Below are 228,280 nucleotides of genomic sequence, written 5' to 3' on the forward strand. Positions count from 1 at the left end.
CCCCCCCCCGCCCCCCCCCCCCCCGCTCCCACAGTAGGGTTGTGACTGTTCTTTACGTGGCGGAGAAAAAATACCGCGTCAGGTGAAAGAAGATCGGCGCCGCGAAGCAGATCGAGTCCATCCGGTCGAGCATGCCGCCGTGGCCCTTGATCATGGTGCCCCAGTCCTTGGCGCTGAGGCTGCGTTTGATCGCCGACATGACCAGCCCCCCGAGGAACCCCATCACCACGATCACGAACGACATCATCAGCGACTGCCAGAAACTGAAAGGCGTCATCCAGAACATGCAGCCACCGATCAACGTCGCCGACAAACCGCCGCCCACCAGGCCTTCCACGGTTTTCGACGGACTCACCAGCGGCGCCACCTTGTGCTTGCCGAAGAGTTTGCCGAACACGTACTGCAACACATCACTCAACTGCACGACGAACACCAGATAAAACAGCAACAGCGCGTTCTGGCCCTGAAAACCTTCCAGATCCAGCAGCAACAATGCCGGTGCGTGGCTGATGCAATAGATGCAGATCATCACGCCCCACTGGATCTTCGCGGTCCGCTCCAGGAAGGCTTCGGTGTCCTGGCTCAATACCGCAATCGCCGGAAGCAACAGAAAGGCGTAGACCGGAATCAGCAGGGTGAACATCGAATACCAGTGGGTGCCGATCAATACGTATTGCAGCGGGATCAGGATGAAAAACGCCGAAAACAACGCGTTGTGATCGCCCAGGGTGGTCGGCGTCAGGGTGATGAATTCCCTGAGCGCGAACAGCGAAATGAAGCCAAACAGCACCACCGTCGCATTGCCGCCCAACTGGTACGACACGAAGAAGATGATCACCATCCCCCACCAGGCATTCACTCGCTGGTTGAGGTTTTCGATGGTCGAGATCGAGCTTTCGGTTTTGGCGCGCCGCGCGAGGACTCGGCCAATGATCGACGCCACTGCCAGCAGGCAGGCGATTGCACAAAAGAACCACAGGAACTTGGCTTCAAGACTCATTTCGACAGCCTCACAATGGCGTCACGGGCGCGTTCGAGAAACACGTGTTTTTCCTCGCCAGCCACGCGCTCCAGCGGGTTGCCGATGCGGATCGTGCAGATGATCGGCAGCGGCACGTGTTTGCCTTTGGGCATGGAGCGGTGAAGGTTTTCCAGGTAGATCGGCACCAGGTCGACCTCGGGGAAGGCCTCGCTCAACCGGTACAGACCTGACTTGAATTCCGCGGGCAGTGCCTGGCTCGAACGAGTGCCTTCGGGAAAAATGATGATCGAATGACCGGCGCGCACGACGTCGAAAATCGGCTCCAGCACGTTGACGCCGGGCGCCGGGTTGCGCTCGATCAGCACGGCGTTCAAGCCTTTCTGCGAGATGTACGACAGAAATCGGTTCTTGCCCCAGTAATCCGCGGCGGCCACCGGTTTCACATTGACACGTGCCTCAGGGGGCAGGGCGGCGATGATCGCCAGGGTGTCCATGTGGCTGGTGTGATTGGCGAAATAGATGCGCTGGCGCGACAGGTCCGGCGGGCCCTCCCACCGCGCCGTGACGCCAATGAGAAAGCGCAGCACGGAAATCAACGCATTACTGATCCACATGGACGGCCCCTTTCAACTGCCTGGAAATGCCCAGGGTTCGCGTGACGCAGGTGGCGACAGAGCCGAGGGCGATGATGACCAGTGCGATCAACAGCACGTAGTGAGTGCCATAGATGCTCGCTTCGACGGCGTTCAGCAGCAGCGCCGCGGTCATCACCGCCATGCGGTGCTGTTTGGCCATCGGGCCGATGAAGCTCTGCTTGAGCCCGATGGACCCGCCGAATACCCGGACATAGGCGGTCAGCGCCGCGGCCAGTGCGGCAAACCAGCCGAGGTCGGGATAGCCGATGGCGTAGCCGAGTCCGACGATCAGCAGACTGTCGGCGATTCGGTCAGGGAATTCGTTGTAGAGGCTGCCGATATCCGATTTCTTGCCGCCTTCGATGGCGACCATGCCGTCGAACAGGTTGCACAGCAGGCGCAATTGAATGCCGATTGCGCAGAGGATCGAGCCGGTGATGCCGGTATCAATGTTGAGTGCGACGATGCCGAGCAGCGCAAAAACGATGCTCGCCACGGAGATCTGATTGGGGGAGAGGTCGCGCTTCACCAGGAACCCGGTGATGCGCTTGGCCCATCCTGAGGAGCGCGTCTTGATGGGTCTTCTGTTTTCATCCATTTGCTAATGTCCATATCAATGATGAGGAGGCTCGGGTTGCTCCTGTCAGCAATATAGAGACTCGCTACCGTAGGAGCGAGCTTGCTCGCGAAAAACGTTCAGAAAACGCGGTCATCCAGGCGGCACGCGTTATCGTTAACGCCCATCGCTAGCAGCTCGCACCTACAAGGGTTTGGCAGGTAATTTCAATTCAGCGCAGAGGCCGCCGCCTTCGCGATTACTCAGCGTCAACGATCCCCCGATCGCCAGCGCCAGTTGCTGGGCAATCGCCAGGCCCAGGCCGGTGCCGCCGGTGCTGCGGTTACGCGAATTCTCCACGCGGTAGAACGGCTCCATCACATGGGCCAGTTCTTCTGCGGCAATCCCGGGACCGCGGTCCATCACCTTCACCGACAGCCCGCCGTCAGACGTCGAGTCCACCTGCAACTGCGCCGCGCCGGCGAACTTGAGCGCGTTGTCCGTCAGGTTCACCAATACCCGCCGCAATGCGTGGGGACGGGTGTCGATGACCGAGTCGCTTTTGCCGCTGAGCTGCACGTCCTTGCCCATGTCCTGATAGTCGAACACCAGGCTGTCGAGGAACGAATCCAGATTGGTGCGGCGGCTTTCTTCGGTGGCGCCATGCACGCTGCGGGCGTAGGCGACGCCTTCGCGCACCAAGTGCTCCATCTCGCCCAAGTCGTTCCACAATTTGTCTTTTTCGCTGGAGTCGTCCATGAACTCGGCGCGCAGTTTCATGCGCGTGATGGGGGTTTGCAGGTCGTGGGAAATCGCCGCCAGCAGTTGCATACGCTCTTTCAGATAGGCCGCAATGCGCGCCTGCATGGCGTTGAAGGCCTTGGCGGCATGGGCGACTTCGGTCGGACCATTTTCGTCCAGCAGCACCGGATGCGTATTGGGGTCCAGGGTTTCCACGGCCTCCGCAAGGCGGGTGAGGGGGCGAATGGCTATCCTCACGGCCAGCCAGGTGCAGAGAATCATCAGCACCAATTGGCCTAGCAGGACGATGGGCAGCCACGGCGACAGTGGCACCATCGACGGGCGTACGTCGATCGTCACCGGGCTGCCATCGGCGAGTTTCAGGTGGACCTGGAAGTGTTTGATCGGACCGGGAATGTCGGTCACGGTCATCGGGTAATCCATGCCGATGGCATCCTTGATCGAGGTCACCGCAATCGGTGAATCGCGCATGGCGGTACCCGGCGAACCTTCATCCAGCAAGTAGCGATAGTTGCGGCGTTCCAGTTGCTGCAGCCAGCCCGCGCGCTCTTCGGCCGGCAAACGGTCGAGGATCGCAATGGAGGTCGAGACGTCGGTCTCCAGGTTGCCCAGCATGGTGGTCTTCGCGGTTTCGTAGCGCTCGTAGTACTGCGCGCCGAAAGACAGCGCCTGCGCCAATATCAGGCCGACCAGGAAGATCAGCGACAGCCGCGAGGCGAGGGTACGGGGCCAATGCAACGAGCGTTTCATGAGGGAGCACCGAGGACTTCCACGGGCAGGGAAAACACATAGCCTTCGCTGCGCACGGTCTTGATGTAGGCCGGTTCCCGCGCGTCGTCAAGCAAACGCTGACGCAAGCGGCTGACCAGCAGGTCGATGGAGCGGTCGAACAGATCGGCATCGCGGCCCTGGGTGAGGTTCAGCAACTGGTCGCGGTTGAGCACCCGTTGCGGATGATCGAGGAACACCCGCAGTAGTCGGTATTCCGCGCCGCTGAGCGCCACCATGGTGCCGTCGTCATCGAGCAGGTGGCGGGCCGAGGTGTCCAGGCGCCAGCGACCGAAGCCCAGCAGACGCCCGCTTTCGGTGACCACCAGGTTGGGCGGCAACATTCGCGTGCGGCGCAGCACTGCGTTGATCCGCGCCAGCAATTCACGGGCGGCGAACGGCTTGACCAGGTAATCGTCGGCACCCATTTCCAGGCCGATGATGCGGTCGGTTTCGTCGTTGCGCGCGGTGAGCATCAGCACCGGCGTGGCCTTGTGTTTGCCGGCGCGTATCTCGCGGCACAGCAGCAGGCCATCGTCGCCCGGCATCATGATGTCGAGCACGATCAGGTCCACTGGCGTGGTCTCGAGAAAAGCGCGCATCTGCCGACCGTCCGCGACCACCGTCGTGCGCAGACCGTTCTTCTTCAGGTAATTGCCTACCAGCTCTCGAATCTCGCGGTCGTCGTCGACGATGAGAATGTGATCGACATGTTCCATGGGGCAAGCCTCTGTAAAAGGGGGGATGACGCACAGTCTATCGAGCCTTTGCGCGCTCGCCCTGCGCGCTTTGTATTGCAGTGTATCTGCTGTGTCGGTGGATACACATGGACGCAAAAACCCCGGAATTCAGGGTTTTTGTATCGCTGTGTATCGCAAGGCCGGTTTGATACGTACCGATTTACACGCGCCGGTTTTCGACACAGACGAGATACCTCGCAGGCTTCTAATAGGTCCATCGAGGCCAACCCAACCGCCTCGGCTCAATCGAACGACCTACCCATTGAAGCCTTGAGGAAATCAGCATGAACACCAAAGCCATCTACGCCGCTTGCCTGTTTGCCGCCCTGAACATCTGCACGTTGTCGGCCCGTGCCGAAGCGGATGTCAGCGCTAAAACCTACTCCTACGGCACGCACCTGGACATCAAGAAAGTGCTGTCGTTGACCCAGGACGCCACGACGACCTGCGGGATTGTCGATGCCCAGCTGACCTACCTGGACTCACAGAACAAAACCCAGGTCCTGGACTACCGCAAATTTGCTGACTGCAACTCCGACAACTGAGTCCGTCATTCACCGATCGCCACTCCCATTTGAAACAGGAAGAACACCATGAACAACGTAGCCCGCTTTTTGACAGCCAGTGCCTTCGCCTTTGCCGGTGCCGCCGCCCACGCCAACCCCGCCGTTGAACACAGCGCCTGCGGCAGCAGCGCCTGCTTCCAGCTGACTCCGGTGAACGATTTGCAGGCACAGGACGGCGCCAGCCGTACGCCGCAGGGGCAACTGCTGGCCGAGAACGGTGGCAGCCGCACGCCACAGGGCCAGTGGCTGGATAACCAGACCGCCTGAAACCCGCAGTTCCCTGTAGGAGCCGGCCTGGCGATGACGGCAGCACGTTCAATATCAAGGTGACTGTCAAATCGCTATCGCCAGCGAGCCGGTTCCCACAAGGGCGCATTGCCGCCTCGTAACGTATTAGGTGATCCCATGTTCCTCATCGCTTTCCTGGGCGGCATATTGACCGTCCTCAGCCCCTGTATCCTGCCGGTCGTGCCGTTCCTGTTCGCCGGCGTCGACCGCACGCGCTCATCGATCCTGCTCACCCTCGGCGGCATGGTCCTGACGTTCGCCCTGATCTCCAGCCTGGCCGTGGTCAGCAGCGAGTGGGTGGTGCAAGCCAATAATACCGGTCGCTACGTGGCCCTCATCGTGATGGCGCTGTTCGCCCTGTCGCTGATTTCCGCGCGGATCGGCGGCTGGTTGGCACGCCCGTTGGTACTGCTGGGCAACCGCCTTGATCCGCAGACCCGCAAGATGTCCGGCCCGCTGGGTTCGGTGATGATCGGCGTCGCCACCGGCCTGCTGTGGGCGCCCTGCGCAGGGCCGATCCTTGGGGTGATCCTCACCGGTGCGATGCTGCAAGGCGCCAACGCGCAAACCAGTCTGTTGCTGGTGGCGTATGGCCTGGGCAGCGCCTTGTCCCTGGGCACGCTGATCTTCGCCGGTCGCGGCCTGGTCAATCGCCTGAAAGCGTCGATTCCGGTCACCGGCTGTTTGCGTCGTGGCGCCGGGTTTGCCGTATTGGCTGCGGCGGCGGTGATTTCCACCGGCACCGACAAGACCCTGCTGGCCGGCACGTCGTCCGAAGGCGTCAGCGCCCTCGAGAGAGGCGTGCTGGAAAGCGTACCGAAAGTGGTGGATTACCTGGTCAGCACAGTCAAGGCCGGCACCATGATGGACAACGCCAAAGGCGCCATGCCATCGCTGTCCGGCGCGGTCGAATGGCTTAACTCGCCAGCGCTGAGCAGCGAATCGCTTAAAGGCAAAGTGGTTTTGGTGGATTTCTGGACCTTCGACTGCATCAACTGCCAGCACACCCTGCCGTACGTGAAGGATTGGGCGAAGAAGTACGAGAAGGATGGCCTGGTGGTGATCGGCGTCCATACCCCGGAATACGGTTTCGAACGGATTATCAGCAACGTCAAGGATCAAGTGAAGAAACTCGGTATCACCTACCCGGTGGCCATCGACAACAACTACGCGATCTGGCGCAACTTCGACAATCAGTACTGGCCCGCTCACTACCTGATCGACGCCAAGGGCCAGGTGCGTTACACCCATTTCGGTGAAGGTCGCTACGACACCCAGGAGCAGATGATTCAACAGTTGCTGGAAGAGGCCAAGGCCAGCGCTCCCGCGGCTTGAACCAGCACATCAATGGCTCACAGGTCTCGCACCGAGAGCCATTGTTTTTTCTCCTGGCCGCGCCGCCAGGCTGCGGGCGGTGCACCGAACTCACGACGAAACGCCCGGCTGAACGCGGTATCGGTCTGGTAGCCGACTTCTTCGGCGATGCGCAGAAGTGAGCTGTTACTGCTGCGTAACAGGTTGGCGGCCAGCAGCATTCGCCATTGGGTCAGGTACTGCATTGGCGAAATGCCCACCAGTTGTTGGAAACGTTCTGCCAGTACCGAGCGTGAGGTGCCGGCGGTGCGCGCCAGTTCATCCAGGGTCCAACTGTGGCAGGGGGTTTTGTGCAGTGCGTTGAGGGCGGCGCCGACGATCCGGTCACTCACCCCCGCGAGCCAACCGGTTCGGCCTTCGCCCTGTTCGTGCATGTACAGGCGCAGCACTTCAATGAACAACACCTCGGCGAGCTTGGCCAGGACGCCTTCGCCGCCGGGCCTGGGCGAGCGGGCTTCGGCCAGCGCATAACGCACCGACGATTCCAGCCAGATACCGGCATTCGAGCCGCGCACATTGACTCGCACCACGGCCGGCAATCCGGTCAGCAACATGCCGGCCAGGCGTGTGTCGCACGCCAGGTAGCCGCACACCAGGCGGGTCACCGCGCCGCCACCGCCGTAGCTCAGTTGACGCGGACGGCGTGCCAGCACCGCGTTCAGCCTCGCGCCGGTAGCGGGTTGCAGACCGGGCGCAGAGCCCATGCGGTGGGCGTCGCCCTGAGGAAACACCACCACATCGCCGGCGGTCAGGAGCAGCGGCGGATCATCACCTAGCTCGACGTGACACTCGCCTTCGGTGATCAAGTGAAAGATCACCACCCGTTCCGCGCCGGGCTCCAGGAACGGGGCTGCCGTGTCGGCGCTCGGCGACTGGTAACACCAGGGCGCGGTGAACCGGGCATTGATGAAAATCGCGCCGACCAGGCGGACGACGCGCAGGGTCTGGGACAGGGCGTCCATGAGGGTGTTCCCCTGTTGGCGAAGTGTTGTTGATTGTGAGCCTGTCGCGGCACAACGCAAAACCTCCGGACGATCGGGCAAGCCTGACCGACGATCGGGCAGGACGCCCCCGGCCCGCAGCGCGATAGTGGGCGCACAGGGTCTGCCGACCCTGTCACCCAATAGCAAGTACCCAATAACAAAAATGAGAGGTTGCCATGCCGAAGTTCGTCATAGAACGCGAGATTCCGGGCGCTGGGACACTGTCAGAAAGGGATTTGAAGGCCGCTGCGCAAAAGTCCTGCAGGGCCTTGCGCGATTTGCCGGAGGTGCAGTGGCAGCAGAGCTATGTCACCGGTGACAAGCTCTACTGCGTGTACATCTCGCCCACTGAAGAGTTGATCAGGGAACACGCCAGGCAGAGCGGTTTCCCGGCCAACCGCATTTCCCAGGTCATGACCGTCATCGACCCCACCACGGCAGAATAAGCCGGGGGCGTTACAACCCATCACGGAGCGGATTTAATGAGTAAACCCATTGATCTTACTGCCCTGAAAAACCGTCAGCTGGCCGCTTGGGCCAGTGGCGATTACGCCATGATCGGCACCACCCTGCAGCTTGTCGGTGAACAGCTGGCCGAGGCCTGCGACGTGCTGTGCGACGAGCGCGTGCTGGACGTCGCCGCCGGCAATGGCAATGCGACGCTGGCCGCCGCGCGGCGGGGCGGGCATGTCACGTCCACTGATTACGTGGCCGCATTGCTTGAGCGCGGCGAAGACCGCGCCCGCGCTGAACGCCTGGAGGTAACCTTTCAAGTGGCCGACGCCGAAGCCCTGCCTTTCGCGGACGCCAGTTTCGATTTGGTGCTGTCCACCTTCGGCGTGATGTTTGCCCCGGATCAGCCCAAGGCCGCCGCCGAACTGGCACGGGTTTGCCGTCCTGGCGGGCGCATCGGCCTGGCCAACTGGACGCCCGAAGGTTTTGTCGGCCAGATGTTCAAAACCCTGGGCCGCCATCTGCCACCGCCACCTCCGGGGGCACAACCGCCATCGAACTGGGGCAACGAAGCGTGGCTGCATACGCACTTCGATGAACGGGACTTTTTGCTCCAGGTGACGCGACGCTCCTTCAACTTTCGCTATCGCTCGGCGGCGCATTTCATCGACACCTTCCGCACCTGGTATGGCCCGGTCCACAAGGCCTTCGCAGCATTGCCAGCGGACGCAGCCAAAGCCCTTGAAGCCGACCTGACGGAACTGATCAACCGCTCGAACCGGGCGGGAGAGAAATCGCTGGTGGTGCCGAGTGAATACCTTGAGGTGGTGATTACGCGGCGTTAGATAAACAGCTAAAACCGATTGTGGGACGAGCCTGCTGGCGAACGCGGTGTGTCAGGTTGGCTGATGCATCGCTTTCGCGCGGGATCTATCCGCCAACCACCATTCGTCCACTGCATGGCACTTGCAGCGGCGTGCCGCCTCACACCCTTATGCACGGATATCCCGCGCCTTGAAGTGGAGAGTCAGCATGGAGATTGATGAGAATGCGCCAGGAAACATATCTCAAGGAGGCGTTACGCGCGGCACTGACAACGAAACGGGCCACGACCCCAAACGCACTGCGCCTGAGGTACCGCTGCCTGCGGACGATGAAGCGCCCCTCGACGAAGATATGGCCGATGTGGATGCAACCAATTCGGTGTCGAGCGAGCATCCCCATCCTTGATGAACTCGCCTGATCCACCGCTATCGCGAGCAGGCTCGCTCCTACAGTTTGATCGGGGACGGACACAAGCCTCGTGTACACCGCCAATCCCTGTAGGGGCTGTATCGTTTAAGCGATTTTGGCGCCGCGTACGGCCAGCAGTTCGCGCAACACCGCGCGGTGGCAGTGCGCTTCGTTCTCGCAATAGCAACCTATCGCCATGGAGGTTTGGTGGGAAAGGGCCGCCAGCAGATCAAGCAGCTGGCTGGGCGCGGGGTGATTCATCTCACTCTTGAACTTGCGCCGAAACGCCTCCCAGGCTTTTTCGTCTCTTGCAGCCTTTGCCTCTGCCACAAATTCTGCACTGGGCGCCAGCAACGGTTGCTACACATCATAAAAATCACGCCTGGCAAATTCAGCCTTGGGCACACCCCGGGGCGGACGACGGACCGTGCCCAGGCGCAACCCTTCATCGGGCAGGCGAGGTGAGCCCAGTCGCACGATATGGATCGGCATGACGCTTACCGCTGGCGCGACCCGTCAAACCATTCCATCGCCGTGCGCCAGATGCAGATTCCCAGGAAGTAGGCCGACATCAGCAGCCAAAGCCCCATGACAAGCGGGTTGATCACCGGATGGTTGATCACCAGCGACAAGCTGCACAGCAGCCAGATGGCGGTGACGGCAATATTGATCGGCATGAACTTGCGCACGCGGAACGGGTGCAGGAACTTCATCCGGGTGACGGTCAGCAGCGCCAGGCCGATGACGGTGAGCAGGGTGATCCACGGCGCTGGCGCGATGATATAGAGGCACAGCGCAACCACGTTCCACGCGGCGGGGAAGCCCTGGAAGTAGTTGTCCTTGCTCTTCATGTTGACGTTGCAGAAACAGAACAGCGACGAGACCAGAATCAGCGACACGGTCAGCAGCAGGGTGTAGTCCGGCAACGGGATGTAGCGATAGATGAACAGCGCCGGAATAAACACATACGTCAGGTAATCGATCACCAGATCGAGGATCGAGCCGTCGAAACTCGGCAGCACCGATTGCACGTTGACCTTGCGCGCGAGTGCGCCGTCCAGCCCGTCGACGATCAGGGCGACGCCCAGCCACAGCAGGCAATTGGTCGGTTGGTTCTCCAGCAGGGCGAGGGTCGCGAGGAAGGCAGTGACCACGCCAGTGGCGGTGAAACCATGCGCGCCCCATGCTTTGAGCCTGGCGATGTGTAGAGTTGAAATCACGGGGCGTTCTCCAGAAAGTGAAGCAAGCCAGTCATCACCCTCGTGAATCGAGGGCGGCGGCAAACCGGGTCGGGTTGCAGGTATCGACCGGAAATCCGCGAATAAGGTTCACCGTCTGTAAATCTTAGCTGGGCCGCGAAAAAATACCGGGGATTAATCTGCGTTATTAAAGGACGGTGGACAGGGCCGCCGGTGTCAGCCCAACGGTGGTGGCACATTGGCGTGCGCGGACTATCGTTGCCTGACGGATTGCTTCCTTTGATGAGGACATCGTCATGAACACCAGCGATTTGCTCGAACAACTCCTGCGGGCCGGCCAGGGCTCGATGACACAACAGGGTGGCGGTGCCCCCCAAGGCGGCATCGGCGGCGGTCTCGGTGGTTTGCTCGGTGGCCTTTTGGGCGGCGGTGCCGGGGCCAACAGCGGCTTGGGCGGATTGCTCGGCGGCTTGCTGGGAGGCGGCTCGGCCCTCGGCGGCTCAACCCAGCGTCGGGCCGGTGGCGGCACCAATTATGCGGCGCTGGCGTCCCTGGGCATGATGGCTTTTCAGGCCTATCAAGCCTGGCAACGCAGCCAGGCGTCGGCACCGCAACAGGCGCCGCGCACCGTGGATCTGTTGTCCGGCCCCGAGGTCGAGAATCATAGCCACGCCGTGTTGCGCGCGTTGATTGCGGCAGCAAAGGCCGATGGACGGATCGATGAGGCTGAACAGCAGATGATCAGCACGGAAATCGGGCGTCATACCGATGACCCGGAACTGCAGCAATGGCTGGATGATGAAGTGGCCCGGCCGCTCGATGCTGCCGATGTGGCGCGGTCGGCGACGGACCCGGCGATGGCTGCGGAAATGTACCTGGCCAGCGTGATGCTGGTGGATGACCAGCAGGATGCCGAGCGCAATTACTTGGATGAACTGGCGGCGGCATTGAAGATCGATCCGCAGTTGCAGGTGCACCTGGAGCAGCAGGCGAAAGGTGGCGTGGCTTAAACCTTGAATCCAGTCCTGGCGCAATCCCGGCAACAGGGGCGGCGGTGATTACGGTGGCGAAAACGGCACCGCCTGCACCTCGGCGAAGAACGCCCTGCGGATAAAACAGCGTATTCACTGCCAGCCGCGCTGGAAGCCCGTCTGTCAGGGCAATTTCAACCCCGATTGAATTTTTTTCATGGCAAATCGCTCTGCTGATGTAGAGACGCGTTGATTCAGCGTCCTGCCACTGGCCACAGACCGAGAGATGCGCCCATGACTGCCCTGACACGACTCGAATCCCGGCCTGCCCACGAGCACGCCATCCCGACTGCCGGCAGCCTGAAGCAGTGCTATGAACAACTGCTGCTGAACGACGATGCCGAGCAACGCCGGGTACTCGGAAAAACGTTCCTGAATGCCCAATTGGAGCAGGCGAGGGGCCTGCCCGAACAGATGCCGGAACAGCTTTGCTCCCTGCAAAGTTTCGTCGAAGAGCACAGTGCCGAAGTGGCTCGCCAATACGCGGAATACCTGAGCGCCCGCAAAGCTGGCGGGCCGCGCCAGTTCTTCAGCAATAAAGCCCATGCGTTGTTTTTCCTGCAAGCCGTTGGCCCGACCAAACTGGTGGACGGCGCCTGGTTGTACGGGCTGCTGCAGCACTGGCGCGACCCGCGCTTCGAAGGGCTGATCTGCACGTATCTGGAAGAGTTGGGTGAGGGCAACCCGGCGCAAAATCACGTGGTGATCTACCGCAAACTCCTCGCCGAACTCGGTTTGCAGGACCCTGGTGTGATCGCCGACGAGCATTACCTGCAAGGCGCGATTCAACTGGCCCTGGGCGAATGCGCCGACGAATTTCTGCCCGAGGTGATCGGCTACAACCTCGGCTACGAACAGTTGCCCTTGCACCTGCTGATCAGCGCCTACGAACTTAGCGAATTGGGCATCGACCCGTATTACTTCACTCTGCACGTCACCATCGACAACGCCAGCACCGGGCATGCGCAAAAGGCCGTGCAGTCGGTGTTGCAGCTGTTGCCGATCGAAGCCGATCGCGAGGCGTTTCTGCGCCGGGTGGCACTGGGTTACCGACTCAACGACCTGGGGCAGGGCAGCCGCGCGATCATCGAGTCATTCGACCTGTACGCCGAAGTGTTGAACATGCTCGAACGCAAACGTCCGTTCGGCCAGCACATGCATTCCGACTACTGCCGTTTCGAAGGCAAGACGGTCAATCAATGGCTCTCGTCGCCGGAACAACTGCCCGATTTCCTCACCGCCATGGAAAACAAGGGCTGGATCAAGCGCAACCAGGATCCGCAGGACAGCCGTTTCTGGCAACTGATCGACGGCGACGGCGCGGCGATGTTCGGGGTGTTCAGTCCTTACGAAAAACAACTGCTGCACGACTGGATCGCGGGGGACTGGACGCCGGAGCGTTCAACCCTAGCGCCCCGTCGTGGCAGCAGCGCGCCGGTCGAACCGGCATTGCCCGCCAGCGATCCGGACATCCAGGTGCTGCAAACGGCGCTGGAAGGCTTGCCGGCCGCCGATCAAATGCAGGTGTTGATTCCATGGCTCTCGGCGCATCGTCATGCCCATCCGGCCGGCCTGATGGCGACGCGGCGGTTCATCGAACTCAAATCCAGCCTTCGATAGGGAGCATGGCATGAATCAGGAAGAACAATTGGGGGCTGCCGATCTGGCCTTGCTGCAACTGGGGCGCCGGTTGCAGGCGGATGGCTACCGCTTTATCACGCCGACGCCACTGACCCATCAGCGGGTCAATGATCGCGCGTTCGGCCAGAGTGCCCGGACGTTGCGTGAAGTGTTCGGTTGGTCGCGGGCGTTCGAGCCCGGCCTGTTGTCGGCGGACGAACAACGGCAGTTGGGGCAGGCCGGCGTTCTTGAAGAGAGCAACGGTCGGCTGAAAAGCCGCGTGCGCTGGTCCAGCCTCGATGACCTGCTGTTCGTGCATTCGGGATTCCCTACCGATGCGGCCGATGCAGTGTTCTTCGGTCCGGACTCCTACCGTTTTGCGCAATTGATTCACAGCCATCTGCAGCAAAGTTTCGCGCCGATCCGCCGCGCCGTGGACATCGGGTGCGGCGCTGGCGTCGGCGCCATCGTCATTGCCCGCGCTCGCCGTGAAGCCGAGGTCCTGGCGGTCGATATCAATCCGGCGGCGCTGCGCCTGACGGCGGTCAACGCCGCGCTCGCCGAAGTGGCCAACGTCAGCGTCGAGGCCAGCGATGTCCTGCGGGATGTCGACGGCAGTTTCGACCTGATCGTCGCCAACCCGCCTTACATGGCCGACCCGACGGAGCGAGCCTATCGCCATGGCGGTGGGGCGCACGGCGCGCAGTTGTCGGTGCGGATCGTCGAACAGGCGCTGAACCGCCTGGCGCCGGGCGGTTCGCTGGTGTTGTACACCGGCGTGGCGATGATCGACGGCTGTGATCCGTTTCTGGACGCACTGGCGCCGTACCTGGATTCCACGCGATTCGCCTGGACCTATCACGAGATCGACCCCGACGTGTTTGGCGAAGAATTGTTGACGCCCGGCTATCAGCGGGTGGAGCGGATTGCGGTGGTCGCGCTGATCGTGACGCGAATCGGCCCGAGTATCGGTGGGAGCGTTGAATCAGCCGCAAGTGAGTAAGGTGAGCCATGAACAAGAACCTGGATGACTACAATCGCATGCGCGACTTTTCGGCGACCTCGGAACCGGCCGCCAAACAGTCGGGCAAGAAGATCGCGAAAGACCACGCCTTGCAGTTCTGCATCCAGAAGCATGACGCCTCGCGCCTGCACTATGACTTTCGCCTGGAACTCGATGGCGCACTGAAAAGCTGGGCGGTGCCGAAGGGCCCGTCGCTCGACCCCAAGGTCAAGCGCCTGGCGGTGCATGTCGAAGATCACCCGATCGATTACGCCACGTTCGAGGGCAGCATTCCCGAGGGACACTATGGCGCCGGTGATGTGATCGTCTGGGACCGTGGCGTGTGGATTCCCCAGGAAGATCCGGCCAAGGCCTACGCCAAGGGCAAGCTCAAATTCGAGCTGCAGGGCGAGAAACTCGGCGGGCTGTGGAACCTGGTGCGCACGCACATGCCCGGCAAGCAGGAGCAATGGTTCCTGATCAAGCATCAGGACAGCGCGGCCAAGCCGGAGAGCGATTACGACGTGGTCGCCGCGGAGCCGGACAGCGTGCTCAGCGACCGCACCATCCTGCCGAAAAAATCCAAGGCAGCGGACAAGCCCAAACCGGTCAAGAAGCCCGCGCGTAAAGTTGCGGCCAAACCGCAGTCGGCGCAGCTCACCGGTGCGCACAAAGCGAAACTGCCGGAGCTGCTCAAGCCTGAACTGGCGACCCTGGTTGAAAAGGCCCCGGATGGCGAGTGGAGCTATGAAATCAAGTTCGACGGCTACCGGATCATGGCCCGGATCGATCATGGTGAAGTGAAGCTGTTCACCCGCAATGGCCACGATTGGACCCATAAACTGCCGAAACAGGCAGAGGCACTGGCGGCGCTGCAGCTGGAGTCGGCCTGGCTCGACGGCGAAATGGTGGTCGCCAACGAACAGGGTGTGCCGGACTTCCAGGCCCTGCAAAATGCCTTCGATTCCGGGCGCAGCGGCAACATTCTTTACTACCTGTTCGACATGCCTTACCTCAATGGCGTCGACCTGCGCGAAGTGCCGGTCGAGGAGCGTCGGGTTGCGCTGGCGACCGTGCTCAAACCGAGTGAAGACCCGCTGTTGCGGTTCTCCGATGCGTTCGCCGAAGAGCCGGAGGCCTTGCTCAACAGCGCCTGCCAGATGCGCATGGAAGGGCTTATCGGCAAGCGCCTGGGTTCGCCCTACGTGTCGCGGCGCAGCAGTGACTGGATCAAGCTCAAGTGCAAGCATCGGCAGGAATTCGTGGTGGTCGGCTACACCGATCCGAAGGGTGCGCGTAATGCCTTTGGCGCTTTGCTGCTGGGGTTGCATGACCGGGACAGCGGCGAGTTGCGCTATGCCGGCAAGGTCGGCACCGGGTTCAACGAGATAACGCTCAAGAGCATTTACGAACAGCTGAAGCCGTTGCAGGTGAAGAAGCCGTCGGTGAGCAATCCACCGAGTGGTTTTGACGCCAAAGGTGTGCACTGGCTCAAACCCGTCCTGCTGGCTGAAATTGCCTTTGCGGAAATGACCAAGGAAGGCTCGGTGCGCCATGCCGTGTTCCATGGCCTGCGCGATGACAAACCAGCCAAAGACATCACCGAGGAGCGCCCCAAAGTGGTGAAGAAAAGCACTGCGGAAAAACCGGCCGCGCCTAAAAAAGCCGCCAGCAAAAAACCAGCCGCGGAAAAAGCCGCGACAGCACCGTCGCAACTGGGGCTGGGCGGGGGCAAGGTGCGGATCACCCACCCTGACCGGGTCATCGATGCCAGCAGCGGTACGACCAAAGTGCAACTGGCGGAATATTACGCCAGTGTCGCCGAGTGGATTCTGCCCGAACTGAAAGACCGGCCCGTGGCGCTGGTTCGCGCCCCGGACGGGATTGCCGGCGAACTGTTTTTTCAGAAAAACGCCGAGCGCCTGGCCATTCCCGGGATCACCACCCTGGACAAGGCACTCACCGGGCAGCCGATCATGATCATCAACAGCCCCGAAGCGTTGATCGGCGCGGTGCAGATGAGCACCGTGGAACTGCACACCTGGAACGCCACCGCGGATAACCTCGACAAGCCAGACCGCTTCGTCCTCGACCTCGACCCGGACCCGGCGTTGCCGTGGAAAAGCATGGTCGAAGCCACGCAACTGACGCTGTCGGTGCTGGATGAACTGGGGCTCAAGGCCTTCCTGAAAACCAGTGGCGGCAAAGGCATTCACGTGGTGGTGCCGCTGACCCGCAAGCTCGGTTGGGACGAGGTGAAGGACTTCAGCCACGCCATCGTCAGTCACATGGCCAAGTTGTTGCCGGAACGGTTTTCCGCGGTGTCGGGGCCGAAGAACCGGGTGGGGCGGATCTTCATTGACTACCTGCGCAACGGCCTCGGCGCCACCACGATTTGTGCCTATGCCGCCCGTACTCGGGACGGGTTGCCCGTGTCAGTGCCGATCTTTCGTGAGGAAGTGGCGGAGCTGAAGGGGGGTAACCAATGGAACATCCACAACGTGCAGGAACGCATGGCCGAAGTCGGCAATGAGCCTTGGGCTGATCTGAACAAAACCAGACAGGGCATCACCGCCGAGATGCGGCGCCGGGTGGGGATGAAGTAGGAGCCGGCTTGCTGGCGATAGCTGTCGCAGCCGTTACGCTACCCGCGCTTTTCTGCGCCGCGCTTCCTCACGCACCGCCGGAATGATCCAGCGCCCGTAATCAACGGTGTCGTACAGCGGGTCATAACCCCGATTGAGGAATGTCGTCACACCCAAATCGACGTAATCGAGCAACGCCTGGGCCACGGTTTCCGGGGTGCCGACCAGGGCGGTGGTGTCGCCGTAGGCACCGACGGCGGTGGCGGTGGGCATCCACAGGGCGCGGTCGTGGCGATCGCCCCGTGCGGCGGCGGCCAGCAGGCGTTCGGAACCGGTGCCTTTGATGCGTTTCTGCCATGGGCTGCCCGCGGCGAACTGCGGATTGGCCTTGATCTGCTCGAGGATCTGCTGCGCCCGCTGCCACGCCAGTTCCTCGGTCGCGCCCAGGATCAAACGCACCGACAGGCTCACCCGCGGCGCTTCCACGCCCGCCGCACTGGCCGCCGCCCGCAGTTTGCCGATCTGCTCGGCCACGCCGCTCAACGGTTCGCCCCACAGCGCATACAGATCCGCATGCTTCACCGCGATCTGATAGGCGATGTCCGAAGACCCGCCAAAAGAAATCGGAATGTGCGGTTGCTGCAACGGCTTGACCGGCGAGAACGCGCCCTTGATGTTGAAATACTGCCCTTCGAAATCGAACGGCTCTTCCGCAGTCCAGGTGCGCCGCACGATCTCCAGGAACTCATCAGTGCGCTTGTAGCGTTCGGTCTTGTCCAGCAGGAAGTCGCCTTCCTGAGGCTCGGCGGTGATGCCGGTGATCGCATGCAGGCGAATCCGCCCGCCGCCGGTGGTGTGATCCAGCGTCGCAAAGCTTCGGGCGGCGACCGTGGGGGCGGTGAGGCCCGGGCGGTGGGCGATCATGAAGCCCAGGCGCTCGGTGTGCGCCGCCGCATACGCGGCAATCTGCAGGCTGTCGGCGCTGCCCGGGCCACTGGCGATCAGCACCCGGTCAAAGCCCGCGTGTTCATGGGCTCGGGCGTGGTGGCGAATAAACTCCAGATCGAAATCCGGGCTGCGGATGCCGCGGGTCTCGGACCACTGGCGGGGGAAAATCATGCCGACGAATTCAATGGACATGGAACACTCCTGGTATCGATGAGCGGACGCGCCGCAGCGTTAAAACTGATAATCCACCTGGGCCAGCAACGTGCGGCCCGGCATGGGTTGCAAAAAGGTGTTGGTCGAGCCGGCCAGGCCGCTGACGAAGTTCAGCTCGTTGGTCAGGTTGAGCACGCGCAACGTGGTGCTCCACTGCGGCTGGCGGTAGTACACCGCGAGGTCGAGGTTGTATTCGTCGGGGATCTTCACGGTCTTGCTCAGGTTCAGATACCAGCTGCTGGTCCACCAGCCGGACAGCTCGGCACCGAAGCCGGAGTCGAAGCGATAGTCGACATAGCCGCTGGCGGTGTATTCCGGGATCTGCACCGCGTCGAAGCGCCCGGACGGCCGCTGGTTGAGGCTGTTGTTGTCGCCGAACACGGTGCCGTTGTCGGGCACGAACCCGGCCGAAGCGAAGCCTGCCTGTGAGGTGAACTCGTTGTAGGCGCTGAGTTTCGACAGGTTGAGCCCGCTGCGCAGGTGATTGTCCGGTTGGTAGCGAATGGTCGATTCCACGCCCTTGATCACCAGCCGGGCAATGTTGTTATTGCTGTCGGGCGACTGGTCCCTCGCTTGCTTGAACGCGGCCAGGGTCATGAACAGTTCGTTGGGCACCGCTTCGACTTTCAGCCCGACTTCGTGCAACACGCTGAGGCTTTCGAAGGCCAGCGGATTGAGCTGGTTGGCGCCGGCGCCGCTGCCCCAGCCGAGACCGTTGGAAAAGAACCCGGTGTTGACGGCCAGCGAGCGATCGAAGGTGTAGTAGAGCGTGCTGTTCTGCGTCGGCTTGACGTACGGGCTGACCTGGAAAGAGAACAGCCGGTAGTTGTTGCTGTCCTTGCGCGGATTACCTCCGGCGAGCACGAACGGGTTCTCGATTTCCGCGTCGATCCAGCTGCGACTCGCGCCGATGTTGAGGCCGACGCTGTCACCAAACCGCAGGTTGTGCTGGCTGAACAGGGTGCGGGTGGTCCAGGTGCTTTCGGCGGTGTAGGGCGCCACCGATTCGGCGTACAAACCGTGGCCGGCGGGGTACATCGCCGGCAGGTTCAGCCAACCGTAGTAGTTGGAGAACTGCGGCACGCCGGCCTGGCCGATCCAGGCGCCATTGCCGCCAGCGGGGTTGGAGCCGGTCAGGCCCAGCAAATCCCCGGGATTCTTCCCTGACGGATCCTGGGTCAGGTCATAGGCATTGATGGTCGAGCCGAAGTTGTTGTTGGCCGCGATCGACTGGTTGAACTCCCGGCGATAGATCAGCCCGGTGTTGCTGTCGTCGCGCAGGGTCAAGCCGCCCAATTCCACTTCATTGCGCGAGCGGAATTCGAAGCGGTTGTCGAACAGGTTGTCCTTGGACTGCACCTGGAAGGAACCGACCGCATCGGTCATGTCCCGGGAGCGCTGGTAGAACGTGCTGTTGGCCAGCGTGATGTTAGGCGTCAGATCGGCCTCGACCCGCAACTGCGTGGTGAAGCGCCGCGAGCTGTTTTCATCTTCCTTGCGCTGACCGGTTTGTGACGACAGCTTGGTCAGGCCATTGCCGGCCAGCGTCGGGTCGTACACCCAGCCGCGCAGGCTGCCGGGACTACTTTGGGTGTTGGGCGAGGCGGTCTGGAAGCTGCCATCGACCACGCTGTATTGGCCCTGGGCATTACGCTGGCGCTTGACCCAGCCGAGGGTCGGCGCATCGGCCGCGCCGGAGGCCAGCACCGGCGACCACAGGGTGTTGCCGTTCTGGATGATCGGCGTCGCGCGCCCGGCGTAGTATTTGCCGCTGTCCACCAGTTCCTGGCTGGCGCGGTTCCAGCCATGGGTGATGTTGTAGTCGTAGTAATCGTCGTAGCTGGCGTTCCAGTCGACCCGCACGTTGTCGTTGCGCCAGGCGAGGGCGCCGTAGAACGCGTCGAAGTTGTTGTCGACGTTGTCGTAGAAATCCTCCTGGCGCTGCTTGGTGATGCTCAACCGGTAGGCGAGGTTGTCGCTCAGCGGGCCGGTGTTGTCGATGCTGAATTTGCTGGAATCGCGGGATTCGCCGTCCGGCACCCAGGCGCCGATTTCGCCGCTCAGTCGGGTCTTGAATTGATTGAAGTCGGGTTTCTTGCTCAGGTAGTTGACGTAGCCGCCGCTGCCCGACACCGAACCGTAGGTCACCGACGACGGCCCGGCAACAATGTCGGCGCCCTCGTAGGCGTTGAAGTTGGCCGGGTGGCGTACGCCGTAGGCGCGCTGGCCGTCCTGGAACACTTCGGAACCCTGGGCGCGGAACTGCGGCGCGATGCCGGCGTTCTGGCCACCACCGCGGGTGATGCCGGGGGCGTATTTCACCAGGTCGTCGGCGCTGCGGATCGAGTCGTTGGCCAGTTGCTCGGCGTTGATCTGCGTGACCGAACGCGGGGTGTCGAGCACCTTGGTTTCGGTGCCGCCGTAGACCGAGGTCGGTGGCCGGGTGGGCAGCGCATCGTCGTCGGACTCGCTGGCACTGGCCTGGACGGTGACGGTTTGCAGCTGGGTGTCGGCGGCGAAGGTCGCGGTCGACAGGGTGGAAACGATGACCCATGCCAGGGCAGGGCCAGAAGCGGGACGAACGAAGCCGATAGAGGGCATGAACATGTGCCTCGATTTAGAAGTTCATTGAGTGCTGTAAACAACACGATGCACCTGACACACCACCGGTCTGTAGGAGCCAGCATGCTGGCGATGGCGGCCGATATGACGCCATCGCCAGCAAGCCGGCTCCTACAGGTCGGTGTCTTGTCAGGCAGACCGCGTCGCGTGATTCGCCGTGTTGTCAGCGCCCGTGCGGGTTATGCCGTGTCTTTCAACCAGAGTTTTTCAAAGCGCCAGGTGCTGAACAGCGACTCTTCCGCCGCCGCGCCGCCCACGCGGTTGGCGACGCTGTCGAGCAGGTCGGCGTAACCCCAGATCAGCATCCCGCCGCGTTCGTACTGGATCTGCTGGACCTGGTGCACCAGGGCCTTGCGTTTTTCCAGGTCGGGCTGGGCCATGGCGGCGAGGAACAGCTCGCCGAATTGCGCGTCCTTGAAGTGGGTCTTGTTGGCCACGGCAAACGGCGCGTCGGTGTGGATCGCGCTGGCCAGGAACGGTGCGCCGATGCTGCCGCCGGTGCTCAGCGTCCAGTCGTTGCGCAGCGGTCCCTGAAACGTGGCCAGGTCCACTTGCTTGACCTTGAGCGTGACGCCAATGCGCTTGGCCTGTTCGGCCAGCACCAGCGCCGACGTCAGCCCCGGTCCCGGTGTGGTCACCAGTTCCAGTTCAAGGTTTTCGTAGCCCGCGTCCTTGAGCAGTTGCGCCGCCCGCTGCGGATCGTGCGGGCGCGGGCCGAGCGTGTGGTTGAACGTCGGGTCGCTCGGCGCATACAGGTCATTGGCCACGCGGCCCTGACCATTGAGCGCCCGGCGCACCAGTTCTTCACGGTCGGCCAGCAGGCGAAAAGCCTCGCGCACCCGTGGATCGTCGAACGGCGGCTTGTCGAGGTTCATGTCGAACGACAACCAGTTGCCGGTCACCGATTTCAGCACCTTGAGCCGTGGATCGCGCTGCAGCACGTCCAGCTGTTCAGTGGGCATCACGTTGGCCATGTCGATCTGCCCGGAACGCAGGGCGGCCAGCCGCGAGACCTGATCCTTGAAATCGATGATTTCCAGCTCGTCGGCGTAGGGCTTGCCGTCCTTGTAGTAGTTGTCGAAGCGGGTGAACAGTGAGCGCTGGCCGGGGGTGAAGCTTTTCAGTTTGTACGGGCCGGCCCCCACCGGATTGGTCACCGGGTGGTAATCCACCGGGACGATGCCGCCGAAGTTGACCCAGGTTTCCGCCAGCGGCATATAGCTGCGGCCTTCGCGAAAGTTCAGGCGCACCGTGCGTGAATCGAGCTTGACCAGGTTGTCGCGGTCCACCCAGTGCAGCAACGCGGCGTAGGGCGAGGCCAGTTGCGGATCGGTGAGGCGACGGATCGAGAAGATCAGGTCATCGGCATCGATGGTTTTGCCATGGTGGAATTCCAGGTCCTGGCGCAGGCGCAGCGTCCAGCTGCTGGCATCGGCGTTCGGCTCGGCGAATTCGGCCAGGGCCAGGCGCGGTTGCATCTGTTCGTCCCACTCCCACAGCTTGCTGTACAGCGCGAAGCCGCGAACGATGCCGCTGCCGATCGGTTTGTGCGCATCGAGGTTGCCGCTCTGGTTGCCGTCGAGAATCCCCAGGCGCAGGCGGCCGCCATAGCGCGGTTGATCGCCGGCCGCGGCGACGGTCGTCGCCGGCTTGTCGGCGCTCGGGCCGCACCCGGCGAGCAGGCCGCCACCGAGCAACAGACCACCGCCGAGCAGCGCGCTGTGCCCGAGAAAATCCCGCCGACTGAACAATGAATGATCCTCGCTCATGGCATCAGGCCCCCGCTGGACCGTTGGCAGAGCGCAGTTCCAGCGGCGCCTGCGGCGGACGGCTCAGTTCGGCGCGCTCGCTGCGAAAGTGCGGCAGGATGTGCTCGCCGAGGCGATAGGCTTCTTCCAGGTGCGGATACCCCGCGAGGAAGAACAGGTCGATGCCGATGTCGTTGTACTCACGAATCCGCGCCACGACGTTTTCATAGCTGCCCACCAGCGCGCAGCCCGGCGGAATGCCGATGTAGCCGAAGCCGGTCCACACATTCGGGTGGATGAAAAAGTCGTCGAAGCCCTGGGTTTCAGTCTTCTGCGCGAACTCGTTTTCGTAGCTGAGCTTGCGCGCGGTGCGCAGCCCGGCATGGGCGGCCACGGCCTTGACCGCGCCCCGGGCGATGCCTTCGTCGAAGAAACGTTTGGCCTCGGTGCGGGCCAGTTCTTCGGTGTCGCGGGTAATCACGTCGATCGACAAACCGAAGCGGATACCCGTGCGTCCATGCTTCAGCGCGCGTTCACGAATGTCGGCGATCAGCGCGGCAATCTCGTCCGGGTGCTCGGCGCGCATCAGGTAGAAGTCGGCGTGCCTGGCGGCGAATTCCCGGGCCGGGATCGACGAGCCGGCGGTGCAGATCAGCGGCAGCTCGGCTTTTTTCATAGGCCCGCGCAGGCCGCCGCCTTCGGCCTTGTAGAACTTGCCGTCGTAGTGGAAGTTCTCGTTGTGCCAGTAGCCCTTGACCACGTCCATGAACTCGATGGCGCGCTCATAACGTTGATCGTGATCGCTGAAGTCGCCGACCTGACGCTGAATCGCGTCCGAACCGCCGTTGATGATGTTCCATACCAAACGGTTGCCGGTGGCGCGCTGGTAGGTCGCGGCCTGCTGCACCGCGACCCACGGGGTGTAGTGATAGGGCTGGAACGCGGTGACGAATTTCAGCGTGCGGGTTTCCCGGGCGAGCAGCGAGCAGACGGTCCACGGCTCTTCACCGGTGGGCGCATTGACCATCAGCGCGCCGCCGAAGCCGTTGATTTCCGCGGCCTTGGCGATCTGCCCGAGGTAATCGATGTAGGTGAAGTGATCGCCCACGCTGAACCCGGAAACCGCGCCGGTGCTTGGGCCGCCGCGATGCCAGTCGCCGCGATTGCGCGGGTCGCCGGGCAGGAACTGGGTTTCGCCATGCAGCGGCAGGCGGGTGAAGAATTCAATGCTCATAGCGAAGGCTCCGTCTTATTGCACGCTGGGGCTGCAGATCGGGGTGATGGGTTGATCGTTGATGACTTTGTGCGCGAACGGCACCGAATCCTTCAGCGAGGCGTTGACCGTTTCACTGTGGCCCAGGCCTTTGTAGAGATGGCCTTCAACCACCGACCCGGTCTTGCAGGCATCTTGCATCAGCGCGATCTGGGTCGAGGCGGCCGGGGTTTTGTCTTCGGCACCGGTGCCGATGAAAATCGGCTGCGCCAGCTTCAGGGTCGGGTAGGACACCTGTTTCTGCCACGCCGCGAGCTGGTCGCCCTTGTAGTCCTTTTTCGCATTGGCCGGGGTCAGGCCGACGCCTACGACGTCGCTGACCAGCGCCGCCAGGCAACTGGTACGCGCCTGTTCGAACAGCGGCAGGGCCTTGTCGGTGTAGAAGTCTTTCGGGTTGATGCTCGGGTCGTATTGCTGGGCCGCGAGCAGGGTGTAAAAGCCGTAGGCGAGGGAAGCATCAACCTTGTTGACGTCCTGCTCACCGACGTTTTTCGCCCCGACGGTGTAGATCACGCCAGTACCGATGCTGCCTTTGACGCCGAGGTCCGGCGCATAGGTCGGTGCGTAGGCCGCCGAGGCGAAGGCACCGGCGCCACCCTGGGACTGACCGACGATCAGCACTTTGTTCGCCAGCCCCGGAACCCCCGCGACCACGGCTTTGGCCGCATCGAGAATGCCATAGGCGGCCATGCGGTTGTTCAACAGCGGGTGTCCGCCGGGTACGCCGAGGCCCTGATAATCGGTGGCGACGATGGCATAGCCTTCATCCAGCCAGCGGCTGAGGTATTGCACGTCGCGGTAGGAGCGGCCCTGCCAGGAGGGCGCGCAGACATCCGCCACGCCGACGGTGCCGTGCCCCCAACTGGCGACCGGCCAGCCACCGGCGGGCGCCTTGCCCTTGGGCAGAAACAACGTGCCGGAGACCACGATCGGCGTCTTGTTGTCGATGCCGTCGGTGGAGGTATAGAGGATCCGCTGTGCGCTGGCGGCGTTCGGCAGACTCAGGGTTTTTTCCAGCGGCTCACTGCGCAGCAGTTTGCCGGGTGTGGCCGGGATCACGTCCTGCCAGGTGTAGAAGGCCGAAACGCGGCCGTCGCCTTGCTGTGGATCAGGTTTTGGCGCGTGGGTCCCGGCGGCCATGGCGCTCATGGACAGTGCGAGGACGCTGAGGCCGAAGGCGAAGGATTGCGGCAGTTTCATCTGGATTTCCCTATTCATGGATTGGTGCTGACCTGGCCGCGCAGGGCCGGCCAATAGTCGGTGAGTTGCAGATCGATCAGCGCCTGGTTGGTGAAACCGGTGGCCAGCGATGGGGTGATGTCGTAGGTGTCGCGGATCAGGTGGTTGGCCAGCGCATAGGCGGTCAGCGCCTGGTAATGGGCCTTGAGCTGCTGGTCGCTTTTCGGCGCCCAGCGCTCTTTCCAGGTCACCGGATCGTTCTGGTCGTCGCGGCGCAGCACGCTTTCCGCGGTGCCGGCGCGGGAGGACAGCTGGTAATAGGCGTCCTGATTCTGCTCCTGGGAAATCCACCACGCGGCCTTGACCCAGGCAGTCGCCAGCAGTTGAGTGATGTCCGGGTGCTGGGAGACGAAACTGTCGGTGCCCCAGAGGTCGGAGACCAGCCGCCAATCGTTGGCGCCTTGCTTGGTCGACCAGATGATCTTGCCGACGCCTTTGTCCTCCAGTGCGTAGGCCTCGCTGAGCAACACCGCGGCGTCGACTTTGCCGGCGGACACCGCTGCCGCGCCGACCTGCGGGTTGAGGTTGGCGATCTTGAAGTCGTCGAGCTTCAGGCCCTTGCTGGCCAGGAAGTTGCTGAAGGCGAACTCCCACGGACGGCCGCGATGCAGGGCCAGACGCTTGCCCTTGAGGTCTTCGATGCTCGTGGCCGTGGAGCCGGCGGGCACCACCAGGTAGATATTGTTGCCGCTGCCACCGGGCACGATCAGCTTGCCCGGCACGCCGCCCGCTCCGGCGATCACCGACGGCAGATCACCGCGGACGGCGAAGTCGATGCTGTTGTTGCTGAAGCCTTCGTTGATCTGCGGTCCGGCGCCGGCATGGGGCAGGGCGATCCAGTCGAGCTTCACCCCACGCAGTGCCAGCTGCTGTTCCAGCCAGCCGTCCTCGATCACCCGCCCGGCGATCCCGCCAAACGCCGGTTTACCGCCTTGGGTAAACGCGACGATGGCGATCTTCACCGACGCCGGTGCCTGTTCCGCCAGCGCCGTGGCACTGAGCAGTAACCCGGTCAAGGCGACCAGGCTGTTGCGCCAGAAACGTTTCATTGAACTCTCCCTAAATCGTATTTTTGCAACCCAATCCCTGCAGGAGCCGGCTTGCCGGTGATGAGGCCTTTAAGCCGCTGCAGCGATTTCAAGAACGCCATCGTCAGTGGGCGGCGGTGATGGAACCGAGAGAGCAGATTGCATGCCATTGCGCGAAAAACACGCTGCAGCCCGCGTAGGGCTTGAGGTTCAGAGTGGCGGGGGAGGTGTGGGGTGACCACCAGGTGTTGATCTGCCAACAGGCCAATGCGTGCCCATTGCTGCTCCAGCAGCAGGCTTGAAGCAGCGGCGTTGCATATGTAAATAAGGAATATACAAATACTAATTAAGAATTTTTTAGTCTAAACAACTTCATGCACTATTGAGCACGCGCTTTTACTGCCAGGAATGCACCATGTCGCTGATCACTCATCCAAACGCTCGCGAATTGACCAAGTCGGTGCGGGCCACCGTCCTGGTGTTCAAGGACCCGCGCTCCCAGGAATTACTCAGCCGCATCGAGCGCCTGGCGCCCAGTGAAGCCAACACGCTGATCATTGGCGAAACCGGCACCGGCAAGGAACTGGTCGCCCGGCACATCCACCATCTGAGCCGGCGTGGCCGTGAGCCGTTCGTGGCGGTGAACTGCGGCGCGTTTGCCGAAACCCTGGTGGAGAGCGAACTGTTCGGCCACGAGAAAGGCGCCTTCACCGGCGCCACCACCAACAAGGCCGGCTGGTTCGAGGCGGCCAATGGCGGCACGCTGTTTCTCGACGAGATCGGCGACCTGCCGCTGAACATGCAGGTCAAATTGCTGCGCGTCCTGCAGGAGCGCGAAGTGGTGCGCCTGGGCTCGCGCACGCCGATTCCGATCAACGTGCGACTGGTGGCCGCGACCAACGTCAACCTGGCCGACGCCGTGGTCGCCGGGCATTTTCGCGAGGACCTGTTCTACCGGCTGCACGTCGCCACCATCCGCCTGCCACCGTTGCGCGAACGACCGGGTGACATCCTGCCGCTGGCCGAATTCTTCCTCGAAGAGCACTGCCAGCGCCTGGGTTACAACCGCGCGATATTAAGCGTCGAGGCCGAACGCAAGCTGCTGGAACACAGCTGGCCAGGCAACATCCGCGAACTGGAAAACTCCATCCACCACGCGTTGCTGGTGTGCCGCAATCAGCGGGTCGCCCCAGCGGATTTGCACCTGGTGGACATGCGTTCTTCCGGCATCCGCCAGGAGCAGGCCGCGCAGACCAGCCCGATCGCCGCCGGCCCGGCGGATCTCGAATCCGCGCTCAACGCGCTGTTCGAACAGAACATTCCGGACCTCTACGAACACATCGAAGAAACCATTTTCCGCGCCGCCTACCGGTACTGCCACGGCAACCAGTTGCAGACCGGCCGCCTGCTCAACATCAGCCGCAATATCGTGCGGGCGCGGCTGGAGAAGATCGGGGAACTGAACAAGACACTGACGGTGGAGGAGTAAATCCCTAGACCGTCGTCGCTTTATTTCTGATACGTCCACCCACAGCGAGCACCCCATGGCAACTCCCTACAAGCGTTTAGCGTTGACACTCCTGGCGGCATCACTGGCGGCGGCCGGTGCATTGCTCAGCCCCGGCGCGCAGGCCGAGGGCAAGATCAGCATTGCCCAGCAATTCGGTATCGGTTACCTGATTCTGGATGTGGTTCGCGATCAGCAGCTCATCGAAAAACATGGCAAGGCCGAAGGCCTCGACATCAAGGTCGACTGGAACAGCATCTCCGGTGCCACGGCAATGAATGAAGCGCTGCTGGCCGGTGCACTGGATGTGGTGTCGGCGGGCGTGCCGCCGATGCTGACGATCTGGGACCGGACCAAGGGCAAACAGAACGTCAAGGCCATCGCCTCGCTGGGCTCGATGCCCAATTACCTGCTGACCAACAACCCGAATGTGAAGAGCCTGAAGGACTTCACCGAGAAGGATCGCATCGCCGTGCCGGCGGCCGGGGTCGGGTTCCAGTCACGCACGTTGCAGATCGAAACGGCCCGGCAGTTTGGTAACGAGCACTACAAGAAATTCGACGACATCTCGATCAGCCTGGCCCACCCGGATGCGACAGCGGCGCTGATTGCCGGTGGTTCGGAGATCAACGCGCACTTCTCCAGCCCGCCGTTCCAGTACCAGGAACTGCAGAACCCCAACGTGCATAAAGTGCTGAGTTCCTACGACGTGTTGGGTGGCCCGGCCACGTTCAACGTGCTGTACACCACCGAGAAATTCCACGACGAAAACCCGAAAACCTACAAGGCGTTTTACGACGCGCTGGCCGAAGCGGAGGACATCATCAAGGCCGACAAATCCGCCGCCGCCCAGACCTACATTCGCGTCGAGCAATCGAAACTGGCGCTGCCGTTGGTGGAGCAAATCGTCAACGACCCGGAAATCGACTTCACCGTGGTGCCACAACGCACAGCGGTTTACGCCGAGAAACTGCAAGAGCTGGGCGTGCTGAAAAACAAGGCGGACAGCTGGAAGGATTACTTCTTCGAAGAAGCCCACGGCGATGCGGGCAGCTGAGTGCAGCGCAACGCCTGATGGCCCCATCGCCAACAAGCTGGCTTCTACAGTTTGGTGTGCACCGCAGATCCACTGTAGGAGCCGGCTTGCCGGCGATGGCGTCCGTGAAGTCGACGCAAGGCTCAAGCGGCGTCGCGTTACGGCTTAGCCTGGGCCCTGGCTTTTTCCTCGATTTTCGCATCCACTGCCGCGCGAATCTGGTCGATGCTGAAGCTCGCCGGTTTCTGGCTGGGCGGGTATTCGATGAAGGTCTGGAGGAACCTCGCCGCCTTCGCCACGCCGGCGGCCAGCAGGTAGGAGTTCTTCACGGTCCAGTCGTAGTACTGGTCTGACACCACGTCGGCCCGCTCATAAGGGTCCATCCGCAGGTTGAACAGTTTCGGCACTCTCAGCGGCACGAAAGGGCTGCTCCACACGGTAAAACCACCGGGTTCGCGCTGTTCGGCAAAGACCACTTTCCAGTTGTCGAAGCGCATCGACACCAGCACGCCGTCGTCGTTGAAGTAGTAGAACTCGCGACGCTCACCTTTCGGCTGCTTGCCGGTCAGGTAAGGCAGCTGGTTATAGCCGTCCAGGTGCACCTTGAAGTTGCTGACGCCAGACGTCGGCGCCCAGCCTTTGAGCAGCTTGTCTTTCACGTCGGCATCGCCTGCAGCGGCGAGCAGCGTCGGGAACCAGTCCATGCCCGAGAACATTTCGTTGGACACTTCACCGGCCTTGATCTTGCCCGGCCAGCGGATGATCGCCGGTACGCGATAAGCGCCTTCCCAGTTGGAGTTCTTCTCGTTGCGGAACGGCGTGGTCGCCGCGTCCGGCCAGGAGAACTGGTTCGGGCCGTTGTCGGTGGTGTAGACGACGATGGTGTTGTCGGCGATTTTCAAGTCGTCGAGGGTTTTCAGCAGTTTGCCGACGTCACCGTCATGTTCGAGCATGCCATCCGCATACTCGTTGCCGGGCATGCCGCTCTGGCCCTTCATCGAATCGCGCACGTGGGTGAACAGGTGCATGCGGGTGGTGTTCATCCAGACGAAAAAGGGTTTGTCCGACTTGGCCTGCCGCTCGATGAACGCCTGGGCCGCCGCGGTGGTTTCATCGTCGATGGTTTCCATGCGCTTGGCCGTCAGCGCGCCGGTGTCTTCGATCTTGCCGTCGGCGTAGCTGTGAATCACGCCGCGCGGCGTTCGCGACTTGACGAAATCCGGGTCGTCCTTGGGCCAGTAGGCGCGCTCCGGCTCTTCCTCGGCATTGAGGTGATAGAGGTTGCCGAAGAACTCGTCGAAACCGTGGTTGGTCGGCAGGAATTCATCCTTGTCACCCAAGTGGTTCTTGCCGAACTGGCCTGTCGCATAGCCTTGGGACTTCAGTGCCTGGGCGATGGTGATGTCACGTTTTTGAATACCGATCGGCGCGCCCGGCACGCCGACTTTCGACAGGCCGGTACGCAGTGGCGTCTGACCGGTGATAAACGACGAGCGCCCGGCGGTGCAGCTGTTTTCCGCGTAGTAGTCGGTGAACAGCATGCCTTCATGGGCGATCCGGTCGATGTTGGGCGTCTTGTACCCGACCACGCCCATGGAATAGGCACTGATGTTGGTCTGGCCGATGTCATCACCGAAGATCACCAGAATGTTGGGTTTTTCAGCGGCCCCGGCGGTTGCCGGAATCGCCAGGACCGAAGCCGCCACCAGGGCGAGTGTCGGCAGCCACTTTGTTATGCGAGTCATCTGACTGGCTCCTTGTTGACGGGCGTCGCGAACAGCGACCAATGGCCATGTTCGAGAACCGTCAACCCGAGCGCGCCACCCGTATCAGGTGGCGTTGCAACGTCAGGCGGCGGGGCTGTCGATCTGCAGCACGGCACCGGTCACGCTGGCGCCCGCGCCGCTGGCCAACAGTAGCAACGGCCCGTTGAGTTCTTGCAGGCCCGCATCCTGGCTGCGTCCGGCGGCAATAACGTTCACCCGGATTCTATGGGGCGTCAGCGACTGGGCCATGGCACGGCTCATGCGGATCAGGCTGCTGTTGGGGCGCAGGCATGGATTGGACTCGGAGATAGGGCGGGGCGGTGGGTCGATGTTGACGATGCTGCCGCCGCGCTCGGCCTCGATCATGTGCAGGCTGGTGCAGTGGACGATGTGGTTGTTCAAGGCAATGTGGTCACGCTCGGCGCTGTTGTTGATCAGCACATCGACACTGCCGAAACGCTCCTGTACGGCCTTCAGCGCGGCCTCGATGCTGGGCCGACGCGCGCTGTCGAGCTCGACGATCAGGACTTCACCGCCGTCCCAGCGCAAGTCGGCCGCTAACTGTTCCAGTTGCGCCGGGTGCTGCGCGCCGATGGCCACGCGGGCGCCGGCCAGGCTGATCAGGCGGGCGAAATGCGCGCCGAGGCGTGTTGCGGCATCCGCCACCAGTACGGTCTTGCCGGCCATCGAGAACGGTTGCATGAGGTCCGTCATGGGCGCACCTCCAGCGGCAGGCTACGGCGGGTGATGGCCGGACGCGGCACCGACAGGCGAGGCGAGGGGACAGGCGTGGCACCGAGCATTTTCAGGACCAGTTCCGAGTAATGGCCGATCACATCGTCGATGCCCCAGCGACCCTCGGCCTGATACCAGACACAGGCGTGGGTGAGCATGTTGAACAGCGTGCGCGCCATCAGCTTCGGTTCGGCGCAACTGAGCGAACCTTCCCTGACACCTTGTTCAAGCAGCTCCTGCAAGGCTCGCAGATAAAGGCGTCGGGCCTGGCGCACCTGCTGCAGGTCTTCTTCGCCGAGGCTTCTGAACTCCAGGTTGCCGAGCATCGCTTCATCCTGATGTTCCAGGTGATAGCGCACGTGGCAGGCAATGAAGGCGCGCAGTTTGACGTCGGCGCTGGCGGTTTTGGGACGGCAACGGCCCCACTCCCGGGTCAGGCCCTGGAGGTATTCCAGAATCAGTTCCAGCAACAGCTCGTTTTTGCCTTTGTAGTAGATGTACAGCGTCGAGGCGTTGATGCCTGCTTCGGCCGCGAGCTGGCGCAGGCTCATCGACTCGTAGCCGTTACGCGAGATCAGTTTGATGGCGGCCAGGCGGATGTTGATTTCAGTCATGTTCATGGTGGGATCCTGTGGCCCTGGTCCTGTAGGAGCGAGTCTGCCCGCTCCTACAGGACCCGTTACGGTTATTGCAAGTTGCCGGCGACCGCGATGGTCTGCGCGGTGATGTAGTTCGACTCCGGCGAGCAGAACAGGTACACGGCATCGGCCGCTTCCTGCACCGTGCCCGGACGACCCAGCGGGTTGCGTTGAGCGAACGATTTGGCGGCTTCCGGGCTGATGCCGACGCGAATGTCACGGCCTTCGATGTTCACCGTGGCACCGGCGTGGGCGTCGGCCTTGGTCATGCGGGTCTCGATGAAACCGAAAGCCACGGCGTTGACATTGACTTTGAAACGTCCCCATTCACGGGCCAGGGCCCGGGTCATGCCGATCACGCCGGCTTTGGCCGAGGAATAGTTCGTCTGCCCGGCGTTACCGTTGAGCGCCGATACCGAAGAAATATTCACTACTTTGCGGAACACTTCGCGCTCTGCCGCCGCGTCCGCCAGGGCCTGGGCCTTGATGATCGGGTAGGCCGCGCGCAGGATGCGGAACGGTGCAGTCATGTGGCAGTCGAGAATCGCGTACCACTGCTCGTCGCTCATCTTCTGGATCACGTCGTCCCAGGTGTAACCGGCGTTGTTGACGATGATGTCGATGCCGTTGAAGTGGTCCATTGCGGTCTTGATGTAGCGGTCACCGAAGTCCGGTGCGCTGACGTTACCGTGGCACACAGCGGCTTCACCGCCCATCTTGCGAATCAGTTGCGCGGTCTCGTGGGCCGGATCGGCGTCCAGGTCGTTGATGACGATACGTGCACCTTCGCTCGCCAGCTTCAGGGCGATCTGCTGGCCGATGCCACGACCGGAGCCGGTGACCAGTGCGACTTTGCCTTCGAGTTTTGCCATGGGTGTTGCTCCTCAATTCTTGGGTTTGTTTACAGAGCGATCACGGCATCGCCAACGATCTTGGTTTCGCCGTATTGGTTGGTGGTGCGCACTTCGACCTTGATCCGCTGCTCGCCGTCTGCTTCGAAGCGATCGACCACGGTGCCGCTGCAGGTGATCTGATGGCCCAGGTGGGTGATGCCCAGAAAGCGCACCGCGAACTCGCGCAACTGACGCTGATCGACCCATTGGGTGAGCAGGCGACCGAGGTAGGCCATCGACAACATGCCGTGGGCGAACACGTCGGCCATGCCGGCCTTGCGTGCGTAATCGGTGTCGATGTGAATGGCGTTGTGATCGCCCGACGCGCCGGCGAACAGGCCCAGCGTGGTGCGGTTGATCGGCGGCAGGACCAGCGGCGGCAACGTGTCGCCGATGTTGATTTTTTCCAGGCTTATCGCGTTCATCAGTGTTCTCCGTTTCAGCTGTTGCGCTGCACGAGCACGCTACGCAGGTCCGCGACGTGCTCACCGTGCTGATTGGTGACCCGGGTTTCGCGCACCACGAACTCCAGCGCGCCACCCTTCTTGTCGTAGATGTCGGCGATGCGCACGTCAAAGCGCAGCGTGTCGCCGGCATAGGCCATGCGGTGGTAACGGAACGACTCTTCGCCGTGGAGGATGCGCGCGGTGACGATCCCCAGTTCGTCCCGCCAGGCGTTGGACGGGATCTGGAATTCCAGGGAGAACAGGAAGGTCGGCGGCAGCGGCAGTCCGGGATAGCCGGCGTCACGGGCGGCTTGCTCGTCGAAGTAGATCGGGTTGGTCTCGCCGATGGCCTTGGCGAAGAAGCGCAGTTGCCCGGCTTCCGCGGTCGCGAGGAAGGTCGGCAGCTGCCGGCCGATGTGTTTCTTGTCGATCATCTGAAGGGCTCCTCTTGAATACCGGACGCGTCAGTTCTTCTGGTAAACGGTGACCACGCAGGCACCGCCCAGGCCGAGGTTGTGCTGCACGGCGATGCGCGCGCTCTGCACCTGGCGTTGCTCGGCGGTGCCGCGCAATTGATGGGTCAGCTCGTAGCACTGGGCCAGGCCGGTGGCGCCCAGCGGATGGCCTTTGGAAAGCAGGCCACCGGACGGGTTGGTCACCCATTTGCCGCCGTAGGTGTTGTCGCCGTCGTTGACCAGTTGCTCGGCAGCGCCTTCGGCACACAGGCCCAGGCCTTCGTAGGTCAGCAGCTCGTTTTGCGCGAAGCAGTCGTGCAACTCGATGACGTCGATGTCGCTCGGGCCGATGCCGGCCTGGTTGTAGGCGATGTCGGCGGCCATACGGGTCATGTCGAAACCGACTACGCGAATCATGTCCCGGGTGTCGTAGGTGCTCGGCAGGTCGGTGGTCAGCGCTTGACCCGCGATCAACACGTCGGTGCGCAGGCCGTGCTTTTTCGCGAAGGCTTCGGAGACCACGATCGTCGCGGCGGCGCCACAGGTCGGCGGGCACGCCATCAGGCGGGTCATCACACCTTCCCACAGCATGGGGGCGGCCATGACCTCTTCCGTGCTGACCACGTTGCGGAACACCGCCAGCGGGTTGTTGGCGGCGTGACGGCTGGCCTTGGCGCGGATTTTGGCGAAGGTGTCCAGGCGCGTGCCGTACTTTTGCATGTGCGCGTAGCCGGCGCCGCCGAACTGGCGGATGGCATTGGGCAGGTCAGGCATGCCGATCAGTTCGTTGGCCAGTTCGAGCGCGCGCTCGGTGGCCGGTGCGCGATCGCTCCAGGCGGACTTCAGGGCACCCGGGTTCATCTGTTCGAAGCCGAAGGCCAGTGCGCACTCCACCGCGCCGCTTTGCACGGCCTGGCGTGCAAGGAAGAGGGCGCTGGAACCGGTGGCGCAGTTGTTGTTGACGTTGATCAGCGGAATGCCGGTCATGCCCACGCGGTACAAGGCTTTTTGACCGCAGGTGGAGTCGCCGTAGACGTAGCCGGCGTAGGCCTGCTGAATGTGGTTGAAGTCCAGGCCCGAGTCAGCCAGGGCCTGGCGAATCGCCTGTTCACCCATGACGTCGTAGGGTTCGTTGGTCCCCGGTTTCTTGAACTGGATCATGCCGACGCCGGCAACGAATACCTTTTGGCTCATCGTACTTTTCCTTTTTGTTTTGAGGGTCAGAGCTTGCGCGCGATCAGTTCGCGCATGACTTCACTGGTGCCGCCGTAGATGCGATTGACGCGGGAATCGACGAACGCGCGGGCAATCGGGTACTCCATCATGTAGCCGTAGCCGCCGTGCAGCTGGACCATGTCGTCGATGCATTTCCACAGGGTTTCGGTGGTGTAGAGCTTGGCGATGGCGGCTTCCTCGAGGGTCAGGCGCCGACGCATATGCTCGCCAAGGTAGTAATCGACCATCACGCGCATGGCGATGGCCTGGGCCTTGATGTCGGCGAGCTTGAACTTGCTGTTCTGGAAGTCCCAGACGGTCTGGTTGAAGGCTCTGCGGTCTTTCACGTAGTCGACGGTCTGTTCCAGCAAGCGTTCGAGTTTGGCGGCGGCGGACACGGCAATGGAAAAGCGCTCCTGCGGCAGTTCGCCCATCAGGTAGGTAAAGCCCAGGCCTTCTTCGCCGAGGCGATTGCCGACCGGCACACGCACGTTGTCGAAGAACAGTTCGGCGGTGTCCTGGGCGTGCTGGCCGACCTTCTCCAGTTTGCGGCCACGCTTGAAGCCAGCACGACTGGCTTCCACTGCGATCAGGCTGATGCCCTTGGCACCCGCGGCCGGATCGGTCTTGCACACGACGATGATCAGGTCGGCGGTCAGGCCGTTGCTGATGAAAGTCTTGCTGCCGTTGATCACGTACTCGTCGCCGTCGAGGACGGCTGTGGTGCGCACGGCTTTGAGGTCGCTGCCGGTGCCGGGTTCGGTCATCGCGATGGCGAGGATGATTTCGCCGGCGCAGATTCCGGGCAGCCACTTTTTCTTCTGTTCTTCGCTGCCGCAACGATTGATGTATGGGGCGATAACGTCGGAGTGCATGCCGAAATAAGCGCCACTCACACCGGCCCGGGCGAACTCTTCGTTGAACACTGCGCAATGACCGAAGTCGCCACCACCGCCGCCGTATTCGAGCGGCAGGGTGATGCCGAGCAACCCTTCGCGACCGGCCTTGAGCCAGGTTTCGCGGTCGACCTGACCCGCTGCATCCCAAGCGGCCTGACGCGGCAGGCATTCGCGTTCGAAAAAGCGCCGCACGGTGGTGCGGAACATCTCATGGTCGTCGCGGAAAACGGTTCGGGCGATAGGCACGCAAGACTCCTCAATGATCACGACCCGGCTTGCGCCTGGCGCTGATGCAAGGCGCGAGGTGCGCCTGTTGACTGAGGTTTACGATAGGTCGGAGGCCTGGCCGGAACGCCACCCGAGGTGGGTGGCAGGAGGCCGTTCAACGAATAACGGGGTTATGGGGTGCGCAAAAAGCCTGTGGTCACCTGCGGTCAATGTGGGAGCGAGCCTGCTCGCGAAGGCGGCGTGTCAGGCCGCAGTGATGTTGGCTGTGCCGGCCTCTTCGCGAGCAAGCCCGCTCCCACCGAGTTATGGGGTGTGCAAAAAAGCTGCGGTTACCTGGGACCATTGTGGGAGCGGGCTTGCTCGCGAAGGCGTCAGTGCATTCAACATTGAGAGGACTGAGCCCGGTCCTACTGGCCCGTGTCGTCCCGGGATTCCAGGTCCCGCACGCGCGCCACGGCTTCATCGCGGCTGCTGACGCCGAGCTTGCTGTAGATGTGGCTCAGGTGCCATTTCACGGTTTCCGGGGATAGCCCCAACGCGCGGGCGATTTTTTTGTTGGGCAGGGCCTGGGCGAGCAGGCGCACGACTTCGATTTCCCGCTCGCTCAACGGCTCGATACCCGCGTTGAGCGGCTTGCCCGCTGTCGCCGGTGACGGCTTGTTTTTGGCAACGGAGGGCGCCGTGACCTGGGCCGCTTGCAGACGCTCCACATAGTACGCCAGCACCGGGTCCAGGGTTTCCTGGCTGGCGATGTCCGAAATCAGCGCCAGTGCATCCGGATGGGCGTCAAGCAAACTGCGCAACAGCCCGAAGCGTTGCCCGCGGCGCAGCGCTTCCATGACTTTGTCGCGGGCCGCGTCCGGATTGCCGCGCTGGGATTCGATCACCGCACTCAGCACCAGCAGGCGCACCGTGCCGAGCTGGCGGCGGTGCAACTCGCACGTCTCGATCAGTTGCTCGATGCGCTTCAATGCGCCGTCCAGGTCGCCCTGATGAATCTGCCAGCGCGCTCGCGCGTTCTCGGCGAGTATGTGAATTTCCTTGAGCGCCGTTTGCCCGGCATCCGGATGCCGCGCATCGATGGCCTCCAGGCGCGCCAGTTTGGCCTGGGCCTGTGTCGACTCACCGAGCAGCATCAGCCACCGAACCTGCCAGGTCAGGCAATACGCCTGCAGTCGCTCGAGGCCAAGTTTGATCGCGTATTCATCGAGTCGCTCGACGAACGCCAGGGCTTCCTGATGGTTGCCCGCCAGCCACTGCACATTCCACAACACCTGGAGCACGCGCAGCACCGAGTCGGGAATCGAGATCCGCTCCAGAATGTCGATCCAGCCCGACAGCAGCTTGAACGCTGCATCGACATCATTGGTTTCGTAAAGCACCTCGCCCAGCAACGCAGCCGAGAGGTAAGTCGCGTCGGCCCCGGCCTTGCCGCAGTGCGCGGCTTCATGCATTACATCCCGGTAAACCCGTTCCGCCTGCTTCATCTGGCCTTCGAGGGCATGGCTCAGGCCAATCATGCAGCGCCCCTGAAGACTGCCGGCCGTGGTTCCGAGCAGCGGTTCACCGTTGATCAGCAATGCCGGGCGATCGAGTTGCACCTGACGGGCCTTTTCGTATTCGCCCCGGTGCATGTAGAGCCAGGACAGAATGTTCGCGCAGGAACCGATGGCAACGCTGTTGCTGCCGGGCGGCGGGCTGAGCAATTGCGGCAGGACCGTCATCGCCGCTTCGGTGTCATCCCGTTGCAAGGCGAGGGAGGCCCGCAGCAACGCGATCATGAAACGGTCGTGGACGTCCTGTTCCGGCACATCATTGAACAGTTGATCGAGGCTCAGGGTGCAGGCATTGAAATCCCGCCCATAGAGCTGCATCCGGGCCTTGAGAATGCGCAGTTTCACCCGCGCCTGCACCTGCTCGAGCGGCAGCAGCCGGACCAGCTCGATCAGCATTCGCAGGTCGCCGTGGGCATACAGGGCCTCGGCATGCTGCTCGACCAGATCGGCCGCGGCGTTCGGGTTGCCGGCCATTACCGCATGGTGCACCGCCTCATCCAGGTGCTGATGGTCGCGGAACCATGCCCATGCGCGTGAGTGCACAATCTGTTGTTCGGTCTTGCTGCGCGAATCGAAATATTTGAGCAGGGTTTCCCGCAGCAACGGGTGCAGGCGATACCAGGTTTCACGGCCGGCACTGTCCACCGGGATCAGGAACAGGTTGTCCCGTTCCAGGCGCGCGAGCAGGGCATTGGCTTCGCGGATCGCGTCCGGATTGCCACTGAGGGCTGCGCACAAAGAGGCGCAAAAACGGTTACAGACGGCCATGAGCAGCATCAGGTCGAGGTCCGTCGGTGACAGATGGGACAGCACCTCGACTTCAAAAAACCTGGCGAATGCTTGATCGTCGCGCACCTGAGTCTGGTCGGACGCCGTGGCGCTCGGGCGGTTTTTCTTGCGGCTGACCGCCAGCAGTTGCAGCCCGGCGACCCAGCCGTCAGTCAGCTCGTGCATCAGTTTGGCGTCGCGAGCGCTGATCTCGCCCAGCTGTGCCTTGAGAAACTGTTCGGACTCGGCCGGGGTGAAACGCAAGTCCCGCAGATTCAGTTCCAGCACCAGCTCCTGGCTGCGCAACCGCGCCAGCGACAGCGGTACGGCGCTGCGCGACACCAATGCCAGGTGCAGATTGACCGGCGCGTAGTCGATCAACCATTGCAGGGCCTGATGAATGCCGACGTCGGTCAGGTGATGCAGGTCGTCGAGCACCAGCACCAGCTCCCGGCCACGGTTGGCGATGCTGCGCACCAGCGTGATCACGGTGCGTTCCACCGCTTCACTGTCGATGCCGCGACCTTCCAGCTGGGTCGCCTCATGCACCAGGGCCGGATCGATTTGCCCCAGGCTGGCCAGCAAATAGTCCATGAACCGCGTCAGTTCGTTGTCGTCCGCCGACAGCGTCAGCCAGGCGACATCGAAGCCCAGCGGCAACAGCGCCTGACGCCAGGCGATCAGCGTCGAGGTCTTGCCGCAACCCGCCGGGCCCTTGAGCACGATACAGCGCTGGCGACGTGCCTTGAGCATTTGCTCCTGCAGCCGTTCGCGGGAGATCAGCCGCCCGGCACTGCGCGGCGGTATCAGTTTGCTGCTGACCACCGGTGACTGTGCCGGCTGCAAGACCTGACTGGCGGGCGTGTCCGAGGCACTGGGCTTGCGGGGTTTGTCCATGGGGCTGTCCGAATCTTTTTGTTATGTAAATGCATTCAATCCATCGGAGTGTAACGCACAGCCTGCATGACATGGCCCTGTGTTTGGCATCCGCCACCCGATGCGGGTGGTGGTTGGCTGAATGGGGATTGGTCTACTGGATGGCACAAAAATAGGGGTGCTGCTGGTGCCCCGTCATAACAGTGGAGCGGTATCGATGGGCGTACTGAGCGGCATTCGAGTGGTGGAGTTTGAGGCAATCGGCCCGGCGCCTTTTGGCACGATGCTGCTGGCCGACATGGGCGCCGACGTGGTGCGGATCGACCGACCGGTGGCGGCGAGCGACCTCGGACCGAAGTTCGAAGGCAAGCGCGCCGACGTGACCGGGCGCAATCGGCGCTCGGTCACCCTGGACCTGAAACGCCCGGAAAGCGTCGCCGCCGCGCTGGAATTGATCGAACGTGCCGATGTGCTGATCGAAGGCTTTCGCCCCGGCACCATGGAGCGCCTTGGCCTCGGGCCGGATGTCACGTTGGCGCGCAACCCGCGACTGGTGTATGCGCGCATGACCGGCTGGGGGCAGACCGGGCCGATGGCGGATCGCGCCGGCCATGACTTGAATTACATCGCTTTGTCCGGTGTGTTGTCCGCTATCGGTCCGGCCGGCGGGCGCCCGGTGCCGCCGCTCAACCTGGTGGGCGATTACGGCGGTGGCGGCATGTTGCTGGCGATGGGCGTCCTGGCGGCGTTGCTCAACGTGCAGCGTGGCGGCGCGGGGCAGGTGGTCGATGCCGCCATGACCGAGGGGGCCGCGCAGTTGGGTTCGGTGATCTGGGGCCTGCTGGCGGGCGGGCACTGGACTGAGCAACGCGGGAGCAACCTGCTGGACGGCGGCGCACCGTGGTATGACACCTACGAAACCCTCGATGGCCAGCACATGTCGATCGGGCCGATCGAGTCGCGTTTTTACGCCGAGATGCTGGAAATCCTCGGGCTGACCGGTGCCGATCTTCCGCGTCAACACGACCGGGCCGGTTGGCCGCGCTTGCGTGAAGCATTGACCACAGCCTTCCGCAGTCGCACCCGTACGCAATGGGCCGAGGCCTTCGCTGGCAGCGACGCCTGTGTCGTGCCGGTGCTGGGTTTGGCCGAAGCCGCCAAACATCCCCATAGCGTGGCGCGTGGCAGCTTCATCGAAGTCGATGGCGTGGTTCAGCCAGTGCCGGCGCCACGGTTTCTCAACACCCCCTCGGCCCAGCCGCGACCGGCACCGCAGCGTGGGGAACAGGGCGACGCAGCGCTGCGCGATTGGGGCTTCGACACGTTGGCCATCGAGCGTCTGCGTGAACTGGGCCTGGGCTTCATGGCCTGAGCGTCATCCATAACAACCTCTTAGAAATTCCGGCGCGCAGGAGTCAGTCCATGGCCATTCAGTTCAAGATCGTCGAGCACGTGGCATTCATCACGCTCGATGCACAAGCAGCGAACAATGCGCTGAGCGTCAGCGACCTGATGCACCTGCGCAAAACGCTGGTGGCCTGCCAGGACGACGAACAAGTGCGGGTCATCGTGCTCACCGGTGCTGGTGATCGCGCCTTCTGCAGTGGTGCGAGCCTGCGGGAGCCGGCGCGCGCGCCGGTCGGTTTCGTCGCCGGGGCGCTGAAAAGCCGCGAGACCGAAGCCGAGGAGGGTGGCTATGCACGGCTGTTCGACCTTAGCGATCTGGACATCTGGAAACCGGTGATCGCCGCGATCAACGGTGCATGCCTGGGCGCCGGTCTTGAACTGGCGTTGCAATGCGACCTGCGTATCGCCACGGCCAACGCCACCTTCGCTCTGCCGGAGGTACGCGACGCGACGCTTCCGGCAGCAGGCGGCGTGCAATACCTGCTGCGCGCGGTGCCTGCCGCCCACGCGATGAAAATGGCCCTGACCGGTGAGCCGATCAGCGCCCAGGAAGCCTTGCGCATCGGACTGATCATCGACTTGTTGCCCCAGGACCGGTTGCTGGCGGCGGCCCTGACCCTGGCGGAACGGATTGCCGCCAATGGCCCGCTGGCCGTGCAGTCGATCAAGCAACTGGCGGTGCAGACCGCTCACCTGACGCCCCGGGATTTCGTGATCCAGGCCCACCTGCACTGGGGGTTGCTGCGCGACAGCGCGGATCACGCCGAAGGGCGCCTGGCGCAGGCCGAGCAACGCACACCCAGATACACCGGTGCCTGACGCTGCACCCCACCTGACAACAATAATTCACAGGAGAGCTCCATGTATCTGACCCAGGGACTGCACCGCGTCCTGCAGCAACGACCCCATGCCCTGGCGACGGTGTTCCGCGACCGTCGTCGTACCTATGCCGAACTGGCCGACCGGGTCGCGCGGCTCGCCGGCGCCTTGCAGAACCTGGGCATGCAGACCGGCGATCGGGTCGGCCTGCTCGGGCTGAATTCCGACCGCTTCCTCGAGTATTTCCTGGCCACCTGGTGGGGCGGTGGCGTGGTCAATCCGGTGAACATCCGCTGGAGTGTTCCGGAAATCGTCTACTCGCTGGACGATTGCGACACGCGCATCCTGATGATCGATGACACCTTCCTGCCCATGGCCGAAGCGATCGCCAGCAGCGCCAGGGTGCGCCCGCTGCTGATCCACGTCGGCGACGGTCCGGCCCCGGACGGCATGCTGTCCTACGAGCAGTTGATCGGCGATGCCGCACCGGTCGATGACGCTTTCCGGGGGGGCGACGATCTGGCCAGCATCATGTACACCGGCGGCACCACCGGGCGGCCGAAAGGCGTGATGCAGTCGCACATGAACCTGTGGTCGGCGGCCGTGGCACGGGCGGCGGATGTGCCGGTGCCAGCGGATGCGCTGACGCTGCAGATCGCCCCGATGTTTCACCTGGCGGCGCTGTCGCGGGTGATCCTGATCTCATTGCTCGGCCTGCCGAGCATCTTCGTCCCGGCCTTCGACGCGCTGGACGTGATGCAAACCATAGAACGCGAGCGGATCACCGACATCCTGATCGTGCCGACCATGTTGCAGGCGCTGATCATGCATCCGATGTTTGCCCAGCATGACCTGAGCTGCCTGCGCAGCCTGACTTACGGCGCCTCGCCGATTGCCGTGCCGTTGCTGGAGCTGGCGTTGAAGGCCCTGCCGAACGTCGAGTTCACCCAGGGCTACGGCATGACCGAAGCCGCGCCGCCGATTTCCGCCAACGGTCCGCAAAACCACAGCGCCGAGGGCATCGCCAATGGCCGCTTGCGTTCGGCCGGGCGGCCGGGGCTCGGGGTGACGGTGCGCATCGTCGACGAACACGACAACGAAGTCCCACGCGGTATGGTCGGCGAGGTGCTGGTCCGGGGCCCGAACATCATGCTCGGCTACTGGAACAAACCCGAGGAAACCGCCCAGGCCCTGCGCGGCGGCTGGATGCACACCGGCGACGGTGCCTATATGGACGAGGACGGTTACCTGTACATCGTCGACCGTTTCAAGGACATGATCGTCAGCGGTGGCGAGAACGTTTACTCGGGCGAGGTCGAGAGCGCGATATCCAGTCATCCGGCCGTTGCGGCGTGTGCGGTGATCGGCATTCCCTGCGGGCAGTGGGGCGAAGCGGTGCACGCGGTGATCGTGCTCAAACCCGGCACTGAAGCCGAGGGCACGGAGATCATTGAACACTGCCGCCGACAGATTGCAGGCTACAAGACCCCGAAGACCGTCGAGTTCCGTCCGGCCCTGCCGCTGTCCGGCGCGGGCAAGGTGCTCAAGCGCGACCTGCGCGAGCCGTTCTGGGCCGGCAAGGACCGGGGAGTGAGCTGATGTCTTCGTTGAACGGCAGCGTGACGATTCCCGAGGGCTTCACGGCACTGGAAAAACGCTCGGGCTTCTTGCGCAACTGCGGTGAATTTTTTGTCCACGATGAGCAGCCGATCCTGGCGGTGCGCCTCCAGGCGCATCATCTCAATTACGTGCACATCGCCCATGGCGGCTTTCTCGCCACGGTTGCGGACAGCGCCTTCGGGGTCATTTTGCGGCGCCAGTCGAAGTCGCAGACAGTGGCGCTGACGGTCAATCTGAACATCGATTACATCGGCCCGGTGCGCGAAGGCGACTGGCTGGAGGCGCATGTCGAGGTGCTGAAGAACGGTGGCACATTCATCAACGCCAGTTGCCTGTTGAAGGTGGGCGCGCGCCTGGTGTTGCGGGCCAACGGTGTCTTCACCACCTGGAAAGGCAAGACGCCATGTACCTGACTCAATGCCTGCAACGGACCTTGCAACAGGACCCTGACCATCTCGCGACGATCTTCGGTGACCGCCGTCAGAGCTATCGCCAGTTTGGTGATCGCGTCGGGCGCCTGGCAGGTGCCCTGCAAAACCTGGGCATGGCCGCGGGGGATCGGGTCGGCATGCTGGCGCTGAACTCCGATCGCTACCTGGAATACATCATGGGCGTGTGGTGGGGCGGCGGGGTGCTCAACCCGGTCAACACCCGCTGGAGCGTGCCCGAGATTGTCTACTCCCTGGACGATTGTTCAACCGGCATCCTGATAGTCGATGAACACTTCGCGGGGCTGGCCGAAGGCATCCGCAAAACCGCCCGCCAGGTGCCGCGATTCATTTACGCCGGGGACGGCGAGGTGCCGGTGGGCATGCTTGGTTACGAGCAACTGATCGCCCATGCGACGCCGATCGAGGACGCCGGACGCGGCGGCGATGACCTCGCCTGCATCATGTATACCGGTGGTACCACCGGTTTTCCCAAGGGCGTCATGCAGTCGCATTTGAATCTGTGGTCGGCGTGCATGCCGCGCATGGTCGATATGCCGCCGGTACGCAATGGCCTGCTGCTGCATGTCGCGCCGCTGTTTCATATCGCTGGCATGGCGCGGGCGTTGATCCAGTTTCTGGCCGGCGAGAGCCATGTGCTGGTATCGGGCTTCGATGCGCAAGCCGTGTTGCGGGTGATCGAGCGCGAGCGGGTGACCGAGACGCTGCTGGTGCCAACCATGATCCTTGCATTGTTGGCCCATCCCGATTTCGAAACCTATGACCTCGGCAGCCTCAGACGCCTGACTTACGGTGCATCGCCCAGTGCCGGCGAAATGGTCGAGCAGGTGCTCGCGCGGCTTCCGGAGATCGAGCTGTCCCATTCCTATGGCTTGACCGAGGCGTGCCCGGTGGTGTCGAGCAACCTGCCGTGGAATCACACACCCGAAGCGCGCATCAGCGGGTTGTCGCGTTCGGTGGGGCGCGGCGGCCTGGGGGTCAACGTGAAGATCGTCGATCCGCAAGGCAATGAAGTGCCGCGTGGCACGGTGGGCGAGATCATCGTGCGCGGGGCGAACATCATGCTTGGCTACTGGAACAAACCCGAGGAGACGGCCAGGGCGCTGCGTAATGGCTGGCTGTACACCGGCGACGGCGCCTACATGGATGAAAAGGGTTACCTGTTCATCGTCGACCGTCTCAAGGACATGATTGTCAGCGGTGGCGAGAACGTTTACTCCGCCGAAGTCGAAAACGTCCTCGCCCGCCACCCGGCGGTGGCATTGGCGGCGGTGATCGGCATCCCCCATGAACAGTGGGGCGAAGCGGTGCATGCGGTGGTGGTGCTCAAGCCCGGCGCCGAGGTCGATGAAGCGCAATTGCGCGCGTACTGCCGCGACTTCATCGCCGGCTACAAATGCCCGAAGAGCATCGAATTTCGCGACACCTTACCGCTCTCGGCGGCTGGCAAGGTTCTCAAGCGCGAGCTGCGTAAACCCCACGCCTGACTACATATACAAACCCGGTGGGAGCGGGCTTGCTCGCGAAGGCGGTGTGTCAGTCACCAATGATGTTGACTGTGCGGGCCTCTTCGCGGGCAAGCCATGCTCCCACCGGTGCTGTGTCGTTCGTGAAAATGCGTGCACGCCGAAAACGGTGGGAGCGGGCTTGCTCGCGAAGGCGTCCTTACATTCACCGCCATGCCTGAGGCCCTCATCGCTGGCACGCCAGTTCCTACAGAGGGCTGTTTCGGACTTCGATTTTCGCTACCCGATCCGGGTGGCTTCATGACCCACCCCCCATCACTACATTGATCCCACGAACCGGGCGCACGCCTGCCTGGCATCCACTGGAGATCCCGATGCATATCAACCGTACCGTCTACCGTGAAGACCACGAAATGCTGCGTGAAACCGCGCGGCGTTTCTTTGAGCGTGAATGCCTGCCGAAGCAGGCGCAGTGGGACGAGGCCGGGCAGGTGGACCGGGAAACCTGGCTCAAGGCCGGTCGCCACAACCTGCTGTGCCTCACCGTGCCTACCGAATACGGCGGCGGTGGCGGGGACTTCGGGCATTCGGCGGTGTTGATCGAGGAGCTTTACCGTTCCGGTGTCTCGGGCTGGAGCCTGGGGGTGCATTCCGACATCGTCGCGCCGTACATCGTGCGTCTGGGCACCGAAGAGCAAAAGCAGAAATGGCTGCCGAAAATCTGCGCCGGTGAAACCGTGCTTGCCGTGGCCATGACCGAGCCTGGTACCGGCTCCGACCTCAAGGCCATCCGCACCACCGCTGTGCGTGACGGTGACGAATGGGTGATTAACGGCAGCAAGACCTTCATCAGCAACGGCCTGACCTGCGACATGGTCGTGGTGGTGTGCAAGACCGATCCGGGCGCCGGCGCCAAGGGATGCAGCCTGATCGTAGTCGAGTGCGACCGTGAAGGCTTCCGTCGCGGGCGCAAGCTGGAAAAGGTCGGCCAGCATGCCGCCGACACCGCTGAACTGTTCTTCGACAACGTGCGCGTGCCGGTGGGCAACCTGCTTGGGGAAGAGAACAAAGGCTTCATGCACTTGATGGAAGAGTTGCCGCAAGAGCGTCTGGTCATTGCCCTGTACAGCGCCGCCAAACTTGAACGCTTGCTCGAGCAGACCGTCGAGTACGTCAAGGACCGCAAGGCCTTCAACCAGACCGTCTGGGACTTCCAGAACACCAAATTCAAGCTCGCCGACATCAAGGCCCAGGCCACCGCCGTGCGCCTGACGGTGGATCACTACATCGGCGAACACATGCGCCGGCGCCTGACCGTGCAGGAGTCGGCCATCGCCAAACTCTTCGCCACCGAAACCCTGTGCAGGTGCATCGATGACATGGTCCAGCTGCACGGTGGCTACGGCTACATGCTCGAGTACCCGATTGCCCGGGCCTTCGTCGACATGCGCGTGACGCGGATTTTCGGTGGCACCAGTGAAGTGTTGCGCGAGCTGATCGCGCGCCAGTTGTGATCCTTTTCCACGCATTTTTTCAGGTGACACCATGAGCGAAAAAGTACTGGTTGCCGGCGTCGGCATGATCCCGTTCCGCAAGCCCAGCGACAGCCCGACCTACGTGCAGATGGGCGCCGAAGCGGTGCGCCGCGCCCTGGCCGATGCCGGGATCGACTACCACCTTGTGCAGGAAGCCTACGCCGGCTACGTCTACGGCGACTCCACCTGCGGCCAGACCGTGCTCTACGAAGTTGGCATGACCGGGATTCCGGTGGTCAACGTCAACAACAACTGCTCCACCGGTTCCACCGCGTTGTACCTGGCGCGCAAGGCCATCGAATCCGGCTCTGCCGATTGCGTATTGGCGGTGGGTTTCGAACAGATGCAGGCCGGTGCGCTGAAATCCCATTGGGATGATCGCCCGCCGACCCGCGAGCGTTTCCTGCCGATCCTGCGCGGCCTCACCGCCGACATGGATGGCATGCCGCAAGCCATCCGTACGTTCGGTGGCGCGGGACGCGAGTACTTGCAGAAGTACGGCGCCAGGATGGAAACCTTCGCCGCGGTGCGCGCCAAGGCCAGCCGTCATGCAGCCAACAACCCGCTGGCGCTTTTTCGCAAGGTGCTTAGCGTCGAAGACGTGATGAATGACCCGGTCATTCTGCCAGGGGTGTTGACCCGTTTGATGGCGTGCCCGCCAACCTGTGGCGGCGCTGCGGCGATCCTCGTTTCCGAGCGGTTTGCGAAAAAGCATGGTCTGCGCCGTGATGTGGAAATCATTGCCCAGGCGATGACCACCGACACCCCGGAATCCTTCAACTTCGAACAACCGTCGATGCTCGACTGGGTCGGCACGCACATGACTCACGCGGCGGTGCGTCAGGTCTACGAAAAGGCCGGCGTCGGTCCGCAAGACATCGACGTTTGCGAATTGCACGACTGCTTCGCGCAAAACGAAGTGATCTGCTACGAGTCGCTGGGCTTCTGCCCGGAGGGCGGCGCCGAGAAATTCGTGATGGACGGCGACAATACCTATGGCGGGCAAATCGTGATCAACCCATCGGGTGGCTTGCTGTCCAAGGGGCATCCACTGGGCGCCACCGGGCTGGCGCAGTGCTACGAGTTGACCCAGCAACTGCGCGGCAATGCCGATCAGCGCCAGGTCGACGGCGCGCGCCTGGCCATGGCGCACAACCTCGGTCTGGGCGGTGCCTGCGTGATCACGCTGTACGGAAAGGCCAACGGGGGTGCCCGGTGAGCAGCCTGCTCGATGCGTTTCGCCTGACCGCATTGCCCGACCACGCGGAAGCCTTTCGTGCAGAGGTCCGGGGCTTTCTCGCCGAGCATCTGCCGACGGTTGCAGCCGATGTGCGGGCGCGCAGCTGGACCGGATTCGACGCCGGTTTCAGTCGCAACCTGGCCCGGCGCGGCTGGGTCGGCCTGACGTTGCCGCACGCCTACGGTGGCGCCGGGCTGGATGCGTTCAGCCGCTTCGTACTGGTCGAGGAACTGCTCTCGGCCGGTGCCCCGGTGGCTGCGCATTGGATCGCCGATCGCCAGAGCGGTCCGCTGATCCTCAAGTTCGGCAGCGACGCGCAGAAGGATTTCTACCTGCCGCGCATCTGCGCCGGGCGCGCTTTTTTCTGCATCGGCATGAGTGAGCCGAACGCCGGTTCCGACCTGGCCAGCGTGCGCAGTCGTGCGACCCGCTGTGAAGGTGGATGGCGCTTGAGCGGCCGCAAGGTCTGGACCACCAACGCCCATCACGCCGATTACATGATCGCACTGGTGCGTACCAGTGGCGTTCCCGAGGACCGTCAGAACGGCCTGTCGCAATTCATCATCGATCTCAAGCAACCGGGTATCAGCGTGCGACCGATCGTTGATCTCGCCGGTGATGCGCATTTCTCCGAAGTGGCCTTCGACGACGTGTTGCTGGGCGACGACGCGCTGGTGGGCGAGGAGGGCAGTGGCTGGAAACAGGTGAACGCCGAGCTGGCGTTCGAGCGCAGCGGGCCGGAGCGTTTCTACTCCAGCGTGGTGCTGCTCGATCTGTGGGCCGACACCTTGCGCCGCAACGGTGCCACTGCCGCCGAAGCGGCGTTGCTGGGCAGTTTCCTCACCCAGCTCACCAGCCTGCGCACCCTTTCGCTGGCGTTGACCGCCTTGCTCGCCCGGGGTGAAAGCCCGGTGGTCGAGGCCGCGCTGGTCAAGGACATCGGCACTGAATTCGAGCAAGCGATCCCCGCAGCGATTGCCGCGTCGATCAGCGCCGATCCGCAGGCGCCGATGGACGCTGAGCTGTACCGCACCGTCGCGTACCTGAGCCAGGTCGCGCCGACCTTCTCGTTGCGTGGCGGCACCCGGGAAATTTTGCGCGGCATGATCGCCCGCGGCCTTGGCCTGCGTTGATATCGAATAGGAAGCATCGAGATGTTCACTGAAGCCATAGAAAAAATTCTGATTGACCTGTGCACACCGGACGTGGTCCGCGCAGTGGAAAACGGCGACGGCGCCGGGACGCTGTGGCGCGCGCTGGAAGAGGGCGGCTTCTTGGAGCTGTTGACCCCGGAAGTGGCCGACGGCGCGGGCCTGGGGATGGCCGCGCTGTTCCCGATTTTCCTCGCCTTCGGTCGCCATGCGCTGCCGGTTCCGGCCGCCCAGAGCATCGCCGCCCGGGCCCTGATGCGCGACTGCCCGTACGCGCCACCGGCCGGCATGCTGACCCTGTCCGGCTGCGCTTATCGTGAAACCGATGGCAGCCTGTGCGTACCGCGACTGGCCTACGGCATGCTCGCTGATTTTGCCCTGGTCAACCTCGACGGCGAGTTGCTGCTGCTCGATTGCAGTCAGGCACGACGTCAGCCCGACGGTGTTCATGCCAGTCAGTGCGCCACGTTGCATTGGTCGCCGGACAACCTTGGCCAATCGCTGGGCGGCAACGGTGAGGAGGTTCGGCTGTTCAGCGCGGCCATTCATGCCGCGGCCATCGCCGGTGCCATGGAGCAGGTACTCGACATGACGCTTGAGTACTGCAATGACCGTGTTCAGTTCGGCCGGCCCATCGGCAAATTCCAGGCGGTCCAGCATCAGCTCAGCGTGATGGCCGAGCAGGTGGCCGCGTCGCGAATCGCCGCGGAGTCAGCCTTCGCCGGCGAGCATCCGGTCCCGCAATTGATTCCCACCGCCGTCGCCAAGGCGCGCGCCAGCCTGGCGGTGCCGTCAGTGGCCGCTACCGCCCACGCGTTGTTCGGTGCCATCGGCGTGACCGAAGAGCTCGACTTGCAACTGTTCACCCGCCGCCTGCACGAGTGGCGCGTCAGCGAAGGCTCGGAAACCTGGTGGAACGGCATCGTCGGCCAGGCATTCCTGGCGCAGCCCGGCGTCACCGTCAGCGAGTTCGCTCGCCACGTCATCCAATCCGCTTAAGGACCTCTGCCATGAGCCCATTTTTGCAGTACGAGCAGCACGGTCATGTCGTCACCCTGACCATGAATGACCCCGAACGCCGCAACCCCCTGACCGGCAACAGCGCGGTGCCGGAGTTCCTCGACGCCATCGAACGGATCGAACGCGACAGCAGTGTGCGCGCGGTGATTATCACAGGCGCCGGCACTGCGTTTTGCTCCGGTGGCAACGTGCGCGACATGGACCGCTACGCGCGAATGTCGGGCATGGAGTTGCGGCAGGAATACCGCACGGGCATTCAGCGCTTGCCCCTGGCGTTGTTCAACCTCGAAGTGCCAGTGATTGCCGCGGTCAACGGTGCCGCCATCGGTGCCGGCCTCGACCTGGCGTGCATGTGCGACATACGCGTCGCGTCGGAGCAGGCCAAGTTCGCCGAGAGTTTCGTCAAGTTGGGGATCATTCCGGGGGACGGCGGTGCGTGGTTGTTGCCGCGGATCATCGGCATGTCTCGCGCCAGCGAGCTGACCCTGACCGGACAAATGATCGATGCGCGCCAGGCCGCGGAATGGAACCTGGTGTCCCGCGTCGTACCCGCCGACCGATTGCTGGACGCAGCCCGTGAAATCGCCACGGCGATTGCGGCCAACCCGCCGCACGCGGTGCGGCTGGCCAAGCGGTTGATGCGCGAAGGCATGCACACCCGGCTCGACACGCTGCTGGAAATGTCCGCGTCGTTTCAGGTGCTGTCGCACCAGACCGCCGATCACCACGAGGCCGTGGCGGCGTTCATCGAGAAGCGTCCGGCGGCGTTTACCGGCTGAATGTCACCGACAGTAACGCTCGCTGAACGCCGCTCAAAACGGGCGTTACGCGGTAGAAAAATCTCAGGAAAACACTTCATCCAAATCACCCATTCGGGTGTCAGGACCTCAGGGGCGCCTCGCTAGCATGAGGGCTCACCACGTCATCCTTAACCGGAGAAACCGCATGACAAAAACAACAATGCGCGGAGTCTTCCAGCCAAGTCTGCTGGCCGTAGCTGTAATGGTTGCCACTTGCGCGAGCCAGCAGGCTCACGCTGTTGATTTCAACATCGGGGAGATTCAGGGGAAGTTCGATTCGTCGTTGTCCATCGGTGCCAGTTGGTCGGCGGCCGACCCGGACAAGACCTTCATTTCCAACTTCAACTCGCAAGGCGTCAGCGGTGGCAAGTCCGCGTCCCGGACCACGGACGACAACCGCCTGAACTTCAAGAAGGGCGAAACGTTCTCGAAGATCTTCAAGGGTGTGCACGACCTGGAATTGAAGTACGGCGACAGCGGCGCCTTTGTGCGCGGCAAGTACTGGTACGACTTCGAACTGATGGACGAGAGCCGTCCCTTCTACGACATCGACGACAGCGGGCGTGATCGCGCGGCCAAGTCGTCGGGGGCGATGTTCCTCGACAGCTTCGTCTACCACAACTACACGATCGGCGATCAGGTCGGCAACGTGCGGCTCGGCAAGCAAGTGGTGAGCTGGGGCGAAAGTACGTTCATCGGCAACTCGATCAACAGCATCAACCCGATCGACGTCGCGGCGCTTCGCCGTCCAGGCGCGGAAGTGAAAGAAGGCCTGATTCCGGTCAACTTGCTCTACGTGTCCCAGGGCCTTGCCGACAACATCACCGCCGAGGCGTTTTATCAGCTGGAGTGGGATAAATCGGTGGTCGATAACTGCGGCACGTTTTTTGGCAGCGACGGTGTGCCCCAAGGCTGTAACGACCGCCTGGTCATTGCCGGCCTCGACCTGCCGCCAGGGGCGGCCAGCAACACCGGCAGCCTTGCCGCCATCGCGGCGGGAAGGGACGACGCTTTCATTCCGCGCCTGAAAGACAACGATGCGCGGGACAGCGGTCAGTATGGCCTGGCCCTGCGCTGGTACGTTCCGGAGATGAACGACACCGAATTCGGCGCCTACGCGATGAACTATCACAGCCGCAATCCGTACCTGAGCATCAATCAGATGACCAGCGCGGCGGGTGGCGTGGCCTCGGCACGCAGCACGAGTTACTTCATCGATTACCCGGAGGATATTCGCCTGTATGGCCTGAGCTTCCAGACCAACGTTTCGGGCGTGTCCCTGGGCGGGGAGGTCAGCTACCGGCCGAACATGCCGCTGCAACTGAACACCGCCGACCTGCTGTCCGCCGCGACCTTCGGTGCGACGTCGCCGCTGATCACCACCGGTTTTGCCGGGCGCACGCTCGGTGCCGAGGTGAACGGCTATAAGCGCATGCCGGTAACCCAGGCACAGGTGACGGCCACGCAGTTTTTCGATCAGGTGCTCGGCGCCAGTCGCCTGACCGTGGTCGGCGAGGTGGGTTACAACCACATCAATGGCCTGGGCAAGGCCGACGGTTCCGACCTGCGTTTCGGTCGCAGCCCGGCGTTCGGCTCGGGTGAACTGCCAGGCGTCGTCGGCGCGGCGACCTGCCGAGGCACCGCGCCAGGTACCGCGTCCGCCAGCAACCCTGCGCAGGAGTGCAACGACGATGGCTTCTACACCAGCAACAGCTGGGGCTATCGCGTGCGCGGCAAGCTGGATTACCAGAACGTGATCGCCGGCATCAACCTGTCGCCGAACATCGCCTGGTCCCATGACGTGTCCGGTTACGGCCCGAACTTCGATGAAGGGTCCAAGGCGGTCAGCCTGGGGCTCGACGCCGATTACCTGAACACCTACACCGCCAGCCTGAGTTACACCAATTACTTCGGTGGCGATTTCAACACCAACGTCGACCGCGACTACGTTGCGCTCAGCTTCGGCGTGAATTTCTGATGCAACCCTGCCAGAGGTACTTTCATATGAACGCATGTTTCATTCTGCGCGCTGGCGCACTGAGTCTGTCGCTGCTGGCCAGCGGCGTCATGGCCGCGGTTACGCCCCAGGAGGCTGCTCAGCTGGGCACGACGCTGACCCCGTTGGGCGCTCAGAAAGAGGGCAATGCCAGCGGTAGCATTCCCGCCTGGACCGGAGGTCTGAAACCCGGCGCGGCGCCGCTGGAAAACGGCTTTCTCGGTGATCCGTTCGCCGACGAGAAACCGCAGGTGGTCATCACAGCCGCCAACGCCGAGCAGTACAAGGACAAGCTGACGCCGGGGCAGCTGGCGATGTTCAAGCGCTATCCGGACAGCTACCGGATCCCGGTGTACAAGACTCAGCGCACCGCCGCGTCGCCGCAGAATATCTACGACATCGCGAAAAAAAGCGCGGTGACCACCGAGCTGACGCCCGACGGCAACGGCCTGGTGAACTTCACGCAAACCCGTTACTACCCGTTTCCGATTCCCAAGAACGGTGTCGAGGTGTACTGGAACCACACCAACCGTTATCGCGGCGGCAACATGGAGCGCCAGGCCGCGCAAGCGGCGCCGCAAACCAATGGCTCGTATTCCATCGTCGAGTACGACGACAAGCTGGCCTTCCCGCAGTTGATGGAAGGCATCGAGGGCGGGCAGGGCGACAACGTTCTGTATTACTACAAACAGGAAATCACCGCGCCCTCGCGCATGGCTGGCAGTGTGATCCTGATCCACGAGACCATCGACCAGGTCAAGGAACCGCGCCTGGCGTGGGTCTACAACGCCGGCCAGCGTCGCGTGCGGCGGGCACCGCAGGTAGCCTACGACGGTCCGGGCAACGGCTCCGACGGCATGCGTACCGCCGACAACACCGACATGATGAACGGTGCTCCGGATCGCTATGACTGGAAACTGGTGGGCAAAAAGGAGCTGTACATTCCGTACAACAACTACCGGTTGCAGTCGCCGAAAGTGAAATACGACGACATCATCAAGCCCGGTCATATCAACCAGGACCTGACCCGCTACGAGCTGCACCGGGTCTGGCATGTCGAAGCGACCCTCAAGCCGGGTCAGCGGCACGTGTACGCCAAGCGTGACATGTACTTCGACGAGGACACCTGGCAACTGGCCGAGGTCGATCACTATGACGGTCGCGGCCAGCTCTGGCGGGTGGCCGAAGGTTATGCAATCAACGATTACGAACGCGGCGCGCCCAACTTCGCCATGCTCGGGATTTATGACTTGATCGCCGGTCGCTACAACGTGCTGGCGATGACCAACCAGTCCAAGCATGCCACCACTTACGGCATGACCGCGAAGATGACGGACTTTACCCCGTCGGCGCTGCGCAACGCCGGTATTCGCTGACCGATCCTGAAGCTTCGGATAACGCCCTGTTCGCAGGGCGTTGTACTTTGCGCTCGCTACCACCTGATGCGGGTGGGGCGTCAACCTCCGGCTCGCTCAATGATGGCGTCATACACCATCAGCGAGGTCCGCCATGTTTGTGCCACGGCCGCATTTGTGCGACGTACTCCAGCGCGAGCAGCGCCGCCTGCAACTGCTGTGCGCGCCTGCCGGGTATGGGAAAACCGCGTTGCTTCGGGAGTATTTTCGGGACGTGGGGAACGTAGGGCGGCTGGTTTGGTTGAGTCTTGAAGGACAATCCCAGGTTTTGCCGCGGTTGAGTTCAAGGCTCGCCAGTGAACTTGGGCTGGCGCCTGACATCGCGCCTGAGGCATTGCTGACATATCTTGGCTCAGGGGACTGGGTGACGGGCCCAGCGTTGCCGAATTTGATCGCATTCCCCTGTGGGGGCGAGCCTGTTCGCGAGGAGGCCGGTCCAAACAATGACGATTCAAGGCTTTGCCTGGTCTTCGATGACCTGCCCACCGACATGCCGGCGGACCTCAACCACTGGTTCGACCAACTCCTCATGCTCCAGAACGCCCATCTGCACATCCTGGTCACCTGCCGCCAACGCCCCGACTGGAACCTGCCGCAGCTGATGCTCACCGGTCAACTGCTGGAGCTGGACGCCCGGCAACTGGCCCTGCGCCCTGATGAATTCGAATCGTTGGTCAGCCTGCTCGCTCCCGATACCGACAGCGCTTCCCGGGAGCGACTGTGGCACAACACCGGCGGTTGGTGCGCCGGCGTGCGTTTACTGCCTGCGTCATTGCTGGGTCAGTACCTGGAGCGGGAACTGCTGTCGCGCCTGAGCGAAGAACAGCGCGAAGTCCTTTTCGGTCTCGCGCATTTGTCCAAGGCCAGCGCCGATCTTTGCGAGCAACTCTGGGAAGGGCAGCAAGGCGCCCGCGTGTTCAGGAGCCTCCTGGATAGCCAGGCCTTCCTCATGCCGATCGACCATCAGCCCGGCTGGTTCTGCGTGTTGCCTGCCGTGGCGCAGGCCCTGCAGGACCGTCTGGGTGGCGCGCCGTTGAATCGCCTGCGCCTGCGCGCCTGCCAGCTGCTCAGTGTGCTGGGGCATGTCGATGATGCAGTCGAACAAGCGCTGAGTGCCGATCAGCCGGAAGTCGCCGCCAACTACATGGAGCGCTTGTGGTTGAGCTGGATCCTCAGCGAGCGGCACCTGAATAAAGTCATGGACTGGCGCGAGCGTATTGAACCGCACCTGCTGCAAAGCAGTTCGCGCCTGATTTACCTGTGCGCCAAGGCACTGTTGTTCAGCGGACGGCTGGAGGAAGCCGAAACCTGCCTGCAACGTCTCGGCCACTTCTTGCCGTTGCCCGATCCACAGCGAAACCGGCGTCTGCTGGCGAACTGGCAAGCCTTGCACGGCACGTTGTGCGCGTTGCGCGGCAACGCCGAGCAGGCACGGCTGCATTGCCAGGGGGCGCTGCACGACCTCACGCCGCAGGATTGGCTATCGGTGTTGTTGTGCCATTGCACGCTGGCGCGGGAGGCCATGAACCGCAACGAACTCAACGAGGCCCAAACGCTGCTGGACCAGTCGCTGGAGCTGGCCCGCCGCCAGGGCAGCCGTGAAGCCGAAGTGCTGGTCAACACCGATCGCGTACGCCTGATGATGCTGCAGGGCCGCCTGAGCCTGGCGCATTCATTGTTGCGCACCGAGCTCAATCAACTGACTGCCAGCCGGTCCCAGCCTTATCCGTTGTTGGGCCGCTTGATGTTTCTGCACGGTGAGTTGCTGTTGCAACTGGGCCACACCGGCGAAGCCGAGCAGGTCGTGCAGGCCGGACTGCTACAGGTCCGCGATGGCTGCGCGCCGTTCGTGTTGAGCGCCTATCTGCTGTTATCCGAGATTGCCTCGCGCAACCGCGACGCGGAAAAGGCCCATCTGCTATTGCACGAGGCCGAGCGCCGCATGCAGTGGGGCAAGATCGACAACGTGTGCTACCAGCGGTCGATCGCGTTGCAAAAAGCGCGGATCGTCAACCGCGAGCAAGGGGGGGACCGCGACAGGCCGGTGCCTGCGGGCGTTTCGATGGTGCCGGATTACCAGGACGGCCTGACACCCCGCGAGGTGTCGGTACTCAAGTTGCTCGCCGAGGGCATGTCGGTGCGTGAAGTCGGCAGTCGCCTGTTCATTTCGGTCAACACTGTGAAAACCCACGCCAAGAACATCAACGTCAAGCTCGGCGCCTGCCGTCGTACCCAGGCCATCAATAGCGCCAAGGCAATGGGGATTCTCGCCTGACAGCGCCACCCACCTGATCCGGGTGGCGGCGCCACCGAATCGATGATCAACCATGCGTGCAGACCCCACGCAGCGCTGCGCAATTGCGGTCGCGTCCTGACAACAACAAGAGAGGTAGTGATGAGCGCCATCGAGCATTCACCGAGCACCGACATCCGCACGATCCTGGACAAACAGCGGGCGGCCTTCCTGGCCAGCGACCCCTGGACCCTTGAGCAACGCTGTGAATTGCTCGGGCGCGCGATCAGCCTGCTGGTCAACCATGAGCAAGAGATCATCGCCGCCCTGACGGCTGACTTCGGCCACCGCAGCCCCGGTTTCTCGAAGGGCAGCGAAGTGCTGTCGCCCCTGGCGACACTCAAGCAGACCCAGGCCGAACTGGCTGAATGGATGCGGCCTGAACCGCGCCAGGCGCGAACCGGTGAAGCCTGGGTTCAATACCAGCCCCTCGGCGTGGTGGGCATCGTCACCGCGTGGAACGTGCCGGGCTACATGGTGTTCAGCGGCCTCGCCGGTGCTTTGGCTGCGGGCAACCGAGTGATGATCAAACCGTCGGAATTCACCCCGCAAACCTCGGCGCTGATCGCCCGGTTGCTCCGCTCGGTCTATGCCGAAGACGAAGTGGCGGTAGTGCTTGGCGACGCGGACGTCGGTCAGGCATTTTGCAGTCTGCCGTTCGACCACTTGCTGTTTACCGGCGCCACCAGCATCGGCAAGCACGTGCTGCGTGCGGCGGCGGAAAACCTGGTGCCGGTGACCCTGGAGCTGGGTGGCAAGTCACCAACGATCATTTCCCGTAGCGCCGATTTCAAGGACGCGGTGGCCAAGACGGTGATCGGCAAACTGCTCAACGGCGGTCAATTGTGCGTCGCACCCGACTACGTGTTCGTGCCCCGTGAGTCGGTGGACGCTTTCATCAATGTCGCCAGGGCCGTGGTCGCCGGGTTCTTCCCGACCTTGAAGGACAATCCCGAATACACCTCGATTATCAACACCCGTCATTTCGAACGCTTGCAGGGTTACCTGAGCGAAGCACGCGAAGCCGGTGTCGAGATGATCGAACTCAATGCCGCCGACGAGGACTTCAGCGCCGCGCCGCGCAACAAGATCGTGCCGACCCTGCTGCGGGACCCTGGCGATGACCTGCACGTGATGCAGGACGAAATCTTCGGCCCGCTGCTGCCGGTCAAACCGTACGACAGCATCACCGACGTGATTACGTGGATCAACGCCCGGCCACGTCCGTTGGCCCTGTACTACTTCGGCAATGATGCGACCGAAGAGGCTCGAGTGCTGACGCGCACCTGCTCCGGCGGCGTGACGCTCAACGGTGTGTTGAGCCATGCCAGCACCGAAGGCCTGCCGTTCGGCGGTGTCGGTCAGAGCGGCATGGGCGCTTATCACGGGATCGACGGCTTCCGTACCTTCAGCCATGCCAAAGCCATTTTGCGTACCGCGGCCAACCCGGCCTGACCCCCACTTCATTCGAGAGAACTGCCATGAAAGCTGCCGTATTCCACCAGGTTGGAGCCCCGCTGGTCATTGAAGAGGTGGGCATCAGCAAACCGGGCCCGCGTGAAGTGCTGATCCGTACCAAAGCCGTCGGTGTCTGCCATTCCGACTTGCACGTGATCGACGGTTCGTTCCCGTACCCCGGCCCGCTGGTGCTGGGCCACGAAGCGGCCGGCGTGGTCGAGCAGGTCGGCTCCGAGGTGCGTTCGGTCAAGCCGGGGGATCATGTGGTCACCTGCCTGACGGTGTTTTGCGGGCACTGCGAGCACTGTGTGACCGGCCACCTCGCCCGCTGCGTGTCGCCGGAAACCAAGCGCGACAAGGACGACGAACCGCGCCTGACCTACGTGCAAAAACCGATGCCGCAATTCGTCAACCTGTCGGGGTTTGCCGAGCAGATGCTGGTGCACGAAAACGCCTGCGTGGCGATCCGTCGTGACATGCCGCTGGACCGCGCCGCGCTGCTGGGCTGCGCCGTCACCACCGGTACCGGGGCGGTGTTCAACACCGCGAAAGTGCGGCCGGGTGAAACCGTGGCGGTCATCGGCTGCGGCGGCATCGGGCTGGCCGCGATCAACGGGGCGGCGCTGGCCGGGGCAGGGCGAATCATCGCTATCGACATGCTTGATTCGAAGCTGGAACTGGCCCGGCAGTTCGGCGCCACCGACGTGATCAACGGCAAGGACGGTGATGCCGCCAAGCAGGTGATGGAGCTCACTCGCGGTGGCGTGCACCACGCCTTCGAATGCATCGGACTCAAGCAGACCGCCGAACAAGCCTTCGCCATGCTCGCTCGGGGCGGCACCGCCACAGTGATCGGGATGCTCAAGCCCGGCCTGAAAATCGAGCTGGACCCGTTGCAGTTGCTGCACGAACGCCGCATCCAGGGTTCGCTGATGGGGTCCAACCGCTTCCCGGTCGACATGCCGCGCCTGGTGGATTTCTACATGACCGGCAAGCTCAAGCTCGACGAAATGATTTCCCAGCGGATCCGGCTGGAGCAGATCAACGACGCCTTCGACGAGTTGCGCCGGGGCGAGCTGGCGCGGTCGGTGATCATCTTCGACCAATAAAACCACATCCCGTACTTCTGCAGGCGCGAGACTGCCCGCGAAAAAGTGTCAGGCTGCGAGCGTTATCGTTGGCGATCATCGCCAGCGTGCTCGCTCCTGCAGGAGAGCTTTGCGGTATTTGAACGAGTGCACGCCCCAGCGTTTTTTGGAGTTGATTGATGGACATAAATTTCACGCCGGACGAATTGGCATTTCGCGAGGATGTGCGCGCGTTTCTTCGTGATCACCTGCCGAGCGAGTTCGCCCAGCGCATCGTGCAGGGCAAGCGCTTGAGCAAAGAGCACCAGGTGCAATGGATGCGCACGCTCAATCGTCAAGGCTGGTTGGCGCCGGCCTGGCCGGTCGAGTTCGGCGGCACCGGCTGGAGTGACGTGCAGAAGCATATTTTCGATGAGGAGTGCTTCGCCGCCGGTGCGCCCAAGGTGTCGTCGTTCGGCTTGAAAATGGTCGCCCCGGTGATCATCAAGTTCGGTACGCCCGAGCAGCAGGCACGCTTTCTGCCGCGAATTCTTACCTGTGAAGACTGGTGGTGCCAGGGCTACTCCGAGCCGGGCGCGGGCTCCGATCTGTCGTCATTGAAAACCCGCGCCGTGCGCGAGGGCGATCACTATGTGGTCAACGGCCAGAAGACCTGGACCACCCTGGCGCATTTCGCCGACTGGATGTTCTGCCTGGTGCGCACCGACCCCGAGGCGCGGCAGCAGCGGGGCATTTCCTTCCTGCTGATCGACATGAAGACCCCCGGCATTACCGTGCGCCCGATCATCACCCTCGACGGCGAACACGAAGTCAACGAAGTGTTCTTCGATAACGTACAGGTGCCGGTGGGCAACCTGGTCGGCGAGGAAAACCAGGGCTGGACCTGCGCCAAGTATTTGCTGACCCATGAGCGCACCAGCATTGGCGGCATCGCCCAGAACAAGGCGTTGCTCGAGCGCCTCAAACGGATCGCCCGCCAGGAACTGCGCAACGGCGAAGCGCTGATCGACGACCCGTTGTTCCGGGCACAGATCGCTGACGTCGAGATGCAACTGATGGCCGCCGAAATGAGCAGCCTGCGTACCCTGGCGGCGGTTCGCGACGGCGGCGTGCCCGGGGCGGAAAGCTCGTACCTGAAAATCAAGGGAACCGAGATTCGCCAGGCGATCACCTGGCTGATCAGCAAGGCCGTGGGCCCTTACGCCATGCCGTTCATTGAAGAGGAACTGGGTTACGGCGAGGAGGCGTTGCTCTACACCGACTACAGCAGTGCGGCCACCTATCAGTATCTGGATGCGCGCAAAGCCTCGATCTACGGCGGCGCCAATGAAATCCAGAAAAACATCATCGCGAAAATGATTCTCGAACTGTAAGGGCACGGACCATGGATTTCAGATTGTCAGAAGAGCAGCTGATGCTGCAGGACACCGCGGCCCGCTTGGTGCGTGATACCTACGGTTTCGAGCAGCGTGAGCAGTTTCGTCAAAGTGAACACGGTTTCAGCCATGCATTCATGCAGCAACTGGGCGACCTCGGGCTCTGCGCGGTGCCGTTCGCCGAGGCCTACGGCGGATTTGGTGGCGGCGGGGTAGAGAGCCTGCTGATCATGACCGAACTGGGGCGTGGCTTGTGCCTGGAGCCTTACCTGCATTCGGTTATTTTCGCCGGCGGCCTGGTAGCCCAGTTGGGCACCGAAGCGCAGAAAGACCGGCTGTTGACCCCGTTGGGCAACGGTAGTCTGCAATTGGCGGTAGCGCTGGATGAGCCACAGAGCCATTACCAGTTGCACGATGTGCAGACTGTCGCGGAGCCGGTGAATGGCGGCTGGAGACTCAAGGGTCGCAAGTCGGTGGTCGTGGGCGGCCAGAGTGCCGGGCTGATCCTGGTCTCGGCGCGCACCAGTCACGGCGTGCGTGACGAGCAGGGCATCAGCCTGTTTCTGGTCGATCCCCATGACAGTGGCGTGCGTCGTCGCTCGTTCGCGACCATCGACGGGCGCATGGCCTGCGAGCTCTATCTCGAAGACGTGTTCGTAGACCGCCACGCGATGTTGGGGCAGGCGGGTCAGGTCTTGCCGGCCCTGCGTTATCAGCAAGGTCGCAGCATCGCGGCACAATGCGCCGAAGCGGTCGGCAGCATGGAAGCCGCGTGCGCGTTGACGCTCGACTACCTGAAGACACGCCAGCAATTCGGTCAGCCGATCGGCAAGTTCCAGGTATTGCAGCACCGCATGGTCGACATGCGCATCGAACTGGACCAGGCCACTTCCATGGCCCTGCTGGCGGCGTGCGTCTCCGATCAGCCGGACACCGACGAACGCAGTCGGGTGCTGGCGGCGGCCAAGTACATCGTCAGTCGCGCCAGTCGCTTCGTTGCCGATCAGAGTATTCAGCTGCACGGCGGGATTGGCCTGACGTGGGAGTACATGCTTTCGCACCATGCCAAGCACCTGCTGATGGTGGCGCGTCAGTTCGGTGATGACGATCATCACTTGCAGGCCTATGCGAACTTGCTGCAGGTGGCGTGAAGGGCACGGCGTCACCCCGGCAGGAGTCCGCTTGCTGGCGATGGACTCAAGCGCAGCGCGTTTGTTCAGGGAGCACGCGCGATCGTTCACGACCATCGCCAGCAAGCTGGCTCCTACAGGTTGTCCAACTACTCAATTCACGGGGGTATGGCTGTTTGCCACGCGTCTGGTTATGCTCGCAGCGTTTTGCGTATGCCAATCATTCACAACCACAGTGATGTTATGAGCCAAATAGAGACGCGTGCGACTGCCCTGGCGCTGTATCCGGAAGATTCCCGCGAGGCGGCGGCGCTGCTCAAACAGGCCATCCCGCTGATGGTGCGTCACAACATCCCGCCCAATCCCGTGCATTACGCACTCTGGTACACCTACAGCAAGGGCCAGGATCCGGAGCTCAATCGTCACCTGGACCGGGTGGTCAAGGACTTCGATGGGTTCCCGCCGGAGTCCGCCACGCGGCTGTTTCGCGACTACATCATTCACGACGAGCTGGAAGAGGCCCGCGCCGGACAGCAACAGGCGATGAACCTGGTCGACGACATGCAGCGTGACGTTTCGCGCAGCGTCGAAGGCAATCTGAATTTCCAGAGCAGTCTGGGACGTTGCCTGGAAATGCTCGAGTCGCCGGTCAATGAGCGTTTACCGGATATTCTGACCGAGCTGCAACAGAGTACTCAGCTGATGCAGAGCCAGCAGGAGCGCTTCCTCTCCCAGTTGCAGTCGGCGCAGAACGAGATAAAGACCCTGCGCAGCAAGCTTGAACGCGCGCAACTGGCCGCCACCCTCGATGGCCTGACCGAGCTGCTCAACCGCACCGCCTTCACCCGTCTGCTCGAACGGGCGCTACGCAATGAGTCCCAAGGCGTGGCGCTGGTCATGCTGGATATCGACTATTTCAAGCAGTTCAACGACCAGTACGGTCATCCGCTGGGCGATCGGGTCCTGCAACATGTCGGGCAGGTGCTGCGCAGTTCGCTGCCACCTCACGCCACGGCGGCGCGCTATGGCGGGGAGGAGTTCTGCGTGATTCTCGAACAGTGCGCCGACCTCGACAGCGCCGCAGCGTTCGCTGAACAGCTGCGGGTGAAAGTCCAGTCGTTGCGGATCAAGGCACGGGTCGACGGCAAGGTCCTCGATACGGTCACCGCCTCGTTCGGCGTGGCCTTCGCGCAAGCCGGCGAGAACCTCGACAGCCTGCTGACCCGCGCGGATGACGCGCTGTACCAGGCCAAGCGCACCGGTCGCAACCGGGTGCATCACTAGTCGCCGCTATGCCGTGGCGCCGATCCATTTGGTTACAGTCGGCGCCTGCCACTGCTCAAGCGCATCGATCAGTGCCGCTGGGTCCGTGCCGAACATCAGCATCTGGCTGTGCTCGGCTTTCATGAAGCCTTCTTTCACCGCGTGGTCGAGCAGGCTGCGCACCGGGTTGAAAAAGTTGCCGATATTCAGGCAGGCCACGCCTTTGCTGTGCTCGCCCAGTTGGGTCAGGGTCGCTGCTTCAAACAACTCTTCGAACGTTCCCAGTCCGCCGGGCAGTGCGATGAACGCGTCCGCCGCTTCGCTCATGCGCGTCTTGCGGCTGCGCATGTCAGGGGTGATTTCATGGCGGCTCAGGCCGTGGTGAAGATGGCCGAGGTCGAACAGCAGGCGGGTGACAATGCCGACCACTTCACCGCCTTCGGCGAGCGCAGCATCGGCCATCACACCCATCAAGCCCCTGACGGTGCCGCCGTAGACCAAGCGGATACCGCGGCGCGCGATTTCGCGGCCTAGCGCCTTGGCGCCGGCTTCGTAATCAGGGTTGAAACCGAGGTTGGAGCCTGAAAAAACGGCAATGCTGCGGAGTGTGGGCATGGGGTCGTTCCAGGTGATGAAACGCCCATGATGCGATGCGCCGTCGGGCCCGGACAGGGCCAAGAACAGGGTGTTTGATTGGGCCATGATCGGGATTGCTGCGGCGTCTGCCAGGTCGCTACATCAACGCCAGTATCCGCTCGCCCAACCGCTGCGCCGTGTCCGCTGAATCAATATTGGCAAACCCGAGCAACAGCGCCGAATCCGTCTCGTCCCGAACCTGCCAATCCGTCAACGCTTCGGCATAGATACCCGCCGCCAGCAGCCGCTGGACCAGTGCCCGATCGGACTGCGGCTCCGTCAGGCGCAAAATCAGGTGCATGCCCCCAGGCTGGAGATCGATGCGGATACGGTCACCCAACGCCTTCTTCAACCCGCGCGCCGTCGCCTCCCGGCGTTCGCCGTAAAGCTTGCGCATGCGCTGGATATGCCGGGCGAAATGGCCCTCGGTCAGGAACGTGGCAACGATGGCTTGCGTCAATTCCGGGCAACCGCCGAGGAAGGTCTCGCTGACGTGTTCGAAGCGTTCGACCTGCGCCGCCGGCACCACCAGGTACGAAAGGCGAATGCCCGGAAACAGCACCTTGCTGAACGTGCCGGCGTAAAGCACCCGACCATCGCGGTCGAGGCTTTTCAGCGCCGGCAGCGGGCGGCTGACGTAGCGGTACTCACCGTCGTAATCGTCCTCGACGATCCAGGCCTGCTGCCGGGTCGCCCATTCCAGCAGTTCCAATCTTCGCGGCAGTGACAGCGACACGCACAGCGGGCTTTGATGCGCTGGCGTGACCACCGCCGCCCGCGCATCCGCCGCGCTGTTCACCCCGTACGCGACCTGCATGCCGTCCTGATCCACCGGCACCGGCGCCACCTCGATTTGCAGATGCGCGAGCAACTGGCGGGTCGGCAGGTAGCCGGGATCTTCGACCAGCACGCGGTCGCCGGGTCTGAGCAGGGTATGAGCGATCAGCGCCAGGGTGTTGCGGTAGCCCGCAGTGATGAACACCTGCGCCGGCGAACAGGTAATGCCCCGCGCCACCTGCAGGTAAGTGGCAATCGCGGTGCGCAATGATTCCAGACCCAGCACCGACGGATTGGCCATGTCCGGAATCCGCGTGGCGCGTACGCAACGTGCGCCGATCTGCGACCAGATTTTCCTCGGGAACGCGTCCAGAGCGGGCAGGGCCATTTGAAACGGCAGCACCGGTGCCTTATGCCGGATCGACGTGCTGGCGGCCGGATTGAACGCCTGTTCCGTGGTTGCGGAAGGCTTCCTGACGTTGATCCCCGGAGCGACCACGGTGCCGGCCTGACCCCGCGACAGCAGATAACCCTCCGCCGTCAGCAGTGAATACGCCGTGTCGATGGTGCCGCGCGCCAGGCCCAGCTCTTTCGCCAACGCCCGCGCTGCGGGAATTCGCTCGCCGGGGGCCAGCAGCCCATCGCTGATCGCACCACGGAAGCGCCAGTAGATCTGCCGATAGATCGGTTCCGTGGCGCTCGGATCAAGGGGTGAGAAGTTTTTGATTTGAAGGGTCATTAGCCTCAACCGATGGGTACGCAGAGAAATGCTCACGTAGCGCCTGAGCGGTTTTTTGCCTGGTGACGGCGACGGCGTCCGGGCCCATGGCGGTTCCCTCTACGGAGAAAAAGTGCACGTCATGCAGCCCGATCATACCCAGTACGGCCTTCAGATAGGGCGTCAGAAAATCCGGTTGCCGCGGCGTCACACCGGAAAACCGCCCGCCCGAAGACACTGCAACATACACCGGACGGTCCTGTAGCAGGCTGGTTTTGCCTTGCGCACCGACATTGAACGTACGCCGCACGCGCGCGATGTGATCGATCCACAGCTTGAGCGTCGCGGGCACGCTGAAGTTGTGCATCGGTGTGCCAATCACCAGCACATCGGCGCGTTGCAGTTCCTCGATCAGCAGGTCCGAGCGGGCGATCGAGCCAAGGACGCTGACGTCGGCGGACGCCTGTTGGGAAATTGCGTAGGGCTCATCGATAGGGGACAGCGAGCCTCCACCGATGACCCGGTTAATGACGGTGGCAGCGGGATTGCTCTTGAGCAAAAGGCTGATGATGTTTTGCGACAGCCGATAGCTTTCGGACGCTTCACCGCGAGGGCTGCAAGTGACGTGGAGGATTTTCATGATTCACCCGGTTCGATGTGTGAGGGAATCATTCTAGGGAGCCCATGACCCACGCCAAAGAGCCATGAACAGCCTAAGTGAGTGGGCCATGATCTGTGGATCATGGCCTATAACTCAAGGCCGATCATGGACCTTACCAGCAAGGCCAAGAAGCGACACGATGACCTCCCTCAACCAGCAAACACAAGGACTCAACATGAGTAATCGTCTCGACTACGCCAAGGCCGCACCGGCAGGTTACAACGCTTTCGGCGGGGTTTACGTCTACTTGCAGGACAGCGGTCTGTCCCACGAACTGATCGACCTGGTCTATCTGCGCGTTTCGCAAATCAATGGCTGTGCCTTCTGCATCGACATGCATTCGCGGGATCTGGTCAAGCTCGGCGTCAGCGTTGAAAAACTGGTGCTGGTGCCCGTATGGCGTGATGCCGGCGCAGTCTTCAGTGCCCGCGAACGTGTCGCGCTGAGTTGGGCCGAAACCGTGACCCGCGTGGCGGAAACCGGCGTTCCTGATGCGGACTATGCCGCTGCGGCAGCCGAATTCAGCGACAAGGAACTGGCGGACCTGACCTATGCGATCGGCCTGATGAACGCCTTCAACCGCTTCGGTGTGACATTCCGTGCGAAACCGGCCGCTGCCAGCAAGGCCTGACTTTCAATCAAAAACCCGCCGGGCTCTCAGGCCCGGTGGGTCAACCAATGGAGTCATCACCATGGCATGGTCACTGCTTGGCCTCGCGGGCATTCTTGAAATTGCCTTCGCCTTCTTCATGAAGGGTTCTGACGGATTTACCCGATTGACCCCTGGCCTGCTTGCGGCCGCGACCGGTTTGTCGAGCGTGTTTCTACTTTCTCTTTCATTGCGAACCTTGCCGGTGGGCACTGCCTACGCGGTATGGACCGGGATCGGCGCTGCCGGCACCGCGATTCTGGGGATGGCGGTGTTGGGAGATTCCACCACGTTACTGCGGATCATGTGCATCGTGGTCATTTTGGGCGGTGTTATCGGCCTCAAACTGGTCTCGGGAAACTGAGGCCGCTTGAAGTAAGGCATTTTGCTGGCCCCGAAGCCTTGAAAGTACCGCCAAAATCACTTCAATTTCAGGTGGTTAGGGCTGGCTTTAAATGCGCAATGTATGGATCGCACTGATTTCGCTGGGGTTGGCAGGTGTTGCTGTCCCGGCCCAGGCCAAAGATCTTCAAAACAATGACCGGTACATGTGCAGTTGGGGCGCGGGCACGGCGGCCAAGGCCCAGGAACTCAAGCTGGCGGGCGTTTCGCTGTACGCCGCGCGGCAGAAACTGCAGACCTACAAATTCAGCAAGCCGTGGATGCGCATGATGGCGATGGGCATCACCGAGCAAACATACGACAGTCCTTCGCGGATCAAACCCGCGGCACTGCGTCAGGTTTTCTACGACGATTGCCTGCGCTACAAGCTGGCGCGTAAATGATCGAGCGCTCTACAGACCTTTCTCCAGTAGCTTGAAGTACAGGGGGCTGTCGGAGATTGAATTATGTCCGGCGTCGGGGATGACCTTCAGGGTCGCCACGCCCTTGGCGAAGTGCTCGTAGAGTTGCTCCGTGCTTGAGCGCGGTATGACTTCGTCCTGCTCAGCCGCCAACAGCAGCGTCGGTATCGAGATATGGGCGGCGTATTTCCATGATTCGAACTTGTCTTTCAGCAGCCACTTCACGGGGAAGATCGGGTATTGGCGCACGGCGATGTCCTCCAGGCTGTTGTAGGGCGTGATCAGGATCAGCCGCGCGGCCGGGCGCTGGCTGGCGAGGCGAATGGCAACCCCCGAGCCTAGGCTGCGGCCGACCAAGGTGATATGCGGATGGGTGTCGTAGACCTTGTCGAACACGGTCAGGGCATCGCTGGCGATCGTCTCTTCGGAGGGCGAACCGCTGCTGCCGCCGAACCCTCGGTAGTGCAGCAGGTAGAGCGCGTGGTCGGGAAAGGCCTCGGAGAATTCCGGCAGGTTGCGCGAAACGTCTTCCGCGTTGCCTCCAAAATAAATCAATGCATTTGGCCCGTCGTGTGGCCTGACGGTGACCTGCACCAGTGCGTCAGCCACGGACAACGTGAGCAGCGTCTCTGGCGTGCTGATCGCGGCGGGTTGCGGGAAGTAGATCAGCGCGCGTTGGAATACGAACAGCGCGGTACACAGCGCCAGGTACAACGCGACGAGGATGACGACGAGATACATCAGGATGCGCGGCACACGGCTTGGGTGAGTGGGTGGCATTGACTGCTCTGGGCGGGAAGGCGCGCTGGTGTTGATCGCTGTCAGAGTGTAGTTGAACGGCGGTCGCGCGCTCGACATGGATCGCCCCTCAGGCACTGCGTGCCGAACAACGGGGTGTCAGGTTTCCCGCGTTATCGTTGACGTCCATCGCGAGCAAGCTCGCTCCTACAGAGTGCTGCGTCGTTGGCGGACTCAAGTCACGTCAGGATCCGCGACCCTTTTGTATTTCGAACAGGGACGAATTGTCGCTGGCAGCTATTCTGATGTGGCCAGCAGGACGCAATTCTTCGCCCTGGTCGATCTGACCGTGTCGGTATTGACCTTGACGTGCCAGCTGTTGCTGACCGCGCCGTTGATCCGCCTGATCGGCATTGGCGGGGCCCTGGTGATCGTGCCGTTTGCCGGGTTGTGGGGCAGCTTGAGTGTCTGGCTGGCTCGACAGCAGGCACACAAGGCGAACAGTGAAAGGACCAAACCATGAGCCGCACTGATGGGTTCACACGTCGCCAAATACTCACGCTGGCTGCCGGTGCGTCGGCGGTTCTCACTTTCGATCCGGCCTTCGCCGCCACCGCGCCGTCGAAGGAAACAGGAGGCAAACACATGCTGACCCGCGCCATCCCTTCCAGCGACGAGCCATTGCCGATGGTCGGCCTGGGCACCTATCGCGGCTTTGATGTTGCACCGGCGGATCCCGCCTACAAGAATCTGCCCGCCGTCCTCGGCGTCTTGTTCGAAAAGGGCGGGACAGTGATCGACAGTTCGCCCATGTACGGCCGCGCCGAGCAGACCACCGGCGAGCTGCTGTCGATCCACCAGCCGCGCTCACCCGCTTTTCTGGCGACCAAGGTGTGGACCCGTGGCCGCGAAGAAGGCATCGCGCAAATGGAGCAATCCTTCAAGTTACTGCAGACAGACCGTATCGACCTGATGCAGATCCACAACCTGCTGGACTGGAAAACCCATCTGCCCACCCTGCGCAAATGGAAGGAAGAAGGGCGCATTCGCTACATCGGCATCACCCATTACACCGCATCGGCTTATGACGAAGTCGAAGCCGTGCTCAAGGCCGAGCCGCTGGATTTCCTGCAGATCAACTACGCGCTGGACGATCGCGGCGTCGAAAAACGCATCCTGCCGCTGTGTCGCGAGCGCGGCGTGGCGGTGATCTGTAATCGGCCGTTTGGCGGCGGTGATTTGCTGACACGGTTGAAAGGCAAGCCGCTGCCGGGCTGGGCCTCGCAAGTGGGCGTCACCAGTTGGGCGCAACTGGCGCTGAAGTTTTTGCTCGCGCATACGGCGGTGACCTGTGTCATCCCCGGCACCGGCAATCCGCGCTACATGGCCGACAACGCCGGTGCCGGGTTCGGTCCGATGCTCACCGGCGCGCAGCGCGAGCAATTGATCGATGTGGTGGGCTAGACCAGGTAACGCCGGAACCACCCCAGCGTCCTGTCCCAGGCCAGTTTCGCCGCGGCCTCGTCGTAGCGGGGTGTGGAGTCGTTGTGGAACCCGTGGTTGGCGCCTGGATAGATATAGGCTTCATAGGTCTTGCCCGCCGCCTTCAAAGCCTGTTCATAAGCGGGCCACCCCTCATTGATCCGCGTGTCGAGTTCGCCGTAGTGCAGCATCAGCGGTGCCTTGATGCGGGGCACATCCTTGGCCTGCGGTTGCCGGCCATAAAACGACACGGCGGCTGCCAGTTCCGGATAGGCCACCGCCGCGGCATTGACCACGCCACCGCCGTAGCAGAAACCGGTGATCCCGACTTTTCCGTTGCCCCCATCGTGTTTCATCAGCCACTCGATGGCCGCGAAAAAATCATTCATGAGTTTTTCCGGATCCACCGTCGCCTGCAGCTCCCGACCTTTGTCGTCGTTGCCGGGATAACCACCGACCGACGTCAATCCATCCGGCGCGAGGGCGATGAAACCGGCCTTGGCCACCCGCCGCGCCACGTCCTCGATGTATGGGTTGAGCCCACGATTCTCATGCACGACCACCACCGCCGCGACCTTGCCCGAGGCGTTGGCCGGGCGCACCAGATAGCCGCGGACCGGCCCGTTGCCCTTGGGCGAAGGGTAGGTGATGTACTCGGCGACGATGTCCGGGTCGGTGAATTCCACCTGCTCCGCCAGCGCGTAGTTCGGACTGAGCGCGGCCAACAACGCACTGGCGGTCAAGCCGCCGAGGGTAAACAGTGCCGCACGGTCGAGGAACTCGCGACGGTTGATCTTGCCGTGAGCGTAGTAGTCATAGAGTTCGAGCAATTCCGGGGCGAAGTCTTTCGCGGTGAGACGGGTCATCGGTGCATTACCTGTTGATCAGTTGCTGTCAGTAAAGCGTATGAAAGAACTTTTGCAGGCGCCCTCCCGCGACATTCCAGCAGTCGATCAATGCAGACACTGCGCCCCAACCCTTGCCACTTGCGCATCATGCTCGGCTTTTACCCCGGACACGCCGACCGCGCCGATCACCTGGTCGTCGACGATGATCGGTACGCCACCTTCAAGGGACGTCAGCAGGGGCGCTGACAGAAACGCAAAGCGGCCGCCATTGACCATCTCTTCATAACCTTTGGATTCGCGCCGTCCCAGCGCCGCGGTGCGCGCTTTTTCCGTGGCGATGTAGGCGCTGATGGGGGCGCAGCCGTCGAGGCGTTCGAGGGCGAGGGGATGGCCGCCGTCGTCGACGACCACGATGGTTACCGCCCATTTGTTGTTTTGCGCCTCCTTGCGGGCGGCGGCGAGAATCTGGCTGACTTCGGCCTGGCTCAGGATGGCTTTGCTTTTCATTAGGATTCTCCGCTGATCGGTGAGGGCAGGGCGGCTTCGACCAGTTCGATCCAGTGCCGGACCGGGGTGCGGTTGGCGCCGTCGAGATGGGACTGACAGCCGATATTGGCCGTGACAATGACGTCGGGATGCCCGCTTTCCAGCGCGTTCAGCTTGTTGTCGCGCAGTTGCCGGGACAATACCGGTTGGGTGATCGAGTAGGTGCCGGCCGAGCCGCAACACAGATGGCTGTCCGGCACGGCCGTGAGGTTGAACCCAAGGCGAATCAGCAGGGCTTCCACCACGCCGCCGAGTTTCTGCGCGTGCTGCAAGGTGCAGGGGCAATGGAAGGCGAGGCGCTGGTCGCTGTGGATGCCGAGGCTTTCCAGCGGTTCGTCGCGCAACACTTCAACCAGGTCCCGGGCCAGCGCGCTGACGGTTTTCGCCTTGTCGGCGTAAGCCGGATCGCGCTCGAGTAGATGACCGTAGTCCTTGATGAAGGCGCCGCAACCACTGGCGGTTTGCACAATCGCTTCGGCGCCGTTTTCGACACTCGGCCACCAGGCATCGATGTTGCGTCGGGCGCGGTCGAGTCCGGCAGCTTGCGCATCAAGGTGATAATCCACGGCACCGCAGCAGCCCGCCTCAGGGGCCGGGGTGACGCTGATGCCCAACCGATCCAGGACCCGAGCCGCCGCCGCATTGGTGTTGGGCGACAAACTCGGTTGCACGCAGCCTTCGAGCATCAGCACCCGACGGGCATGTCGTACGCTGGGCCCCGGTTTGGCCTGCGGCGCGCTGCGCGGCAATTTCGCCCGCAACGTGTCAGGCAGCCAGGCGCGAAACACCTGGCCGCCGCTGACCAGTCCCTTGAACAGGCGCGGATTAGGCACGACGCTGCGCAAACCTTCACGTAACAGGCGCTGGCCGATGGAGCGCGGCACCGCCGCGTCTACCACCGCCCGACCGATGTCGAGCAGGTTGTGGTAATCGACCCCAGAGGGGCAGGTGGTTTCGCAATTGCGGCACGACAGGCAGCGGTCCAGATGCTGCTGGGTTTTCTGTGTGACCTCGTTGCCTTCCAGCACTTGCTTGATCAGGTAGATGCGCCCCCGTGGCCCGTCGAGTTCATCACCGAGCAATTGATAGGTCGGGCAGGTGGCATTGCAAAAGCCGCAGTGCACGCAGCTGCGCAGGATGCTCTCGGCTTCTTCGGCACGGGGCAACTGCCGGGCGGTATCGCTCAGGGTCGTCTGCATGATTCAAAGCTCCGCGTACAGGCGTGCCGGGTTGAAGAGGCCCCGTGGATCGAGTTGCTGCTTGAGGTTGCGGTGATAGCGCATCAGCGCGGCCGGTAACGGCTGGAACGGGCTGTCGATCAGGCCATGGCTGTAGCAGGTGACGTGGCCGCCAACCTCCGCGACGATCTTGCGAATGAACGCCGCCTCGGCATCGGACTTGAGCCAGCGCTGGGCGCCGCCCCAGTCGATCAGTTGCTTGCCGGGCAGGGCAAGCCGGGGCGTGTTGTGCGGCACGGACAGGCGCCAAAGCGGCTGATCTTCGTCGAAAAAGCGCAGCTGATGTTCATTGAGGTCGGTCCAGTAGGCCGAATCCAGCCACTCACCGCCCAAGCGGTCATGAGCCGCCGTCACCGAACCTTCGCCCCCTTCAAGGCGCAAATGCAGGCGCTCGCCGTCGTGGCACGCGGCACTGATCGGCAGCGGTTGCTGGCCCCATTCGGCGAGGCGCAGCAAGGCGCGTTCACTGTCCATCTCCAGGCTGATGCTCAGGCATTGCCGGGGTTTCGGCAGAACCTTCAACGACACTTCGGTGATCACCCCCAGCGAGCCGAAGCTGCCGGCCATCAGGCGCGAAAGATCGTAGCCGGCGACGTTCTTCATCACTTCGCCGCCAAAGCGCAAATGCTTGCCGTGCCCGGTGATGACCCTAGTGCCGAGGACGAAATCGCGCACCGAGCCTGACCAGGGTCGCCGTGGCCCCGACAATCCGCAGGCGATCATCCCGCCGACCGTGGCGCCGTCATCGAAGGAAGGCGGTTCGCAGGGCAGCATCTGCTGCGCGTCGTCCAGCACTTGCGCCAGCTCCGACAGCGGTGTGCCGCAGCGGGCGGTGATCACCAGTTCGGTCGGGTCGTAGCTGACAATGCCACGGTGGCTGCGGGTGTCGAGCACTTCCCCGGCGACGATGCGCCCCAGGAACGCCTTGCTGTTCGAACCCTGGATGCGCAGCGGCGTGGTGTTCTCCATGGCCTGATTGACTTGTTCGAGCAGCGCGCCGCTGTCATCGAAATCCCGTTCACTGCGCATCAGAAACGCTCCAGCTCGGGGAAGGGTAATTGCCCGGCGTGGACATGCATGGCGCCGAATTCGGCGCAGCGGTGCAGGGTCGGTATGTTCTTGCCAGGGTTGAGCAAACCGCTCGGATCGAACGCAGCTTTCACCGCATGGAACAGCGTCAGCTCATCGCTGTTGAACTGCGCGCACATCTGATTGATTTTCTCGCGGCCCACGCCGTGTTCACCGGTGATGCTGCCGCCGACTTTCACGCACAGTTCGAGGATCTTGCCGCCCAGGGCTTCGGCGCGGTCGAGTTCACCCGGTTGATTGGCGTCGAACAGAATCAGCGGGTGCATGTTGCCGTCGCCAGCGTGGAAAACGTTAGCCACGCGCAAGTCATATTCGGCGGACAACGCGGCAATCGCGTGCAGCACGCCGGGCAACTCGCGTCGCGGGATGGTGCCGTCCATGCAGTAATAATCCGGCGACAGCCGGCCCACTGCCGGGAAGGCATTCTTGCGCCCGGCCCAGAAACGCACGCGTTCAGCCTCGTCTTTCGCCTGCCGCAATTCGGTGGCGCCGGCCCGCTCCAGTACCTGGCGCACCCGGTCGCAGTCGTCGTGGACATCGGCTTCGACGCCATCGAGTTCGCACAGGAGAATGGCCGCGGCGTCCACCGGATAACCGGCGTGGATGAAATCTTCAGCGGCGCGAATCGCCAGGTTGTCCATCATTTCCAGACCACCCGGAATGATCCCGGCGGCGATGATATCGCCCACGGCGCGCCCGGCTTTTTCCACGGAATCGAATGCCGCCAGCAGCACTTTGGCAGTCTGCGGTTTGGGCAGCAGCTTGACCGTGACCTCGGTGATCACCCCGAGCATGCCTTCGGACCCGGTGAACAGCGCCAGCAAGTCGAAGCCGGGCGAGTCGAGGGCGTCGGAGCCGAGGCTAAGGTGTTCGCCGTCAACGGTGAGGATGTCGACCTTGAGCAAATTGTGCACGGTCAGGCCGTACTTCAGGCAATGCACGCCGCCGGCATTTTCGGCGACGTTGCCGCCAATGGAGCAGGCGATTTGCGAGGACGGGTCCGGCGCGTAATACAGGCCAAATGGCGCCGCGGCCTGGGAAATCGCCAGGTTGCGCACCCCCGGCTGGACCCTTGCGGTACGGGCGGCGGGGTCGATGTGCAGAATATGGTTGAAGCGCGCCATCACCAGCAGCACGCCTTTTTCCAGCGGCAGCGCACCACCGGACAACCCGGTGCCGGCGCCACGGGCGACCACCGGGACCTGAAGTTCATGACAGATTCGCAGGACGCCTTGCACCTCGTCGATGTGGCGCGGCAGCACCACCAGCAGCGGCGTGGTGCGGTACGCCGACAGCCCGTCGCATTCGTAGGGTTTCAGTTCTTCCTGCTGATGCAACACTTCCAGCGTCGGCAAGCGGGTTTGCAACGCCCGCAGCAGCGCGGCCTTGTCGACCTCGGGCAGCACACCGTCAACGCGTTCATCGTAGAGAATGTTCATAGTCGTTTCACAGTACTCCATTCGTGAAAATCCTGTAGGAGCGAGCTTGCTCGCGATGGACTCAAGAACGCCGCGTATAACCAGACACGCGTTATCGTTCACGACCATCGCGAGCAAAGCTCGCTCCTGCAGTGTCCTTGCGGCGCTTAATGCCCGCCCACGACCATTGACGTGAACGGCGCGACATACGCCTGCAACGTCACCAGTCCGCCGACCAACATCGCCAGGACGATGGAGTGGAAGAACACATAACGCAGGATTTCCCCTTCATGGCCGTACCAGCGCGTGGCGGTGGACGCCACCACGATGGATTGCGCATCGACCATCTTGCCCATCACCCCACCGGAACTGTTGGCGGCGGCCATCAGCACCGGGCTGAGGTGCAGTTGCTCGGCGGTGACCCGTTGCAGGCCGCCGAACAGCACGTTGGACGCGGTGTCCGAACCGGTCAGCGCCACGCCGAGCCAGCCCAGCAAGGTGCCGAACATGGGATAGAAAATGCCCGTCGCGGCGAAGGCCAGGCCCATGGTGGCGTCCAGCCCCGAATACCGCGTGAGGAAGCCAAGGGCGAGCATCGCCGCGATGGTGATCAGCGAATAACGCACCACCCACAGCGTTTTCACGTATTGGCGAAGCAGTTGCGGAATCGAGTAGCCCATCAGCAATCCGCCGAGGATGGCCGCCAGGAGGATGCCGCTGCCGGTGCTGGTGAACCAGGTGAACTTGTAGATGGCTTCTTCGGTTTTCGGCGCAGGCACCACGGGCGGCACTTTCTCGACCTGCAAGTGCAAGGTGGTGAAGGTCAGCGCCGGGGCGAAGATCGGGTTGGCTTCGCGCACGGGCTTGCCTGCGGGATCGAGCTTGGCCGATTGAGTGACCGGGTCGATCGCCGGACGGGTGTCGAACATGTTCTTGAAGCCCTGGGTGCCCCAGGCGAACACGAACACGGTGAGGATGATCCACGGCATCCAGGCGCGCATGACCGCAGGCTTGGCGTCGCTGGCGAAGGTCGCGGTGGGTTCGGATTTTTCCTCGTGCTCGGGGTCGACTTTCGAGTTGTCGATGCGCCCGGACAGGGCGGCCGAGGTGTGGATGGTGGCCGGTTTCCAGACCTTGAGGAAACCGGTCAGGCAGGCCATGGAGATCAGCGCGGCGATCACGTCCACCAGCATCGGCCCATGGTAGTTGGACACGATGAACTGCGGCACGGCGAAGCTGATCCCGGCGACCAGGATGGCCGGCCAGATTTCCAGCATCTTGCGCCACCCGGCAAACGCCCAGATCAGCCAGAACGGCACCAGCACCGAGAAGAACGGCAGTTGCCGACCGACCATCATCGACAGTTCCATCTCATCCAGCCCGGTGACCTTGGCCAGGGTGATGATCGGCGTACCCAGAGCGCCGAACGCCACGGGGGCGGTGTTGGCGATCAACGCCAGGCCGGACGCTGCCAGCGGCGAGAAGCCCAGCCCGATCAGAATCGCCCCGGTCACCGCCACCGGCGTACCGAAGCCCGCCGCGCCTTCAAAAAAGGCGCCGAAGCAGAAGGCGATCAGTAGCAGTTGCAGGCGCCGATCATCGGTAATCCGCGCCAGCGAGTCTTGCAGCACTTTGAACGAGCCGTTCTCGGTGGTCAGTCGGTGCAGGAAAATGATGTTGAGCACGATCCAGCCAATCGGCAGCAAGCCGTTGGCGGCGCCGTACAGCGCGGCGGAACCGGCCATGTTCGCCGGCATGCCGAAGGCGAAGATCGCGATGAGCAGCGCCGAAGCAAGCGCGAGCAAGGCCGCCAGATGTGCTTTGATGTGGAAGAACGCCAGGGCTGCCAGCATGACCACGACCGGCACTGCTGCCATGATGGTTGATAGGACCGGGTTGCCGAACGGATCGTAGATTTGCTGCCAGACCATGTTCCACCTCTGCTTTTTATTGTTGGGAGTGCAGACCCCGAGGGGGCGGTGGCTTGTAGTATAGGTGGCATTCCGCCGCTGTCCTGTTCCCGGCAGATCGCGGCTTTTGGCGGATTTTTTGAACTAATAGTACGGGCTGCGGTACGCGTTGGCCGATTTCACTACCCGGAGGAACGCAACGATGACAGAACGCCATTTGGTCCACACGGAAACGCTGTCGAACGGCTGCAGCATCAAGGTCAAGGCCGAGATCCTACGCGATGGTTCGTTGGGCATGTTCATAGGTATCTACCGACCTGATGGCGCGGCCATTGAGGAAAACGACCATCCCGCGCTGCATTTTCTCGACATGGAAGCGGCGATGGAGTGGGGGATTGAGCAAGCGAAGGACATTGGTAACGGGCAAAGAACCCTGTAGCGCTGAACCTGTGGGAGCCGTGCCTGCTCGCGATGGCGGAGTGTCAGGCGCCGCCAAGGCTGGATGTGCCGGCGTCTTCGCGAGCACGCTCGCTCCCACAGGGACCGCGATGAACCTGTGGGAGCGGGCCTTGGTGTTGTCAGGGTTGTTGCAGCGAGGCGCCGGAATGCCCTGTGGTTTTTGGCAGGGGTTTGGAGAACTTCCAGGCATCCCCCGCCGGTGCCGTGCCTTTGTCGTACGGCTTGCCCAGCAGCATGTAGACCAGCCCGGCACCCATCACCACCAGGGTGGTCAGGATCATCGAATAGTTGATGTACCACGGCGCGTCCGGCGAGCGAGGCCAGACCATGTTGACGATGGCGCAGACGCCATAGATCAACGCAGCCAGGTTCACCCACACACCCCACGCCCCCAGCGTGAACTGCCCGTTCGGGCGCCAGCCTTTGACGCGGGCGATCAGCGCCGCAATGACGATCAACTGGAACGCCACGTAAATGCCAATCGCCGCGAAACCGACGATGGTCGCCACGGCGTCAGCCATGAACATGCCGAGGCAGACAATCGCCGCCGGCACCAGGCCGCTGATCAGCAGTGCGAACGACGGCACGTGGTTGCCGGACAGGCGCTTGAGCAACGAGCTGCCGATGATCATCTCGTCACGGGCGTAAGCGAACAGCAGACGACTGGCCGCCGCTTGCAGGCTCAGCACGCAGGAGATGAACGACACCATCACCACCGCCATCACCAGGCGCGAACCCACCGGCCCGAACGCATTGGCGAGGATGGTCGCCACGGGATCGGTGTCTTCCCCGGCCAGGACCCTGGCCATGTCCGGCACCGAAAGGATCAGCGCCAGGCAGGCGAACATCGCCGCCGCACCGCCGATGTAAATGGTCATGCGCATGGCTTTCGGAATGCGCTTGCCAGGGTTGGGAGTTTCCTCGGCCACATCGCCGCAGGCTTCGAACCCGTAATACTGGAACAGCCCCGCCAGCGACGCCGCGAGGAACGCCGGCAGGTACGAGCCATTGACCTCCAGGTTGAAGGTATTGAACAGCACGCTGAACGGTTGATGACGCTCGAAAACCAGCAGATAACCGCCCACCAGAATCGCCCCGACCAGTTCGCAGAGAAAGCCGAACATCGCCACCCGCGCCAGCAGTTTAGTGCCGACCAGGTTCAGCGCGGTCGAGAGCAGAATGATAGTCAGCGCAATGTAGATATTCGCCTCGGCACCCGGCGCAAAGCCGAGCATGATCGCCAGGTACGGCCCGGCACCCACGGCGACGCCGGCGATGGTCGCGCACAACGCCCAGGCGTACACCCAGCCGACCATCCACGCCCAGCGCTTGCCCACCAGGCGACGGGCCCACGGATAGACACCACCGGAGATCGGAAACTGCGAAACGATTTCACCGAAGATCAGGCACACCAGCATCTGTCCGGCGCCGATCAGCAGGTAGGACCAGAACATCGGCGGGCCGCCCGCGGCCAGGCATAAACCGAACAGGGTGTAGACGCCGACCACCGGCGACAGGTAAGTGAAGCCCAGAGAGAAGTTCTCCCACAGGCTCATGCTGCGATTGAAATCCGAACTGTAGCCGAGGGCGCGGAGCTGTTCCGCATCCTGATCGGCGCTGACGCCGGCACGCGCGTTGGATGAGCCACTCATGTTATTTCCTCATTATCAATGGCAGTGGGTTGGTACTGGCGGTTGGGCCGCCCGGTTCACGGATACTTCGAACCTGTGGAGCCAGCCTGCTGGCGATGGCGGTCTTGAGGTCGCTATCGCCAGCAGGCTGGCTCCCACAGGGGATGGCGTCAGGCTTTGGTTTCTTCGTCGTACTGCGACAGCCATTCCACCGCTGCATCGCGGTAGCGACTGAAGCCCTTGTAATCGACCAATTGCTGATTCAAGTCGCGCAGCACGCGGTGCATGCGCCGGGCCCACGCCGGGTTGGTGGCGATGTCTTCGAGGCTGAGCAGGTAAGTTCGGATCGGAAAGACGATGGCGTTACTGCGAGGCAACCGGTGCAACGGCTGCAATTCGATACGCAGGTAGACCAGCTTGCCAGCGTTCTGCGCGGTCACGATGGTCCGGTCCGGTGCCCATTCCGGCAGGCTTTCAGCCGAAACTTCCAGACGCGGGTTGACGGTCAGCGACCAGTTCAGGCGCCGCACCGGATGCCCGGTGCGCAGGCGCAGTAGAAACTTCAACGCACGGTCGAGCATGCCGATTTCCTTCACCAGCGGCACCGGCCCGTGGAATTCTTCCCAGCTCATGCCAAGGTTGAAACGCAGCGAGTAATCCGCACGCTGGGTGGCGATGCCCGCGCCCCAATACAACGTTCCGTCGCGTTCTTCCTGCAACACCCAGTCACCCTGGGCCTGACGGGTCACATACTCCATCGGCTCATAGGGCAGGGTCGCGGGATCGCCGAAGGTGAAGTGGTCGTCGATGTCCAGCAGGCGGTTGGTCCAGTGCCACTGCCGGCCTTCGCGGGCCAGGCTGAAATACTGCGGGTAGTCCCGGGCGTAGGATTCCATGATCAGCTCGAGCAAATCCCACTGCGCCTCCATCATGTGCGGCGCCGAAACGTAGTGCATGCCCGGATCCTTCTCCAGGGTGATCGCGCGGTCCCGGCATTCGCTGATGTAGTGCTCGTCGATATCGAACGCGGCCCGAAACGCCCCGTCGCCCACCGACACATGGGGTTCGAGGTTCATCGAATACATGTAGTCGTCATCGGGAAACGGGAAGGGCGCGCGGGCGATGGTCTCCGGGCTGTTGGCGAAGGTGTAGTCGTCGCGGTAGGTTTCGTCGGGATTGAATTTGATATTCATGTTTTTTTCTCCGTCGATCAGAGGTCGATGACCAGGCGATTGCACTTGGCGCGGGATACGCAGGGCATGATTTTCTGGCGGCCGGCCTTGTCTTCGTCGGACAGCCAGTCATCGCTGTGCAGCAGCTCGCCATCGAGCTCCAGCACGGCGGTTTCGCAATGCCCGCAGGCGCCGCCGCGGCACAGGTACGGCATGCTGTAGCCTGCCGCCTCGACCGCTTCGAGCATGGTCTGGTCGGGGGAGACTTCGATGGTCGTGCCACTGCGACCGAGGGTGAAGCTGAACGCTTCGCCGCCGCTGCTCTGTTCGAGGAACCGCTCGAAGTGCACGTGGCTGTCGGTCCAGCCGAGGTCGCGGGCGCAGGCCAGCGTGGCGTCGATCATGCTGTCCGGGCCGCACACATAAACGTGGCTGCCCAACGGGCGGTCGGCGAGCACCCGGCCAATCTGCAGGCGCGATTCAATGCCCTTGCGGTACAGGTGGACCTGCTCGCCGTAGGTGGCCTGCAATTCCTTGCCCAGTTGCGCATGTTCTTCGCCGCGCACGGCGTAATGCAGCTCGAAGGGCACCTTGCTCAAGCGCAGTTCTTCCAACTGGGAAATCACCGGCGTGATGCCGACGCCACCGGCGATGAACAGGTGCAGGCGCGCCTGCTTGATCAGCGGGAACAGGTTGACCGGCGGCGTGACCTCGATCAGGTCGCCTTCCGCGACAGTGTCGTGCAGCGAGACCGAACCACCGCGACCGCTGTCCACGCGGCGCACGGCAATCTGATAACTGCTGGTGTCGTAGGGCGAACTCAGCAGCGAATAGGGGTTGCGCAAGGTGTTCTGCTGGTTGGCGATCAGCACCACGACGTGGCTGCCACCGGAGAACGCCGGCAGGTGCGCGCCGGTGGGCGACACCAGGGTGAAGCGCTTGATTTCCGGGGTCACCGCTTCGATTCGCGCCACGCGCAGGTTCAACGTCCCATTGTTCTGGCTCATGTGTCGAGCTCCTCGGCTTCGGGCAGTTCACCCGGGACTTCGGCATCGGCCTTGACCGCCTGAAAGGCCGCCAGGCGCCGGGAATAGTGATCGCGCACCACCAGCGTCAAGCCGCAGCCGGGGCAGTCGTAGACCCGTTGGGTGACGTTTTCGGTGTAGGTGTCGCAGTGCACGCACCAGACGCGGCGAACCAATGTGCCGGAGTGCTCGCGCAGCACTTCGTCGCGGTTCAGGTCGAAATGCGTGGCCACTTGCATGGCGCTGCCGAGGAAGCTTTCCGAGCCGGCGAGGTACAGGCGGGTGCCCATGTGCGCTTCGCCGAGCAGGGTTTTCAACGCGTCGATCAACGACTGGTTGGTCGCGTACACCTGCAGCGGGTGCGCACGGTGCTGCTGCAATTGCGTGAGGAAGTCCTGGCCGGAAAACGACTCTTGGGCGTACAGCAAGGTGATCGGCCGATCCAGGCCGGCCATCTCCTCCAGCAAGCGCAACATGGCGCGACCGCCGCTGCCTTGCCCGGCAATGATGTGCCGGGTACCTCCCGGCAGCGGTTGCAACCGGTCATAGACCGGTCGGCTTTTGATCCCGGTGATCAACATTTTTATTATTCCTCCTGGCTAGCGGCGCGGCGTATGAAGGCCGGCCCTGATGCAAAGCCCAACGATGGTGGGTTGCAGGTAGGAGGAGCACAGGTCGTGCCAGTTATTTAAGTTATTGAAAATAAACGATTTATTAGTTATTGCGAGAGGAGAGGCAGGCAAAAGTAACTAGATATGTATGCGTTTTCGCAGCGGTACAACGCCTCTGTAGGCGCGAGCCTGCTCGCGATGGCGGTCAGCGCTGACGCGGGCTGCCTGCCTGATCGCGTTGCCCTGACGTTTTTCGCGAGCAAGCTCACTCCTACAGAAGCATCACGAGATCAGTCGCGCTGAAGCTTGCGGATCAACGTCCCGATGTCGATCCCCAGGTGCACCGCGGCCTTGCGCTTGCTGCCGCACAGATGCACCGCCCGGAGAATCACCTGGCGCTCGAAGTATTGCACCTGCAGTTTGAGGTTTTGCTGCGGATCGTCTTCTTCCTCGGCCACTGCCGGTTTCACCCGTTCCAGCGGGCGCGGCGCCGGTTCGAGCAGTTCGGCTGGCAGATGATGTTCCTGCGCTTCATCGTCGGCGAGCACTGCCAGGCGCTCGAAAATGTTCACCAACTCGCGGATATTGCCCGGGTAGTCGTAACCCAGCAGCCGCTTGCGGCACCCGGCGGACAGGCTCAGCGACGGCTCGCGATCGCCGTTGATGCGGCTCAGCAGAATGTCGATGAGGAACGGCAAGTCGTCTCGGTGCTGACGCAACGGCGGAATCTCCACCGGCAGCACCGCCAGGCGATAGTAGAGGTCGGCGCGAAACTCACCGATGCTCACCAGATGCCGCAAGTCCTTGTTGGTGGCCGCAATCACCTGCACCTGCACCGTTTTGCTCAACGGCGAGCCGACGGACTGGATGGTGCTGTCTTCGAGAAACTTCAACAGCTTGGCTTGCACATGCAGCGGGATCTCGCCGATCTCGTCGAGGAACAGCGTGCCGCCCGACGCCGCCTCGATATAACCCTGCTTGCCGCCCTGCAAGGCGCCGGTAAACGCGCCACGCTCATAGCCGAACATTTCCGATTCGAACAGGCTCTCCGGAATGCTCCCGCAGTTGACATGAATGAATGGCCGGTCGCCCCAGCCGGCAGCGCGGTGGATATGCCGGGCGATGGCGGTCTTGCCGACGCCCGGCTCACCGAGCAACAACAGCCGCGCCCGGCGCCGGAACGCACGCACGCCGGTGTCGGCGATGCTCGACAGCTGCGGCGACAGGTGCAACGCGTTGTCCTGAGGATCGCGCAGGCCCTGGGGTTCCACCGGCCGGTTGCCGAGCGCGGCCCGACGTTGTGGCTGGCTGCCGTCGAAATCTTTCTGGGTCAGCATCCTGAACGGCTTTTCGTAGGCGCCAGTCGGAATGGCGTGGGTGCTGCTGAGCAGGACCCGGCCTTCGCGGGAGCGGGTCAGTGCGCTGTTGCCGCCGCGATTCAGCGCTGCCTGGAAGTCGTCGTAGTTCAGCGCTGAACGCTGGAAAAACTCGTTGTCGGAGAGCCCGATGGCTTGCTGTCGGGACAGCCGGTTGATGCGTTCGGCGGCGAGGTTGAGAAAGCGCACCCGGCCTTCGCCATCCGTGACGATCAACGCGTCACTGAAACTGTCGAGCAGGGCATGCAGCGCGGGCGTTTCCAGCAACGCGTCGAGTACATCGCTGCTGACGTTGACCGACGAGCGCATGCCCATCTGCAACGTCGGTGGCAGGTTCTGGTCTTTCATGGGTGCAACTCTTCGGCGCGGCGCACGCCCTGGCTTTCACGGAACACGGCGACCCGCCAGGCGACACCCTCACGGATCAGCAAGCGCGAGCAATGCACGTTGAAATTCAGCTGGCGTCCGCTGAGGTCTGGCAAGGGCAGGCTGTGCCAAGTGCGCTCGGGCAGGGCGTTGTCCAGCAGCAGCCGGGCGATGCCGTCGCCGTGGGTGATGCCGAAGGTCTCTTCGAAGGCGGCATTGCGCCATTGCGGCTGCAACTGTTCATCGATCACCAGCACCGCGTCGGGCACTGCATCGAACACCCGGCGCAAGGCGTCGATGCGCTGCTCGGCGTCGTGTTGCATGCGCAGCTCCTGACTGACATCGCGAATGCTGCCCCACATGCGCAGCAGGCGGCCGTTGACGATGGTCGCGCGCACATCGTTCTCGACGTAGGCCGGCGAGCCGTCGTGGCGACGATCCACCGACAGCGCGCAATCGACGCTGAACCCGGCTTCGATCAAGCGCCGCACGAACTCCTCGTTCGCCGGACTGCGCGGCCAGTACAGGCGCACGGGTTGCTGATCGAAATCGACATCCGAGGGCATCTCATACACATCCGCCATGGCGCGGTTGCACAGTCGCCAGTGCGAGTCGTTTTCGAACACCTGGCGCACGATCTCGTCCGTCGAGGTGTTGATGTCCACCGCCTCGGCAAATTCGATGCACCAGTACGCGACCTTGGCGCTCTGCAGCATCTGGCTCATCACCTCATTGGCGTTGTGCAGTTCCCGCAGCCGATGGCCCAGCGCGCCGAGGGGGATTTTCAGCAGATGCAGGCGCGCCGGCTGTGTGGCACGCCATTCCAGCAACCCGCTGGCGAGCACTGGCAGCAACCCACCGTTGTGGCGGATCAGGGTCAGTTCCAGGCTGTTGACCTGCTCATCGGCAGGCGGATTGGCGAACAGCGAGCGCAACGCGCGCAGCGATTCGACGCTGAAAATGCGCTCGACCGGCTGGTCCAGCAGCGCTCCGGGCGCATAGCCCAGTTGATCGCTCAAACTGGCGGACAGGTCGAGCAGTTGCCCGTCGGCGCTGACCGTGCTCGACAGCGGCGGCGCTTTGGCGGCCAGTAAATTCAGGATATCCATCATGGATCGGCTCGATTTGGCTAATGGGGCCTGGCTGAAAGCACGCAGGCAGTCAAAGCGGGGCATATCGCATGCCAACTGAATAGCGCTGGGAACACGGGGCAGTGCGGGAGTGCTGATGGCAGAGCGCTGCGATACTGCAACGAAGTATGCATTTATGCAGCGCTCACGTGGAAGAAAATGCTGGGGTCAATCCGATCGGTGACCCGTTGCAGATCAGGCTTTGCTGGCGGCGAGGTAGGCGCCGAGACGCCGTCCCATCTCTTCGCCCAGGGCCTGCAAGCCGCTCATTGGCCGGACCATGACCTCAAAATCAATGATTTTGCCCTGCTCGTCGAAGCGGATCATGTCGATGCCCTTGAGTTCTTTGCCGCCGACCTTGGCACTGAATTCCAGAACCACGTTCAAGCCATCCGCGGTCGCCAGTTCGCGGTGGTAGGTAAAGTCTTCAAACACCTCGAACACCGTGTTGAGAATCATCGTCACCACTTGCGCGCCCGGGTACGGCGTGTGTGCCATCGGCGAACGAAACACGGCTTGTGGGGCGAGTAATGTCGGCAGGGCTTTCAAGTCCCCATGGCGGATCATGGCGTGCCATTGGCTCAGGGACGCTGCGGCGTTGGGGTGCAGGTTCAGTTCCGACATGTTCAACTCCTGTTTTGTTGTTCTGAAAAAGCGCTGCCCACGACTGTAGCGCAATGGCTCTGAAGGCCAGCTTATGGCGGTGCATTCAAGCGGTCGATGGCTGGGTCGCCAGATAAAGTTGGCGGTAGGCAGCGACCAGTTGCTCCAGGCTGAACCCAAGGTTTCGCCCACTCGGATTGGGCAGGATCCACACCGCGGCATTGCCGAATGTGCCGGGCTGCAATCCCCAATCAATCTTGCGCTGGCTGGATAGCGCGGCATACGCCGCTTTACCGAGGAACGCCACAAAGCGTGGCGCATGGCGGGCGATCTTGTGTTCGAAGGCCGTCGCGGCCGCGTGGAATTCGTCGGCAGACAGCTGATCCGCCCGCGCCGTGGGCCGATCGACCACCGCGGTCAGGCCACACTGATATTGCAAGAGCGAACGGTCGTTTTCCGGGCGTAGTTCTTCCGGGGTAAAACCGGCGAGGTGCAGCGTGCGCCAGAAACGGTTGCCCCGGCCGGCGAAGTGATGCCCTTGGGCGGCGGCCAGCAGCCCCGGATTGATCCCGCAAAAAACCACCGTCAGGTGTTCGGCCAGAATGTCGTCGAGTCCCACTGTAGAACCTCTCAGCCGCAGATAACGTTGACCGCGTTGCGTGCCAAAGCCGTCAATTCTTCTCGGGATTTGCCGGCCCGGGCGCGGATCGAAATGCTGTGCAGCAACGAGGACGCGAGGACGGCAAGGGCGGCCGGGTCGGCATCGGCGTTCAATTCACCTTTATCGATGGCCGCGCGCAGGCGGGTTTCCAGGTCGGCATCAAGGCGGCTCAGGCGGTCTGACAGTACCTCGCGTATCTGCGGGTCTTCCACGGCTTCAGTGGTCGCGGTGCCGATGGCAAAGCAACCTCGGGGTTGGCCGTCGCCGGAAAAGTAGATCGATAACTGCCCCTCATAAAACTGCATCAGCGCCTGGCGCAACGGCAGTTCTTCGTCCGTGAGCGCCGCCTGCATCGACGCCGCCGCGAATTCCCAATATTGCTCCAGCGCCTTGATGTACAGCGCGTGTTTGTCGCCGAACGCTGCATACAGGCTCGGACGGTTCATGCCGGCAGCCGTGGCGATGCTGTCCAGTGACGCGCCGGAATAGCCAGTGTTCCAGAACACGCCCAATGCCTGCTGCAGGGCGGTTTGCGGGTCATACGCACGAGGGCGGCCGCGGCCTTTACCCTCGGCAGGTTTATTTTGTTCCATGTCGTACAAAATCCTTGAGTGGGAGAACGATGTGGGGATATTCTTACACCATCGCACAAAATTAAGGAATCAGAAATTCCTTGGTTGAAGGTTTGTTGAAGCGGCGCTCGAACAGGGTGAAGCGGCTACGAAACAGGTGCGGCGGAGCGATCCTCCTTTTCGCGCACGGCAAGGCTGTTTTAGCGGGTATTAACCCGATTTTCCCGGTTAGAGGTGCATTCGATCATGACCAGCAGACAGTTCGATCTTCCAGCAACACAGACCTTCGAGCATCCAGGGCCGGCCTATCCAGACGCGCCGAAAAAACCGCTCAAGGAAAAACTGCGGCCCCTGTTGATGGTGGGTGTCCCGGTGATTTTTGCAGCCGTTGGCTACGCGCATTACCTGGCGGGCGAGCCGTATGTCTCGACCGACAACGCCTACGCCCGGGTGGCGAAAGCGTCGATCAACGCGCGTATTTCCGGGCAAGTGGTCGAGATCGCGGTCGAGGACAACCAGCTCGTGCAAAAGGGCCAGGTGCTGTTCCGCATCGATCCGAAACCGTTGCAGATCGCGGTTGACCGCGCCGAAGCGCAGCTGAGCGTGGCGCGGTTGCGCATCGATGGGCTCAAGGCCAGCTACCGCCAGCAACAGGCCGAGTTGCAGTCGGCCAGGGAGTCGGCGGATTTTGACCAGAAAGAGTTCGCGCGCAAGAAGGCGCTGGTGGCGTCCGAGTTCGTCTCGCGCGCCGCCTACGAACGGGCGGACACCGACCTTAAAGTCGCGCGTCAACGCGTTGCGTCTGTCGAGCAGCAGCTCGCCAACACCGTCGTCGCGTTGAATGGCAATCCCGACATCGATGCCGACGCTCACCCGACGGTCCGCGAAGCCCGGGCGCAGCTTGATGAGGCGCAGTTGTACCTCTCGTATGCAACGGTCTACGCGCCGGTCGACGGCATCGTTGCCAAGGTTGACGACTTGCAGGTGGGCAATTACGTCAACAACGGCGCGCCGGCCTTTGCGTTGCTCTCCGATCGCGAAATCTGGATCGAAGCCAACTTCCGCGAAACCGAAGTGACGCACATGCGCCCCGGCCAGCAAGCGACCATCCGCATCGATACCTATCCGGATCACCTGTTCAAGGCCCACGTCACCAGCCTGAGCCCCGGCGCCGGTTCGGACTTTGCCTTGCTGCCGCCGGAAAACGCGACCGGTAACTGGGTCAAGGTGGTGCAGCGGGTTCCGGTGCGTCTTGAGCTTGATGAGGCCTCTCCAGCGTTGCCGCTTTATTCCGGGACCAGCGCCACGGTCAAGGTCGACACCGGGTATCGCGCGCCTTGGTGGCGTCCGCTCAAAGCGCTGTTGTCCGCGGGGACCGAGTCATGAACGCGCAGGTGGCCAACCCGGCAGGTGAGGGCGCCCGTGCACTGCGCCTGAGCGCATTACTGGCAACTTACATGCAGTCGGCCAACCTGCCGCTGCCCAACGCGGTGCTGCGCTTGATCCAGGGCACGATGTCGATGAGCGACGACCAGGCGGGGTGGATCTTCACCGCATACCTCGCGGCCAGCGCCATCACCTTGCCGATCGCGCAATGGCTCGCCGCGCGCTATGGCTTGAAGCGGGTATATCAGGCGGCGCTGGCCTTCTTCGTGCTCGGCTTGGTGCTGGGCACCTGGGCAACGACGCCGCTGCAATTCATCGGCGCTCGGATCATGCAGGGCCTGGCGAGTGGCGTGCTGGCGCCGCTGTCGATGGCCATTGCGTTGGAGACATTGCCGGTCGAAAAACGGGCGAAGTTCGGCGCGACCTGGACCGCCATCGTGCTGTTCGGCATCGTCAGCGGCCCGAGTATCGGCGGCTGGATCGCCGAGCATTTTGGTTGGCGGCCGATCTTCTACATCAGCCTGCCGCTGGCGGCGTACATCTTCATGGTGATGGCGCTGTGGCTCAAGGAGAAGAAGGCCGACCCGGCGCCGGCGTTCGATTTCTTCGGCTTCGGCACCTTTACCCTGAGCCTGATCAGCCTGCAAATGCTGCTCGACCGGGGTGAACGCCTGGACTGGTTCGCCTCGACCGAAATCTGCCTGGAGGCGCTGGGCTGCGCGCTGGGGCTCTATCTGTTCCTGGTGCATGTGCTGACGAGGAAGGTGCATTTTCTCAACAAGCGCCTGTTCGACGACCGAAACTTCGTGCTGTCGACGGTCATCTTCTTCGCGGTCGGTTTCGTGCTGCTGTCGACCATGGCACTGACCTCGCCAATGCTCGACGAGATCCTTGGCTATCCGCCGGACACCACCGGGTCGCTGACGATCCCGCGCGGTATCGGGCTGGTGGGGGCGTTCCTGCTGATGGGCCGTGTGCCCGAGCGTTTCGACCGGCGCGGGTTCGTGGCGGCTGGCGTGGCCGTGGTGATCTACGCCAACTGGCTGATGCTCGGCTACTCGCCGTTGATGGACTGGTCGCCGGTGGCGCTGGCCGGTGCGATCCAGGGCATCGGGATCGGCATCCTCATGCCTTCGCTGACCAAGGTCGCGTTCAGCACCCTCGACCCGTCGCTGCGCCCGGAAGGCACCGGTCTGTTCAATTTGTCCCGGGTCTACGGCAGCACCCTCGGCGTGGCGATCGTGCAGTTGTTTTTCTTCAACAACACCCAGGCGATGCACATGGCGCTGGCCAGCAACCTGACGCCGTATCACGCCGCGGCGCCGGGCTCGCTGCAAGCACTGGCGGAGCTCAACGAAATGATCACTGGCCAGGCGGCTTTTATCGCTGTGATCGATCAGTTCAAGATTTTGATGGTGGCGATGCTGGTGGTCAGTCCACTGGTTCTGTTTCTTCGCAAGCCTGTTCCGACCAACTGAATTTGGGGAGTTTGCTCAATGAAATCCTCTGCACGCTTTATCAATAAACCGCCGTTCAAACACACCTTTGGCGCGATGGCAGCGCTGCTGTTCCTGAGCGCCTGCGCCGTCGGACCCGACTACCAGATGCCGCCGCCGAGCCTGTCGCAGCACTACGATCAACAGGCCGAGCAACGTCTCGGTCAACAACAACGCATTGACCTGGGCCGTAAGGTCAACGGCGACTGGTGGTCAGCGTTTCAATCGCCAAAGCTCGACAAGGTGGTGCGGCGCGCCATCGACGGCAACCTGGAACTGGTCGCGGCGGACGCCACGATCCGCCAGGCCGCGTCCTCGGTGGCGGCGGCGGAAGGTGCGTTGTATCCGCAGGTGGACTTCGGTGCGCAGGCGGGTCGGCAACGGGTTCACAACGGGAAAGAACCGGCGATTTCCAACTTTTACGCCATCGGCCCGCGGGTCGGTTTCGACCTTGACGTGTTCGGCGGCAACCAGCGTCTGGTCGAACAGCAGGACGCATTCACTGATCTGCAAAGGCATCGCTATGAGGCGGCGTACCTGACCCTGACCGGCAGCGTCGCCAGCCAGGCGTTGCTGGTGGCCTCGGCCAATGCGCAGATGCGGGCTGTCGAGACGTTGCTGGCGAATGACGCGCGCAACCTCGAACTGGTGCGCATGGCTCACGTCAACGGCACCACTACGCAAATCGATGTGGCGCTGGCCGAGACGCGTCTCGCGCAAGACCGCACGCTGTTGCCGCCGCTCGCGCAGCAGCGTGATTCGGCGCGCCATGCGCTGTCGATCCTGACCGGCAAAGGTCCGGGCGACTGGAGCGCACCGGATTTCGACCTGGACGAATTCGTCTTGCCCGCCAACGTGCCCGTCAGCGTGCCATCGGAGATGGCTCACGAGCGGCCGGATGTGCTGCAAGCCGAAGCGCAACTGCACATGGCCAGCGCCGCCGTTGGGGTCGCGACCGCCAACCTCTATCCCCACGTGACGCTGTCGGCGTCGCTGGCGCAGGCCGCATCCGGCAATGGTGGCGCCGCACTCTGGGGCTTCGCGGCAGGGCTGGCGGGCCCGCTGTTCGATGGCGGCACGCTCAAGGCTGAACGGCAGGCGGCGGTCGACGGTTACAAGGCGTCGCTCGCCGGTTACCAGCAGACCGTGATCAGTTCGTTCGGTCAGGTCGCCGACACGCTGCAAGCGATCAACCACGACGCCGAGGAACACCAGGCGCAGCAGGCGGCGTTACAGGCGGCGCAAACCAGCTTGCAGTTGAACCGGCAGGCCTACGCCCAAGGCGAGAACAGCATCCTTCAAGTGCTGGAAGCGGAACGTGCCTATCAGCAGGCGTTGCTCGGGCAAATCAGAGTGAAAACCGCGCAGTACCTCGACACGGTGCGGTTGTACGTGGCGCTCGGCGGCAATTCTGTCGGTGCCTTCGAGCAACGGGTTGCTTATCGCGAAGGCCAGAAACCTTCGTATCAGTAGTGGCTGCGGCCCTGAATAGTGGAGAAAAGAGATGTCTTATGAAGCGTTTCACGATGGCCTTCGCGATACCCGATTTGCGCTGAATCACGGCGCAGTGGACATGCCGGCGGTTGGATTCGGCACGCTGTTTCGCGATCTCGGTGTCACCACCCAGGCGGTCACGGACGCACTGGATGCCGGCTTCCGCCACTTCGATTGTGCCGAGCGCTATCGCAATGAAGAGAACGTCGGGGTGGCGCTAAAGGCAACGCTGGACGCCGGCAAGATCCGTCGCGAAGACCTGTTCATCACCACCAAGCTGTGGAACACCAACCACCGTCCCGAGCGGGTGCAACCGGCGTTCGAGGCCAGTTGCCGACGCCTTCAGGTCGACTACATCGACTGCTACCTGATCCACACACCGTTTGCCTTTCAACCGGGCGACAACCAGGACCCGCGAGATGAACAAGGCAACGTCATCTACGATTCAGGCGTGACCCTGATCGAGACGTGGCGGGCGCTGGAGCGTCTGGTGGATGAGGGGCGGTGCAGGTCCATTGGCTTGTCGGACGTCACATTGCCAGCATTGCAGGCGATCGTGGCCGAGGCGCGGATCAAGCCTTCCGTGGTGCAGGTCGAGTCCCATCCGTATTTACCGGAATGGGAACTGCTGGAGTTTTGCGAAGCCCATGGGATCATCCTCCTGGCGTTCGCACCGCTCGGGCATGGCATGGAGCCGAACGTACTGCAAGACGTGGTGATCACCGGCATCGCCCGACGCGTGCAGAAAACGCCGGCGCAAGTGGCGCTGGCCTGGGCCGTGCAACGAGGTGTGGCGTTTCTGACCACGTCGGCGACGCCGAGTCATATTCGGGAGAACTTTGATATTTCCACGTTGCCGCAGCGGGCGATGCAGGAGATCAAAGAAGAGATCACCACCCGGATCCGCTTCAACTCCGTGGTGGAAACCGGCGTGCCGGGGTTTATTCCACGCAAGAAGTAACCCGAGACGAAAAGGGCGGCCTTGTGTAAGGTCGCCTTTTTTTATTCCTTCCATTGAGGCCCAGCGATGGACATTTTCCAGACCATGCGTTTTTTCGTTGCCGTCGCGCAAACCGGCAGCTTTACGGCAGCGGCGCAGTTACTGGACACCACCACGACCAACGTTTCCAAAGCCGTCACCAGCCTCGAAGCCCGGCTGCAAACACGCCTGATCAACCGCACCACCCGGCGCCTGGCGTTGACCGAGGCCGGGATTCGTTACTTGCAGCGCTGCGAGAAAATTCTGGAGGAGGTGCGGGAGGCCGATGAAGAAGCGGGCACCGCGCACACCACGCCGGTGGGCCGGCTGAAGATCCATGCGATGTCGGCCATTGGCAACCATTACGTGATCGATGCGATTGCCAAATACCGGGAGACGCATCCATCCGTGATGTTCGACCTGACGGTGACCAATCGCCTGCCGGACTTGCTGGAGGAGGGCTATGACATGTCGATCGTGCTGGCGCGGGATCTGCCCGATTCCGGGTTTGTCGCCCAGCGACTCGGCGTCACCTACAGCATCCTCTGCGCCTCACCGGCGTATTTGCAGAAACGCGGCTATCCCGACTCTCCAGGGGCGCTGGCAGAACATGATTGCCTGCGGATCGTGAACACGGTGATGCCGGTTGAAAACTGGGCGTTCGAGGGGCCGGATGGCGTGGAAACGGTGACCATTCCGGACTCTCCGATTCACGTCAACACCGCCGACGCGATGACGATCGCGATCATCAAAGGGATGGGGATTGGTATTCAACCGATTGCTTCTGCGGTAGTGGGGCTTAGAAGCGGAACGTTAGTGCGGGTATTGCCGGACTATCAATTCGAGGAGTTCAACTTGTTTGCGATCTACCCGTCACGAAAGTTCGTCGACGCGAAGATAAAAACCTGGGTGGATTTTTTGAAAAATTACATACCGGTGTTGTTGGCAGCCGATGAAGAAGTTGTGGGTTCAGCGGAGAAACGCTAAGCGGTGAGCGGCAGGCATGGAGTGTCGACCCTCCATCGACCGCACGGTCATCAGCCGTTTGAACAACCGGTGCCCATGACCTGGTACTGCAGGGTATGGCGCTGGCCCTGCGAATCTTCATAGGTCATTTGTACGGGTACTGGCGCGCATTCGTTGGCGATTTCCGACACCGCGATGACTTTCTGAATGTCGAGTTTCATGCCGTAGTGGTAACTCTCAACCGGAATCTGGCTGGCCGCCGCAGTAGTGGGTGCTTCTTCCGAGAAGGCTTGTGCGGCAACGCCGGAAAGTGCAAGAAACAGGGCGATTTTTAAAGTTTTCATGATGTTCACCTCGCATTGATTTCAGTGGTTTCCCGCGAGTGAGTTGCGGCTTGGTTGCTTTGCTCGCTGGGTGAAATGAATGCTAGGGGTTTATCACTTGCTCAAATAGCAGCCGGCTGGACAAACACTGTTGCCGAATTACGCAGGTATTCAGGCGGGGCGTTATTGAATGGTTATTTTCTTTGCTTCCTGCGGGGCATCGACGAGGGCGAAATCGTTCTAAAAACACCGCTGCGCCACGCCGTGGGTGGGCTAGTCTTGAAGATGTAGGTGAAGACGCAGACTGATGCGCAAGCGGATGGCAAGGGGACGTGGGGCGACGTTCCGAAGGGTACACGGTTAGAAAGATCTCCGCGCTGAGATCCAGCCCTTACGCCGTGTGAAGCAGAGGAGCACAAAACTGTTCTGTGAGAGTCCTGATAAACCTTGTAAGCCGGAGACCAGCACCGGCCACCTACTCAAATCCCAAAGCCCGCCTTGTGCGGGCTTTGTCGTTTGGGCCGGGCGCGGGATTGTCTGAGTCGAGCCTGCTTTTGACGGCGGGGCGTCTGGTTGCCCGCGTTATCGTTGACGACCATCGTCGGAACGCCGCCCGGAGCCTGCTCGCTCCTGCAGGGGGCTGCGGTCGGCACGCACGCGGTTTGGTTGCTGTGGCAGTCCTCGCTGCCCAGATCTACCGGGACACCGATTTTGGCCACTTCAATCCCCTTTTGGCCGACCTCGCACTATCAACTGACCAACGCGTCAGCAAGAATCGAGGCAAGTTGCTGTTCCAGCACACTCGCAAAACCACAACTAGAATCCAGTTTTCCTTGCCCTTGGCAATGTTCAAGACCTGCCGTGTACAGAACATAAAAACCAACGCGACACACTTGGGGAATTCATTCATGGTCACGATGAAACGCATACTGGGCGCCACCGTCTGTGGGCTGACGCTGCTGGCCAGCGCGGTGCAAGCCGAACAGCGGGAATTGCGGGTGTACAACTGGGCGGATTACATCCTGCCATCGGTGCCCAAGGATTTCGCCGAGAAAACCGGCATCAAAGTGACCTGGGACACCTTCGATACCAACGAATCGCTGGAAGCCAAGTTGCTGACCGGCAACTCCGGCTACGACCTGGTGGTCCCCTCCAATCAATTCATCGAAACCCAGATCAAGGCCGGTGTGTTCCAGAAGCTGGACAAGTCCAAGCTGCCCAACTGGTCGCACCAGGACCCGGCGCTGCTCAAGCTGCTGGACAAGAACGACCCCGGCAACCAGTACGGCGTGCCCTACATGTACGGCACCGTGCTGATCGGCTTCAACCCGGCCAAGGTCAAGGCCGCCCTGGGTGACAATGCGCCGGTGGACAGTTGGGACCTGGTGTTCAAGCCAGAGAACATGCAGAAGCTCAAATCCTGCGGCGTGGCGATGCTCGACTCACCTTCGGAAATCCTGCCGCTGGCCCTGCACTACCTGGGGCTCGACCCGAACAGCCAGAATCCGGACGACTACGAAAAAGCCAAAGCGCTGATGCTGAAGATTCGCCCCTACGTCACCTACTTCAACTCCGCCAAGTACATGACCGACATCGCCAACGGCGATATCTGCGTCGCCATCGGCTACTCCGGCAGCTTCTACCAGTTCGGCAATCGCGCCAAGGAAGCGGGCAACGGCGTGGTGGTCGACTGGCGCTTGCCGAAGGAAGGCGCGCCGATCTGGTTTGACACCTTCGCCATCCCGAAAAGCGCGAAGAACGTCGAGGAAGCCCACGAATTTCTCAACACGTTGCTGGACCCGAAAGTCATCGCACCGATCAGTGATTTCCTTGGCTACCCTAACGCCAACAAGGACTCGATTGCGCTGATCAACAAAGACATCACCGGCAACCCGAACCTGACGCCGACCAGCGAAGCGTTGAAAACCCTGTACGTGGTGCAGCCTTTGCCGCAGAAGCTTGAGCGGGTGCGCACGCGGGTCTGGACCAGTATCAAGTCCGATAAATAGGAGGTTGGGCCACACTGTAGGCGCGAGCTTGCTCGCGAGGGTCGTCAACGATGACGCGGGCTCTCTGGGCGCCCGTGTTGATTGGACGATTTTTCGCGAGCAGGCTCGCTCCTACAGGAGAGCGATATGCTTTAGATCCTCGCCAGCGCCTGCGCCAGGTCCGCACGCAGGTCCTCGACATCCTCAACCCCCACCGACAACCGCACCAAACCGTCGCCGATGCCAAGTGCTGCGCGGGTCGCGGCGGGGATGGTGGCGTGGGTCATGATTGCCGGATGCTCGATCAGGCTTTCCACCCCGCCCAGGCTTTCCGCCAGGGCAAAGATGCTGACGTTCTCGAGAAAACGCTTGGCCCCGGCCAGATCGCTTTTCAGGTCGACCGAAATCATCCCGCCGAAACCGCGCATTTGCCGCTTCGCCAACTCATGTTGTGGGTGCGAAGGCAGGCCCGGGTAGTAGACGCGCGCCACTTGCGGCTGGCGCTCGAGCCATTGCGCCAGTTCCAGCGCGTTGCTGCAATGACGCTCCATGCGCAGCGCCAGCGTCTTCACCCCACGCAGGGTGAGAAACGCATCGAACGGCCCGGAGATCGCGCCCACCGAGTTCTGTAAAAAGCCCAGGCGCTCCGCCAGTTCCGGACTTTTCGCCACGGCGATGCCGCCGATCACGTCGGAGTGGCCATTGAGGTACTTGGTCGTGGAGTGCAGCACGATGTCGAAACCCAGCTCCAGCGGGCGCTGGATCCATGGGCTGGCGAAGGTGTTGTCGGCCACGCAGATGATGTCGCGATCGCGGCAGGTGCGCGCGACGGCGGCGAGGTCGGTCAGGCTCAGCAGGGGATTGCTCGGCGTCTCGACCCAGACCATCCGCGTGTCGTCCTGCAACGAGGCTTCGAAGGCCGCCAGGTCGGTCAGGTCGACGAAGCTGAAACGGTGCCCGGCGCTGCGTTTGCGCACCTTGTCGAACAGGCGGAAGGTGCCGCCGTACAGGTCGTTGCCGGAAACGATGTGCGAGCCGGCGTCGAGCAATTCCAGCACCGTAGAGATCGCCGCCAATCCGGAGGCGAACGCGAAGGCCTGGGTACCGCTTTCAAGGTCGGCGACGCAGCGCTCCAGGGCGAAACGCGTCGGGTTGTGCGAGCGTCCGTAGTCGAAACCTTTGTGTACACCGGGGCTTTGTTGCAAGTAGGTGGAGTTGGCATAGATCGGCGGCATCAACGCCCCGGTGGTCGGGTCCGGCGTCTGCCCGGCGTGGATCACCCGCGTGGCAAAGGCGCGTGGCGCGGCATTTTCATCGTGTTGACTCATGCAAGGGATCTCCGCAAATGATTGAGCAGGTCGACGCGGGTAATCAGGCCATGGAAGCCTGAGGCGTCGGCGATGATCGCGACCAACCCGCGATCGAGTTCGGTCTGCAATTGGGCCAGACTGGCGCCGGCCGGCAGGGTTTCCACTTTGTCGGTCATGGCGCTGGCCACGGTCAAGCGGAAGTGTGAAGGATCTTCCTGCATGCCCAGCAGAATGTCGGATTCGTCGATCACACCGACCAGCTTCTGCCCGTCCACCAGCACCGGCAATTGCGACACATCCGCCAGGCGCATGCGCTGGAACGCGGTCAGCAGCGTGTCGTCGGGGCCGACGCTGATCACCCGGCCATCCTCGAACCGCCGGGCGATCACGTCGCGCAAGTCGCCATAGGGTTTGCGCGCGAGCAAGCCCTGATCGTTCATCCACTGGTCGTTGTAGACCTTCGACAGGTAGCGAGTGCCGGTGTCGCAAACGAAACTCACCACGCGCTTCGGCTCGGTCTGCTCGCGGCAATAGCGCAGCGCGGCGGCGAGTAAAGTGCCGGTGGAGGAACCACCGAGAATACCTTCGGCGCGCAGCAACTGGCGGGCGTGATCGAAGCTTTCCTCGTCGCTGATCGAATAGGCGTGATGCACGCTGGACAGGTCGGCAATCGACGGAATGAAGTCTTCGCCGATGCCTTCCACCGCCCAGGAACCGGGGGTGGTCATGGTGCCGCTGCGGCTGTATTCGGCCATCACCGAACCCACCGGATCGGCCAGCACCATGGTCAGGTTCGGCTGCACACGCTTGAAGAAACGGGTCAGCCCGGTCAGCGTGCCAGCGGAACCGACCCCGACGACGATGGCGTCTACGTCATGCTGGGTCTGCGCCCAGATCTCCGGCGCGGTGCTGCATTCATGGGCCAGCGGGTTCGCCGGGTTATTGAACTGGTCGGCGAAAAATGCGTCGGGAATCTCCAGCGCCAGCCGTGCCGCGACGTCCTGATAATACTCGGGATGGCCCTTGCCGACGTCGGAGCGGGTGATATGCACCTCGGCGCCCATGGCCTTGAGGTGCAGGACTTTTTCGGTGGACATCTTGTCCGGGACCACCAGCACCACCCGATAGCCTTTGGCGCGGCCGACCAGCGCCAGGCCAAGTCCGGTGTTGCCTGCGGTGGCTTCGACGATGGTGCCGCCGGGCTTGAGCCGGCCGTCGCGCTCGGCGGCATCGATCATCGCCAGGCCGATGCGGTCCTTGATCGAGCCACCGGGATTTTGCGATTCGAGCTTGAGAAACAGCGTGCACGGGCCGGTATCAAATCGGCTGACGCGCACCAACGGCGTGTTGCCAATCAGTTCAAGGACGGCAGGGCGGGAATCGTTGGGCATGTGGTCACCTCTTTGCGGGCAGTCGCACGGGATGGACGGCAATCGGTGGCGATCCGCGCGCGCCAATTGCCTGCAATGCATCGCTTGGACCATAGGCCGCGATTGCCGCACCCGCAACCTTGTACGGCCAGCCGGTCGCGTGACGGGCTGGAGAGAATCCGCAAACCGGCAATACTGAAGCGACCGGTATTCCGAAGAGGACGCGCACCATGAACAAGGAAAGCAGCGGGGAAGCATCCGCCTCTGCGCTGATCGACGCACGCATCAGGGAGCTGAACGACTGGCGCGGCGAGACGCTGGCACGGGTCCGGGCGCTGATCAAACAGGCGGACCCCGAAGTGGTCGAGGAATGGAAATGGCGGGGCGTGCCGGTGTGGTCCCATGGTGGCATCATTTGCACCGGCGAGACTTATAAGTCGGTTGTGAAGATGACCTTCGCCAAGGGTGCGGCGCTGGAAGATCCATCGGGGCTTTTCAATGCGAGCCTGGAAGGCAACACCCGAAGGGCGATTGATGTGCATGAGGGCGAGGCGATTGATGAAAAAGCGTTCAAAGCGCTGATCCGCGCGGCAGTGACGCTCAACACCTCCAGGTAACCCTGCGCGACTGTATTCCTGTGTATCTGGGAGGCCCGCAGCTAAGTGCGCATACAAAACCGTGCCCTGAACGACACGTTCGCGATACAGGGCGGCGGCCTAATGGCGACACCGCAACGGTATCCACCGGAGAAATGCCATGTTCCGCTTGAACCCTCGTCACACCGCCAGAATGCTTGGCATCGCTGTCGTCACCACTGCCGCACTCGCTGCCTTCTCGGGCGTGTCCCAGGCCGAGGAAGTGAAGGCCGCTGCCAAGAGCTGGCAGGCAGGTCTACATCGCACCGATCTGGTCCGCAAGGACCTGGGCGTCGCTGATCAGGAAGTGATTCAGGTGCGGGTTGATTTCGATGCGGGTGTCGCGTCCCCCAACCACTCCCACCCTGGCGTCGAGGTGGCTTACGTCATCGACGGCACCTTCGAATATCAACTGGAAGGGCAGCCTCCGGTGACGCTGAAAACCGGTGACTCGCTGTACATCCCGGCCGGGGTCGCGCACATCGCGAAGAACGTCGGAACGCAAAGCGGCTCGGAGCTGGCGACGTACATCGTGAAAAAGGGTGAGCCGCTGGTTAAGGTCAAGCAGTAAGGCCCGACACAAAATCCGTCGTACGCGGACGATTGTGCCGACCATGAGATCGCCATCGCCGGCAGGCCGGCTCCCACAGGATCGGGTTTGCACGCAGACATTGTGGGACCTAGCTTGCTAGCGATGACGGCCGTGAGAGCACCATCGCCGGCAGGCCGGCTCCCACAGGATTTGGGTTTGCACGCGGACCATTGTGGGAGCTGGCCTGCCAGCGATGACGGCCGTGAGATCGCCATCGCCGGCAAGCTGACTCCCACAGTCGCCGCGCGATACGGTGCATCGCTGGCTGCGAGGGTGCGTTCGTGACGTGTGCTCGCGGTGCACGGCGCCTTAAAAGGTGAACGAGCGGGACGAATGCTGACCCAATTCGACATCCAGCAAGTGCTCGGCCAGTACATCGTTGAGGAAGCGGAACTGATCGTTGAGCCCGACCACTTCGTTGCTGAAGTGATTGGCGGCGGCCGGCATCAGCAGTGCTTCGAAGTTCTTGTCGAACACCAGCGACAGCGCTTTGCGCGAGACGACCTGCTGCGAGTAGTAGTTGCTGCCGAATACCGGAAAGCTCACGGCGAGGGTGACGGTGTGGATCATGATGTGCGCTCCTCGGTCAGGACGTACCACGAAAGGACGGTCAGCGTGAGGGCTGTCAGGGCCAGGCAGGTCAGTAGATGAGTCAACATGATTTTGCCCCTCCGGTTCGGGGTTTTGTGTCGGGTTGGGGTTGATCCTACGCTGTCGAGTTTTTTGCGGAAGGCATTCGCGGCGATGGTGAATATCGATATAAGTGATGGTCGATTGTTTGGGGTGCCCGCCAGGAGGCGTTGAGAAACACCGTCAACATCAAAAACAGCCACCGACAGCCGCCTATACTCAAATCAGAATGCCTTTTGACCCCCGAACGCCCGGTTCGGGAGGAGTCTGCAGGAACCACGATCTTGAGCCTGCGTTCGCTGATCGTCGCCGTGCTGCTGGTGTTGGCGGGATGCGCCATGCCTGCGCGTGCCCCGGCGCCAGCGCCGCCGGTGATCATTTCCCAAAGCACCTGGCAGCAGGTGGACCGGGACATCGTCGAGGCCTCGAAATCCGCCACCGAACAGACACGGATCTACTCCCGCGGAGCCATGGAGTACTGGCGCACCCGGGTTTATCAGTTGACCGAAGAAAACTTCATTCCCTGGTTCAGCAGCTACTGGACCCAGGAATGGTTGTCGATGAAGGTCAGCTGGTACACCCTCAGTGCCCAGGGCGAGCAGGATGCCTCGGCCAAGCGCCTGGCCGCCTATCTGCTGGAGCAATACCAGGAGCGTGTGCTCAACCCGGTCGCGGTAGAGATTGATCCCGACCAGATTCTCGGCCTGGCGACGGCGTTCTACGTCGACATTCTTCAGGAGGAGCTGCAGAAAATCTCCCAGCGCTACGGCGTGCCCATGGCCCAGCTCAACGGTCGCCTGCAGAAAATCCCCGCCATCGCCCTGGGACCGCCGCCGGCCCGGGATGCTTCGCTGTACCAAGTGGTGCGCACCCAGCCGCTGAACACCTTGCCGGCTTACGCGGCGTTGATCGACAAGATCCACCAGGCCGGTGGCAGCAAAGGCGTTGATTCGACCGACACCGCCATGGCCCCGGTGGCCAAACGTGCCAGCCAGCGGATGGAAGCCGAAATGGCCCCGCGCGGCGCCGCCAGTGCGGTGGCCGCGGCGGCGGGCAAGCTCGCCGGGGGCTTGATTACCGTGGGGGTGGCGGGGATTCGCGCGCTGATCCAGGCGAGCGAGCGGCCGGACAGCGAAGCGCTGATCCGCAGCAGTCTGGGCAACACGTTCGACAAGGCCTGGATAAAACTGGTGCAGAACCCGACCACCGGCGTCATGGCAGGAACGTTGTACATGGCAGGGCAGATCGAGGGCCATCTGGCGGGGAGCGCCGGCGTACCGTCGGTCAGTTCGGGCAGCGCTGCTGTCGATTGGCGTCCGCCCGAACCGACTAACCCGCAGATCGACCCTCAACCCCCCGCAGGAGAATGACCATGTCCTACGTTGATGGCTGCGTGTTCGCGGTGCCCACCGCCAACCGTGAGAAATTCAAGAAACACGCCGAGACTGCCGCGGTGATCTTCAAGGAAAGCGGCGCCCAGAGCATCGTCGAGTGCTGGGGCGATGATGTGCCCGACGGCAAGCTGACCTCGTTTCCGCTGGCAGTGAAGCTCAAGGACGGCGAAACCGTGGTGTTTTCGTGGATCGTCTGGCCGGACAAGGCCACCCGCGATGCCGGCATGCAGAAAATGATGGCCGACCCGCGCATGCAGCAGGACGTCAATCCGATGCCGTTCGACGGCCAGCGGATGATCTTCGGTGGCTTCAACGTCCTCTTGCAGGCCTGAGACCCGGCAGGATCACTCCGAGGCCGGGGTGATCCTGCAACTCTTGCGATTGCGGATCTCGCTGTCCGTCGGTCGCTCCCGGACAAACTCGAAACGCGGCTCACCTTCGCTATAGTGAACCAGCCAGCCCCATTCCAGTGTTGACTCATCCTGACCCGGTTGCGGTGGCATGGCCCACCACGGCTCTTTGCTGATGATCTCTCGCATGGCCTTGTCCCGTTCATTCGCTGGCTTCAACTATAACGTGCATGTCAGGAGGTGCCAGGCGTGAGCGACGAAACCCGCGAGCCGGTCAAACGGCTGTTTTTTGCCCTGGACTGCCCGCCCGAGCAACGCAAGGCCATCGCCCGGTGGCGCAACGCGCTTGAACTGCGCAACGGACGCCCGGTGCCGACGGAGAATTTTCACCTGACGTTGCTGTTTCTCGGCGCGGTAGGTGTGGCGCAGATTGCCGAGATCTGCACGGCGGCGGCAGCGGTTCGCGTGCCGGGTGTGCCGTTGCGGGTGGTGCTGGATCGGCTGGACGTCTGGCGCAGGGCAGGGGCGTTGGTGCTCGCTGCGGAGCAGGCGCCGCCGGAGTTGCTGCGGCTGGTGTACGCGCTGGAGCAAGCCATGTTGCCGTTTGGATTCGAGGAGGCGCCGAAAGAATTTCGGCCGCATTTGACGTTGGCGCGGGATTATCGCGAGCCGGTGCCTGAATCGACGACGGCGCCGGAGTTTTTTCTGCGGGCGGATCGATTCGCCTTGTTCGAATCCCACAAGGGCCGCTACCGAGCGTTGGCCGAATGGCCGCTCATTCCCGCATGAACGCAATCCTGTAGGAGCCAGCCTGCTGGCGATGCACTCAAGAGCGCCGCGTTCATCCAGACAACACCCGTCATCGTTGACGACCATCGCCAGCAAGCTGGCTCCTACAGGGATTGTGGGATGGCGGAAGGCAAAAAAAAGCGCCCGAGGAGGGCGCCCAAATTCACCTTAACCGAGGAAGCCAGGTGAGGCCGTTCTGCAGAGAGGATGCAGCGGTGGTAAGGCGCTGCTTGAACGGAAAACGGGAATTGATGGTGGATTTCAGGGCTTCATCGCGAGCAGGCTCGCTCCCACAGGGTGTGTGGTGAGCGCTGAGCCCTGTGGGAGCGGTGTTATGCGTGTTTACTTTCCGAGCTTCACTCGCGTCCAGCCCCGGGTCATCACGCGCTGCACACCGATCGGCATGTCCGGGATCGCATACAGCGTCGCCATCACGTCCTGGGACGGGTACGACCCCGGATCGTCGCGAATCGCCTCATCCACCAATGGCGTCGCCGCGGCGTTGGCGTTGCTGTAGCCGATGTTGTTGGTGATCTCGGCGATGATGTCCGGGCGCATCAGGAAGTTCATGAACAGGTAGGCGTTCTCTACGTTCGCCGCGTCCCGCGGGATCGCGACCATGTCGTAGAAACTGCCGGCGCCCTCTTTCGGAATGCTGTAGTCGATCTTCACCTTGTCGCCCGCTTCCTGCGCGCGGGCCTTGGCTTGCAGCACGTCGCCGGAGTAGCCGACCGCGACGCAGATATTGCCGTTGGCCAGGTCGGAGATGTACTTCGACGAATGGAAATACGCCACCGACGGCCGGATCTTCATGAACAACGCTTCCGCTTCGGCGATCTGCCCCTTGTCCTGGGAGTTCACCGGGTAACCCAGATAGTGCAGGGCCGCGGGCAGCATCTCGGTCGGCGAATCGAGGAAACTGATGCCGCAGGCTTTCAGTTTCTCGGCGTTTTCCGGTTTGAACAACAGGTCCCAGGAGTCGGTCGGCGCATTGGCACCCAGCACTTCCTTGACCTTCTGCGGGTTGAAGCCGATGCCGATCGAACCCCACATGTACGGGAACGCATGGCTGTTGCCCGGGTCGCTGGCCGATGCGTTTTTCAGCAGCACCGGGTTGAGGTTTTTCCAGTTCGGCAGCTTCGACTTGTCCAGTTCCTGATAGACGCCCGCCTTGATCTGCTTGGCCAGGAAACTGTTGGACGGCACGACGATGTCGTAGCCGGATTTACCTGCGAGCAGGCGAGCCTCAAGGGTTTCATTGCTGTCGAACACATCGTAGGTCACGCGGATGCCGGTCTCGTCTTCGAACTTCTTGACAGTGTCCGGGGCGATGTAGTCCGACCAGTTGTAGACGCGCAGTACCTTGTCATTGGCCTGGGCGCCGGTGGCGATCGCGCCCAATAAGGACAGTGTCAGCAGAGTCCTGCCAAACATTTTCATCGGTACAACTCCATTCTTCTTGTTTCAAAATCAAAAGCGCAAAACCGCGACGGCACTAGGCCGTCGCTTCTACCATTTGCTTTTTCGGTGATTGCCAGGATTCGCTGGCGGTCTGGTCCATGGCTTCCTGGATTGCACGTTTACGGGTGGCTTCGGCGCGGCGGCTGAAGTACCAGACCATGAAGGTCACGATCGAAACGGCGAGCAGAATCAGGCTGGCCACGGCGTTGATCTCGGGTTTCACACCCAGACGCACCGCCGAGAACACTTCCATGGGCAAGGTTGTCGAGCCCGGCCCGGAGACGAAGCTCGCCAGCACCAGGTCATCCAGCGACAAGGCAAACGACATCATGCCGCCGGCCGCCAGTGACGGTGCGATCATCGGGATGGTGATCAGGAAAAACACCTTGAACGGCTTCGCCCCGAGGTCCATGGCCGCTTCTTCGATGGACAGGTCCAGCTCACGAAGGCGCGCGGAGACTACCACTGCCACATAAGCGGCACAAAAGGTGGTGTGAGCGATCCAGATCGTGACGATGCCACGCTCCATCGGCCAGCCGATCAACTGCGCCATGGCCACGAACAGCAGCAACAGCGACAGACCGGTGATCACTTCCGGCATCACCAGCGGCGCGGTGACCAGGCCACCGAACAGCGTGCGACCCTTGAAGCGCGTGACGCGGGTCAGGACGAAGGCGGCCAACGTCCCCAGCGCGACGGCGGCAATCGCGGTGTAGCAGGCGATTTCCAGCGAGCGCACCACCGAGCCCATTAGTTGCGTGTTGTCGAGCAGGCCGGCGTACCACTTGAACGACCAGCCACCCCACACCGTCACCAGCTTCGAGGCGTTGAACGAGTAGATCACCAGAATTAGCATCGGCAGGTAGATAAACGACAGGCCGAACACCAGCATCAATTTTGAAAAACCGAAACGTTTCATCCCCGTGCCTCCATCTCTTTGGCCTGGCTGCGGTTGAACAGCAGAATGGGCACAATCAGGATCAACAGCATCACCACCGCCAGGGCAGACGCCACCGGCCAGTCGCGGTTGTTGAAGAACTCTTGCCACAACACACGGCCGATCATCAGGGTTTCCGGGCCGCCCAGCAGTTCCGGAATCACGAACTCACCGACCACCGGAATGAACACCAGCATGCAACCGGCGATGATGCCGTTCTTGGCCAGCGGCACGGTGATTTTCCAGAAGTTGTTGAAGTTGCTCGAACCCAGGTCCGACGCGGCTTCCAGCAGGCTTTGATCATGCTTCACCAGGTTGGCGTACAGCGGCAGGATCATGAACGGCAGGTACGCGTACACCACGCCTATATAAACGGCGGTGTTGGTGTTGAGGATCTCGATCGGGTGATCGGTCAGCCCGGTCCACATCAGGAACGCGTTCAGCAAACCGTTGTTGCTGAGGATGCCCATCCACGCATATACGCGGATCAGGATCGCGGTCCAGGTCGGCATCATGATCAGCAACATCAGGACGTTTTGCGCTTCTTTGCTCGCCTTGGTAATGGCATAGGCCATCGGAAAACCGAGCACCAGGCACATCAACGTACTGAACAGCGCAACCTTCAACGAACCCAGGTAAGCCGAGATGTACAACTCATCCTGGGTCAGCAGCAGGTAGTTGCCGACGTTGAGGAACAGCTGGAATTTCTGCTCGGCGAAGGTGTAGATCTCCGAGTAAGGAGGGATGGCCAGCGCCGCTTCCGAGAAGCTGATCTTCATCACCAGGAAGAACGGCAACAGGAAAAACAGGCACAGCCACAGGAACGGAACCCCGATGACGAGCTTTCGACCACTCGGCATCAGCCGCATGAACTGCTGATTGAGTGTTTTCATGAGCGCAGTACCACGCCGCTGTCGTCTTCCCACCACACGTAGACCTTGTCGTCCCAGGTCGGGCGCGCGCCGCGGCGTTCGGCGTTGGCCATGAACGACTGCACGACCTTGCCGCTTGGCAATTCGACGTAGAACACCGAGTGACCGCCGAGGTAGGCGATGTCATGCACCTTGCCCTGGGACCAGTTGTAGCGGGCCTCGGGTTGGGTGGTGCTGACCAGCATTTTTTCCGGGCGGATCGCGTAGGTGATCGACTTGTCCTGCACCGAGGTGCTGACACCGTGACCGACGTAGATCTTCTGTTCCAGGTCCGGGCTGTGAATGATCGCGTGACCTTCGAGGTCTTCCACCACGGTGCCGTCGAAGGCGTTCACGTTGCCGATGAATTCGCAGACCATGCGGCTGACCGGCGCTTCATAGATGTCGACCGGGCTGCCGATCTGGGCGATCCAGCCCAGGTGCATGATCGCGATGCGCTGGGCCATGGTCATGGCCTCTTCCTGGTCGTGGGTCACCATGACGCAGGTCACGCCGACGCGTTCGATGATTTCCACCAGCTCCAGTTGCATCTGCGAACGCAGCTTTTTATCCAGCGCGCCCATGGGTTCGTCGAGCAGCAACAACTTCGGGCGCTTGGCCAGGGAACGGGCCAGGGCCACACGCTGACGCTGGCCGCCGGACAGTTGATGAGGTTTGCGTTTGGCGTATTGGGTCATGTGCACCAGGCGCAGCATCTCTTCAACGCGGGCGTCGATTTCGCTGGCGGGCAAACGGTCCTGCTTGAGGCCGAAGGCGATGTTCTGCGCGACGGTCATGTGCGGGAATAGAGCGTACGACTGGAACATCATGTTGATCGGCCGTTCGTACGGCGGCATGTCGGTGATGTCCACGCCATCGAGCAGAATCCGTCCTTCGGTCGGGCGCTCGAAGCCGGCGAGCATGCGCAGCAGGGTCGACTTGCCGGAACCGGAGCCACCGAGCAGGGCGAAGATTTCCCCTTGATGAATCTCAAGCGAGACATCGTCCACCGCGGTGGTTTCGTCGAACTTCTTGGTGACGCGGTCGACTTTCACCAAGACCTTTTTCGGTGCCTGGTGACCTTCAATAGCCTTCCTGTAAATGCTGGAGGCGTTTGCCATGTGAAACTCCCAACAGGTTTCAGTCGTCGGGCCAACGCGGCCTGACTTAAGAGTGGATTGCAAGCCCGGGGCCGAGCGGTGCCAGTCAATCGAAATGCGATTCCCTGTGGGAGCGGGCTTGCTCGCGAAAGCGGTGAATCTGTGACGGCGATGTCGACTGACCCACCGTCTTCGCGGGCAAGCCCGCTCCCACACTGGTTTCGCGCTGGCTTGACTGGCATCGTCCACCCCCAGGCTTATTCGGCGCCGCCATCCTGGCTGCCTGGGTCGTACTTGTTGTTATTGCAGTGTGTCGTTATCGCTAGTCACGGGCGCGCAAAGGCACGTCCGCCTGACTCGCGGGGGCAGTAAAAAGTTGGGTGTGTTGAGTCAGCGGGTTTTACGCAGCGCGGCCCGTCGCCGGCATGCATCGCCGAATGCTTGGAAAATACTCAAATAAGGAGGATTCGAAAGCACCTGCCATTCCGGGTGCCATTGCACGCCAACGGCGAAGGTCGGGCTGTGGTCCACGGAGATCGCCTCGATCAAACCGTCTGGCGCAATCGCCTCGGCGCGCAGGCCGGGCGCCAGTCGGTCGATGCCCTGGCTGTGGATCGAATTGACCCTGAACTCGGCGGGCAATTCCAACGCCTCGAACACGCCACCCGGTTGCACGGTCACCGCATGCGCCGGGGCGTACTGCACCGCCAGCTCAGGGCTGTCCGCTTCCCGGTGATCGAGCATGCCCGGCAGTTCATGCACCTTCTGGTGCAGGCTGCCGCCGAACGCCACGTTCATTTCCTGGAAGCCGCGGCAGATGCCGAGCACCGGAACGCCCGCCGCAATGGCTGCACGTAACAAGGGAAGGGTAGTGGCGTCCCGTGCCGGATCGTGATCCGTGCCGGGAGCGCTGGCCGGGCCTTGATAGTGGAAGGGTTCCACGTTCGACGGCGAGCCGGTCAGCAACAGACCGTCAAGGTGCGCGAGCACATCCTCGATTTCGGTCAGTTCAGCCAGGGAAGGAATAACGACGGGCAGCCCCAATGCCGCAACGCTGACAGCACGCAAGTACTTGTCGCCGCTGATGTGGTAGGGGTGCAGGCCAATCTGTTTGACGCACGCTGTAACGCCGATCAATGGCTTGAATGCCATTTTTATCACCTCGAAGTTTCACACTTGAACGAGCTTTTCCGGAGCTTAGCCTTGTTGATTTTAATTAACAACTCTCATGTAAAAAATTCTAAACGCCGCACGTCTGATCGCCCGTATTTGCACGGTGCGGGCGACCTATCTGGCACTCTCGTGCCCAAAAAGGCCCCGAAAATAAAGGATGAGAGGCCAGCTGTTCGCTATTGACTTCACTTTGCCGTTCGGGTTGACTGAGCTCGCAACAAGGTAGTGAACATAATAATTAACAGCTAATAGGTGCATCATGTCGGTCCCTCTGCGTGCCGTTCAACTCAACGAAGCAAACGCATTCCTTAAGAAATATCCTGAGGTTTTGTACGTCGACCTTCTGATTGCGGATATGAACGGTGTGGTGCGCGGCAAGCGCATCGAGCGCACCAGTCTTCATAAGGTTTACGAAAAAGGCATCAACCTCCCGGCGTCACTGTTTGCCCTGGACATCAACGGCTCCACGGTGGAAAGCACCGGCCTGGGCCTGGACATCGGCGACTCTGACCGGATCTGCTTCCCGATCCCCGGCACCCTGAGCATCGAGCCGTGGCAGAAGCGCCCAACCGCTCAATTGCTGATGACCATGCACGAGCTGGAAGGCGAGGCATTCTTCGCTGATCCGCGGGAAGTGCTGGCCAATGTAGTGCGCAAGTTCGATGCCCTTGGCCTGACCATTTGTGCCGCGTTCGAACTCGAGTTCTACCTGATCGACCAGGACAACGTGAACGGTCGTCCGCAGTCGCCGCGTTCGCCGGTCTCGGGCAAGCGCCCGGTGTCGACCCAGGTCTACCTGATCGACGACCTCGACGAATACGTCGATTGCCTGCAAGACATCCTCGAAGGCGCGAAAGAGCAGGGCATTCCTGCCGACGCCATCGTCAAGGAAAGCGCCCCGGCGCAATTCGAAGTGAACCTGCACCACGTCAACGACCCGATCAAGGCCTGCGACTACGCGGTGTTGCTCAAGCGTCTGGTGAAAAACATCGCCTACGACCACGAGATGGACACCACGTTTATGGCCAAGCCGTATCCGGGCCAGGCGGGCAACGGTTTGCACGTGCACATTTCGATTCTCGACAAAGAAGGCAACAACATCTTTGCCAGCGAGGATCCCGAGCAGAACGCCGCGCTGCGACACGCTATCGGCGGTGTGCTCGAGACCCTGCCGGCGCAGATGGCTTTCCTCTGCCCGAACGTCAACTCGTACCGTCGTTTCGGCGCGCAGTTCTACGTGCCGAACTCGCCGAGCTGGGGCATCGACAACCGTACCGTGGCGGTACGTGTGCCGACCGGTTCGCCGGACTCCGTGCGCATCGAACACCGCGTGGCCGGCGCGGATGCCAACCCGTACTTGCTGATGGCGTCGGTCCTGGCCGGCATTCACCACGGCCTGACCAACCAGATCGAGCCGGGTGCCCCGGTGGAAGGCAACAGCTACGAGCAGAACGAGCAAAGCCTGCCGAACAACCTGCGCGATGCCCTGCGTGAGCTGGACGACAGCGAGGTCATGGCGAAATACATCGACCCGCTGTACATCGACGTGTTCGTGGCGTGCAAGGAAAGCGAGCTGGCCGAGTTCGAGAACTCCATTTCGGACCTTGAGTACAACTGGTACCTGCACACCGTTTAAGCATCAGCCCAATACCCTGTGGGAGCGAGCCTGCTCGCGATGGCGGCGTGTCAGTCGACATCAATACCGCCTGCCCTGGCCTCATCGCGAGCAGGCTCGCTCCCACAGGGGGTGTGGTTAACCTTTCTTCTTGTGAGTCACCCCCATGACCATGACCCGCAGCGACTGGGAACAACGCTTCCAGTCCCTAACCCTCGAAGGCCGTGCCTTCATCGATGGCCAATACCGCGCAGCACTCAGCGGTGCCACCTTCGAATGCATCAGCCCGGTCGACGGCCGTTTCCTGGCTAACGTCGCCAGTACCGACGAAGCCGACGCCAACGAAGCCGTGGCCGTCGCCCGCCGCGCCTTCGATTCCGGCATTTGGGCCAACCTTGCCCCGGCCGAGCGCAAGCGCGTATTGATTCGCTTCGCCGACCTGATCCTGGCCCACCGGGAAGAATTGGCCCTGCTCGAAACCCTCGACATGGGCAAACCGATCAGCGACTCGATGAACGTCGACATCCCGGCGACCGCCAACGCGATCCGCTGGAGCGCCGAAGCCATTGACAAGATCTACGACGAAGTCGCCGCGACGCCGCACGACCAACTCGGCCTCATCACCCGCGAACCTGCCGGGGTGGTCGCGGCCATCGTGCCGTGGAACTTCCCGTTGATCATGGCCAGCTGGAAGTTCGCCCCGGCCCTGGCCGCGGGCAACTCGTTCATCCTCAAACCGTCGGAAAAGTCGCCGCTCACGGCCATTCGCATTGCGCAACTGGCGCTGGACGCCGGCATCCCGAAAGGCGTGTTCAACGTCCTGCCGGGCTTTGGCCACACCGTCGGCAAAGCGCTGGCGCTGCACATGGACGTCGACGTGCTGGCCTTCACCGGTTCGACTGCGATTGCCAAGCAACTGCTGATCTACGCCGGCCAAAGCAACATGAAACGCGTCTGGCTTGAAGCCGGGGGCAAGAGCCCGAACGTGGTATTCGCCGACGCGCCGGATTTGCGCGCGGCAGCACAGGCAGCGGCCAGCGGCATCGCTTTCAACCAGGGCGAAGTCTGCACCGCCGGCTCGCGCTTGCTGGTGGAGCGTTCGATACGCGAGCAGTTCATTCCGCTGCTGGTGGAAGCGTTGCAAGCCTGGAAACCGGGGCACGCCCTCGATCCGCAGACCACCGTGGGCGCGGTCGTCGACCAGCGTCAACTGGACAACGTGCTGCGTTACATCCAGGTCGGCAAAGACCAGGGCGCGCAACTGATCGCCGGTGGCAGCCGCACCCTCGAAGCCAGCGGGGGCCTGTACGTGGAACCGGCGATTTTCGACGGCGTGACCAACGCCATGACCATCGCCCGTGAAGAAATTTTCGGCCCGGTGTTGTCGTTGATCACCTTCGACACTGAAGAAGAAGCGCTGGCCATCGCCAACGACAGCATCTTCGGCCTGGCCGCCGGCGTCTGGACCAGCAACCTGAGCAAGGCCCACACCTTCGCCCGCGGCTTGCGTGCCGGCAGCGTCTGGGTCAACCAGTACGACGGCGGCGACATGACCGCGCCATTCGGCGGGTACAAGCAGTCGGGTAACGGTCGGGACAAATCGCTGCACGCGTTCGACAAGTACACCGAACTCAAAGCGACCTGGATCAAGCTCTGATACCTATAAGAAACGACGGTCGCCGGCACCTGACCGGCGATCCTCGGAGAAACCTATGAAACAAACGCATGTAAACAGCTACTACGCCGCCACCCGCAACTTCACCGGTGACTTCCCGGTCCTGGAACAAGCCGTGGACTGCGACGTCTGCATCATCGGCGCCGGCTACACCGGCCTGTCCTCGGCGCTGTTCCTTGCCGAAGCCGGCTATAGCGTGACCGTGCTCGAAGCCGCCAAAGTCGGTTTCGGCGCCAGCGGTCGCAACGGCGGCCAACTGGTCAACTCCTACAGCCGTGACGTCGATGTCATCGAAGAGCGCTACGGCGACAAGACCGCCGAAGTCCTCGGCAGCATGATCTTCGAAGGCGCCGACATCATCCGCCAGCGCATACAGCACTACGACATCCAGTGCGACTACAAACCCGGCGGCATCTTTGCGGCGCTGAACAAGAAGCAGCTCAAGGGCCTGGCCGAACAGAAGAACAGCTGGGAGCGTTACGGCAATAAAAACCTGAAGATGCTCGACGCCGCTGACATCAAGCGCGAAGTCGGGAGCGACAACTACGTTGGCGGCCTGCTCGACATGCAGGGCGGCCACATCCACCCGCTGAACCTGGCCCTCGGCGAAGCTTCGGCGATCATTGGCCTGGGCGGCAAAATCTATGAGCAATCGGCGGCGGTGGAAATCACCTACGGCGAGCCGATCACCGTGCGCACCGCCAAAGGCCTGGTCCGCGCCAAGTACCTGCTGATCGCCGGCAACGCCTATCTGCCGCAGGGCCTCGACAATCGTGTGACCAGCAAAAGCATGCCGTGCGGTTCGCAAATCGTTGTCACCGAGCCGCTGTCCGAAAAGGTTGCGCGCAGCCTGATCAAGAACAACTACTGCGTCGAAGACTGCAATTACCTGCTGGACTACTACCGCCTCACCGCCGACAACCGCTTGCTCTACGGCGGTGGCGTGGTCTACGGCGCCCGTGAACCGGACGATATCGAACAGCTGATCAAACCGAAAATCCTCAAGACCTTCCCACAATTGAAGGACGTGAAGATCGATTACCGCTGGACCGGCAACTTCCTGCTGACCATGTCGCGCATGCCGCAATTCGGCCGCATCGAGAAAAACGCCTACTACATGCAGGGTTACAGCGGCCACGGCGTCACCTGCTCGCACCTCGCCGGCAAACTGATCTCGGAAATGATCCGCGGCGATGCCGAACGCTTCGATGCCTTCGCCTCGCTGCCGCACATGCCGATGATCGGCGGCCGCACCTTCCAGGCGCCGCTGACCGCCATGGGCGCGGCGTACTACGCGCTACGCGATCGTTTCGGTATCTAACCCACCACAAGCCCTGTGGGAGCGGGCTTGCCCGCGATGAGGCCGTGCCAGTCGCCATCAATGTCGCCTGACACACCGCCATCGCGGGTAAGCCCGCCCCCACAGGGATCCAACGTGGACAATAAATATGCGCCCAACACCAACAAAACCGCAGGAGCCAGCTTGCTGGCGATGGCATTCATCCAGGCAATAATCCGCCAGGCTGATACACCACCATCCCCAACAACCTTGCGCCTACAGCAACACCCCCAAACGTGATTTAATACCCGACTTTCAAATCTCCGGGACAGGGAAGCGGTACTCTCGCGGCCAAAAGTCGCCCGCCATCCACCCCCATAACCCTTAAGTATTTCTCGCATAAGGCTGTCATGGACACGGGCTCACGACTCAAATTAGTACGCGAAAGCTACAAACTCTCCCAGCGCGAGCTGGCCCGGCGTAGCGGCGTCACCAATGCCACCATCTCCCTGATCGAACAAAATCGCGTCAGTCCTTCCGTTAGTTCCCTGAAGAAACTGCTCGAAGGCATTCCCATGTCCCTGGCGGACTTTTTCACCTTCGACCAGCCACCCCGCGAGCACCAATACGTCTTCCGCGCCAACGAACAGCCGGATCTGGGCCGTCATGGCCTGCGCTTGCTGCTGATTGGTGCCTCCGTGCCGAGCCGGCAGATGCGCCTGTTGCGCGAGCAGTACGCACCCGGCGCGAGTTCCGGGGAAGAACCGATCGTGCACTCGGAAGGCGAGGAATGTGGACTGGTCACGCGGGGGACGGTTGAGCTGACGGTTGACGGGCAGATCAGCGTGCTCAACGCGGGGGACGGCTACTACTTCCCGACGACGCTGCCGCACCGGTTCCGCAATATCGGCCAGGATGAAGCGGAAATCATCAGCGCCAACACCCCGGCGAACTTCTGATTTCACCGCATCCTGGTTAGGGATGCGGGCGTTTTATTCGTAATGGATGATGTGTTTATGGACGCTCGAACGTTTCGCTACTACCTCTGGGCCTGGCCGATGGTGCTGGCCTGTTCGGCGTTCTATACCGTGATAGTGATGGTCGGCCTGAAAGAGCTGATCACGCTGGAAGACACGTATTTCTACGCGATCGGGATCACCCTCTACGTGATCTTCTGTTTTTGCGGCTTGCGCTACTACGCTCCGAAAATGAAAAAGATCGAGTTTGGTGAAACGCTGGAGGGGCGATATACCAGTGTGCGAGCTTCAAGGATTGCCATTGGGGTCGGGGCGTTGATCGGGACCGTTCTTTTTATCCCGCAACTGGACAAGATCACATGCCTGAGCGATGTACCTCGTTGGGGCGCTATCAGCCTGCTGTTCATTGCCTTTGCAGCAGCGATTGCCGTTTTTAGTCACTGCGTCTGGAAGCCAGGTCGCGGGCGCTAAGCCATTACCGTTCGTCCGCTCCCCCGCACGTTTCCAGCATCCCTTCTTCCAATGTTGTGTTATCTCACGCAAAGGAAGATTCAACATGATGAATCAGAAAATTGTGGTACTGACGCTCGCGGCGATCTTATCGGGCAGTTCGCTGTATGCCGCTGCAGCGACTTCAACGTCGGGCACTACCTCCGCCGACGGCAAGACCGAGACTCGCCAGCCCGCGCCAGAAGCCACCAATGCAGACCCGGATGCCGGCTCGCTGCCTAAAGGGGCGGATGGCGGGACGACTGACAATGGCCCCACACCTGCTGGAACCAAGGCGGGTGGAACCAGCGGCAGTAGCAGTAGCAGCGGCGGCAATGGTGGCAGTGGCGGGGGTGGTTAGTTTGCGAGGTGAAACGCAAGAAGGCTGTATAAAAATGCCCATGTTGCGAGACGTGGGCATTTTTTTGCGTAAGAGGTGTTCACGCGACGAAAAACCGCAACAACAAGGTGTTGCGGTTCAAGGACGGGTCAGTATTCCTTGGGTATTTCAAACCCACGCTGCTCAATTACCCGAAAGACGTCACTCACGTCCTGAAGCAGGATTCGGGAGATGTTGGTGACGGTGTTGATATCGTTTTCGGCGTAGTCGGGGAGACTGGTGCAGGCCATGAGGTTCAGGTATTGGAGAACGGCGTTGAGGCGTTCGCTGACGCAGTTGTGAAGCTCGCGGATTGGGGCGTCGCGATCGATGACTAAGACGGGGTAGTCCGTGGCGAATTGGCTCATGGGGATAAAACGGTGCGGCGGATGTTTCTTTGTCATGTTTGTTGTTCCTTCAAGAATTATGAGGCCACCTCTCTGCTGCGAAACAAATGGGTGGCAGCTATGTGCGGGTTCGCAGACCGGAGAAGAGAACGAAGCCGGCAGACCCTAAGGCCTCCCACACACAGCCGCCATAAAAGGGAACGGTGGCAAAGTTTGCCACAGTTGCTATTCGGCGGTGTGCTCACTCCTTTTCGGGTCTGCGAGACCCAATCGGTGAATGCGGTAAGCAACGGGCCGAATATAGGGACTCATTTTGCTGCTCACAACCATGCTGTAGGACGCTCTGGCGATCCTTTGAGCAAGGCGCATGGCCACTGTTTTCAAGCTTCTTGCGGTGTTCCGGGGGGAGCGGAGCGCTCTGGAAAATCGGGGGCAGGTTTTGTGGCCGCTTCGCTATCGAGCGGGGTAAAAACCTTCGTCGCAAAAGGTAACTTCCTACACGACTTTCGGACGTCAAGATCCAACCATCGCGGCCCTCGACAGCTTCCGGGATGGCTTCGCAACGGCTGTGTTGGTCAGAGATAAAAAAGCCCCGAATGACCGGGGCTTTGTCTTTTCATGCTGTCCAGTTTCTGGATCGTTGTCAGGCATCCGGTGTCATTGTCGAGCCTGCGGCGAATGCGGATTCGGATTTGCATGTTTCGGCCCCGCCACCGCCCATGCGATCAGCCCGAACAGCGGCACGAACACGATCACCACCATCCATACGAGTTTGTTGCTGGATTTGCCTTCGGCTTTGCGCACTTTGTTGATGGCCCATAGCTCGACCAGTACGAGAATGGCGGCGAGTACGATCCAGATGGTTTCGATTTGCATTGAGTGCCCTCCTGATGGTCTTTGCTTTAGGCGGGCTGGGGTGGAGGGGGTTCATTAAATTTTCAAGTTGCAGGCCCTGACAGTTGGATTTTGCGTAGCCGTCAGGGCCGCGTCGCGAGCAGCCTCGCTCCCACAGGCTAGAGGGCGCTGGCCAGTTTGCCGCTCGACAGCCGGCGCTTGTAAGCGCTGTCGCGGTTAGCCAGCCAGTAGTAGAGCGGCGAGATGATGAGCAAGCCTACCAGCCAGGACAAATCCGCGCCGTTGATGTGCTCGGAAATCGGCCCGACGTACAGCGGTGTGTTCATGAACGGAATCTGCACCACGATCCCGATTGCATAGGCCAACAATGCCTGCGGGTTGTAGCGGCCGTAGATCCCGCCATCGACCTTGAAGATCGAATGGATGTCGTACTCACCTTTGTGGATGGCGTAGAAGTCGATCAGGTTGATCGCGGTCCACGGCACCAGCACCACGAGCAGCACCAGCACCATGTCGACGAAGTGGCCGATGAAGTTGGCGGACGCTCCGACCGCGGCGAAGCAGCAGGCGCCCAGGACGATGATCGACAGAACGGCGCGGCTTCGCGCGGTGGGAATCCAGCGGTAGGCGAAGGTTTGCACCAGGGTGATCAACGACAGCACGGCGCCGTAGAGGTTAAGGGCGTTGTGGCTGATGACGCTGAGCAGGAACAGTACGAGCATCAACGGACCGATGGAGCCGGTGGCGAGTTTGACGGCGTCCATGGTGTCCATGCCGACCGGCGTGGCGAGCACGGCGACGGCACCGAAGATGAACGACAGGCTGGAGCCGAGCACGGTGCCCAGGTAGGTGGTCCAGAATGTCGCAGCCACTGGCACGTTGGCCGGCAGATAGCGCGAGTAGTCGGAGACGTAGGGCGCGAAGGCGATTTGCCAAAGCGCGGCGAGCGACACGGTGGCGAGCCAGCCTGAGAGGTTGAAGCCGCCGCGGGTGAGGAAGTCGGCGGTTTGCACGTGGGTGAAGATGTAGCCGAAACCTAGCACGATGCCGGCGCCGAGCACCCAGGTGCCGATGCGGTTGAGCACGTGGATGAAGCGGTAGCCGATGATGCCGATGATGCCGGAACCGAGGGCGCCGATGACGATGCCGACCGGCACCGGCACGCTGTCGATCACGCCGTGCAGGGACTTGCCGGCGAGGACGATGTTGGAGGCGAAGAAACCGATGTACATGACGCCGGCGATCAGCACCACCAGCAGGGCACCGAGGGAGCCGAACTGGGCGCGGCTCTGGATCATTTGCGGGATGCCCATCTGCGGCCCTTGCGCCGAGTGCAGCGCCATCAGCACGCCGCCAACCAGGTGACCCACGAGGATCGCGACGATGCCCCATACCAGGTTGAGGTGAAACATCTGCACGCCGAGGGCGCCGGTAACGATGGGCAGCGGGGCGATGTTGCCGCCGAACCAGAGGGTGAACAGGTCGCGGGTTTTGCCGTGGCGATCCTCGGGCGGCACGTAGCCGATGGTGTGTTTTTCGATGAGCGGGGCGGAGGTAGGTGCTGCGGTAACCATGACGGACTCCAAGGCAATTTGAGTACGTGGACGTACTTCGGTGAGCACCGCACGGGGGCGATGCTTTTCTTGTTGGAGTTGATGATGTAGGGCGGGGCGGGATAGATAAATTAGTAAGATTGTGGGTAGAGACGTTAAAAAAGATGGGTCGATGGGCCCGTGAAAAACCTGTGGGAGCGAGCTTGCTCGCGAAGGCGTTGGGTCAATTACGTTGATAGCAACTGACCCACCGCTTTCGCGAGCAAGCCCGCTCCCACGGGAGATTTTCGAGTGTTCGGAATCGTCGGGACCGGGCGCGAATGTCGGCGGTTATTCGCGGATGAATGTGAGCATTCTTTGCAGCATCGCGTCGCAAGCGTGGAGCTGTTCGAGGCTGACGAATTCGTCGGGTTTATGGCCCTGATCCATGCTGCCGGGGCCGCAGACGACGGTGGGGATACCGGCAGCGTCGAACAGGCCGCCCTCGGTACCGAACGCCACGGTGCCGAAGTCTCGGGAGCCGGAAAATGCAGCGATCAACTCAGCCGCTTCGCTGTGCGCATCGGTGGCCAGGCCGGGGTACGCCGATAACTCGCTGAAGCGAATCCCGCTCTGTGCACTGACGGCCCGCATGCGTGGCAACACCTGTTGCTCGGCGTAGGTCTTCAATTCCTGCGCTACCTCACTCGGATCATGCGAGGGCAGGGCGCGGATCTCGAAGTCGAAGCGGCAATCGGCCGGGACGATGTTCAAGGCCTTGCCGCCGGAAATCACCCCGGTCTGCACGGTACTGAAGGGCGGATCGAACCGCGGATCGTGAAGTTCCGGTGCTTTGAGGCGGTGGCCGATCCGGCCCAGTTCGCCGATCAATTCGGCCGCGTATTCGATCGCGTTGACCCCCAGTGGCGCATACGCCGAATGGCAGGCTTCACCGTGGACATCGCAGCGCATCGCCAGTTTGCCCTTGTGCCCGAGCACCGGTTTCAGTTCGGTCGGCTCGCCAATGATGCACAGCTTCGGCTTGACCGGCCGCTGCTCCAGCTCTGCGAGCAACGAGCGCACGCCGAGGCAGCCGACTTCTTCGTCGTAGGACAGCGCGATGTGCACGGGCATCTTCAGTGAGCTGTTCACCAATGACGGAACGAGCGCCAGCACGCACGCGATGTAGCCCTTCATGTCCGCCGTGCCACGGCCGTACAACTTGCCCTCGCGTTCGGTCAGTTCGAACGGCGCCACGGTCCACGGCTGACCCTCCACCGGCACCACGTCGGTGTGCCCGGACAGCACGATGCCCGGCAAGTCTGCCGGGCCGAGGGTGGCGAACAGGTTGGCCTTGCTGCGTGGCTCGTTGTAGATCAGTTCACACGGCACATCGAATCCCGCGAGGTAATCGCGGACAAACTCGATCAGTTGCAGGTTGGATTCGCGGCTCGTGGTGTCGAACGCCACCAGGGTTTGCAGCAAATCGCGGCTGCTGTTCATCGGTCGTCTCCGGCGACGCCGTAGCCTGGGGACTTGTCAGGGGCGAGGGCGCGGTCGATGTAGTCCTGGACTTGCGGGCGGTAGGCGTTCCAGAGTTTTTCCAGTTGGCCGATCGGGTTTTCGTCGGCCCAGTCGACCCGCAGGTTGATGATCGGCCAGGTCAGTTCGCCGACCACCACCAACGCTGCCGAATGCACCGGCCCGGCTTCGCCACCGGCGGTGATGGCGGCCTTCATGGCGGCGAGCAGGCGGTCGGCGAGTTGACCTTCGCCGTGTTCAAAGGCTTCGACCATGGCCTCGATCACACCGCGGTCCGCGAGCATGTTGCCGGCGGCGACGCATTGTTCGCCGGACACGGCATTGTGATTGCCCAGGGTTTGCCCTCCGCTGAAGTGGGCGGTCTGGCCGAGGTGGTCGATGGCGGTGATCTGCCGGTACTGGCTATAGCCGTTGCGCGTGAGGACCTTGTCCAGCGCCTCGGCGGGGGCGAGGCCTTGCTCCATCAGGGCGAGGACGTCCGGGCCGAGGGAGGGCAGGGTGATGTTTTGCGTAGAAACAGCGCCGACACCCGGCAGCAGCCACGGGCAGCGGGCGCCGACGGCGATGCTGGAGGAGCTGATTGCAATACCGAACTGGCCGGTTTCGGGGCAACGGGCGGCGATGGAGAAGGTCATGGTTTTGCTCCTTGGTTTGCCTGGGCAAATGAGGTGTCTGCTCTGGCCTCTTCGCGAGCAAGCCCGCTCCCACACTTGAACTGTGTCGCTTACAAATCTTGTGATCACGGGAGATCCAATGTGGGAGCGGGCTTGCTCGCGAAGGCCTCAATGGGGTTGACCTGCTTACTCGGGAATCACCGCAATCACATCAATCTCCATCAACCACTGCGGCTGCCCCAGCGCCGATACCACCAACCCGGTCGAAATCGGAAACACGCCTTTGAGCCACTTGCCCACTTCCTGATACACCGGTTCGCGATAGCGCGGGTCGATCAGATAGGTGGTGGTCTTGACGATGTGGCTCAGGTCGCTGCCAGCCTCTTCCAGCAACTGCTTGACGTTGCGCATGGCTTGTTCGGTCTGCGCACGCGGGTCGCCAAGGCCGACCAGATTGCCTGCGAAATCAGTCCCGACCTGGCCGCGAACATACACCGTGTTGCCGGCGCGGACGGCCTGGCACAGGTCGTTGTCCAGGCTCTGGTTCGGGTAGGTTTCCTTGGTGTTGAACATGCGAATGCGGGTATGGGTTGGCGTGGACATTTCAAGCTCCTGAAAAAATGGCTTAAGCGCTGACAGTTTTCTTATGGGCGACCAGGGCGATTTCCGCCTCGCGTAGCGCCGCATCGTGGTAGTCGAGGTAGGAACGCTGGATCGCGATGTGGTCAGCCACGTACTTGGCGTCATGCCACACGCCCCAAATGAACGATGAGCCGCGGCGGGACTGCCATGGCAGGCCGAGGAAATACACACCCGGTTCGCTCGACACACCGCGTTGATGCTGCGGCTTGCCTTTGTCATCGAAGGCGTCGACCTTCAGCCAGCTGTAATCGGTGGCGAAGCCGGTGGCCCAGATGATCGAGGTCACGCCGGCCTTGGCCAGGTCGAGTTCCAGGATCGGATGGGTCACACAGTGCGGATCCGGGAACGTGATGCGCGCCTCGGGCTCTTCCGGCAGGTCCAGGCCATTACGTTCGATGTAGGCATCGGCGGCATTCAGCAGCGCCAGGTAGTTTTCGTCGCCGCGGGCGAGGTTCTCGGCCAGGTTCGGCTGGAACGTCGCCACGCCGCCGTTGAACGATTGGGTCAGGCCGACCAGTGTCATGCCGCGATGGGCGAGGCCGCGGAAGTCCACAGTCTTGCCGCCCTGCGCGCCACTGACCGCGATGGTCACGTGTTCCCGACCCGGTTTCATCGCCGCTTGATCCCACTCCCCGAGCACGCCCAGCCACCAGCAGAAGTCACGGTTGCGATAGGCGCGAGGCGGGCGGTCGTGGGCGCCGACGGAGAGGTAGACCTGCTTGCCGGAACGCTGCAATTCATCGGCGATCTGCACGCCGGATGAACCGGCACCCACCACCAGCACCGCGCCTTCAGGCAGTTGCTGCGGGTTGCGGTAATCGGCGGAGTGGATCTGCAGGAACGGCTGGTCCTTCGGGGCGATCGGCGGGATGACCGGACGCTGGAACGGCCCGGTGGCAGCAACCACGCGGTTGGCCTCGATAACGCCGTCGGAGGTTTCAATGGTGAAACCCGGACGGCCGACGTTGCGCTCGACCTTCAGCACGTCGACGCCGGTGCGGATCGGCGCGTTGAATTTTTTTGCGTAGGCTTCGAAGTAGTCGGCGACCCGTTCTTTCGGGGCAAACTCATCGGGGCCGAGGTCATCGAAGTCCAGACCCGGGAAACGATCGTGCCACGCCGGGCCATTCGCCACCAGCGAATCCCAACGCCCGGTGCGCCAGCGTTCGGCGATACGGCTGCGCTCCAGCACCAGGTGCGGCACGCCGAGTTTGCTCAGGTGTTCACTCATGGCCACGCCAGCCTGACCGGCGCCAACAATCAGCGTATCTGTTGTTATTTTCTCAGTGGTCATCTCTATACCCTTCGAGTTGGATTTAGGTCGCGAGCGGCCTGCCATTTCTTGGGCTCAAGACTAGGGATGACCCTGGTATCGGTAAAATATTATTAAGCTGGCATTTGAGTATAAATAACTGATGCAGAGCGTTTGATTCGCCGGGGCTGTAAACTGCCCGCACCTTTTGATCCCTCGAACGAGAGAACCCCATGGCTAACCAAGACATCGCTTACACCCCTGATCCCGACGCGGATTCCATCTCTTCCGACGTCGCCGGTTTCGCCGGCATCCTGGTGTCCACGCAGATCCCGACTCGCGCCGACGGCAGCCTGGAACTGGGCGACATCACCTTGCAAAGCGAGTGCACGTTGCAGGCACTGAAGGTGGCGCTGGAACGCGCCGGCAGTTCCATGGACCGCGTCCTGCACCTGACCATCTACCTTACCGACATGGCCGACCGCGCTGCATTCAACGAGGTCTACAAGCGTTTCTTCGCCAAGCCATGGCCGGTACGTGCCGCAGTGGGCGTGGCCGCGCTGGCGGTTGAAGGCATGCGCGTGGAAGTGACGGCGATGGCGGCCAAGGGCTGAGTCACCGGAAAACGTATGGCGCTCCCCTCTGAACAGTTTTCGGTGTTTGAAAGCGTGGCCCGTCTCGGGAGCCAGCCGGCGGCCGCGCTGGAGCTGCATGTGACGTTGGATAACTTGGTCCGGGAGGGATGTTTTTGAACATGAGCAAACAAGACCTCTGTGACACCTACCGCAGCTACATCGCCTGCCTCAATCGCCAGGACTGGGCGAGCCTGGGGCAGTTTGTGGGTGAAGGCGTGCACTACAACGGGAAGCGAGTCGGGTTGGCCGGTTACCGGGAAATGCTGGAAGGCGATTTCCGCACGATTCCGGATTTGCGCTTTGTGATCGATCGCTTGATCGCCGACCCTCCGCACATCGCCGCCAGGCTTTGCTTCGACTGCACGCCGGTTGGGCAGCTGTTCGGTTTGCCGGTGAGCGGTCAGCGCGTGGTTTTTTCCGAGAATGTTTTTTATGAGTTCAAGGACGGCAGGGTTTGTGACGTCTGGTCGGTGATCGACAAGGCAGCGATCGAGGCGCAGCTCGACGCTTCACGCCATCTGTAGGAGCCAGCCTGCTGGCGATGGCGGCTTAGCGGGCATCATCAATATTTACGTCCGGCCCTGTTGACCAGGCTAGTTATGAAATATTTTGAAACATCCTTGGCGAAAAGGGTCAACAGGTTTCAGCCCCTCCAAGAATTGCCCATGAAAAACCCTCGACCTTCCGCACGTCTAGAACACCTCTCCCAGCTCAGAAACCTGAAAATGGCAAGATCCGCGCACGCTTATGTCCGAGGGAGCACGGTGCAGTTTTATGAATGGCTGCACAGCCAACCAGGCCGGCGGCTGCCCAGTGGGCCGCCCGTTTGGATCTGCGGCGATTGCCACGCGGGCAACCTGGGGCCGACGGGGGATCTGAAAGGCCGGATCGACATCCACATTCGTGATCTCGATCAGGCGGTCATCGGCAACCCCGCGCACGACCTGGTCAGGTTGGCGCTGTCGCTGGCCACCGCTGCCCGTGGCTCGGACTTGCCGGGCGTTGCGACGGCACGGATGCTCGAAGAAATGATGCATGGCTACGAACAGGCGTTCGAAGACGATGTCGACGAAGAGCCACCGCGACCGGCTCAGGTCAAGGCCGGCATGCGCAGCGCGGTGCAGCGGACGTGGAAGCACCTCGCCCAAGAGCGCATCGAGGACACCCGGCCGACCATCCCGTTGGGGAAGCATTTTTGGTCGCTGTCACGATCGGAACGCACGGCGCTGAAAACCCTGTGCGCCACCTCGGAAATCCATACCCTGGTGACCTCGTTGAAGGGCCGATCGAAGGACGACAGTGTCGACATGCTCGACTCGGCGTACTGGGTAAAAGGTTGCAGTTCGCTAGGCTTGAAGCGGTATGCGGTGCTGCTGGGCGTGGGTGATGAGGACGATCAGGAATATTGCCTGCTGGACATCAAGGAAGCGGTGGCTGCCGCTGCACCGCGCACGGCCAGGGCCGGCATGCCAAGGCACAACGGTAAACGGGTGGTGGAGGGCGCACGTTTTCTCTCGCCCGGTTTGGGCAACCGCATGATCGCGGCCCAGATGCTTGATCATGAGTTCTTCATCCGCGAACTGCTGCCCCAGGACATGAAGCTGGAGCTGGACCAGTTGAGCCAATCCGACGCGATGCTCGCGGCCGGTTACCTTGCAAGAGTCGTCGGCCTCGCCCACGCTCGGCAGATGGACATGGCCACCCGGGCGTCCTGGATCAGCGACTTGCAAGCCTGCCGTTCAAAAACGATGGACGCGCCGTCCTGGCTTTGGTCGAGTGTCGTGCAGTTGGTGGGGAACCATGAGCGAGGCTATCTGGAGCACTGCCGTCGGTATGCGCTGCAGCACTGATCTTGCCGCGAATCTGCCAAGGAGATTGACATGAAAGTTGGCGTGATCTCCGATACCCACGGCTTGCTCCGTCCCGAAGCCGTTGCAGCGCTGGAGGGCTGTGAGCGGATCATTCATGCGGGCGATATCGGCAGCCTCGACATCCTCGAGCAATTGCAGGCGATTGCCCCGTTGCACGTCGTGCGCGGGAACAATGATCTGGACGCCCCGTGGGCAGACCCTATCCCGGACGCGCTGCGTTTCGATCTCAATGGCTGGGAGGCGTTGTTGGTGCATGACATGGCCGATGTGCCGGTCGGGCTGGATGTGAATGTCAGGCTGGTGATCACCGGTCATTCGCACAAGCCGTGCATTGAATGGCGCGGTGAGCGGCTCTACCTCAACCCCGGCAGTGCGGGACGGCGACGGTTCAAGTTGCCGGTGACGTTGGCGCTGCTGGAGGTGCATGAGACCTCAATGGAGCCGCGGCTGGTGTCGCTGCTGGAATGAGTTTCGGGGGCGGCGCACCGGCACGCCCCCGATCTGGACGACACCGTGTCACGAACCTTGTGGAGTTTCGCCGTTGGCCAGGCGGGCATTGATGTCTTCGATGACAGCCGGCAACTCGACAATGGTATCGATCAGGTAGTGAGGGCGGGAACCTTCGAACATCCTGGCGATGCGCGCGCGTTCTGTGGCCAGCCTGTCGGCTGGCAACGCCTTGTACTGATCGTACGTCAGGCCCAGCGCGTTGCCAGAACAGGTCAGGGCGACGGTCCACATTCCGGCGCTACGACCTTCGAGGATACCCGGCCAGGTGTCGTCGACCTTTACGCAAGCGGCGACGTCGCTGACGCCCAGGACAATTACGTTAGCGAGTGCCTGAGCCGGATGCGGGCGCCCGTTGGGCACTTCGTCAGTCGCGACGACGTGATCAGCGACGTAACCATTCTGGCGCGCCAGCTCGACGACTTTCTCCATGACCACCGCCGGATACCCGGAACAGGAACCAATTTTCAGGCCTTTGTCGCGCAGGGCATCGATTGCGTCCAGCGCACCGGGAATCAACGCCGAGTGCAACGCGATCTTTTCGATCTGCAGCGGCATGAAACGCTCATAAAGCGCGGTGACATCGGCATCGGTGGGCAAGCGATCGAATACTGCGCGATAACGTTCGGCGATCTGAGGCTGATTGCACAGCGTGCGGATATGGTCCCACTTGCCCATGCCCATGGGGCCCCGGGCTTCTTCCAGCGACACGGCAACGCCAAACTCGGCAAAGGCTTCGACGAAAATCTGCGTGGGTGCGAAGGACCCGAAGTCAACGACGGTACCCGCCCAGTCCAGGACCACGGCTTGCAGTTGGTTGGGTAGTTGGTAGTTCATGCTGAATCTCCACGTTGGACATGCTTTTTTGGATGTATTCAGGCCGTCCCTCCCGTCACCGAGAAGTAAGCCTGCAGAGGGTAGAACCGCGTCAGGGAATCAGGTGGCCGGCACGGGGCTGGCGTCGAACAGCTCCGCGATCATTGGCCGGTTCCTGCGAATACCGAGGCAGCACAGGTGGTAGTCGATGGAAAACGGGTGGTTGACGAAGGTGATCGGCGTGGTGCCCGGCGTCTCGGCGTACTCGACCGCCGACACAAATCCAATGCCGATGCCCTTGGCGATGGCGTGGACGATGGCTTCGCGGCTGTTGAGCTGCATGACGCAGTTCAGCGCGACGCCCAGGAGTCCACAGCTTTCTTCCACCAATTGGCGCGTGCGTGAGCTTTTTTCACGAAGCACCCACTTCTCGTTGCTGATCTGCTCGACGTGCACCTCTTTTTGCGCCGCCCACGGATGGTCGTCACGCACGACGGCAATGATCGGATAACGACGATAAAGCTGTGTATCGAAGCGTTCGTCGAATTCCGATAGGGCAAGAATCGCCACGTCGATATCGAAGTTGAACAACCGATCCAGGGTTTCCTTTTCAGGGGAGAACGAGGTTTCCAGTTCGATGTCCGGATGTTGTTGCATCAACTCGTAGGTCAGGTTCATGGCAATGGGCGGCGAGACCGCCCCCAACCGCAGCATGCCGGTTTTCCGTTGTTTGAAACTCTGCAGTAGTTGCACGGCTTCATCCTCCTGGCCGAACAGGCCCTGGGTGATCGCGTAGAGCTTGTGCCCCGCCGAACTCATTTCGATAAACCGTCCGCGACGGTGGAAGAGCTCTACGGAGAACTTCCTCTCCAGCGCGTTGACTTGCTCGCTCACGGTCGGCTGACCGACGCTCAGGTACTCGGCGGCGAGGGTGAAGCTGCCAGTCTTCGCCACCGCATGAAAGGAACGCAGCCACTTGTGGTACTGGTACATGAAAGTTCCTGTTCCTGAGTCGTCGCCCGTCGTTAGGCATTTGTTCGGGTAATCATCGCCGGATGAACAGGGCGACCACCGCGCTGCACAGGCACGCGGTGGTCACCACGATGAAGATCAGCGACGTATTGCCGGTGCTGTCGAGCATACCGCCGATCAGCGGTTCCGCCAGGCCAGCGAACAGGTACGACGAAAAGTTCATCACGCCGGTGGCGGTTCCGGCACGCTTGGCGCCGACCAGGTCCGGGCACAGTGCCCAGAAACTGGAGGCCGGGCCGTAGACGAAGAACCCGCAAAGGAATAACGCGATGAGACCCGTTGCGCTGTGGGGTGCCAGCGTCCACATCCACAGGCTGGTGGCCGCGCCGAGGACCATGTAGAGCATGATCGCCAGGTAGCGTTTCGAGCCAAACAGTTTGTCCGATATCCAGCCGTTGCTCAGGGCGCCGATGGCCATGCCGACCGGCAGTGCGACCGTGATCCATTTGGGATCGATCATGCTGTCGCCGCTTTTCCAGTCGGCGCCGAGGAAGTGCACCGGCACCCAGACGATCAAGCCATAGCGGGCGGCGTTCTGGAATCCCAGGGAGACGGCGGCGATGATCAGGCGGACGTTCTTCAGGACGGCTTTGTAGCGTTGCGCAGAGGTTTCGACTGCGCCATGGGCCGCCTCATGATTCTTGTCTTCGGCATTGGCCACACCGGTATCGGCGAGGGGGTCGAAACCCATGTCCTGCGGACGCTCGCGAGCCACCAGATAGAAGATGATGCCGCCGGCCAGCATCAGCAGCACGGGCAACCGGAAGATCCAGCGCCACTCCAGATGCATCACCTCCAGCACAACGATTGAAGTCACGTAGGACAGGATGGAGGCGCAGCCGGCGGCGAACACGTAAAAGCCATAGACCTTGCCGCGCTCACCGGCGCTCCACCAGTTGGAGATCAGGCGGCTGCCTGGCGCCCAGCCCAATGCCTGGAAGTAGCCATTGATACCCCACGGCAGAATCAGGGCGGCAAAGTTGCCGGCGAAACTGGTCACCCAGTTGGCGCCACAGGACAGCACGGCACCGAGGGTCATGATGCGGCGGCCGCCGAACTTGTCGGCGAGGTTGCCGTTGATGGCCTGGCCAATGGCGTAGGCCCAGAGCATGGCGGCTGACGCCCAGCCAAGGTGTTCCTTGGTGAAGCCGAACTCGGCCTGGATGCCCGGAATGGCGAAACCGAAGGTTTGCCGTCCGGTGTAGAAAAACAGATAGCAGAACATTGCAGCCAGCAGCATGCGCCACTGGGCCACTCGAAACGACGACGTGGGTACGGCGAGACCTGGCATGGTTTGGGTACGATTCATGATCTTTTCCTTATTATTGTTGGTCCCTTCCGGGGGGGCGGAAGGCGCATCCTTTAGTGGATGCAGCAGGAAATCGTCGCGGCTCGTTTCGCCGCTGGCAGTGCTTGGAAAGGGGGGCTAAGCCGCTTTCGAGCCGATGAAGTTCTTGCCGCGGGCGCCTTGCAGGGCGAACTGAATCATCTCTTCAGCTTCCTGCGCCGTGACGCCGTAGTCGGCAAACTCGGTTTTCACGTCAAGGCTGTGGAGGAATTCGCGCAAGCGGCTTTGGGCCTTTTGCAGGTCATCGCCGAAAATCCGTCGCAGGGTGCTGTCGCGAGCTTCGTCGTGACCCCAGGCGAGGCCCAGGACCAACGGCAGGGTGAAGGAGCAAGCGATGCCGTGGGGCAGGCCGTAGCGCAGGGTCATTTCGTAGGAAATGGAATGGGCCAGTGCGGTCTTGGTGTTGGAGAATGCCAGCCCGGCCTTGAGCGCGGCCAATGCCATGCGCGAACGCAATTCCGGGTTGGACAGGTCACGACGCAACAGTGGCAGGCATTCCAGGATGTCGGCGATGGCAGACATCGCGAAGGTGTCGGATATCGGGTTGGCATTGATGTTCCACACCGACTCCAGGGCATGGGACAGGGCGTCCAGGCCGGTGGAAACAGTGACGCCTGCAGGAACCGTCAGCATCAGTTGCGGATCGATGATGGCGACTGTTGGCCAGGTGCAGTCCAAATGCAGGGAATATTTCTTCTGGCTGGCAGCGTCCCAAATCGTGGCCCATGGCGTGACTTCGCTGCCGGTGCCCGCCGTGGTCGGTGCGGCAATCAGTCTCTTGCTGTGGGCCGGCACGAAGGGTTTACCGGTTGCCAGCAACGCCAGCAGTTCGTCGAAGCGCCCTGATTCAGTGCCAACGATCAACGCCTTGGCCGTATCGATCGCACTGCCACCGCCAACGGCGAGCACCGTATGGCAGTCGCCTGCGTCCCGCCAGAAGCGCTCGTAAGTCGCGCGCAACTGAGCCACATCCGGATTGGGCTGGACATCTTCGATCACGTACACCAACCGATCGCCCAACAGGTCCCGAAGGCGATCCACCAATCCCAATCCGCGCGCCTCGGGAAAGGTGACCAGGGCGACCTTCTGGTGTTCGGTGATGTCGGTAAGTTCGAGCAGGCTGTTCCAGCCAAAACGCGTATCAACGGGATTGTGGAATCGGGCAGTCATGGCGGGTCCTTTGTTCTTGTTGTTGGAAGTGGCCCCATGCTCGCGGTCTATCCATCCCGGCACAAATCGATAATTCCCAGGTTTGAATCGGTTGAGCCGATAACGCCTGCGGGATTAACAAGTGCCGTCGAGTGCGAAGTCGAAACTGTTGAAGTTGTGCAGAGACGCTGCAGGCAGGCTGCGCTGGCAGAATGAGACAGGAGAACGGGCGCTGACTGCCCAGCTGCGTTCAGTGTCTTTCCAGGTTGGCTATTGCAGCTGCCTGGCCACCTCATTGAGCAAAGCAGCCGGTTTGCACCGGCTGCCCTTGCAGATCAGCCAAACAGCTTCGCTGCGGTAGTGGCGATCAGTTCACCCTGATGGCGAGCCCCAGCGAGTTCGATTTCACTTGGCTGACGTGAACCGTCTCCGCCTGTGATCGTTGTTGCACCATAAGGCGCGCCGCCTACGATTTCCGACGTGGTCATCTGGCCTTGATGGCTGTAGGGCAGACCCACCACCGTCATACCGAAGTGGAACAGGTTGGTAATGATTGAAAACAGGGTGGTTTCCTGACCGCCATGCTGGGTGGCGGAAGAGGAAAAGGCACCGCCTACTTTTCCGTGCAAGGCGCCCCGAGCCCAAAGGCCGCCAGCCTGGTCAAGGAACGCGGCCATCTGGCTGCTCATGCGGCCGAAACGGGTGCCGGTGCCGACAATGATTGCATCGTAGTTTTCCAGCTCGGCAATGGTGGCGACCGGCGCGGCCTGGTCCAGCTTGAAGTAGGCGCCTTTGGCGATGTCTTCAGGAACGGTTTCCGGGACTCGCTTGATATCCACCTGAGCGCCGGCCTGGCGGGCACCTTCGGCTACAGCTTGTGCCATTGTCTCGATGTGACCGTAGGAGGAGTAATAGAGAACTAGAACTTTAGCCATGAGGAAGTTTCCTGGGTGAGTTCACAACGTTATGTCGCGATGGAGGAGAATTTCCCACGATACTGCGCTTCAAAAAACCCGCTTAATGTCGAACCAGAGGTTCGAAAAAATAGAGCAGTGGAAAATCCACGATCTGGAAAAGGTGTTGCATCACTCAGCGTAGCTTCTGTTTCTTACACCGCTTTTTGATGGACGAACCGCTCAATCAGCCAGCGTGCCGCAGGCCCTGGTGGCAAGTCGGTGCGGTAGATGGCGTCGAAGGCATAAATCCCGCTTTGGAATTCCGGTAGATTCAGGCTGACGAGTCGGCCGCTTTCCAGGTCCTCACGGACCATTGAAACCGGCATGTTCCCCCACCCTATGCCTTCACGCAGCAGCATGTGCTTGGCGCCAAGGTCCGCCAGGCGCCAGGTGCGGTTGCTGAGGACGGCGAAATCCTTGTCCTTGGTCAGGACCGAGCGGTCCGACAGCACCAATTGAGTGAATTCACGCCCGGCCCCTGGCGTATTGAAATCACTGGAAGCCAGCGGGTGATTGGGGGCGGCAACCGGAATCAACTCCACACTGCCGACACCGATTCTTTCGATACCGTCGATACCTTCATTCATGGGGCCACTCACGCCAATAATTGCGCCGCGGTTGATCACCAGTTCAGTGACGGCGCCGAGTGCCTCCATGTGCAGGTGCAAGGCCACTGTAGGGAACTCTTCGCGAAAGGACTTGAGTGCATCGACTACGCGCTCGGCAGGAAGCATCACATCCAGGACCAAATGAACCTCCGCTTCCAGCCCCTGGAGCAGGCCTTTGACTTTGGCGCGCAACCCATGAACGCCATTGGCGATGGACCTGGCCTCGGCCAGAACGGTGCGCCCGGCGTCGGTGAGCTGAGGCTTGCGGGTCGTCTGGCGATCAAACAGCGAGACACCGAGTTGCATTTCAAGGTTGGCAATTGAATAGCTGATGACGGACGTAGCCCGGTGCAGTTTCCGGGCTGCCGCGGCAAAGCTTCCCACCTCTACGACGGTCAAAAACACCCGCAGTTGATCCAGCGTCGGTGTGCCAGGGTCAGAGATCATGCCGAATTCCTCGAACGTATTACTCAATATTACCTTGGCTTTACGAAAGTCTTCATCCGTCAGGCGGGGAAAGACAGTTGCCCAGCAGATAAAAGCAAAACCCCGACAGGGCAAGCAAGGCTCCTAAAGAGTGGACGGTTGCGATAGGCGAAAGTTGACTCGTCGAAAGCGACACCCACATGCGTTCAGACGTGTGTGTACAGCTGAAATTGTTCCGCTGTTTTCTGATCTGGAGAACTGACATGACTGACGTTATCGCTACCCCCAACGAAGTGGCTGGCAAAGTTGTAATTGTTACCGGTGCCGCGAGCGGTATTGGCCGCGCGATTGCCGAGCTGCTGCATGCCCGTGGCGCCAGGGTCATTGCTGAAGATATAAACCCGCAGGTGAAATCCCTTGAGCGTCCGGGGCTCATTCCTTTCGTGGCGGATATTACCGTCGATGGCTCTGCTGAAGCGGTGGTTGCCTTGGCCGTGCAGCACTTCGGCAAGCTCGATGTGCTAGTCAACAATGCCGGACGAATCATCTACAAACCGCTTGTTGAAATGACGCGGGAGGATTGGACCTGGCAGATGGAAACGAACGTGACGGGAGCATTTCTCCACTCGCGTGAAGCGGCGAAGGAAATGATGAAGCGAAAATCCGGCGCCATCGTCAACATCGCTTCGTATGCCTCTTACTTTGCTTTTCCCGGCATCTCGGCCTACACCGCGTCCAAAGGGGCGCTGGCTCAGCTGACCCGGACCCAGGCGCTTGAAGCGATCGAACACGGGATTCGTGTCAACGCGATTGGTGTCGGTGACGTGGTCACCAATCTGCTCAATCACTTCATGGAGGATGGTCCGGGCTTCCTGAAAGACCACGGAAAGTCTGCGCCGATCGGTCGCGCGGCAGCGCCGGAGGAAATCGCCGAAATCGTTGCATTTCTCGCTTCTGATCGCGCCAGTTTCATGGTCGGTTCTGTCGTCATGGCAGACGGCGGCATGAGTGTCGCGGTGGGTTGATGAGCAACTGAACCAAGGCGTCAGCGGCAAGGTTCTGGCCGTGCCGTTGACGGTGCTGATGTCACTTGCGCGAGTGACCGGGGTGGCAAGCCCGCCGCAAGCACTATTCTATTTTATCGAACCTAATGATCTAAATTAGTCGGCTACACAGGTTAGTCACCGAGGCGCACTATTTCTTCACTGCAGCGATTCATGGGAGTCGCGCACACTTCGAAGGAAATTGCTCATGACGACTTCAACCAACATCGCTCAAACCAACACCGCTCACACCAACACTGTTGAACAAACCGACGTCACCCAAGCTTCGGCCTCGTTGATCGGCCGCATCCTGCTCAGCGCCATTTTCATCCTTTCCGGTTTCTCCAAACTGGCCGCGCCGGCGATGATTATCGGCTACATCGGTTCGGTCGGCCTGCCGCTGCCACAACTGGCCCTGGCCGTGGCAATCATCGTTGAAATCGGTGGTGGTCTGGCGCTGATTGCCGGTTATCGCACCCGCACCGTCGCTGCCGTGCTGGCAGTGTTCAGCGTGTTCACCGCGCTGGCGTTCCACAACGCGCTGGGCGACCAGAACCAGTTCATTCACTTCTTCAAGAACATCGCCATGGCCGGTGGTCTGCTGCAAGTCGTCGCCTTCGGTGCCGGTCGCTTCAGCCTCGACGCTCGCCGTCGCTGATTCCCCCGCGCAGTGAAGGGCAACCTTTGCTGCGCAGTGTTTTTCTCCCTTCAATTCAAAAGTCGAGACCTCTATGAAAGCCATACGCGTGTACGAATACGGCAACGCTGACGTTTTGCGCCTGGAAGACGTTGCAGACCCGGTAGCGGGTGCAGGTGAAGTGCTGATCGACGTGGCCAGTGCCGGCGTCAACCCGATTGACTGGAAGATCCTGTCCGGGGCCATGAAAGCGTTTATCCCTTTGCCGTTGCCATTTACCCCGGGCGTTGAAGTGGCCGGCACCGTGATTGCACTGGGGCAGGGCGTCACTGAATTCAAGATCGGCGACGAGGTGTTCGGCTTCATCAATATTGTTGGTGGCTACGCGACTAAAGCCGTTGCAGCCGTTTCGAAGCTGGCGATCAAACCGAAAGCGCTGAGTGTCTTGCAGACGGGTGCTGTCCCCGCCGCGGCGCTGACCGCCTGGCAGGCACTGACCGAACACGCCGGCGTGCAGCGCCGCCAGAAGGTCTTGATCCACGCTGCGGCCGGTGGCGTCGGCAGCATGGCCGTGCAGATTGCCAAATACCTGGGCGCTGAAGTTTATGCCACGGCTTCTGCGCACAATCATGCTTACCTGAAAGGCCTCGGCGCCGATTACCTCATCGACTACACGACCCAGGCGTTCGAGGAACAGGTGTCCGAGGTTGATGTGGTGCTGGATCTGGTCGGCGGCGACACGCAAACCCGTTCGTTCAAAGTCCTGAAAAGAAACGGCGTGCTGGTCTCGCCGGTAAGCCAGCCGAACATGTCGTTGGCCAACGACTATGGCGTGACTCCCGCCAACTTTGCCACCCGTTCGGATGGCCGTCAGCTCTCGCTGATTGCCGAGCTGTTCGACAAGGGCCATCTCACGGTCGACGTCGAAGCCTATGCCTTGAGTGACGCGAAAGCAGCGATCGAGAAGAGCCAGGGTCGTCATTTGCGCGGCCGGCTGGTTTTGGATGCCACCCAGTAATTCCATAGGCTGCGTGGGTGTCTACCTTTGGGGAAACGCTTGCACCATTCGCAGCGTGATTGCCCTCCGCGCAGGATCAGGCAAATTGTCGGAAGGATCCGACTAACTGCCTCCCACCCTTTATTCCTAATCTGGGCCTGTAGCGAGACCGCTCTCGCATCAGCAACAACGCCTGGTTCATCCGGCATGAGCTGTTACCGGGAGGCCGGTATTGGCTGGAAGGCGATCACATCGAGTATGTCGATGACACCGGGTTCTCTGCTGACGAGTGATTTTCGCGACGGCGTTTTGTATCACGCCGGCATGATTCTTTACGGCGAGAACTGACGCTCAACACTGCACAAAATGGGTGCCAATACGCTTGGCACCCATTTTTTCGTTCAGTCTTCGCGATGCTTCAGCTTATCGAGAAACCAGCGGCCGGCCGGACCGGGTGGCGAGTCTTTGCGGTGGACGGCGTACATGGCGATCGGCGGTGTGTCCGGCTGGAAGTTCTCGATCTGGATCTGGACCAGCGTGCCGGCGTCCAGATCATTGCGGACCATCGCCAGTGGCATGTGCCCCCAGCCGAACCCCGCGCGCAGAAACGCGTGCTTGGCGCCCAGATCAGCCAGTTTCCAGGTCAATGGCGACAGCACACCGTAGGTCATCCCGCCGCTTAACGTCGTTCGATCGGTCAGCACCAGCTGGACATGTTGTTCGAGTTCGCGGGTGCGGATAACGCCTCGATCCTGTGCCAGCGGATGGCTCGGGCCCGTCACCGTCACCATGGGCACGTCCAGCAGTTTTTCACCCTCTACGGCATCGGGAACGGTGGGCATGGAACCGACGATGCCGATGCGACAAGTCCCCTCAAGAACCGGTTGAACAACCGCACCGAGCGCTTCGACATACAGCCGCAAGGGTGTGTGCGGGAAGGCGGTACGAAACAATCCGACGGCCAGGGTGAGCGACTCGATGGGGTACATGACATCCACCACCACCGACAGTTCGGGCTCCAGCCCCTCCGCGATGGTGCGAGCCTTTGCCTTGAAGCCATCCATGCCATTCACCACCGCTCGTGCTTGCACCAGCAGTGCCGCGCCTTCCTCCGTGAGTACCGGGTAGCGATTGCTGCGGTCGAACAACTGCACATCAATCTGCGCTTCAAGATTGGCCAGGGTCTGGCTGACGGCAGACTGTGCCCGACGCAATTTTCGACCGGCCGCCGAGAAGCTGCCCTCATCGGCTGCAGCGAGAAAAGTGCGCAATTGATCCATGGATATTCCGTCGAGCATCTATCGTCTCCGAAGATGGTTTCCATAGGAAAATATAGGCTTCTGCGATGGAGGTCCAGCGCCTAATCTGGGGTCTTCATCCAGTAGGAAGCACTTCCATGGAAACCACCAATAACGCAGAACGTCGACTTGTTCGCCAACTTTTATCGGTGCCGGCACGCCGTGTCGTGGCGCGTACACGTGGCAATCGTCACGGCCCCGTTACCCGCATCGTCAGCCCTGCGGATATCGGCGAACTGATCAAGCCTTTCGTCTTTCTTGATTACTTTGATTTCGAACCGAGCGGTGATGCGCTGTTCCCCATGCACCCGCATTCGGGTATCGCCACGATCACTGTCCTGCTGTCCGGCTCGCTGGGCTACGAGGACACCACCGGCGCGAAGGGTACGCTGCATGCCGGGAGTGTCGAGTGGATGCGCGCAGGACACGGCATCTGGCATGACGCCAGTCCGGCAAGCCTTGAGCGCTTTTGCGGCTATCAGATATGGGTAGCCTTGCCGCAGGCGCTGGAAAATGCTCCGCCACAGAGTCAATACCTGCCCGCCGAGTCGGTTCCGCACACGGGGCCTGCCCGCGTCGTGCTCGGCAGCTACGGCGACGTGCACAGTCAAGTGGCGGCGCCCGCAGGCATGAACCTGCTGCACCTCCAGCTGAAGGCCGGAGACCGCTGGCGCTACGAGCCGCCCGCCGGGCACAACATCGCCTGGGCGCACGTCAATCAGGGCGTCTTGCGCGTGTCCGGCGAGCGACTGGAAAACGAGCTGGCGGTGTTCGCGGAGTCTGAACAGGCGATCGAACTGCTGGCCGAAAGCGACGCCGACTTCATCATCGCCTCCGCGGTGAAACACCCGCACGACCTGTTCCTTGGCTACTACTCAGTGCACTCGTCCATGGACGCGTTGTTTCAGGGAGAGACAGAAATCAGGCGGATTGGCCAGCAACTGCGCGCTCAAGGGCGCATTCGCTAGCGCGCGGTATGAACCCACGTCCATCTGTATTGAAGATGGGCTTCATCGCAAAAAACAGGCTTCCGCGATACATCGGCGAGCCCTACGCTCAGTCACACAGCTTGTTTGCGCTGAGCGCTTCGGCCCGACAGGCATGTCACAACGACGAACTTGAACACTCACAAGAGGATCAGATCATGACTCAGCAAGACATCAGCGAAATGGCCAAGGCGGTAATTCGGCGCAATACCGCGCAGGTTCAGGGTGGCGGTGACTGGGAGCTGTTCGATGAGCTTTTCTCGGACGACTTCGTCGATCACACCCCTCAACCCAACTGCACGCCGGACAAGGCGGGCGCCCTGGGCCTGTACCGCAAGCTGCGCGAAGCCTTCCCTGATTTCCGCGCCGAGATTCACTGGCAGCGGGCTGATGGTGATGTGATTACGACCTACAAGACTTACTTCGGCACCCACCGCGGCGATTTTCTTGGCGTCGCTGCCACCGGCCGGGCCGTGCAGTTCGAGACGGTCGATGCGATGCGTGTCCAGGACGGCAAGATTACCGAGCACTGGGGCGTGGCCAATCTGTTTTCAGTGCTGCAGCAACTCGGTGCCTGGCCCGGCGCTTAGGACCTCGTGACTCCCGAGTTGCCGCGCGAACTATTGGCTCCCTGCCTTGTGCGCGCGAAACACGATCGAGCCATTCGGCCGCCCCACGTGCTGATCACGTATTTGGCCGCTACAATGCGCACCTCGACCGTGATAAACCAGATAAAAAAACTATGTCCCTGCCCAAGCATCACCTGGAACTGCTCAGCCCCGCTCGTGACGTGAGCATCGCCCGCGAGGCCATTTTGCATGGCGCCGATGCCGTGTACATCGGGGGGCCGAGCTTCGGCGCTCGCCACAACGCCTGCAACGACGTCAGCGATATCGCCCAACTTGTGGAGTTCGCCCGTCGCTACCACGCCCGGGTGTTCACCACGATCAACACGATCCTGCATGACAACGAACTGGAGCCAGCGCGCCAGCTGATCCACCAGCTGTACGATGCCGGCGTCGATGCGTTGATCGTTCAGGATCTGGGGGTGATGGAGCTGGATATCCCGCCGATCGAGTTGCACGCCAGCACCCAGACCGACATTCGGACACTGGCGCGGGCGAAGTTCCTGGACCAGGCTGGCTTCTCGCAACTGGTTTTGGCCCGCGAGCTGAACCTGCAAGAGATTCGCGCCATCGCCGACGAAACTGATGCGGCCATCGAATTCTTCATCCACGGCGCGTTGTGCGTGGCGTTCTCCGGCCAGTGCAACATCTCCCACGCCCAGAACGGTCGCAGCGCCAACCGCGGCGACTGCTCCCAGGCCTGTCGTTTGCCGTACACCCTCAAGGACGACCAGGGCCGGGTCGTCGCCTACGAAAAACACCTGCTGTCGATGAAAGACAACAACCAGAGCGCCAACATCCGTGCGCTGGTCGAAGCCGGGGTTCGCTCGTTCAAGATCGAAGGGCGCTACAAGGACATGGGCTATGTGAAGAACATCACGGCCTACTACCGCCAGCGTCTGGACGACGTGCTGGAAGATCGCCCGGACCTGGCCCGGGCCTCCAGCGGCCGCACCGCACATTTCTTCGTGCCCGACCCAGACAAGACTTTCCACCGCGGCAGCACCGACTACTTTGTCAGCGAGCGCAAGATCGACATCGGCGCCTTCGACTCACCGACCTTCACCGGCTTGCCGGTGGGCGTGGTGGAGAAGGTGGGCAAGCGCGATTTGCAGGTGGTGACGTTTGAACCGCTGTCCAATGGCGATGGCCTCAACGTGCAGATCAAGCGCGACGTCGTGGGCTTCCGCGCCAACATCGCCGAGCCCAAGGGCGAGTTCCTCGAAGACGGCAAGAAGCGCTATCGCTATCGGGTCGAGCCCAACGAAATGCCGGACGGGATGTTCAAACTGCGGCCCAACCATCCCCTGAGTCGCAACCTCGACCATAACTGGCAGCAAGCCTTGCAAAAGACCTCCGCCGAGCGTCGCATTGGCTTGAGTTGGGGTGCGCGTCTTGACGAGCAGCGCCTGCAACTGACCGCCACCAGCGAGGAGGGCGTCAGCGCCAGTCTGTCCCTGGACGGCCCGTTTGGCCTGGCCAACAAGCCGGAGCAGGCGTTGGAGCAACTGCGTGATCTGCTCGGTCAACTGGGCACCACGGATTACCACGCCACCGCCATCAGGCTGGACGCACCCCAGGCATTCTTCGTTCCCAACTCGCAGCTCAAAAGCTTGCGCCGCGAAGTCATCGACGCGCTGACCGCGGCGCGTCTGCTGGCCCACCCCAAAGGATTTCGCAAGGCCGAAACCAGCCCGCCGCCGGTGTACCCGGAGTCGCACCTGTCATTCCTGGCCAACGTCTACAACCAGAAGGCACGGGACTTCTATCATCGCCACGGGGTGAAGCTGATCGACGCAGCGTTCGAGGCTCACGAGGAAACCGGGGAAGTGCCGGTGATGATCACCAAACACTGCCTGCGTTTTTCCTTCAACCTCTGCCCCAAGCAAGCCAAAGGCGTCACCGGTGTGCGCACCAAGGTCGCGCCGATGCAGCTGGTACACGGTGACGAGGTGCTGACGCTGAAGTTCGACTGCAAACCCTGCGAAATGCACGTGATCGGCAAGATCAAGGGGCACATCCTTGACCTGCCGCTACCAGGCAGTGTCGCGGAGCCGGTCGTGGGTTACATCAGTCCTGAAGACCTGCTCAAGACGATCCCTCGCGCACCGCATTGAGTGACGGTGAGGACGTAACAGCCGGCAGGTGTCCGGAACACCGGACATCTGCCGCGCCTGTCAAAATCGTCGTTTGTACCGTGGCAGGGTAGAGGGTCTCAAGACGAGGTCTCGCTGGCCGGCCGGTCCAGTAAAAACGACTGCCCATACCGCCAAAGCAGCCAACTGGTCAGCGTGATTCGCCAGCGAATCCGCGCTTGATCCAGTGCTCGCTGGTGAGTCTTCGCTGCGCGCACAGCAGGTTGAATAGCCCCACGCACCATCGGTGCGCAAATCCTTTCGGCTCATCTGAATTCATGTCATTACGAAAATGATTGTACGGTCGTACAATTTATTCTTGCGGCGCTAAATTGACGGTGCTATAAAAGACGAAACCTGAAAGGTCGCCAGATTTATTGCGTTTTAATGGTCGGTCGATCATTGGGTGCCAAGCCTGCCTGTCTATTTTTTTAACATGCAGTTGTACGATCGTACGGTATTGAGGGCCTAGCATGAAAGATAAAGCTCCCGAAGAAATGTCGTTTGGTTTGTCTCGTCGCGATGTTGTTAAAGGTTCGGCGGGTTTGCTGTTTGCCGGGGTGGCTCTAAGCGGGCTGCCTCTGTCGGTGTTCGCTCAACCAAAAAAAGGCGGGCGACTGGTCTTTGGACTGGCCGGGGCTTCGACCACCGACAGCCTTGACCCGGGCCTGGCAGAAGACGATTTCATGATGCTTCTGTCACAGTCGTTGCGAAGCAATCTGGTTGAAGTGGATGCGTCCGGCAACCCTGTCCCGGAGCTTGCGGAGTCCTGGGAGGCCTCGCCCGATGCCAAGGTCTGGACCTTCAAGTTGCGCAGCGGTGTGCAATTTCACAACGGCAAGGCATTTACCGCTGACGATGTGGTGGCCACACTCGATTACCACCGCAAGGATGGCTCCAAATCCCTCTCCAAATCGATCGTTTCGCAAATCGATGAAGTCATCGCCGTGGACGCTACCACCGTCAAAGTCGTACTCAAGGGCGGCAACGCCGATTTTCCGACCCTGATGAGCGATTACCACCTGAGCATTCTGCCTCGCGGTACGGACGGACAAGTCGACTGGCGATCCGGTAACGGCACCGGCGGCTACGTACTCAAGGAATACAACCCGGGCGTACGTGCCTTGGTCGTGCGAAACCCGGCTTATTGGAAGCCGGATCGGGCCCATGTCGAAGAGGCAGAACTCATCGCTATTGCTGATCCGGTCGCCCGTCAGAATGCATTGCTCACCGGCAAGGTCAACGTCATCAACCGGGTGGAGATCAAAACCCTGTCGCTGCTTCAGCGCAGCAACAAGGTGCGTATTGAAGAAGTGGCCGGATTGAACCACGCGACCATGCCCATGATCGCTACCGTCAGCCCCTTCCAGGACAACAACGTCCGGCTTGCACTCAAGCATGCGGTGGATCGCGATCAGTGGGTCAAGACATTGCTTCGCGGGCATGGATCTGTCGGCAACGACCATCCCATCGGCAAGCAACAGAAGTACTTCAACAGCGAATTGCCACAGCGCCAGTACGATCCCGACAAGGCCCGTTTCTATTTGAAGCAAGCGGGGCTCGATAGCGTGGATATCAATATCAGCGCAGCGGATGCGGCGTTCGCCGGCGCCGTCGATGCGGCCGTCCTGTTCGAGGAAAGCGCGCGGAAATCGGGGATCAACCTCAAGGTCGTCCGCGAATCCAATGATGGTTACTGGATCAATGTCTGGTCTAAAAAGCCCATGTGCATGTGCTACTGGACCGGCCGTCCGACGCCCGACTGGGTGTTTAGCCAGATCTATGCGACGGGTGCCTCCTGGGGCGACACACAGTGGAACAACGAACGCTTCGACAAGCTGATGCTAATGGCCCGTTCGGAGCTCGATGAGGCACGACGCACGCAGATTTACTGGGAGATGCAGCAGCAGCTCCGTGATGAAGGGTCGACGATTGTTCCCATGTTCATGAACTACATCATGGGCCTGAGCACCAACGTCGTGACCTCAAGCCCGGTGGCCGGAAACATGGCCCTCGACGGTATGCGTGCAATTGAACGCTGGTCACTTTCCTGAGCATTGAAAAAGCAGGGTTCACCATGAACAACCTTGAATGGCGGGACGTCAGCAGCGAAGAAACTCGAAGCCTGCGTGATGTGTTTGGAAGTTTTATGACGGGCGTGACGGTTGTCACCGCGTGGGACAGTGAGGGGATACCACGCGGTTTTACCGCCAATTCATTTACTTCCGTCTCCCTGGACCCTGCGCTGGTTTTGGTCTGCATTGCCAAGAACTCGAACAGCTTGCCTGTCTACAGCGCGGCGGAAAACTTCGCCATCAATGTCCTCGGCGAATGGCAGCGAGACCTGTCGAATACCTTCGCTGGCCGAGGGGCGGACAAGTTCGAAGGCGTGCAACTGCTCAAGGAAACCGCTGCACCGTGCCTGGCCAACAGCCTCAGCGTGATGTGCTGTAAACGCCAGCAGTGCGTTGATGCGGGCGATCATCTGATCATCATTGGTGAAGTCACTAAATACGCGAGCACGGCAGGCAGTCCACTGGGGTATTTCCGCGGTAGCTACATCGATTTTTCCATCGGTAATCAGGCCATACAGACTGATCTCAAGTCAGCGGTAAAAGTGGGGTGTCTCATTTCCCACGACGATGGACTGATTCTGGTCAAAGCACCCAATGATTTGCGTTGGTCAGTGCCTGGATTGTTTTGGCGTAACGGTGTCGGGCAGCGCGACATAATCGCGCAGGTATTCAAAAAGGCGGGCCTACAAGGCGACGTTTCCTTTGTGTACTCCATCTTCGAAGAGGGCGATGACGGCTACACCAAGCTGTTCTATCGCGGCGATTCGATCAGCGACAACGTGCCGTCAGGTCAGGACACGGGTTGGGAAGTAAAGGTTTTCCATGAGGAGGACGCGCCGTGGAATCTGGTCGATGGGGAATACACGATAAGTATGGTTCATCGCTTCTTCAAAGAGCGCGAGGCAGATGCCTTCGGAATTTATTGTGATACCGCCGACGGCGGGCGAATCGCCGGCATAGCAGGCAAGCCGGTCAATTGGATGGAGTGGGGCAACTAACCCGCATTATCTAATCCCCATAAAGTGGAACTTTAATATGGAATTCAATCATTTCCTGAGCTCTTACCTGCCCGATCATCTGGGTTCCGGCAAGAAGTTATATCAATGTATGGTCGAGCAGGCGGTCCAGGCTGAGCGATCTGGATATGCCGGGGTTTCGATACCGGAACATCATCTGATCAATATTTTGCTGGTGCCATCGCCTTTGCAAATGGCGGTAAAAATTGCTTCGGTCACTCAACATGTTGAGTTGGTAACGTCGATTGTGGTTTTGCCGATCCGCGATATGCGCGTATTTGCAGGCGAAGTCGTTCAAGCCGATGCGATGACCGATCACAGACTGGTATTGGGCGTAGGGCGCGGAGCATTTAAATATGAAATAGAGCGCCTGGGTGTGCCGATGGATTCCACACGCGAGCGATTTGATGAATCCCTCGCGGTACTCAAGGCGCTGCTGACTGAAAAAGAAGTGTCCTGGGATGGCAAGTACTACAAGTTTGATCCGCTGACCATCATGCCCCGCCCTGAGCGCGACATCCCGCTGATGGTGGCAACGATGGTGCCCGAAGGCATTTTTGCCTGTGCCAGGCAAGGCTACTCGGTGCAAACCACGCCGTTGAGCGGTGACCACCAAATGCTGCTGGATCAGGTCAGTGCTTTCCGCCGCGGAAAAGCGGAAGCGGCAACCGATGCCCCGAAAAGCCGGTTGTCCTTGCAGCGGGCGATCTATCTGGCGCGGGATGAGGCAGATGCCAAGGAAAAAATTGCCCTGGCGTTTGATTACTACAAACGCTTCGACAACGTTTTTTCCGGGCCCGGGGTTGTTAGCGCGGGGGGTATCAGCGCATTACCGCGACAGCAGTCAATCGAAGAACTTGGGAAAAACCTGCTGATTTGCACCAAGGAACAAATGCTTGATCAGTTGGGCAAATATGCCGAGGCAGGCATTGATGAAGTCATCATGACCTCCAACTTCGGGCAGTCCCAGGACGATTCACTCGATATGGTTCGCCGATTTGGTGAAGAGATCATTCCCTGCTTTTCCAGTGCAAATAAAGCCATTAACAAGAGGGTTGGATAATGCCAGTCATTACAGTTGATTTGTTTCCCGGAAGAACGCCAGACAAAAAACGCGAGCTGATCAAAGCGCTGACTGACACTTATGTGAATGTGTGCGGCGGTACTGCGCAGGCGGTCATCATTTTGCTCAAGGAAGTTGACCCGATCGATTGGGGCTCCGCTGGTAGACCCTATGCCGATGTGATTGCTGAGAACGCGAAAAAGCCGGCGTAGAGGAGATAGATATGACCAAAGCCATTGAGTGCGCTGTAGCGGTAGAAGGGCAAGGTCCCGCGCTGGTGATGATTCACGGTATCGGCGCGCGCAAGACAGGTTGGGACAAGATCACTGCCGCTTTGAAGGATCGATACACCTGCATTCGCTATGACCTGCGCGGTCACGGCGATTCACCGTTGCCGGCCGGGCCCTTTGGGCTGGACGAACTGGTCGCCGACCTGGAGGCGCTTCGTGAGCGGCTGGGCGTCGAGAAGATGCACGTCATCGGGCATTCGCTCGGCGGCATGATCGGGCCGGCCTACGCCCGCAAGTACCCTGATCGGGTGCTCAGTGTCGGGTTGTTATCGACTGCCGCGTTCAGGTCCGCACAGGATTCGGAGAACGTGCTCAAAGTGGTCCACGCCATGGAGCAGAAGGGCATCCCTCAGGTGCTGGAGACGCTGACGCAGCGCTGGTTTACCGAGTCGTTCTGCGAACGGCATCCGGAAGTAATCGAGTGGCGCAAGCAGCAGGTGATCGACACCGACGGCGAGGTGTTCCTCAATGTGTTCCGTATTTATGCGCAGACTGAAATGTCGCCCTGGCTGCATGAAATCAATCACCCGTGCCTGGTGTTGACGGGCGAGTTCGATGGCGGCTGCAATCCGCAATTGAACCGGAAAATCGCCGATGCGTTGCCTGACTCCGAGTTGGTCATCATGCCGGGGCTGAAGCACGCGATTTTGATCGAGGCCAGTGATCGTGTGACACCGCATTTGAAAACGTTCCTCGAAAAAACCGGTTCCTGACGCTGCTGAATACCGCTCGGCTGGCGCGCGATCAGCCGCTCAGCCGACCGGTCTACAACAAGAACGTTATCTATTCAGATAAGCAGGTAGACGTTATGGGTATGTTGTATCAGGTGATCTTGCGACGCGTGTTCATCGGCGTCGTGACCTTGTTTTGCGTGTCCGCGATTATCTTTGCCGCTGTACAGATGCTGCCGGGCGACATGGCTCAGCAAATTCTCGGACAGTCGGCGACACCCGAAACGTTATCTGCGCTTCGACATGAACTGGGCCTGGATCAGCCGGCGCTGACGCGCTATCTGCACTGGCTGTATGGCAGCCTTCAGGGTGACTTCGGCACCTCGTTATCCAACGGCCGGCCGGTGGCCGAGATGATCGGCCAGCGGATGGTCAACACGCTGTTTCTGGCGTCCTACACCGCGATTATTGCCGTACCGTTGGCGGTCACGCTGGGACTGTTCGCGGCGTTGTACAAGGACTCTCTCTACGATCGTTGCGTCAACGTTATCTCGCTGGCGGCGGTCTCGCTGCCGGAGTTTTTTATCGGTTACATATTGATCCTGTTGTTCTCCGTGACGTATTCGATATTCCCTTCCATTGCCGACGTGCCGGCTTCAGCCGGGTTCGCAGAGCGACTGCATTCGGCGTTTCTTCCAGTACTGACCCTGACCCTGGTGATTACCGCCCACATGATGCGTATGACGCGGATCGCCGTGCTCGACCTGCTGAGGCTGCCCTACATCGAAATGGCCAGGTTGAAAGGGCTGTCCCGATTCAACGTTGTCATCCGTCACGCACTGCCAAATGCCTGGGCACCTATCGTCAACGTCATTGCAGTCAATCTGGCTTACCTGATCACGGGCGTGGTGGTGGTCGAGGTTGTCTTCGTTTATCCGGGACTCGGACAACTGATGGTGGACTCCGTCGTCAAGCGCGACTTCATGGTGGTGCAGGCCTGCTGCTGCATTTTCGCGGTGGTGTACATCAGCATCAATCTGCTGGCCGACATCATCTCGATCGCCACCAATCCACGTTTACTGCATCGCAAGTAAAGGGAGGAGACGCATGAACATTCCGACGGTTTTCAAACACATGTCCTGGTCGGCGCGCCTGGGGGTGTTGGTAATTGCGCTGTACATTTTCATGGCGGTATTCGGGCCGTATATCACGCCGTACAGCGAGACGCAGATCGTGGGCGGTGAATACGATCCATGGAGCGCCCAAGCCTGGTTGGGTACCGACAACCTGGGGCGTGACATGTTTTCACGGCTGATCTTCGGCGCGCGCAACACCATCGGCATCGCATTGTTGTCGACGCTCCTGGCATTCGTCATCGGTGGCGTCATGGGGCTCGTTGCGGCCACGGTGGGCGGCTGGTTTGAAGCCGTGCTTTCACGCGTCGTCGACATGCTCATGTCCGTGCCGCAATTGATCGGCGCGCTGTTGCTCCTGACGATCTTCGGCACCAGTTTGCTCAATCTCGTGTTCGTCATCGCGCTGGTCGACGCCACGCGCATTTATCGCTTGGCGAAATCGGTGGCGATGAACGTGGTCGTGACCGATTACATGGAGATGGCGAGGCTGCGCGGCGAAGGCCTGTACTGGCTGGTGATGGTCGAGTTGCTACCCAACGTCAAGGCGCCGCTCATTGCGGAGTTCGGGCTGCGGTTCTGTTTTGTGTTCCTGACGATCTCGTCGTTGTCGTTCCTGGGTTTGGGACTTCAACCGCCAATGGCCGACTGGGGGAGCATGGTGCGTGAAAATGCATCGCTGATCTCGTTCGGTGATCTCACACCCTTGATTCCTGCCGCTGCGATTGGCGTATTGGCGATTGCCGTCAACTTTGTCGTTGACTGGTTTCTGGCCCAGCGTCGCTGATTCAAATAAACGTCAAAAACCTATGAATGCCTGGGGATACGAGCATGCCTGAGCCACTTCTAAAGATTACAGGTCTTCGCATCGAAGCCGCTTCGGCAGACGGCTGGACCGAGATTGTTCACGGCATTGACCTGCAATTGCAGCCGGGCCAGATCCTCGGTCTGGTGGGCGAGTCCGGCGCAGGCAAATCGTCGATCGGGCTTGCCGCTATGGGCTACACCCGTGAAGGCTGCAGGATTTCCGGAGGCGAAGTGCTGTTCGATGGCATCAACATGCGCACTCTGTCTTCAACGCAACACCAAGGCCTGCTGGGGGCCAGAATCGCCTATGTCGCACAGTCGGCCGCGGCGAGTTTCAATCCCGCGCACAAGTTGATCGATCAACACTGCGAGAGTGCCGTCGAGCACGGCGTCGCCAATCGTAGTAACGCGCAGCGCGAGGCGGTCGAACTCTACCGGAAAATTTCGCTGCCCGAGCCGGAAACCATCGGCTTGCGTTACCCGCATCAGGTATCCGGCGGGCAGTTACAACGAATCATGACAGCAATGGCCATGTCTTGCCGCCCCGACCTGATCATCTTTGACGAGCCCACGACCGCCCTCGATGTCACCACGCAGATCGATGTCTTGTTGACCATTCGCGAGTTGGTGCGCGAGTTCAAGGTGGCGGCGATCTACATTTCCCACGACCTGGCGGTGGTGGCCCAGATGGCGGACCAGGTGGTTGTGTTGAAGGACGGCAGAGTCGTGGAAGCCGGGGACAAGCGCCGGCTGATCGAGAATCCCATCGAGAGCTATACCCAGTCGCTGTGGGCTGTACGGAACCTGGCGTGTTCGCCACAGCCACCTGTCAGCCATACGGCGAAACCGGTGCTGTCGGTGAAGCACATCGAGGCCGGTTATGGGAACAAGAATGTCATCGAAGGCATTTCATTTGATGTGTATCGCGGACGCACATTGGCGGTGGTGGGGGAGTCCGGCTCCGGCAAGTCGACCCTGGGCCGTTGTATCACTGGACTGTTGCCGCCCAAGAAGGGCGTCATAACGTACAACGACGAAGCGCTGGCAAGTTCATTCAAGAGGCGTAGCCGGGATCAATTGAAGTCGATCCAGATGATCTACCAGATGGCCGATACCGCGCTGAATCCTCGTCATCGCGTCGGCGACATTGTTGGCCGGCCACTGCAGTTCTATAGCGACTTGAACGGCGCACAATTGCGCATCAGGACCCGGGAAATTCTTGATGCGGTGGGACTTGAACCGGACACATTTTTCTCCAGATTCCCTGAAGAGTTATCCGGCGGCCAGAAACAACGTGTTGGCATCGCCAGGGCGTTGGCCGCCGATCCCGCGGTGATCATTTGCGATGAAATCACCAGTGCCCTGGATCAACTGGTGGCCGAAGGCATTCTTAGATTGATCGATGATCTGAAAAATGCCCTTGGCCTGTCGTATCTGTTCATCACCCATGACCTCACGGTTGTGCAGTCGATTGCTGATGACGTCCTGGTTTTGAAATCAGGCCATGTGGTCGAGTACGGAGAGCGGAACACCGTGTTTGCCCCGCCATGCAATCAATACGTCACGCAACTCGTAAACAGCATGCCGCAGATGAACCCTGACTGGCTGGATGATCTGGTTCGCTGCGGCTCCGCACAATCGTAAGCATCAAGGAGTGGAAGATGGCACTGCAAAAGAATTTTTCGGAGTGGACTGCAGCGGCCGCCTCGGTAGCGATAAATGGGCAATGTTTTATCGACGGTCAGTATCGTCAGGCGGTGGAGCAGCAGGCCTTTGACAAGGTCAGCCCCGTTGACGGTCGCGTGATTGCCTCCGTTGCCCGGTGCACGACGCGCGATGTTGATTTTGCAGTTGCTTGCGCGCGACGAGTATTCGAGGTGGGTAGCTGGTCGCGGATGGCGCCTGCTTTACGTAAGCGGGTGTTGATCGGCTTCGCTGACCTGATCGAGACGCACACCGCGGAGCTCGCCCTCCTTGAAACCCTGGACATGGGCAAGCCGATTTCCAACGCGATCAACGTCGACATCCCTGGTGCCGCCAACGCCATACGCTGGAGCGCGGAGGCGATCGACAAGGTGTACGGAGAGATTGCATCCACCCCGCAAGACCAACTGGGCCTGATCACCCGCGAGGCCGTGGGTGTGGTGGCGGTGGTCGTTCCCTGGAATTTCCCCCTGCTGATGGCGAGCTGGAAGCTCGGGCCCGCACTGGCAACCGGCAACTCGGTCATCCTCAAGCCTTCGGAGCGCTCACCGTTAACGGCGATCCGGGTCGCCCAACTGGCCTCGGAGGCCGGAATACCGGACGGAGTTTTCAACGTGCTGCCGGGGTATGGCCATGAAGCCGGAAGTGCGTTGTCGCTGCACATGGATGTCGATGCCATCGCCTTTACCGGCTCCACCAAAATTGCCAAGGAACTGATGGTTGCCTCAGGGAGATCGAACCTGAAGCGCGTGTGGACAGAGGCGGGCGGCAAGAGTCCCAACATTGTCTTCGCCGATGCACCTGATCTGCAGGCTGCCGCTGCAAGTGCCGCCTCCGCGATTGCCTACAACCAGGGACAAGTGTGCGTAGCCGGCTCACGTTTGCTGATCGAACGCAGTGCCAAGGCACAGTTCATGGAGTATTTGCAGATCGCCCTGGCGCCATGGACTCCGTCCCATCCACTTGATCCGGCGACCCAGCTGGGCGCCCTGGTCGATCAGCAACACCTCGCGCAGGTCAGACGTTTTATTGATACCGGCGTTAGCGAAGGGGCGAGGCTGGTGCAAGGTGGCGAGACAGGTCTTGCCGGTGTCGAAGGCTGCTATCTGAAACCGGCCTTGTTCGACGGCGTCGACAACGCCATGACCATTGCCCAGGCGGAAATATTCGGCCCGGTATTATCAGTCATTTCCTTCGATACCGCGGAGGAGGCCGTTACGATTGCCAATGACACCCCCTATGGCCTCGCCGCCGCAGTATGGACACGGGATCTTTCCAGGGCCCATCGGGTTGCAAAATCGATACGTGCGGGCTCGGTATGGGTCAATCAATATTCGGGTGGAGACATGACTGCGCCGTTTGGCGGGTTCAAACAGTCAGGCAACGGCCGCGATCGATCGTTACATGCATTCGATAAATACACCGAATTGAAATCGACCTGGATAAAGCTCTAAAGCACCACAGGCATGCGTTTGACCTGTTACGGGGGGAGGGGGACAATGCCGCCCCTCTTTATTTAGATCGCATTCGAGACTGAGCAATGGCGCGGCAGACACCCAAAAAGGTTTACGAAAGTCCTGAGCAGCGCCGGGAAGAGATTATCAAGTCTGCCTTCCTGTGCTTGAGCGAAGAGGGCTACGCAAAACTGTCCGCCAGGAAAATTGCCGCCCGTGCAGAGATGTCTCTGGGGCATATCTCCTATCATTTCAAGGATATGAATGAGCTATTGGTGGAGACCTACAAATATGCGTCCCGCAAACTGTATGAAGCGACCAAGGCGGGTCTTGTAGCCAAAGAAGGCTCTTCCATGAGCCAGTTGGAGATATTTTTACGCAGTGGGTTTACGGGTCAGTTTCTGGATCGAAGCTATCTGTCAGTGCGAATCGATTTTTGGTCAGCCTCGTTGTTCCACGAAAATATCGCCGAAACCGAACGCAAGCTTTACGCCGTCTACCGCGAGCGCTTGCTGGAAATTCTGAACAGGATTGCTCAGGAACATCGATGCGCACCCGAGTCCGTAGAACGCTCAGCCGATGCGCTGATGGCAATGCTGGACGGCTTATGGCTGGACTGGCAACGCAGCAAAAACATGAAGTCCATCGAGAACGGCATCGCGGCGTGTCTGGATCTTGTATCACTTTATCTGGCGAAGCCTTGACTGGACGTTGCGCGTTCCAGTACCCCGCTAGACCGGCAATTGACTTTCCTGTCATCGCCGCCGCGGCGCGATCTCCCTATCGGGCAGCCTGAGCTTCGAGGGCCTCTACCGGCTATTCGCCGATTTGAAAACCCCACTGAGGATAAAAGCGTAGCGTTCCGGGCGGATGAAAAACGTGGTGCGATCGCAGCAGCGATCATTGGCAAAGTACGAAGTGCGCTCCATGACCAACAGCGCTGCACCCCGTTTGACGCCCAGGACGCTGGCCAGGCTTTTGTCGGCTTCTTGCGCACGGATCGCCAGGTCGGCGCGGGTGACGGGCATGCCGGTGATCGACTCCAGGATGGAGTAAATCGGCTGATGCTCGACTTCCGTCCACACCACGCTGGTCAGCTCGGCGGGCAGATAACTGCGTCCCAGGGCGATGGGTTCTTCATCGACGAAATGCAGGCGCTCCAGCAGCAAGCAATCGTCTGCAGCTTCAAACAAACCGCGTAAATCCTCTGGCACCGGCCGTTGTTCATGGCTGATGACCTGCATGCTCGGCTTGAGTCCTTGCAGCAATAACGCCTCATGAAAACTGCGCAAGGCATCCAGGCCGTGGCGGACCTGTTTGGCGGCCACGAAGGTGCCTTTGCCTTGTTTGCGCTCCACCACGCCGTCGTCGCTGAGCTTGCCCACCGCCAGGCGGATCGTCACGCGGCTCACCGCGAAGCGTTGACCCAACTCCGCCTCTGACGGCAGCTTGCCGGTGGGCTCGTAGGCGCCGCGCTGAATCTCCTCCAGCAACTGATGGGCGATCTGTTCGTAAAGCGAGGTCGTGCTGTCGCGAAGAATGGAGGCGGACACTGTGGTTTTCCATTAGCCTTGGAGTGGAGCGGTGACTTCACTTCTAAGGTTATAAAAATAGGTTATTGGGACAACTTGTATTAATACGTATTATGTCAGGCATTCCATTGTAAGACGACCTGACGACACTTGCCATGCCTCGAACCCACTCTCATTCACAGCAGCAAGCCGACGCGCTGACGGTCGATGACATCAGCTTCAGCTACCCCAACGGGCATCGGGTGTTTTCCTCTTTCTGCCTGAGCGCCCGGCCCGGCGAGTTCGTCGCGATCCTGGGGCCGTCCGGTTGTGGGAAAACCACCTTGTTGAATCTGTTGTCAGGTTTCGTGCAACCACAGGGCGGTCACATCACTATCAACCAGACCGCGGTGCACCCGGAGCGTTCGGAGTTGGGGTATGTGTTCCAGGCACCGCAGTTGTTTCCCTGGCTGAGTGCTTTGGAAAACGTGCGTTTCGGCCTGCGCATGACGGCCGAGGCCAGCGAGCCGGTGCAGCGCGCTCAAGCCTTGCAGTATCTGCGCCTGGTCGGCCTGGAAAATGCCGCGCACCGATTGCCGCATCAACTCTCGGGCGGCATGCAACAACGCGTCTCCCTGGCCAGAACCCTGGCGCTGGAACCCAGCGTGTTGCTGATGGACGAACCGTTCGCCGCGCTGGATGCCATCAGTCGCAACAGCATGAACGAAGAGACGCTGCGCCTCTGGGCCGAGCTGGGTCAGACGGTGCTGTTCATCACCCATGACATCGACGAGGCGGTGTTCCTGGCCGATCGGGTCATCGTGCTCAACATTGCGCCTGGCGGTATCCACAGCGAGCTGCAGATCGATTTGCCGCGGCCTCGCTCCAACCTCAAGACCCGTCGTTTGCCCGCATTCCTCGATTACCGCAATGAACTGATGGAGCGCATCTCCCACGTCATGGAAGTGTCTGCATCGACCCCTCATCCCCACCTTCAACCCGAGTTGTCAGCATGATCAAACGTTCGCTGCTTGCCCTTTCATTGTCTGTGGCCGCACTGGCAAACAGCGCATTCACCGTGGCTGGCGAAGACAAGCCTTTGCGTGTGGGCTATGTCTTCGCGATGGCCAATGCGCCGGCATTGATCGCCGACAAACAAGGCTACTATCGCGAGGAAGGCTTGACGGTCGATCTCAAGGCATTGGGCGATGGCCCCGTGGTCCAACAGGCGCTGGCGGCCGGCGAGCTGGATGTCGCGTACGTCGGAACGCCGCCGGTGTATCAATGGTTTTCCCGAGGGCTGGAGAGCCGGATTCTGGCCAAGGTCAATTACGGCCAGGCCGCGGTGATTGTCGATGCCAAGAGTCCCATCACCTCGCTGGGTCAACTCAGGGGCAAAAAACTGGCCGGGGTCAAGAAGGGCAGTGGCATGGATGTGCTGCTGCGAGGTTATGTCCTGAAGGAAAAGGCCGGACTTAACCCCGACAAGGACCTGGACATCATCGACATGCCACCCGGCAACATGAACGCCGCGCTGGAGCGTGGCATCGTCGATGCTGCGTTCTCCTGGGAACCCTTTGTCAGCCAGTCACTGCTGCGGGGTTCGAGCCGGATACTGCTCGACGTCAACCAGTCGTTGCCCGAGTACCCGTGGTACGTGGTGATCGGTTTGCCCAAGACCTTGCAGGAGCGACCGGACGACGTGGTCAAATTGCTGCGTGCGCACCGCAAGGCCATCGCGTTCCTCAACGAGCATCCCGCCGAGTCGAATCGAATCATCGCCGAGGCGTTCAAGCTTGAAGCGGTGCAGGGTATCGACGGCAAGACCATCACCCCGGAGGCCATCGTCGCTCAGGCGCGTACCCGACTGGGCTGGTCGGCGGACTTGCAGACGTCGGACATCCAGTTCATCCAACGCTTGATGAACTACTCCCACGACCTGGGTTTTATCGACACGACGCTCAAGACCGAGCAGATCGTAGATACCGCCTACCTGGAAAAAGCCTCGCGCTGAGTCTGTCATGTCCTTGCCAAAACCGAACTGGGGATGGGCGTCGCTGCCCTGCCTGCTGCTGATCTGGGTGGCCCTGGCCAGCCGTTTTCCCACCTACATCCTGCCGCAGCCGTGGGATGTCGCCCGCGAGACGCTGCGCTGGTTGGGCGACGGTTCGCTCTGGCAACACCTGCAAGCCAGTGTCCTGGAGGAGGTCGGTGGCTTCTGCGCAGCGGTGATCGTCGCGATCCTGCTCGGCACGGCCGGCGGCCTGTCTTCACGCTTTCGCGACTTCATCTCGCCACTCAACAGCCTGTTCATGGCGATCCCACCGATCGCCTGGGCGCCGCTGATCATGATTATTTTCGGCCTGGGTTATGTCTCCATCGTGCTGGTGATTTTCATTGCCGCGGTGTTCCCGATGGCCGTGACGATCCAGGAGGGCGTGCAGAGCATTCGCGGGGGCGAAGTCCGCGCCGCACGCACCTTGGGCGCCAATGCCTGGCAACTGCTGGCCCACGTCTACCTGCCGGCGTCATTGCCCTTCGTGACCGCGGCCTTGCGTATCGGCTTCAGCCAGGGCTGGCGGGCGCTGGTCGCTGCGGAAATGATCGGCGCGTCCAGGGGGATCGGCTGGATGGTGTCCACGGGTGGACAGATCGGCAACAGCAGCCAAGTGTTGCTGGGCATCGTGCTGATCGGCCTGATCGCCTGGCTGATGGAGAGTTTCGTGTTCCGGCGCATCGAGCGCCACTACCAGAAATGGCGCGTGCAATAAGCAGCGTCGTTTGTGTTCAAGCCCTTTCAAACCTTCAGTGGACCACTGCACGAGGTGTCATGTGAGTAACGTTTTCGATCCCCGCGAAGCCGGGCATTACATTGCCCCGCAAGGCCTCTACGCACGCAACAAGAAGCGCCCGTTCCTGGGCAGCGTCCAGTGTGACCGTGACACGCTGGTGGCCGGCCAGTGGGATGAAATCACCCTGGTCTACGAGGTCGGCGGCAGTGGCCTGGCGGATGGCGCCTGGCTGAAACTGGCGTTCAAGTTTTATTCCGACTGGGCCTTGTTCCAGACCTCGAATCCCGCGGGCCCCAACTACGTCAGCGCCGAATATCAGGCGGGCGAGCTGGTCCCGGGACAGAGCCAGGCCACCGTGCAGCATTTGAAAGTGCGTTTCGATCAGAAGGGCCACGAACGGCCTTTCCAGAAAGCGATCATCATCGACATCATCGACGGCTACCTGAATCCGGGAGACAAGATCATCCTTCGCCTGGGTGATCGTCGCCAGGGCGGCGCGGGTACGCGGGTACAGAGCTTCGTCGAGAAAGACTTCCGCTTCCGCCTGTTCATCGACCCGCTGGGCAGTTCGAAATTTGCCGAGGTGCCAGGCGATCCATTGCTGGACATCGTGCCCGGACCGGCGCACAGCGTGCAGGTGATCGTGCCGCGCCTGGTCGGTGTCGGTGAGGCGTTCGACGTGCTGCTGCGGGTGGATGATGCCTGGGGCAACACCTGCCGCCAGTTGCCGTTGAACGGACTCCTGACCCTTGTCGGCCCTGAAGGGGACGAGCGCCAGCAACCGTTTACCCTGGCGGCGGAGGGCTGGGCGACGGCTCGACTGGAAGGCTTTGAGCTGGGCGCGGTGGGCGAATGGCAATTATCCGCCGACGTGCAACTGCCCTCGGTGCGCCGGGCCCATGCGTTCGTCACGGTCGACCCGGCGGGGGCGGCGATGCGCCCGTTGTATGCCGACTTGCATGTGCACTCCGATGACACCGTGGGCACCAATGACACGCTGTACAACCTCAGCTACGGCCGCGACGTCGCGGGGCTGGATGTGCTCGGCTACACCGCCAACGATTTCAACATTACCGAGCAACGCTGGGATCAGGCGGTGAAGCTGATCCATGAACTCAATGAGCCGGGTCGTTTCGTGTGTTATCCCGGCACCGAATGGTGCGGCAACTCCTGCGCCGGCGGCGACCGCAATGTGGTGTTCCTGCACGATCGCAAGCCCGAGTTTCCATTCGATAATCAGGGGCGCCTGGTGCGTTCATTCGAGTGGAACGAGTTCACCGCCGGCACCATCAAACCGGGCGCCTGGCCGGTGGACGAGTTGTACGCCGCCTATGCCAAGGACCCCGAGGGCCATCTGATGATGCCGCACGTGGGAGGGCGCCGTTGTAACCTCGACTGGCATCATCCCGAGCTGGAACGGTTGATCGAAGTGGGCTCGGCCTGGGGCCAGTTCCATTGGGTCTATGCCGAAGCATTGCAGCGTGGTTATCGGGTCGGCGCGGCGGCCAACAGCGATGAACATCAGGGCCGTTGTGGCGGCGGGGTGCCGGCCACGGCGGTGTTTGGATCGCGCGGCGGGCTCACCGGCGTCATCGCCGAGCGGTTTGACCGGGCCAGCGTCGGCAAGGCCCTGCGCGCCCGCCGCACGTTTGCCACCACCGGCGAGCGCTCCTTTGCCAGCCTGAGCCAGGGCCAGCACTTCATGGGCGAGGTTTTCACGGCGCAGGCGGATGCCACGCTGGACTATCGCTTGCTGGGAGAGGCGGGTTGGGAACAGGTCGATCTGTTCGATGGCGACCAGCTGATCTGGTCGCGCAACCTGCACCAGGAACTCGGCTTTTCCTCCCAGCGCATTCGTTTGCGCCTGGGTGGCGCGCGGATCAAGGATCGCTATCGCGGCGCTTACTGGACCGGTGAAATTCGCATCAAGGGCGCCGTCATCAACGGCTTTCGCGCCTTGGGCCTGGATCATCCCGAGCAAACCGTATGGCGTCAGGACGCAACGACCGTGGCGTTTCGCACCGACACCAACGGCGATACCGACAGCATCGAAATCGACCTGTCACAACTGGCCGGCGCGACCTTGCAGATCCACACGCGTATCGACAACTACATCAAGGTGGGCGACCCCAGCGAACCGCAACCCTGGGTGCACGCGCCGACGGTGCTGATGGAAGTGTCCGGTGAAGACTTGCTCGCACACGCTCAGGTGATTGAAGAGCTGCCAGGCGCGGAACTGAAAGTCTCGCTGGAGAGAACCACCGCTGCGCCACTGCCTCGCGAGTTGCAAGGAAAAATTGAGCTGACGCAGTTGAATCTGCAGGCGGGCCGCGAACACCCGTTGTTCATCTGTGCGCGTCAGCGCGATCAGTCCAGGGTCTGGACGTCGGCGTTGTTTCTGACGGTTCTTTAATCGCACGCGCTGCAAGAAAATCAGGCCTGGGTTTCGAGGAACCTAGCGCCTGCGTTCGTAGGTCGCCCTGTAGCTACTCGGCGCTACGCCAAAGAAGTCACGAAAGCGTCGATGGAAATTGGCAAAGCTGCAAAAGCCGGTTGCTATCGCGATATCGGTGATCGGCCGATTGCTCTGCAGAACCAGTTGACGGGCTCGCGTCAGCCGCAGCTCAAGGTAGTAACGCGTGGGCGTGGCGCCGACGAAGCGGCAGAAACGACGCTCCAGTTGGCGTCGGGAAATGTTCACGCACCGGGCCAGCTCGTCGATCGACAGCGGCTCTTCGATGTTCTTTTGCATCAGCTCTAATGCGAGCTTCAGGGTTTGCGGCAGGGTAGGGTCAGCGTCAACCGCGACAGTCGAGATCCCCGAGACTTCAGCCGTCTGATCGCAACTGAGTATTTCCTCGACAGCCTGGGTCAGCGACCTGCCTCGCCTGGCGGTGATGAGCTCCAGCATCATTCGTAACGAGCTGCTGGCGCCAGCACAGGTGATGCGGTTTCGATCCACTACGTGGGTCCGGCGAGAGATCTGCACCTTGGGGAACACCTCTTCCATCATCGCTCGCCCATCTGGATGGAAGGCACACTCGATACCGTCCATCAATTGAGCTTCCGCCAGGAAAAAGGCGCCGTTCCACAAGCCGCCCAGGGTCGCGCCAAGGGAGGCAATGTGACGTAGCGTGCGCCGTAACAGCGAGTCGCTGATCAGTTGGACCCGCAGACCACCGACGACGATCAGGACGTCGACTCGATCAGGCAATTGGGATAGTTGCAGGTCGGTTGAAATCGCAATGCCCAGATCGCTCATCACCAGGCGACTGTCGATCCCGACGGTCAACACCTCGAATGCCGCTGTTTCGCTCATCAGGTTGGCGGTCACCAGCGCATCGATAGCGCCGGTGAATGACATCATCGAGAAATGGTTCAGCAGCACGAACGCTACACGGGTCACCGTCTGCAGCTTGATGGGCTGCTCTGCCGTACAGGCATATCCCCGGTTCTTGTCTTTAAGCACGCTCTCGAAGACGAATGGCATAAATCCTCTTTGCCGCCGGAACCGAGGTAGCCAGGTAACCCTTGCGTAATCAGGCTGCGTTGGCAGGAGCGGAGAGCAGCAAATTGAAAAATGACTGGCAGTCCTCGCTGTCAGGCAGTACGGCAACGCTGTACTGGATGGCATGACTGAGCGCGGTGCCCAGGCTGCCATCCGCCAGTGAATGGTATTTGGCGCTGAATTCGTCATTCGACATCGGGTTGCCGGGGTCGCCCTTGGCGGTCGCCGTCGGGCTGGTCAGGCGTGTGCCGTCCTTCAGGGTCACCGTGACCCGGGAGAGGATTTCCTCCGGGAAGCGGGCGGACAGATCAGGCGCCTCATGAAGGGTGATCTTGCCGCTGATGTTCAGGATGTCGGGCGCATGAATCGAGTCCCCGGTGACCTCGTCCGGCCCCAGCTTTCCACGAACGATCAAGGCGGCGAGGGGGAACGCCAGCGCATACTGCGCCTCGTCGGCGTTCTTCGGAAAATGCCCCTGCAAGCACACTGACTCATGGAAGGTCTCGACATCGATGGTCTCGATCAACTCCGCCGTGATGACGGGATAAGTGCGCATCAATTCGGTCATGGCCGTCAGCGCCGGTTGCGCCCAACGACAGACCGGCCACGGTTTGAAGTATTGCTCATCGATCTCCCAGCGCGTGCCGATGTCCTGCCAGAACGAGGCAATCTCCAACGGTTCGACGGTGGCGGCGGGTGCGCCCGTGACGCCCAGCTGTGCCATCAATAAAGCGTTGAGGCCCGCATAGGCTCCGGCGCCGTGCGCGTCACGCAGCATCGTGGGAAAGCTCACCAGGCGCATCATCGGGCACCTCGGACCGAAATATTCGGCGATGCCCAATGCGTGACGGAACGTCGGTTCGTCAAGCTTCAACAGGCGGGCGCCGGCACAAACGACCCCGATCCCGGAGAAGGCACCTGAGGCGTGATATTCCGGGGCCGTGGCCATCAATGCCTGGCCTGCGCGCAAAGCAGTCTCGTAGCCGATGCACACGGCGCTGAGAAATTCCTCGCCGCTGATGTCCATGCCTTGACGACGATACGCGTCTATCAGCGCAACGATCGCCGGGACAACAGTTGCACCCGCGTGCCCTTTGGAGGTGAAGTGACCTTCATGGGCATCCAGGCTATCCACGCAGAAACCGCCTGCATACGCGGCGCCCAATGGGTGCACGGCGCGGCCGTCGAACCAGAGACGGCTGGACAGCTGGGTGGCCGCGTAGTGAGTGTCGGCGTACGTCTTGAGCAGCACGCTGGTTTGATTGTTGCGAGCGCCGGCGGCCACGCCAATGATGTCGAGCAGGCAGGTTTTAACCAACTCGCGTGTAGGCGAGGGCGCGTCGCTGTAGTTGAAATTCTGGACGAACGAATACAACTGCATTTCATGAATCCTGTAGAAAGCAAATTGATGAAAAGTTGCCTTGGGACAGGCAACTGTATGCAGCGTGGTTAACGTCTATTTGGTCGCGGCGACGCGGGCATCTGCCAGCCAGCTGTCGTATTTTTCGCGATGTGCTGCAATCCATTCCGCGGCATGGCGGGTAATGTCCGCTGCACTTTTCTCACCGTTGTGCATTTTCAGATTCTGGGCACTTTCGTCGTCGGTGGTGATTTGCATGTCAGAGAGGAATTTCACCGCCGCCGGATTTTTTTCGGCGAACTCTTTATTCAGCACCGCCCTGACGGTGTCTACGGCGAAGCCGAGGTTTTTGCCGTTGAAGGTGGTGTTGGTATCGTTTTTACCACCCGGAAGATCGGTACGCGGCACGGTCAGCCATACAACGTCTTTACCTTCGACCAGCACCCCGGAAATCCACTGCGGCACCCAGGTGTAATAGAGGATGGATTTGCCCTGCTTGTAACGGGCAATGGTGTCGGCCATCAGCGCGAAGTAGGAGCCCTGATTGTTTGAAACGGTCTTGGTCAGGTCATAGGCTTTCATATGGTGGGCGATGATCAGTTCGCAGCCCCAACCCGGGTTGCAACCGGTCAGGTCGGCTTTGCCGTCGCCATCGCCATCGAACAGTTTGGCAATCTCGGGTTTCTGCAGATCGGCGAGCGACGTGATGTGGTGTTCGTCTGCGGTTTTTTTATCGATCATGTAACCCTGCAGCACGCCCGGCATCGTACTGCCGGTTTTCACCATCACATCATCGCCGCCGGCTTTTTCGTAGAACGACTTATGCAACTCTTCCCACATGTGCACGGTGAAATCGGCGTCGCCACTGGAGAGGGCAACAAACATGGTGGAATATTCGGTTTCCTTGGGCGTTTGAACTTTGTAGCCCAGCTCTTTAAGCCCCGCCATGGCGATCTCGCCGCGGAAGCGCTCTTCGGCGATGGACGGGAAGATGGGGGTAATGGACACCCCTTGACCGGGTTGTTGCGCCGTCGCCGCCCATGCGAAAAGAGGGGAGACCGTTAATGCCAGAGCCGCCATGGAACGAATAACTTTCTGTTTCATTCCACCTTGTTTGAAATTCATTATCGTCTACCTTGCGTGGTTTAAGGAGTCAGCTTCTATTGAGGGGTACGGTGCGCGCGGCGACACCGATCAGGTTCGCTTTGGACTGGTGTCGATTTCTTTGACGGCGTTTTTTCTTTTCAGGCGATACACCATTCCGACAGGGCCAGTCTGGTACCAGCGTTCGCCTCGGGTGGCCCGGTTGCTGTGTTCGCCCATCGCTTGAGTCAAGCGATCAAGGAAGATGGCCAGCAACACCAGGCCCAGGCCACCGACAGTCGCCAGGCCCATATCGAGGCGCCCGATACCGCGAAGGACCATCAGGCCCAGCCCGCCCACCGAGATCATCGAGGCGATCACCACCATTGAAAGCGACAACATCAGTGTCTGGTTCAGCCCCGCCATGATCGTGGGCGCGGCTAATGGAAACTGGACTCGCATCAACATCTGGCGCGGGGTGCAGCCGAAGGCTCTGGCGGCCTCGACTTTGTCTTCCGGCACTTGCCGGATGCCGAGGTTGGTCAGCCTGACCAGCGGCGCCACCGAGAAAATGATCGTCACCAGCACGCCGGGTACGTTGCCGATCCCGAACAGCATGACGACGGGGACCAGGTAGACAAACGCCGGCAGCGTTTGCATGGCGTCCAGGAGCGGGCGCAGCAACATTTCCAACCGGTCGCTGCGGGCGCACAGGACTCCGAGCGGTATGCCGATGATTGCGCAGAAGAACAGCGACGTGAGCACGAGCGCGAGGGTGACCATCGCCTCGTTCCACACGCCGATAATCCCCAGGAGCGTGAGGGTAACGAAGGACAGGATGCCGATTTTCCTCCCGCCCACCTGCCAGCCAAACAGCGTGGCAATGATGATGAAAATCGTCGGAGGGATCGCCAACAAACCAAATTGGATGCCGTTCAACACCTGGTCGATGGGCCATCTGATCGAACGAAAGATGTCGCGAAAGTTGTGCACCAGAAAATTTAGAGCGACTTCCACCCACTGGCCCAACGGCACACTGATGGATTGAAAGGGATCAAGAAGACTGAATTCGTTCATGCTAATCACCTGGATGTCTGAGCCTGGCACGCCAGGGCCAGCGCATCGAAACTTAGTGGCGGCTCATGGTCTGGAGCAGGAGACTCTTGGAAATCGTGCCCTTGAAAACCCCTTGGCGATCCAGAACGGCCACCGGGTTAACGGCATCGGCAACGATGTGAAAGACGTCATGAAGGGGCGCATCGGCCTGCAGCGTGGGAATGGACTGGTCGTTGGCGTAGGGATGTTCGGCGCAAATCCTCGCGACGTCGCCGGCCTTGAGGATCTTCGATGCATCGAAGCCTTTGAAGAAGGCCTTGACGTAATCATTCACCGGGTTGCAAAGCAGTTCCTGTGGACTGCCGATCTGCACCACGCGGCCGCCTTCCATGATCGCAATGCGGTGGCCGATGCGAATCGCCTCTTCAATGTCGTGGGAAATGAAGATGATGGTGCGCTGCTGCTCGGCCTGGAGGCGGATCAACTCGCCCTGCATTTCACTGCGAATCAACGGGTCGAGCGCGGAGAAGGCTTCGTCCATCAGCAGGATGGCCGGGTCATTGGCCAGCGCTCGGGCCAGGCCTACGCGTTGCTGCATGCCGCCGGACAGTTGGTGCGGATAACTGAAGGCGTGTCCATCGAGGCCGACCTGCCTGAGGGCTTCAAGTGCGCGCTTGTGGCGCTCGGATTCCTCGACACCGGAAATCTCCAGGCCAAACGCAACGTTGTCGATCACACTCATGTGAGGCATCAGTGCAAACGACTGAAACACCATGCTCATGTCTTTGCGCCGGACGCTGAGGAGATCGGCGTCCGACAGACCGGTGATTTCCTTGCCGTTCAGGTGGATGGTCCCGGACGTGGGTTCGATCAGCCGATTGAATAACCGCACCATCGTGGATTTCCCGGAACCGGAAAGGCCCATGATGACGAAAATCTCTCCACGTTTTACGGAGAAACTGGCATTGAAAACGCCAACCACCTGGCCGGTCTTGCTGAATATTTCATTCTTGTCAGCACCGCGAGCCAGCATCTCCATCGCGAGCTTCGGCTGGGCGCCAAAGACTTTGTAAATGTTGTTTACCGAGAGTATCTCGTCACCAAGACTCATAACCCCTCCTGCTGCAATTACGACGTACGATCAAGCACTTGAACAAACATGTCCTGATCACTTATGACGGTGCTCATGGGGGCAGTCGAACGGGGGGAAAGGTTGCGAGTTAGTCATTGTGACCGTCCTCTTTATTATGTGATTTATTATTCTTGTTTTATCGGAGCTGAATTAAGCAGTTCCTCGAAAGCAAAGTTATTACCTAATAGAGTCAGCGTCTAACAACATTTCTTCTGGCCAATCAATAACGTCATGTTATCAATAATTCCAGCATGCCAATTTGCGACAGCGGCAGTGCTGGTTGCGCAGACGACCACCGCAGGCTCTGTCTTAGACGCGATGTTTCCGCTACGCTCCAGTGCAGGCTTGAAACGGAACTTTGTGACTGATCTCACCTTTAACGCCCCTGCCAACGGGCCCCAAACCGGATATTCAATACTCTAGGTTATGGTTAAACATATCGATCCAGACATGACGCTGTTGAAAATGCCTTCCCTTAAAGCGGTGAAGTCATTTGTTGCCGCGGCCAAATATCAGAGTTTTACCCGTGCCGCGGAAGCACTGTGCGTCACTCAAGCCGCCATCAGCCGTCAGATTCGCGAGCTTGAGGCCTATCTTGGGGTAGATCTTTTCAAGCGCGTAGGGCGAGCGGTTGAATTAACCGAGGCGGGCTCGATCTTTTTTGATGCGGCGCAAATATCGTTCGTCAATATCTCCCAGGCGGCGGAACGTATTCGCACCCATAACGCAGGCAAGCGCACATTGACACTGTGCTGTTCGCCCGCGTTTTCGGCGCTCTGGCTTGCAGCCAAGTTGCCGGGTTTTTTTACCAGGAACGCCGACATTGATCTGAACCTGGTCACCACGCAAAACTTCCTGTCGATGGAGCCGGGCGTCACGCCGGACATCTTTATCACCAAAATGGCCAGGGTTCAGGATGGCTACCGCAGTTATCCGTTGTTTCATGATGTGATCTACCCGGTGTGCACACCACGTTACAAAGAAGAGCATCCCGAGCTGTTCAATCTGGAGGGACTGCGCGACGGGGTTTTGCTCAACCTCAGTCCTTACGGACGTTCCCAGGTGGCGGAGCACGTCGATTGGGGCGTCTGGCTGGCTTACCACGATGTCGATATCGAAAAGCGCCCGCACGACAGCCCTCACGTGTTCAACGCCAATGACTACAACCTGGTGATCAGCATGGTGTTGACCCATCAGGGCGTGGCCCTCGGGTGGAATCACCTGGTGGCCAACCTGATTGAAAGCGGCACGCTGATCCGGCCGGTCGAGGAGGAAGTGGTGCTTCATGAGAGCCAGCACTACCTGACCTTTCGTGAAGACCGGATCAATGACGACGCCTGTTGTCGGCTGCGCGACTGGATTCTCGCCCAGTTTGCCTGAGCCGTCCGCGTTGAGGAGGGGAGTGGTTCGGTGTACCGGCGGTGATCGTCAAGAGTGATCACCACCGGCCGTGTTGCGTTAGCCGACGGATCTCAGCGGGATTGTGTGATTGAGCTGATCCAGCATCGTTTTGCAGTACCAGTCATCAAACTGGCACACACCAATTTCGCTTGCCACCGACAACGGGCCTGGCTCGTAAGCAGGGGAGCTGACGCCGACCTGGGCGCCTTCAACCAACGTGCGGTCCTGGTCATTGGTGGCCAGCCAGACCTTGGTGAGTCGATCGATGTCGTAGTCGACACCTTCCTGTGCGTCTTTCCTGACGAGCCATTTTGTCGTGACCATCGTCTCGCTCGGGCCGAGCGGCAGCACGCGGAAGCTCAGCGCGTGATCGCCCAGAAAGTGGTTCCAGGTTGACGGGTAGTTGAAATACAGCAGCGCCCCGATGTTGGCCTCACCGCTGCTGTCCAACCGGCCGGCGACCGCGGGCTTTCCATCCATGGTGTAGCTGACGGCCCCGGAAAACAACGGAATGCGCGTCATGCGGAAGCGACCTTCAACATCCATCACCAACTGACTGGGCAGGCCTGCGGCCTCGCAGCGGTCCCAGTGCTCCTTGAGTTCGAGATCCTCGTCGCCGCCCGCGCCGCCCACTGATGGGTTGTCCACGAATGAGTGCATCAATTCCGGGTGAGTGGCGTCGCAGTGATAGCACTCGCGGTTGTTCTCGAACACCAGTTTCCAGTTGCCTTTCTCGATGATGCTCGACTCGAAAGCGACTTTGCAGTTGTCCAGGTTATGCGGGGCCACGAAGGGCGTCACAGCCTTTCTGAATGACGAAAAATCCGGCGCGACGTCAGCGACGCACACGTAGATGTAGGTTTCGACGACCTCGCAATGCACCGGTTTCAGCCCGTGCCGGGACTTGTCGAAATCGTCACCCATGTTCCCGGCAAACAGCAGTCGGCCATCCAGCTCGAAGGTCCATTTGTGATAAGGACACACCAGCTTGGCGACCTTGCCGCTGGCCTCCGGGCATACCTTGGAGCCGCGATGCCGACACGCGTTGTGGAATGCGCGGATCTGCTGATCGGCGCCGCGCACGACCGCGACGGGGTAATCGCCGATTTGCAGCGACAGGTACTGACCCGGCTTCTCCAGCTCAAATGTGTGCCCGGCGAAGATCCAGCTTTGGTGCCAGATCTGTTCCAGATCCTGCCGATAAACCTCTGGATCGCTATACAGGGCACCTGGCAGCGCGTAATCGGTTTTGCGCTGCGCGATAAGATTTGAAACTGTCGATTTAGTGCTCACGGCCCACACACTCCAAATACCAGTATTCAACTAACGGGACGAATGTACGAAAAACTTAATCAACAATTCGTCGGTAAAATATCGCTGTTGTAAGGCTACGACGCCCTCTTTGCATCAACAAGAAACTTTTACTCTTATCAATGCATAATGAAATGTTATCGATGGGTGCGGTGGTTTCGGGAATGAAAAGTTAACTCTATGAATATCAACGTAAATTAATTATTCGTGCGAGCAGCCCTGCGCGCTTTTAAGTGCATAAACCTGACAGTCACTCTATTGACCACCTTACGGGCCCATGCCAGTCTGGATTCAACTGTTAACTCAACTAGCCACTAAAAGGTCTCGGAAAGTCTTTTGTAAACGTCGGCCGACGTTTATTAGAGCCATCTTCCACGTCACTCACATTCGGAGCATTTATCTTGAAATTTGAAGGTATCTACACGCCCGCAGTAACGCCTTATAACACCGACGGGGAGATTGACTGGCGTGTGTACTCGCAAGTGTTGGAGTCGCTGATCGAGGCGAAGGTACACGGCATTATTATCGGCGGGTCGACCGGTGAATATTATGCGCAGACTGCGCAAGAACGCACCGAGCTGGCCGCTTACGCCAAAGACGTCATCGGTTCACGGGTACAACTGATCGTCAGCACCGGTGCCATTCGCACCGAAGACGCCGTTCAGTACGCGAGGGATGCCAAAGCCATCAAGGCGGACGCCATCCTCGTCACGTCGCCCCCGTACGCGCTGCCCACCTCGAAGGAAAACGCGATCCACGCGCTGACCATCGACCGCGCCGCCGAGTTGCCGATCATGCTTTACAACTATCCGGGGCGCATGTGCGTGTCGATGGACGAGGACTACCTCACTCGCGTCAGTGAATGCAGGAACGTTGTCGCCATCAAGGAAAGCTCCGGCGATATGGGGCGTGTGCATTTGCTCGCGCGCCAGTTTCCGAACATCGGCCTGTCCTGCGGCTGGGACGATCAAGCGCTCGAATTCTTTGCCTGGGGCGCCCGAAGCTGGGTGTGTGCCGGTTCCAACTTCCTGCCCAAAGAACACGTGGCGCTGTATGAAGCCTGCGTGATCGAAAAGGACTTCGACAAAGGCCGGCAAATCATGTCGGCGATGATGCCACTCATGAACGCCCTGGACGGGGGAAAGTTCGTGCAGTCGATCAAGTACGGTTGCGAGGTCGCCGGGCTGAAAGTCGGTGACGTGCGCTCACCGCTTCAGCCACTGGAAGCGCAGGAACAGCAAAGCCTTGCATCGGTCATCGCCGAGCTTAAACGCACGGTAGCCACCATTACTTCGGGAGCCAGTCATGGGTGATCTTCTGAGCAAGGCCGAATATGCCGCGCTGGCCAAAGACATTGCGCTGCCATCCAGGGCGTTCATCAATGGCGCGTTCACGCCCGCCATCTCCGGCAAAACATTCGCCACCCACAATCCGGCGACGGGCGAATTTCTGACGGATGTTGCCGCGTGTTCGGCCGCCGATGTCGACGTGGCCGTGAGCAATGCCAGGCAGGCGTTCGAGGACGGACGCTGGCGATCGATTGCGCCCCGGGAGCGCAAAGCGGTCCTGCTGAAGTTCGCCAACCTACTGGAAAACCATCAACACGAACTGGCCGTTCTCGAGAGCCTCGATAGCGGCAAACCGGTGAGCGAGTGCCAATTGGTGGACGTGCCGGACACGATCCACACCTTGCGTTGGCACGCGGAATTGATCGACAAGATTTACGACAACACCGCCCCGGTGGGCGGCGACGCACTGACCCTGGTCGTCCGCGAGCCGATCGGCGTGGTGGGCTGCGTATTGCCCTGGAACTTCCCGTTGCTGATGCTGGCGTGGAAAATCGGCCCGGCCCTCGCGGCGGGCTGTTCGGTGATCGTCAAGCCTGCCGAGCAAACCTCGCTGACCACGTTGCGTGTCGCGCAGCTGGCGTTTGAAGCGGGAATTCCCGCCGGCGTGCTCAATATTGTCACCGGCACCGGCAAAGAAGTCGGTGAACCGATTGGCCTGCACCCTGATGTCGACATGGTGAGCTTCACCGGCTCCACCGCGACCGGTCGCCGTTTCCTGCACTACGCCGCCGATTCCAACCTGAAACGCATCGTGCTCGAATGCGGCGGGAAAAACCCGGCGGTGGTGATGGACGATGCGCAAGACCTCGACCTCGTCGCACAGCATGTGGTCAACGGCGCGTTCTGGAACATGGGGGAAAACTGCTCCGCGACGTCGCGTCTGATCGTCCACGCATCGGTCAAGGACGAACTGCTGGAGCGCATGGGCGCGTACATCCGCGAATGGAAAATGGGCGACCCCCTCGACCCGCAAAACCGCGTCGGGTCGCTGGTCAGCCCCGAGCATTTCGCCAAGGTGAAGTCGTACCTCGAGCACGCCGTCGCTGCAAAGTTTGCAGTGGTTTACGGTGGCGCTACCCGGGACGGTGCCTTTGTAGAGCCGACCGTGATTGACGGCGTGGGTCGCGACAACAAGTTGTTCCAGGAAGAGATCTTCGGCCCGATTCTGTCGGTGACCACCTTCAACACGCTTGCCGAAGCCATTGCCCTTGCCAATGACACGCTGTACGGCCTGGCGGCCTCGGTTTACACCGGCAGCCTGCGCCGGGCCATCAAGTTGTCGCGGGAGATTCGCGCCGGCATCGTCACTGTTAACTGCTTCGGTGAAGGCGACGCTTCGACGCCTTTTGGCGGCTACAAGGAATCGGGCTTCGGTGGCCGGGACAAATCCATTTTTGCCCACGACCAGTACACCGAAATCAAGACGATCTGGATCGATGTCTCGGATCGCTCGGATGAAGAGACCGAAAAATGAGCCGCCACACCATCAAGCGCCTGCCGGTCGACACCGGGGTTTCGGGTTGGGAGGCCATTTCCACACGCACGGCGCCGGTGCGCATGCTTGATGGGGACGTAATGGCGGATTGGCTGATTATCGGCGCCGGATTTGCCGGCCTGTCCGCCGCTCGCCGACTTTCACAGTTACACCCGGGTGACCGCATTGTGGTGGTCGATGCGCATGAAGTCGCCAAGGGGCCGGCGGGCAGGAACTCGGGCTTCATGATCGACGTGCCGCACAGTCTGTCGTCCGGGGAATATTCCGTGGCGAGTGAGTCGGCAACGGCGCTGGAAATCACGCAGAATCGTTTCGCGATCGAATTCGCTGCGCAAGCGGCGCGGGAATACGGCATGTCCGCAGACACGTTCGACCCCTCGGGGAAGATCAACGCGGCCGCCACTGAGCGCGGCCTGAAACTGAACGTCAATTACGCCAGGTCCCTTGAGCGCATTGGCGAGCAGTTCGAGATGCTGGATGCCGCACAAATGCGTGAAATCACCGGATCCACCTATTACCACGGCGGGATCTACACGCCCGGCGCGGTGATGATTCAGCCCGCGCAATACATCCGCGATCTGGCAGCGGGGCTCGCAGGGAAAGTCAGCCTGTTTGAGCGTTCTCCGATTGTTGAATTAATCAGGAACGGAAGTGGCTGGAGCGCCCGATCTCACAACGGGACGGTGCACGCACCCAAGGTTATTCTCGGGGTGAACGGTCACATTGAAGACTTTGGCCATTATCAGGGACGCCTGCTGCACGTCTTCACGTACGCTTCAATGACCGCTGCCTACAGCGATGAAGAATTCAGGAAAGACTCGCCGGGCAAAGCCCAATGGGCGTTGTTGCCAGCAGATCCAATGGGGGCCACGGTTCGCAAGATCTCCTCGGACGGGCGCTCGCGGATCGTCATCCGAACCAAGTTTACCTATGAACCGAGTATTCAGGTCACGCCGGAGCGTGTTGCGGCGGTGGCCAGGGAGCAGCGGCATTCCCTGGATGCGCGCTTTCCCGAATTGAAATCCACGGCGCTGGAATTCAGCTGGGCGGGGCGGCTATGCCTGAGCCGTAACAGCGCTGCAGCTTTTGGCGAAATTGAAGAAAACCTGTTTTCGGCGTGCTGCGAAAACGGACTGGGAACGGTGAAGAGTACCCTGGCCGGTGTGATGGCTGCGGAGTTGGCGTCCGGCACGCGTTCGGCATTTCTCGACAGCTTCAGTCATGCCCCGGGGCCCAGCAAGTTGCCACCCAAACTCATCACGAAACTGGGGGTCAGTTCTGTTATTCGCTGGCATGAATTCTGGGCCGGGCGAGAAAGTTAACCGGCGTGATTCTTCTGCTTTTCCCACCTGAACGGAATGCTTCATGAGAAACGAGGAGGGCATGAGAAACACGGCGCGCTTGATCACACCCACCGTTGTTGCGGACCCCGGCGCCGCAAGGCCTCAACTGGGGATTTTCCTTTGCCTGCTTTCCATGCTGATTTATGCCAGCCAGGACGGCATCACCAAGGTACTGGTCAAAGACCTCCCGGTGGCTCAGTTGGTCATGGTGCGTTACGGGGTGTTTTTGGTTTTAGCGCTTGGATATGCCCTCTATCAAGGAGGGGTCAGGCAGTCGTTTCGAAGCAGGCACCCGGGTCTGCAAATCATTCGGGCGCTGTTGGCGGTAGGTGAGGCGCTGCTGTTTGCCGTGGGCCTACGCTATTTGGGCCTGGCCGAAATGCACGCGCTCTATGCGGTATTCCCGCTGATGACACTGGCCTTGGCGGGGGCCGTGCTGGGAGAGTTCATTGGTTTGCGGCGCTGGATTGCCGCCGCCATAGGGTTCACCGGTACGCTGATCATCCTTCGACCCGGTGCAGGCGTCTTTGAGCCTGCCGCGCTGATCCCGCTGCTGGCGGCGTTGGGGTTCGCGGTGTTCAACGTCCTGACGCGCCGGATCAGCCAGCACGATTCGTTTGCGACGAACATGCTGTACATCGCTAGCGTCGGTGCCCTGACCGTCACGTTTGCGGGGTTGCCTGCCTGGGTGACGCCAACGCCCGCGCAGGGCCTGTTGATGGGGATCCTGTCCCTGACGGGCGTCGTCGCACAGATTCTCTTCATTCAAGCACTGAAATACGCGCCCGCATCCACCCTGCAGCCTTTCAACTTTGCGCTTCTGGTGTTCGCCACGCTGATTGGAGTCGTTGTTTTTGCCGAGCGTCCGGATACCTGGGTGGTGGTCGGTGCAGGCCTGGTGATTCTCGCGGGACTGTACGCGATAAAAGCGAAGGGCTAAGCCGGTGGGACCTGCGACGGAGGTGCTGCGTCGCAGGTCGAGGTGCCTCGATCAAAACGGCAGTGGCAGTTTTGCCGTGCGACCTCCATCCACCACAAGCACTTGCCCGGTGATAAAGGCCGATGACTCCGACGCGAGGAAAACCACGGTCGCGCCAACGTCCGTGGGCCAACCGGTACGCCCCACCGGGTGCAGGCGCAGCAGTGCCTGGCGCGCCGCACGGGGATCCGCTTGAGTGGCGAGATAGGCATCACTCAACTCGGAATTGATCCACCCGGGGGCGATGGCATTGCAGCGGATGCCGTCCCGGCCAAGATCGACCGCCAAGGCTCGGGTCAGCCCATGGATCCCGGCCTTGGAGGCGCAGTAGGCGGCATGTTCCGGGTTGGCGCCCAGCCCTTCGATCGAGCCGATGTTGATGAGGCTGCCACCGCCTCGCTGACGCATCTGCGGCACCAACGCCTTGCACAGAAACGCGGGCGCCCGCAGATTGACCGCCATCATGCGATCCCAGTCCTGTTCGGTCATGTCGTCGATGGATTTCTCGAACATGAACCCGGCGTTGTTTACCAATATGTCGACCCCGCCAAGGTGCTCCTCGGCGAAACGAGCGATCAAGCCGGGTGACTCGACCGAGGCCAGGTCAGCCTCGACGAAATGCACCCGAGGATGGTCGCGCAAGTCGGCGTCCAGTGCCTGGCGTTGGGCGATGATCACTGAAGCGCCCGCCTCAAGCAGTCGTTCGGTGATGCCGCGGCCAATGCCTCTGCCGCCGCCGGTCACCACTGCATTTTTACCGTTGAGCATCGCTGCCTCTCCTTAGCCGGACACCGGCTTGGCGCCTGTGACTTCCACCGTTTCACCGGCGATGTACCTGGCCTCGTCGGACGCCAGAAAAGCGATGACATCGGCAATGTCTTCAGGCTCGGCGATACGCCCCAGTGGCACACTCTTGTTGAGTTCCTGCACGGCTTTGTCCGGATCGAGGCCACGCCGTTCAAAGCCGCTGCGGATCATCGGGGTATTTATTTCGTGCGGGCACACGGCGTTGACACGGATGCCCAGGGGGGCGCAATCGCGTCCCAGATTTTTGGTCAGCGCCGCGACCGCGCCTTTGCTGGTGCAATACGCCACGTGGGCAGGGCCTGGATAAATACCCCAGACCGAGGAGGTGTTGACGATGGCGGCGCCGGGGCGGCTTTTCATGTGCGGGATCGCCGCGCGGCAAATAAAGAACACGGCATTGAGGTTGACGCCCATGGCATCGAACCACATGTCGTCAGTGGTTTCCTCAATGGTGCCGCGGGGAATGATGCCCGCATTGTTCAATACGATATCGATCCCCGAAAAGATACCGACGGCGGTCTGGACAATCGCTTCGCAATATTCTTTTCGGCGTAAATCGCCTGCCAGGTAATGCACTTGCGCGCCCATGTCACTAACTTTGTTGGCAATTGATTGACAACCGGCTTCGTCAAGATCGGACAAAACCAGCTTTGCGCCTTCTCGGGCGAACAATAACGCCAGCGCCTGTCCGACGCCGCCGGCAGCGCCGGTAATGACCACCACTTTATTATTGAATTTCATGGGCAACCTGCCTGGTAGTTGTTTGGCGTCGCCATTATTCGATCTCAACGGATTGTAGCGTCCAACGACTTTTTTACCGTGCCAAAGATAACGTGGCGTTATCTGAAAAGTGCCGCAGCAGCGGGCTCCTCGAGGACAATTGAAAGTAAGTGTGCATTGGTGTCAATTTAAGGTGACACACATGTACATTTTGCTTGCGCGAGAAAAATCCGAGGATTAACATCCGTCGAAACGAGGACTGGCCTGGCTCGTTCGACCTTATTGATTTTTCGGAAAGGAGAGCAAAGTGACAGAGTTATTGGATATTCGTCTGGCGAGCAAACAAACAGCTTTCACTGAAATTCCAGTTATCGACATAGGGCCGCTCCTCAGTGGCGAGAACCCGGCGCTAGTGGCAAGTCAAATAGGTGAGGCCTGTGAAAAGATTGGTTTTTTTTATATAAAAAACCATGGTGTCGGACAGCAACTGATAGACAGCATGTACACGCTCTCCAAACGTTTTTTCAAGCTTGAGTTTGAACAGAAGAACACACTTAACATCGTCAACTCCGGGCCTACATTGCGCGGTTATATACCGATGTATGCGGAAAACGTGGACCCCGCCAACACTCGCGATTTCAAGGAGTGTTTTGATTACGGTGCTCATTACGATGAGGTATCGCCGTTTTTCGGTCCTAACCAAATGCCTCATGAACTGCCGGAATTCGAGAAGGTGGCCAATGAGTACCATGGCGCTGTATTGAATCTCGCACGCCTGCTCATTGGCGGGATCGCGCTGAGCCTGGGGTTGCCACGAGATTATTTCGAGCACCGTCAACGCAAGCCCATCACGATCCAGCGAATCTTGCGTTACCCGCCGCCGATCGGAAGGATTTCCCAAGAGGAGATCGGGATTGGCGCTCACACCGACTACGGTTTCCTGACGGTCCTGTCCCAGGATGCCGTGGGCGGCCTGCAGGTCAGGAATCGGGCAGGGGAGTGGGTCACCGCTCCACCCGTTGAAGGCACGTTTATCGTCAATATCGGTGATCTGGTGCAAACCCTCACCAACGATCGCTACACCTCGACGATGCATCGCGTTGTGAATACCAGCGGTCTGGAGCGCTACTCGATACCGTTCTTCATTGATCTGGATTTCGATGCGGTGGTGGCGCCTGTGCCTACCTGTGTCACTGAAGCCGTGCCTGCAAAATATGAGGCTTACACCTGTGGTCAGCACAAGTTCAAGCGATTCGTTGACAGCTATGAACACCTTAAAGGCATCGAGCAGGTGGGACGCGGTTGATCCGATTGGGCGCCGAGAACGCATGACCGGGCCAGCGGTTGAAGCGGGAAATGGCGCGGGAGACCGCGCCATTTTCACGTTATGGGTTGCTGATCGGGGTGTTGAACTGCTCGGAGTAGGTGCTGCCCATGAGTGAGGAGGCCACCTGATCCGAGCCCACGCCCATGCGAGAGTACGCATATCGGGCCGTACCGACGTGGTCCGTGCCATCGGCGGCGACTGCACCAGCTCCGACGTGATCGGCGCCGTCAGATGCGACAGCGCCAGCTCCGACGTGATCGGCACCGTCGGACGCGACCGCACCAGCCCCAACGTGATCGGCACCGTCGGCTGCGACCGCACCAACCCCGACATGGTCGGCACCATCGGACGCGACAGCGCCAGCCCCGACATGATCGGCACCATCGGCCGCGACCGCACCAGCCCCGACGTGATCGGCACCGTCAGATGCGACTGCGCCAGCCCCGACGTGATCGGCGCCGTCAGATGCGACTGCACCAGCTCCGACGTGATCGGCACCGTCAGATGCGACTGCACCAGCTCCGACGTGATCGGCACCGTCGGCAGCAACCGCGCCAGCCCCGACATGATCGGCACCATCGGCCGCGACCGCGCCAGCCCCGACATGATCGGCACCATCGGCCGCGACAGCGCCAGCCCCGACATGATCGGCACCATCGGCCGCGACAGCGCCAGCACCCACATGATCCGCGCCATCCGACGCCAACGCTCTTGTCTCCGCGGCCCAGGCACCGGGCGTTACCGCTGCGGCCGCGAGCACCAATGCAATGCCTGAAAAAAGCTTACGTATCATGATGTTTTCCTCGACCCGTGAGCCGGAGGGCGATTGAACTCGACCGGTCAAAGGATCCGGGCGAACGGCTCATGGGCTATGGCTGGTTACGTTGACGATTGGCACAGGGCGCGGTAGCGCGCTCGGGTGTCGACGTGTTGTAAGGCACAAAAACAGCAAACCGAAATTCAGTATAGACCGCCACCAAAGGCCGACCAGACACGGTGACCACCGGTGCAGAAGCGCAAGGCCAGACTGTAGGTTCCCCACGAATCCCGGGACCACAGACACCGCCAACCCCTGTAGGAGCCAGCCTGCTGGCGATGGACTCAAGCACGCCGCGTAGCACCAGACCGCCCGCGTCATCGTTGAAGACCATCGCTGGCAGGTGTCGTGTAACCGGGGTACACGCACAATCCAGGGCGCTTCGGAGTCCTATTCGAAGCTCGTCATCAACGGTTATTCAGCAAAATCGAAAAATTCAACGCCGCGGCTACACACAGCCACACCAGGTATGGAAACAGGATCAGGCCCGTGATGACGTCAAGCTGCAACGCCATCACCACCATTGCCGCCACAACCAGCCACAGCAGCGTCAAAATCACCATGCCGGCGAAAACGTGGTGTGCGCCGAAGAACACCGGTGTCCACAGCGTATTCAGCGCAATCTGCGCCGCCCATAACGCCAGCACCACCTGACTGCCAGGGATCAGGGTCAACCGGTAACCGGCCCAGGCCAGCAACAGGTAGATGATCGACCAGGCCAGCGGAAACAGCCAGTTGGGTGGCGTGAAGCTCGGCTTGACCAGGGTTTCATACCACTCGCCCGGTTTGAACAGGAGGCCGGTGCTTGCCGCGGCGGCGCAGGCCAGGAGAAAAATGAGAAAGGTCATCGCTTGTCCTTAGCTGAGATCAGATGTTTGGGTTACACCGCCAGTGTCGGCCGTATGTAAGAAGGACGCCCAGGCACGTGAAAAGTTTGGATTGAGGAATGACTTTTCTCTGGTGGCCGGGGCTGTCATCCATCAGCCGTTGGCGATCAACTGATCCGAAAGATGCTGCTGCTCCCGCCCGCGAGCAATCATCCACCGATGAAATTCCCGGCATTGCGCCTTGTGGAAAGTGCTGGGGTTCCAGCTCAGGTAGTACGACGAGGGCAGCGGCATGGCGTGCCGGCAGGGCAGGATCAAGCGGCCGTTGTCGACGTCGTCCCTGATCATCGAGTACTGCGCCAGCACCATGCCGTGGCCTTCGATTGCCGCCTGGATGGCCATGCTCGAAAGGGAAAAAATCCGGCTGTTGTTAATGGCGACATCGGCCATGCCGTTTTGCGCCGACCATTCCGGCCATGACGGTGGCGATTCGAATTTCGGGCGCCAGTCGATGGTCAGCAGCGGAAAGCGCAGCAGTTCATCCACTGCCACCTGAGGCCCGTGTGCAGCCAGCAGCACCGGGCTGCACGCCGGGATCACACAGTCACGGAAAAGCTCGAGGGTGTGGTGATTGTCCTGCATGCCTTCGCCATAACTGATCCGGAAGTCGATGCCATTGGCATCCGCCTTCGACGGCTCGGTGTGGGTGCCGTCCAGGTACACGCTCAGGCCTGGGTGCTCGGCTTGCCAGCCGGCGACCAGCGGTGCCAGCCACTTGGACAGCAGAGAGGGCAGGGCGCTGACGTACAGGTTGCTGGCGTTTTTCGACCGTTCCAGCTCGGCGGTGGCGGCCCGAAGCCGCTCGAAAGCTTCGCAGCAGCCTTCGTGGAAACGTTGTCCGGTGGCGTTAAGGCGCAGGCGCTGACCTTCCTTGACCGTCAAGCTGAGGCCGACGGCGTCTTCCAGCACTTTCATCTGCTGGCTGACCGCCCCAGCCGAAACGCCCAGCCGTTTTGCCGCCTGGGAAATACCGCCGCAGATGCCGACGGCTTCAAATACCTCGAGGGCCCGCAGGGGAGGAAGGTAGCTCATGGTTGATCCAGGAAAGTAAAAGTCAGGCTGATTTTATAGTTTAGGAAAACTATAAAAAGCAACAGAAAAGCACATCTATTCTTTTGGGTTTGGCAGACCTACGATCTCCTTCAAGACGTCCAGCCACCTCCCGCTGGTACTTACAACAACAACGGAGCTTCGAGCCATGTTCTTGAAAAACGCCTGGTATGTCGCTGCCTGGGACACTGAAGTCAAGCATGCCTTGCATGCCACGACCCTCCTTGGCCAACCCATCGTTTTGTACCGCAAGACCGACGGCGAGGCGGTGGCGCTGGAAGACGCCTGTCCGCATCGCAAGCTGCCGTTGTCGATGGGTCGGCTGCACGGTGATGTGGTCGAATGTGGCTACCACGGCCTGACGTTTGACGGTTCGGGGACATGCGTAAAGGCCGCGTGCGTATCGCGCGTGCCGCAAGCTGCCCACGTGCGCAGTTATCCAGTAGAAGAGCGCTATGGCTTGATCTGGGTATGGATGGGAGATCCCGCCAAGGCTGACCGTGCGAAAATTCTCGATATCCCGGAATTTCAGGACCCGCACTGGGGCCTGAACCGCGGTGACTCGATGACCATCGAATGCAACTACCTGTTCATGACCGACAACCTGCTCGACCCGTCGCACGTCGCCTGGGTGCATCAGTCCACCTTCGGCAATTCGGCTTGTGAGTCACAACCGCTGCAAACCCAGGTCAATCGCGACGGCGTGGTGGTTTCGCGCTGGCTGTACGACGTCGAAGTGGCGCCGTTCTACACCAAATACCTCAAGTTCGAAGGTCGCTGCGACCGCCTGCAATATTACGAAGTGCGTTATCCGGCCCACGCCATCATCAAAGGCGTGCTGACACCGGCAGGCACCGCTGGCGAAAATGCTCCGGTGCATGAAAAAGCATTCCTGATGGACTCCTATAACTTCATGACGCCGGTCGACGAGTCGCACACTCGCTATTACTGGTTCCAGTTGCGCAACTTCGATGCGGACGACGAGAACGTTTCCCGGCAATTCGCCAGCGATGTGCGCAGAGCCTTCGAAGAGGACCGAGTGATCCTCACGGCCGTGCATGCCGGCATGGCCAGGCGCACCACGCCCAACATCGACCTGGCCATCGATTCCGGCCCGCTGCGGTTTCGTCGGGGCATGGAGGCACTGATCCGCCTCGAGCAGGATGCTGCAGGCCTGAAACTGTCGAACGAGGCACACGTCCATGCGTGAGCCGGCTAGCGCCACGAAAGGTTTTACGCACTTTGTCGTGACCCAGAAAGTACGCGAGAGCGCGACGATCAGTTCGTTTGTGCTCAGGCCGGTGCGGGACGATTCCCACCTGACGTTCCGCCCCGGCCAGTTCATCGTGGTGCGCATTCCACTGGCGGGCGGCGCACAGGTGTTGCGCACCTACAGCCTGTCCGGAAACCCGGACGACCCGTCGCAGCTGCGTATTTCCGTCAAGCATGAAAGGGCGCCCGTGCACCTTCCCGACGTGCCGGCGGGCGTCGGTTCAAGCTTCTTGCACGAGTCGCTGGACGTCGGCGGACAACTGGAAATTGCCGGTCCCAGCGGCGAGTTCGTGCTGGATGAAAGCAGTGAGCGTCCCGTGGTGTTGTTCAGCGGAGGCGTGGGGCTGACACCGATGGTGAGCATGCTGCATCGCCTGGCGACGGGTTCTGCGCGGCCGGTGTATTTCATTCATGCCTGTGAAGACGGTGCGGTGCACGCCTTGCGCCAGGAGGTGCTGGCGTTGGCCGCCGCGCGCCCGAACATCCGTGTGCATTTTTGCTATCGCACGCCGAACCGCGATGACCTGGAACTCGGCCACCATCACAGCAGCGGGCTGATCAGTCGCGAGAACCTGCAAGCCTTGCTGCCGCTCGACGATTACGACGTCTACCTCTGCGGGCCCCGCCCGTTCATGCAGGCCAACTGGCGCTTGCTGCGAGGGTTGGGCATCGACAAGGCACGGATTCGTTACGAGTTCTTTGGTCCGGCGACGATCCTCGATGAAGACGAACCGACTCCCGCGCCGGCCCCGACCCAGCCTGACGCACAGCCGGTGGCCGATACGCAAATGAGTGTGCGATTCGATCCTTCCGGCCGGAGCGTACCGTGGGATCAAGGTTGTCATTCGCTGCTGGAGCTCGCCGAACAGGCCGGATTGTCGCCCTCGTTCAGCTGTCGCGCCGGCTTGTGCAATACCTGCCTGACCCCGCTGGTCAGCGGCAGCGTCGAGTACATCGAAGCACCGCTGATCGAGCCGGAGCCAGGTCAGGTGTTGCTCTGTTGTACCCGCCCGACGTCCTCGGTGGTCCTGGCGCTGGGTGACCTTCAGTAGTTTTTGCATCGGAGAATAAAAATGAAAAACAACAAAACCGTATTCGCCGTCTATTCGTTGTTGATGTTGTGCTCGGCCGTCTCGCTGACGAGCCAGGCCAAGGACTGGAACAGTATCCTGATCGCCACGGAAGGGGTGTATGAACCGTGGAACCGGACGTTGCCCGACGGTAGCTTCGACGGCTTCGAACCGGAAATGGCCAAGGTGCTGTGCGAGCGCATGCAGGCCCGTTGCACCCTCGTTGCCCAGGATTGGGACGGACTGATTCCCGGCTTGCAGGCGGGCAAGTTCGATGTGGTGATGGACGCCCTGGCCATCAGTGACACCCGCAAGCAAGTCATCGACTTTTCCCGCCCCTATACCAAAGCGCCGGCCACGTTTATCGCGATGGACTCCAGCAAGATCGACATGCACCGCGGCACGTTGCGCCTCAGCGGCAACCCGCAGCAGGACGCCCCGGCGGTCGAAGACCTGCGTGCCAAGCTGAAGGGCAAGGTGATCGGCATCGTGTCCGGCACGGTGTACACCAAGTTCATCCACGATCAGTTCGATGCCGTTGCCACCATCCGTGAATACAAGACGCCGCCGGAACCGCTCATGGATCTGAAGAGCGGGCGTGTGGACGTGGTGTTCGAGGACATGGGCTTTCTTGCCGGGGAAATGGCCCAGCCGTCCAGCAGCGGCGTGGTGCTGGTCGGCCCGGCGATCAATGGGCCTATCTGGGGTGAGGGCGAAGCTTTCGGGATCCGCAAGGGTGAACCGGAGCTCAAGGCTAAACTGGACAAAGCGGTCGCTTCGCTGATCGACGACGGGACGATCAACCGGTTGAGCCAGAAATGGTTCAAGCACGACTTCACACCGCCCAGCCACTGACCGACCCATCCATCGGCGCACGCCTTGATGCACGGCGTCGCGCCGATGGATCGATGCACGCACTTCGGCTGCGGCCGGGCTCTACGGCCGTCTTCCTGCCTCGGTTAATCAGTAGGTGTACACGTGAGCAATTTAATTGGATTTAGCGCGTCTGGCTGGGGCGGGGTCATGCTGATGGCTGCCCTCATGACGCTGTTGGTGACACTCGCCGCGCTGCTGGTCGGTGCCGTACTCGGCACCCTGGTCGCGGCGGCGAAACTCCACGAAAGCCTGCTTCTGCGCCTGCTTGGCGATCTCTATACCACCGTATTTCGCGGGGTGCCGGAGTTGCTGGTGATCTATTTGTTCTTCTACGGCGGCTCGGCGCTGGTAAGCGGGATCGGGAGGCTGTTCGGCGCGGAAGGGTTCATCAGCATCCCGGCCTTTCTCGTCGGTGCGCTGGCCCTCGGCGTGGTCTCGGGGGCCTACCAGGCCGAAGTCTATCGAGGGGCTTTCCTCGCGGTGTCGCGGGCCGAGCTGGAGGCCGCCAAGGCAATCGGGATGCCGACGCTCATGCGTTTGCGACGGGTCATCGTGCCGCAGGTGCTGCGTTATGCCCTGCCGGGACTCGGCGGTGTCTGGCAGATCAGCCTGAAGGATTCGGCGCTGATCTCCGTCACCGGGCTGGTCGAGCTGATGCGGGCCAGTCGAGTGGCGGCGGCTTCCACCAGCCAGTTCGTGCTGTTCTTTCTCACCGGGTGCGCGCTTTACCTGGTGCTGACCGGGGCGTCCGGCCTGGTTTTTTCCAGAGCCGAACGGTACGTCGGCAGAACCTTGCGCCGTAGCTGACCGGCAGAAACGCTATCGAGGAGCCCATCATGTTGATAGACACCGTTTTCTTATCCAGCACGCTGCTGCAACTGTTGCAGGCGCTGCCCATGACGCTGGCGCTGTTCTCTGCTTCGGTCATCATCGGCACGCTCCTGGCCATGCTCGTGGTCTGGTTGCGCGTGTGTCATGTCGCCGCGCTGCGGCATGTGGCACGCGGCTACGTTTTTCTGTTCCGCGGGTCGCCGCTGCTGATCCAGATGTTCCTGATGTACTACGGCCTCAGCCAATTCCAGGCCGTGCGCCAGAGCCTGTTCTGGCCCGTATTGCGTGAGCCGGTGACCTGCGCAGTGATCGCGCTGGCCCTGTGCACGGCCGGCTACATGGCGGAGATTTTTCGTGGCGGCCTGCTGGCGGTGCCGCCGCAGCAGGTCGAGGCCGCCCGCGCGACAGGCATGTCCGGCTGGCTGCTGGCCCGGCGGATCATCATCCCTATCGCCTTGCGCAGTTGCCTGCCGGCTTACTCGACGGAAGTCATCCTGATGGTGAAAGCCACGTCGCTGGCGAGTCTGGTGACGGTTTACGAAGTCTCTGGCGTGGCGCAACGGATCATCTCGGAGACCTACCGGACGATGGAGGTGTTCCTGTGCGCCGCGCTGATCTACCTGCTGTTGAACTTCTTGATCGTCCGCACGCTGGCGTTGATTGAATGGCGGCTGTCTCCCCGGCCGCCTGCCGGTGGGCGCCCAACAATAAAAAAATACGCACTCGGTATGCGAAGAGGGTAAGGGCATGGCTACGGGAAATGAACCGGTTCTGCAGATCAGACATTTGCGCAAGTCGTTCGCCAATCTGGAGGTGTTGAAAGGCATCTCGCTGGATGCCTACGAAGGAGACGTGGTGTCGATCCTCGGTGCCAGCGGTTCGGGAAAGAGCACCTTCCTGCGCTGCATCAACTTGCTGGAAACCCCTGACGCCGGAGAGATCTGTGTCGCCGGGGAACCCGTGGCGTTCAAGCGTCGGCGTAATCAATTGCTGGTCCCGGCCGACCGGCGACAAATCGACCGCATCCGCTCTGAGCTGGGCATGGTGTTCCAGAGTTTCGGGCTGTGGTCGCACATGACCGTGCTGCAAAACGTCATCGAAGGTCCTGTGCATGTGCAGAAGCGGTCGCGGGCCGAGTGCATCGACGAAGCCGAGCAACTGCTGGAAAAGGTCGGGATGATCGACAAGCGCGATCACTTTCCCGCGTTCCTGTCCGGGGGGCAGCAACAGCGGGTCGCCATTGCCCGGGCACTGGCCATGCGGCCAAAGGTCATCCTGTTCGATGAGCCTACGTCGGCGCTCGACCCGGAGCTTGTCGGCGAAGTGCTGAAAGTGATGCGTGCGCTGGCTGAGGAAGGCCGGACCATGCTGGTCGTGACCCATGAAATGGGCTTCGCGCGCAACGTTTCCAATCGCGTGGTGTTCATGAATCAGGGGCTGATCGAGGCCCAGGGCACACCCGATGAGATGTTCCGGGAACAGAGCTCGGAACGCTTCAGGAAGTTCATCCTGAGCCAGGCCTGAAGCACCCGATAACTGTTTGATTTTTTAACTTTTTTTTCGCCTGTTCAATGACGGGACAGGCTTTCTACGCCCTGAAAAAGGCTATCGAGCAGAGGAAGTAATGCAATGCGTGTCCACCCTGAAGTGATTTCCAATGTGGTGTTGGGCGATGTCGAGCCCTCCATCGATGAGTTCGTGGCCATCGCCCGTTACTCGGCGAAGGTGTCCTTTTCGCCCACCTACCGCGCCCGGGTTTCGCGGTCGCGAAAGCTCATCGAGCGATTTCTCGGCGAGAACCGCTTGGTCTATGGCGTGACCACAGGCTTCGGCGACAACGTTCGTCACGTGATTTCCCCCGAGGACGCGCAGACATTGCAGGTCAATATCGTGCGCTCACACGCCGTCTCCATCGGCGAACCGCTGAACCGCGAGCAAGTCCGGGCCATTCAATTGATGATCCTGATCAGTCTGGGCAAGGGTTACTCCGGCGTTCGCATGGAACTGCTGGAGCTTATCGCCAGCCTGCTCAACAACGATGTGGTGCCTTTCGCGCCCGGCGAGGGGTCGGTGGGCTACCTCGGGCCGGAAGGGCATCTGGCGCTGGTGCTGATCGGCGAGGGCAAGGCCAGCGTCGCGGGCGGCGAGTGGGTGGATGGCAGCACTGCGTTGCGCCAGGTGGGGCTGCAACCCATCGCGCTGCAATGCAAGGAGGGCCTGGCCATGCTCAATGGCACCACCTCGGTCACGGCGATTGCGACCCTGGCGTTGTACAACGCGGTGCAGGCGTCGACTGTGGCCGACATTGCCTCCGCACTGTCGCTGGAAGCCTTGAAGGGCACCATTCGCGCGTTCGATGAGCGTTATCACTCGGTCAAGGCCCACGCCGAGCAGGCGCAAACGGCGCGGTTCATCAAGCGTCTGCTCAGCGATAGCCAACTGATCAAAGAGAACATCGATTATCGCCTGCAGGATGTCTACAGCTTGCGCGCGATCCCTCAAGTGCACGGCGCCTCGAAGAAGTTCGTGGCTTTTGCGCAATCCTGCATCGAGAACGAAATCGGCTCGTCCGGTGATAACCCGGTGATCTTCCCGACCAGCGAGGACGACGGCGTCGCCATTTCCGGAGCGAACTTCGACGGCTCTTACATCGGCATCGCGGCTGACACACTGTGCAATGCCCTGACCAACCTGGCGAAGATCTCCGAGCGGCGCACCGACCGCATGGTCAACTCGCACTTCAGTGAGATGCCGGCATTCCTGGTGCGCAATCCGGGGCTGAACAACGGCTACATGATCGTCCAGTACACGGCGGCCGGGCTGCTTGGCGAAATGAAGGTGCTGTCCCATCCGTCCACGGTGGACAGCGTTTCCACCTGTGGCAACCAAGAAGACCCGGTCAGCTTTGCGTTCAACGCCGCGATCAAGGCTTACCAGGTTTCGCGCAAGCTGGAGTCAGTGCTGGCCATCGAAATCATGGTCGGTTGCCAGGCCCTGGACTTCCATGATGTGGCCAAAGCCTCCAGTGCGACCCGTGCACTTTACGACCTGGTGCGCAGCCGCGTGCCAACGGTCGAGCACGATCGCGCCTTCTACCCGGACATTGTCGCGGTGACCGAGCAACTGCGCTCCGGCGAAATACTCGCCACGGTCAACCGGGTGATCGACGTCCACTGATTCAACATTGCGCACCTCGCGCATTCATCGTTGTTAAACAAGGGGAAATCTGAATGGCTGTCTACACACACGTCACCGTCGGCACCAACGACTTGAACGCCGCCCGTGAATTCTATGATGCCGTGCTTGGAACGCTCGGCCTGAAACGCCTTGCCGACCTTGGTGAATATGGCTCGATCTGGGGCGACAGTGCCCCCTCGTTCTTCGTGCTGAAACCGGTCAATGGCCAATCCGCAACCGTTGGCAACGGCATTACCGTCAGCTTTGCAGCCCCCGATCGTTCAGCCGTCGATGCCAGTCACCGCACGGCACTGGCCGCCGGAGCAAAAGACGAAGGTGCACCGGGACCACGGAATTGGGCGGACAACGCCTACGCCGCCTACTTCCGTGACCTTGATGGCAACAAGATTGCGGCGTATTGCTTCAAACCTGTCTGAAACGGGGCGAGCCCAGGGAATGGGCTTGCTTTGCTTGATCTTCCGATCAGTGGTGATGCGCAGGCGCAATTTGATTTACCGGAATGCTTGATCGCTACAAACCGGCGGCGGGTCGAAAGGGCCATGGCTATTTCAGCGTGCTCGCTTGCCGGATCTCTCCACAAAAAATATCCACGCTGCCACTGTCCGGAGCCGTTCGCACGACGATGGAGTACCCACCGGCAAGCAGCTCTGACAGCTCGACAGGTGCGTATCTTGAAAAAGTCCAGCCGCGTACCGCCTGGCGCTCGGTGTTTACCTGATCATTCATTGCGTAGGCGACCGGCCCGGGTTGCTGGCAGCTGCCTTTGTTGATGAACGTATAGAGGCGCAGTGGCAGGACGGTTCCGCTGGGGGCGCCACTGATGAAAAAGCTGAGGCCGGTGCTTTTCCCCTCGCTTGTCAGCGTTACAGTGCCGATCTGGCCGGTGTTCGGTCGGGTGGCCACCAGGGGAACGGACGCTCCATGGCCTGATGAGGTGGCACAGCCAACGATGTTGGCGGTGATCATCAGGGCGGCAAGTGAATGGATGAGCTTCATGGCGAACCTCCTGTGCTGAAAAACTGCAAGGCGAGAGTATTGGGTATAGGCCATCAATCGCTTCTTGGCATCAGCCCGCGCGATGTTAGCCAACCCCTCCACCCAAAGATCCCGCAACAGACAAGAGGGTGTGCGCAGCAGAACCAGATCACCCAACCCCCCTGTAGGAGCCAGCCTGCTGGCGATGGACTCAAGCCCGCCGCGTATAACCAGACCGCCCGCATCATCGCCAACGACCATCGCCAGCAACCCAGCGCCTGCAAAGGTGTACCTCAAAGCTTGTCCGCATCAATTACCGCCTTGGCAAACGCCTGCGGATCTTCCTGCGGCAAGTTGTGGCCGATGCCGCCGCTGATCAGCCGGAACTCGTATTTGCCGGTGAAGCGTTTGGCGTAATCCTCGGGGGCGGGGTGTGGGGCGCCGTTGGCGTCGCCTTCGAGGGTGATGGTCGGCACGCTGATCGACGGCGCGGTGGCCAGTTTTTGCTCCAGTGCTTCGTACTGGCTCTCGCCCTGGACCAGGCCCAGGCGCCAGCGGTAGTTGAAGACGGTGATCTCGACGTGGTCAGGGTTCTGCAACGCCTTGGCGCTGCGGTCGAAGGTGGCATCGTCAAACGCCCATTTCGGCGAGGCGAGTTGCCAGATCAACTTGGCGAAGTCGTGGGTGTTTTTCTCGTACCCGGCACGACCGCGCTCGGTGGCGAAGTAGAACTGATACCACCACTGCAATTCCGCCTTGGGTGGCAGCGGGTTCTGGCCAGCTGCCTGGTTACCGATCAGGTAGCCGCTGACCGAGACCAACGCCTTGACCCGTTCCGGCCATAACGCCGAGACAATGTCGGCCGACCGTGCGCCCCAGTCATAACCGCCGAGCACCGCTTGCTTGATCTTCAGCGCGTCCATGAAATCGATGACGTCACTGGCCAGTGCAGCCGGTTGGCCGTTGCGCACGGTTTTCCCGGAGAGGAAGTGCGTGTCGCCATAACCCCGCGCATACGGCATCAGTACCCGATAGCCCTTAGCGGCCAACAGCGGTGCGACGTCGTCGTAGCTGTGAATGTCGTACGGCCAGCCGTGCAGCAGAATCACCACCGGGCCATTGGTCGGGCCCGTTTCGGCGTACGCGACGTCCAGGAGGCCGGCGTTGATATGCTTCAGCGGGCCAAACGGGGAGGGCGCATAGGTGGCCTCAGCCTTCACCGCGTCAGGCGTGGCGGCGGTCTGCGCATGGGCGCTACCGAGGGCGCCGAACAGGGCGAACGCAAGAATTGACGAGCCGACCAGACGGCGACGGGATGTGCCGTTTTTGTTGTGCAGTGCCATCTTCATGGTGATGTCTCCGTTGCAAGCCGTTGGCCAGGGGGGGATCCCCTCGAAACCTTGGGTGCATTTGAACGCGGTGACGTATCTGGCCTGTGTCGAATCGGCGGCCGGGTGAAAATTCATGTATCCCGAGGCTAGCCGTACACACAGAGATACAAAGCGCTGCGCTCAACCTTCACAAGGTTTCAGATTGTCAGCGACCCGCCTCCGCAGCCGCTTGCAACCACTCCCGCAGTGCACGGATCTTCGGCAGCTGCGCCCGCTGCGACGGATAAATCAGGAAGTAGGAAACGCCCTGATTGAGTTCGACATCGAACGGCGCAACCAGCACCCCGTCGTTCAGGCTTTCGCGCACCAGATTCAGGTCGCCCAATGCGACGCCGTGCCCGCGCGTCGCCGCCGACAGCGCCAGGTCCAGGGTGTCGAAGGACTGGCCGCGATGCGCCGCAACGCCCTCAATGCCTGCCGCTTCGAGCCAACGACTCCAGCCCTGGACCGGAAAGCAATGCAACAGCGGCAAATGCTTCAAGTCGGCCGGATCGGTCAGCTGTTTTGCCAGCTCCGGCGAACAGACCGGTGTCAGACGTTCCGGCATCAGGGGGATGGCCTCGACATCCTTCCAGTCCCCTCGACCCTGAATGATCGCGGCGTCCACGTCGCTGTCTTCAAAGCGCGGCTCCCACGCGTCGTAGGTGGTCACCCGCACGTCCATGTCCGGCATGACCGTGCGCAGCCCCGGCAACAGCGGCAGGAACCAGCGCGTCGCGAGCGTGGGCGGCATTCGCAGGGTCAGCACCTGGCCGGCGTTACGCAGGCTGTTGCACAGGGTGGTCAGGCGCGCAAACGCGTCGTCGACCACGGGGAGCAGTGCTTGCGCTTCCGGGGTCAGGCGCAACCCGGTTTTATGGCGGATGAACAGCAGGACACCCAAGTGTTCCTCAAGCTGCTGCACCTGACGGCTGACGGCGCTCTGGGTGACGAACAGTTCCTTGGCGGCGCGACTGAAGGTGCCGCATCGCGCCGCCGCGGCAAACACTTCCAACGCATGCAGCGGTGGCAAACGACGGTGAAAGGCAGGGCTGTTTAATGCATGATCTGGAAGCATGGATTGCATGAGAATTTACCGCGTTTACTCCAATGTCCGTAGAGCTTAGCTTAGTCGTGTCGGCTCACATAACGTTCTTTTGCGCATGGATTCGGCACCTATCGTCCCTACCGGAGCCGCCACGCGATGAAGATCAAACGCATCACTGCCACGCCCATCAACCTGCCGCTGGATGCCCCCTATGTCTGGGTGTTCGGTGAACTGCCGGGTTTTTCCACGACCATCATCGAAGTCGAAACCGAGGACGGTCTGGTCGGTCTGGGAGAGGCCCCGTCGTGGCAGGCGGCCGCGATCGTTCGCGATCAGATCGCGCCGAAACTGGTGGGCCACGACGCGTTTGACATTGCCGGCGCCGAGTTCCTCTGCCTGCCTTACTTCGCCGGTGTCCAGAGCATCAACGACAACGCGCGCATCACCGCGTTCGGCGCAGTGGAAATGGCGTTGTGGGATCTGCGCGGCAAGGCCTGGAAGCAACCGCTTTATCAGTTGCTGGGCGGTGCCGTGCGCAAGGACATTCCCTTCACCGACTACTTTTCCCTGCGCAACGATGGCCCGCTGCAGCGAGACGGCACGCGAGTGCGCGGCGAGCAGACCCCCGAAGCGGTCGCCGATTACTGCGTGATGCTCAACGAGACCTATGGCACGACCTTTTTCGAGGGCAAGTTTTCCACCCACGACCCGAAGGTGTCCCTGCGCATGCTTGAGCTGATCCGCCAGCGCCTGGGGGATGACGTGATGCTGCGCATCGATTCGAACCAGGCCTACTCGCTGGCCACGGCGCGTCGACTGATTCGTCCACTGGAGGAGCTGGGCGTGCGCAACTGGGAAGACCCGGTGTCGACCATCGAAGAAATGGTCGAACTACGCCGTCATTGCTCGATTCCGTTTTCCACCCACAACGCCGACATCGCCCGGGCAATGGTGCTGAAAGTGCCCGACGCGATTGTCGGCAACCCGGCGGTGCTCGGTGGCATTGGCCGACTGCTGCGCTTCGTCGGCGCGTGCGAGCACGCCGGCATCGACTTCTGGTGCTACAGCGGCGACTCGGGCGTGGGCAGCGCGGTGTACCTGCATCTATGCGCGGCACTGGGCTGGATTCGCGAGCCGAATCAATCGCTATTTCGCATGCAGGTCACGGATGTCATCGAAGAGGGCCCGTTCGTGCCGCGCCACAACACCGTGCGTGTGCCCGAGGGCCACGGCCTGGGCGTGACCCTGTCCCGGGAACGCTTGGCGTACGGTCATCAACACTTCCTCGAACATGGCCCGATGAACAAATACCACGACGCGCAGAAGCCCGGCACGTTCCGCCGCCTGCCGCTCGCCTGATCTTTTATTTTGGAGGTATTGCCATGAAGCAGAACGTGATCGATCACGCCTATGCGCTGCTGTCCAGGCGGCGCGAGGATTGGGGGCTGGAGCAGCCCTTCTATGTGGACCAGGATTTTTTCGAGCTGGAAATGCAGGTGTTCTTTCGCCGTCAGTGGCTGTTCGCGGCCATGACCTGCGAGATCCCCAACCATGGCGACTGGCTGCGAGTGGACGTGGGGCGTGACTCGGTGATCGTCATTCGCGGCAAGGACGGTGCGGTCAAGGCGTTCCACAACACCTGCCGCCATCGTGGCTCACGGATCTGCCTGGAAGAGCGCGGCAGCACCAAGCGCCTGGTCTGCCCGTATCACCAATGGTCTTACGACCTGGAGGGGCAACTGACCGGCACGCGGCTGATGGGCGACGACTTCGAGCGTGCCGATTTCCAGCTGACACCGGTCGCGGTCGGGGTGGTGGGCGGCTACATCTTCATCAACTTCGCCGATGAGCCGAGCGACTTCGAACCGTTTCGCCAGGATGTCGAACCCTACCTGCTGCCCCATGGCCTGGACGATGCCAAAGTCGCTCACACCCAGACACTGGTGGAAAAAGCCAACTGGAAACTGGTGATCGAGAACAACCGCGAGTGCTACCACTGCGTGGGTTCGCACCCGGAGTTGATGCACATCATCACCGAGTTCGACGACCCGGACGACCCGCGCATCAAGCCCGAATACAAGGCGTTGGTCGAACGCAAGGCGGCGGACTGGGACCGTCTGGGCATTCCCCATGCTCATACCCAGGGCAACGAGCGTTACCGCGCCGTGCGGCTGCCGTTCACCGATGGCCGTGTGTCGATGACCGTCGACGGGAAATCGGGGTGCGCGCGCCTGCTCGGCAACCTGACCGATGCCGACCTGGGTTCGGTGCGCCTGATGAGCCTGCCCAACACCTGGAACCATATTCAGGCGGACCACGCGGTGACCTTCCGGGTGTTGCCGATCGGCCCCGAAGAGACCCTGGTGACCACCCATTGGCTGGTGCACAAGGACGCGCAGGAGGGTGTGGATTATCAGGTCGATCGACTCAAGGAAATCTGGGCCACCACCAACGATCAGGATCGCTTTTTGGCGGAAAACAATCACCTGGGCATTCGCGGCAGCGCTTATCGCCCCGGCCCGTATTCCGAGTTGATCGAAGGCGGCACCCGCGACTTCATTCGCTGGTACGCCGAGCAAATGCTTGCCGAGCTGGCACCGCTGACTCACGCCCACCTTATTCACCGGGAGACCGCCGCATGACCGCCACTCTTATCCTCAGCCTGGCCGAGATCGAAAACCGTGCCGCCACCGCGTTGGTGGCCAGCCATGTCAGCCCCGAGAATGCCCGTGCCGTGGCGCGCTCGATTGCGTTTGCCGAGCGCGACGGGCAGCCGATGGTCGGGTTGTCCTATCTGCCGACCTACTGCGACCACGCCGCCTGCGGCAAGGTCGATGGTGCTGCGCAGCCAAGCGCCGAGGTGCTGGCGCCTTCACTGATCCGGGTCGATGCGCGAACCGGTTTCGCCCATCCGGCGCTGGCCCTGGGCTTGCCGTTATTGGTCCAGGCCACGCGACGCCAAGGCATGGCGGCGCTGGCGGTGGGACAGTCCTACGCTTGTGGTTCGCTGGGCTATTTTGTCGAAGAGCTGGCGGAGCAAGGGCTGGTCGCCTTGATGGTGGCCAACGCTTCGCCATCGATCGCGCCCCATGGCGGCAAGGCGGCGTTTTTCGGCACCAACCCGTTGGCGTTTGCGACCCCACGGGAAGGGCGGCCACCGTTGGTGATCGATCAATCCTCCAGTGTGGTGGCCAAGGTCGCCGTGATCGATGCACAGCGTCGTGGCCTGGCGCTGCCGGCCGGTTGGGCGCTGGATGCCGACGGTCAGCCGACCACCGATGCTGACGCGGCCATGGCCGGCAGCCTGAGCCCGATCGGGGGCTACAAAGGCGCCAGCCTCGCCTTGCTGGTCGACATTCTGGCCGCCGGGTTGAGCGGCTCCCATTTTTCCTTCGAGGCCTCTTCGTTCGGCGATTGCGAAGGTGGGCCACCGCGCACCGGGCAACTGGTCATCGCGTTCGATCCTGCCGCATTTGGCGGGGCGACATTCGTGGCACGCACTGAAAACCTGTTCGCAGCACTGCAAGCCGAACCTCGCGTACGCCTGCCTGGCGAGCGCCGACTTCAGGCGCGTCAAGGCAACGAAAACGGCATCGAAGTGCCCGTCGAACTCTGGGAGCTGATCGGCCGTTATGCCGATCAAGGATCGCCCGTCGCACACAAAGGAGGTGCCCAATGAACCTGGTGTTGCTGGATCAACCCTTGAGCACGGCGCAGGTGGCCGAAGTGGCCGTCAAACAGGCGGTACTGGAATTGTCCAGCGCCGCCAAGGCGCGCATCACCCATGCCCACGCCATCGTGCGCAGCGTGGTGGATAACAACCTGCGTGCCTACGGCGTCAACACCGGGGTCGGGGCGTTGTCCGACACGATAGTGCCGCCGGCGCAACAAAGCGCGTTGTCACGCAACATTTTGATGAGCCATGCCGTGGGGGTTGGCAGGCCTCTGGGGGTCAGCGAAACACGGGCGATCATGGTTGCGGCGATCAACAACTATGCGCACGGTTATTCCGGGTTGCGGCTGGAGGTGGTCGAGCGCCTGGTTCTGCTGCTCAATGCCGGATGCACCCCGCAGGTACCGCGTCATGGCTCGGTGGGTTACATCAGTCACATGGCGCACATCGGCTTGCTGTTGATCGGTCACGGCCAGTGCCTGCTCGACGGCGTGCGCATGTCGGCTGCGGTGGCGCTTGACCGGCTGGGCATCAAGCCGCTGGTGCTGGCGGCAAAGGAGGGCCTATGCCTGGTGAACGGTTCGCCGTGTGTCACGGGGCTCGGCAGTTTGCTGCTGGAGCGCACCCGCCAATTGATGGACTGGGCGGACACCATTGCGGCACTCAGCTTCGAAACCCAGCGCTGCCAGATCCGCGCCCTGCATCCGGTGTCCATGGCCCTGCGCACCTCGCCCGGCCTGATGCAGGTCAGTCAGCGTCTGAACACCTTGCTCGCCGGTTCGGGCATTTTATTGGCCGCCGCCGGGCGCAAGACCCAGGACCCGTTGAGCCTGCGCAGCATTCCTCAGGTGCACGGCGCGGTGCGCGATGCGTGGGCCCAGGCGCTGACCGTGGTCGAGCGCGAGTTGGCCAGCGTCACCGACAACCCGGTGGTGTGCGGCAGCCCTGAAGCACCGGAGATTTATTCCGAGGCGCACGCAGTGGGGGCGGGTATTGGCCTGGCCATGGACCAGATCGCCGTGGCAACCGCGCAACTGGGGGCGATTTGCGAACGCCGCATCGATCGTCTGGTGAATCCGCTGGTAAATGGTTTGCCGCCGTTCCTCGCGGGCAGCAGCGGGGTGGAATCGGGCTTCATGATCGCGCAATACACGGCGGCCTCGCTGGCGGCACACAACCGTCGCCTTGCCGCGCCCGCCAGTCTCGACGGTGGCGTCACTTCCGGGTTGCAGGAAGACATTCTGTGCCACGCGACCCCGGCCGCGTTGAAGGCCCACGAGATCCTCGACAACCTCGAAAGCCTGTTGGCCATCGAACTGTTGGCGGCGTGCCAGTGTTACGACTTGCTGGAGCCCGACCTGAAACCCGCGCCCCGGACGCTGGCGATTTATCAAGCGGTGCGCACCCGCGTGACGCGCTATGCCGATGACCGTCCGCTGGGCGAAGACATAGCCGCGCTCAGTCGCCTCATCGCGCGCTACGCCCCCGACGACACGCTGTTTCTGTGCAAGGTGCAATGAAATGGGCGCAAGGGTTTATCAGATAACGGGGCAACGGCATGTTTGACGTCATCGTCGTAAAAAAACGCCAGGAGGCGGAGGGCATTTGCAGTTTCGAGTTGCGCCGTGAAGATGGGCAGCCTTTGCCGGACTTCACGGCGGGGGCGCACATCGATGTGCAAACCAGCGCCGACATCACTCGCCAATACTCGTTGTGCAACAGTCCGCTGGAACGCGATCGCTATGTGATTGCGGTGTTGTACGAACCGACGTCACGCGGCGGATCTCGTGGCATGCACGAGCGTATTGGCGTGGGTGACCGGCTGACGATCAGCGCGCCGAAAAACCACTTCCCGCTAAACACGGGGGCGCGTCGATCGGTGTTGTTGGGGGGCGGGATCGGCATCACGCCGATACTCGCGATGGCCTTTCAACTGGTCCGCGAGGGCGCTGAATTCGAGCTGCACTACTGCGTGCGCGAGCCACGGCGCGCGGCATTCTTGCCGCTTATTGGCGAGTCCGATTTTGCCGACAAGGTCAGCCTGCACTTCGACAGTGGCGAGCGCGATCAGCTATTGGACTTGAATCGTGTACTGGCGGCGCCCTGTGCGGACACCCACCTCTACGTCTGCGGCCCGAACGGATTCATGGACTATGTGATCAACGCCGCCCACGGGCTCGGTTGGCCGACTGAACAGATTCATCGCGAGTATTTTGCCGCGTCGGTGGTGGCGCACGATGTCGATCAGGCATTCGAAGTCGAGCTGGCGGAGACAGGACGGGTCCTGCAAGTACCGGCTGACAAGAGCGTGCTGGACGTCTTGTGTGCTGCCGGCATCGAGCTGCCTTCTTCGTGCAAGCAAGGTGTTTGCGGTGCTTGCCTGACGGAGGTGCTCGACGGCATTCCGGATCATCGGGATGTGTTCATGAGCGAGAAGGAACATGCGCTGAACGACCAGTTCACACCGTGTTGTTCTCGTTCGAAAAGCAGGAGGTTGGTGTTGGCGCTTTAGCGGGGGAGCGTCTTCGCAAAGCTATCCACAGATTGAGTGGGTATACCTGTGGATAATGCCCCAAGAGGCACGGTCTGCGGGGCTTGTCACACGTTGGTCATTAATTGAGCATTTGCTGGGGCCGTCGATCACCCGCCGAGAGAGGGAGCGGTCGGCAGGGGACTCTGCAGGAGGCCGTTGTCGCATAAAGTTGAAATGCGCCGCGTTGCCCGACAGAATCGCGCCCCGATCCGGGCAAATGCGCCGGACGTTCGCGGTGAAAGGGGCGGCAGTTGAACGAACACAGCTTATCTGCGCGTCTGGAGCGCGTGGCGGCGCATGTCCCGATGGGGGCGTGCCTGGCCGATATCGGCTCGGATCATGGCTACCTGCCGGTGGCGTTGATGCGCCGTGGCGTGATCGCTGCGGCGGTGGCCGGTGAAGTGGCACTGACGCCGTTCCGCTCGGCCGAGCGCACCGTGCGCGAAAACGGTTTGAGCGAGCGAATCAGCGTGCGCCTGGCCAGTGGCCTGGCGGCGATTGAACCGGACGACGGGATCACCGCCGTCAGCCTCTGCGGCATGGGCGGCGAAACGATCCGCGACATCCTCGACAGCGGCAAGGCGCGCCTCAGTGGCCATGAGCGCTTGATCCTGCAACCCAACGGCGGCGAACAACCACTGCGTCAATGGCTGATGGACAATGGCTACCGCATCCTCTTTGAGGAGTTACTGCGGGAAAACCGCTTCTACTACGAAATCATCGTCGCCGAGCGCACCGGGCCGGTAACGTACACCGCCGAGGCCCTGTACTTCGGCCCACTGCAGATGCAGGCACGCAGCCCGGCGTTCCTCGCCAAGTGGCAGCGCATACTGCGCGAAAAACAGAAGACCCTGACCCAGTTCGCCCGGGCACGACAGGCCGTGCCCGAGGAGAAGTTGCAGGAGATCGCCCGGCAGGCGCGCTGGATCACTGAACTGCTGGCTTGAGCGCCGTGCCTCGAACGTGTCGCCCAATCAAAACGGTACGCGGTTAGAGGCAACGCTGGCCCGGACGGCTATTGCCTTTGGTGCGACCGATGGGTCGACCGTCGACCCTGCTCAACAGGCAGGACAGCCGCACCCGTGCGTACTTCGCTGGCAGTGCAGCCGAAGTGCTGGCGGAAGCTGCGGGTAAATTGAGTCTGGTCACTGAACCCCCAGCGCATCGCCAGCTCGCCGATAGACAAGTGACAGTTGGGGTCGAGCAAGCCTCTGTTGACCGCCTCGAGACGCCTCAGGCGAATCCACTCGCCGAGGCTGTAGGGCGTGCTGCTAAACAGTTTATGCAGGTAGCGCACCGACAGGCCGCAGGCATCAGCGACCTTCTGCGGCGTCAGGTCGGGGTTGCCCAGTTGGTTCTCGACGTATTGCTCGATGCGCTGCAAATGCAGGGCGGCCAGGTTCGAATGTTCGCTGCTGAGGACGCGCTCATCCTCCCGTAACGCCATCAACAACGTCGACAGTGCCTGCTCCAGCAGCATGTGGCGGGCGGCCTCGTTGCACTCATCGAAACGGGCGGCACACATGGCCAACTGATCGACAAAGATCCGGCCCAGTGCGCGCCTGGCATCGAAGCAAAAGCGCGTATAGCGCTCGGCGCCGCGCAGTTGGCCGTGGAGCGCGCGCTCGGGGAGCTTGAACACCCACAGGTCGTTGTCGCTGGCATAGTGAAAGCGGTAGGGGGCATCGCCGCGCTCGAAAATGAACCCGCCTGGCTGGCAATGCAGTGCTCGCCCGTCCTGTTCGAAATGCACTTCGCTACGACGCGGCACGGTGACGAGGTAGCAGGCTTCGTTGTCTTCACTGACCTGGGCTTTGCTGCGCGAATAACCGAGCTGACTGGAGCGCAGGCGCGACAGCGTCAGAGGCGTGCTGCCGGTTTCCCAGATCTGCAGGCTGCCGCTGAACGTGGCGCTGGGGGCGAACTCCAGTGAAAGCGGAAAATAGGCACGGGCGATCGCATTCGACCAGAGTGGCTGGCGTTGGCTGTCGGACCAGGAGCGGGTGGAGAGTTTGTACGCCATGGCTGCCCTCGTAAGATTTTTATTATGAGGACGGGGCCGACATGAACAAATGTCGGCCCCGTTGGTTCGCCATCATTTGCCAATGCTTACGGGCGGTCAATCACAAGGTGTCAGCCGGTAGGTAGCCGACGGCGCAAGCGTTGCCTGCCAGCCTGGGGGCACGACGATGCTGGTCGTCGACTCTTCAATCACACAAGGGCCCTGGACCGTTTGCCCGGCTTGCAAGCGATCACCGTTGTACACCGGGGTTTCCTGCCAGTTCGTTTCAGCGCTGAACAGCATCGAGCGGTAACCGCTGGCGCTGGGTGCGACATCCTCGAGAGGCAGAGGCAGCTCAGGCATCGGCGGGCGCTGCAAGCGTGCGATGACCGAGCACTCGAGGTTCACCATCTCCACCGGGCTCTCGGGCTCGCTGTACGAAAAAAGCGCTTTGTGCCGCGTGTGGAACGCCTCGCGCAAGGCGACCAGCCCGTTCTGGTCCAGTTGATCGCAGGTCAGCTCGATGCTGCATTCGTGAATCTGCCCGAGGTAGCGGATCTCCAGGTTGTACAGGCACTCAACGTTGTTCCCGGCGCCGAAACCGTCCTCGCGCAGGTTGTTCATCCCGCGTTCGCGCAAGTCGCGTAGCGTCTGGTTGAGCAGCGGCAGATTGACCAGTTGATCGTCAAGACGCATCGGCAGCGTGGTCAACTGGTCATAGCGAATGTCCGAGAGAATCTGCCCGTACGCACACAGGCCGGAGGCCACTTTCGGAATGAGCACCACCTGGCTGCCGATTTCTTCGGCCAGGCGCATCACGTGCATGCCCGCTGCGCCGCCCGCGCCGATCAGGGCGAAGTCCCGCGGGTCATAACCACGTTCGACTGAAACCCGGCGAATGCCGCTGACCATGTTCAGGTTCACCAGGGTGATGATGCCGATGGCCGCACGCTCGACGCTAATGCCTAAAGGCTCGGCGACTTTGCGTCGGATGGCCTCGATGGCGGCCTGGCGGTCGAGCCGGATGCTGCCGCCCAGCAGGGCGCCGTCGGCCAGATAGCCGAGCGCCAGGTTGGCGTCGGTGACGGTCGGCTCTGTGCCGCCCTTGCCGTAGCACACCGGTCCAGGGTTGGCACCGGCGCTGCGCGGGCCGACCTGGAGCATCCCGAAGTCATCGAGGAAGGCAATCGAGCCACCGCCGGCACCGAGGGTTTCTACCTGAATCATTGGCACGCCGATGCGGTAGCGCAGGAAGTCAGTGTCCTTGCTGAAGTTGGTGCGCCCCGACTTGCTCAAGGTGATGTCGAACGAGGTGCCGCCCATGTCCACGGTGATCACGTTGTCGATGCCGAACGGCTGCGCGACGCACAGCCCGGCTTGCGGCGCGGACGCCGGGCCCGAGTTGATGGCATTGACCGCGCGTTCGCGCATCACGACGCCGGGCGCGAGGCCGCCGTTGGATTGAAAATAACGCGTGGGTTGTTGCGCGCCGAGCTCTTCGAACAAGGCGTCGATCTTCTCGATGTAGCGGCCCATGACCGGGCTCAGATACGCGTTGACCACGGTGGTCGAGGTGCGGGTGTACTCGCGGATTTGCGGGAATACCTCATTGCCCGTGCAGACAAATACGCCCGGCAGTGCGGCGCGCACTATTTCTGCCGCGCGCCGTTCGTGACTCGGGTTGCGCACGGACCAGACAAACGAAATGGCCACGGCTTTGACGTCCTGCTCGCGGAAATACTCGATGGCGTCGAGAATCGCCTGTTCATCGAGCGCAGCGTATTCGCTGCCGTCGCTGAGGATCCGGCCGCGAATGGGCCGACGCAGATGACGCGGGACCAGCATGTAGGCCGGCGGGTAGCTGGCATCGTAGCGATGCCCGTCCTCTTTGTGGCCCAGGCGGATTTCCAGGCTGTCTTCATGCCCATCGGTACACAGCAAGCCGACTTTCACCCCGGTTTTTTCGATCAGGGCGTTCAGGGCCACGGTGGTGCCGTTGATGCACAGGTCGCAGTCAGCAATGATCTCGGCCGGCGTGCGTCCGATGGCGTCGGCGATCTGCGCCAGGCCGTTGCGGATGGCGAGGGTGCCGTCCTGGGGCGTCGACGGCGCCTTGAACAACTGCACGTTGCCACTGCGGTCAGCCAGGATGAAATCGGTAAAGGTGCCGCCGGCGTCAATGCCCAGACGATATTGTTGCTTGGTCATGATGAAGGATTCCAAGTTGCTCAAAGGGGCCGGGCTCGATTAATGCGGGGTGCGGCAGGCGTGGGTCGCGGCTTCATCGACCCGGCCGTTGCTGTCGAGCACCACGCCATACTCCAGGCGCGCGCCTTCTCGGGACACCAGGCCATCGCGCACGTCGTTCAATACACTCGCGACCGGGCGTCGCAGAGGATTGCCGTAACCACCGCCTCCCGGGTTGATGTTGATGACCCGTTCGCCCGGCTGCGCCGTGAGTTGCGCGTTGTAGGTAAAGTGCTGCTCGTCGCCGTCGCCCTTGCGATGGATCAGCCGACCGAGCTTGGGTTCGAGCAGGACGTTGGTCGCGCCCGCGGCACCCGAGGTCGGCAGTTGCCGGCCTTCACCAAAACCGACCACGGTCATCGCGTGATTCAGCGGCTCGATCTCGATGCGAGTGCCCGACCCACCGCGGAATTCACCGGCGCCGCCACTGTCGGTCATCAGGCTGTAGCGGTGAATGAGGATCGGATAGGCGTACTCCAGCAGCTCGATATCGCCGGACATCAATGCACCGAAACAACACAGCGGGCCGCAGGCGGGCCAGCCGTCCATGGCCTTGTTCGCGCCGGCACCGGAGATGATCGAAGCCAGCACCATGGTCACGTACTCGTCGTTTCCATTGCGCGGGTCATGGCCCGCAATGTTGATTCCGCTGGCGTGGCCCCAGGAGGCAGTGACACGCCCGGGGGCTGCTTGCTCCAGTGCCTGGCGTACCGCATCGGCCAGGGTTTCCATCGGCGTGGTCGTACTGTTGACGTGCGGCGCCGGTTCCTGCGCATTGCACAAGGTACCCGGTGGGCCGAGGTCCACCGATACGCAACGGTACAGACCTTCGTTGTACGGCGGCGGCACCTGGGCAAACATCATCAGGCCCAGATACACCCCGGACACCGAGTTGCCGGCGTAAGAGTTAATGAAGTAGGGCACCTGCGGCGGGCTCTCGATCAGGATGTGCGCCTCGTCACCGCGAATTTCCACTTGCGCCGTGATCGACAATTCGCCCAGCCCGTGGCCTGAATCCTCCAGCACTGCAGTACCGGTGTAGAACCCGTCCGGAACCTCACGCAACAAGTCGCGCATGTGCCGGTCGGCCATGTCTTTCAATTCGGCGATGCACGCGCGCACTTGTTCGACGCCGTAGCGATCAAGCAGGTCGAGCAAGTGCCGTTCGCCGACGTTGCAGGCGCCGAACTGGGCGTTGAGATCGCCTTCCTGATAGGCACGGGCGCGCATGTTGGTCAGCAACAGGTTGATCACGTCCTCGCGGCGCTTGCCTTGGGACCAGAGCTTCACCGGAGGGATGCGCAGGCCTTCGGCGTAAATTTCTTTGGCATCGGGGTTGTAGCCGGCCGGCACGGGACCGCCGATGTCGGTCAGGTGGCCCTTGCAAACGGCCCAGAACACCAGCTCGCCCTGGTAAAACACCGGTTTGTACATGCAGCAGTCGAGGATATGGCTGCCCATGTAGGCGGGGTCATTGTGGTAGATCACATCGCCTTCCTGGACATCATCACCGAAGAAACCGGCGACGCATTTCATTGCCGGTATCAGCGAACCGAGATGAATAGGGATGTCCTGGCCTTGCAGGATCATTTCCGGAAAGTGGTCGAAGAGCGCATTCGAATAATCGTGAGCGAGGTTGAAAACGCTCGAACGACCGGTTTTTTCAAGGGTGATGGTCATCTCGCGCTGCGCGGTTTCGAGCGCGCCTCGCACGACGGCCAGGGTGATCGGATCTACTGTGCTCATGGGTCACCAGAAATCTTGTTGTTATCAGGTGAAGGTCAGGACGAACGTCTAACCCACGACACAAAACTACGCGCTCGGGCCGGTGACTGGCTTGGCGCAAAGTGCACTGTTTGTTGATCCTGAGTGCATTGGCCAGTGCGTGCGGCCCTGAGGTTTGAATCCTGAGCGCCCACGCTGGCGCGTCACCACGCCAGCAATGACTTCTATGCGATTCAATCGTAATCTTGGCGCTTCGCTGACCTAAAAAAGAAAAACAGGGAGTCATTGATGCAACCGATCCGTCTCGGTCTGGTGGGCTACGGCAAGATTGCCCAGGATCAACACGTTCCCGCTATTCACGCCAACCCCGCATTCCAGCTGGTGGCGGTGGCCACGCAAGGGCGGCCCTGCGCCGGGGTGGAGAATTTCCAGTCCCTGAGCGAACTGCTCGAGCGGGGTCCGCAGGTGGATGCGATCGCGTTTTGCACACCGCCCCAAGGGCGCTTCGCGCTGGTGCGACAGGCACTGGCTGCCGGCAAGCACGTGCTGGTCGAAAAGCCGCCCTGCGCCACCTTGGGTGAAGCGATGGCGCTGGTCGATCAGGTGACGGAGCAGGGCGTCAGCGGTTTGTTCGCCTGGCATTCACGCTACGCGCCCGGCATTGAAGCCGCCCGCGCCTGGCTGGCCAACCGGACCCTGCAAAGCGTGCAGATCGACTGGAAGGAAGACGTGCGCAAGTGGCACCCCGGTCAGGCCTGGATCTGGCAACCCGGTGGGCTGGGCGTGTTCGATCCCGGCATCAATGCCTTGTCGATCGCAACCCATCTGCTGGCGCTGCCGCTGTTTGTCGAGTCCGCCGAACTGCGTGTCCCGAGCAACTGCCAGTCGCCGATTGCCGCTTCGATCAAAATGTCCGACGCGCGCCGTCTCGATGTCCGCGCGGAGTTCGATTTCGACCATGGCCATGATGAGCTGTGGAGCATCGAGATTCGCTGCACCGAAGGCGTCCTGCGCCTGGATAACGGCGGCGCACTGTTGAGCATCGACGGTGTGCGCCAGGAAGTATCGGAGGAGGGCGAGTACGCGGCGGTGTATCGACATTTTCAGCAGCTGATTGCCGACAGGGCCAGTGACCTGGACCTGCAACCGCTACGACTGGTGGCCGACAGCTTCTTCGCAGGCAGTCGGGCACTGGTTGAGCCGTTTTACGATTAACGGCCGTCCCCAATCAAAACGCCCGGGCCATGCCCGGGCGTTTCACGCTGTGGGTTCAACCAAGCGAATCAGTTGACGACAAAACCCGCCCCCACCGGGTCATTACGTTCAATCACCCAGCGCGAGGTGCCGAGGATGCTGGCCGTGCCCTTGACGGTAGGGCGCACCGCGCGGGTGCCGTTGAGGTCGACTTCGCCCAGCAGGCAGCCTTCGAACGTGCCGCTGCCCAGCAGCCCTTCGGAGAGGATCGGTTGGTTCAGGCCCAGTTTGCCCCGTGCTTCGAACATCGCCATCATCGCGCTGGTGCCGGTGCCGCCGGGAGAGCGGTCGAGCTGGCCGGCGCTGAAGACGTGGACGTTCTTGTAGAACGCCCCTTCGAGAGTCGCCGGGTGCCAGAAGGTAATGAAGTTGAGGTCGTTGATGTGCGCCTCGGTCGGATGCTGGATTTTCAGTTGCTGGTTGATCTGGTCGCGCGCCAACAGGCCCAGGCGCGAGAGTTCGCTGCCGTTGTCGGGGCTGATGCGCAGGTCGCAATGACTGAGGTCGACGATACCGAAGTAGTTGCCGCCCCACACCAGGTCGGCCTTGAGGTCGCCGTAGCCGGGCAGGTGGATCGGAATGTCTTGGGCGGCGACGTAGGCCGGCACGTTTTCGAAGCGGGTCCAGAGCACGGTGTCGCCTTCCGACGCCACCTCGGCCACCACCAGGCCGGCCGTGGTTTCGAAGCGGATTTTGGTGATGCCGTTTTCACCGCGCGGCACCAGGCCCAGGGCGACCATCGCCATGCTCACGGCGATGGTGCCGTGGCCGCACATGTGCGAGTACACGCTGCCGTCCATGTAGATCAGCCCGGCGTCGAACTCGCTGCTCGACGGCGGGGTGAGGAACACGCCGAACATGTCCTTGTGGCCCCGGGGCTCCTGCATCAGTGCCTTGCGCAGCCAGTCATAGTTCTGCTCAAGAAAGGTCCGCTTGGCCAGAATGCTTGAGCCGGCGGGGTAGGGAATGCCGCTGTGAACGATGCACAGTGGTTCGCCTTCGGTATGGGTATAGATGACATCGAACGTGTCTTGCATGCGCATGACTGAACTCCTGGCTTACGGGATGTATGAAGGGGGTTATTTGCGTTCTGACAAAAGGTCGAGACCGATGCACAGATCCAGAATGATCACGGCGACCACGACGACGATGATGGTCGCGCCGGAGGCAGCGGCAATAGTCGGGTCGACGGTGTACTGCACGTAGTTGAAAAGCTTCACCGGTATGGTGTTGAGGTCCGGCGTGGTGTTGAAGATCGACAGCTCGACGTTGATCCATGACGAGATGAAGGCAAAGATCGACCCGGTGACCAGGCCCGGCCGGATCTGTGGCAGCACTACCAGAAAGAACGTGGCCCACGGCGTTGCGCCCAGGTCGCTCGAGGCTTCTTCCAGGGCGCGCTGCTCGGGCGTCAGCATCGACAGTACCGAACGCAGGACGAAGGGCGAGATGATGATGGTGTGGCCAATCAGCAACGCGAGGAAGCTGCGGGTCAGTCCGAAGTAGCTGCCGAACTGCAACAGCGCCGCGCCCAGGACAATGTGCGGAAACACCAGTGGCGAGGTCAGTGCCGCGAGAATCGTGCCTTTGCCGGGGAAGTCGTAGCGCGCCATTGCCAGGGCCGCCGGAACGCTGAGCAACACCGCGACAAAGGTCGCCGTCAGGGCCAGGATCGTGCTGGTTGCAAACGAGGCCACGTAGCTGGGATCACTGAGCATTTTGGCGTACCAGTCCAGGGTCCAGCCTTGTGGCGGGAAGGCCAGGAATGACGAGGCGGTGACCGAGACGCCAAGGATGACCACCAGCGGCAGCAGCATGTAGCCCAGCACGGACCAGGCCACCAGCCTGACGAGGATTTGCGTGATCATGGGTTGCTCCCCCGAATACTGCCGACACGTCCGGCCAGCCCGACCATTACCAGGGTAAAAATCAGCAGCACGACGCTCAGCGCTCCGCCATAGTTGAAGTCGAAGACCGAACTGTATTGCTGGAAAATCAGCATCGAGAGCACGGAGATGCGTCCCCCGGAAAGCAGCGCCGGCGTGACGTAGGCACTCGCCGCCAGGGTGAACACCATGATCGAGCCGGAAATGATTCCGGGCATGGTCAGTGGCAGCACCACATGGAAAAAGGTCGCGCGAGGGCTGGCGCCCAGATCGTCGGAGGCCTGTTCATAGGCCGGATCAACCTGGGCCAGGGCATTGCCGGCGGCCAGCACAATGAACGGCAGCAGGATGTACACCATGCCGATCAGGATGCCGAGTTCGGTCCCGAGGAAACGCACCGGCGTATCGATCAGGCCGGTTTCCATCAGGCTCTGATTGATCAGGCCTTTGCGCCCCAGCAGCACCATCCAGCCGAATGAGCGGACGATGTTGCTGGTGAACATCGGCACCACCAGCAGAATCACACAGGCACGGCGCCAGGCCCGCCATTTGACGACGCGCACCAGATACCAGGCCAGCGGATAACCGAGCAGCAGCGAAATCAACGTGGTCAGCGCGGCGATACGAAACGTCACCAGAATCACGTCCCAGTGGTACTGGTCGCCCAACACCCGGAGGTAGTGCTGCAAGGTGAACGCCTGGTCGGTGCTGGTGGTCAGACTGGCGAAAATCACCACGGCGAACGGTGCCAGAAAGAACGCGGTAAAAAACGCCAGGGCAGCGAACAGCATCAGTGACGGAGCAAGCGCCGTGCGTTTCATACCGGCTCCCCGATCAGGTGCAGATGCGCCGGGTTGAAGCCCAGGCGTACGGCGCTGCCGGCCATCAGGTCGGCCCGGGGCAAGCCCATGGTACGCGCCACGATCGGATGGCCGTCGATCATCGAGTGGACCAGGGTGTGGCTGCCGACGCTGACCACATCGGTCACCGTACCGTTGATTTCGTAGCAACCGGGACCTTCGATACTCGTAGCGTCCAGTACTTGCAAATGCTCGGGACGCAGCACGGCCACCCCACGCGGCAACAGGTTTTTGGCTGGGTGCAGCAGCGGTTTATGGCGGATCGCCAGGCGAATTTCACCCCGGTCGTTGGCCTGATAGCCGATCAGGTTGGCCTCGCCGATGAAGTCGGCAACGAAGCGTGACGCGGGGGCGCTATAGATCTCGCTGCTGGCCCCGACCTGTTCGATGCGCCCGGCATTCATCACCACGATCCGGTCGGCGATGGTCATCGCCTCTTCCTGGTCGTGGGTGACGAAAATGAACGCGATACCGAGCTTGGCCTGCAGATGTTTGAGCTCAAGTTGCATGCGCTTGCGCAGCTTCATGTCGAGGGCCGACAGCGGCTCATCGAGCAGCAGCAGTTTCGGCTGGTTGACGATTGCGCGCGCCAGCGCCACGCGTTGCTGCTGACCCCCGGACATGCCGCGGGGGAATCGATCTTCCAGGGCCTCGAGGCCGACCATCGCCAATGCCTCTCGCGCCTTGAGCCGTGATTCGGCGCGACCGACGCCCTGGCGCCGTGGGCCGTAGGCGACGTTTTCCAGCACGGTCATGTGCGGGAACAGCGCGTAGTTCTGGAACACGGTGTTCAAGGGGCGACGGTAAGGCGGCAGCCGACTCACGTCCTGGCCATCGATGGCGATGGTGCCGGAATCGGGCTGCATGAAACCGGCGATCGAACGCAGCAAGGTGGTTTTGCCACAACCGCTGGGGCCGAGCAGCACGATGAATTCGCCCTGCTCGATATCCAGCCGGATGTTGTCCAGCGCCTGGAATGGCCCGAAGTTTTTACAGACACTGTCGATGCTCAACAAAACTGACATTGCAGACCTCTTGAGCTAGTTGGCGGTGACCTTGCGGTTCCAGTCGTTGGTCACGCTGGCGCGTTGGTCGTTGATCTGGCCCCAGTCGAACAGGCGCAGGCTGTCGATCGAACCGTTCACGCCCCAAGGCAGCTTGCGGGCGACATCTGCAGCGACTTCAACGCCTTTCACCGCCGGCCCCAGGTACAGCTTGCCGGCCAGACAGGACGCCGCTTCCCTGGTCAGCGCGGTATTGATGAACTGTTCGCCGGCCTTGCTGTTTTTGGCGCCCTTGATCAAGTGCAGGCGTGCATCGGTGGCCCAGGCGCCTTCCTTGGGAATGGTGAAGCCGATGGGCGCACCTTTGTCGATCAGGTCCCACGCACCGACGTTGAAATGCGCGCCGATGATCGCTTCGCCGCTCTGGAAGGCATTGGTGGCAGCGCCCGAGCTGTCGAAGAACAGTGCGGTGTCCAGCGCACCGAGTTTGCTGTAGACCTGATCGAGGTGGGCCCGGTCGATGCCCCAGACATCGGCCATGAAAAACACGAAGGGCACGCCGGACGAGTTGGCTGGCGAGGGCAGGGCGATGGCGCCGGCATACTCCGGTTTCCACAGGTCTTTCCAGCTGGTCGGCGCTTCCTTGATTTCCTTGGTGTTGTAGGTCAGGCCGAGGGAATAGAAGCCGCTGCTGACGGCAAAGGTATGGCCGGCGTTGGTGTAGATCGCTTTGTCTTCGACGTTTTTCAGGTTGGGAATGGCCGCCGGATCGAGATCGGCGACTACACCGGCGGCATACGCCATTTCACTGATGCCGCCGTCCATCCAGGCCACATCAATCGTCGGGCTGGATTTCTGTTGCTGGAGCTTGGCCAGGGTGGTGGTCGAGGTGCCGACTTCCGCGGCGACGGCGATCCCTGTCGCTTGCGTGAAAGGTTCTGCAACACATTTTAGGAACGCATCGCCCCAGTTACCGCCATACAACGCAACCGTCAGCTTTTGCTGCTCAGCCATGGCGGCCTGTGAGGATATGCAGCCGGTAACCAAAAGAGCGACGGTAATTTGCTTGCCTGTCTTCAGTTTCATCGTGTGTCCTCTGGGGCGTTGTCGGGCTGTTCCCCTTGCCTGCATCTTGCTCGTATCGTCGATTCGAGCGCTTGCACTTCGGGGTCTTAAAGTTGAATAGTTAGGTCATGCCAAAAATGACTCAGATAAAACCAGATTGCCATCCGCCTGCCGCCCTCGACTCCGGGGCGGGCAACCGTCCTCAGTTGTCAGTGGGACTGGTCCTGCTGGATCAATTCACCCTGGCGGCGTTTTCCGGTTTTATCGATGTGTTGCGGTTGTCCGCTGACCTGGGCGGTGGCAGCCGCCAGATTCACACGGCGTGGCGAGTGATGAGCGTCGACGGATTGCCGCGAACCTCCAGCGCCGGTATTGCGCTGGAGGTGTCCGGGGGGCTGGCGCAGGACCTGGACGCGTTCGACTACATCGCCATCTGCGGCGGTAACGATTACCTCAACAGCCACCTGCCGGCGCATTTTCGCGACTGGCTGCAACGCGTCGCGAAGAGTCGCACCCGGTTGCTGGGCATCTGCACCGGCACCTTCGCCCTGGCTCAAGCGGGCGTGGTTGAAGCGCGTTCGGTGTGCGTGCACTGGAACGTGCTCGATGCGTTTCGCGCACGTTTCCCCAAGACACCGGCAGCGGTGGATCACCTGTTCATCGATGAAGGCGACTTGATCACCTGCGCCGGCTCGACGGCCGCCATCGACCTGGGGTTGTACCTGGTGGCCCGCCATTGCGGACGGGAGAAGGCCCAGCAAGCGGTGCGGCACATGATGTTGCAAGGGATTCGCCAGGGCCGGCAGCCACAGGCGCATTTCTACGCCAACCTGGCCGACATCAAGGACGAACGCGTGCGCCAGGCCGCGCACTACATCGAGCAACGCATGGACAGCCTGCCCACCCTGGATGCTATCGCGCGTTATGTCGGGTTGGGGCGGCGCCAACTGACCCGGGCGTTCCAGCAGTCGCTGGGGCTTTCACCCATGGAGTTCCAGCGCTCGATGCGGATCGAGTACGGCGGTTGGCTGCTGGTCAACAGCCAGAGCAGCATCACCCAGATCGCCATGGATTGCGGTTTCTCCGACGGCGCCCATTTCTCCCGCGAGTTTCGCGCCCGGTTTGGCGTGTGCCCGCGGGAGTATCAGCGTCAGGAGCGGGTCGAGTAAGCCTCAGTCAGCCGCCGAGGACGCTTGGACCAACTGCTGAACCCGCTGGCCAAGATCGACAAGGCTAAAGGGTTTGGTCAATAGCTGGGTGTGTTCATCAACCGCAACCAGCCCCGATCCACCGGCGAAACCGGTAATGAACAGCACTTTGAGTCGGGGGAATTTCAGCCTGAAGGCTGCCGCCAGGTTGATCCCGTTCATGGCACCCGGCAAGCCGATATCGGTCAGTAACAATTCCAGGTGATCCAGCTTTTCCAGCTGTTTCAATGCGGACACGCTGTCCGCCGCTTCAGCAACGTCATAGCCCGTTTCAGTGAGAAATTCCGAGGCCATCTGCCGCACCGTCGCTTCGTCGTCCACCAGCAGAATGGTTTCGTGGTGGCCACGAGATTCCTGTTGCGGCAGAACGGACGAATGGGCCGGTTTTTCCACAGGTGGCGACTCATCCACCGGAAAATACAGGGTGACGGTGGTGCCTATGCCGAGGGTGCTGTGAACCCTGACTTGTCCACCCGATTGCTGGGTGAAACCGTAAATCATCGAGAGGCCCAATCCGGTGCCTTCACCGATTTTCTTGGTAGTGAAAAACGGGTCAAAGATGCGCGAAAGAATGTCAGGGCTGATGCCTGTGCCAGAGTCTGTGACCGCCAGGCTGACATAGGCGCCTGGCGCCATGTTCTTGTCCGAAGACAGGGTCTGATCGATGAGGCACCGATCCACCGCAAGGCCCAGGGTACCTCCATCGGGCATCGCATCCCGAGCATTGAGCGACAGGTTGAGCAGCGCGTTTTCCAGTTGGTTGAGATCGCAGCGGATTCGACTACTGGTTCTGAGCGATGTCTCGACGACGATACTTGGGCCAACAGAGCGCCGGATCATTTCTTCGAGGCCCGCCACCACGGCGCGCGGCTCGAGCAGTTCGGGCCTGAGTGATTGTTGCCGGGAAAACGCCAGCAGGCGTTGGGTCAACGCCGCGGCACGGGAGGCCGAGGCCCTGGCAGTGGCGTTGTATCGGCCCAACTCGTTGTAGCGTCCGGTATCGATGCGTCGTTGCATCAGCTCAAGGCTGCCGATGATACCCGCCAGCAAGTTATTGAAGTCGTGGGCGATTCCCCCCGTCAACTGGCCAACCGCTTCCATTTTTTGACTTTGGCGCAGTTTGGATTCTGCCGCTGCGCGTTCCTGCTGTTCGGCTTCAAGTTGCGCGGTGCGCTGGGCAATTCGATCTTCCAGCAACACATTCCAGTCCCGGAGAGCGCCCTCCAGTTGAACATGCTTGTCGATATTCTCGATCGTCCCATACCACTGCCCGGAATGGCCGGCAGCGTCGAAACTGCATAATGCCCGGATCCTGAACCAGACATGCTCCCCGCTGTGTTGGCGCAGCCTGACCTTCGAATCGAAGGGTTCCAGAGTCGCCAGTGATTCATCCCAGAGGGTTGCCAGGGATTGCTGATCTTCGGCATGAGCCGCCTTAGTCCACTGCCGGCCCAACGTCTGCGCCGACGTCAGCCCGGTAAACTCATACCAACGCCGATCGATCGATGTCAGCTCACCCGTGTTATCCGCCGTCCAGGGCCATTGCGGGTTGAGTTCTGCCGCGATCCGGTAGTGGCGATCGCTCTCACGCAACAGTTTTTCCGTTGAACGCATGGCTTGCAGGGTCTTGGCGCGTTTCAGAACGGCACCGATCAGGTTGCTGTAAACCCGAAGAAAATCGATATCGCTGTCGGTAAACTGACGGGGACTTCGACTGTCGACCTCGAAAATGCCGAAGGGACGTTGTTCCGTGGCCCCGTACACCAGCACGTTGACGAAGGCTTTGACCCCGTTTTCCTTCTGGAATGCGTGATAGTGAAAGCGCGTCTCCGTGGCGATGTCCGCCGAGATGACGGGAGCGTTCGAGTTCAGTGAGAAATACTCAGGAGTGCCTTCGCGCGCTTCTACCCGAACCTGACCGACCACATCGGGTGTCCAGCCGGTGCCGTTGCGCACCAGGAACGTGACGCCGTCATCCAGCAACAGCATGAACTTCGCCAGGTTGGTTTCCAGCGCCTCCCCGACCAACCGACACGCTTCGTCGAGGATGAACTCCAGATCGTCTGATACCAGGGCCAGCTCGCCAAACTCGGCGAGCACTTTGCGCTGGCGTAGTAATGTCGCTCCGCTTGCCATGGGCTTGCCCCTGTTGATTCGTATATATCCGAGGGGGTGTGCGGCGGCTAGGTTCAACTCATGTGATCGAAGGTGCGGTTTTCAGGGGTCTGGTCCACTGTTGTTAGCTGATATCATCCAGCAACTACCACCGAGCAGAAACACATGAATCGTCAGAAAAAGATCAAGCAGCTATTGAAGGCTCACGCCAAAAAAGCCAGCGCCAAACTGGCGCCGGCGAAAAAAAACAAATACATCAGCAAAGCTGACCGCTTGAAGCTGGCGGCTGAAGCCAGCCAAGACCCGATCGTAACGGGCGGTGAGGCCACCGACTGAACCCTACAAGTGCCATTCCAGGTTCAGGAACGGCGTGTTGGCTTCCGTGCCCGGGGTGTTGGCCGAGTTGTTGCCGAACTTGTTCTTCCAGTATTCATAACCCACCCCGGCAAAAAAAGTGTCTTTCTTGCCGACGGTCAGCTCGCCCACATCCACCAGGACGGTGAGGTGCACCAGCGTTTCGCTCACGGTGGCGTTGCCGAAACCGTCCTTGCCTTTGGGCGGGACGAAGTTGGCAAAGCCCTTCCACTTGAGCGGCAGCGAACCGAGCTGGAACGGAATGTCCCACGCCGTTTCCAGGTAGTAAGTGTCGTTGAAGTGCAGGTCGTGTTCCTGGGCGAACGGCAAGCCATTGTGGTTGCGCTCGGAACGGTACATCACGCTGAAATCCCAAAAGCCGGGCACATCCAGATTGAGTGTCGGGCCGACGACAATCATGCGTTTTGCCGGGGCGAAGGCGGTGTTCTTGGTGTTCCAGTCGACGCCAGCGGACAATGACCAGTCGCGAACCGGTCCCCATTTGAAATCCTTGCCGGATATTTTATTCAGTGACAGCTGATGGCGATAAATCGCGTACACCTCGGTCGCACCGTTGTCGCCGCCATCGGCTGGATCGTGTTTGTTGGAAAACAGCACCTGCACGTCAAAGAAGTTGCTGCCGTATTTATAGCCATCAACATGCGTGAACTCAGCGATATGCTTGGCAATCGGCCCCTCGACACCGGGCTCGGCGAAGCGGGTGCCATACCAGTAGCTGATGGCGTTGTCGCTCCAGTCCGCGGCGTGTACCGCTGTTGTTGCAGTCATTAGCAGGGAACCGAGGGCAATGGTGTGCCGGGCAAGTAACGTGCAGATAGGCATGTGCTTTTCCTTGAGTGGTCGTCCACTTCGGCTTGAGGGACTTTTTTATGGTTGCCGGATTGCGTAGATCGGTTGAACGCAGCTCACTCGATGGCCGCCGCCGCGGTATCAAGCCCTTCACACACCAGCAGATCCACGGGATAAATCGGTTTGCTTCGATGCTTCAGCATCCCGCCATTACGCAGGTGCAATGCGGCGGTCATCTCCGCCAGAATCGACAGCGCCACGCTTTCGGGCGCATCGCCGCCGAGGTCCAGGCCCATCGGGAAGTGCAACGTTTGTAGGGCAGCCACGGTCAGCCTGCGCGGACCAATGTCGTCCAACAATCGCTCGGTCCGTTCGCGGGGGCCCAGCTGGCCCACGTAGGCCGGTGCTCCTTGCAGCACGTGCCCGAGCCAATGGCGGTCCTGGCGGTAGCTGTGCGTCATGACGGCCACCGCGGCGTCGTTGATCAACGGGGCGAGGTCAAAGGCGCCGTCGAGGTCTGCGACGATGACCGCGTCCGCCTGCGGGAAGCGTTCGGGGCGCGCAAAGTGGCTGCGGCTGTCGATCACGCTGACGTGCCAGCCCAGCAGTTTGCTCATGCGTACCAGCGGCTGGGCATCGTGGCCGGCGCCGAAAATCACCAGGCGCGGCGGTGGGGCCAGATACTCGAAGAACACTTCGACTTCGCCATGGGGCCCGGTGTAGAGCCGTAATGAGGATTTCTTGTCGCTGAGGGTCTTGCGCAGGGCCCGGCGCACCGCGCTGTTCAGGACTGGATCGCGCAGTGCCGGGCCTGCGCCTGTTACCACGCGATCGCCTACCCGGACTGACGAGCGCCGTGATGTGGCAATGACGGTCGCTATGGCCGCCGGTTGCAGGCGGTCATGCACCTGTCGCAACAGTTCGATGGCCATGGACGGGGCTTTCGCGCGCAGGCGTTCGAGCATGACGAACACCGTGCCGTTGCAGCCGAGGCCGAAGGTCAGGGCGCTTTGCTCGTCGCCTTCATCCTCGGTGGCGCCGGTGCTGTAGCGGCGCACGACGGGCTCGCCGGACTCGGTCAGCCACCAGGCTTTTTTGGCCAGATCCTGCTCCAGGCAGCCGCCGCTGACGGTGCCGATGGTTCGACCGTGAAAGGGGATGAGCATGCGTGCGCCGGGACGTCGATAGGCCGAGCCTTCGACCTTGACCACGGTGGCGAGGACGCTTTCTTCACCTTGTCGCGCGGCGTTTTCGATCGCGCAGAGAAGGTCGTTGAGACCGGACATGGTGTGTCTCCCTGAAGATTGGGACGAAACCTGTTGGAGCCGGCGCGCTGGCCGGCCGGCTCCCACAGAAGAAGGGGCGGCAAGCTCAGTCGTCGACCTGCATCAACTGCTGCACGCCTTCCCACGCTTCAGCGCGCATGCGCTGCAGATCGAGTCCCGGAATCACGCCGTCGTCGACCACCAGGCGCCCGCCGACCATGCTGTAGCGCACGGTGATGGGCTCACCCGCGACCACCGGCGCCACCGCGATGTCATGAAAGCCAAAGAACCGCGGATGATCGAGGCCGTAAATCACCAGATCGGCGGCCTGGCCGATTTCCAGGGTGCCGACCGCACCCAGCCCCAACACCTGGGCGCCGCCCGCGGTGCCCCAATGAATCACGTCTTCGGCCGTTGTCGCTGAAGCCCCTTGTTCGGCCCGATGAATCAGCCAGGCGGTATGCGCTTCCGCGACCATGCTCCCGGACTCGTTCGACGCCACGCCGTCCACCCCCAGCGAGATCGCCACCCCGGCGTCGTACATCTGCGGCACGGGTGCGACGCCGCTGCCCAAGCGCGCATTGCTCACCGGACAATGGGAAATGCCGGTACCGGTTTGCGCGAGCATGCGGATTTCCCCCGGTTGCAAATGCACCGCGTGGGCGAACCAGACGTCGGGGCCGAGCCATTCGTGCTCGGCGACGAATTCCACTGGCAGGCAGTTGTATTTCTCGCGACAGAAGTTGACGTAGTTCTGCGTTTCCGAGAGGTGCGTGTGCAGGCGCAATCCAAGGCCGCGGGCAGTGTGGGCCAGCTCGCGCAGCAAGGTCGGCGGCAGCGAAAACGTCGGCGTGGTCGGCGCCACCACCACTCGGCGCATTGCGTCCGGCGTGTCCTGGTGGTAGCGCGATTTGAGCCGCTCGATGTCACCGACCATTTGCTCGAGTGACTCGGGTTGCAGCGCGGTTTTCGAAAACCCCGGATGCGCGCTGGCGGACTCCAGTGCGCCCCCGCGACACAGAACAAAGCGCATGCCAAAGGTGTCGGCCATGTCGAACAGCAGGTCGCCGGTCTCGGTCGTACCGTTGGCGTGATACAGGTAATGGTGATCGGCGCAGGTCGTCACCCCCGACAACAGCAACTCGGCCATGCCCAGGCGCGCGGCTATTTGCGCCAGTTGTGGCGTGAAACGGTTGAGGCGCGGGTAGGGCACGCTGGCCAGCCACCCTTGCAGGTCCTGATTCAAACCTTCGGGCACCGCTTTCAGCAGGTTCTGAAACAGGTGATGGTGCGTGTTGATCCAGCCCGGATAGACCACCGAGTGGCGTGCATCGATCACCCGTTCGCCGGGTTGCGCCACCAGGCCCGCCGCCATCTCGGCGATGCGACCGTTGACGATGCGAATGTCCACGTTGCCCGCCCGCGCCCGTGGGCCGCGCAGGCCGGTCATCACCGCCAGCGGGTTTTTGATCAGAATGTTTTGAGGTTGAGTCATGGGCTTCTCCAGTCAGAGGGTGTGGGAGGCAGGTTTGGTGGCGGCCCCGTCGGCGCTGCTGACGCCGTTAAGGGCTGCGTTGAGCAGCACCGAGACCAGGCAGGCGATCACCACGCTGCTGTGCAGGAACGGCTGCGACCACTCGGGCATCTGCTTGAACAGGGCCGGCGCCAGCACCGGCACCAGGGCCGCGGCGATGGTGAAACCGACGATCAACACGTTGAAGCGGTTGCGCTCGTAATCGACTTTGGCCAGGGTCTGGATGCCCGCTGCGGCGACCACGCCGAACATGGCAATCCCGGCACCGCCGAGGGCGGCGGTCGGCATCGACGCGATGATGGCCCCGGCCTTGGGCACCAGCGCCACGGAACACATCAACAACCCGCTGACGGCCACCACCCAGCGACTGCGCACGCCGGTCAGGATCACCAGGCCGACGTTTTCCATGAAGGCAATGAAGGGAAACGCGGCGAACATCCCGGCGATGGTGCTCGCCAGGCCGTTGGCGCGCAGGCCGTTGATCACCTGTTTTTCTTCCACCGGTTTGTCGACGATGTCGCCAATGGCCACGAACAGGCCCATGGACTCGACCATCTGCACGATCATCACCACGACGATGGTCGCGATCGGGATCAGGCTGAAGGTCGGCAGGCCGAAGTAGAACGGATAGGGCACGGTGAGCCAGGGCGATTCCTGCACGCTGTGAAAACTGCCCATGCCCAGGCCGTAAGCCAGCCCTGCACCCACCAGCATGCCGACCAGCACCGCCATGTTGCGCATCATCGGACTGCCGTAGCGGTTGACCAGCAGAATGGTCGCGAGCACCACGGCGGCGACGGCAAGGTAAGCCGGCGCGCCGAAATCACTGGCATTGCGACCACCGCCGACCCACTCATAGGCAATCGGGAACAGCTGCAGACCGATCACCGTGACAATGCAGCCGGTGACCACTGGCGGAAAATACCGGCGCAATCGGCCCACGAACGGCGCAGCGAGCATCGTAAAGATGCCCGCGCCGATCACCGCTCCGCACACCCCGGCAAATCCCACCTCCGGGTTGCTGCCAATGGCGATGACCGGGCCGACGCTGCTAAACGCCACGCCCTGCAGGATCGGCAAGCGCACGCCGAATTTCCAGAAACCGACGGTTTGCAACAGCGTGGCGATGCCGGAGCAAAACAACGTAGTACTGATCAGCACCACGGTATCGGCCTGGGACATTTTCAAGGCACTGGCGACAATCAACGGCACGGCGATGGCGCCGATGTAGGAGACGGCCATGTGTTGCAGGCCGAGGGTGAGCATCTGTCGGACCGGCAGAATCTGGTCGACCGGGTGGACGGTGGAGGGGGTAGTGGCTGACGACATGGAGAATCACCTCTTGCTGTTGTTATTGGGTACAGAGGGGTATTCGTTCTGATGCGAGTCAGCGACGGGGCACTTGTGGGAGCGCGCCTGCTCGCGAAGAGGGCGTATCAGCAGACATCAATGTTGTCTGACACACCGCTTTCGCGAGCAGGCTCGCTCCCACCGTTTGTTTCGCCGTACCTGACGGGCATCTCACATTCGTGCTGTGTGCCCGGAGCCGCCATCCACCGGCTCCGATGCCGTTCTTTCAGCCTGCCAGGCAGGCGGCAAAGCCCTGGTTCAACGCCGCGCGGTCCAGGTCGCGGCCAATGAACACAATCTTGCTGGAGCGGGGCTCCGTGCCCCATGAAGTGGAGGCACGGAACTCGACCAGGCTGTGCACGCCCTGCAGCACGTAGCGTTGGTCCTGATCGGCCACCGACAGCACGCCTTTCATGCGATACAGGTTGTCGGCCTGCTCGGTACGCAGCGTGCTGATCCAACGGTGAAACGCGCCCAGGTTCACTGCACCGTCCACGGCAATACCGACTGAAGACACGCTGGGGTCGTGCGCATGATCCAGTTCATCGTGATGAGGGTCATCGGCGTGGTGATCATGCTCGGCGCCGATTTCCATCAGTTTTTGCGTCGATTCGAACGCGCCGATGCCGAGGATCTTCGACAGGTCGATTTCGGCGTAACTGGAGGTCACCAGATCCGCCGTGGCGTTCAACCCGCGAATCTTGCCGCGCAATGCGGCCACCTCGGCCTCGCTCACCAGATCAACCTTGTTGATGACGATGCGGTCGGCGCAGACGATCTGATCCACCGCCTGGTTGTCCACGCCATCCAGCTGCAAATCTTCCAGGTGCTGGGCGATGTGCTTGGCGTCGACCATGGTCACGATGGCGTCCAGCTCTACTTCATCGGCGATCGGGTCATTGATGAAAAAGCTTTGCGCCACCGGGTACGGATCCGCCAGGCCACTGGTTTCGATCAGGATGTGATCCAGCCGCACCGGGCGCGCCACCAGTTCGCGAACGATGCGCACCAGGTCCTCGCGAACCTCGGCGGTGCAGCACACGCAGCCGTTGACCATCTCGTAGATTTCTTCGGTCTCGGAGCTGAGCACCAGGTCGCCGTCGATGCCGACTTCGCCGAATTCATTTTCGATCACTGCAATCTTGCGGCCGTGGTTTTCCTTGAGGATGTAGTTGAGCAGGGTGGTTTTGCCGGCGCCGAGAAAGCCGGTGAGGATGGTCACCGGGATTTTGCGGTTCGGGGTTGGGGCGTTGAAGGGGTTGTTCATGTGAGGCTCCTTGGTGACGAATTGACCGGTGCACATTGAATTGGCGTAGGGCTGTTTTGGGTGGGAGCGGGCTTGCTCGCGAACGCGGTGGGTCAGTCGCCACTGCCGGTGAATGACACACCGCATTCGCGGGCAAGCCCGCTCTCACAAGGTTCTGTTGGCTCACCCCAGCGCAGCGCCGTCCCGGCATCGAGGCCGAACAGGTCGAGGACACGGCCGAGGCTGTGATCGACCATTTGCGAAAGGCTTTGCGGGCGGGCATAGAAGGCCGGCACCGGCGGGGCGATGATTCCGCCCATCTCGGTGACCGCGCTCATGTTGCGCAGGTGGGCGAGGGTCAACGGTGTTTCCCGGGCCATCAACACCAGGGTCCGGCGCTCTTTCAACGTAACGTCGGCCGCACGGCCGATCAGCCCCGAGGAGGTGCCGGTGGCGATCTCCGCCAACGTGCGCATGGAGCACGGCGCGACCACCATGCCCAGGCAACGAAACGAACCGCTGGCGATGCCGGCGGCGACGTCGTCGGCGCGGTGGTAGTGGCTGGCCAGTGCGGTGACGTCCGCCAGTTTGTAGTCGGTTTCATGGGCCATGGTCAGCAGCGCAGCGCGACTGATGATCAGGTGGCTTTCGATGTTCAGTTCTGCCAGCAGCTCGAGCAGGCGCACGCCGTAAACGAACCCCGAGGCACCGCTGATGCCGACCACCAAGCGCTGACGGTTCATGACGGATAGCTCTGCAGCAGATTGAGCGCGCGGGCGACCACATCCTGATCCAGTTGCGCCTTGATCCCGTCGAATCCCGAACCGCGCGTGGCGTCCAGCCCCATGCGCGAGGTGGTGCCGTTGACCGAGGAGGAGGGGTCCAGCGGACTGCCGGGCAAGCCATCGATGACGAAAATGTCCTGATGCGGCTGGAAGTGCGTGGCCAGGGCCCACAACACCTGACTGTCGTCACCGATGTCGATGTCGCTGTCCACCGCGATCACGGTTTTCAGGTACGGGTCCCAACCGAGCAGCGCGAGCATGATCTGTCGTGCCTCGCCATCGCGGCTTTGATCCAGTGCCACGTAGCAATGAAAATGCGTGCCGGAGTTGGGGTAGTGCACGGCGGTAACAGCGGGGAAGCGGGCCTTGAGTTTCTCGCTCATCTCCGCCTCCCGTGGCAGCCGCGCCAGGGTCAGGTGTTCGGCGTAGCGGCCGCCGACTACGTCCACCAGCCAGGCGTCCTTGCGCCGCATCAGGGTGTCGACTCGCAGTACGTTATTGGTTGACCGGTCGGAGGAATAGCCGCTGAATTCGCCGAACGGACCTTCCTCGGCATAGGCTGCCGGGTCGATGGCGCCTTCCAGCACAAACTCGGCATAGGCCGGTACGCCGATCCCGTAAAGCGGGGTCTTGACCAGCTCCAGCGGGGCACCGAACAGGCCGCCGGCCACCGCGCGTTCATCACTGCCGAACGGCAAGCGTGCGGCGGCGGCCAGCATGAACAACGGATGGGCGCCGACCACCATGGCCACGCGCAACTCTTCGCCGCGCTCGCGGGCGGTTTGCAGCATGCGCCACAGGTGACCGCGGGAATGCAGGCTGGTGGCGAGGGTCTGCCGGGCATGGCGCATCGAACGGTGGTAGCTCATGTTGGCGATGCCGGTGACCGGGTCTTCGGCAATGATGATCGCGTTGGTAATGTACGGGCCCCGGTCACTGTCGAAGTGCTTGAGCATCGGCAGCAGCGCCAGGTCCACCGCTTCACCTTCGAAGATCTCGTCGAGCACCGGGCCGGTGGCGACGTAGCGGGGCGCGATCGGATGATTGGCGCGGGTCTGGAAGGTTTCGTGCAGCTGCGCCGGGGTGACGCCGAAGATCCGCGCGATGCGGGTCCTGGAGGCGAACAGGTTGGTGGCCACCGGCACCCCGAGCTGCCCGACTTTTTCGCAGATCAGCAACGGGTCACGGCCTTGACTGGCCAAGGCATCGACCAGGGCGGTGACGTCCTGGTCGGCAGAAAGCGATTGACCAATCGTCAGCACATCGTCCGGGTACTGCCGGCGATAGGCGTCGATGAAGTCGTGGAAATCCTGGGTTTCGCCGAGCGTTGAGAGGGACATGGTTTCACCTCGTAAAAACGATGCTGTGCACGGGCAGGCGCCGGCTTGCTGGCGATGAAGTGTCAGTGACATTGATGTCGACTGGCACACCATCCCCGGCAAACCGGCTTCTACAGGGAGGGCGACGCTAGAGGTACGTCGTGGTCAGGCGAATGTCGGCCTCGACCAGGTCCTTGGGCGGCGGTGTCGGTTCGATGCCGCACAACCGGGCAATGTTGTTGCCCAGGTAGTCCTCGAGGTGATCCTCATCGATCCCCAGGCCCTGCGGCGCTGGCGAACACAGCACTTCGAGTTCGCGCAGCCACATGCCCGGTTCGTTCGGCGGCGAGTCGGTGCCGAACACGATCTTGTTGCGCGGCAGGTCCTTGGCGAACTCGACGATCCGTGACTGGAAGCACCAGCCGGATTCGCAGTACACGTTCGGCGTGTCCATGGCCATCCAGAACGCTTCGAACGAGTAGTTGCCGCCGGTCTGGATACCGAAGTGACCGATGATGAAATTGACCATCGGGAACTCGCGGATGATCGGGTAGAACATCGTCGGAATGGTGTACGGGCCGTCGCCGGTGTGGATCAGCACGACGATGTTGTATTTGGCGCAGACTTTCATGGCCGGGCGCAACCAGTCGAGTGCCCGGTCCGGGCGATAGCCGTGCATGTTGGCGTGCAGCTTGAGCATCTTGAAGCCGTATTCCTTGATGTGGAATTCCAGCTCCGCCGCACCGTTTTCCGGTCCCCAGCGCGGGTTGAAGTTGAAGTTGCCAATGAAGCGATCCGGGTATTTCACGCAGAGCTCGGCGACGTAGGACATGTAGTCGCGCACACCTTCGCGACCGCGACGATTGCCGTCGCGATAACCGGTGTTGCCCGGTGGCGGCTGGATAAAGCCCATGTCGATGCGTCGCGGTTTGCCATTGATCATGTACGGGCCGTCCATCAGCTTGAGCATGCGCTCGCCAGTGAACGGTTCGCCGGTGTGGCGCCAGGCCTCGTCGACCAGGTTGGTGGGGTGCAGATGGGTATCGATAATCATCGGTTCAACTCCTGGCCAGCTGGGTGGTGACAGGGCGCTTCAACTGCGCCTCGGCTTCGGACACGGAACGGGGCGGCGGGGTCGGTTCGAGGCCGATCATCCGTGCGGTGTTGTTGCCCAGGTACTCTTCGAGGGTGTCCTCGTCGAGATTCAGGCCTTGCGGCGGCTCATGGCAGAGCACTTCCAGCAGGCGCAGCCACATGCCCGGCTCGTTCGGTGGGGTGTCGGTGCCGAAGAGGATTTTGTGGGTGGGCAAGACCTTGGCGAACTCGACGATCCGCGATTGCAGGCACCAGCCGGATTCGCAGTAGACGTTGGGCAGCTCCATCGCCCATTGCATCGGTTCGAACACATAGACGCCACCGGTCTGCACCCCGAAGTGCGCCATGATGAAATCGACGTTGGGGAACTCCTTGATCATCGGCACCCATTCCGACGGGATGCTGTATGGCCCGTCGCCGGTGTGCAGCTTGACCGGGATGCCCAGCTCGGCACATTTCTCGAAGGCCGGACGGACCCAGTCCAGGGCACGGTCCGGGCGATAGGCGTGCATGTTGGCCTGCATCTGGACCATCTTGAAGCCGTGTTCCTTGACGTAGCGCTCGATCGCCTCGACGCCGTTCTCCACGCCGCAGCGCGGGTTGTAGACGAAGCAGCCAATGAAGCGGTCCGGGTAGGTCTGGACCATCTTAAGCGTGTACGCCATGTAGGCATCGATGGACTCGCGCCCGGTGAGGTCGCCATCGGTCCAGGTGTAAATGGTGTTGCCCTGTGGCGGCTGGATGAAGGCTTTGTCGATGCGGCGAGGTTTGCCGTTGACCATGTACGGGCCATCCATCATCTCCAGCAGACGCTCGCCGGTGAACGGGTCACCGTCATGCCTCCAGGCGAGGTCCACCAGGTCGGTGGGATAGCAACTGATATCGATGATCATTGAAGTCGATCTCCTGATAGCGGGGAAGGGAACCTTGCGGTTCACAGCAGCCACGTCCCGGGCAATCGGCCATTTCTATGCGCATTGCTGCGCATTCCCTCGCCTGGTCGCATCCGGCTCGGGACGCTGGCTGCTTGGGGGGAAGTATTGGAAGGGGGGATCGGGTTCGTACAATATTAATTGGGCGAGGGGGTGATACGCGTTCGATATGGAGCAGGGTTTTGCGATGGATGTGCCGGACTCTTCGCGAGCAAGCCCGCTCCCCCAGGATGAAATACATTCCAAGTGTGGGAGCGGGCTCGCTCGCGAAGCCGTCAGCCCAATGTCTGTTGAGCCAACTGCTTGATCACTTCAACCACCGGCGCCACCCGCTCGGCCTGACCCGGCGGCCATACCGCGTAGAGATTGTAGTGCGCCGCAATCTTCGCCTCGTTCAGCTCCACCAGGCGCCCGGAGCGCAATGCATCCGCCGCGAGCAACCCGCGCACCAGTCCCGCGCCGACCCCGGCTTCGGCAGCGGCGATCAGGTTGGCGGCGTTATCGAAAATCACCCGTGCCGCCGGTTCGCTCGGCGCCATTTCGGCGGCGTCCAACCAGGGAATCCACGACCTGCGCGTGTACCCCAGCAACGGCAATTCCAGCACCTGCGCCGGCGTGATGGGCACCTGCAAACCATGGCGTTGCAGCAGGGCAGGCGAGGCGACGGCCCGCACGCTGTCTTCGCAAATCTGGGTCATTTCACCGTCGTCCCAATCGCCGTAGCCATAGCGCAGCGCCAGGTCCACCCGTTCGAACGAACTGCGGTCCGAGCGCGGCATCGACAGCAACACCACTTCATGGTCAGGCAATAATTCGAGCAGCTCCGGCAAGCGCGGATTGAGCCAGCTTTGCGCCAGTTCACTGTCGATATCGATGGTCAACCGTTGCGCGATGCTGCGATTTTTCACCGACGACAGCGCCCGGTCGATTTGCGCAAGGCCGTCGGACAGCACGCTGGCAAACAATTGCCCGGCGTCGGTCAGGTTGCTGCCGCCACCTTCACGGACGAACAGCGGCTGGCCGATGAAGTCTTCCAGGCTGCGAATCTGCTGGCTGATCGCGCTGTGGGTCAGGTCGAGCTTGCGCGCGGCGCTGGAGAAGCTTCCGCTGCGAGCCGCCTGGATAAAGGCACTCATGGACTGCACCGACGGGTATCGCTTGTACATGCTGTTAGTCCTACTTACACAGGATGGCAGAAAACGTCGCTGGCCGGTTTTTGCCCGGGCTCCCAATAATCGGCGACCAGGCCCGCACAAAGACGGGCCGCTCTCCTGGAGCCTGACAATGATCGAATTCACGGTAAACGGCGAACGACACGAGCTGGTCGAACCGTCGCCCTCCACGCCCTTGTTATGGGTGTTGCGAGACCACTTGAAACTCACCGGCACCAAGTTCGGTTGCGGCATGGGCCTGTGTGGTGCCTGCACCGTGCACCTGGACGGCGTCGCGGTACGTTCCTGCCAACTGCCGGTCGCTGCCGTGGCGGGGCACAGCATCACCACCATCGAAGGCCTGTCACCCACCGAACAGCACCCGCTGCAATTGGCCTGGGTTGCCGAAGATGTGCCGCAATGCGGTTACTGTCAATCCGGTCAGCTCATGTCCGCGGCTGCGTTGCTCGCCACCGGAGCGGCGGTCACCGATGACTCGATCCGCAACGCCATGTCCGGCAATCTGTGCCGCTGTGGCACTTACGGGCGAATCAACAAAGCCATCAAGCGCGCCGCGGCTGCGCCCAAGGAGGCGTGATGTCTTTTATCGATGACACTCGGATCGACCTGCCGCGCCGGCTTTTTCTCAAGCAGGCGACCACGCTCACTGCCGGTCTGGCGATTGCGTTTTATCTGCCTTTGGGCATAGCGGCGGCGGACCCCAAGGCCCCGTTGCCGTCAGGTGAATTCGAACCGAATGCCTGGGTCCGGGTGATGCCCGACGGCACGGTGAAATTGGTAGTGCACAAACACGACTCCGGCACCGGCACCCACACCGCGCTGGCGGCATGCGTGGCCGAAGAGCTGGATGTGAATCCGATGACCGTACAGGTCATTTCGCCTGAAAACCCGTTTTTCGAGGCCTACATTCACCCGGTCTGGAAGGTCTATTCCACTGGCGGCAGCACCAGCGTGTCACTGGAATACCAGCGCTTGCGGATGGCCGGCGCCACGGCTCGTACCCTGTTACTGACGGCCGCGGCGAAGCGGTGGAACGTCGGCCCCGACAGTTGTACGACTGAAGAGGGACGGGTTGTGCATGGCGCCAGCCAGCGCAGCCTCGGCTACGGTGAATTGGCGGCCGAGGCTGCGCATTTGTCGGCACCGGCCAAGGTCACGCTGAAGGACCCGGCGCAGTTCCAATACATCGGCAAATTGCGGCACAAGCGGGATGCGGCGGCCAAGGTGTGTGGGCGCTTCAAATACAGCATCGACGTCGTGCTGCCGCAGATGCTGGTGGCGGTGATCCAGCGCGCTCCCGTGGTCGGTGCGAAAGTGCTGGCCGTGGATTCCAATGCCGCGTTGCAGGTGCCGGGCGTGCGCAAGGTCATTGCGATCCCGGGCCGCCCCGACGTACTCGGCGGCAATCAGGAAGGTGTCGCGGTCCTGGCTGACACTTACTGGGCTGCCCATCAGGGGCGAGCGGTGTTGAACGTGCAATGGAGCGAATCGCCCCTGGCCGGTTTCGACAGTGATCAATTGGCCACGGTGCAAGCAGCGGCCATCGACGACCCGGCTGCACAGCGGGTATCCGCACTGGCGGCGGGAAATGTCGCCGAGCAGTGGCCGAACGCCGCCAGGCTGCTCGAAGCCGACTATCGCATGCCCTACAAGGTGCAAAACCCGCTGGAGCCGGTGTGCATCACCGCGCAGGTCTCGAACAACGCCATCACCTACTGGGGCGGCGTGCAGGTGCCGTCGTCGGCGCTTGAGGCCGCCGAAACGGTATGCAGGATCGCCAAGGACAAGGTCACCATCAACGAGTTGGTGTCCGGTGGCAGTTTCGGTGCGCGGGAGGCCAAGTACTGGTTGTTCGAAGTGGCCTACCTGGCGCAACAGGCGAAGGTGCCGGTCAAGCTGATGAACAGCCGTGAAGATGAAATGCGTTCGCTGTTCATGCACCCGGCCACGTTGCACCGGGCCAAAGGGGCGCTGGACGCCGAGGGACGCTTGACCGCGTTGCAACTCGACGCGGTGTCGCCGGCTTCGCCGGAGCAGTGGGAGCCAGGGTACTTCGAGCGTTCGGACCACATGGACTACAGCACCACCGAAGCCATCACCGCGTGGGACTTCGCCTATCGCCCGGCGAACCTGGACCTGGCCTGGGTCAAGCATGAAAGCAACGTGCCCAGCGGCTGGTATCGCTCAGTCAGTTTCATTCCCAACGTGTTCGCCGTGGAAAGCTTCATGGATGAACTGGCCCATGGTGCCGGGCAGGACCCTTTGGCCTTTCGCCTGGCCCACATGCACGACCGGCCTCGACACGTCGCGGTGCTGAAAAACGCTGCCGAACGCGCTGGTTGGGGCGAACCGTTGCCGGAAGGCACGGCATTGGGGATCGCCACCAACCAGGGGTACACCAGCTTCATCGCGGTGGTCGCGCGGCTGTCGAAAAAGGACGGGGTGGTGAAGGTCGAGAAGCTCACCTGCGTGGTCGATTGCGGCCTGGCGGTATCGCCGGGCGGTGTCGAAGAACAGATCTACGGCGGATTGATGTGGGGGCTGGGTCATGCGCTGTTCGATCGCATGGACATCAAGCAGGGCCGGGTCGTGCAGAGCAACTTTCATGACTATCGGGTGACACGCATGTCCGACATGCCGACGGTAGACATCCTGGTGCTGGACGGTGAGCCGGGCAAACCCGGCGGCGTCGGTGAACTGGGCAGCCCGTCGGTGGCCCCGGCCATCGCCAATGCCCTGTTCAGCCTGACCGGCGTGCGCCAGCGCTCGACGCCACTGACCCTGGGCTAAGCCGTCATGGACCTGCGCCTGCTGCGGTATTTCATGGCCCTTGCCGAGGAGCTGCACTTTGGCCGGGCCGCCACGCGTCTGCACATCTGCCAGCCGCCGCTGAGCCAGCAGATTCGCCTGCTGGAGGAGGAACTGGGCACGCCGCTGTTCGAGCGCAGCCATCACCGGGTCGAGCTGACCGCGGCCGGGCAGATGCTCAAGGAACAGGCACCGCTGGTATTCGAACAACTGAACCGCGCACTGGACCTGACCCGTCAGACCGGACGGGGCCAGTTGGGGGAGCTGGAAATCGGCATGATCAGTTCGGTCATGGTGGGCGTGCTGCCGGGGGCGTTGCACCTGTTCCGCGAGCGCTATCCTCAGGTGTCCTGGCGCCTGCATGAAATGACACCGGCGGCTCAGGTCGCGGCGTTGAAGGAAAAACGCATCGATGCCTGTGTATTCAGGGTCGGCTATGACGATCCGCAGTTGCGCAATGAACTGCTGATCTACGAGCCGATTCGCGTGGTGATGCCGGTCGATCATCCCTTGGCCCAGCGCGAAAGCCTGGCGCCCGCGGACCTGGCGCAGGAGCCTTTTGTGGCGCTGGAGCTCAAGCAGTCGCGGTTTGCCGATTTTCTCTTTCAGTGCTGCATCAAGTCGGGTTTCACCCCTCATATCCGTCAGCAGGTCATCGAGGTACAAACCCTGCTCAGTCTGGTACGCGCCGGCTTCGGCGTGGCGTTATTGCCGGCGTCCATCGAGCAGATGGCGCCTGCCGGGCTGGTGTTCCGCCGCCTGACCCCAGCCTTGCCGGAGGTGCCGCTGTACGTCACTTATCGCGCTGACGATGACTCGCCGGTGCTCAAGCTGTTTCTCGATACGTTACGCGAACGGGTTCTCGAGGAACGCGGTGGTGGATCGTATCGATGAGGGTCGCGCGGCAAAAAATGGATAGCGGTCGCCTGGCCCGAGCGGACAGGGATAAGCCCCTCTGATAGTCTCTCCCGGGCCTGCTTTCGGCCTGACACAAAGGAGATGGGGTGGATGAGCAAATTCAGGGTTCGCGAGCTGAAAAGCACGGATACCGCGGCGTTGCTCGCGTTCGAAATCGAGAACCGTGAATGGTTCGAATCTCACATCGACGCGCGCGATCCTGCTTTTTACTCATTGCAGGGTGTCGCCCATCACATTGAACACTATCTGCTCGATTTCGCTCGTGGCGCCTGGCACCCGTTGGTTATCGAGGATGACAGTGGAAAAATAGTCGGCCGAGCCAATCTGAAAAGCATCAACTCGCCGGCGCGTTCCGCGGAAGTTGGCTACCGGGTAGGTCAACGCGTTTGTGGGCAGGGACTGGCCACGCTGGCGCTGCAACAGCTGATCCACGAGGCACAATCACGTTGGCAACTCACGCAGCTGGTTGCGTATGTCTACCCGGAGAACGCAGGCTCGAAAAAAGTACTCGAACGCTGCGGATTCTTGCTCGAACAGCCTGCTGACCACGACCAAACAGCAGGCGAATGCCGGTTTGTGCGCCCGATCCACTGTAGGAGCGAGCTCGCTCGCGATGGTCGTTAACGCTGACGCGGGCTGCCTGAATGAACGCGCCGTCTTTGAAACCATCGCCAGCATGCTGGCTCCTACAGGTGTTGGTGTGATCCCGATTCCGCCATTCACTCCGGATGGGAATTCGCACCCCCGGCATTTTTTACTATCATTCTGATAATAGAATCAAATACTGTATAAAGAATAAAGCGAGCCACTTGCTCGCTCAGACACGTCCTATAAAAACAAAAACGGAACTCCACATGTCACTCCTGAAAAGCCTTTCCATTGGCGCCAAGCTCCTGATGCTGCCGGCGTTATTTGTGCTCGCTCTGCTGGTTGTCTCGGGTATGGCCTATTACGGGCTGGCCAGGCAGCAGGCGGTTATCGAGGAAATCGACCAGTTGCGTTTCCAGCAATATCGCCAGGTACTGGAGACGTCGTCTGCTTCCCAGGCCGCGATGGTCGGTGCCTATGCCACTGGCTCGCGCATCCTTGAATCCAGCGGCCAGGCGTCCGCCGAAGAACTGGAATCCTACCTTGAGGACATGCAGGCCAGCGTCGACGACATGCGGGCCGGGCTCGACAAGGTGGCCCGCGAAACACGTCTGGGCGAGGAAGAGAAGGAGCTCTATCGCGCGGTGCAGGATCAGGCCGCGGTGGTGGGTGAAGGCCTGGAGGAATTCAAGCGCACAGCGTTGAGCGATCAAGTCCAGGCCGCCTCTCTGCTCGGGCGGGTGCGCGCCGACAACAACGGGTTGCAAGGGCAATTCAATCGTCTGCTGGGCCTGCAGGCGGAACTGACCTCCGCTGCGTTCGCCGAGGCGGGCGCCATGCAACGGCAGGTGTCACGGATGCTGGTCACGGTGCTGCTGATTGCCAGTGCACTGGCCGTCCTCGCCAGTCTGTTGTTGCGCGCGCAGATCATTCGGCCCATCCGTGAGATTGAGCAGGCGTCGATCGAGATGCGCGATGGTGACCTGACCCGGCGCGTGCGGGTGATGGGGCGAGACGAGGTGGCGCACACGGCGCAGGCGTTCAACCAACTCATCGACAGCTTCCAGCAGGCCATGCGCCAGGTCGCCGCCGTCGCGGCCTCGGTCGGCGCCTCGGCAGAGGAACTGGTCGGCACCTCGGCACGCGTGGCCGAGAGTTCTACGGCGCAGGCCGGAGCGGTTGGCGCGGTGTCGATGACCATCGAGCAGATGAGCGACGGGATTGCCGCGATCTCCAGCCATGCGGAAAGCCTGCGCAGCTGTGCCGAGGCCAGTTTGCGGGGGCCGAAGACGGGCACCTGGCGTTGTCGCGGCTGCTCGAGAAAATCGACAGCGTGCGCCTTGCCTTCTCGGCCATCCGCGGTTCGGTGGGCGACTTCGTCGAAAGCACCACGGCAATCACCGCCAGCATCGGTCAGGTCAAGGACCTCTCGGCGCAGACCAGCATGCTCGCGCTCAACGCGGCGATCGAGGCGGCCCGGGCCGGCGAGAGCGGACGCGGTTTCAGCGTGGTGGCTGACGAAGTGCGCAACCTGGCGCAGCGCTCGGCGCTGGCCGCCAACTCGATCAATCAGTTGACGATGAAGCTGGAGAGCCAGTCCGAGGTGGTCGACGAAGCGTTGCGCGCCGGCACGGTCGCTCTGGACGACAGCGGCCGACTGCTGAGCGAGCTGGAAAGCACCCTGCAGCAGGCAACGGAACTGGTCGGCGACTCCACGCGCGGGGTGGACCGGATCGCCGACGCGGTGAGCGTGCAGAGCGAAGGCGGGCGCGGCATCGTGGAGAACGTCGAGCACATCTCACGCATGGCTGGCGAGGGTGATGCGATCACCCATCAGGTATCAAGGGCCGTGGTCTCGCTGCGTGAACTGTCCGACGAGCTGAGCCTGGCAGTGGGACGGTTTCGCTTCGAGACCTGATCGTCAGGCGGGGGGCTTGCCTGACTCTTCGGCGTGCGGAATATCAGCAACAGCGGCATGATCCCGATGGACAGCAGCATCAGCAGCTTGAAGTCATCCAGGTAGGCAATCCAGCTGGCCTGCACGGTGATCATGCCATCCAGCGCCGCACGCCCGCTGGCGGTTAACGGGTTGAGCTGGGCGCTCACCGGCCAGGCGTAGAACAGGCGGTTGAACGGTGTCACATAGGCACCGATTTCCGCATGGTTGATCTGGGTGTTTTGTGCCAGCAGCACTGTCACGATCGAGATGCCGACGCTTGAGCCGACATTGCGTGACAGGTTGTACAGGCCCGTGGCTTCGCCGCGCAGATGCGGGGGCAGGGTGGTGAAGGCGATGGTGGTCAGCGGGACGAACAGCAGCCCGAGGCTCGCGCCCTGGATGAAGCCCACGTAGATGATGGTGTCGATCGATACCGCCGGCGTCCATCCGGTCATCATGTACATCGACCACGCGGACAGCGCCAGGCCGCAGAACAAAATCCAGCGAATGTCGACTTTGCCCATGATCTTGCCGGCGAGGAACATGCTCAGCATCGTCCCCAGGCCGCGCGGGCCCATGACCAGGCCAGCGGTGAGCACCGGGTAGCCCATCAGGGTTTGCAGGTAAGGCGTCATCAGCGCCAGCGACGCCAGATAGGTAATGCCAATGATGAAGATGAACACGACCGCTACCGAGTAGTTGCGGTCCTTGAACAGTTTAAGGCTGATAAAGGGCTTGTCGTGGGTGAAGGTGTGGACGAGGAAAATGTACGAAGCGACGGCGGCGACCAGGGCCTCGATGATGATTTCCCCTGAGTCGAACCAGCCCAGTTGCTCCCCGCGGTCGAGGAACAATTGAATCGCCATGATGGCGACGCTGAGCGAGCCAAAGCCCAGCCAGTCAAGGCGCGCGGTGCGGTCGGCCGGGGTTTCGCGAATGAAGCGGGTCATGCCGATAAAGGCCAGCAACCCGATCGGCAAGTTGATAAAGAACACCCAGCGCCAGCTGAGGTGCTCCGTCAGCCAGCCGCCGAGCATCGGCCCCAGCACCGGGCCGACCATCACCGAGACGCCGAACAGGGCCACGGCCGAGCCACGGTCTTTCAGCGGGTAGATATCCAGCAGAATGCCTTGCGACAACGGAACCAGGGCAGCGCCTGCCAGCCCTTGCAGCAGGCGGAACAGAATGATTTCTTCCAGGGAGCGGGCAATACCGCAGAGCACCGACGCCAGTACAAAACCAAAGATCGACCACAGCAGCACGCGCTTGCGACCGAAGCGCCGGGCGAGGAATGCCGAGGGCGGCGTCATGATCGCCGTGGCGACGATGTACGAGGTCAGCACCCAGTTGATCTGATCGGCGCTGGCCGACACGCTGCCTTGCATATAGGGCAGGGCGACGTTGGCGATGGTGGTGTCCAGCGCTTGCATGACCACGGCCAGGACCACGCAAAGCGTGATCAGCATCCGCAGCGGTGAGGGCGGCAGCGGCCCGGATGCTTCACTCATGATGGCGGGCGAACAGGTTGCTCAACGGTTTCGGCAGGCCGCGGGCGGTGCCGGTATCGATCTCTACCACGGCGCTCATGCCATGGCGCAGCGCCGGTTTGCCGGCCGCATCGTCGATACGGATCCGCAGCGGAATACGCTGCACGACCTTGACCCAGTTGCCCGTGGTGTTCTGCGCCGGCAGCAGCGAAAAGCTCGAACTGGAGGCCGGGCTGATGCTTTCCACGGTGCCGTGCCAGATGACACCGGGGTAGGTGTCGACCTCGATGGAGACGCCCTGGCCGGCATGAGCGTTGGTCAGCTCGGTTTCTTTCGGTGAGGCGGCCACCCACAGGCGCTCGCTGGACACCAGGCTGAAGCCCGACTGTGGCGGTTGCAGGTAAGCGCCCACTTGCAGCGCGTCAACGTTGGTCACCACGCCATCGAACGGCGCGGTCACCACGGTGTTACGCAGGTTGCGTTCGGCTTCATTGAGCGCCGCTTTCGCTTGCAGGTAGGACGGGTGCTGCTCCAGAGGCCTGTCCAGCCGCCCACCCAGTTGGGCCAATGCCGCGGCGGCCTGGGCTTTCGCGACTGACACCTGTTGGCGGGTGTTGTCGAGGTCCTGGCGGGCGTCGTCGTAGAGGGTTTTTGATACGGCAGCCACGCTGACCAGCTTTTCCAGGCGTTGGAGATTGGTCTGGAAGTACGGCAGCCGGGCTTCCGCCTGGGCAATCTCGGCCAGCGACTGGTTGTAGCTGGCCTTGAGGTAGAGGATCTGGTTGCGTGCGTTTTCCAGTTGCGCGGTGGCGCTGGCCAAGGCGATCTCAAAGGGTTCGGCTTTCAGGCGAAACAACACCTGGCCCTTGCGCACGACCTGGTTGTCAGTCACCTCGATGGCCGCCACGATCCCGGCCACATCCGTGGACACACCGACCCGTTCAGCCTGAATGTAAGCGTTGTCGGTGCTGACCACCTGGCCGCCCACTACGTACCAGACGGCACTCGCCACGACGGCGAGCGGTGCCAGCAGAAACAATCCGCTGCGCCAGCGTTGCCGTGCCGCGTCAGGCGGTCCCTGCACGGAACTGTCAGGGGTTGGCGCCTCGGGCATCTGCATTTGAGGTTTTTCCGGTGGATCGATCGGCCGGGCTTCGGCATGCACCGCAGGACGCTGCAAGGTGGACTCAGCCATGTTTCACCTCAGGCGCCGCGCAAGCGACGGGTTGATCCACGGGCTGGCTGCAGGCCGTCAATAAATGTTCGCGCATCCGTTCGAGGTACTGCAGCAATTGGTCGTGCTCCTGAGCGGAAAAGTCCACCATGGTTTCCACCCGGGTCTGTTCACCTATGGTGCGCATGAACTGCAGCAGCGGGTGGGCAGTGGGGGTGAGGAACAGCAAGGTAAAACGGCGGTCGGTGGGATGGTTGCGGCGCTCGATCAAACCGCGCTCCTGCATTTTGTCGAGCAGGCGCACCAACGTGACCGACTCTATTTCCAGCAGGTCGGCCAGGCCTTTCTGGTGAATGCCCTCATGCACGGACAGCTTGGCAAGCACTTGCCATTGCGAGCGTGTGAGGCCGGCTGCGCGGGCCCGCTGTTCGAAGCGTTTACGCATCAAGCGGGCTACGTCATGAAGGACAAAGCCGAGGGTGGATCGAGTCATCGTCAGAGCGCCTGAAATTAACTGAGCAAGCTCATAGTAATGAGGCTTATGAATTTTCCGCCAGCCATTTTTTGCAAATTTTTGATCATTAATCAGAAAAATGTTCACTAATGTTTTTCCGCGAAAAAGTCATACTCCGAACGGACGATGCTTATGCATAGGTCGGCTCCAGGCCCTTCGGTGAAGCTGTTTTTGTTTAAGATATGATCATTAATCTGATATCTGTGCATTTTTATGTTGCCCGCTTCGCGTTGACCGTCTAACGTTGCGCTAATCGCGATACCTGCAGCTGCCCGAAAAACAACAAAAAATGAGGCGAACCGATGACGACTCCTGGCTGGTGGGCCATGGCGCTTTCCGAAGCCGTGAATGACCAAACACCGTTGGCCGTAGCCTACGGTGGCGAAGAGCTGGTGCTGTTCCGCAATGCGGCCGGCCAGGCGTAACGATACGTCAGGGCAGCTACCCGGACCCGAGTGTAACCAGCGCGTGGACCGAGCTGTTTCATATATTCAGGCGGCAGGTATCAGAAAATCAGATGACAAAAGGCAATGACATTTCCATGCGCCAGCTGCGCTATTTCGTGGCTGCCGCCGACGCTGGCCAGTTTTCCCAGGCGGCACTCAAGGCGCATGTTTCGCAGTCGGCGATCACGGCCGCGGTGTTGCATCTGGAGCAGTCCATGGGTGTCAGCCTGTTCGACCGCTTGCCCCATGGCGTGGCGCTGACTGCGGAAGGCAACAAGTTCGCGCAGCATGCGCGACACATTCTCGACACCCTGCAGGACGCGCTCAGTGAGCCGCTGTTTCTCGGCCACGCCATGCACGGCACTGTGCGTGTCGGCGCCTCTTACACGGTACTGGGCTATTTTCTGCCGGCGTTGCTGGCGCGCTTCAAGCGCAGCTACCCGCAGGTCGAGATCGACCTGGTCGACATGGACCGCCAGAGCATCGAAGCCGCTTTGAGCAACGGCGACCTCGACCTGGGCCTGGCGATTGTTTCCCTGGGAATCCCGTGGACTGGCGCCGAAAGTCGCTTTTCGCACCTCTTCCATGGAGGCCTTACGCGGGCTGGTGGGGCATGGTTTCGGCGTCACCATTCTCTCGGACATGCTCTATCGCGCCTGGTCACTGGAAGGCAAGAAGATCGAGGTCCGGCCGCTGGTGGACGTGATTCCGCCGATGGAACTGGGCCTGATCTGGCTGCCGGATAACCGCTTGTCAGCACCCACCCAGGCCTTTCGCCAGTTCCTGATCATGGCCTGTGCCTCCTGATCCTGTCACTGGCGCGGGGTGTTGTCCGGCGGCCATGTGCCGTTGTTCATCAGGCTGTCGAAGGTCTCGGTCATCTCTTGCGCCGAGTTCGGATAGTCATGCCGCACCCACCACAACCAAAGCCCGATCAGCGCGCCGACAAAGCAGCGTACGGCCGCTTCGCCGCGCATGTGTTCCAGCGGGGAGCCAGCTTGCTGGCGATGGAAGAACGTGCGCCACGTTGAACCAGTCGTTGACGATCATCGTCGGAACGCCGCCCACTGCAAGTGTGGAACCGCCAGTAGCCGTTACCTCAGCAACGGATATTCCCCGATCAGCCA

General features: G+C 61.4%; 207 protein-coding genes and 5 pseudogenes. 109 read left to right on the forward strand and 103 right to left on the reverse strand.

Translation table 11 applies throughout. The annotated features are described in order from the left end of the window. Positions 1–52 precede the first annotated feature (52 nt). The 5 genes from NTD84_RS25295 to NTD84_RS25315 all read right to left on the reverse strand — a co-directional run bounded on the left by NTD84_RS25295 (position 53) and on the right by NTD84_RS25315 (position 4,422). Positions 53–1,000 carry a phosphatidate cytidylyltransferase gene (locus NTD84_RS25295; RefSeq protein WP_262171300.1) on the reverse strand — a complete coding sequence of 316 codons (948 nt, stop codon included), beginning with the start codon at positions 998–1,000 and terminating at the stop codon, positions 53–55. Beyond that, positions 997–1,596 carry a lysophospholipid acyltransferase family protein gene (locus NTD84_RS25300; RefSeq protein WP_262171302.1) on the reverse strand — a complete coding sequence of 200 codons (600 nt, stop codon included), beginning with the start codon at positions 1,594–1,596 and terminating at the stop codon, positions 997–999. The genes NTD84_RS25295 and NTD84_RS25300 overlap by 4 nt, the downstream gene beginning before the upstream one ends. Then, a complete protein-coding gene (locus tag NTD84_RS25305) occupies positions 1,583–2,215 on the reverse strand; it encodes a CDP-alcohol phosphatidyltransferase family protein (protein WP_262171304.1) in 633 nt (210 codons plus the stop codon). Before NTD84_RS25305 ends, NTD84_RS25300 begins: the two co-directional genes overlap by 14 nt. 162 nt (positions 2,216–2,377) lie before the next feature. Continuing rightward, positions 2,378–3,685 carry an ATP-binding protein gene (locus NTD84_RS25310; RefSeq protein ID WP_262171306.1) on the reverse strand — a complete coding sequence of 436 codons (1,308 nt, stop codon included), beginning with the start codon at positions 3,683–3,685 and terminating at the stop codon, positions 2,378–2,380. Beyond that, the gene (locus NTD84_RS25315) at positions 3,682–4,422 is read right to left on the reverse strand and encodes a response regulator (protein WP_262171309.1); all 741 of its coding nucleotides are present in this window, start codon (positions 4,420–4,422) and stop codon (positions 3,682–3,684) included. The genes NTD84_RS25310 and NTD84_RS25315 overlap by 4 nt, the downstream gene beginning before the upstream one ends. Before the next feature lie 305 nt (positions 4,423–4,727). Here NTD84_RS25315 and NTD84_RS25320 point away from each other — a divergent pair, with 305 nt between their 5' ends. From NTD84_RS25320 to NTD84_RS25330, 3 genes are all read left to right on the forward strand, one after another. Continuing rightward, the gene (locus NTD84_RS25320) at positions 4,728–4,988 is read left to right on the forward strand and encodes a DUF2790 domain-containing protein (RefSeq protein ID WP_262171311.1); all 261 of its coding nucleotides are present in this window, start codon (positions 4,728–4,730) and stop codon (positions 4,986–4,988) included. 48 nt (positions 4,989–5,036) lie between these two features. Continuing rightward, complete coding sequence (locus NTD84_RS25325; RefSeq protein ID WP_262171314.1) at positions 5,037–5,276, forward strand: hypothetical protein; 240 nt, start codon at positions 5,037–5,039, stop codon at positions 5,274–5,276. Positions 5,277–5,414: 138 nt separating this feature from the next. Then, entirely contained in the window at positions 5,415–6,632 is a 1,218-nt protein-coding gene (locus NTD84_RS25330) for a cytochrome c biogenesis protein DipZ (protein ID WP_262171317.1), read from the forward strand. 17 nt (positions 6,633–6,649) lie between these two features. Here the strand turns inward: NTD84_RS25330 and NTD84_RS25335 are convergent, their stop codons facing one another. Then, on the reverse strand, positions 6,650–7,633 hold the full coding sequence (locus NTD84_RS25335; RefSeq protein WP_262171319.1) for an AraC family transcriptional regulator: 984 nt from the start codon (positions 7,631–7,633) through the stop codon (positions 6,650–6,652). 197 nt (positions 7,634–7,830) lie between these two features. Between NTD84_RS25335 and NTD84_RS25340 the strand changes: the two genes are divergently transcribed. The 3 genes from NTD84_RS25340 (at position 7,831) to NTD84_RS25350 (ending at position 9,337) form a co-directional block, all read left to right on the forward strand. Next, the gene (locus NTD84_RS25340) at positions 7,831–8,100 is read left to right on the forward strand and encodes a DUF4242 domain-containing protein (protein ID WP_262171321.1); all 270 of its coding nucleotides are present in this window, start codon (positions 7,831–7,833) and stop codon (positions 8,098–8,100) included. Between the two features lie 36 nt (positions 8,101–8,136). Further along, positions 8,137–8,952 (forward strand): class I SAM-dependent methyltransferase, encoded by an 816-nt coding sequence (locus NTD84_RS25345; RefSeq protein ID WP_262171323.1) that lies wholly within the window; start codon positions 8,137–8,139, stop codon positions 8,950–8,952. Between the two features lie 187 nt (positions 8,953–9,139). Beyond that, a complete protein-coding gene (locus NTD84_RS25350; protein WP_262171326.1) occupies positions 9,140–9,337 on the forward strand; it encodes a hypothetical protein in 198 nt (65 codons plus the stop codon). A gap of 108 nt (positions 9,338–9,445) precedes the next feature. On the opposite strand, the pseudogene NTD84_RS25355 reads toward NTD84_RS25350, so the two are convergent. Further along, positions 9,446–9,832: pseudogene (locus NTD84_RS25355) on the reverse strand (DUF488 domain-containing protein). Positions 9,833–9,837: 5 nt separating this feature from the next. Continuing rightward, complete coding sequence (pcsA, locus tag NTD84_RS25360; protein ID WP_262171328.1) at positions 9,838–10,560, reverse strand: phosphatidylcholine synthase; 723 nt, start codon at positions 10,558–10,560, stop codon at positions 9,838–9,840. Positions 10,561–10,835: 275 nt separating this feature from the next. On the opposite strand from pcsA, the gene NTD84_RS25365 reads away from it, so the two are divergent. The 4 genes from NTD84_RS25365 (at position 10,836) to ligD (ending at position 16,799) form a co-directional block, all read left to right on the forward strand. After that, positions 10,836–11,549: a tellurite resistance TerB family protein gene (locus NTD84_RS25365; protein ID WP_262171329.1), complete on the forward strand. Its 714-nt coding sequence runs from the start codon at positions 10,836–10,838 to the stop codon at positions 11,547–11,549. Between the two features lie 255 nt (positions 11,550–11,804). After that, positions 11,805–13,190 carry an iron-containing redox enzyme family protein gene (locus NTD84_RS25370; RefSeq protein ID WP_262171331.1) on the forward strand — a complete coding sequence of 462 codons (1,386 nt, stop codon included), beginning with the start codon at positions 11,805–11,807 and terminating at the stop codon, positions 13,188–13,190. Between the two features lie 10 nt (positions 13,191–13,200). Continuing rightward, positions 13,201–14,193: a class I SAM-dependent methyltransferase gene (locus NTD84_RS25375; protein WP_262171334.1), complete on the forward strand. Its 993-nt coding sequence runs from the start codon at positions 13,201–13,203 to the stop codon at positions 14,191–14,193. An 8-nt stretch (positions 14,194–14,201) separates the two neighbouring features. Beyond that, positions 14,202–16,799, forward strand: coding sequence for a DNA ligase D (gene ligD / locus NTD84_RS25380; protein WP_262171336.1), 2,598 nt, complete (start codon positions 14,202–14,204; stop codon positions 16,797–16,799). 33 nt (positions 16,800–16,832) lie between these two features. Here the strand turns inward: ligD and NTD84_RS25385 are convergent, their stop codons facing one another. From NTD84_RS25385 to NTD84_RS25410, 6 genes are all read right to left on the reverse strand, one after another. Beyond that, positions 16,833–17,918, reverse strand: coding sequence for an LLM class flavin-dependent oxidoreductase (locus NTD84_RS25385; protein WP_262171338.1), 1,086 nt, complete (start codon positions 17,916–17,918; stop codon positions 16,833–16,835). A 39-nt stretch (positions 17,919–17,957) separates the two neighbouring features. Next, positions 17,958–20,540 carry a TonB-dependent receptor plug domain-containing protein gene (locus tag NTD84_RS25390; protein WP_315975577.1) on the reverse strand — a complete coding sequence of 861 codons (2,583 nt, stop codon included), beginning with the start codon at positions 20,538–20,540 and terminating at the stop codon, positions 17,958–17,960. A 200-nt stretch (positions 20,541–20,740) separates the two neighbouring features. After that, positions 20,741–22,330: an ABC transporter substrate-binding protein gene (locus tag NTD84_RS25395; RefSeq protein WP_262171343.1), complete on the reverse strand. Its 1,590-nt coding sequence runs from the start codon at positions 22,328–22,330 to the stop codon at positions 20,741–20,743. A 4-nt stretch (positions 22,331–22,334) separates the two neighbouring features. Next, the gene (locus NTD84_RS25400) at positions 22,335–23,543 is read right to left on the reverse strand and encodes an LLM class flavin-dependent oxidoreductase (protein WP_262171344.1); all 1,209 of its coding nucleotides are present in this window, start codon (positions 23,541–23,543) and stop codon (positions 22,335–22,337) included. Positions 23,544–23,558: 15 nt separating this feature from the next. Beyond that, positions 23,559–24,782: a lipase family protein gene (locus NTD84_RS25405; protein ID WP_262171345.1), complete on the reverse strand. Its 1,224-nt coding sequence runs from the start codon at positions 24,780–24,782 to the stop codon at positions 23,559–23,561. A 14-nt stretch (positions 24,783–24,796) separates the two neighbouring features. After that, complete coding sequence (locus NTD84_RS25410) at positions 24,797–25,870, reverse strand: ABC transporter substrate-binding protein (RefSeq protein WP_262171347.1); 1,074 nt, start codon at positions 25,868–25,870, stop codon at positions 24,797–24,799. A gap of 394 nt (positions 25,871–26,264) precedes the next feature. On the opposite strand from NTD84_RS25410, the gene NTD84_RS25415 reads away from it, so the two are divergent. Together NTD84_RS25415 and NTD84_RS25420 are read left to right on the forward strand one after the other, a co-directional pair. Next, complete coding sequence (locus tag NTD84_RS25415) at positions 26,265–27,338, forward strand: sigma-54 interaction domain-containing protein (protein WP_262171349.1); 1,074 nt, start codon at positions 26,265–26,267, stop codon at positions 27,336–27,338. A 55-nt stretch (positions 27,339–27,393) separates the two neighbouring features. Further along, positions 27,394–28,413 (forward strand): ABC transporter substrate-binding protein, encoded by a 1,020-nt coding sequence (locus tag NTD84_RS25420; protein WP_262171351.1) that lies wholly within the window; start codon positions 27,394–27,396, stop codon positions 28,411–28,413. Between the two features lie 137 nt (positions 28,414–28,550). Here NTD84_RS25420 and NTD84_RS25425 read toward each other — a convergent pair whose 3' ends face one another. The 9 genes from NTD84_RS25425 to NTD84_RS25465 form a co-directional block, all read right to left on the reverse strand. Further along, positions 28,551–30,137, reverse strand: coding sequence for an arylsulfatase (locus NTD84_RS25425; RefSeq protein ID WP_262171353.1), 1,587 nt, complete (start codon positions 30,135–30,137; stop codon positions 28,551–28,553). Positions 30,138–30,239: 102 nt separating this feature from the next. Continuing rightward, the gene (locus NTD84_RS25430) at positions 30,240–30,872 is read right to left on the reverse strand and encodes an SDR family NAD(P)-dependent oxidoreductase (protein ID WP_262171355.1); all 633 of its coding nucleotides are present in this window, start codon (positions 30,870–30,872) and stop codon (positions 30,240–30,242) included. Next, positions 30,869–31,513, reverse strand: coding sequence for a TetR/AcrR family transcriptional regulator (locus NTD84_RS25435; RefSeq protein ID WP_262171357.1), 645 nt, complete (start codon positions 31,511–31,513; stop codon positions 30,869–30,871). The genes NTD84_RS25430 and NTD84_RS25435 overlap by 4 nt, the downstream gene beginning before the upstream one ends. A 65-nt stretch (positions 31,514–31,578) precedes the next feature. Next, positions 31,579–32,403: an SDR family NAD(P)-dependent oxidoreductase gene (locus tag NTD84_RS25440; protein ID WP_262171359.1), complete on the reverse strand. Its 825-nt coding sequence runs from the start codon at positions 32,401–32,403 to the stop codon at positions 31,579–31,581. Positions 32,404–32,432: 29 nt separating this feature from the next. Further along, complete coding sequence (locus NTD84_RS25445; protein WP_262171361.1) at positions 32,433–32,849, reverse strand: MaoC family dehydratase; 417 nt, start codon at positions 32,847–32,849, stop codon at positions 32,433–32,435. Between the two features lie 14 nt (positions 32,850–32,863). After that, positions 32,864–33,304 carry a MaoC family dehydratase N-terminal domain-containing protein gene (locus NTD84_RS25450; RefSeq protein WP_059402654.1) on the reverse strand — a complete coding sequence of 147 codons (441 nt, stop codon included), beginning with the start codon at positions 33,302–33,304 and terminating at the stop codon, positions 32,864–32,866. A gap of 30 nt (positions 33,305–33,334) precedes the next feature. Continuing rightward, positions 33,335–34,519 (reverse strand): lipid-transfer protein, encoded by a 1,185-nt coding sequence (locus tag NTD84_RS25455; protein ID WP_262171363.1) that lies wholly within the window; start codon positions 34,517–34,519, stop codon positions 33,335–33,337. A 26-nt stretch (positions 34,520–34,545) separates the two neighbouring features. Then, complete coding sequence (locus NTD84_RS25460) at positions 34,546–35,646, reverse strand: acyl-CoA dehydrogenase family protein (protein ID WP_262171783.1); 1,101 nt, start codon at positions 35,644–35,646, stop codon at positions 34,546–34,548. A 428-nt stretch (positions 35,647–36,074) separates the two neighbouring features. After that, positions 36,075–38,888, reverse strand: coding sequence for a LuxR C-terminal-related transcriptional regulator (locus NTD84_RS25465; protein WP_262171365.1), 2,814 nt, complete (start codon positions 38,886–38,888; stop codon positions 36,075–36,077). 196 nt (positions 38,889–39,084) lie between these two features. Here NTD84_RS25465 and NTD84_RS25470 point away from each other — a divergent pair, with 196 nt between their 5' ends. From NTD84_RS25470 to NTD84_RS25560, 18 genes are all read left to right on the forward strand, one after another. Further along, the gene (locus NTD84_RS25470) at positions 39,085–40,239 is read left to right on the forward strand and encodes a CaiB/BaiF CoA transferase family protein (protein ID WP_262171367.1); all 1,155 of its coding nucleotides are present in this window, start codon (positions 39,085–39,087) and stop codon (positions 40,237–40,239) included. Positions 40,240–40,289: 50 nt separating this feature from the next. Further along, positions 40,290–41,093 (forward strand): enoyl-CoA hydratase/isomerase family protein, encoded by an 804-nt coding sequence (locus tag NTD84_RS25475; protein ID WP_262171368.1) that lies wholly within the window; start codon positions 40,290–40,292, stop codon positions 41,091–41,093. A 42-nt stretch (positions 41,094–41,135) separates the two neighbouring features. Further along, a complete protein-coding gene (locus NTD84_RS25480) occupies positions 41,136–42,692 on the forward strand; it encodes an acyl-CoA synthetase (RefSeq protein ID WP_262171370.1) in 1,557 nt (518 codons plus the stop codon). Then, the gene (locus NTD84_RS25485; protein ID WP_262171372.1) at positions 42,692–43,126 is read left to right on the forward strand and encodes a PaaI family thioesterase; all 435 of its coding nucleotides are present in this window, start codon (positions 42,692–42,694) and stop codon (positions 43,124–43,126) included. The genes NTD84_RS25480 and NTD84_RS25485 overlap by 1 nt, the downstream gene beginning before the upstream one ends. Further along, a complete protein-coding gene (locus tag NTD84_RS25490; protein WP_262171374.1) occupies positions 43,117–44,649 on the forward strand; it encodes an acyl-CoA synthetase in 1,533 nt (510 codons plus the stop codon). Before NTD84_RS25485 ends, NTD84_RS25490 begins: the two co-directional genes overlap by 10 nt. Before the next feature lie 353 nt (positions 44,650–45,002). Next, entirely contained in the window at positions 45,003–46,142 is a 1,140-nt protein-coding gene (locus NTD84_RS25495) for an acyl-CoA dehydrogenase family protein (protein WP_262171376.1), read from the forward strand. Between the two features lie 31 nt (positions 46,143–46,173). Then, entirely contained in the window at positions 46,174–47,382 is a 1,209-nt protein-coding gene (locus tag NTD84_RS25500) for a lipid-transfer protein (protein ID WP_262171377.1), read from the forward strand. Beyond that, positions 47,379–48,536: an acyl-CoA dehydrogenase family protein gene (locus NTD84_RS25505; protein ID WP_262171378.1), complete on the forward strand. Its 1,158-nt coding sequence runs from the start codon at positions 47,379–47,381 to the stop codon at positions 48,534–48,536. The genes NTD84_RS25500 and NTD84_RS25505 overlap by 4 nt, the downstream gene beginning before the upstream one ends. A 21-nt stretch (positions 48,537–48,557) precedes the next feature. Next, positions 48,558–49,553 carry an acyl-CoA dehydrogenase family protein gene (locus tag NTD84_RS25510; RefSeq protein WP_262171380.1) on the forward strand — a complete coding sequence of 332 codons (996 nt, stop codon included), beginning with the start codon at positions 48,558–48,560 and terminating at the stop codon, positions 49,551–49,553. An 11-nt stretch (positions 49,554–49,564) separates the two neighbouring features. Continuing rightward, on the forward strand, positions 49,565–50,353 hold the full coding sequence (locus NTD84_RS25515) for a crotonase/enoyl-CoA hydratase family protein (protein ID WP_262171382.1): 789 nt from the start codon (positions 49,565–49,567) through the stop codon (positions 50,351–50,353). A 166-nt stretch (positions 50,354–50,519) separates the two neighbouring features. Then, on the forward strand, positions 50,520–52,352 hold the full coding sequence (locus tag NTD84_RS25520) for a DUF1302 domain-containing protein (RefSeq protein WP_262171384.1): 1,833 nt from the start codon (positions 50,520–50,522) through the stop codon (positions 52,350–52,352). Between the two features lie 26 nt (positions 52,353–52,378). Next, a complete protein-coding gene (locus tag NTD84_RS25525) occupies positions 52,379–53,746 on the forward strand; it encodes a DUF1329 domain-containing protein (protein ID WP_262171386.1) in 1,368 nt (455 codons plus the stop codon). Between the two features lie 418 nt (positions 53,747–54,164). Next, positions 54,165–56,060 (forward strand): LuxR C-terminal-related transcriptional regulator, encoded by a 1,896-nt coding sequence (locus NTD84_RS29925; RefSeq protein ID WP_315975575.1) that lies wholly within the window; start codon positions 54,165–54,167, stop codon positions 56,058–56,060. A 120-nt stretch (positions 56,061–56,180) separates the two neighbouring features. After that, the gene (locus NTD84_RS25540) at positions 56,181–57,533 is read left to right on the forward strand and encodes a coniferyl aldehyde dehydrogenase (RefSeq protein WP_262171388.1); all 1,353 of its coding nucleotides are present in this window, start codon (positions 56,181–56,183) and stop codon (positions 57,531–57,533) included. Between the two features lie 26 nt (positions 57,534–57,559). Further along, positions 57,560–58,645 (forward strand): Zn-dependent alcohol dehydrogenase, encoded by a 1,086-nt coding sequence (locus NTD84_RS25545; protein WP_262171390.1) that lies wholly within the window; start codon positions 57,560–57,562, stop codon positions 58,643–58,645. Positions 58,646–58,803: 158 nt separating this feature from the next. Next, positions 58,804–59,997: an acyl-CoA dehydrogenase family protein gene (locus NTD84_RS25550; RefSeq protein WP_262171391.1), complete on the forward strand. Its 1,194-nt coding sequence runs from the start codon at positions 58,804–58,806 to the stop codon at positions 59,995–59,997. An 11-nt stretch (positions 59,998–60,008) separates the two neighbouring features. Beyond that, positions 60,009–61,151, forward strand: a complete 1,143-nt coding sequence (locus tag NTD84_RS25555; RefSeq protein WP_262171393.1) for an acyl-CoA dehydrogenase family protein — start codon at positions 60,009–60,011, stop codon at positions 61,149–61,151. 222 nt (positions 61,152–61,373) lie between these two features. After that, entirely contained in the window at positions 61,374–62,414 is a 1,041-nt protein-coding gene (locus NTD84_RS25560; RefSeq protein ID WP_262171395.1) for a GGDEF domain-containing protein, read from the forward strand. 6 nt (positions 62,415–62,420) lie between these two features. Here NTD84_RS25560 and NTD84_RS25565 read toward each other — a convergent pair whose 3' ends face one another. From NTD84_RS25565 to NTD84_RS25575, 3 genes are all read right to left on the reverse strand, one after another. Then, positions 62,421–63,008, reverse strand: coding sequence for a TIGR00730 family Rossman fold protein (locus tag NTD84_RS25565; protein WP_262171397.1), 588 nt, complete (start codon positions 63,006–63,008; stop codon positions 62,421–62,423). A gap of 118 nt (positions 63,009–63,126) precedes the next feature. Continuing rightward, entirely contained in the window at positions 63,127–64,545 is a 1,419-nt protein-coding gene (locus NTD84_RS25570; RefSeq protein WP_262171399.1) for a PLP-dependent aminotransferase family protein, read from the reverse strand. Next, the gene (locus NTD84_RS25575; RefSeq protein WP_262171401.1) at positions 64,511–65,164 is read right to left on the reverse strand and encodes an FMN-dependent NADH-azoreductase; all 654 of its coding nucleotides are present in this window, start codon (positions 65,162–65,164) and stop codon (positions 64,511–64,513) included. The genes NTD84_RS25570 and NTD84_RS25575 overlap by 35 nt, the downstream gene beginning before the upstream one ends. 196 nt (positions 65,165–65,360) lie before the next feature. Between NTD84_RS25575 and NTD84_RS25580 the strand changes: the two genes are divergently transcribed. The 3 genes from NTD84_RS25580 (at position 65,361) to NTD84_RS25590 (ending at position 66,619) form a co-directional block, all read left to right on the forward strand. Next, positions 65,361–65,816 carry a carboxymuconolactone decarboxylase family protein gene (locus NTD84_RS25580; RefSeq protein ID WP_262171403.1) on the forward strand — a complete coding sequence of 152 codons (456 nt, stop codon included), beginning with the start codon at positions 65,361–65,363 and terminating at the stop codon, positions 65,814–65,816. Positions 65,817–65,877: 61 nt separating this feature from the next. Beyond that, complete coding sequence (locus tag NTD84_RS25585; protein ID WP_262171405.1) at positions 65,878–66,198, forward strand: DMT family transporter; 321 nt, start codon at positions 65,878–65,880, stop codon at positions 66,196–66,198. A 91-nt stretch (positions 66,199–66,289) separates the two neighbouring features. Continuing rightward, the gene (locus tag NTD84_RS25590; protein ID WP_262171407.1) at positions 66,290–66,619 is read left to right on the forward strand and encodes a hypothetical protein; all 330 of its coding nucleotides are present in this window, start codon (positions 66,290–66,292) and stop codon (positions 66,617–66,619) included. A 9-nt stretch (positions 66,620–66,628) separates the two neighbouring features. On the opposite strand, the gene NTD84_RS25595 is transcribed toward NTD84_RS25590, so the two are convergent. Further along, entirely contained in the window at positions 66,629–67,417 is a 789-nt protein-coding gene (locus NTD84_RS25595; RefSeq protein ID WP_262171409.1) for an alpha/beta hydrolase, read from the reverse strand. Between the two features lie 208 nt (positions 67,418–67,625). On the opposite strand from NTD84_RS25595, the pseudogene NTD84_RS25600 reads away from it, so the two are divergent. Beyond that, positions 67,626–67,853, forward strand: a pseudogene (locus tag NTD84_RS25600) (MFS transporter); the annotation flags it as partial. Between the two features lie 41 nt (positions 67,854–67,894). Then, positions 67,895–68,839, forward strand: a complete 945-nt coding sequence (locus NTD84_RS25605; RefSeq protein WP_262171412.1) for an aldo/keto reductase — start codon at positions 67,895–67,897, stop codon at positions 68,837–68,839. Here the strand turns inward: NTD84_RS25605 and yghX are convergent. The 6 genes from yghX to NTD84_RS25635 form a co-directional block, all read right to left on the reverse strand. Further along, complete coding sequence (yghX, locus tag NTD84_RS25610; RefSeq protein WP_262171414.1) at positions 68,836–69,723, reverse strand: YghX family hydrolase; 888 nt, start codon at positions 69,721–69,723, stop codon at positions 68,836–68,838. The two genes, NTD84_RS25605 and yghX, sit on opposite strands and share 4 nt — an antisense overlap. Before the next feature lie 87 nt (positions 69,724–69,810). Next, entirely contained in the window at positions 69,811–70,212 is a 402-nt protein-coding gene (locus NTD84_RS25615) for a heme-binding protein (RefSeq protein ID WP_262171417.1), read from the reverse strand. After that, a complete protein-coding gene (gene glcF, locus NTD84_RS25620) occupies positions 70,212–71,450 on the reverse strand; it encodes a glycolate oxidase subunit GlcF (protein ID WP_262171420.1) in 1,239 nt (412 codons plus the stop codon). Before glcF ends, NTD84_RS25615 begins: the two co-directional genes overlap by 1 nt. Before the next feature lie 3 nt (positions 71,451–71,453). Then, complete coding sequence (gene glcE, locus NTD84_RS25625) at positions 71,454–72,518, reverse strand: glycolate oxidase subunit GlcE (RefSeq protein WP_262171423.1); 1,065 nt, start codon at positions 72,516–72,518, stop codon at positions 71,454–71,456. Further along, positions 72,518–74,017: a glycolate oxidase subunit GlcD gene (gene glcD / locus NTD84_RS25630; RefSeq protein WP_262171425.1), complete on the reverse strand. Its 1,500-nt coding sequence runs from the start codon at positions 74,015–74,017 to the stop codon at positions 72,518–72,520. Before glcD ends, glcE begins: the two co-directional genes overlap by 1 nt. Positions 74,018–74,163: 146 nt before the next feature. After that, a complete protein-coding gene (locus tag NTD84_RS25635) occupies positions 74,164–75,927 on the reverse strand; it encodes an L-lactate permease (protein WP_262171428.1) in 1,764 nt (587 codons plus the stop codon). Positions 75,928–76,108: 181 nt separating this feature from the next. On the opposite strand from NTD84_RS25635, the gene NTD84_RS25640 reads away from it, so the two are divergent. Next, on the forward strand, positions 76,109–76,345 hold the full coding sequence (locus NTD84_RS25640; protein WP_262171430.1) for a hypothetical protein: 237 nt from the start codon (positions 76,109–76,111) through the stop codon (positions 76,343–76,345). Between the two features lie 139 nt (positions 76,346–76,484). Here the strand turns inward: NTD84_RS25640 and NTD84_RS25645 are convergent, their stop codons facing one another. From NTD84_RS25645 to NTD84_RS25685, 9 genes are all read right to left on the reverse strand, one after another. Continuing rightward, entirely contained in the window at positions 76,485–78,017 is a 1,533-nt protein-coding gene (locus NTD84_RS25645; protein ID WP_262171432.1) for an APC family permease, read from the reverse strand. 149 nt (positions 78,018–78,166) lie between these two features. Beyond that, positions 78,167–79,189: a heme-dependent oxidative N-demethylase family protein gene (locus NTD84_RS25650; protein WP_262171434.1), complete on the reverse strand. Its 1,023-nt coding sequence runs from the start codon at positions 79,187–79,189 to the stop codon at positions 78,167–78,169. A 17-nt stretch (positions 79,190–79,206) separates the two neighbouring features. Then, positions 79,207–80,175 (reverse strand): PDR/VanB family oxidoreductase, encoded by a 969-nt coding sequence (locus tag NTD84_RS25655; RefSeq protein ID WP_262171436.1) that lies wholly within the window; start codon positions 80,173–80,175, stop codon positions 79,207–79,209. Then, positions 80,172–80,774, reverse strand: coding sequence for a dimethylamine monooxygenase subunit DmmA family protein (locus tag NTD84_RS25660; protein WP_262171438.1), 603 nt, complete (start codon positions 80,772–80,774; stop codon positions 80,172–80,174). Before NTD84_RS25660 ends, NTD84_RS25655 begins: the two co-directional genes overlap by 4 nt. A 320-nt stretch (positions 80,775–81,094) precedes the next feature. Further along, positions 81,095–82,528, reverse strand: a complete 1,434-nt coding sequence (locus NTD84_RS25665; RefSeq protein WP_262171441.1) for a sigma-54 interaction domain-containing protein — start codon at positions 82,526–82,528, stop codon at positions 81,095–81,097. After that, complete coding sequence (locus NTD84_RS25670) at positions 82,525–83,655, reverse strand: PAS domain-containing protein (protein WP_315975578.1); 1,131 nt, start codon at positions 83,653–83,655, stop codon at positions 82,525–82,527. Before NTD84_RS25670 ends, NTD84_RS25665 begins: the two co-directional genes overlap by 4 nt. Positions 83,656–83,871: 216 nt before the next feature. Further along, entirely contained in the window at positions 83,872–84,300 is a 429-nt protein-coding gene (locus NTD84_RS25675; protein WP_262171447.1) for a nuclear transport factor 2 family protein, read from the reverse strand. 85 nt (positions 84,301–84,385) lie between these two features. Next, on the reverse strand, positions 84,386–84,898 hold the full coding sequence (mug, locus tag NTD84_RS25680) for a G/U mismatch-specific DNA glycosylase (protein ID WP_262171449.1): 513 nt from the start codon (positions 84,896–84,898) through the stop codon (positions 84,386–84,388). An 11-nt stretch (positions 84,899–84,909) separates the two neighbouring features. Continuing rightward, positions 84,910–85,533: a TetR/AcrR family transcriptional regulator gene (locus NTD84_RS25685; protein ID WP_262171452.1), complete on the reverse strand. Its 624-nt coding sequence runs from the start codon at positions 85,531–85,533 to the stop codon at positions 84,910–84,912. A 225-nt stretch (positions 85,534–85,758) separates the two neighbouring features. On the opposite strand from NTD84_RS25685, the gene NTD84_RS25690 reads away from it, so the two are divergent. The 5 genes from NTD84_RS25690 to NTD84_RS25710 all read left to right on the forward strand — a co-directional run bounded on the left by NTD84_RS25690 (position 85,759) and on the right by NTD84_RS25710 (position 91,854). Continuing rightward, positions 85,759–86,898: an HlyD family secretion protein gene (locus NTD84_RS25690; protein WP_262171455.1), complete on the forward strand. Its 1,140-nt coding sequence runs from the start codon at positions 85,759–85,761 to the stop codon at positions 86,896–86,898. Next, positions 86,895–88,376, forward strand: a complete 1,482-nt coding sequence (locus NTD84_RS25695) for a DHA2 family efflux MFS transporter permease subunit (protein ID WP_262171457.1) — start codon at positions 86,895–86,897, stop codon at positions 88,374–88,376. The genes NTD84_RS25690 and NTD84_RS25695 overlap by 4 nt, the downstream gene beginning before the upstream one ends. An 18-nt stretch (positions 88,377–88,394) precedes the next feature. After that, positions 88,395–89,867 carry an efflux transporter outer membrane subunit gene (locus tag NTD84_RS25700; RefSeq protein WP_262171460.1) on the forward strand — a complete coding sequence of 491 codons (1,473 nt, stop codon included), beginning with the start codon at positions 88,395–88,397 and terminating at the stop codon, positions 89,865–89,867. A gap of 31 nt (positions 89,868–89,898) precedes the next feature. Then, positions 89,899–90,849, forward strand: a complete 951-nt coding sequence (locus tag NTD84_RS25705; RefSeq protein ID WP_262171462.1) for an aldo/keto reductase — start codon at positions 89,899–89,901, stop codon at positions 90,847–90,849. A gap of 66 nt (positions 90,850–90,915) precedes the next feature. Next, the gene (locus tag NTD84_RS25710) at positions 90,916–91,854 is read left to right on the forward strand and encodes a LysR family transcriptional regulator (RefSeq protein ID WP_262171465.1); all 939 of its coding nucleotides are present in this window, start codon (positions 90,916–90,918) and stop codon (positions 91,852–91,854) included. 50 nt (positions 91,855–91,904) lie between these two features. On the opposite strand, the gene NTD84_RS25715 is transcribed toward NTD84_RS25710, so the two are convergent. Beyond that, entirely contained in the window at positions 91,905–92,177 is a 273-nt protein-coding gene (locus tag NTD84_RS25715; protein ID WP_262171468.1) for a DUF2790 domain-containing protein, read from the reverse strand. Between the two features lie 887 nt (positions 92,178–93,064). Here NTD84_RS25715 and NTD84_RS25720 point away from each other — a divergent pair. Continuing rightward, entirely contained in the window at positions 93,065–94,165 is a 1,101-nt protein-coding gene (locus NTD84_RS25720) for a polyamine ABC transporter substrate-binding protein (protein WP_315975576.1), read from the forward strand. 131 nt (positions 94,166–94,296) lie between these two features. Here the strand turns inward: NTD84_RS25720 and NTD84_RS25725 are convergent, their stop codons facing one another. After that, the gene (locus tag NTD84_RS25725; protein ID WP_262171470.1) at positions 94,297–95,472 is read right to left on the reverse strand and encodes a cystathionine gamma-synthase; all 1,176 of its coding nucleotides are present in this window, start codon (positions 95,470–95,472) and stop codon (positions 94,297–94,299) included. Continuing rightward, positions 95,469–96,845, reverse strand: coding sequence for a cystathionine beta-synthase (locus NTD84_RS25730; RefSeq protein WP_262171473.1), 1,377 nt, complete (start codon positions 96,843–96,845; stop codon positions 95,469–95,471). Before NTD84_RS25730 ends, NTD84_RS25725 begins: the two co-directional genes overlap by 4 nt. 209 nt (positions 96,846–97,054) lie before the next feature. Between NTD84_RS25730 and NTD84_RS25735 the strand changes: the two genes are divergently transcribed. Together NTD84_RS25735 and NTD84_RS25740 are read left to right on the forward strand one after the other, a co-directional pair. Next, complete coding sequence (locus tag NTD84_RS25735; RefSeq protein ID WP_262171476.1) at positions 97,055–97,441, forward strand: DUF1801 domain-containing protein; 387 nt, start codon at positions 97,055–97,057, stop codon at positions 97,439–97,441. A gap of 139 nt (positions 97,442–97,580) precedes the next feature. Continuing rightward, positions 97,581–98,030 carry a cupin domain-containing protein gene (locus tag NTD84_RS25740; protein ID WP_262171478.1) on the forward strand — a complete coding sequence of 150 codons (450 nt, stop codon included), beginning with the start codon at positions 97,581–97,583 and terminating at the stop codon, positions 98,028–98,030. Positions 98,031–98,360: 330 nt separating this feature from the next. On the opposite strand, the gene NTD84_RS25745 is transcribed toward NTD84_RS25740, so the two are convergent. Further along, complete coding sequence (locus NTD84_RS25745) at positions 98,361–98,621, reverse strand: hypothetical protein (protein WP_262171480.1); 261 nt, start codon at positions 98,619–98,621, stop codon at positions 98,361–98,363. Between the two features lie 344 nt (positions 98,622–98,965). Between NTD84_RS25745 and NTD84_RS25750 the strand changes: the two genes are divergently transcribed. Further along, complete coding sequence (locus NTD84_RS25750; RefSeq protein ID WP_262171483.1) at positions 98,966–100,051, forward strand: hypothetical protein; 1,086 nt, start codon at positions 98,966–98,968, stop codon at positions 100,049–100,051. Between the two features lie 2 nt (positions 100,052–100,053). After that, complete coding sequence (locus NTD84_RS25755; protein ID WP_262171485.1) at positions 100,054–100,407, forward strand: DUF1428 domain-containing protein; 354 nt, start codon at positions 100,054–100,056, stop codon at positions 100,405–100,407. 12 nt (positions 100,408–100,419) lie between these two features. On the opposite strand, the gene NTD84_RS25760 is transcribed toward NTD84_RS25755, so the two are convergent. Further along, entirely contained in the window at positions 100,420–100,614 is a 195-nt protein-coding gene (locus NTD84_RS25760) for a hypothetical protein (RefSeq protein ID WP_262171487.1), read from the reverse strand. 60 nt (positions 100,615–100,674) lie between these two features. Between NTD84_RS25760 and thpR the strand changes: the two genes are divergently transcribed. Then, positions 100,675–101,214, forward strand: coding sequence for an RNA 2',3'-cyclic phosphodiesterase (gene thpR / locus NTD84_RS25765; RefSeq protein ID WP_262171490.1), 540 nt, complete (start codon positions 100,675–100,677; stop codon positions 101,212–101,214). A 342-nt stretch (positions 101,215–101,556) separates the two neighbouring features. On the opposite strand, the gene NTD84_RS25770 is transcribed toward thpR, so the two are convergent. The 5 genes from NTD84_RS25770 to NTD84_RS25790 form a co-directional block, all read right to left on the reverse strand. Continuing rightward, positions 101,557–102,654, reverse strand: a complete 1,098-nt coding sequence (locus tag NTD84_RS25770) for a polyamine ABC transporter substrate-binding protein (RefSeq protein ID WP_262171492.1) — start codon at positions 102,652–102,654, stop codon at positions 101,557–101,559. A 55-nt stretch (positions 102,655–102,709) separates the two neighbouring features. After that, positions 102,710–103,594: an ABC transporter permease subunit gene (locus tag NTD84_RS25775; protein ID WP_262171494.1), complete on the reverse strand. Its 885-nt coding sequence runs from the start codon at positions 103,592–103,594 to the stop codon at positions 102,710–102,712. Beyond that, positions 103,591–104,472, reverse strand: a complete 882-nt coding sequence (locus tag NTD84_RS25780; protein ID WP_262171788.1) for an ABC transporter permease subunit — start codon at positions 104,470–104,472, stop codon at positions 103,591–103,593. The genes NTD84_RS25775 and NTD84_RS25780 overlap by 4 nt, the downstream gene beginning before the upstream one ends. A 29-nt stretch (positions 104,473–104,501) precedes the next feature. Then, positions 104,502–105,644 carry a polyamine ABC transporter ATP-binding protein gene (gene potA / locus NTD84_RS25785; protein ID WP_262171497.1) on the reverse strand — a complete coding sequence of 381 codons (1,143 nt, stop codon included), beginning with the start codon at positions 105,642–105,644 and terminating at the stop codon, positions 104,502–104,504. 369 nt (positions 105,645–106,013) lie between these two features. After that, positions 106,014–106,775, reverse strand: coding sequence for a gamma-glutamyl-gamma-aminobutyrate hydrolase family protein (locus tag NTD84_RS25790; RefSeq protein ID WP_262171498.1), 762 nt, complete (start codon positions 106,773–106,775; stop codon positions 106,014–106,016). A gap of 280 nt (positions 106,776–107,055) precedes the next feature. On the opposite strand from NTD84_RS25790, the gene NTD84_RS25795 reads away from it, so the two are divergent. From NTD84_RS25795 to NTD84_RS25820, 6 genes are all read left to right on the forward strand, one after another. Then, positions 107,056–108,432, forward strand: a complete 1,377-nt coding sequence (locus tag NTD84_RS25795; protein ID WP_262171499.1) for a glutamine synthetase family protein — start codon at positions 107,056–107,058, stop codon at positions 108,430–108,432. Positions 108,433–108,577: 145 nt separating this feature from the next. After that, on the forward strand, positions 108,578–110,068 hold the full coding sequence (locus NTD84_RS25800; RefSeq protein ID WP_262171502.1) for an aldehyde dehydrogenase: 1,491 nt from the start codon (positions 108,578–108,580) through the stop codon (positions 110,066–110,068). 55 nt (positions 110,069–110,123) lie between these two features. Beyond that, entirely contained in the window at positions 110,124–111,407 is a 1,284-nt protein-coding gene (locus tag NTD84_RS25805; protein WP_262171504.1) for an NAD(P)/FAD-dependent oxidoreductase, read from the forward strand. A 368-nt stretch (positions 111,408–111,775) separates the two neighbouring features. After that, the gene (locus NTD84_RS25810; RefSeq protein WP_028623608.1) at positions 111,776–112,324 is read left to right on the forward strand and encodes a cupin domain-containing protein; all 549 of its coding nucleotides are present in this window, start codon (positions 111,776–111,778) and stop codon (positions 112,322–112,324) included. A 57-nt stretch (positions 112,325–112,381) separates the two neighbouring features. Continuing rightward, a complete protein-coding gene (locus tag NTD84_RS25815) occupies positions 112,382–112,813 on the forward strand; it encodes a hypothetical protein (protein ID WP_262171511.1) in 432 nt (143 codons plus the stop codon). Between the two features lie 85 nt (positions 112,814–112,898). After that, a complete protein-coding gene (locus tag NTD84_RS25820) occupies positions 112,899–113,192 on the forward strand; it encodes a hypothetical protein (RefSeq protein ID WP_262171514.1) in 294 nt (97 codons plus the stop codon). Between the two features lie 128 nt (positions 113,193–113,320). On the opposite strand, the gene NTD84_RS25825 is transcribed toward NTD84_RS25820, so the two are convergent. The 7 genes from NTD84_RS25825 to NTD84_RS25855 form a co-directional block, all read right to left on the reverse strand. Further along, on the reverse strand, positions 113,321–113,614 hold the full coding sequence (locus tag NTD84_RS25825) for a fructose-bisphosphate aldolase (protein ID WP_262171517.1): 294 nt from the start codon (positions 113,612–113,614) through the stop codon (positions 113,321–113,323). A 600-nt stretch (positions 113,615–114,214) separates the two neighbouring features. Next, positions 114,215–114,433, reverse strand: coding sequence for a PLD nuclease N-terminal domain-containing protein (locus tag NTD84_RS25830; protein WP_262171519.1), 219 nt, complete (start codon positions 114,431–114,433; stop codon positions 114,215–114,217). A 137-nt stretch (positions 114,434–114,570) separates the two neighbouring features. Next, positions 114,571–115,986, reverse strand: coding sequence for a purine-cytosine permease family protein (locus tag NTD84_RS25835; protein ID WP_262171522.1), 1,416 nt, complete (start codon positions 115,984–115,986; stop codon positions 114,571–114,573). Between the two features lie 309 nt (positions 115,987–116,295). Continuing rightward, entirely contained in the window at positions 116,296–117,447 is a 1,152-nt protein-coding gene (gene argE, locus NTD84_RS25840; RefSeq protein ID WP_262171525.1) for an acetylornithine deacetylase, read from the reverse strand. Next, complete coding sequence (locus NTD84_RS25845; protein WP_262171527.1) at positions 117,444–118,121, reverse strand: DUF1028 domain-containing protein; 678 nt, start codon at positions 118,119–118,121, stop codon at positions 117,444–117,446. Before NTD84_RS25845 ends, argE begins: the two co-directional genes overlap by 4 nt. Before the next feature lie 165 nt (positions 118,122–118,286). Continuing rightward, positions 118,287–118,703, reverse strand: a complete 417-nt coding sequence (locus NTD84_RS25850) for a RidA family protein (protein WP_262171530.1) — start codon at positions 118,701–118,703, stop codon at positions 118,287–118,289. A 22-nt stretch (positions 118,704–118,725) separates the two neighbouring features. Further along, entirely contained in the window at positions 118,726–120,036 is a 1,311-nt protein-coding gene (locus NTD84_RS25855) for a flavin-containing monooxygenase (RefSeq protein ID WP_262171532.1), read from the reverse strand. A gap of 191 nt (positions 120,037–120,227) precedes the next feature. On the opposite strand from NTD84_RS25855, the gene NTD84_RS25860 reads away from it, so the two are divergent. From NTD84_RS25860 to NTD84_RS25875, 4 genes are all read left to right on the forward strand, one after another. Further along, the gene (locus NTD84_RS25860) at positions 120,228–120,608 is read left to right on the forward strand and encodes a RidA family protein (RefSeq protein WP_262171534.1); all 381 of its coding nucleotides are present in this window, start codon (positions 120,228–120,230) and stop codon (positions 120,606–120,608) included. A 140-nt stretch (positions 120,609–120,748) separates the two neighbouring features. Continuing rightward, positions 120,749–121,153, forward strand: a complete 405-nt coding sequence (locus NTD84_RS25865; protein WP_262171535.1) for an ester cyclase — start codon at positions 120,749–120,751, stop codon at positions 121,151–121,153. A gap of 141 nt (positions 121,154–121,294) precedes the next feature. Next, positions 121,295–122,479 (forward strand): DUF2252 domain-containing protein, encoded by a 1,185-nt coding sequence (locus NTD84_RS25870; RefSeq protein ID WP_262171536.1) that lies wholly within the window; start codon positions 121,295–121,297, stop codon positions 122,477–122,479. 30 nt (positions 122,480–122,509) lie between these two features. Continuing rightward, positions 122,510–122,968, forward strand: coding sequence for a metallophosphoesterase family protein (locus NTD84_RS25875; protein ID WP_262171538.1), 459 nt, complete (start codon positions 122,510–122,512; stop codon positions 122,966–122,968). A 48-nt stretch (positions 122,969–123,016) separates the two neighbouring features. On the opposite strand, the gene phnX is transcribed toward NTD84_RS25875, so the two are convergent. The 6 genes from phnX to NTD84_RS25905 form a co-directional block, all read right to left on the reverse strand. After that, positions 123,017–123,844 (reverse strand): phosphonoacetaldehyde hydrolase, encoded by an 828-nt coding sequence (gene phnX / locus NTD84_RS25880; RefSeq protein WP_262171540.1) that lies wholly within the window; start codon positions 123,842–123,844, stop codon positions 123,017–123,019. A gap of 99 nt (positions 123,845–123,943) precedes the next feature. Continuing rightward, on the reverse strand, positions 123,944–124,816 hold the full coding sequence (locus tag NTD84_RS25885; RefSeq protein WP_262171542.1) for a LysR substrate-binding domain-containing protein: 873 nt from the start codon (positions 124,814–124,816) through the stop codon (positions 123,944–123,946). 52 nt (positions 124,817–124,868) lie between these two features. Then, positions 124,869–126,164, reverse strand: coding sequence for an MFS transporter (locus NTD84_RS25890; RefSeq protein ID WP_262171545.1), 1,296 nt, complete (start codon positions 126,162–126,164; stop codon positions 124,869–124,871). A 117-nt stretch (positions 126,165–126,281) separates the two neighbouring features. Next, positions 126,282–127,373, reverse strand: coding sequence for an iron-containing alcohol dehydrogenase PsrA (gene psrA / locus NTD84_RS25895; RefSeq protein ID WP_262171547.1), 1,092 nt, complete (start codon positions 127,371–127,373; stop codon positions 126,282–126,284). A 314-nt stretch (positions 127,374–127,687) separates the two neighbouring features. Continuing rightward, positions 127,688–128,287, reverse strand: coding sequence for an NAD(P)H:quinone oxidoreductase (gene wrbA, locus NTD84_RS25900; RefSeq protein ID WP_262171548.1), 600 nt, complete (start codon positions 128,285–128,287; stop codon positions 127,688–127,690). 173 nt (positions 128,288–128,460) lie between these two features. Next, complete coding sequence (locus NTD84_RS25905) at positions 128,461–129,363, reverse strand: LysR family transcriptional regulator (protein ID WP_262171551.1); 903 nt, start codon at positions 129,361–129,363, stop codon at positions 128,461–128,463. Positions 129,364–129,605: 242 nt separating this feature from the next. On the opposite strand from NTD84_RS25905, the gene NTD84_RS25910 reads away from it, so the two are divergent. From NTD84_RS25910 to NTD84_RS25925, 4 genes and pseudogenes are all read left to right on the forward strand, one after another. Then, positions 129,606–130,367, forward strand: coding sequence for an SDR family NAD(P)-dependent oxidoreductase (locus NTD84_RS25910; protein ID WP_262171553.1), 762 nt, complete (start codon positions 129,606–129,608; stop codon positions 130,365–130,367). A gap of 226 nt (positions 130,368–130,593) precedes the next feature. Next, a complete protein-coding gene (locus NTD84_RS25915; RefSeq protein WP_262171555.1) occupies positions 130,594–131,043 on the forward strand; it encodes a DoxX family protein in 450 nt (149 codons plus the stop codon). Positions 131,044–131,116: 73 nt separating this feature from the next. Next, a complete protein-coding gene (locus tag NTD84_RS25920; RefSeq protein WP_262171557.1) occupies positions 131,117–132,040 on the forward strand; it encodes an NADP-dependent oxidoreductase in 924 nt (307 codons plus the stop codon). 179 nt (positions 132,041–132,219) lie between these two features. Continuing rightward, positions 132,220–132,367, forward strand: a pseudogene (locus tag NTD84_RS25925) (Atu4866 domain-containing protein); the annotation flags it as partial. 53 nt (positions 132,368–132,420) lie between these two features. Here the strand turns inward: NTD84_RS25925 and NTD84_RS25930 are convergent. Then, on the reverse strand, positions 132,421–133,299 hold the full coding sequence (locus tag NTD84_RS25930; protein ID WP_262171560.1) for a LysR family transcriptional regulator: 879 nt from the start codon (positions 133,297–133,299) through the stop codon (positions 132,421–132,423). Positions 133,300–133,415: 116 nt separating this feature from the next. On the opposite strand from NTD84_RS25930, the gene NTD84_RS25935 reads away from it, so the two are divergent. The 13 genes from NTD84_RS25935 to NTD84_RS25995 all read left to right on the forward strand — a co-directional run bounded on the left by NTD84_RS25935 (position 133,416) and on the right by NTD84_RS25995 (position 147,981). Then, positions 133,416–134,285 carry a pirin family protein gene (locus tag NTD84_RS25935; protein WP_262171563.1) on the forward strand — a complete coding sequence of 290 codons (870 nt, stop codon included), beginning with the start codon at positions 133,416–133,418 and terminating at the stop codon, positions 134,283–134,285. A 176-nt stretch (positions 134,286–134,461) separates the two neighbouring features. Beyond that, positions 134,462–134,893 carry an ester cyclase gene (locus NTD84_RS25940; RefSeq protein ID WP_262171565.1) on the forward strand — a complete coding sequence of 144 codons (432 nt, stop codon included), beginning with the start codon at positions 134,462–134,464 and terminating at the stop codon, positions 134,891–134,893. A gap of 152 nt (positions 134,894–135,045) precedes the next feature. After that, entirely contained in the window at positions 135,046–137,046 is a 2,001-nt protein-coding gene (locus NTD84_RS25945; protein ID WP_262171568.1) for a peptidase U32 family protein, read from the forward strand. Between the two features lie 491 nt (positions 137,047–137,537). Continuing rightward, positions 137,538–139,118: an ABC transporter substrate-binding protein gene (locus NTD84_RS25950; protein ID WP_262171571.1), complete on the forward strand. Its 1,581-nt coding sequence runs from the start codon at positions 137,538–137,540 to the stop codon at positions 139,116–139,118. 23 nt (positions 139,119–139,141) lie between these two features. Next, entirely contained in the window at positions 139,142–140,137 is a 996-nt protein-coding gene (locus NTD84_RS25955) for a flavin reductase family protein (RefSeq protein ID WP_262171574.1), read from the forward strand. 37 nt (positions 140,138–140,174) lie between these two features. Then, positions 140,175–141,218 carry an LLM class flavin-dependent oxidoreductase gene (locus tag NTD84_RS25960; protein ID WP_262171577.1) on the forward strand — a complete coding sequence of 348 codons (1,044 nt, stop codon included), beginning with the start codon at positions 140,175–140,177 and terminating at the stop codon, positions 141,216–141,218. Next, positions 141,218–141,430 (forward strand): tautomerase family protein, encoded by a 213-nt coding sequence (locus NTD84_RS25965; RefSeq protein ID WP_262171580.1) that lies wholly within the window; start codon positions 141,218–141,220, stop codon positions 141,428–141,430. Before NTD84_RS25960 ends, NTD84_RS25965 begins: the two co-directional genes overlap by 1 nt. A gap of 11 nt (positions 141,431–141,441) precedes the next feature. Further along, positions 141,442–142,221 carry an alpha/beta fold hydrolase gene (locus NTD84_RS25970; protein WP_262171583.1) on the forward strand — a complete coding sequence of 260 codons (780 nt, stop codon included), beginning with the start codon at positions 141,442–141,444 and terminating at the stop codon, positions 142,219–142,221. A gap of 95 nt (positions 142,222–142,316) precedes the next feature. After that, positions 142,317–143,273 carry an ABC transporter permease gene (locus NTD84_RS25975; protein ID WP_262171586.1) on the forward strand — a complete coding sequence of 319 codons (957 nt, stop codon included), beginning with the start codon at positions 142,317–142,319 and terminating at the stop codon, positions 143,271–143,273. Between the two features lie 13 nt (positions 143,274–143,286). Further along, positions 143,287–144,099 (forward strand): ABC transporter permease, encoded by an 813-nt coding sequence (locus NTD84_RS25980; RefSeq protein WP_262171588.1) that lies wholly within the window; start codon positions 143,287–143,289, stop codon positions 144,097–144,099. 44 nt (positions 144,100–144,143) lie between these two features. Continuing rightward, positions 144,144–145,763 carry an ABC transporter ATP-binding protein gene (locus tag NTD84_RS25985; protein ID WP_262171619.1) on the forward strand — a complete coding sequence of 540 codons (1,620 nt, stop codon included), beginning with the start codon at positions 144,144–144,146 and terminating at the stop codon, positions 145,761–145,763. 17 nt (positions 145,764–145,780) lie between these two features. Beyond that, positions 145,781–147,277, forward strand: coding sequence for an aldehyde dehydrogenase (locus NTD84_RS25990; protein WP_262171622.1), 1,497 nt, complete (start codon positions 145,781–145,783; stop codon positions 147,275–147,277). A gap of 86 nt (positions 147,278–147,363) precedes the next feature. Continuing rightward, a complete protein-coding gene (locus tag NTD84_RS25995) occupies positions 147,364–147,981 on the forward strand; it encodes a TetR/AcrR family transcriptional regulator (protein ID WP_262171624.1) in 618 nt (205 codons plus the stop codon). Positions 147,982–148,086: 105 nt separating this feature from the next. On the opposite strand, the gene NTD84_RS26000 is transcribed toward NTD84_RS25995, so the two are convergent. Continuing rightward, positions 148,087–148,830, reverse strand: a complete 744-nt coding sequence (locus NTD84_RS26000) for a GntR family transcriptional regulator (RefSeq protein ID WP_262171626.1) — start codon at positions 148,828–148,830, stop codon at positions 148,087–148,089. Between the two features lie 134 nt (positions 148,831–148,964). Between NTD84_RS26000 and NTD84_RS26005 the strand changes: the two genes are divergently transcribed. From NTD84_RS26005 to NTD84_RS26020, 4 genes are all read left to right on the forward strand, one after another. After that, complete coding sequence (locus NTD84_RS26005) at positions 148,965–149,804, forward strand: ABC transporter ATP-binding protein (RefSeq protein WP_262171629.1); 840 nt, start codon at positions 148,965–148,967, stop codon at positions 149,802–149,804. Beyond that, entirely contained in the window at positions 149,801–150,802 is a 1,002-nt protein-coding gene (locus NTD84_RS26010) for an ABC transporter substrate-binding protein (RefSeq protein WP_262171631.1), read from the forward strand. The genes NTD84_RS26005 and NTD84_RS26010 overlap by 4 nt, the downstream gene beginning before the upstream one ends. Positions 150,803–150,809: 7 nt before the next feature. Continuing rightward, the gene (locus NTD84_RS26015; RefSeq protein WP_262171634.1) at positions 150,810–151,559 is read left to right on the forward strand and encodes an ABC transporter permease; all 750 of its coding nucleotides are present in this window, start codon (positions 150,810–150,812) and stop codon (positions 151,557–151,559) included. Between the two features lie 61 nt (positions 151,560–151,620). Next, positions 151,621–153,993 (forward strand): hypothetical protein, encoded by a 2,373-nt coding sequence (locus NTD84_RS26020; RefSeq protein ID WP_262171636.1) that lies wholly within the window; start codon positions 151,621–151,623, stop codon positions 153,991–153,993. Between the two features lie 42 nt (positions 153,994–154,035). On the opposite strand, the gene NTD84_RS26025 is transcribed toward NTD84_RS26020, so the two are convergent. The 5 genes from NTD84_RS26025 to NTD84_RS26045 all read right to left on the reverse strand — a co-directional run bounded on the left by NTD84_RS26025 (position 154,036) and on the right by NTD84_RS26045 (position 159,698). After that, positions 154,036–155,070: a GlxA family transcriptional regulator gene (locus tag NTD84_RS26025; RefSeq protein ID WP_262171638.1), complete on the reverse strand. Its 1,035-nt coding sequence runs from the start codon at positions 155,068–155,070 to the stop codon at positions 154,036–154,038. 49 nt (positions 155,071–155,119) lie between these two features. After that, entirely contained in the window at positions 155,120–156,469 is a 1,350-nt protein-coding gene (locus tag NTD84_RS26030; RefSeq protein WP_262171640.1) for an MmgE/PrpD family protein, read from the reverse strand. A 75-nt stretch (positions 156,470–156,544) separates the two neighbouring features. Then, complete coding sequence (gene proX / locus NTD84_RS26035) at positions 156,545–157,528, reverse strand: glycine betaine/L-proline ABC transporter substrate-binding protein ProX (protein WP_262171790.1); 984 nt, start codon at positions 157,526–157,528, stop codon at positions 156,545–156,547. Positions 157,529–157,642: 114 nt separating this feature from the next. Continuing rightward, positions 157,643–158,608 carry a glycine betaine/L-proline ABC transporter permease ProW gene (proW, locus tag NTD84_RS26040; protein ID WP_262171643.1) on the reverse strand — a complete coding sequence of 322 codons (966 nt, stop codon included), beginning with the start codon at positions 158,606–158,608 and terminating at the stop codon, positions 157,643–157,645. 52 nt (positions 158,609–158,660) lie between these two features. Continuing rightward, positions 158,661–159,698: a glycine betaine/L-proline ABC transporter ATP-binding protein gene (locus tag NTD84_RS26045; RefSeq protein WP_262171646.1), complete on the reverse strand. Its 1,038-nt coding sequence runs from the start codon at positions 159,696–159,698 to the stop codon at positions 158,661–158,663. A 447-nt stretch (positions 159,699–160,145) separates the two neighbouring features. Between NTD84_RS26045 and NTD84_RS26050 the strand changes: the two genes are divergently transcribed. Continuing rightward, the gene (locus NTD84_RS26050) at positions 160,146–161,099 is read left to right on the forward strand and encodes a LysR family transcriptional regulator (RefSeq protein ID WP_262171648.1); all 954 of its coding nucleotides are present in this window, start codon (positions 160,146–160,148) and stop codon (positions 161,097–161,099) included. 78 nt (positions 161,100–161,177) lie between these two features. On the opposite strand, the gene NTD84_RS26055 is transcribed toward NTD84_RS26050, so the two are convergent. Next, complete coding sequence (locus NTD84_RS26055) at positions 161,178–162,413, reverse strand: aromatic ring-hydroxylating oxygenase subunit alpha (protein WP_262171650.1); 1,236 nt, start codon at positions 162,411–162,413, stop codon at positions 161,178–161,180. Positions 162,414–162,832: 419 nt separating this feature from the next. Here NTD84_RS26055 and NTD84_RS26060 point away from each other — a divergent pair, with 419 nt between their 5' ends. Genes NTD84_RS26060 through NTD84_RS26075 form a run of 4 tightly spaced genes read left to right on the forward strand, consistent with a single transcriptional unit; the run spans position 162,833 to position 167,558 of the window. Continuing rightward, a complete protein-coding gene (locus NTD84_RS26060) occupies positions 162,833–163,744 on the forward strand; it encodes a dihydrodipicolinate synthase family protein (RefSeq protein WP_262171653.1) in 912 nt (303 codons plus the stop codon). Continuing rightward, complete coding sequence (locus NTD84_RS26065) at positions 163,737–165,254, forward strand: aldehyde dehydrogenase (RefSeq protein ID WP_262171656.1); 1,518 nt, start codon at positions 163,737–163,739, stop codon at positions 165,252–165,254. Before NTD84_RS26060 ends, NTD84_RS26065 begins: the two co-directional genes overlap by 8 nt. Further along, entirely contained in the window at positions 165,251–166,597 is a 1,347-nt protein-coding gene (locus tag NTD84_RS26070; protein ID WP_262171659.1) for an NAD(P)/FAD-dependent oxidoreductase, read from the forward strand. Before NTD84_RS26065 ends, NTD84_RS26070 begins: the two co-directional genes overlap by 4 nt. 43 nt (positions 166,598–166,640) lie before the next feature. Further along, positions 166,641–167,558 (forward strand): DMT family transporter, encoded by a 918-nt coding sequence (locus NTD84_RS26075; RefSeq protein WP_262171662.1) that lies wholly within the window; start codon positions 166,641–166,643, stop codon positions 167,556–167,558. A 51-nt stretch (positions 167,559–167,609) separates the two neighbouring features. Here NTD84_RS26075 and NTD84_RS26080 read toward each other — a convergent pair whose 3' ends face one another. Next, positions 167,610–168,365: an SDR family NAD(P)-dependent oxidoreductase gene (locus NTD84_RS26080; protein ID WP_262171664.1), complete on the reverse strand. Its 756-nt coding sequence runs from the start codon at positions 168,363–168,365 to the stop codon at positions 167,610–167,612. 12 nt (positions 168,366–168,377) lie between these two features. Further along, complete coding sequence (locus NTD84_RS26085) at positions 168,378–169,145, reverse strand: SDR family NAD(P)-dependent oxidoreductase (protein WP_262171667.1); 768 nt, start codon at positions 169,143–169,145, stop codon at positions 168,378–168,380. Between the two features lie 286 nt (positions 169,146–169,431). On the opposite strand from NTD84_RS26085, the gene NTD84_RS26090 reads away from it, so the two are divergent. Together NTD84_RS26090 and NTD84_RS26095 are read left to right on the forward strand one after the other, a co-directional pair. After that, positions 169,432–170,430, forward strand: a complete 999-nt coding sequence (locus NTD84_RS26090) for an isopenicillin N synthase family dioxygenase (RefSeq protein WP_262171670.1) — start codon at positions 169,432–169,434, stop codon at positions 170,428–170,430. Between the two features lie 196 nt (positions 170,431–170,626). Further along, entirely contained in the window at positions 170,627–171,226 is a 600-nt protein-coding gene (locus NTD84_RS26095) for a hypothetical protein (protein ID WP_262171673.1), read from the forward strand. Positions 171,227–171,675: 449 nt separating this feature from the next. Here NTD84_RS26095 and tspO read toward each other — a convergent pair whose 3' ends face one another. Further along, on the reverse strand, positions 171,676–172,116 hold the full coding sequence (gene tspO / locus NTD84_RS26100) for a tryptophan-rich sensory protein TspO (protein ID WP_262171676.1): 441 nt from the start codon (positions 172,114–172,116) through the stop codon (positions 171,676–171,678). Positions 172,117–172,248: 132 nt separating this feature from the next. After that, complete coding sequence (locus NTD84_RS26105) at positions 172,249–173,187, reverse strand: LysR substrate-binding domain-containing protein (protein ID WP_262171680.1); 939 nt, start codon at positions 173,185–173,187, stop codon at positions 172,249–172,251. Positions 173,188–173,353: 166 nt separating this feature from the next. Between NTD84_RS26105 and NTD84_RS26110 the strand changes: the two genes are divergently transcribed. The 8 genes from NTD84_RS26110 to NTD84_RS26145 all read left to right on the forward strand — a co-directional run bounded on the left by NTD84_RS26110 (position 173,354) and on the right by NTD84_RS26145 (position 180,868). Next, complete coding sequence (locus NTD84_RS26110) at positions 173,354–174,415, forward strand: aromatic ring-hydroxylating dioxygenase subunit alpha (RefSeq protein WP_262171682.1); 1,062 nt, start codon at positions 173,354–173,356, stop codon at positions 174,413–174,415. Next, complete coding sequence (locus NTD84_RS26115; RefSeq protein WP_262171683.1) at positions 174,408–175,529, forward strand: FAD-binding oxidoreductase; 1,122 nt, start codon at positions 174,408–174,410, stop codon at positions 175,527–175,529. The genes NTD84_RS26110 and NTD84_RS26115 overlap by 8 nt, the downstream gene beginning before the upstream one ends. Before the next feature lie 21 nt (positions 175,530–175,550). Next, positions 175,551–176,402: a transporter substrate-binding domain-containing protein gene (locus NTD84_RS26120; RefSeq protein WP_262171685.1), complete on the forward strand. Its 852-nt coding sequence runs from the start codon at positions 175,551–175,553 to the stop codon at positions 176,400–176,402. A 123-nt stretch (positions 176,403–176,525) separates the two neighbouring features. Next, positions 176,526–177,230 carry an ABC transporter permease gene (locus tag NTD84_RS26125; protein ID WP_262171687.1) on the forward strand — a complete coding sequence of 235 codons (705 nt, stop codon included), beginning with the start codon at positions 176,526–176,528 and terminating at the stop codon, positions 177,228–177,230. Between the two features lie 29 nt (positions 177,231–177,259). Continuing rightward, on the forward strand, positions 177,260–177,997 hold the full coding sequence (locus NTD84_RS26130; protein ID WP_262171690.1) for an ABC transporter permease: 738 nt from the start codon (positions 177,260–177,262) through the stop codon (positions 177,995–177,997). 4 nt (positions 177,998–178,001) lie between these two features. After that, positions 178,002–178,778 carry an ABC transporter ATP-binding protein gene (locus NTD84_RS26135; protein WP_262171693.1) on the forward strand — a complete coding sequence of 259 codons (777 nt, stop codon included), beginning with the start codon at positions 178,002–178,004 and terminating at the stop codon, positions 178,776–178,778. Positions 178,779–178,883: 105 nt separating this feature from the next. After that, a complete protein-coding gene (gene hutH, locus NTD84_RS26140; RefSeq protein ID WP_262171695.1) occupies positions 178,884–180,431 on the forward strand; it encodes a histidine ammonia-lyase in 1,548 nt (515 codons plus the stop codon). A 53-nt stretch (positions 180,432–180,484) separates the two neighbouring features. Next, positions 180,485–180,868 carry a VOC family protein gene (locus tag NTD84_RS26145; protein ID WP_262171697.1) on the forward strand — a complete coding sequence of 128 codons (384 nt, stop codon included), beginning with the start codon at positions 180,485–180,487 and terminating at the stop codon, positions 180,866–180,868. A gap of 127 nt (positions 180,869–180,995) precedes the next feature. Here NTD84_RS26145 and NTD84_RS26150 read toward each other — a convergent pair whose 3' ends face one another. The 3 genes from NTD84_RS26150 to NTD84_RS26160 all read right to left on the reverse strand — a co-directional run bounded on the left by NTD84_RS26150 (position 180,996) and on the right by NTD84_RS26160 (position 183,884). After that, positions 180,996–181,448, reverse strand: a complete 453-nt coding sequence (locus NTD84_RS26150; RefSeq protein WP_262171793.1) for a hypothetical protein — start codon at positions 181,446–181,448, stop codon at positions 180,996–180,998. A 272-nt stretch (positions 181,449–181,720) separates the two neighbouring features. Further along, entirely contained in the window at positions 181,721–182,776 is a 1,056-nt protein-coding gene (locus NTD84_RS26155) for an alpha/beta fold hydrolase (RefSeq protein WP_262171699.1), read from the reverse strand. A gap of 187 nt (positions 182,777–182,963) precedes the next feature. Continuing rightward, positions 182,964–183,884 carry a LysR substrate-binding domain-containing protein gene (locus tag NTD84_RS26160; RefSeq protein ID WP_262171701.1) on the reverse strand — a complete coding sequence of 307 codons (921 nt, stop codon included), beginning with the start codon at positions 183,882–183,884 and terminating at the stop codon, positions 182,964–182,966. Positions 183,885–184,001: 117 nt separating this feature from the next. On the opposite strand from NTD84_RS26160, the gene NTD84_RS26165 reads away from it, so the two are divergent. From NTD84_RS26165 to NTD84_RS26190, 6 genes are all read left to right on the forward strand, one after another. Beyond that, positions 184,002–185,204, forward strand: a complete 1,203-nt coding sequence (locus NTD84_RS26165) for a mandelate racemase/muconate lactonizing enzyme family protein (protein WP_262171703.1) — start codon at positions 184,002–184,004, stop codon at positions 185,202–185,204. 23 nt (positions 185,205–185,227) lie between these two features. After that, positions 185,228–186,487 (forward strand): aromatic ring-hydroxylating oxygenase subunit alpha, encoded by a 1,260-nt coding sequence (locus NTD84_RS26170; protein ID WP_262171705.1) that lies wholly within the window; start codon positions 185,228–185,230, stop codon positions 186,485–186,487. Continuing rightward, positions 186,484–187,524 (forward strand): Ldh family oxidoreductase, encoded by a 1,041-nt coding sequence (locus NTD84_RS26175; RefSeq protein WP_262171707.1) that lies wholly within the window; start codon positions 186,484–186,486, stop codon positions 187,522–187,524. The genes NTD84_RS26170 and NTD84_RS26175 overlap by 4 nt, the downstream gene beginning before the upstream one ends. Then, positions 187,521–189,038, forward strand: coding sequence for a histidine ammonia-lyase (gene hutH / locus NTD84_RS26180; RefSeq protein WP_262171709.1), 1,518 nt, complete (start codon positions 187,521–187,523; stop codon positions 189,036–189,038). Before NTD84_RS26175 ends, hutH (NTD84_RS26180) begins: the two co-directional genes overlap by 4 nt. A gap of 38 nt (positions 189,039–189,076) precedes the next feature. Then, complete coding sequence (locus NTD84_RS26185) at positions 189,077–190,030, forward strand: PDR/VanB family oxidoreductase (RefSeq protein WP_262171711.1); 954 nt, start codon at positions 189,077–189,079, stop codon at positions 190,028–190,030. A gap of 272 nt (positions 190,031–190,302) precedes the next feature. Further along, on the forward strand, positions 190,303–190,998 hold the full coding sequence (locus NTD84_RS26190; RefSeq protein WP_262171712.1) for a tRNA (adenine(22)-N(1))-methyltransferase: 696 nt from the start codon (positions 190,303–190,305) through the stop codon (positions 190,996–190,998). A gap of 68 nt (positions 190,999–191,066) precedes the next feature. On the opposite strand, the gene NTD84_RS26195 is transcribed toward NTD84_RS26190, so the two are convergent. The 3 genes from NTD84_RS26195 to NTD84_RS26205 all read right to left on the reverse strand — a co-directional run bounded on the left by NTD84_RS26195 (position 191,067) and on the right by NTD84_RS26205 (position 196,046). Beyond that, positions 191,067–192,074: a helix-turn-helix domain-containing protein gene (locus tag NTD84_RS26195; RefSeq protein ID WP_262171713.1), complete on the reverse strand. Its 1,008-nt coding sequence runs from the start codon at positions 192,072–192,074 to the stop codon at positions 191,067–191,069. A 96-nt stretch (positions 192,075–192,170) separates the two neighbouring features. Then, positions 192,171–194,261, reverse strand: a complete 2,091-nt coding sequence (locus tag NTD84_RS26200) for a hydantoinase/oxoprolinase family protein (protein ID WP_262171715.1) — start codon at positions 194,259–194,261, stop codon at positions 192,171–192,173. Between the two features lie 39 nt (positions 194,262–194,300). After that, the gene (locus tag NTD84_RS26205) at positions 194,301–196,046 is read right to left on the reverse strand and encodes a hydantoinase B/oxoprolinase family protein (RefSeq protein WP_262171717.1); all 1,746 of its coding nucleotides are present in this window, start codon (positions 196,044–196,046) and stop codon (positions 194,301–194,303) included. 267 nt (positions 196,047–196,313) lie between these two features. On the opposite strand from NTD84_RS26205, the gene NTD84_RS26210 reads away from it, so the two are divergent. After that, positions 196,314–197,240, forward strand: coding sequence for a Gfo/Idh/MocA family protein (locus tag NTD84_RS26210; RefSeq protein WP_262171718.1), 927 nt, complete (start codon positions 196,314–196,316; stop codon positions 197,238–197,240). A gap of 68 nt (positions 197,241–197,308) precedes the next feature. Here NTD84_RS26210 and NTD84_RS26215 read toward each other — a convergent pair whose 3' ends face one another. The 5 genes from NTD84_RS26215 to NTD84_RS26235 are packed head-to-tail and all read right to left on the reverse strand — an operon-like array spanning position 197,309 to position 202,115. Beyond that, positions 197,309–198,322 carry a proline racemase family protein gene (locus NTD84_RS26215; protein ID WP_262171719.1) on the reverse strand — a complete coding sequence of 338 codons (1,014 nt, stop codon included), beginning with the start codon at positions 198,320–198,322 and terminating at the stop codon, positions 197,309–197,311. A 36-nt stretch (positions 198,323–198,358) separates the two neighbouring features. Further along, positions 198,359–199,147, reverse strand: coding sequence for an ABC transporter permease (locus NTD84_RS26220; RefSeq protein ID WP_262171721.1), 789 nt, complete (start codon positions 199,145–199,147; stop codon positions 198,359–198,361). Further along, positions 199,144–199,986 carry an ABC transporter permease gene (locus tag NTD84_RS26225; protein ID WP_262171722.1) on the reverse strand — a complete coding sequence of 281 codons (843 nt, stop codon included), beginning with the start codon at positions 199,984–199,986 and terminating at the stop codon, positions 199,144–199,146. The genes NTD84_RS26220 and NTD84_RS26225 overlap by 4 nt, the downstream gene beginning before the upstream one ends. After that, positions 199,983–201,050: an ABC transporter ATP-binding protein gene (locus tag NTD84_RS26230; RefSeq protein WP_262171723.1), complete on the reverse strand. Its 1,068-nt coding sequence runs from the start codon at positions 201,048–201,050 to the stop codon at positions 199,983–199,985. The genes NTD84_RS26225 and NTD84_RS26230 overlap by 4 nt, the downstream gene beginning before the upstream one ends. A 15-nt stretch (positions 201,051–201,065) precedes the next feature. Then, positions 201,066–202,115: an ABC transporter substrate-binding protein gene (locus tag NTD84_RS26235; protein WP_262171724.1), complete on the reverse strand. Its 1,050-nt coding sequence runs from the start codon at positions 202,113–202,115 to the stop codon at positions 201,066–201,068. A 116-nt stretch (positions 202,116–202,231) separates the two neighbouring features. Here NTD84_RS26235 and NTD84_RS26240 point away from each other — a divergent pair, with 116 nt between their 5' ends. Further along, positions 202,232–203,263 carry a GlxA family transcriptional regulator gene (locus NTD84_RS26240; RefSeq protein ID WP_262171726.1) on the forward strand — a complete coding sequence of 344 codons (1,032 nt, stop codon included), beginning with the start codon at positions 202,232–202,234 and terminating at the stop codon, positions 203,261–203,263. A 3-nt stretch (positions 203,264–203,266) separates the two neighbouring features. Here the strand turns inward: NTD84_RS26240 and NTD84_RS26245 are convergent, their stop codons facing one another. Next, positions 203,267–205,438, reverse strand: a complete 2,172-nt coding sequence (locus NTD84_RS26245) for an ATP-binding protein (protein ID WP_262171727.1) — start codon at positions 205,436–205,438, stop codon at positions 203,267–203,269. A 144-nt stretch (positions 205,439–205,582) separates the two neighbouring features. Between NTD84_RS26245 and NTD84_RS26250 the strand changes: the two genes are divergently transcribed. Further along, entirely contained in the window at positions 205,583–205,753 is a 171-nt protein-coding gene (locus NTD84_RS26250; RefSeq protein WP_262171729.1) for a DUF2986 domain-containing protein, read from the forward strand. A gap of 3 nt (positions 205,754–205,756) precedes the next feature. Here the strand turns inward: NTD84_RS26250 and NTD84_RS26255 are convergent, their stop codons facing one another. The 10 genes from NTD84_RS26255 to NTD84_RS26300 form a co-directional block, all read right to left on the reverse strand. Then, on the reverse strand, positions 205,757–206,614 hold the full coding sequence (locus NTD84_RS26255) for an outer membrane protein OmpK (RefSeq protein ID WP_262171731.1): 858 nt from the start codon (positions 206,612–206,614) through the stop codon (positions 205,757–205,759). 83 nt (positions 206,615–206,697) lie between these two features. Further along, on the reverse strand, positions 206,698–207,867 hold the full coding sequence (locus NTD84_RS26260) for an XdhC family protein (RefSeq protein ID WP_262171733.1): 1,170 nt from the start codon (positions 207,865–207,867) through the stop codon (positions 206,698–206,700). An 85-nt stretch (positions 207,868–207,952) separates the two neighbouring features. Continuing rightward, a complete protein-coding gene (locus tag NTD84_RS26265) occupies positions 207,953–209,341 on the reverse strand; it encodes an amidohydrolase family protein (RefSeq protein WP_262171735.1) in 1,389 nt (462 codons plus the stop codon). Between the two features lie 12 nt (positions 209,342–209,353). Continuing rightward, positions 209,354–210,709 carry a nucleobase:cation symporter-2 family protein gene (locus NTD84_RS26270; protein ID WP_262171738.1) on the reverse strand — a complete coding sequence of 452 codons (1,356 nt, stop codon included), beginning with the start codon at positions 210,707–210,709 and terminating at the stop codon, positions 209,354–209,356. 247 nt (positions 210,710–210,956) lie between these two features. Further along, a complete protein-coding gene (locus NTD84_RS26275; protein ID WP_262171740.1) occupies positions 210,957–211,997 on the reverse strand; it encodes a CobW family GTP-binding protein in 1,041 nt (346 codons plus the stop codon). A 92-nt stretch (positions 211,998–212,089) separates the two neighbouring features. Beyond that, positions 212,090–212,719 (reverse strand): UbiX family flavin prenyltransferase, encoded by a 630-nt coding sequence (locus tag NTD84_RS26280; protein ID WP_262171742.1) that lies wholly within the window; start codon positions 212,717–212,719, stop codon positions 212,090–212,092. Further along, positions 212,716–214,101: a UbiD family decarboxylase gene (locus tag NTD84_RS26285; protein WP_262171745.1), complete on the reverse strand. Its 1,386-nt coding sequence runs from the start codon at positions 214,099–214,101 to the stop codon at positions 212,716–212,718. Before NTD84_RS26285 ends, NTD84_RS26280 begins: the two co-directional genes overlap by 4 nt. 127 nt (positions 214,102–214,228) lie before the next feature. Then, the gene (locus NTD84_RS26290) at positions 214,229–215,134 is read right to left on the reverse strand and encodes an amidohydrolase family protein (RefSeq protein ID WP_179054175.1); all 906 of its coding nucleotides are present in this window, start codon (positions 215,132–215,134) and stop codon (positions 214,229–214,231) included. 4 nt (positions 215,135–215,138) lie between these two features. Further along, positions 215,139–216,068 carry an amidohydrolase family protein gene (locus tag NTD84_RS26295; protein WP_090183042.1) on the reverse strand — a complete coding sequence of 310 codons (930 nt, stop codon included), beginning with the start codon at positions 216,066–216,068 and terminating at the stop codon, positions 215,139–215,141. Between the two features lie 314 nt (positions 216,069–216,382). Further along, positions 216,383–217,273 carry a LysR substrate-binding domain-containing protein gene (locus NTD84_RS26300; protein WP_262171752.1) on the reverse strand — a complete coding sequence of 297 codons (891 nt, stop codon included), beginning with the start codon at positions 217,271–217,273 and terminating at the stop codon, positions 216,383–216,385. A gap of 118 nt (positions 217,274–217,391) precedes the next feature. Between NTD84_RS26300 and NTD84_RS26305 the strand changes: the two genes are divergently transcribed. The 5 genes from NTD84_RS26305 (at position 217,392) to NTD84_RS30165 (ending at position 223,511) form a co-directional block, all read left to right on the forward strand. Then, the gene (locus tag NTD84_RS26305; protein WP_262171755.1) at positions 217,392–217,856 is read left to right on the forward strand and encodes a (2Fe-2S)-binding protein; all 465 of its coding nucleotides are present in this window, start codon (positions 217,392–217,394) and stop codon (positions 217,854–217,856) included. Then, positions 217,856–220,069: a xanthine dehydrogenase family protein molybdopterin-binding subunit gene (locus tag NTD84_RS26310; protein ID WP_262171757.1), complete on the forward strand. Its 2,214-nt coding sequence runs from the start codon at positions 217,856–217,858 to the stop codon at positions 220,067–220,069. The genes NTD84_RS26305 and NTD84_RS26310 overlap by 1 nt, the downstream gene beginning before the upstream one ends. Positions 220,070–220,075: 6 nt before the next feature. After that, on the forward strand, positions 220,076–220,981 hold the full coding sequence (locus tag NTD84_RS26315; protein ID WP_262171759.1) for a LysR substrate-binding domain-containing protein: 906 nt from the start codon (positions 220,076–220,078) through the stop codon (positions 220,979–220,981). Positions 220,982–221,095: 114 nt separating this feature from the next. After that, a complete protein-coding gene (locus tag NTD84_RS26320) occupies positions 221,096–221,629 on the forward strand; it encodes a GNAT family N-acetyltransferase (RefSeq protein ID WP_262171762.1) in 534 nt (177 codons plus the stop codon). Positions 221,630–222,959: 1,330 nt separating this feature from the next. Beyond that, positions 222,960–223,511, forward strand: a complete 552-nt coding sequence (locus tag NTD84_RS30165; RefSeq protein ID WP_410017380.1) for a methyl-accepting chemotaxis protein — start codon at positions 222,960–222,962, stop codon at positions 223,509–223,511. Here NTD84_RS30165 and NTD84_RS26330 read toward each other — a convergent pair. From NTD84_RS26330 to NTD84_RS26340, 3 genes are read right to left on the reverse strand one after another with little or no spacing between them, the layout of a single operon-like run. After that, on the reverse strand, positions 223,427–225,040 hold the full coding sequence (locus NTD84_RS26330) for a DHA2 family efflux MFS transporter permease subunit (RefSeq protein WP_262171765.1): 1,614 nt from the start codon (positions 225,038–225,040) through the stop codon (positions 223,427–223,429). The two genes, NTD84_RS30165 and NTD84_RS26330, sit on opposite strands and share 85 nt — an antisense overlap. Then, a complete protein-coding gene (locus NTD84_RS26335; RefSeq protein ID WP_262171767.1) occupies positions 225,033–226,214 on the reverse strand; it encodes an HlyD family secretion protein in 1,182 nt (393 codons plus the stop codon). Before NTD84_RS26335 ends, NTD84_RS26330 begins: the two co-directional genes overlap by 8 nt. After that, entirely contained in the window at positions 226,207–226,794 is a 588-nt protein-coding gene (locus tag NTD84_RS26340; RefSeq protein WP_262171769.1) for a MarR family winged helix-turn-helix transcriptional regulator, read from the reverse strand. Before NTD84_RS26340 ends, NTD84_RS26335 begins: the two co-directional genes overlap by 8 nt. Positions 226,795–227,009: 215 nt before the next feature. On the opposite strand from NTD84_RS26340, the gene NTD84_RS26345 reads away from it, so the two are divergent. Continuing rightward, positions 227,010–227,132: a hypothetical protein gene (locus NTD84_RS26345; protein ID WP_262171771.1), complete on the forward strand. Its 123-nt coding sequence runs from the start codon at positions 227,010–227,012 to the stop codon at positions 227,130–227,132. Positions 227,133–227,224: 92 nt separating this feature from the next. Further along, positions 227,225–227,960: pseudogene (locus tag NTD84_RS26350) on the forward strand (LysR family transcriptional regulator). 5 nt (positions 227,961–227,965) lie between these two features. Here NTD84_RS26350 and NTD84_RS26355 read toward each other — a convergent pair. Continuing rightward, a pseudogene (locus NTD84_RS26355) lies at positions 227,966–228,157 on the reverse strand (TetR-like C-terminal domain-containing protein); the annotation flags it as partial. Positions 228,158–228,280: the final 123 nt, after the last annotated feature.

Origin of the sequence: Pseudomonas sp. 14P_8.1_Bac3, assembly GCF_025466085.1 — a bacterium.
GTDB lineage: Bacteria > Pseudomonadota > Gammaproteobacteria > Pseudomonadales > Pseudomonadaceae > Aquipseudomonas.

Coding starts and splice junctions, on each gene's coding strand:
- NTD84_RS26335 (WP_262171767.1), bottom strand. CDS start 226,214: ATGGCTGAGTCCACCTTGCAGCGTCCTGCGGTGCATGCCGAAGCCCGG.
- NTD84_RS26260 (WP_262171733.1), bottom strand. CDS start 207,867: ATGTCCGGTCTCAACGACCTTCTCTGCGCGATCGAAAACGCCGCGCGA.
- NTD84_RS25950 (WP_262171571.1), top strand. CDS start 137,538: ATGAAAGATAAAGCTCCCGAAGAAATGTCGTTTGGTTTGTCTCGTCGC.
- NTD84_RS25315 (WP_262171309.1), bottom strand. CDS start 4,422: ATGGAACATGTCGATCACATTCTCATCGTCGACGACGACCGCGAGATT.
- NTD84_RS25875 (WP_262171538.1), top strand. CDS start 122,510: ATGAAAGTTGGCGTGATCTCCGATACCCACGGCTTGCTCCGTCCCGAA.
- NTD84_RS25495 (WP_262171376.1), top strand. CDS start 45,003: ATGCATATCAACCGTACCGTCTACCGTGAAGACCACGAAATGCTGCGT.
- NTD84_RS25985 (WP_262171619.1), top strand. CDS start 144,144: ATGCCTGAGCCACTTCTAAAGATTACAGGTCTTCGCATCGAAGCCGCT.
- NTD84_RS25735 (WP_262171476.1), top strand. CDS start 97,055: ATGAACAAGGAAAGCAGCGGGGAAGCATCCGCCTCTGCGCTGATCGAC.
- NTD84_RS25405 (WP_262171345.1), bottom strand. CDS start 24,782: ATGAAACTGCCGCAATCCTTCGCCTTCGGCCTCAGCGTCCTCGCACTG.
- NTD84_RS25775 (WP_262171494.1), bottom strand. CDS start 103,594: ATGAAACGTTTCGGTTTTTCAAAATTGATGCTGGTGTTCGGCCTGTCG.
- NTD84_RS26265 (WP_262171735.1), bottom strand. CDS start 209,341: ATGACTCAACCTCAAAACATTCTGATCAAAAACCCGCTGGCGGTGATG.
- NTD84_RS26315 (WP_262171759.1), top strand. CDS start 220,076: ATGGACCTGCGCCTGCTGCGGTATTTCATGGCCCTTGCCGAGGAGCTG.
- NTD84_RS26200 (WP_262171715.1), bottom strand. CDS start 194,261: ATGACCAAGCAACAATATCGTCTGGGCATTGACGCCGGCGGCACCTTT.
- NTD84_RS25490 (WP_262171374.1), top strand. CDS start 43,117: ATGTACCTGACTCAATGCCTGCAACGGACCTTGCAACAGGACCCTGAC.
- NTD84_RS25870 (WP_262171536.1), top strand. CDS start 121,295: ATGAAAAACCCTCGACCTTCCGCACGTCTAGAACACCTCTCCCAGCTC.
- NTD84_RS25310 (WP_262171306.1), bottom strand. CDS start 3,685: ATGAAACGCTCGTTGCATTGGCCCCGTACCCTCGCCTCGCGGCTGTCG.
- NTD84_RS26220 (WP_262171721.1), bottom strand. CDS start 199,147: ATGATCACGCAAATCCTCGTCAGGCTGGTGGCCTGGTCCGTGCTGGGC.
- NTD84_RS26010 (WP_262171631.1), top strand. CDS start 149,801: ATGATCAAACGTTCGCTGCTTGCCCTTTCATTGTCTGTGGCCGCACTG.
- NTD84_RS25560 (WP_262171395.1), top strand. CDS start 61,374: ATGAGCCAAATAGAGACGCGTGCGACTGCCCTGGCGCTGTATCCGGAA.
- NTD84_RS25515 (WP_262171382.1), top strand. CDS start 49,565: ATGAGCCCATTTTTGCAGTACGAGCAGCACGGTCATGTCGTCACCCTG.
- NTD84_RS25905 (WP_262171551.1), bottom strand. CDS start 129,363: ATGATCTCTGACCCTGGCACACCGACGCTGGATCAACTGCGGGTGTTT.
- NTD84_RS26110 (WP_262171682.1), top strand. CDS start 173,354: ATGTTCTTGAAAAACGCCTGGTATGTCGCTGCCTGGGACACTGAAGTC.
- NTD84_RS26135 (WP_262171693.1), top strand. CDS start 178,002: ATGGCTACGGGAAATGAACCGGTTCTGCAGATCAGACATTTGCGCAAG.
- NTD84_RS25580 (WP_262171403.1), top strand. CDS start 65,361: ATGAGTAATCGTCTCGACTACGCCAAGGCCGCACCGGCAGGTTACAAC.
- NTD84_RS25805 (WP_262171504.1), top strand. CDS start 110,124: ATGAAACAAACGCATGTAAACAGCTACTACGCCGCCACCCGCAACTTC.
- NTD84_RS26065 (WP_262171656.1), top strand. CDS start 163,737: ATGGGTGATCTTCTGAGCAAGGCCGAATATGCCGCGCTGGCCAAAGAC.
- NTD84_RS26185 (WP_262171711.1), top strand. CDS start 189,077: ATGTTTGACGTCATCGTCGTAAAAAAACGCCAGGAGGCGGAGGGCATT.
- NTD84_RS25815 (WP_262171511.1), top strand. CDS start 112,382: ATGGACGCTCGAACGTTTCGCTACTACCTCTGGGCCTGGCCGATGGTG.
- NTD84_RS25525 (WP_262171386.1), top strand. CDS start 52,379: ATGAACGCATGTTTCATTCTGCGCGCTGGCGCACTGAGTCTGTCGCTG.
- psrA (WP_262171547.1), bottom strand. CDS start 127,373: ATGACTGCCCGATTCCACAATCCCGTTGATACGCGTTTTGGCTGGAAC.
- NTD84_RS25335 (WP_262171319.1), bottom strand. CDS start 7,633: ATGGACGCCCTGTCCCAGACCCTGCGCGTCGTCCGCCTGGTCGGCGCG.
- NTD84_RS25665 (WP_262171441.1), bottom strand. CDS start 82,528: ATGAAAGACCAGAACCTGCCACCGACGTTGCAGATGGGCATGCGCTCG.
- NTD84_RS25590 (WP_262171407.1), top strand. CDS start 66,290: ATGCGCAATGTATGGATCGCACTGATTTCGCTGGGGTTGGCAGGTGTT.
- NTD84_RS25995 (WP_262171624.1), top strand. CDS start 147,364: ATGGCGCGGCAGACACCCAAAAAGGTTTACGAAAGTCCTGAGCAGCGC.
- NTD84_RS25555 (WP_262171393.1), top strand. CDS start 60,009: ATGGATTTCAGATTGTCAGAAGAGCAGCTGATGCTGCAGGACACCGCG.
- glcE (WP_262171423.1), bottom strand. CDS start 72,518: ATGCGCAGTGAACGGGATTTCGATGACAGCGGCGCGCTGCTCGAACAA.
- NTD84_RS26165 (WP_262171703.1), top strand. CDS start 184,002: ATGAAGATCAAACGCATCACTGCCACGCCCATCAACCTGCCGCTGGAT.
- NTD84_RS25975 (WP_262171586.1), top strand. CDS start 142,317: ATGGGTATGTTGTATCAGGTGATCTTGCGACGCGTGTTCATCGGCGTC.
- NTD84_RS25700 (WP_262171460.1), top strand. CDS start 88,395: ATGAAATCCTCTGCACGCTTTATCAATAAACCGCCGTTCAAACACACC.
- NTD84_RS25325 (WP_262171314.1), top strand. CDS start 5,037: ATGAACAACGTAGCCCGCTTTTTGACAGCCAGTGCCTTCGCCTTTGCC.
- NTD84_RS25390 (WP_315975577.1), bottom strand. CDS start 20,540: ATGCCCTCTATCGGCTTCGTTCGTCCCGCTTCTGGCCCTGCCCTGGCA.
- NTD84_RS25725 (WP_262171470.1), bottom strand. CDS start 95,472: ATGAGTCAACACGATGAAAATGCCGCGCCACGCGCCTTTGCCACGCGG.
- NTD84_RS26115 (WP_262171683.1), top strand. CDS start 174,408: ATGCGTGAGCCGGCTAGCGCCACGAAAGGTTTTACGCACTTTGTCGTG.
- NTD84_RS25345 (WP_262171323.1), top strand. CDS start 8,137: ATGAGTAAACCCATTGATCTTACTGCCCTGAAAAACCGTCAGCTGGCC.
- NTD84_RS26205 (WP_262171717.1), bottom strand. CDS start 196,046: ATGAGCACAGTAGATCCGATCACCCTGGCCGTCGTGCGAGGCGCGCTC.
- NTD84_RS25760 (WP_262171487.1), bottom strand. CDS start 100,614: ATGCGAGAGATCATCAGCAAAGAGCCGTGGTGGGCCATGCCACCGCAA.
- NTD84_RS25370 (WP_262171331.1), top strand. CDS start 11,805: ATGACTGCCCTGACACGACTCGAATCCCGGCCTGCCCACGAGCACGCC.
- NTD84_RS25300 (WP_262171302.1), bottom strand. CDS start 1,596: ATGTGGATCAGTAATGCGTTGATTTCCGTGCTGCGCTTTCTCATTGGC.
- NTD84_RS26240 (WP_262171726.1), top strand. CDS start 202,232: ATGACTCAGATAAAACCAGATTGCCATCCGCCTGCCGCCCTCGACTCC.
- wrbA (WP_262171548.1), bottom strand. CDS start 128,287: ATGGCTAAAGTTCTAGTTCTCTATTACTCCTCCTACGGTCACATCGAG.
- NTD84_RS25715 (WP_262171468.1), bottom strand. CDS start 92,177: ATGAAAACTTTAAAAATCGCCCTGTTTCTTGCACTTTCCGGCGTTGCC.
- NTD84_RS26290 (WP_179054175.1), bottom strand. CDS start 215,134: ATGATTATCGATACCCATCTGCACCCCACCAACCTGGTCGACGAGGCC.
- NTD84_RS25860 (WP_262171534.1), top strand. CDS start 120,228: ATGGCTAACCAAGACATCGCTTACACCCCTGATCCCGACGCGGATTCC.
- NTD84_RS25675 (WP_262171447.1), bottom strand. CDS start 84,300: ATGTCGGAACTGAACCTGCACCCCAACGCCGCAGCGTCCCTGAGCCAA.
- proW (WP_262171643.1), bottom strand. CDS start 158,608: ATGAACGAATTCAGTCTTCTTGATCCCTTTCAATCCATCAGTGTGCCG.
- NTD84_RS25850 (WP_262171530.1), bottom strand. CDS start 118,703: ATGTCCACGCCAACCCATACCCGCATTCGCATGTTCAACACCAAGGAA.
- NTD84_RS26025 (WP_262171638.1), bottom strand. CDS start 155,070: ATGCCATTCGTCTTCGAGAGCGTGCTTAAAGACAAGAACCGGGGATAT.
- NTD84_RS25485 (WP_262171372.1), top strand. CDS start 42,692: ATGTCTTCGTTGAACGGCAGCGTGACGATTCCCGAGGGCTTCACGGCA.
- NTD84_RS25710 (WP_262171465.1), top strand. CDS start 90,916: ATGGACATTTTCCAGACCATGCGTTTTTTCGTTGCCGTCGCGCAAACC.
- tspO (WP_262171676.1), bottom strand. CDS start 172,116: ATGACCTTTCTCATTTTTCTCCTGGCCTGCGCCGCCGCGGCAAGCACC.
- NTD84_RS25645 (WP_262171432.1), bottom strand. CDS start 78,017: ATGAGTGGCTCATCCAACGCGCGTGCCGGCGTCAGCGCCGATCAGGAT.
- NTD84_RS26255 (WP_262171731.1), bottom strand. CDS start 206,614: ATGCCTATCTGCACGTTACTTGCCCGGCACACCATTGCCCTCGGTTCC.
- NTD84_RS25365 (WP_262171329.1), top strand. CDS start 10,836: ATGAACACCAGCGATTTGCTCGAACAACTCCTGCGGGCCGGCCAGGGC.
- NTD84_RS25455 (WP_262171363.1), bottom strand. CDS start 34,519: ATGAGCCAAAAGGTATTCGTTGCCGGCGTCGGCATGATCCAGTTCAAG.
- NTD84_RS25955 (WP_262171574.1), top strand. CDS start 139,142: ATGAACAACCTTGAATGGCGGGACGTCAGCAGCGAAGAAACTCGAAGC.
- NTD84_RS25395 (WP_262171343.1), bottom strand. CDS start 22,330: ATGAGCGAGGATCATTCATTGTTCAGTCGGCGGGATTTTCTCGGGCAC.
- NTD84_RS26210 (WP_262171718.1), top strand. CDS start 196,314: ATGCAACCGATCCGTCTCGGTCTGGTGGGCTACGGCAAGATTGCCCAG.
- NTD84_RS25965 (WP_262171580.1), top strand. CDS start 141,218: ATGCCAGTCATTACAGTTGATTTGTTTCCCGGAAGAACGCCAGACAAA.
- NTD84_RS25420 (WP_262171351.1), top strand. CDS start 27,394: ATGGCAACTCCCTACAAGCGTTTAGCGTTGACACTCCTGGCGGCATCA.
- NTD84_RS26050 (WP_262171648.1), top strand. CDS start 160,146: ATGGTTAAACATATCGATCCAGACATGACGCTGTTGAAAATGCCTTCC.
- NTD84_RS26235 (WP_262171724.1), bottom strand. CDS start 202,115: ATGAAACTGAAGACAGGCAAGCAAATTACCGTCGCTCTTTTGGTTACC.
- NTD84_RS26310 (WP_262171757.1), top strand. CDS start 217,856: ATGTCTTTTATCGATGACACTCGGATCGACCTGCCGCGCCGGCTTTTT.
- NTD84_RS25500 (WP_262171377.1), top strand. CDS start 46,174: ATGAGCGAAAAAGTACTGGTTGCCGGCGTCGGCATGATCCCGTTCCGC.
- NTD84_RS26280 (WP_262171742.1), bottom strand. CDS start 212,719: ATGAACCGTCAGCGCTTGGTGGTCGGCATCAGCGGTGCCTCGGGGTTC.
- NTD84_RS25930 (WP_262171560.1), bottom strand. CDS start 133,299: ATGGATCAATTGCGCACTTTTCTCGCTGCAGCCGATGAGGGCAGCTTC.
- NTD84_RS26005 (WP_262171629.1), top strand. CDS start 148,965: ATGCCTCGAACCCACTCTCATTCACAGCAGCAAGCCGACGCGCTGACG.
- NTD84_RS25375 (WP_262171334.1), top strand. CDS start 13,201: ATGAATCAGGAAGAACAATTGGGGGCTGCCGATCTGGCCTTGCTGCAA.
- NTD84_RS25465 (WP_262171365.1), bottom strand. CDS start 38,888: ATGGACAAACCCCGCAAGCCCAGTGCCTCGGACACGCCCGCCAGTCAG.
- NTD84_RS25460 (WP_262171783.1), bottom strand. CDS start 35,646: ATGTTCCGCACCACCGTGCGGCGCTTTTTCGAACGCGAATGCCTGCCG.
- NTD84_RS25430 (WP_262171355.1), bottom strand. CDS start 30,872: ATGACGGACCTCATGCAACCGTTCTCGATGGCCGGCAAGACCGTACTG.
- NTD84_RS25575 (WP_262171401.1), bottom strand. CDS start 65,164: ATGAAAATCCTCCACGTCACTTGCAGCCCTCGCGGTGAAGCGTCCGAA.
- NTD84_RS25915 (WP_262171555.1), top strand. CDS start 130,594: ATGACGACTTCAACCAACATCGCTCAAACCAACACCGCTCACACCAAC.
- NTD84_RS26275 (WP_262171740.1), bottom strand. CDS start 211,997: ATGAACAACCCCTTCAACGCCCCAACCCCGAACCGCAAAATCCCGGTG.
- NTD84_RS25520 (WP_262171384.1), top strand. CDS start 50,520: ATGACAAAAACAACAATGCGCGGAGTCTTCCAGCCAAGTCTGCTGGCC.
- NTD84_RS25655 (WP_262171436.1), bottom strand. CDS start 80,175: ATGAGCCAGAACAATGGGACGTTGAACCTGCGCGTGGCGCGAATCGAA.
- NTD84_RS25605 (WP_262171412.1), top strand. CDS start 67,895: ATGAGCCGCACTGATGGGTTCACACGTCGCCAAATACTCACGCTGGCT.
- NTD84_RS25440 (WP_262171359.1), bottom strand. CDS start 32,403: ATGGCAAAACTCGAAGGCAAAGTCGCACTGGTCACCGGCTCCGGTCGT.
- NTD84_RS26120 (WP_262171685.1), top strand. CDS start 175,551: ATGAAAAACAACAAAACCGTATTCGCCGTCTATTCGTTGTTGATGTTG.
- glcF (WP_262171420.1), bottom strand. CDS start 71,450: ATGCAGACGACCCTGAGCGATACCGCCCGGCAGTTGCCCCGTGCCGAA.
- NTD84_RS25790 (WP_262171498.1), bottom strand. CDS start 106,775: ATGGCATTCAAGCCATTGATCGGCGTTACAGCGTGCGTCAAACAGATT.
- NTD84_RS25945 (WP_262171568.1), top strand. CDS start 135,046: ATGTCCCTGCCCAAGCATCACCTGGAACTGCTCAGCCCCGCTCGTGAC.
- NTD84_RS26045 (WP_262171646.1), bottom strand. CDS start 159,698: ATGAGTCTTGGTGACGAGATACTCTCGGTAAACAACATTTACAAAGTC.
- NTD84_RS26105 (WP_262171680.1), bottom strand. CDS start 173,187: ATGAGCTACCTTCCTCCCCTGCGGGCCCTCGAGGTATTTGAAGCCGTC.
- NTD84_RS25475 (WP_262171368.1), top strand. CDS start 40,290: ATGGCCATTCAGTTCAAGATCGTCGAGCACGTGGCATTCATCACGCTC.
- NTD84_RS25810 (WP_028623608.1), top strand. CDS start 111,776: ATGGACACGGGCTCACGACTCAAATTAGTACGCGAAAGCTACAAACTC.
- NTD84_RS26285 (WP_262171745.1), bottom strand. CDS start 214,101: ATGTCCCTCTCAACGCTCGGCGAAACCCAGGATTTCCACGACTTCATC.
- potA (WP_262171497.1), bottom strand. CDS start 105,644: ATGGCAAACGCCTCCAGCATTTACAGGAAGGCTATTGAAGGTCACCAG.
- NTD84_RS26245 (WP_262171727.1), bottom strand. CDS start 205,438: ATGGCAAGCGGAGCGACATTACTACGCCAGCGCAAAGTGCTCGCCGAG.
- NTD84_RS25935 (WP_262171563.1), top strand. CDS start 133,416: ATGGAAACCACCAATAACGCAGAACGTCGACTTGTTCGCCAACTTTTA.
- NTD84_RS25650 (WP_262171434.1), bottom strand. CDS start 79,189: ATGAATATCAAATTCAATCCCGACGAAACCTACCGCGACGACTACACC.
- NTD84_RS26270 (WP_262171738.1), bottom strand. CDS start 210,709: ATGTCGTCAGCCACTACCCCCTCCACCGTCCACCCGGTCGACCAGATT.
- NTD84_RS25445 (WP_262171361.1), bottom strand. CDS start 32,849: ATGAACGCGATAAGCCTGGAAAAAATCAACATCGGCGACACGTTGCCG.
- NTD84_RS25330 (WP_262171317.1), top strand. CDS start 5,415: ATGTTCCTCATCGCTTTCCTGGGCGGCATATTGACCGTCCTCAGCCCC.
- ligD (WP_262171336.1), top strand. CDS start 14,202: ATGAACAAGAACCTGGATGACTACAATCGCATGCGCGACTTTTCGGCG.
- NTD84_RS26160 (WP_262171701.1), bottom strand. CDS start 183,884: ATGCAATCCATGCTTCCAGATCATGCATTAAACAGCCCTGCCTTTCAC.
- NTD84_RS25595 (WP_262171409.1), bottom strand. CDS start 67,417: ATGCCACCCACTCACCCAAGCCGTGTGCCGCGCATCCTGATGTATCTC.
- NTD84_RS25705 (WP_262171462.1), top strand. CDS start 89,899: ATGTCTTATGAAGCGTTTCACGATGGCCTTCGCGATACCCGATTTGCG.
- NTD84_RS25740 (WP_262171478.1), top strand. CDS start 97,581: ATGTTCCGCTTGAACCCTCGTCACACCGCCAGAATGCTTGGCATCGCT.
- NTD84_RS26080 (WP_262171664.1), bottom strand. CDS start 168,365: ATGCTCAACGGTAAAAATGCAGTGGTGACCGGCGGCGGCAGAGGCATT.
- NTD84_RS26155 (WP_262171699.1), bottom strand. CDS start 182,776: ATGAAGATGGCACTGCACAACAAAAACGGCACATCCCGTCGCCGTCTG.
- NTD84_RS26230 (WP_262171723.1), bottom strand. CDS start 201,050: ATGTCAGTTTTGTTGAGCATCGACAGTGTCTGTAAAAACTTCGGGCCA.
- NTD84_RS26015 (WP_262171634.1), top strand. CDS start 150,810: ATGTCCTTGCCAAAACCGAACTGGGGATGGGCGTCGCTGCCCTGCCTG.
- NTD84_RS26215 (WP_262171719.1), bottom strand. CDS start 198,322: ATGCGCATGCAAGACACGTTCGATGTCATCTATACCCATACCGAAGGC.
- NTD84_RS26345 (WP_262171771.1), top strand. CDS start 227,010: ATGACGACTCCTGGCTGGTGGGCCATGGCGCTTTCCGAAGCCGTGAAT.
- NTD84_RS25890 (WP_262171545.1), bottom strand. CDS start 126,164: ATGAATCGTACCCAAACCATGCCAGGTCTCGCCGTACCCACGTCGTCG.
- NTD84_RS25730 (WP_262171473.1), bottom strand. CDS start 96,845: ATGCCCAACGATTCCCGCCCTGCCGTCCTTGAACTGATTGGCAACACG.
- NTD84_RS25410 (WP_262171347.1), bottom strand. CDS start 25,870: ATGAAACGTTTCTGGCGCAACAGCCTGGTCGCCTTGACCGGGTTACTG.
- NTD84_RS25340 (WP_262171321.1), top strand. CDS start 7,831: ATGCCGAAGTTCGTCATAGAACGCGAGATTCCGGGCGCTGGGACACTG.
- NTD84_RS25305 (WP_262171304.1), bottom strand. CDS start 2,215: ATGGATGAAAACAGAAGACCCATCAAGACGCGCTCCTCAGGATGGGCC.
- NTD84_RS25635 (WP_262171428.1), bottom strand. CDS start 75,927: ATGGTCTGGCAGCAAATCTACGATCCGTTCGGCAACCCGGTCCTATCA.
- NTD84_RS26070 (WP_262171659.1), top strand. CDS start 165,251: ATGAGCCGCCACACCATCAAGCGCCTGCCGGTCGACACCGGGGTTTCG.
- phnX (WP_262171540.1), bottom strand. CDS start 123,844: ATGAACTACCAACTACCCAACCAACTGCAAGCCGTGGTCCTGGACTGG.
- NTD84_RS25450 (WP_059402654.1), bottom strand. CDS start 33,304: ATGATCGACAAGAAACACATCGGCCGGCAGCTGCCGACCTTCCTCGCG.
- NTD84_RS25960 (WP_262171577.1), top strand. CDS start 140,175: ATGGAATTCAATCATTTCCTGAGCTCTTACCTGCCCGATCATCTGGGT.
- NTD84_RS26330 (WP_262171765.1), bottom strand. CDS start 225,040: ATGAGTGAAGCATCCGGGCCGCTGCCGCCCTCACCGCTGCGGATGCTG.
- NTD84_RS26175 (WP_262171707.1), top strand. CDS start 186,484: ATGACCGCCACTCTTATCCTCAGCCTGGCCGAGATCGAAAACCGTGCC.
- NTD84_RS25845 (WP_262171527.1), bottom strand. CDS start 118,121: ATGACCTTCTCCATCGCCGCCCGTTGCCCCGAAACCGGCCAGTTCGGT.
- NTD84_RS25825 (WP_262171517.1), bottom strand. CDS start 113,614: ATGACAAAGAAACATCCGCCGCACCGTTTTATCCCCATGAGCCAATTC.
- NTD84_RS25980 (WP_262171588.1), top strand. CDS start 143,287: ATGAACATTCCGACGGTTTTCAAACACATGTCCTGGTCGGCGCGCCTG.
- NTD84_RS26030 (WP_262171640.1), bottom strand. CDS start 156,469: ATGCAGTTGTATTCGTTCGTCCAGAATTTCAACTACAGCGACGCGCCC.
- NTD84_RS25800 (WP_262171502.1), top strand. CDS start 108,578: ATGACCATGACCCGCAGCGACTGGGAACAACGCTTCCAGTCCCTAACC.
- NTD84_RS25690 (WP_262171455.1), top strand. CDS start 85,759: ATGACCAGCAGACAGTTCGATCTTCCAGCAACACAGACCTTCGAGCAT.
- glcD (WP_262171425.1), bottom strand. CDS start 74,017: ATGAACATTCTCTACGATGAACGCGTTGACGGTGTGCTGCCCGAGGTC.
- NTD84_RS25470 (WP_262171367.1), top strand. CDS start 39,085: ATGGGCGTACTGAGCGGCATTCGAGTGGTGGAGTTTGAGGCAATCGGC.
- NTD84_RS25780 (WP_262171788.1), bottom strand. CDS start 104,472: ATGCCGAGTGGTCGAAAGCTCGTCATCGGGGTTCCGTTCCTGTGGCTG.
- NTD84_RS25865 (WP_262171535.1), top strand. CDS start 120,749: ATGAGCAAACAAGACCTCTGTGACACCTACCGCAGCTACATCGCCTGC.
- hutH (WP_262171695.1), top strand. CDS start 178,884: ATGCGTGTCCACCCTGAAGTGATTTCCAATGTGGTGTTGGGCGATGTC.
- NTD84_RS25385 (WP_262171338.1), bottom strand. CDS start 17,918: ATGTCCATTGAATTCGTCGGCATGATTTTCCCCCGCCAGTGGTCCGAG.
- NTD84_RS25295 (WP_262171300.1), bottom strand. CDS start 1,000: ATGAGTCTTGAAGCCAAGTTCCTGTGGTTCTTTTGTGCAATCGCCTGC.
- NTD84_RS25545 (WP_262171390.1), top strand. CDS start 57,560: ATGAAAGCTGCCGTATTCCACCAGGTTGGAGCCCCGCTGGTCATTGAA.
- NTD84_RS26250 (WP_262171729.1), top strand. CDS start 205,583: ATGAATCGTCAGAAAAAGATCAAGCAGCTATTGAAGGCTCACGCCAAA.
- NTD84_RS26170 (WP_262171705.1), top strand. CDS start 185,228: ATGAAGCAGAACGTGATCGATCACGCCTATGCGCTGCTGTCCAGGCGG.
- NTD84_RS26320 (WP_262171762.1), top strand. CDS start 221,096: ATGAGCAAATTCAGGGTTCGCGAGCTGAAAAGCACGGATACCGCGGCG.
- NTD84_RS25830 (WP_262171519.1), bottom strand. CDS start 114,433: ATGCAAATCGAAACCATCTGGATCGTACTCGCCGCCATTCTCGTACTG.
- NTD84_RS25415 (WP_262171349.1), top strand. CDS start 26,265: ATGTCGCTGATCACTCATCCAAACGCTCGCGAATTGACCAAGTCGGTG.
- NTD84_RS25615 (WP_262171417.1), bottom strand. CDS start 70,212: ATGAAAAGCAAAGCCATCCTGAGCCAGGCCGAAGTCAGCCAGATTCTC.
- NTD84_RS25795 (WP_262171499.1), top strand. CDS start 107,056: ATGTCGGTCCCTCTGCGTGCCGTTCAACTCAACGAAGCAAACGCATTC.
- NTD84_RS25670 (WP_315975578.1), bottom strand. CDS start 83,655: ATGGATATCCTGAATTTACTGGCCGCCAAAGCGCCGCCGCTGTCGAGC.
- NTD84_RS25570 (WP_262171399.1), bottom strand. CDS start 64,545: ATGACCCTTCAAATCAAAAACTTCTCACCCCTTGATCCGAGCGCCACG.
- NTD84_RS25720 (WP_315975576.1), top strand. CDS start 93,065: ATGGTCACGATGAAACGCATACTGGGCGCCACCGTCTGTGGGCTGACG.
- NTD84_RS25695 (WP_262171457.1), top strand. CDS start 86,895: ATGAACGCGCAGGTGGCCAACCCGGCAGGTGAGGGCGCCCGTGCACTG.
- NTD84_RS25920 (WP_262171557.1), top strand. CDS start 131,117: ATGAAAGCCATACGCGTGTACGAATACGGCAACGCTGACGTTTTGCGC.
- proX (WP_262171790.1), bottom strand. CDS start 157,528: ATGGCGGCTCTGGCATTAACGGTCTCCCCTCTTTTCGCATGGGCGGCG.
- NTD84_RS25585 (WP_262171405.1), top strand. CDS start 65,878: ATGGCATGGTCACTGCTTGGCCTCGCGGGCATTCTTGAAATTGCCTTC.
- NTD84_RS26085 (WP_262171667.1), bottom strand. CDS start 169,145: ATGAAATTCAATAATAAAGTGGTGGTCATTACCGGCGCTGCCGGCGGC.
- NTD84_RS25770 (WP_262171492.1), bottom strand. CDS start 102,654: ATGAAAATGTTTGGCAGGACTCTGCTGACACTGTCCTTATTGGGCGCG.
- NTD84_RS26300 (WP_262171752.1), bottom strand. CDS start 217,273: ATGTACAAGCGATACCCGTCGGTGCAGTCCATGAGTGCCTTTATCCAG.
- NTD84_RS25685 (WP_262171452.1), bottom strand. CDS start 85,533: ATGGAACAAAATAAACCTGCCGAGGGTAAAGGCCGCGGCCGCCCTCGT.
- NTD84_RS25660 (WP_262171438.1), bottom strand. CDS start 80,774: ATGTTGATCACCGGGATCAAAAGCCGACCGGTCTATGACCGGTTGCAA.
- NTD84_RS25745 (WP_262171480.1), bottom strand. CDS start 98,621: ATGATCCACACCGTCACCCTCGCCGTGAGCTTTCCGGTATTCGGCAGC.
- NTD84_RS26225 (WP_262171722.1), bottom strand. CDS start 199,986: ATGAAACGCACGGCGCTTGCTCCGTCACTGATGCTGTTCGCTGCCCTG.
- NTD84_RS25425 (WP_262171353.1), bottom strand. CDS start 30,137: ATGACTCGCATAACAAAGTGGCTGCCGACACTCGCCCTGGTGGCGGCT.
- NTD84_RS25855 (WP_262171532.1), bottom strand. CDS start 120,036: ATGACCACTGAGAAAATAACAACAGATACGCTGATTGTTGGCGCCGGT.
- NTD84_RS26130 (WP_262171690.1), top strand. CDS start 177,260: ATGTTGATAGACACCGTTTTCTTATCCAGCACGCTGCTGCAACTGTTG.
- NTD84_RS25350 (WP_262171326.1), top strand. CDS start 9,140: ATGGAGATTGATGAGAATGCGCCAGGAAACATATCTCAAGGAGGCGTT.
- yghX (WP_262171414.1), bottom strand. CDS start 69,723: ATGACCCGTCTCACCGCGAAAGACTTCGCCCCGGAATTGCTCGAACTC.
- NTD84_RS26075 (WP_262171662.1), top strand. CDS start 166,641: ATGAGAAACGAGGAGGGCATGAGAAACACGGCGCGCTTGATCACACCC.
- NTD84_RS25820 (WP_262171514.1), top strand. CDS start 112,899: ATGATGAATCAGAAAATTGTGGTACTGACGCTCGCGGCGATCTTATCG.
- NTD84_RS26295 (WP_090183042.1), bottom strand. CDS start 216,068: ATGATCATCGATATCAGTTGCTATCCCACCGACCTGGTGGACCTCGCC.
- NTD84_RS26195 (WP_262171713.1), bottom strand. CDS start 192,074: ATGGCGTACAAACTCTCCACCCGCTCCTGGTCCGACAGCCAACGCCAG.
- NTD84_RS25540 (WP_262171388.1), top strand. CDS start 56,181: ATGAGCGCCATCGAGCATTCACCGAGCACCGACATCCGCACGATCCTG.
- NTD84_RS25970 (WP_262171583.1), top strand. CDS start 141,442: ATGACCAAAGCCATTGAGTGCGCTGTAGCGGTAGAAGGGCAAGGTCCC.
- NTD84_RS25550 (WP_262171391.1), top strand. CDS start 58,804: ATGGACATAAATTTCACGCCGGACGAATTGGCATTTCGCGAGGATGTG.
- NTD84_RS25435 (WP_262171357.1), bottom strand. CDS start 31,513: ATGAACATGACTGAAATCAACATCCGCCTGGCCGCCATCAAACTGATC.
- NTD84_RS25940 (WP_262171565.1), top strand. CDS start 134,462: ATGACTCAGCAAGACATCAGCGAAATGGCCAAGGCGGTAATTCGGCGC.
- NTD84_RS25990 (WP_262171622.1), top strand. CDS start 145,781: ATGGCACTGCAAAAGAATTTTTCGGAGTGGACTGCAGCGGCCGCCTCG.
- NTD84_RS26305 (WP_262171755.1), top strand. CDS start 217,392: ATGATCGAATTCACGGTAAACGGCGAACGACACGAGCTGGTCGAACCG.
- NTD84_RS25835 (WP_262171522.1), bottom strand. CDS start 115,986: ATGGTTACCGCAGCACCTACCTCCGCCCCGCTCATCGAAAAACACACC.
- hutH (WP_262171709.1), top strand. CDS start 187,521: ATGAACCTGGTGTTGCTGGATCAACCCTTGAGCACGGCGCAGGTGGCC.
- NTD84_RS25640 (WP_262171430.1), top strand. CDS start 76,109: ATGACAGAACGCCATTTGGTCCACACGGAAACGCTGTCGAACGGCTGC.
- NTD84_RS25910 (WP_262171553.1), top strand. CDS start 129,606: ATGACTGACGTTATCGCTACCCCCAACGAAGTGGCTGGCAAAGTTGTA.
- NTD84_RS25565 (WP_262171397.1), bottom strand. CDS start 63,008: ATGCCCACACTCCGCAGCATTGCCGTTTTTTCAGGCTCCAACCTCGGT.
- NTD84_RS25755 (WP_262171485.1), top strand. CDS start 100,054: ATGTCCTACGTTGATGGCTGCGTGTTCGCGGTGCCCACCGCCAACCGT.
- NTD84_RS26145 (WP_262171697.1), top strand. CDS start 180,485: ATGGCTGTCTACACACACGTCACCGTCGGCACCAACGACTTGAACGCC.
- NTD84_RS25320 (WP_262171311.1), top strand. CDS start 4,728: ATGAACACCAAAGCCATCTACGCCGCTTGCCTGTTTGCCGCCCTGAAC.
- NTD84_RS25885 (WP_262171542.1), bottom strand. CDS start 124,816: ATGTACCAGTACCACAAGTGGCTGCGTTCCTTTCATGCGGTGGCGAAG.
- NTD84_RS25480 (WP_262171370.1), top strand. CDS start 41,136: ATGTATCTGACCCAGGGACTGCACCGCGTCCTGCAGCAACGACCCCAT.
- argE (WP_262171525.1), bottom strand. CDS start 117,447: ATGAACAGCAGCCGCGATTTGCTGCAAACCCTGGTGGCGTTCGACACC.
- NTD84_RS25400 (WP_262171344.1), bottom strand. CDS start 23,543: ATGAGCATTGAATTCTTCACCCGCCTGCCGCTGCATGGCGAAACCCAG.
- NTD84_RS26150 (WP_262171793.1), bottom strand. CDS start 181,448: ATGAAGCTCATCCATTCACTTGCCGCCCTGATGATCACCGCCAACATC.
- NTD84_RS25510 (WP_262171380.1), top strand. CDS start 48,558: ATGTTCACTGAAGCCATAGAAAAAATTCTGATTGACCTGTGCACACCG.